Annotated in this window: 181 protein-coding genes and 1 riboswitch; of the genes, 109 read left to right on the top strand and 72 right to left on the bottom strand. The window is 72.7% G+C overall.

Annotated features, from left to right (window positions below; genetic code table 11):
• Positions 1-78 precede the first annotated feature (78 nt).
• Complete coding sequence (locus tag ACIQFU_RS04335) at positions 79-1,527, bottom strand: NAD(P)H-hydrate dehydratase (RefSeq protein ID WP_402548842.1); 1,449 nt, start codon at positions 1,525-1,527, stop codon at positions 79-81.
• 79 nt (positions 1,528-1,606) lie between these two features.
• Here ACIQFU_RS04335 and ACIQFU_RS04340 point away from each other — a divergent pair, with 79 nt between their 5' ends.
• Positions 1,607-2,215, top strand: a complete 609-nt coding sequence (locus tag ACIQFU_RS04340) for a helix-turn-helix domain-containing protein (RefSeq protein WP_402548844.1) — start codon at positions 1,607-1,609, stop codon at positions 2,213-2,215.
• 193 nt (positions 2,216-2,408) lie between these two features.
• Here ACIQFU_RS04340 and ACIQFU_RS04345 read toward each other — a convergent pair whose 3' ends face one another.
• A complete protein-coding gene (locus tag ACIQFU_RS04345) occupies positions 2,409-2,780 on the bottom strand; it encodes a holo-ACP synthase (RefSeq protein WP_402548845.1) in 372 nt (123 codons plus the stop codon).
• An 89-nt stretch (positions 2,781-2,869) separates the two neighbouring features.
• Here ACIQFU_RS04345 and alr point away from each other — a divergent pair, with 89 nt between their 5' ends.
• The 4 genes from alr to ACIQFU_RS04365 all read left to right on the top strand — a co-directional run bounded on the left by alr (position 2,870) and on the right by ACIQFU_RS04365 (position 6,270).
• Entirely contained in the window at positions 2,870-4,039 is a 1,170-nt protein-coding gene (gene alr / locus ACIQFU_RS04350) for an alanine racemase (protein WP_402548847.1), read from the top strand.
• 94 nt (positions 4,040-4,133) lie between these two features.
• Positions 4,134-5,399: an alpha/beta fold hydrolase gene (locus tag ACIQFU_RS04355; protein WP_402548849.1), complete on the top strand. Its 1,266-nt coding sequence runs from the start codon at positions 4,134-4,136 to the stop codon at positions 5,397-5,399.
• A gap of 64 nt (positions 5,400-5,463) precedes the next feature.
• Positions 5,464-5,934 (top strand): tRNA (adenosine(37)-N6)-threonylcarbamoyltransferase complex ATPase subunit type 1 TsaE, encoded by a 471-nt coding sequence (tsaE, locus tag ACIQFU_RS04360; RefSeq protein ID WP_402549247.1) that lies wholly within the window; start codon positions 5,464-5,466, stop codon positions 5,932-5,934.
• Positions 5,935-6,078: 144 nt separating this feature from the next.
• Positions 6,079-6,270, top strand: coding sequence for a hypothetical protein (locus ACIQFU_RS04365; RefSeq protein ID WP_402548850.1), 192 nt, complete (start codon positions 6,079-6,081; stop codon positions 6,268-6,270).
• A gap of 22 nt (positions 6,271-6,292) precedes the next feature.
• Here the strand turns inward: ACIQFU_RS04365 and ACIQFU_RS04370 are convergent, their stop codons facing one another.
• The gene (locus ACIQFU_RS04370) at positions 6,293-6,847 is read right to left on the bottom strand and encodes a hypothetical protein (RefSeq protein WP_402548852.1); all 555 of its coding nucleotides are present in this window, start codon (positions 6,845-6,847) and stop codon (positions 6,293-6,295) included.
• Between the two features lie 201 nt (positions 6,848-7,048).
• Here ACIQFU_RS04370 and tsaB point away from each other — a divergent pair, with 201 nt between their 5' ends.
• The 8 genes from tsaB to ACIQFU_RS04410 all read left to right on the top strand — a co-directional run bounded on the left by tsaB (position 7,049) and on the right by ACIQFU_RS04410 (position 13,782).
• Positions 7,049-7,702, top strand: coding sequence for a tRNA (adenosine(37)-N6)-threonylcarbamoyltransferase complex dimerization subunit type 1 TsaB (gene tsaB, locus ACIQFU_RS04375; RefSeq protein WP_402548853.1), 654 nt, complete (start codon positions 7,049-7,051; stop codon positions 7,700-7,702).
• On the top strand, positions 7,699-8,232 hold the full coding sequence (gene rimI / locus ACIQFU_RS04380) for a ribosomal protein S18-alanine N-acetyltransferase (RefSeq protein ID WP_402548854.1): 534 nt from the start codon (positions 7,699-7,701) through the stop codon (positions 8,230-8,232). Before tsaB ends, rimI begins: the two co-directional genes overlap by 4 nt.
• Complete coding sequence (gene tsaD / locus ACIQFU_RS04385; protein WP_402548856.1) at positions 8,225-9,364, top strand: tRNA (adenosine(37)-N6)-threonylcarbamoyltransferase complex transferase subunit TsaD; 1,140 nt, start codon at positions 8,225-8,227, stop codon at positions 9,362-9,364. Before rimI ends, tsaD begins: the two co-directional genes overlap by 8 nt.
• Positions 9,361-9,630, top strand: coding sequence for a hypothetical protein (locus ACIQFU_RS04390; RefSeq protein ID WP_402548858.1), 270 nt, complete (start codon positions 9,361-9,363; stop codon positions 9,628-9,630). Before tsaD ends, ACIQFU_RS04390 begins: the two co-directional genes overlap by 4 nt.
• Positions 9,631-9,714: 84 nt before the next feature.
• Positions 9,715-10,767 carry a LacI family DNA-binding transcriptional regulator gene (locus ACIQFU_RS04395; RefSeq protein ID WP_402548859.1) on the top strand — a complete coding sequence of 351 codons (1,053 nt, stop codon included), beginning with the start codon at positions 9,715-9,717 and terminating at the stop codon, positions 10,765-10,767.
• A gap of 182 nt (positions 10,768-10,949) precedes the next feature.
• Entirely contained in the window at positions 10,950-11,987 is a 1,038-nt protein-coding gene (locus ACIQFU_RS04400) for an LCP family protein (RefSeq protein ID WP_402548861.1), read from the top strand.
• A 134-nt stretch (positions 11,988-12,121) separates the two neighbouring features.
• Entirely contained in the window at positions 12,122-12,478 is a 357-nt protein-coding gene (locus ACIQFU_RS04405) for a YciI family protein (protein ID WP_402548862.1), read from the top strand.
• Between the two features lie 44 nt (positions 12,479-12,522).
• Positions 12,523-13,782: an RNA polymerase sigma factor gene (locus tag ACIQFU_RS04410; RefSeq protein WP_402548864.1), complete on the top strand. Its 1,260-nt coding sequence runs from the start codon at positions 12,523-12,525 to the stop codon at positions 13,780-13,782.
• Here the strand turns inward: ACIQFU_RS04410 and ACIQFU_RS04415 are convergent.
• The gene (locus ACIQFU_RS04415) at positions 13,779-14,978 is read right to left on the bottom strand and encodes a methyltransferase domain-containing protein (protein WP_402548865.1); all 1,200 of its coding nucleotides are present in this window, start codon (positions 14,976-14,978) and stop codon (positions 13,779-13,781) included. The genes ACIQFU_RS04410 and ACIQFU_RS04415 overlap by 4 nt on opposite strands.
• A gap of 90 nt (positions 14,979-15,068) precedes the next feature.
• Between ACIQFU_RS04415 and ACIQFU_RS04420 the strand changes: the two genes are divergently transcribed.
• From ACIQFU_RS04420 to ACIQFU_RS04440, 5 genes are all read left to right on the top strand, one after another.
• Entirely contained in the window at positions 15,069-16,049 is a 981-nt protein-coding gene (locus ACIQFU_RS04420) for a polysaccharide deacetylase family protein (RefSeq protein ID WP_402548867.1), read from the top strand.
• The gene (locus ACIQFU_RS04425) at positions 16,046-16,783 is read left to right on the top strand and encodes a polysaccharide deacetylase family protein (RefSeq protein ID WP_402548869.1); all 738 of its coding nucleotides are present in this window, start codon (positions 16,046-16,048) and stop codon (positions 16,781-16,783) included. Before ACIQFU_RS04420 ends, ACIQFU_RS04425 begins: the two co-directional genes overlap by 4 nt.
• Before the next feature lie 320 nt (positions 16,784-17,103).
• Complete coding sequence (groES, locus tag ACIQFU_RS04430; protein ID WP_019329594.1) at positions 17,104-17,412, top strand: co-chaperone GroES; 309 nt, start codon at positions 17,104-17,106, stop codon at positions 17,410-17,412.
• Positions 17,413-17,532: 120 nt separating this feature from the next.
• On the top strand, positions 17,533-19,158 hold the full coding sequence (gene groL, locus ACIQFU_RS04435) for a chaperonin GroEL (RefSeq protein ID WP_384965064.1): 1,626 nt from the start codon (positions 17,533-17,535) through the stop codon (positions 19,156-19,158).
• A gap of 64 nt (positions 19,159-19,222) precedes the next feature.
• A complete protein-coding gene (locus tag ACIQFU_RS04440) occupies positions 19,223-19,540 on the top strand; it encodes a cold shock domain-containing protein (RefSeq protein WP_402548871.1) in 318 nt (105 codons plus the stop codon).
• 429 nt (positions 19,541-19,969) lie between these two features.
• Here ACIQFU_RS04440 and ACIQFU_RS04445 read toward each other — a convergent pair whose 3' ends face one another.
• The 3 genes from ACIQFU_RS04445 to ACIQFU_RS04455 all read right to left on the bottom strand — a co-directional run bounded on the left by ACIQFU_RS04445 (position 19,970) and on the right by ACIQFU_RS04455 (position 23,008).
• Positions 19,970-21,175 carry a hypothetical protein gene (locus ACIQFU_RS04445; RefSeq protein ID WP_402548873.1) on the bottom strand — a complete coding sequence of 402 codons (1,206 nt, stop codon included), beginning with the start codon at positions 21,173-21,175 and terminating at the stop codon, positions 19,970-19,972.
• A 336-nt stretch (positions 21,176-21,511) separates the two neighbouring features.
• Positions 21,512-22,285: an SDR family NAD(P)-dependent oxidoreductase gene (locus ACIQFU_RS04450; protein WP_402548875.1), complete on the bottom strand. Its 774-nt coding sequence runs from the start codon at positions 22,283-22,285 to the stop codon at positions 21,512-21,514.
• Between the two features lie 54 nt (positions 22,286-22,339).
• Entirely contained in the window at positions 22,340-23,008 is a 669-nt protein-coding gene (locus ACIQFU_RS04455; RefSeq protein WP_402548877.1) for an MOSC domain-containing protein, read from the bottom strand.
• Positions 23,009-23,104: 96 nt separating this feature from the next.
• Between ACIQFU_RS04455 and ACIQFU_RS04460 the strand changes: the two genes are divergently transcribed.
• Positions 23,105-24,019, top strand: a complete 915-nt coding sequence (locus ACIQFU_RS04460; RefSeq protein ID WP_402548878.1) for a LysR family transcriptional regulator — start codon at positions 23,105-23,107, stop codon at positions 24,017-24,019.
• A gap of 46 nt (positions 24,020-24,065) precedes the next feature.
• Here ACIQFU_RS04460 and ACIQFU_RS04465 read toward each other — a convergent pair whose 3' ends face one another.
• The gene (locus ACIQFU_RS04465; RefSeq protein ID WP_381592870.1) at positions 24,066-24,398 is read right to left on the bottom strand and encodes a WhiB family transcriptional regulator; all 333 of its coding nucleotides are present in this window, start codon (positions 24,396-24,398) and stop codon (positions 24,066-24,068) included.
• 380 nt (positions 24,399-24,778) lie between these two features.
• On the opposite strand from ACIQFU_RS04465, the gene ACIQFU_RS04470 reads away from it, so the two are divergent.
• The 4 genes from ACIQFU_RS04470 (at position 24,779) to ACIQFU_RS04485 (ending at position 29,147) form a co-directional block, all read left to right on the top strand.
• Positions 24,779-25,390, top strand: coding sequence for a response regulator transcription factor (locus ACIQFU_RS04470; protein ID WP_003948568.1), 612 nt, complete (start codon positions 24,779-24,781; stop codon positions 25,388-25,390).
• 287 nt (positions 25,391-25,677) lie between these two features.
• The gene (locus ACIQFU_RS04475; RefSeq protein WP_030400271.1) at positions 25,678-26,265 is read left to right on the top strand and encodes a sigma-70 family RNA polymerase sigma factor; all 588 of its coding nucleotides are present in this window, start codon (positions 25,678-25,680) and stop codon (positions 26,263-26,265) included.
• A 127-nt stretch (positions 26,266-26,392) separates the two neighbouring features.
• On the top strand, positions 26,393-27,898 hold the full coding sequence (gene guaB, locus ACIQFU_RS04480; protein ID WP_402548881.1) for an IMP dehydrogenase: 1,506 nt from the start codon (positions 26,393-26,395) through the stop codon (positions 27,896-27,898).
• Positions 27,899-28,022: 124 nt separating this feature from the next.
• The gene (locus tag ACIQFU_RS04485; protein ID WP_402548883.1) at positions 28,023-29,147 is read left to right on the top strand and encodes a GuaB3 family IMP dehydrogenase-related protein; all 1,125 of its coding nucleotides are present in this window, start codon (positions 28,023-28,025) and stop codon (positions 29,145-29,147) included.
• A 544-nt stretch (positions 29,148-29,691) separates the two neighbouring features.
• Here the strand turns inward: ACIQFU_RS04485 and ACIQFU_RS04490 are convergent.
• A complete protein-coding gene (locus ACIQFU_RS04490) occupies positions 29,692-30,900 on the bottom strand; it encodes a nucleotide sugar dehydrogenase (RefSeq protein ID WP_402548885.1) in 1,209 nt (402 codons plus the stop codon).
• Positions 30,901-31,237: 337 nt separating this feature from the next.
• On the opposite strand from ACIQFU_RS04490, the gene ACIQFU_RS04495 reads away from it, so the two are divergent.
• The 9 genes from ACIQFU_RS04495 to ACIQFU_RS04535 all read left to right on the top strand — a co-directional run bounded on the left by ACIQFU_RS04495 (position 31,238) and on the right by ACIQFU_RS04535 (position 47,591).
• Positions 31,238-32,944, top strand: coding sequence for a glycerol-3-phosphate dehydrogenase/oxidase (locus ACIQFU_RS04495; protein ID WP_402548887.1), 1,707 nt, complete (start codon positions 31,238-31,240; stop codon positions 32,942-32,944).
• A gap of 99 nt (positions 32,945-33,043) precedes the next feature.
• Complete coding sequence (locus tag ACIQFU_RS04500) at positions 33,044-35,143, top strand: serine/threonine-protein kinase (RefSeq protein ID WP_402549248.1); 2,100 nt, start codon at positions 33,044-33,046, stop codon at positions 35,141-35,143.
• A 185-nt stretch (positions 35,144-35,328) separates the two neighbouring features.
• Positions 35,329-38,325 carry a protein kinase gene (locus ACIQFU_RS04505; RefSeq protein WP_402548889.1) on the top strand — a complete coding sequence of 999 codons (2,997 nt, stop codon included), beginning with the start codon at positions 35,329-35,331 and terminating at the stop codon, positions 38,323-38,325.
• A gap of 145 nt (positions 38,326-38,470) precedes the next feature.
• Entirely contained in the window at positions 38,471-40,210 is a 1,740-nt protein-coding gene (locus tag ACIQFU_RS04510) for a serine/threonine-protein kinase (RefSeq protein WP_402548890.1), read from the top strand.
• A 94-nt stretch (positions 40,211-40,304) separates the two neighbouring features.
• A complete protein-coding gene (locus ACIQFU_RS04515) occupies positions 40,305-41,420 on the top strand; it encodes a serine/threonine-protein kinase (protein WP_402549249.1) in 1,116 nt (371 codons plus the stop codon).
• A gap of 115 nt (positions 41,421-41,535) precedes the next feature.
• Positions 41,536-43,233 (top strand): serine/threonine-protein kinase, encoded by a 1,698-nt coding sequence (locus ACIQFU_RS04520; RefSeq protein WP_402548891.1) that lies wholly within the window; start codon positions 41,536-41,538, stop codon positions 43,231-43,233.
• Complete coding sequence (locus ACIQFU_RS04525; protein ID WP_402548892.1) at positions 43,233-43,985, top strand: serine/threonine-protein kinase; 753 nt, start codon at positions 43,233-43,235, stop codon at positions 43,983-43,985. Before ACIQFU_RS04520 ends, ACIQFU_RS04525 begins: the two co-directional genes overlap by 1 nt.
• 122 nt (positions 43,986-44,107) lie before the next feature.
• Entirely contained in the window at positions 44,108-45,721 is a 1,614-nt protein-coding gene (locus tag ACIQFU_RS04530) for a succinic semialdehyde dehydrogenase (RefSeq protein WP_402548893.1), read from the top strand.
• 52 nt (positions 45,722-45,773) lie between these two features.
• A complete protein-coding gene (locus ACIQFU_RS04535; protein ID WP_402548895.1) occupies positions 45,774-47,591 on the top strand; it encodes a GMC family oxidoreductase N-terminal domain-containing protein in 1,818 nt (605 codons plus the stop codon).
• A gap of 95 nt (positions 47,592-47,686) precedes the next feature.
• Here the strand turns inward: ACIQFU_RS04535 and ACIQFU_RS04540 are convergent, their stop codons facing one another.
• Positions 47,687-48,730 (bottom strand): LAETG motif-containing sortase-dependent surface protein, encoded by a 1,044-nt coding sequence (locus tag ACIQFU_RS04540; RefSeq protein WP_402548896.1) that lies wholly within the window; start codon positions 48,728-48,730, stop codon positions 47,687-47,689.
• Positions 48,731-49,285: 555 nt separating this feature from the next.
• Entirely contained in the window at positions 49,286-49,573 is a 288-nt protein-coding gene (locus tag ACIQFU_RS04545) for a chorismate mutase (protein ID WP_402548898.1), read from the bottom strand.
• A gap of 334 nt (positions 49,574-49,907) precedes the next feature.
• Between ACIQFU_RS04545 and guaA the strand changes: the two genes are divergently transcribed.
• Entirely contained in the window at positions 49,908-51,488 is a 1,581-nt protein-coding gene (guaA, locus tag ACIQFU_RS04550; RefSeq protein ID WP_402548900.1) for a glutamine-hydrolyzing GMP synthase, read from the top strand.
• A 15-nt stretch (positions 51,489-51,503) separates the two neighbouring features.
• Here the strand turns inward: guaA and ACIQFU_RS04555 are convergent, their stop codons facing one another.
• Complete coding sequence (locus ACIQFU_RS04555) at positions 51,504-51,989, bottom strand: pyridoxamine 5'-phosphate oxidase family protein (RefSeq protein WP_402548901.1); 486 nt, start codon at positions 51,987-51,989, stop codon at positions 51,504-51,506.
• Between the two features lie 275 nt (positions 51,990-52,264).
• Here ACIQFU_RS04555 and ACIQFU_RS04560 point away from each other — a divergent pair, with 275 nt between their 5' ends.
• Positions 52,265-53,563, top strand: a complete 1,299-nt coding sequence (locus ACIQFU_RS04560; RefSeq protein ID WP_402548903.1) for a hypothetical protein — start codon at positions 52,265-52,267, stop codon at positions 53,561-53,563.
• A gap of 166 nt (positions 53,564-53,729) precedes the next feature.
• Positions 53,730-54,257, top strand: coding sequence for a DoxX family membrane protein (locus ACIQFU_RS04565; RefSeq protein ID WP_402548905.1), 528 nt, complete (start codon positions 53,730-53,732; stop codon positions 54,255-54,257).
• A gap of 31 nt (positions 54,258-54,288) precedes the next feature.
• Here the strand turns inward: ACIQFU_RS04565 and ACIQFU_RS04570 are convergent, their stop codons facing one another.
• Entirely contained in the window at positions 54,289-54,534 is a 246-nt protein-coding gene (locus tag ACIQFU_RS04570; RefSeq protein WP_402548907.1) for a hypothetical protein, read from the bottom strand.
• A complete protein-coding gene (locus ACIQFU_RS04575; RefSeq protein ID WP_402548909.1) occupies positions 54,521-55,960 on the bottom strand; it encodes a PspC domain-containing protein in 1,440 nt (479 codons plus the stop codon). The genes ACIQFU_RS04570 and ACIQFU_RS04575 overlap by 14 nt, the downstream gene beginning before the upstream one ends.
• A gap of 190 nt (positions 55,961-56,150) precedes the next feature.
• Here ACIQFU_RS04575 and ACIQFU_RS04580 point away from each other — a divergent pair, with 190 nt between their 5' ends.
• Together ACIQFU_RS04580 and ACIQFU_RS04585 are read left to right on the top strand one after the other, a co-directional pair.
• A complete protein-coding gene (locus ACIQFU_RS04580) occupies positions 56,151-57,443 on the top strand; it encodes a PspC domain-containing protein (protein WP_402548911.1) in 1,293 nt (430 codons plus the stop codon).
• A complete protein-coding gene (locus tag ACIQFU_RS04585) occupies positions 57,440-58,186 on the top strand; it encodes a LuxR C-terminal-related transcriptional regulator (protein ID WP_402548913.1) in 747 nt (248 codons plus the stop codon). Before ACIQFU_RS04580 ends, ACIQFU_RS04585 begins: the two co-directional genes overlap by 4 nt.
• A 17-nt stretch (positions 58,187-58,203) precedes the next feature.
• On the opposite strand, the gene ACIQFU_RS04590 is transcribed toward ACIQFU_RS04585, so the two are convergent.
• The gene (locus ACIQFU_RS04590; RefSeq protein ID WP_402548915.1) at positions 58,204-59,259 is read right to left on the bottom strand and encodes an NlpC/P60 family protein; all 1,056 of its coding nucleotides are present in this window, start codon (positions 59,257-59,259) and stop codon (positions 58,204-58,206) included.
• 318 nt (positions 59,260-59,577) lie between these two features.
• On the opposite strand from ACIQFU_RS04590, the gene ACIQFU_RS04595 reads away from it, so the two are divergent.
• Entirely contained in the window at positions 59,578-59,931 is a 354-nt protein-coding gene (locus tag ACIQFU_RS04595) for a hypothetical protein (protein WP_402548917.1), read from the top strand.
• Here ACIQFU_RS04595 and ACIQFU_RS04600 read toward each other — a convergent pair.
• Together ACIQFU_RS04600 and ACIQFU_RS04605 are read right to left on the bottom strand one after the other, a co-directional pair.
• Positions 59,909-60,922, bottom strand: coding sequence for a tellurite resistance/C4-dicarboxylate transporter family protein (locus ACIQFU_RS04600; RefSeq protein WP_402548918.1), 1,014 nt, complete (start codon positions 60,920-60,922; stop codon positions 59,909-59,911). The genes ACIQFU_RS04595 and ACIQFU_RS04600 overlap by 23 nt on opposite strands.
• 27 nt (positions 60,923-60,949) lie before the next feature.
• Positions 60,950-62,131 carry an NlpC/P60 family protein gene (locus ACIQFU_RS04605; protein WP_402548920.1) on the bottom strand — a complete coding sequence of 394 codons (1,182 nt, stop codon included), beginning with the start codon at positions 62,129-62,131 and terminating at the stop codon, positions 60,950-60,952.
• A gap of 476 nt (positions 62,132-62,607) precedes the next feature.
• On the opposite strand from ACIQFU_RS04605, the gene pcrA reads away from it, so the two are divergent.
• On the top strand, positions 62,608-65,124 hold the full coding sequence (gene pcrA, locus ACIQFU_RS04610; RefSeq protein WP_402548922.1) for a DNA helicase PcrA: 2,517 nt from the start codon (positions 62,608-62,610) through the stop codon (positions 65,122-65,124).
• Positions 65,125-65,213: 89 nt separating this feature from the next.
• Here pcrA and ACIQFU_RS04615 read toward each other — a convergent pair whose 3' ends face one another.
• Together ACIQFU_RS04615 and ACIQFU_RS04620 are read right to left on the bottom strand one after the other, a co-directional pair.
• Positions 65,214-66,869, bottom strand: a complete 1,656-nt coding sequence (locus ACIQFU_RS04615; protein WP_402548924.1) for a peptidoglycan DD-metalloendopeptidase family protein — start codon at positions 66,867-66,869, stop codon at positions 65,214-65,216.
• Between the two features lie 240 nt (positions 66,870-67,109).
• A complete protein-coding gene (locus tag ACIQFU_RS04620; RefSeq protein ID WP_402548925.1) occupies positions 67,110-68,087 on the bottom strand; it encodes a lipase family alpha/beta hydrolase in 978 nt (325 codons plus the stop codon).
• A gap of 428 nt (positions 68,088-68,515) precedes the next feature.
• Between ACIQFU_RS04620 and ACIQFU_RS04625 the strand changes: the two genes are divergently transcribed.
• Complete coding sequence (locus ACIQFU_RS04625; RefSeq protein ID WP_402549250.1) at positions 68,516-68,932, top strand: cobalamin B12-binding domain-containing protein; 417 nt, start codon at positions 68,516-68,518, stop codon at positions 68,930-68,932.
• Between the two features lie 149 nt (positions 68,933-69,081).
• On the opposite strand, the gene ACIQFU_RS04630 is transcribed toward ACIQFU_RS04625, so the two are convergent.
• Positions 69,082-70,662, bottom strand: a complete 1,581-nt coding sequence (locus ACIQFU_RS04630) for a DUF5691 domain-containing protein (RefSeq protein ID WP_402548927.1) — start codon at positions 70,660-70,662, stop codon at positions 69,082-69,084.
• A gap of 519 nt (positions 70,663-71,181) precedes the next feature.
• Entirely contained in the window at positions 71,182-72,327 is a 1,146-nt protein-coding gene (locus tag ACIQFU_RS04635) for a hypothetical protein (protein WP_402548928.1), read from the bottom strand.
• 131 nt (positions 72,328-72,458) lie between these two features.
• On the opposite strand from ACIQFU_RS04635, the gene ACIQFU_RS04640 reads away from it, so the two are divergent.
• The 6 genes from ACIQFU_RS04640 to sucD all read left to right on the top strand — a co-directional run bounded on the left by ACIQFU_RS04640 (position 72,459) and on the right by sucD (position 81,394).
• Positions 72,459-73,568: an AAA family ATPase gene (locus tag ACIQFU_RS04640; RefSeq protein WP_402548930.1), complete on the top strand. Its 1,110-nt coding sequence runs from the start codon at positions 72,459-72,461 to the stop codon at positions 73,566-73,568.
• Between the two features lie 111 nt (positions 73,569-73,679).
• The gene (locus tag ACIQFU_RS04645) at positions 73,680-76,109 is read left to right on the top strand and encodes a DUF5682 family protein (RefSeq protein WP_402548932.1); all 2,430 of its coding nucleotides are present in this window, start codon (positions 73,680-73,682) and stop codon (positions 76,107-76,109) included.
• Positions 76,106-77,314: a VWA domain-containing protein gene (locus tag ACIQFU_RS04650; RefSeq protein ID WP_402548933.1), complete on the top strand. Its 1,209-nt coding sequence runs from the start codon at positions 76,106-76,108 to the stop codon at positions 77,312-77,314. Before ACIQFU_RS04645 ends, ACIQFU_RS04650 begins: the two co-directional genes overlap by 4 nt.
• A gap of 170 nt (positions 77,315-77,484) precedes the next feature.
• Complete coding sequence (locus tag ACIQFU_RS04655; protein WP_402548935.1) at positions 77,485-78,576, top strand: hypothetical protein; 1,092 nt, start codon at positions 77,485-77,487, stop codon at positions 78,574-78,576.
• Between the two features lie 720 nt (positions 78,577-79,296).
• The gene (gene sucC, locus ACIQFU_RS04660) at positions 79,297-80,481 is read left to right on the top strand and encodes an ADP-forming succinate--CoA ligase subunit beta (protein ID WP_159323939.1); all 1,185 of its coding nucleotides are present in this window, start codon (positions 79,297-79,299) and stop codon (positions 80,479-80,481) included.
• Between the two features lie 28 nt (positions 80,482-80,509).
• Positions 80,510-81,394 carry a succinate--CoA ligase subunit alpha gene (gene sucD, locus ACIQFU_RS04665; protein ID WP_121709034.1) on the top strand — a complete coding sequence of 295 codons (885 nt, stop codon included), beginning with the start codon at positions 80,510-80,512 and terminating at the stop codon, positions 81,392-81,394.
• Between the two features lie 114 nt (positions 81,395-81,508).
• Here sucD and ACIQFU_RS04670 read toward each other — a convergent pair whose 3' ends face one another.
• Complete coding sequence (locus tag ACIQFU_RS04670; RefSeq protein ID WP_402548936.1) at positions 81,509-82,651, bottom strand: helix-turn-helix domain-containing protein; 1,143 nt, start codon at positions 82,649-82,651, stop codon at positions 81,509-81,511.
• Positions 82,652-82,747: 96 nt separating this feature from the next.
• Between ACIQFU_RS04670 and ACIQFU_RS04675 the strand changes: the two genes are divergently transcribed.
• A complete protein-coding gene (locus ACIQFU_RS04675; RefSeq protein WP_402548937.1) occupies positions 82,748-84,442 on the top strand; it encodes a DUF6350 family protein in 1,695 nt (564 codons plus the stop codon).
• Between the two features lie 127 nt (positions 84,443-84,569).
• On the opposite strand, the gene ACIQFU_RS04680 is transcribed toward ACIQFU_RS04675, so the two are convergent.
• Positions 84,570-85,352: a hypothetical protein gene (locus tag ACIQFU_RS04680; protein WP_402548938.1), complete on the bottom strand. Its 783-nt coding sequence runs from the start codon at positions 85,350-85,352 to the stop codon at positions 84,570-84,572.
• A gap of 294 nt (positions 85,353-85,646) precedes the next feature.
• Between ACIQFU_RS04680 and purN the strand changes: the two genes are divergently transcribed.
• Both purN and purH read left to right on the top strand, forming a co-directional pair.
• The gene (gene purN / locus ACIQFU_RS04685; protein ID WP_402548940.1) at positions 85,647-86,294 is read left to right on the top strand and encodes a phosphoribosylglycinamide formyltransferase; all 648 of its coding nucleotides are present in this window, start codon (positions 85,647-85,649) and stop codon (positions 86,292-86,294) included.
• The gene (gene purH / locus ACIQFU_RS04690) at positions 86,291-87,862 is read left to right on the top strand and encodes a bifunctional phosphoribosylaminoimidazolecarboxamide formyltransferase/IMP cyclohydrolase (protein ID WP_402548941.1); all 1,572 of its coding nucleotides are present in this window, start codon (positions 86,291-86,293) and stop codon (positions 87,860-87,862) included. The genes purN and purH overlap by 4 nt, the downstream gene beginning before the upstream one ends.
• Positions 87,863-87,946: 84 nt before the next feature.
• Here the strand turns inward: purH and ACIQFU_RS04695 are convergent, their stop codons facing one another.
• Positions 87,947-88,387 (bottom strand): peptidoglycan-binding protein, encoded by a 441-nt coding sequence (locus ACIQFU_RS04695; RefSeq protein ID WP_159323944.1) that lies wholly within the window; start codon positions 88,385-88,387, stop codon positions 87,947-87,949.
• 41 nt (positions 88,388-88,428) lie between these two features.
• Positions 88,429-89,013 (bottom strand): peptidoglycan-binding protein, encoded by a 585-nt coding sequence (locus tag ACIQFU_RS04700; RefSeq protein WP_271154355.1) that lies wholly within the window; start codon positions 89,011-89,013, stop codon positions 88,429-88,431.
• Positions 89,014-89,315: 302 nt separating this feature from the next.
• Between ACIQFU_RS04700 and ACIQFU_RS04705 the strand changes: the two genes are divergently transcribed.
• Together ACIQFU_RS04705 and ACIQFU_RS04710 are read left to right on the top strand one after the other, a co-directional pair.
• Positions 89,316-89,966, top strand: coding sequence for a DUF5753 domain-containing protein (locus ACIQFU_RS04705; protein ID WP_402548944.1), 651 nt, complete (start codon positions 89,316-89,318; stop codon positions 89,964-89,966).
• A complete protein-coding gene (locus tag ACIQFU_RS04710; RefSeq protein WP_361852453.1) occupies positions 89,890-90,111 on the top strand; it encodes a DUF397 domain-containing protein in 222 nt (73 codons plus the stop codon). The genes ACIQFU_RS04705 and ACIQFU_RS04710 overlap by 77 nt, the downstream gene beginning before the upstream one ends.
• Here ACIQFU_RS04710 and ACIQFU_RS04715 read toward each other — a convergent pair.
• The 8 genes from ACIQFU_RS04715 to ACIQFU_RS04750 all read right to left on the bottom strand — a co-directional run bounded on the left by ACIQFU_RS04715 (position 90,083) and on the right by ACIQFU_RS04750 (position 98,920).
• On the bottom strand, positions 90,083-90,730 hold the full coding sequence (locus tag ACIQFU_RS04715; RefSeq protein ID WP_402548946.1) for a hypothetical protein: 648 nt from the start codon (positions 90,728-90,730) through the stop codon (positions 90,083-90,085). The genes ACIQFU_RS04710 and ACIQFU_RS04715 overlap by 29 nt on opposite strands.
• 11 nt (positions 90,731-90,741) lie before the next feature.
• Positions 90,742-92,928, bottom strand: coding sequence for a glycoside hydrolase domain-containing protein (locus tag ACIQFU_RS04720; protein WP_159323948.1), 2,187 nt, complete (start codon positions 92,926-92,928; stop codon positions 90,742-90,744).
• Between the two features lie 85 nt (positions 92,929-93,013).
• Positions 93,014-94,348, bottom strand: a complete 1,335-nt coding sequence (locus ACIQFU_RS04725; protein WP_402548949.1) for a protein kinase — start codon at positions 94,346-94,348, stop codon at positions 93,014-93,016.
• Positions 94,345-95,085, bottom strand: coding sequence for an FHA domain-containing protein (locus tag ACIQFU_RS04730; protein ID WP_159323950.1), 741 nt, complete (start codon positions 95,083-95,085; stop codon positions 94,345-94,347). The genes ACIQFU_RS04725 and ACIQFU_RS04730 overlap by 4 nt, the downstream gene beginning before the upstream one ends.
• 202 nt (positions 95,086-95,287) lie before the next feature.
• Positions 95,288-95,758 (bottom strand): hypothetical protein, encoded by a 471-nt coding sequence (locus ACIQFU_RS04735; protein ID WP_159323951.1) that lies wholly within the window; start codon positions 95,756-95,758, stop codon positions 95,288-95,290.
• Between the two features lie 100 nt (positions 95,759-95,858).
• The gene (locus ACIQFU_RS04740) at positions 95,859-97,454 is read right to left on the bottom strand and encodes a serine/threonine protein kinase (protein WP_402548951.1); all 1,596 of its coding nucleotides are present in this window, start codon (positions 97,452-97,454) and stop codon (positions 95,859-95,861) included.
• Complete coding sequence (locus tag ACIQFU_RS04745; protein ID WP_189737975.1) at positions 97,451-98,197, bottom strand: FHA domain-containing protein; 747 nt, start codon at positions 98,195-98,197, stop codon at positions 97,451-97,453. The genes ACIQFU_RS04740 and ACIQFU_RS04745 overlap by 4 nt, the downstream gene beginning before the upstream one ends.
• 141 nt (positions 98,198-98,338) lie before the next feature.
• Positions 98,339-98,920 (bottom strand): hypothetical protein, encoded by a 582-nt coding sequence (locus tag ACIQFU_RS04750; RefSeq protein ID WP_402548953.1) that lies wholly within the window; start codon positions 98,918-98,920, stop codon positions 98,339-98,341.
• A gap of 296 nt (positions 98,921-99,216) precedes the next feature.
• On the opposite strand from ACIQFU_RS04750, the gene ACIQFU_RS04755 reads away from it, so the two are divergent.
• The 12 genes from ACIQFU_RS04755 (at position 99,217) to ACIQFU_RS04810 (ending at position 114,597) form a co-directional block, all read left to right on the top strand.
• Positions 99,217-100,071, top strand: a complete 855-nt coding sequence (locus ACIQFU_RS04755; protein WP_402548955.1) for a bifunctional methylenetetrahydrofolate dehydrogenase/methenyltetrahydrofolate cyclohydrolase — start codon at positions 99,217-99,219, stop codon at positions 100,069-100,071.
• 277 nt (positions 100,072-100,348) lie between these two features.
• Positions 100,349-100,786, top strand: a complete 438-nt coding sequence (locus tag ACIQFU_RS04760; RefSeq protein ID WP_402549251.1) for a DUF3017 domain-containing protein — start codon at positions 100,349-100,351, stop codon at positions 100,784-100,786.
• Positions 100,787-101,198: 412 nt separating this feature from the next.
• On the top strand, positions 101,199-102,539 hold the full coding sequence (locus ACIQFU_RS04765) for a DUF2690 domain-containing protein (protein WP_402548957.1): 1,341 nt from the start codon (positions 101,199-101,201) through the stop codon (positions 102,537-102,539).
• Between the two features lie 346 nt (positions 102,540-102,885).
• Entirely contained in the window at positions 102,886-103,875 is a 990-nt protein-coding gene (locus ACIQFU_RS04770; protein WP_402548959.1) for a malate dehydrogenase, read from the top strand.
• A 246-nt stretch (positions 103,876-104,121) separates the two neighbouring features.
• Positions 104,122-105,903, top strand: coding sequence for a hypothetical protein (locus tag ACIQFU_RS04775; protein WP_402548960.1), 1,782 nt, complete (start codon positions 104,122-104,124; stop codon positions 105,901-105,903).
• A complete protein-coding gene (locus ACIQFU_RS04780) occupies positions 105,890-106,243 on the top strand; it encodes a hypothetical protein (RefSeq protein WP_402548961.1) in 354 nt (117 codons plus the stop codon). Before ACIQFU_RS04775 ends, ACIQFU_RS04780 begins: the two co-directional genes overlap by 14 nt.
• A gap of 4 nt (positions 106,244-106,247) precedes the next feature.
• Positions 106,248-107,279 carry a hypothetical protein gene (locus ACIQFU_RS04785; protein ID WP_402548962.1) on the top strand — a complete coding sequence of 344 codons (1,032 nt, stop codon included), beginning with the start codon at positions 106,248-106,250 and terminating at the stop codon, positions 107,277-107,279.
• Positions 107,280-107,458: 179 nt separating this feature from the next.
• Positions 107,459-108,979: an aldehyde dehydrogenase family protein gene (locus ACIQFU_RS04790; RefSeq protein WP_402548963.1), complete on the top strand. Its 1,521-nt coding sequence runs from the start codon at positions 107,459-107,461 to the stop codon at positions 108,977-108,979.
• Positions 108,980-109,042: 63 nt separating this feature from the next.
• Positions 109,043-110,575 carry a GMC family oxidoreductase gene (locus ACIQFU_RS04795; protein WP_402548965.1) on the top strand — a complete coding sequence of 511 codons (1,533 nt, stop codon included), beginning with the start codon at positions 109,043-109,045 and terminating at the stop codon, positions 110,573-110,575.
• Positions 110,572-111,684 (top strand): glycine betaine/L-proline ABC transporter ATP-binding protein, encoded by a 1,113-nt coding sequence (locus ACIQFU_RS04800; protein WP_402548967.1) that lies wholly within the window; start codon positions 110,572-110,574, stop codon positions 111,682-111,684. Before ACIQFU_RS04795 ends, ACIQFU_RS04800 begins: the two co-directional genes overlap by 4 nt.
• Complete coding sequence (locus tag ACIQFU_RS04805; RefSeq protein WP_402548968.1) at positions 111,684-113,633, top strand: ABC transporter permease; 1,950 nt, start codon at positions 111,684-111,686, stop codon at positions 113,631-113,633. The genes ACIQFU_RS04800 and ACIQFU_RS04805 overlap by 1 nt, the downstream gene beginning before the upstream one ends.
• 7 nt (positions 113,634-113,640) lie before the next feature.
• Positions 113,641-114,597, top strand: a complete 957-nt coding sequence (locus tag ACIQFU_RS04810) for an ABC transporter substrate-binding protein (RefSeq protein ID WP_402549252.1) — start codon at positions 113,641-113,643, stop codon at positions 114,595-114,597.
• A 3-nt stretch (positions 114,598-114,600) separates the two neighbouring features.
• On the opposite strand, the gene ACIQFU_RS04815 is transcribed toward ACIQFU_RS04810, so the two are convergent.
• The 3 genes from ACIQFU_RS04815 to ACIQFU_RS04825 are packed head-to-tail and all read right to left on the bottom strand — an operon-like array spanning position 114,601 to position 116,320.
• The gene (locus tag ACIQFU_RS04815) at positions 114,601-115,335 is read right to left on the bottom strand and encodes an isocitrate lyase/phosphoenolpyruvate mutase family protein (RefSeq protein WP_402548970.1); all 735 of its coding nucleotides are present in this window, start codon (positions 115,333-115,335) and stop codon (positions 114,601-114,603) included.
• Entirely contained in the window at positions 115,329-115,775 is a 447-nt protein-coding gene (locus ACIQFU_RS04820; protein ID WP_402548971.1) for a carboxymuconolactone decarboxylase family protein, read from the bottom strand. Before ACIQFU_RS04820 ends, ACIQFU_RS04815 begins: the two co-directional genes overlap by 7 nt.
• Positions 115,772-116,320, bottom strand: a complete 549-nt coding sequence (locus ACIQFU_RS04825; protein ID WP_402548973.1) for a carboxymuconolactone decarboxylase family protein — start codon at positions 116,318-116,320, stop codon at positions 115,772-115,774. Before ACIQFU_RS04825 ends, ACIQFU_RS04820 begins: the two co-directional genes overlap by 4 nt.
• A 47-nt stretch (positions 116,321-116,367) precedes the next feature.
• Here ACIQFU_RS04825 and ACIQFU_RS04830 point away from each other — a divergent pair, with 47 nt between their 5' ends.
• The 4 genes from ACIQFU_RS04830 to ACIQFU_RS04845 all read left to right on the top strand — a co-directional run bounded on the left by ACIQFU_RS04830 (position 116,368) and on the right by ACIQFU_RS04845 (position 121,024).
• Positions 116,368-117,753 carry a PLP-dependent aminotransferase family protein gene (locus tag ACIQFU_RS04830; RefSeq protein ID WP_402548975.1) on the top strand — a complete coding sequence of 462 codons (1,386 nt, stop codon included), beginning with the start codon at positions 116,368-116,370 and terminating at the stop codon, positions 117,751-117,753.
• 85 nt (positions 117,754-117,838) lie between these two features.
• Positions 117,839-118,201: a hypothetical protein gene (locus ACIQFU_RS04835; RefSeq protein WP_402548976.1), complete on the top strand. Its 363-nt coding sequence runs from the start codon at positions 117,839-117,841 to the stop codon at positions 118,199-118,201.
• Between the two features lie 8 nt (positions 118,202-118,209).
• Positions 118,210-119,394, top strand: a complete 1,185-nt coding sequence (locus tag ACIQFU_RS04840) for a glutathionylspermidine synthase family protein (protein WP_402548978.1) — start codon at positions 118,210-118,212, stop codon at positions 119,392-119,394.
• Between the two features lie 61 nt (positions 119,395-119,455).
• Positions 119,456-119,543: riboswitch (ZMP/ZTP riboswitch) on the top strand.
• A 35-nt stretch (positions 119,544-119,578) separates the two neighbouring features.
• Positions 119,579-121,024, top strand: coding sequence for a glycine hydroxymethyltransferase (locus ACIQFU_RS04845; RefSeq protein ID WP_402548980.1), 1,446 nt, complete (start codon positions 119,579-119,581; stop codon positions 121,022-121,024).
• Between the two features lie 18 nt (positions 121,025-121,042).
• On the opposite strand, the gene ACIQFU_RS04850 is transcribed toward ACIQFU_RS04845, so the two are convergent.
• Positions 121,043-121,681, bottom strand: coding sequence for a hypothetical protein (locus ACIQFU_RS04850; RefSeq protein ID WP_402548982.1), 639 nt, complete (start codon positions 121,679-121,681; stop codon positions 121,043-121,045).
• 130 nt (positions 121,682-121,811) lie between these two features.
• Here ACIQFU_RS04850 and trpS point away from each other — a divergent pair, with 130 nt between their 5' ends.
• Positions 121,812-122,834 (top strand): tryptophan--tRNA ligase, encoded by a 1,023-nt coding sequence (gene trpS, locus ACIQFU_RS04855; RefSeq protein ID WP_402549253.1) that lies wholly within the window; start codon positions 121,812-121,814, stop codon positions 122,832-122,834.
• A gap of 188 nt (positions 122,835-123,022) precedes the next feature.
• Positions 123,023-123,601 (top strand): 2'-5' RNA ligase family protein, encoded by a 579-nt coding sequence (locus ACIQFU_RS04860; protein WP_109034380.1) that lies wholly within the window; start codon positions 123,023-123,025, stop codon positions 123,599-123,601.
• A gap of 7 nt (positions 123,602-123,608) precedes the next feature.
• On the opposite strand, the gene ACIQFU_RS04865 is transcribed toward ACIQFU_RS04860, so the two are convergent.
• Together ACIQFU_RS04865 and ACIQFU_RS04870 are read right to left on the bottom strand one after the other, a co-directional pair.
• Positions 123,609-124,364, bottom strand: coding sequence for a decaprenylphospho-beta-D-erythro-pentofuranosid-2-ulose 2-reductase (locus ACIQFU_RS04865; RefSeq protein ID WP_402549254.1), 756 nt, complete (start codon positions 124,362-124,364; stop codon positions 123,609-123,611).
• Positions 124,365-124,398: 34 nt separating this feature from the next.
• A complete protein-coding gene (locus tag ACIQFU_RS04870) occupies positions 124,399-125,805 on the bottom strand; it encodes an FAD-binding protein (protein ID WP_402548983.1) in 1,407 nt (468 codons plus the stop codon).
• 133 nt (positions 125,806-125,938) lie between these two features.
• On the opposite strand from ACIQFU_RS04870, the gene ACIQFU_RS04875 reads away from it, so the two are divergent.
• The 4 genes from ACIQFU_RS04875 to ACIQFU_RS04890 are packed head-to-tail and all read left to right on the top strand — an operon-like array spanning position 125,939 to position 128,808.
• The gene (locus tag ACIQFU_RS04875) at positions 125,939-126,448 is read left to right on the top strand and encodes a phosphatase PAP2 family protein (RefSeq protein WP_402548985.1); all 510 of its coding nucleotides are present in this window, start codon (positions 125,939-125,941) and stop codon (positions 126,446-126,448) included.
• Entirely contained in the window at positions 126,441-127,406 is a 966-nt protein-coding gene (locus tag ACIQFU_RS04880; RefSeq protein WP_402548986.1) for a decaprenyl-phosphate phosphoribosyltransferase, read from the top strand. The genes ACIQFU_RS04875 and ACIQFU_RS04880 overlap by 8 nt, the downstream gene beginning before the upstream one ends.
• Positions 127,367-127,897 carry a GtrA family protein gene (locus ACIQFU_RS04885; RefSeq protein WP_402549255.1) on the top strand — a complete coding sequence of 177 codons (531 nt, stop codon included), beginning with the start codon at positions 127,367-127,369 and terminating at the stop codon, positions 127,895-127,897. Before ACIQFU_RS04880 ends, ACIQFU_RS04885 begins: the two co-directional genes overlap by 40 nt.
• Positions 127,885-128,808 (top strand): YihY/virulence factor BrkB family protein, encoded by a 924-nt coding sequence (locus ACIQFU_RS04890; RefSeq protein WP_402548988.1) that lies wholly within the window; start codon positions 127,885-127,887, stop codon positions 128,806-128,808. The genes ACIQFU_RS04885 and ACIQFU_RS04890 overlap by 13 nt, the downstream gene beginning before the upstream one ends.
• On the opposite strand, the gene ACIQFU_RS04895 is transcribed toward ACIQFU_RS04890, so the two are convergent.
• Positions 128,756-130,042, bottom strand: coding sequence for a D-alanyl-D-alanine carboxypeptidase family protein (locus tag ACIQFU_RS04895; protein ID WP_402548989.1), 1,287 nt, complete (start codon positions 130,040-130,042; stop codon positions 128,756-128,758). The two genes, ACIQFU_RS04890 and ACIQFU_RS04895, sit on opposite strands and share 53 nt — an antisense overlap.
• Positions 130,043-130,133: 91 nt before the next feature.
• On the opposite strand from ACIQFU_RS04895, the gene ACIQFU_RS04900 reads away from it, so the two are divergent.
• The gene (locus ACIQFU_RS04900; RefSeq protein ID WP_402548991.1) at positions 130,134-130,373 is read left to right on the top strand and encodes an SCO4848 family membrane protein; all 240 of its coding nucleotides are present in this window, start codon (positions 130,134-130,136) and stop codon (positions 130,371-130,373) included.
• 36 nt (positions 130,374-130,409) lie between these two features.
• Complete coding sequence (locus tag ACIQFU_RS04905) at positions 130,410-131,750, top strand: metallophosphoesterase (protein ID WP_402548992.1); 1,341 nt, start codon at positions 130,410-130,412, stop codon at positions 131,748-131,750.
• Here ACIQFU_RS04905 and ACIQFU_RS04910 read toward each other — a convergent pair.
• The 9 genes from ACIQFU_RS04910 to ACIQFU_RS04950 all read right to left on the bottom strand — a co-directional run bounded on the left by ACIQFU_RS04910 (position 131,741) and on the right by ACIQFU_RS04950 (position 138,222).
• Positions 131,741-132,508 carry a TetR/AcrR family transcriptional regulator gene (locus tag ACIQFU_RS04910; RefSeq protein WP_402548993.1) on the bottom strand — a complete coding sequence of 256 codons (768 nt, stop codon included), beginning with the start codon at positions 132,506-132,508 and terminating at the stop codon, positions 131,741-131,743. The genes ACIQFU_RS04905 and ACIQFU_RS04910 overlap by 10 nt on opposite strands.
• An 11-nt stretch (positions 132,509-132,519) precedes the next feature.
• A complete protein-coding gene (locus tag ACIQFU_RS04915; RefSeq protein ID WP_402548994.1) occupies positions 132,520-133,008 on the bottom strand; it encodes a thiol-disulfide oxidoreductase DCC family protein in 489 nt (162 codons plus the stop codon).
• Positions 133,009-133,012: 4 nt separating this feature from the next.
• Positions 133,013-133,420 carry a hypothetical protein gene (locus ACIQFU_RS04920; protein WP_402548995.1) on the bottom strand — a complete coding sequence of 136 codons (408 nt, stop codon included), beginning with the start codon at positions 133,418-133,420 and terminating at the stop codon, positions 133,013-133,015.
• A gap of 96 nt (positions 133,421-133,516) precedes the next feature.
• Complete coding sequence (locus tag ACIQFU_RS04925; protein WP_402548996.1) at positions 133,517-133,927, bottom strand: VOC family protein; 411 nt, start codon at positions 133,925-133,927, stop codon at positions 133,517-133,519.
• 147 nt (positions 133,928-134,074) lie between these two features.
• The gene (locus tag ACIQFU_RS04930; RefSeq protein ID WP_402548998.1) at positions 134,075-134,848 is read right to left on the bottom strand and encodes a succinate dehydrogenase iron-sulfur subunit; all 774 of its coding nucleotides are present in this window, start codon (positions 134,846-134,848) and stop codon (positions 134,075-134,077) included.
• A complete protein-coding gene (gene sdhA / locus ACIQFU_RS04935; RefSeq protein WP_402548999.1) occupies positions 134,848-136,602 on the bottom strand; it encodes a succinate dehydrogenase flavoprotein subunit in 1,755 nt (584 codons plus the stop codon). The genes ACIQFU_RS04930 and sdhA overlap by 1 nt, the downstream gene beginning before the upstream one ends.
• Before the next feature lie 19 nt (positions 136,603-136,621).
• Positions 136,622-137,104: a succinate dehydrogenase hydrophobic membrane anchor subunit gene (locus tag ACIQFU_RS04940; protein ID WP_402549001.1), complete on the bottom strand. Its 483-nt coding sequence runs from the start codon at positions 137,102-137,104 to the stop codon at positions 136,622-136,624.
• Positions 137,105-137,109: 5 nt separating this feature from the next.
• Positions 137,110-137,490 carry a succinate dehydrogenase, cytochrome b556 subunit gene (gene sdhC, locus ACIQFU_RS04945; protein WP_003974113.1) on the bottom strand — a complete coding sequence of 127 codons (381 nt, stop codon included), beginning with the start codon at positions 137,488-137,490 and terminating at the stop codon, positions 137,110-137,112.
• A 222-nt stretch (positions 137,491-137,712) separates the two neighbouring features.
• Positions 137,713-138,222 carry a 2-oxo-4-hydroxy-4-carboxy-5-ureidoimidazoline decarboxylase gene (locus ACIQFU_RS04950; protein WP_402549002.1) on the bottom strand — a complete coding sequence of 170 codons (510 nt, stop codon included), beginning with the start codon at positions 138,220-138,222 and terminating at the stop codon, positions 137,713-137,715.
• Between the two features lie 230 nt (positions 138,223-138,452).
• Here ACIQFU_RS04950 and ACIQFU_RS04955 point away from each other — a divergent pair, with 230 nt between their 5' ends.
• The 5 genes from ACIQFU_RS04955 (at position 138,453) to ACIQFU_RS04975 (ending at position 143,897) form a co-directional block, all read left to right on the top strand.
• Positions 138,453-140,069 carry a glycoside hydrolase family 20 protein gene (locus ACIQFU_RS04955; RefSeq protein WP_402549004.1) on the top strand — a complete coding sequence of 539 codons (1,617 nt, stop codon included), beginning with the start codon at positions 138,453-138,455 and terminating at the stop codon, positions 140,067-140,069.
• 111 nt (positions 140,070-140,180) lie between these two features.
• Positions 140,181-140,783 carry a hypothetical protein gene (locus ACIQFU_RS04960; protein WP_402549006.1) on the top strand — a complete coding sequence of 201 codons (603 nt, stop codon included), beginning with the start codon at positions 140,181-140,183 and terminating at the stop codon, positions 140,781-140,783.
• Between the two features lie 87 nt (positions 140,784-140,870).
• On the top strand, positions 140,871-141,440 hold the full coding sequence (locus ACIQFU_RS04965) for a hypothetical protein (protein ID WP_402549007.1): 570 nt from the start codon (positions 140,871-140,873) through the stop codon (positions 141,438-141,440).
• Between the two features lie 178 nt (positions 141,441-141,618).
• Positions 141,619-142,053 carry a hypothetical protein gene (locus ACIQFU_RS04970; RefSeq protein ID WP_402549257.1) on the top strand — a complete coding sequence of 145 codons (435 nt, stop codon included), beginning with the start codon at positions 141,619-141,621 and terminating at the stop codon, positions 142,051-142,053.
• Between the two features lie 338 nt (positions 142,054-142,391).
• Positions 142,392-143,897: an ATP-binding protein gene (locus ACIQFU_RS04975; protein WP_402549009.1), complete on the top strand. Its 1,506-nt coding sequence runs from the start codon at positions 142,392-142,394 to the stop codon at positions 143,895-143,897.
• 23 nt (positions 143,898-143,920) lie between these two features.
• Here ACIQFU_RS04975 and ACIQFU_RS04980 read toward each other — a convergent pair whose 3' ends face one another.
• Together ACIQFU_RS04980 and ACIQFU_RS04985 are read right to left on the bottom strand one after the other, a co-directional pair.
• Positions 143,921-145,861 carry an AAA family ATPase gene (locus tag ACIQFU_RS04980; RefSeq protein ID WP_402549010.1) on the bottom strand — a complete coding sequence of 647 codons (1,941 nt, stop codon included), beginning with the start codon at positions 145,859-145,861 and terminating at the stop codon, positions 143,921-143,923.
• Positions 145,858-146,754 carry an S-4TM family putative pore-forming effector gene (locus tag ACIQFU_RS04985; RefSeq protein WP_402549012.1) on the bottom strand — a complete coding sequence of 299 codons (897 nt, stop codon included), beginning with the start codon at positions 146,752-146,754 and terminating at the stop codon, positions 145,858-145,860. The genes ACIQFU_RS04980 and ACIQFU_RS04985 overlap by 4 nt, the downstream gene beginning before the upstream one ends.
• Before the next feature lie 619 nt (positions 146,755-147,373).
• Here ACIQFU_RS04985 and ACIQFU_RS04990 point away from each other — a divergent pair.
• Both ACIQFU_RS04990 and ACIQFU_RS04995 read left to right on the top strand, forming a co-directional pair.
• Positions 147,374-148,036: an RNA polymerase sigma factor gene (locus tag ACIQFU_RS04990; protein ID WP_402549014.1), complete on the top strand. Its 663-nt coding sequence runs from the start codon at positions 147,374-147,376 to the stop codon at positions 148,034-148,036.
• Complete coding sequence (locus ACIQFU_RS04995) at positions 148,036-149,220, top strand: hypothetical protein (protein WP_402549015.1); 1,185 nt, start codon at positions 148,036-148,038, stop codon at positions 149,218-149,220. The genes ACIQFU_RS04990 and ACIQFU_RS04995 overlap by 1 nt, the downstream gene beginning before the upstream one ends.
• A 186-nt stretch (positions 149,221-149,406) precedes the next feature.
• On the opposite strand, the gene ACIQFU_RS05000 is transcribed toward ACIQFU_RS04995, so the two are convergent.
• On the bottom strand, positions 149,407-150,282 hold the full coding sequence (locus tag ACIQFU_RS05000) for a L,D-transpeptidase family protein (protein ID WP_402549258.1): 876 nt from the start codon (positions 150,280-150,282) through the stop codon (positions 149,407-149,409).
• 245 nt (positions 150,283-150,527) lie between these two features.
• Between ACIQFU_RS05000 and ACIQFU_RS05005 the strand changes: the two genes are divergently transcribed.
• A complete protein-coding gene (locus ACIQFU_RS05005; protein ID WP_402549016.1) occupies positions 150,528-152,108 on the top strand; it encodes a methylmalonyl-CoA mutase in 1,581 nt (526 codons plus the stop codon).
• A 22-nt stretch (positions 152,109-152,130) separates the two neighbouring features.
• On the opposite strand, the gene ACIQFU_RS05010 is transcribed toward ACIQFU_RS05005, so the two are convergent.
• Positions 152,131-153,543 (bottom strand): FAD-dependent oxidoreductase, encoded by a 1,413-nt coding sequence (locus tag ACIQFU_RS05010; RefSeq protein ID WP_402549259.1) that lies wholly within the window; start codon positions 153,541-153,543, stop codon positions 152,131-152,133.
• A 96-nt stretch (positions 153,544-153,639) separates the two neighbouring features.
• On the opposite strand from ACIQFU_RS05010, the gene ACIQFU_RS05015 reads away from it, so the two are divergent.
• The gene (locus tag ACIQFU_RS05015; RefSeq protein ID WP_402549017.1) at positions 153,640-154,290 is read left to right on the top strand and encodes a TetR/AcrR family transcriptional regulator; all 651 of its coding nucleotides are present in this window, start codon (positions 153,640-153,642) and stop codon (positions 154,288-154,290) included.
• Here the strand turns inward: ACIQFU_RS05015 and ACIQFU_RS05020 are convergent.
• The gene (locus ACIQFU_RS05020) at positions 154,275-155,303 is read right to left on the bottom strand and encodes a class I SAM-dependent methyltransferase (protein WP_402549019.1); all 1,029 of its coding nucleotides are present in this window, start codon (positions 155,301-155,303) and stop codon (positions 154,275-154,277) included. The genes ACIQFU_RS05015 and ACIQFU_RS05020 overlap by 16 nt on opposite strands.
• A gap of 441 nt (positions 155,304-155,744) precedes the next feature.
• Here ACIQFU_RS05020 and ACIQFU_RS05025 point away from each other — a divergent pair, with 441 nt between their 5' ends.
• Positions 155,745-156,734 carry an acyltransferase gene (locus tag ACIQFU_RS05025; protein WP_402549020.1) on the top strand — a complete coding sequence of 330 codons (990 nt, stop codon included), beginning with the start codon at positions 155,745-155,747 and terminating at the stop codon, positions 156,732-156,734.
• Between the two features lie 81 nt (positions 156,735-156,815).
• On the opposite strand, the gene ACIQFU_RS05030 is transcribed toward ACIQFU_RS05025, so the two are convergent.
• From ACIQFU_RS05030 to ACIQFU_RS05045, 4 genes are all read right to left on the bottom strand, one after another.
• Complete coding sequence (locus ACIQFU_RS05030) at positions 156,816-158,180, bottom strand: polysialyltransferase family glycosyltransferase (protein WP_402549022.1); 1,365 nt, start codon at positions 158,178-158,180, stop codon at positions 156,816-156,818.
• Between the two features lie 75 nt (positions 158,181-158,255).
• Positions 158,256-159,221: a glycosyltransferase family 2 protein gene (locus ACIQFU_RS05035; RefSeq protein ID WP_402549023.1), complete on the bottom strand. Its 966-nt coding sequence runs from the start codon at positions 159,219-159,221 to the stop codon at positions 158,256-158,258.
• A 191-nt stretch (positions 159,222-159,412) separates the two neighbouring features.
• Positions 159,413-160,747: a polysialyltransferase family glycosyltransferase gene (locus ACIQFU_RS05040; protein WP_402549025.1), complete on the bottom strand. Its 1,335-nt coding sequence runs from the start codon at positions 160,745-160,747 to the stop codon at positions 159,413-159,415.
• A complete protein-coding gene (locus ACIQFU_RS05045; protein WP_402549026.1) occupies positions 160,744-161,733 on the bottom strand; it encodes a glycosyltransferase family 2 protein in 990 nt (329 codons plus the stop codon). Before ACIQFU_RS05045 ends, ACIQFU_RS05040 begins: the two co-directional genes overlap by 4 nt.
• A 198-nt stretch (positions 161,734-161,931) precedes the next feature.
• On the opposite strand from ACIQFU_RS05045, the gene ACIQFU_RS05050 reads away from it, so the two are divergent.
• The 15 genes from ACIQFU_RS05050 (at position 161,932) to ACIQFU_RS05120 (ending at position 177,849) form a co-directional block, all read left to right on the top strand.
• Entirely contained in the window at positions 161,932-163,287 is a 1,356-nt protein-coding gene (locus tag ACIQFU_RS05050; protein ID WP_402549027.1) for a DUF6716 putative glycosyltransferase, read from the top strand.
• A gap of 50 nt (positions 163,288-163,337) precedes the next feature.
• Positions 163,338-164,654, top strand: coding sequence for a cytidylyltransferase domain-containing protein (locus ACIQFU_RS05055; protein WP_402549029.1), 1,317 nt, complete (start codon positions 163,338-163,340; stop codon positions 164,652-164,654).
• 13 nt (positions 164,655-164,667) lie between these two features.
• Positions 164,668-165,606: an N-acetylneuraminate synthase family protein gene (locus ACIQFU_RS05060; protein WP_402549030.1), complete on the top strand. Its 939-nt coding sequence runs from the start codon at positions 164,668-164,670 to the stop codon at positions 165,604-165,606.
• 43 nt (positions 165,607-165,649) lie between these two features.
• The gene (locus ACIQFU_RS05065) at positions 165,650-166,717 is read left to right on the top strand and encodes a hypothetical protein (RefSeq protein ID WP_402549031.1); all 1,068 of its coding nucleotides are present in this window, start codon (positions 165,650-165,652) and stop codon (positions 166,715-166,717) included.
• 57 nt (positions 166,718-166,774) lie between these two features.
• Positions 166,775-167,002 carry a hypothetical protein gene (locus ACIQFU_RS05070; protein ID WP_402549032.1) on the top strand — a complete coding sequence of 76 codons (228 nt, stop codon included), beginning with the start codon at positions 166,775-166,777 and terminating at the stop codon, positions 167,000-167,002.
• Complete coding sequence (locus tag ACIQFU_RS05075) at positions 166,999-167,163, top strand: hypothetical protein (protein WP_402549033.1); 165 nt, start codon at positions 166,999-167,001, stop codon at positions 167,161-167,163. Before ACIQFU_RS05070 ends, ACIQFU_RS05075 begins: the two co-directional genes overlap by 4 nt.
• Positions 167,164-167,378: 215 nt before the next feature.
• Positions 167,379-168,617 carry a M20 family metallopeptidase gene (locus ACIQFU_RS05080; RefSeq protein WP_402549034.1) on the top strand — a complete coding sequence of 413 codons (1,239 nt, stop codon included), beginning with the start codon at positions 167,379-167,381 and terminating at the stop codon, positions 168,615-168,617.
• A 136-nt stretch (positions 168,618-168,753) separates the two neighbouring features.
• Complete coding sequence (locus ACIQFU_RS05085; RefSeq protein ID WP_402549036.1) at positions 168,754-169,797, top strand: BMP family protein; 1,044 nt, start codon at positions 168,754-168,756, stop codon at positions 169,795-169,797.
• A gap of 299 nt (positions 169,798-170,096) precedes the next feature.
• Complete coding sequence (locus ACIQFU_RS05090; RefSeq protein ID WP_402549037.1) at positions 170,097-171,143, top strand: BMP family protein; 1,047 nt, start codon at positions 170,097-170,099, stop codon at positions 171,141-171,143.
• A gap of 236 nt (positions 171,144-171,379) precedes the next feature.
• Complete coding sequence (locus tag ACIQFU_RS05095; protein WP_402549039.1) at positions 171,380-173,047, top strand: ATP-binding cassette domain-containing protein; 1,668 nt, start codon at positions 171,380-171,382, stop codon at positions 173,045-173,047.
• Positions 173,047-174,171: an ABC transporter permease gene (locus ACIQFU_RS05100; RefSeq protein ID WP_402549040.1), complete on the top strand. Its 1,125-nt coding sequence runs from the start codon at positions 173,047-173,049 to the stop codon at positions 174,169-174,171. The genes ACIQFU_RS05095 and ACIQFU_RS05100 overlap by 1 nt, the downstream gene beginning before the upstream one ends.
• Positions 174,168-175,442: an ABC transporter permease gene (locus tag ACIQFU_RS05105; RefSeq protein WP_402549042.1), complete on the top strand. Its 1,275-nt coding sequence runs from the start codon at positions 174,168-174,170 to the stop codon at positions 175,440-175,442. Before ACIQFU_RS05100 ends, ACIQFU_RS05105 begins: the two co-directional genes overlap by 4 nt.
• Positions 175,439-175,831 carry a cytidine deaminase gene (locus tag ACIQFU_RS05110; RefSeq protein ID WP_402549043.1) on the top strand — a complete coding sequence of 131 codons (393 nt, stop codon included), beginning with the start codon at positions 175,439-175,441 and terminating at the stop codon, positions 175,829-175,831. Before ACIQFU_RS05105 ends, ACIQFU_RS05110 begins: the two co-directional genes overlap by 4 nt.
• 35 nt (positions 175,832-175,866) lie before the next feature.
• Positions 175,867-177,144, top strand: coding sequence for a thymidine phosphorylase (locus ACIQFU_RS05115; protein WP_402549260.1), 1,278 nt, complete (start codon positions 175,867-175,869; stop codon positions 177,142-177,144).
• A 120-nt stretch (positions 177,145-177,264) separates the two neighbouring features.
• On the top strand, positions 177,265-177,849 hold the full coding sequence (locus ACIQFU_RS05120) for a Uma2 family endonuclease (RefSeq protein WP_402549044.1): 585 nt from the start codon (positions 177,265-177,267) through the stop codon (positions 177,847-177,849).
• Between the two features lies 1 nt (position 177,850).
• Here the strand turns inward: ACIQFU_RS05120 and ACIQFU_RS05125 are convergent, their stop codons facing one another.
• Positions 177,851-178,771: an AEC family transporter gene (locus ACIQFU_RS05125; protein WP_402549046.1), complete on the bottom strand. Its 921-nt coding sequence runs from the start codon at positions 178,769-178,771 to the stop codon at positions 177,851-177,853.
• A gap of 134 nt (positions 178,772-178,905) precedes the next feature.
• On the opposite strand from ACIQFU_RS05125, the gene ACIQFU_RS05130 reads away from it, so the two are divergent.
• The gene (locus tag ACIQFU_RS05130) at positions 178,906-179,292 is read left to right on the top strand and encodes an STAS domain-containing protein (protein WP_402549047.1); all 387 of its coding nucleotides are present in this window, start codon (positions 178,906-178,908) and stop codon (positions 179,290-179,292) included.
• Here ACIQFU_RS05130 and ACIQFU_RS05135 read toward each other — a convergent pair.
• Positions 179,185-180,189, bottom strand: coding sequence for a sigma-70 family RNA polymerase sigma factor (locus tag ACIQFU_RS05135; RefSeq protein ID WP_402549049.1), 1,005 nt, complete (start codon positions 180,187-180,189; stop codon positions 179,185-179,187). The two genes, ACIQFU_RS05130 and ACIQFU_RS05135, sit on opposite strands and share 108 nt — an antisense overlap.
• 140 nt (positions 180,190-180,329) lie before the next feature.
• Positions 180,330-181,643: an MFS transporter gene (locus ACIQFU_RS05140; RefSeq protein ID WP_402549051.1), complete on the bottom strand. Its 1,314-nt coding sequence runs from the start codon at positions 181,641-181,643 to the stop codon at positions 180,330-180,332.
• Positions 181,644-181,706: 63 nt separating this feature from the next.
• On the opposite strand from ACIQFU_RS05140, the gene ACIQFU_RS05145 reads away from it, so the two are divergent.
• A complete protein-coding gene (locus ACIQFU_RS05145) occupies positions 181,707-182,660 on the top strand; it encodes a LysR substrate-binding domain-containing protein (RefSeq protein ID WP_402549052.1) in 954 nt (317 codons plus the stop codon).
• Between the two features lie 59 nt (positions 182,661-182,719).
• Positions 182,720-183,106 (top strand): VOC family protein, encoded by a 387-nt coding sequence (locus ACIQFU_RS05150; protein ID WP_402549054.1) that lies wholly within the window; start codon positions 182,720-182,722, stop codon positions 183,104-183,106.
• 44 nt (positions 183,107-183,150) lie between these two features.
• Here the strand turns inward: ACIQFU_RS05150 and ACIQFU_RS05155 are convergent, their stop codons facing one another.
• A complete protein-coding gene (locus ACIQFU_RS05155) occupies positions 183,151-183,912 on the bottom strand; it encodes an alpha/beta hydrolase (RefSeq protein ID WP_402549056.1) in 762 nt (253 codons plus the stop codon).
• Positions 183,913-184,094: 182 nt separating this feature from the next.
• On the opposite strand from ACIQFU_RS05155, the gene ACIQFU_RS05160 reads away from it, so the two are divergent.
• Positions 184,095-185,297: an adenosine deaminase gene (locus ACIQFU_RS05160; RefSeq protein ID WP_402549057.1), complete on the top strand. Its 1,203-nt coding sequence runs from the start codon at positions 184,095-184,097 to the stop codon at positions 185,295-185,297.
• Between the two features lie 140 nt (positions 185,298-185,437).
• The gene (locus ACIQFU_RS05165; protein ID WP_402549058.1) at positions 185,438-185,806 is read left to right on the top strand and encodes an ATP-binding protein; all 369 of its coding nucleotides are present in this window, start codon (positions 185,438-185,440) and stop codon (positions 185,804-185,806) included.
• A gap of 82 nt (positions 185,807-185,888) precedes the next feature.
• Here ACIQFU_RS05165 and ACIQFU_RS05170 read toward each other — a convergent pair whose 3' ends face one another.
• From ACIQFU_RS05170 to afsQ1, 5 genes are all read right to left on the bottom strand, one after another.
• The gene (locus tag ACIQFU_RS05170; protein ID WP_003974070.1) at positions 185,889-186,092 is read right to left on the bottom strand and encodes a PspC domain-containing protein; all 204 of its coding nucleotides are present in this window, start codon (positions 186,090-186,092) and stop codon (positions 185,889-185,891) included.
• A gap of 95 nt (positions 186,093-186,187) precedes the next feature.
• On the bottom strand, positions 186,188-186,739 hold the full coding sequence (locus tag ACIQFU_RS05175) for a VanZ family protein (RefSeq protein ID WP_402549060.1): 552 nt from the start codon (positions 186,737-186,739) through the stop codon (positions 186,188-186,190).
• A 134-nt stretch (positions 186,740-186,873) separates the two neighbouring features.
• On the bottom strand, positions 186,874-187,485 hold the full coding sequence (locus ACIQFU_RS05180; protein ID WP_402549061.1) for a hypothetical protein: 612 nt from the start codon (positions 187,483-187,485) through the stop codon (positions 186,874-186,876).
• Complete coding sequence (gene afsQ2, locus ACIQFU_RS05185) at positions 187,485-189,092, bottom strand: two-component system sensor histidine kinase AfsQ2 (protein WP_402549062.1); 1,608 nt, start codon at positions 189,090-189,092, stop codon at positions 187,485-187,487. The genes ACIQFU_RS05180 and afsQ2 overlap by 1 nt, the downstream gene beginning before the upstream one ends.
• Positions 189,089-189,766, bottom strand: a complete 678-nt coding sequence (afsQ1, locus tag ACIQFU_RS05190) for a two-component system response regulator AfsQ1 (RefSeq protein ID WP_003974066.1) — start codon at positions 189,764-189,766, stop codon at positions 189,089-189,091. The genes afsQ2 and afsQ1 overlap by 4 nt, the downstream gene beginning before the upstream one ends.
• Before the next feature lie 252 nt (positions 189,767-190,018).
• On the opposite strand from afsQ1, the gene ACIQFU_RS05195 reads away from it, so the two are divergent.
• A complete protein-coding gene (locus ACIQFU_RS05195; protein ID WP_402549063.1) occupies positions 190,019-190,789 on the top strand; it encodes a SigE family RNA polymerase sigma factor in 771 nt (256 codons plus the stop codon).
• A gap of 194 nt (positions 190,790-190,983) precedes the next feature.
• Here the strand turns inward: ACIQFU_RS05195 and ACIQFU_RS05200 are convergent, their stop codons facing one another.
• On the bottom strand, positions 190,984-191,586 hold the full coding sequence (locus ACIQFU_RS05200) for a uridine kinase (RefSeq protein WP_402549261.1): 603 nt from the start codon (positions 191,584-191,586) through the stop codon (positions 190,984-190,986).
• 191 nt (positions 191,587-191,777) lie between these two features.
• Here ACIQFU_RS05200 and ACIQFU_RS05205 point away from each other — a divergent pair, with 191 nt between their 5' ends.
• A complete protein-coding gene (locus ACIQFU_RS05205; protein WP_402549065.1) occupies positions 191,778-192,185 on the top strand; it encodes a hypothetical protein in 408 nt (135 codons plus the stop codon).
• A 159-nt stretch (positions 192,186-192,344) separates the two neighbouring features.
• The gene (locus tag ACIQFU_RS05210; protein WP_402549067.1) at positions 192,345-194,345 is read left to right on the top strand and encodes a bifunctional serine/threonine-protein kinase/glutamate ABC transporter substrate-binding protein; all 2,001 of its coding nucleotides are present in this window, start codon (positions 192,345-192,347) and stop codon (positions 194,343-194,345) included.
• A gap of 96 nt (positions 194,346-194,441) precedes the next feature.
• Here ACIQFU_RS05210 and ACIQFU_RS05215 read toward each other — a convergent pair whose 3' ends face one another.
• The 3 genes from ACIQFU_RS05215 to deoC are packed head-to-tail and all read right to left on the bottom strand — an operon-like array spanning position 194,442 to position 197,768.
• Entirely contained in the window at positions 194,442-195,338 is an 897-nt protein-coding gene (locus ACIQFU_RS05215) for an aldehyde dehydrogenase family protein (RefSeq protein WP_402549068.1), read from the bottom strand.
• Positions 195,331-196,779: an aldehyde dehydrogenase family protein gene (locus tag ACIQFU_RS05220; RefSeq protein WP_402549069.1), complete on the bottom strand. Its 1,449-nt coding sequence runs from the start codon at positions 196,777-196,779 to the stop codon at positions 195,331-195,333. Before ACIQFU_RS05220 ends, ACIQFU_RS05215 begins: the two co-directional genes overlap by 8 nt.
• Before the next feature lie 5 nt (positions 196,780-196,784).
• On the bottom strand, positions 196,785-197,768 hold the full coding sequence (deoC, locus tag ACIQFU_RS05225; RefSeq protein WP_402549070.1) for a deoxyribose-phosphate aldolase: 984 nt from the start codon (positions 197,766-197,768) through the stop codon (positions 196,785-196,787).
• Positions 197,769-197,882: 114 nt separating this feature from the next.
• Here deoC and ACIQFU_RS05230 point away from each other — a divergent pair, with 114 nt between their 5' ends.
• Positions 197,883-198,590, top strand: a complete 708-nt coding sequence (locus ACIQFU_RS05230; protein WP_402549071.1) for a PH domain-containing protein — start codon at positions 197,883-197,885, stop codon at positions 198,588-198,590.
• A gap of 56 nt (positions 198,591-198,646) precedes the next feature.
• Here the strand turns inward: ACIQFU_RS05230 and ACIQFU_RS05235 are convergent, their stop codons facing one another.
• Positions 198,647-200,326, bottom strand: a complete 1,680-nt coding sequence (locus tag ACIQFU_RS05235) for a phospho-sugar mutase (protein ID WP_402549263.1) — start codon at positions 200,324-200,326, stop codon at positions 198,647-198,649.
• Positions 200,327-200,545 lie beyond the last annotated feature (219 nt).

Raw genomic sequence — 200,545 nt, forward strand, 5'->3', positions numbered from 1 at the left:
AGGTCTGGGGGACCGCGCGGCTCCGCCGTCGGCGGGTGCGGGCTCACCGTACGGGTGAGCCCGGCGCCCGGTCGTGGTTCAGTCGTTGCGCACGTCCCGCCAGGCCCGGGGGATCGACTCTGCCACGTCGTGTGACCCGGCCGGTGCGCCCTGTGCCGCGAAGCGGCCCGCGAGGCCGTGGAGGTAGGCGCCCACGCTCCCCGCGTCCGTCGCCGACAGGCCCGCGGCGAGGAGCGAACCCGCCAGGCCGGACAGCACGTCCCCGCTGCCGGCCGTGGCGAGCCACGAGGTGCCCGTCGCGTTGACCCGGACGGGGCCGCCCCGCGCACCGGCCACCAGCGTCGTCGAGCCCTTCAGCAGCACCGTCGCCCCGTACCGTGCCGCCAGTTCGCGCACCGCGGCCAGCCGCGAGCCCTCCACCTCCTCCCGGGCCACCCCGAGCAGCGCCGCCGCCTCCCCGGCGTGCGGGGTCATCAGGGTCGGCGCCGTGCGCGCCCGTACCGCGTCCGCGTCGGCCAGCCGCAGGCCGTCCGCGTCGATCAGCACCGGCACCTCGGCCGCCAGCACCTGAGCCACCGTCGCCGCGTCGTCACCGGCCCCCGGTCCGACCACCCACGCCTGGACCCGCCCCGCCCGCTCGGGCCCCTGGTCGGACACGAGCGTCTCCGGGAAACGGGCGATCACCGCGTCCCCCGCCGGACCGACGTACCGCACCGCCCCGGCGCCGCCCCGCAGCGCGCCCGAGACGGCGAGTACGGCAGCGCCCGGATAGCGGGCCGACCCGGCGGCGATGCCGACGACCCCGCGCCGGTACTTGTCGCTCTCCGCCGCCGGCACCGGCAGCAGCCGGGCCACGTCCGCGTGCTGCAACGCCTCCAGTTCCGCCGCCTCGGCGGGCAGCGGCAGGCCGATGTCCACCAGCCGCACCGCCCCGGCGTACTCCCGCGCCGGATCGATCAGCAGCCCCGGCTTGTGCGCCCCGAACGTCACCGTCAGGTCGGCACGCACCACCTCGCCCGGCACCTGCCCGGTGTCCGCGTCGACCCCGCTCGGCAGGTCGACGGCGACCACGGCGGCCCGGGAGCGCGCGGCCGCGTCCGCCAGCGGTACGGCCTCCTCCCGCAGCCCGCCGCTGCCGCCGATCCCGACGATGCCGTCGAGCACCAGGTCGGCCCGTGCGATCCACTCCGGCGCCGTCCCGCCGTTCACCGTGCGGCCGCCCGCGCGCCGCAGTGCCGCCAGGCCGCCGCCGTGCGCCCGCTCCGGCGACAGCAGCACCGCCGTCACGCCCGCGCCCCGCCGGGCCAGCCGAGCGCCCGCGTACAGGGCGTCGCCGCCGTTGTCCCCGCTGCCGGCCAGCAGCACCACCCGGCTGCCGTAGACCCGCCCCGCCACCCGGCCCAGCACCTCCGCGCAGGCGGCGGCCAGCCCGGCCGCGGCCCGCTGCATCAGCGCCCCCTCCGGCAGCCGTGCCATCAGCTCCCGTTCGGCGTTCCTGACCGTTTCCACGCTGTACGCAGTCCGCATGCCGTCGAGTCTTCCCCGTACGCCCGGAACACGCACGGTCCCCCGCTCACCGGAATCCGGCATGGGGGACAGTGGTCCCATGACCGGCGGTGACGACGAGACGGCACAGGTGATGACCTCGCTCGGGACGCGCCTGCGTGCCCTCCGGCAGGCCCGCGGGCTGACCCTGGCCCAGCTCGCCGCCGCCACCGGCATCTCCGTGAGCACCCTGTCCCGGCTGGAGTCCGGGCAGCGCGAGCCGGGGCTGCGGCACCTGCTTCCGCTGGCCCGGGCGCACCGGCTGCCCCTGGACGAACTCGTCGGCTCACGGACCGGCGACCCCCGCGTCCACCCCCGCCCGTTCACCCGGCACGGACAGACGTGGGTCCCGCTCACCCGGAACCCGAACGACGGACTGCACGCCTACAAGCAGATCCTCCCCGCCCCGCCCACCCCGCGGACCGAGTGGACGCCGCGCCCCGAACAGGGGTCGCACGAGGGCCACGAGTGGCTCTACGTCCTCTCCGGCCGGCTGCTCCTCGCCCTCGGCGACCACGACCTCGTCCTGACGGCCGGGGAGACGGCGGAGTTCGACACCCGCGTCCCGCACGGCATCGCCAACGCCGGGGACCGGCCCGTCGAGTGGATCGCCCTCTACGGCGCGCAGGGCGAGCGCATGCACATCCGGGTCCGGCCGACGGGGGACTGAGCACCCCTTCCGGAGCCCCTAGGGCCTGTCTGACAATTCCCGTCTGCCTCGCGACGCCATGCACGCACTCTCGCCGCACCGGGCACCCACCCCCGTACAACCAGTACGAGGGCGTGCGCCCGGCACGCCGAGAGCACGCACCTGACGCCGCGAGGCCGCCCTGCGGGCGGCGACGGGAATCGTCAGACAGGCCCTAGCCCTCCGCGATCACCACCGCCGAGGCGATCCCCGCGTCGTGGCTCAGCGACACGTGCCAGGACGCCACGCCCAGCTCCGCCGCCCGCGCCGCCACCGTCCCCGTCACCCGCAGCCGCGGCTGCCCGCTGTCCTCGACGTACACCTCGGCGTCCGTCCACAGCAGCCCCGCCGGTGCGCCCAGCGCCTTGGCCAGCGCCTCCTTCGCCGCGAAGCGGGCGGCCAGCGAGGCGACGCCCCGGCGCTCCCCGCTCGGCAGCAGCAGCTCGCCCGCCACGAAGAGCCGCCCCGCCAGGGCCGGTGTGCGCTTGAGCGACGCCCCGAACCGCTCGACCTCGGCCACGTCGATCCCGACCCCGATGATGCTCATGCCGGGAACCCTAGCCACTGCCGGGCGGCAACCACCGCCGGGCGGCGTCGGGCGGGGGCGGCCGGGTGCTCTGAGAGACTGGGGGCACGATGAGCGAGACAACTGCTCGGCCGGACGCGGTACTGCGGGCCCGGGCCGAGATCGACCTGGCCGCCCTGCGGGCCAACGTCCGCGCGCTGCGCGAACGGGCCCCCGGGGCGGCTCTCATGGCCGTCGTCAAGGCGGACGCCTACGGTCACGGCGTGTTCCCCTGCGCCCGCGCCGCCGTCGAGGCGGGCGCGACCTGGCTCGGCACGGCTACGCCCCAGGAGGCCCTCGCCCTGCGCTCGGCGGCGGCCGGGCTGCCGGACGACGTACGGATCATGTGCTGGCTGTGGACGCCCGGCGGACCCTGGCGGGAGGCGATCGAGGCGCGTCTCGACGTGTCCGTCAGCGGAATGTGGGCCATGGCGGAGGTCGTCGCGGCGGCCCGGGCGGCCGGCGTCCCCGCCCGCGTGCAGCTCAAGGCCGACACCGGGCTCGGACGCAACGGCTGCCAGCCCGGCGCGGACTGGGAAGAGCTGGTCGGGGCCGCGCTGCGGGCCGAGGGGGAGGGGCTGCTGCGGGTCACCGGGCTCTGGTCCCACTTCGCCTGCGCCGACGAGCCAGGCCACCCCTCCATCGCCGCCCAGCTCACCCGCTTCCGGGAGATGACGGCCTACGCCGAGCAGCAGGGCCTGCGCCCCGAGGTGCGGCACATCGCCAACTCGCCGGCCACCCTCACCCTCCCCGACACCCACTTCGACCTCGTACGGCCCGGCATCGCGATGTACGGCGTCTCGCCCAGCCCCGAGATCGGCACCCCCGCCGACTTCGGACTGCGCCCCGTGATGACGCTGGCCGCGTCCCTGGCCCTGGTCAAGCAGGTCCCCGGCGGTCACGGCGTCAGCTACGGGCACCACTACACCACCCCCGGCGACACCACCCTCGGCCTCGTCCCGCTCGGTTACGCCGACGGAGTCCCGCGCCACGCCTCCGCCACCGGCCCGGTCCTGGTCGACGGCAAGTGGCGCACGGTCGCGGGGCGGATCGCGATGGACCAGTTCGTCGTCGACCTGGGCGGGGACCTGCCCGAGCCGGGCGCGGAGGCCGTGCTGTTCGGACCCGGCGACCGCGGCGAGCCCACCGCCGAGGACTGGGCCCAGGCGGCGGGCACCATCGCGTACGAGATCGTCACCCGGATCGGAACCCGCGTCCCGCGCGTCTACGTCGACGAGTGACGAGGCCGTACCGGCACGCGGTCAGGTGGAACGGCGATCAGCGGCGGGCAGGCGCACAGCGGCCCGGCGAACCCGGCGAAGAGGAGCGGTGCACGTGAGCGAGAGCAACGGGGAGGCCGTCGCGGCGGTCGTCGCCTCCGCCACGGAGGCCGCCGGCGAGGTCGCCGCGGGCGGCTGGCGCCGGGCGACCGGCATCGCCGGGGTCGCGATAGGCGTGGTCGCGGCGGGCGCCGCGGCCGGTGTGGCGATAGAGCGACTCACCGTCGGCCGCGGGATGCGCCAGAAGGCCAGGCTCGCCCTGGACTCGGCCGGCCCGTACGGCGGACTGCGCGGCACCCCCGGCACGGCCCGTGCCGAGGACGGCACCGAGCTGTACTACGAGGTCGACGACCCCGACCCGGAGGCCGACGCCGAGGCCCACCGCGCCCCGCGCCGCAGGCGGCTCTTCGGCCGCCGGGCGCCCGCGCCGGTCACCGTCGTCTTCAGCCACGGCTACTGCCTCAACCAGGACTCCTGGCACTTCCAGCGGGCGGCCCTCAGGGGCGTCGTCCGCACCGTCCACTGGGACCAGCGCAGCCACGGCCGGTCCGGGCGGGGCGTGGCCCAGACCCGGGACGACCGGCCGGTCAGCATCGAGGAACTGGGCCGCGACCTGAAGGCCGTCATCGACGCGGCCGCGCCCGAGGGCCCGATCGTGCTGGTCGGGCACTCCATGGGCGGCATGACCGTGATGGCCCTGGCCGACGCCTTCCCCGACCTGATCAGCGAACGCGTCGTCGGCGTCGCCCTCGTCGGCACGTCGTCCGGGCGGCTCGGCGAGGTCAACTTCGGGCTGCCGGTGGCCGGCGTCAACGCGGTTCGGCGGGTGCTGCCGGGCGTGCTCAGGGCGCTGGGGCAGCGGGCCGAGCTGGTGGAGAAGGGGCGGCGGGCGACGGCCGACCTGTTCGCCGGAATCATCAAGCGGTACTCGTTCGCGTCCCGGGACGTCGACCCGGCCGTGGCCCGGTTCGCCGAGCGGATGATCGAGTCGACGCCGATCGACGTCGTCGCCGAGTACTACCCGGCCTTCAACGACCACGACAAGACCGCGGCCCTCGCCCGCTTCGCCGGGCTCCCGGTGCTGGTCCTGGCCGGGGTGCGGGACCTGGTGACGCCGAGCGAGCACAGCGAGGCCATCGCCGACCTGCTGCCGGACGCGGAACTGGTGCTGGTCCCGGACGCGGGGCACCTGGTGATGCTGGAGCACCCGGAGCTGGTCACGGACCGCCTCGCCGATCTGCTCGCCCGCGCGGGCGCGGTGCCGGCAGCGGCTACCGTGGACGGCTATGGAAGCACCAGCAGCAGCGCAGGGCCCGGCTGACCCGTCCGGGTCCGCCGGGGCGTCCGGCTCCTCCGGGGCCTCGGAGCACGCCCCCGACGTCGAGATCACCGTCACCTCACCCGAGCAGATGCGGGAACTGGGCCGCAGGCTCGCCAAACTGCTGCGCGCCGGTGACCTGGTGATGCTCAGCGGTGAGCTGGGCGCGGGCAAGACGACCCTGGCCCGCGGACTCGGCGAGGGTCTCGGCGTGCGCGGCGCCGTCACCTCCCCGACCTTCGTGATCGCCCGCGTGCACCCCTCGCTCGGTGACGGCCCGCCGCTCGTCCACGTCGACGCCTACCGGCTGTCCGGCGGGCTGGACGAGATGGAGGACCTCGACCTCGACGTCTCCCTGTCCGACTCGGTGATCGTGGTCGAGTGGGGCGAGGGAAAGGTCGAGGAGCTGACCGAGGACCGGCTGCGGGTCCGGATCGAGCGGGCCGTCGGCGACACCACCGACGAGGTGCGGCACGTGACGGTGACCGGTCTCGGCGCGCGGTGGGCCACGGCCGACGTGAGCGTCCTCGCGGGCTGAGCCGCCCGGCACGGCCCTCGCGCGGGATTTTCCGACAAGGCGTCGGCAAAAGATTGCGTTCCGGGTCTTGCGCGTGGTCACATGGTACTCAGCTCGTAGTTAGGCATGCCTTACTACGCCGCCCCCGAGCTTCAGGAGGCGTCCATGTCGTCCATGTCCCAGGCCCGGCCGCCCGCGCCCACCGCGGTGTCGATGCGCGACCTGCTCGCCTCCTGTGCCGCCGCGGCCGCGGTCTCGACACCGCCCCGCGCGCCCGAGCCGGAGACCCGCCGCCCGGCCCGCGACCAGGACGGCCCTGACCACCGTGACGGCCGCGACCACCGTGAGGCCGCCTGACGCCTCCGCGTCCCGCGCGCCGTCAGGGGACGACGACGACCTGCCGTCCGATCGTCGCGAACTTCCACATCGCGTCGCCGTCCGCGCGCGACTCGCGGATGCCGCCGGTGCGCTGGTCCGGGTCGGGCTTCGCGGTCGAGCCGTCGACCGCCGCGCTGAACCCGACGGCCACGCCCTCGGCGCTGGTGAAGCGCACCACGTGTTCCACCGGGACGCCGTCGGACCCGGTGATCCGGTTGGATCGGGACGTGACCGTGTAAGCGCCCGGCGCCGGGTCGACCGTGCTGGGCGTGACCTCGTAGGTGCGCCGGACCTTGTTCCCCGGGCCGACCAGCCACACGCGGTCGTCGTCCACCGAGTACACCACCCGTTCACCCGTACCGGACCCCGCGGGCAGGGCGTCGGGGTGCCGCCGGTCGCGCGGTGCCTTGACGGCGCCCGGGGCGGGGCTGCTGGTCGCCCGGGTGCGGTCGAGGCCGGCCGGGGCGCCGACGGACGCCTGGTGGGCGAGGACGCCGATCGTCACGAGGGCCGCCGCGACGAGGCCGGTGACGATACCGGCGCTGCTGCTTGCCATGGCGACCACCTCGTCGTCGTAACTTGTGCGTCCTGCGTGCTGCGTCCTGCGCCCTGCGTGCGCACCCCGGGGCGACGGTAGCAGTACGTGAGCGAGTGAACGCGGTGCGCGACACGAGGCGGTCGGGTCGGGCCGGCGAGTGACCCCGGGGTTGTCCACAGGGCGTCCGACGCGGGCCGCGCGGCGCCGTAGGCTGTTTGCGTGCTCTTGCTCGCTCTGGATACCGCCACGCCCGCCGTGACCGTCGCGCTGCACGACGGTACGGACGTCATCGCCTCGTCGAGCCAGGTCGACGCACGCCGGCACGGTGAGCTGCTGCTGCCCGCCGTCGACCGGGTGCTCGCCGAGGCCGGCCTGCGGCTCGACGCCGTCACCGCCGTCGTCGCCGGTACCGGCCCCGGCCCGTACACCGGTCTGCGCGTCGGCCTGATGACCGCGGACGCCTTCGGACTCGCGCTCGGCGTGCCCGTGCACGGCGTGTGCACGCTGCACGCCCTCGCGTTCGCCGCCGACCTGGAGGGCCCCTTCGTGGTGGCGACCGACGCCCGCCGCAAAGAGGTCTACTGGGCGCGTTACGCCGACTCCCGCACCCGCCTCACCGACCCGGCGGTCGACCGCCCCGCCGACATCGCCGAGCGGGTGGCCGGCCTCCCGGCCGTCGGCGCGGGCGCGCTGCTCTACCCGGACACCTTCCCCCGGGCGCACGAACCGGAGCACGTGTCCGCCGCGGCCCTGGCCCGGCTGGCCGCCGGGAAGCTCGCCGCGGGGGAGGAGCTGCCCGCCCCCCGGCCGCTGTACCTGCGCAGGCCCGACGCCCAGGTCCCCAAGAACTACAAGGTGGTCACCCCCAAGTGACCGAGTCAGCCACCGCCGAGTCCGCACCCGCCGTACTGCGCGAGATGCGCTGGTGGGACATCGACCCCGTGCTCCGCATGGAGCGTGAGCTGTTCCCGGAGGACGCCTGGTCGCGGGGGATGTTCTGGTCCGAGCTGGCGCACGCGCGCGGTCCGGGGGCGACCCGGCGGTACCTGGTCGCCGAGGACGGCGGCCGGGTCGTCGGCTACGCGGGCCTGGTCACCTCCGGGGAGCAGGCCGACGTGCAGACCATCGCCGTGGCCCGCGAGCACTGGGGCACCGGCCTCGGCGCCCGGCTGCTGACCGAACTGCTGCGCGCGGCGACCGACTTCGAGTGCACCGAGGTGCTGCTCGAGTGCCGGGTGGACAACACCCGCGCCCAGCGGCTGTACGAGCGCTTCGGCTTCGAGCCCATCGGCTTCAGACGCGGCTACTACCAGCCGGGGAACGTGGACGCCCTGGTGATGCGCCTGACCGACCCCTCCACCTCCGTACCGGGAACCGAACGAGGAACCGACAACCATGGCTGACTCACGCGACGAGCCTCTCGTCCTGGGGATCGAGACCTCCTGCGACGAGACCGGCGTCGGTGTCGTGCGCGGCACCACCCTGCTGGCCGACGCCGTCGCGTCCAGCGTCGACGAGCACGCCCGCTTCGGCGGCGTCGTCCCGGAGGTGGCCAGCCGCGCCCACCTGGAGGCGATGGTGCCGACCGTCGACCGCGCCCTCAAGGAGGCGGGGGTGAGCGCGCGCGACCTCGACGGCATCGCCGTCACCGCCGGACCCGGCCTCGCCGGCGCCCTGCTGGTCGGCGTCTCGGCGGCGAAGGCGTACGCCTACGCGCTCGGCAAGCCCCTGTACGGCGTCAACCACCTCGCCTCGCACATCTGCGTCGACCAGCTCGAACACGGCGCGCTGCCCGAGCCGACGATGGCCCTGCTGGTCTCCGGCGGGCACTCGTCCCTGCTGCTGTCCACGGACATCACCTCGGACGTCCGCCCCCTCGGCGCCACCATCGACGACGCGGCCGGCGAGGCCTTCGACAAGATCGCCCGCGTGCTGAACCTGGGCTTCCCGGGCGGCCCGGTCATCGACCGGTACGCGCGCGAGGGCGACCCGGACGCGATCGCCTTCCCGCGCGGTCTGACCGGTCCGCGCGACCCGGCGTACGACTTCTCCTTCTCCGGGCTGAAGACGGCGGTGGCGCGCTGGATCGAGGCCAAGCGGGCGGCGGGGGAGGAGGTGCCGGTGCGCGACGTGTCGGCCTCCTTCCAGGAGGCGGTGGTGGACGTGCTGACCCGCAAGGCGGTGCGCGCCTGCAAGGACGAGGGCGTTGACCACCTGATGATCGGCGGCGGCGTGGCGGCCAACTCCCGGCTGCGGGCGCTCGCCCGGGAGCGCTGCGAGGCGGCCGGCATCCGGCTGCGCGTGCCGCGCCCCAAGCTGTGCACGGACAACGGCGCGATGGTGGCCGCGCTCGGCGCCGAGATGGTCGCCCGCAACCGGGCCGCCTCCGACTGGGACCTCTCGGCCGACTCCTCCCTCCCGGTGACGGAGCCGCACGTGCCGGGGCACGGTCACCCGCACGACCACGACCACGGACCCGGACACCACGGTCACGACCACGTCCACGAAGTCAGCAAGGAGAATCTGTACTCGTGACCGTCGCGCTGATGTGGGAGGCGCGGGCCCGTCCCGGCCGGGGCGAGGAGCTGCTCGCCTGGGTGCGCGCGCAGCCACTCGCCGGCGCCCCGGCCCGCCGGGAGACCCTGCGGGCCCCGCAGGACCGCGTCCTCGTCATCACCTGGTGGGACGCCGCGTACGACGCCGAACTCCCGGAACTGCCCGAACCGGAGGAGGGCCTGGTGACGCGGGCGGTGCACCGGTGGCGGTTCGAGTCGGCCGACGACGACCGGCAGGGCGAATGATTCGGCGTTCTCGTCGAATGTTCCGATGGGTTTCGGCCCGTCAGCCCCTTCGTCAGGCGGCCCCATGGGGTTACGATCGCCGCCATGACATCCCCGCAGCCCGCTGAAACCCCGACGCGAAAGCGGTCCGCGCAGACCGCGACCCTCGCCGAGATCGCGCGTGAGGCCGGCGTGTCGGCGCCGACTGTTTCGAAGGTGCTCAATGGCCGTGCCGACGTCGCCCCGTCGACACGGGCCCGCGTCGAGGAGCTGCTGCGCGTACACGGCTACCGGCGCAGGCGGGCGGAGTCGTCCCGGTCGCCCCTGATCGACCTGGTCTTCCACGAGCTGGAGAGCGCCTGGGCGATGGAGGTCATCCGGGGCGTGGAGAACGTGGCCCGGGACACCGGGCTCAGCGTCGTGCTCTCCGAGAGCGCGGGCCGCCTCACGCCCGGCCGGACCTGGGCCGACCAGGTCGCCGCCCGCCGCCCGCACGGCGTGATCCTCGTCCTGTCCGGCCTCGACGAGTCCCAGCGGGCCCTGCTCACCAGCCGTTCCATCCCGTTCGTGGTGATGGACCCGGCCGGCGACCCCGGCGCCGACGTGCCGTCCATCGGCGCCACCAACTGGCAGGGTGGACTCGCCGCCACCCGGCACCTGGTCGACCTCGGCCACACCCGCATCGGCGCGATCAGCGGACCCACCCGCATGATGTGCAGCCGCGCCCGCATCGACGGCTACCGGGCCGCCCTGGAGACGGCGGGCCTGCCGGTCGACCCCGGCCTGATCGCGACCGGCGACTTCCACCACGAGGCCGGCTACCGGCAGGGCCTGGAACTGCTGCGCCGCCCGGACCGGCCGACCGCCGTCTTCGCCGGCAACGACCTCCAGGCGCTCGGGCTGTACGAGGCCGCGCGCGAGCTGGGGCTGCGCATCCCCCAGGACCTGAGCGTGGTGGGGTTCGACGACCTGCCGGTGGCCCGCTGGGTGGGGCCGCCGCTGACGACCGTACGGCAGCCGCTGATGGAGATGGCCGAGGCGGCGGCCCGGCTGGTCCTGGACCTCGGGCGGGACGAGGGCTCCCCGACCGCGACCCGCGTGGAGCTGGCCACCAGCCTGGAGGTGCGCAGCAGTACGGCGCCTCCCCGGGAGGCGTAGCCCGCCCCAGGCGCCTCTCCGTGCCGCCCGCGCGCACGCGACGTTCGCCGGTCTCCGAAGTCTGAGAATTTCCGCAGAAGCCCGGCCCACCTGTTCCAGTTTCAATAATTCGGACTTATGTTCCTTCCGGCGGGGCATTCGGGTGGGGACGCGAACGAGACGGGCGGGGCGGGGGCTGACGCATGGCGGCGCGGGGCGGGCAGGGCGAGCGGGACGGCCGCCGGAGGGGGCTCAGGGCGGCCGGCCTGGCCCTGACCGGCGCCCTGCTGCTCGGCGCCGGGGCGGCGGGCTGGGCCTACCTCCACCTGAACGGCAACATCAAGAGCGTCGACATCAACGGCGCGCTCGGCGACGACCGCCCCGCCCGCCCGGTCACCGTCCCCTCCGCCTCGCCCTCCGCGTCCCCGGTGCCCACCGGTGCCCTGAACCTCCTCGTCCTCGGCTCCGACTCGCGCAGCGGCGAGGAGAACCAGGAGCTGGGCGGCGGCGACAGCGGGGGTGCCCGCTCGGACACGGCGATGGTCGTCCACCTCGACGCTGGCCGTACCGCCGCCACCGTCGTCAGCATCCCGCGCGACACGCTCGTCGAGCGGCCCTCGTGCCCGCTGCCGTCCGGCGGGACGACCCGCGAGGCGAGCGGCGCGATGTTCAACACCGCCTACGAACTGGGCGGCCCGGTCTGCGCCGTGAAGACCGTCGAGTCGCTCACCGGGGTCCGCATGGACCACTACGTCGAGGTCGACTTCTCCGGCTTCGCCGACCTGGTCGACGCGCTCGGCGGGGTCACCGTCACCACGGACGTCGACATCGACGACGACAAGAGCCACCTGCGCCTGGACGCCGGCACCCACCACCTCGACGGCACCGAGGCCCTCGGCCTGGCCCGCACCCGGTACGGGCTGGAGGGCGGCAGCGACCTCGCCCGGATAGAGCTCCAGCACAAGCTCGTCAAGGCGCTCCTCGAACAGATCTCCGCCACCGACCTGCTCACCGACCCCGCACGCCTCTACCAGGTCGCCGACGCGCTCACCGGCAGCCTCACCACCGACACCGGCCTCGACTCGCTCGGCGAGCTGGTGAACCTGGGCCGCAGCCTCGGAGGCCTGGAGGCGGACGAGGTACGCACGCTGACGATGCCGGTACGGCCGGCCCCCTCCGACCCCAACCGGGTGGTGGCGGACGAGCCCGGCGCCGCCGACCTGTGGGAATCACTGCGCTGAGCAGATCCGGAGCGGTCCGGCGAAAATGCCCGGAAGAATCTCGTGCCGCGTGTCGATCCACGGCCGGCCCGTTCGACGCAAAGGGTGAGAGGCCGGGGACAGCCCCGGTCGCCGTACCACCCCGAGGAGTCACCATGCCCCGCTACCTTTCCCTGATCCGCATCGAGGAGAGCGACGCCGTGCCCGACGGCCCCAGCCCCGAGCTGGTGCAGCGGATGGAGAAGCTGATGGACGAGATGACCAAGGCCGGCGTGCTGCTCGACACGGCCGGCCTGACCCCGACCGCCCAGGGCACCCGCGTCCACTACGAGGGCGGTCGGCTCTCCGTCACCGACGGTCCCTTCACCGAGTCCAAGGAGGTCATCGGCGGCTACTCGCTCCTCCAGGCCAAGGACATGGCCGAGGCGGTCGAGTGGACCAAGCGGTTCCTGAAGGTGCACGAGGAGCACTGGACGGTGACCTGCGAGGTCCGGGAGCTGATGGAGGGCTGAGTCCCGTTTTGCCCCCGCGGCCCGAGGGTGTTGCATGGTGGGTTGTGGAACCGCAGCCCACCGCAGCCCTCGAAACCGTTTTCCGGCTCGAGTCGCCCCGCGTCATCGCCGGTGTCGCCCGGCTGGTCCGGGACGTCGGCATCGCCGAGGAGCTCACCCAGGACGCCCTGGTCGCCGCTCTGGAGCAGTGGCCCAGGGAGGGTGTGCCCGACAACCCGGGCGCCTGGCTCATGGCCACCGCCCGCCACCGCGCCGTCGACCTGATCCGGCGCCGGGAGAACTACGCCCGCAAGCTCGCGGAGATCGGCCGGGACCTGCCCGCCTCGACGCCCCCGCCCGAGGAGCCCGCCGGCCCGGAGGACATCGACGACGACCTGCTGCGGCTGGTCTTCACCGCCTGCCACCCGGTGCTGTCCGCCGAGGCCCGCATCGCCCTCACCCTCCGCCTGCTCGGCGGCCTGACCACACCCGAGATCGCCCGCGCCTGCCTCGTGCCCGAGCCGACGGTCGCGCAGCGCATCGTGCGCGCCAAGCGCACCCTGGCCCGGAAGAACGTCGCCTTCGAGGTGCCGTACGGACCGGACCGCGAGGCCCGTCTCGGCTCGGTCCTGGAGGTCATCTACCTGATCTTCAACGAGGGCTACGCGGCCACCGCGGGCGACGACTGGCTCCGCCCCGGCCTGTGCGAGGACGCCCTGCGACTGGCCCGTGTCCTGTCCGCCCTGATGCCGAAGGAACCCGAGGTGCACGGCCTGACCGCGCTGCTGGAGTTCCAGTCCTCCCGCACCGCCGCCCGCACCGCCCCCGACGGCGAGCCGGTGCTGCTGCGGGACCAGAACCGCCACCGCTGGAACCGCCTGCTCATCGCCCGCGGCATCACCGCACTCGGCCACGCCCACGCCGCCGCCGGCTCCGCCGCCCCGGGCCCGTACGCCCTCCAGGCCGCGATCGCCGCCTGCCACGCGACGGCCCACACGTACGAGGAGACCGACTGGCCGCGCATCGCCGCCCTCTACGGCCTGCTCGCGGCCCGCACCCCGTCCCCGGTCGTCGAACTCAACCGTGCGGTCGCCGTCTCGATGGCCGAGGGCCCGGCCCCGGCGCTCGCCCTCGTCGACGCCCTCGCCGCCGAACCGGCCCTGCGCGACTACCACCTGCTCCCCAGCGTCCGGGGCGACCTCCTGCTCCGCCTGGGCCGCGGGGCCGAGGCGCGCACGGAGTTCGAACGGGCCGCGTCCCTGACCCGCAACGCACGCGAACGCGCACTCCTGCTGCGCCGGGCCCGGGAGACGGAGGCCCGCTAGCCGTCCCGGCGGACGGGGTGCCCGATCAGCATCGTGGGTGCCCCCGCGACCCGCGTCAGGAACACGGTCGCGGCGTTCGGCCCCTGCGGTTTGACCTTCTTCCGCAGCTCCTCCGGCTCGACCGCCGAGCCCCGCTTCTTCACCGTCAGGGTGCCGACCCCGCGCTCCCGCAGCAGCGCCTTCAGCTTCTTCACGTTGAACGGCATCCGGTCGGTGATCTCGTACGCCGTGGCGTACGGCGTGCGGTGCGCTTCGTCGGCGGTGACGTAGGCGATGGTCGCATCGATCAGGCCACCCTCCACTTCTTCGGCCACCTCGGCGACGAGGTGGGCGCGGATGACGGCGCCGTCCGGCTCGTACAGGTACCTCCCCACCGGCCGGACCCCGGGGTCCGGGAGCATGGTCTCGGGCGTCACGCGGATCCCCGCGCCGGCGGGCAGCAGCGTCGCCCGCCGTGCCCCCGGCGTCACGTCCCGGCCGAACCACAACACGGCCTCCTTCACGTCCCCTCCGTCCGAGACCCACTCGGCCGTCGCCTCCGGGGGGATCGCCTCGTGCGGAATGCCGGGCGCGATCTTCAGCAGGCCGAGCGGTGCCCCGAGCGCGGCGGACACGGCCCAGGACAGGGGCGGGGAGTAGGCCTCCGGATCGAAGATCCGGCCGCGCTTGGAGGAACGCCTGGCGGGGTCGACGAACACGGCGTCGTATCCGGCCGTGTCCACTTCTGCCACGTCGGCCTCGCGCACCTCGATCAGGTCGGCGAGCCCGAGGGCGTCGGCGTTGGCACGGGCCGCCGCGGCCGTGACCGGGTCGCGGTCGACGGCGAGGACCCGGATCCCGGCGCGGGCCAGCGCGATCGCGTCGCCGCCGATCCCGCAGCACAGATCGGCGACGGACCGCACGCCGGCTGCCCGGAGGCACTCCGCCCGGTAGGCCGCCACACTCCCCCGCGTCGACTGCTCGACCCCGTTGGGCGTGAAGAACATCCGCCCGGCGTCCTCGGCCCCGAACTTCGCCACCGCCCGCTGCCGCAGCCGCGCCTGCCCGAGCGCGGCCGACACCAGCTCGGCGGGGTGGGTGCGCCGCAGCCGGGTGGCGACCGCCAACTCCCGCGCGGGGTCGGTGTCGCGCACCTCGTCGAGCAGCGCGCGGCCTTCGGGGGCGAGCAGGGCGAGGAGGGAGTCCAGGTCGTTCACCGCCTCATTGTGGGCCAGTCGGTGGATGGTGCGCTCCCGGCGAGGTGTCGGACCGGGTTCGACGGCCGGCGGCTGCGAGGATCCGGCACCATGCGAGAAGTCGTACAAAATGACAAAAGTCGGGCGTCGCGTGGCGCGTCCCGGGCATCCGGTCCCGCACTGCACAGGGCACGCCGCAGAGCACTTCGCCGGCGCGGAGCGACCGCCACCGCCGTCCTCGCCGTCGCCGCCCTCGCCGGCGGCTGCGCGCAGGGCGACGACCACGGGGTGCGGGGCGCGGCCGGCCAGCAGGCCCCGAAGGCGCCCCCGGCCCGGGCGGTGGACGGTGCGGCCAAGGCGCGCGAGGCCCGGGCTGCCCTGGTCGCCGCCGCCAAGCGCTGGGACCTCAAGAAGGTCCCGCTGACGGCACCCGCGCCCCCCGGGAAGAAGCCGGAGATCAAGGCCCGGGAGGGCTTCGAGGTCGACGGCCAGGAGACGGAGAACCTCCCGCCGGTCTTCACCACGGTCCCCACCAAGGAGAAGATCGTCTTCCTCACCATCGACGACGGTTCCAACAAGGACCCGGAGTTCCTGAAGATGATGAGCGAGCTGAAGATCCCGTACACCGTCTTCCTCACCGACGAGGAGATCAAGGACGACTACGGCTACTTCAAGAAGATGCAGGCCCGAGGCATCACCCTCAACAACCACACCCTGAGCCACCCCTACCTCCCCGGGCTCTCCTACGAGGAGCAGAAGCGCGAGATCTGTGGCATGCAGGACGTGATGGAGAAGCACTACGGCAAGCGCCCCGCCCTCTTCCGCCCGCCCTACGGCAACTACAACCACGACACCCTGCGCGCGGCCAAGTCCTGCGGCATCAAGTACGCCCCGATCTGGAGCGAGGAGGTGTACGTCGACCACTGGGAGTACCGCGAGTGGGACCAGGACCTGCACCCCGGCGACATCGTCCTCACCCACTTCCGGGGCAAGAGCGACTGGGACGGCACGATGACCGACATGGTCCGCCGCTTCCTGGACCGGATCACCGCCGACGGGTACGCGGTGGCCCGCCTGGAGGACTACCTGTGAGGCGGGGGCGGTTCCGCCCGGCCGGCGCCGCCCTGGCAGCCCTCCTGCTCCCGCTGCTCCCGCTCACCGGCTGCGACCGGCCCGCCGCCCCCGCCGAACGCGCGGCGGCCGGGAACCCCGCCCAGGACGCCGGCCAGGGACGGCAGCTGCCGCCGGTCGTGGACCACGTCCGCACCGACGACCCGGTCGTCTTCCTCACCTACGACGACAGCGCCGAGCGCGACCCCGCCTTCGCCGCGCTGATCCGCGAACGGCGGCTCCCGGTCACCCTGTTCCTCACCGACACCGTCGCCGGACCGGTGTACGGCGACCTCGCCCGGCTGCGCCCGTTCGGCGCGAGCCTGCAGAACCACACCCTCGACCACCGCTCCCTGCGTGGCCTGCCCTACGCCGGCCAGCGGGCCGAGATCTGCGGCCAGCAGACCAAGCTCAAGTCACGCTTCGGCGTCCGCGCCCACCTCTTCCGCCCGCCGCACGGCGGCTACGACACCACCACCCTGCGCGCCGCCGCCGACTGCGGCATCACGGCCCTGGTCCTGTGGCGCGCCGCCCTCGACGCCGGGGGCGACCTCACCTACGCCGGCGGCGGCGACCACCGCCTCCACCCCGGCGACGTCGTGGCCGTGGACCCGGACGACGCGACGGCCGCGAACCTGGCGGCCCGCACGGAACGTCTGCTGGAGACGATCGAGGAGCAGGGGCTGAGGGTGGGCAACCTGGAAAAATACCTTTAGTCACAGCCCGTCCGGCGTTCGAGGACGAGGCCGTTCAGGCCGAAGCGGGGGTCTGGGGGGGGGCAGCCCCCAGCGGCGCCCACACCCGCGCAGGGTGCCTCCACGAACCGGTGTTCACCCGAAAACCCCGCCGACGCGCCGCCGGCATTGGCACTCCGCTTGACCGAGTGCTAATCGCGGTCATAGTCTCGGGTCTGGCACTCCCCACCGGAGAGTGCCAACAAAGCGACGGGCAGGTCCGGCACCCGCGACGACGGATCGACCTGGTCGCCACCTCAGACAGTTAACCCCGTGAGATCTCCGAAGGGGGAGGTCGGATCGTGACGACCGCCAGCTCCAAGGTTGCCATCAAGCCGCTCGAGGACCGCATCGTGGTCCAGCCGCTCGACGCCGAGCAGACCACGGCTTCGGGCCTGGTCATTCCGGACACCGCCAAGGAGAAGCCCCAGGAGGGCGTCGTCCTGGCCGTGGGCCCGGGCCGCTTCGAGGACGGCAACCGTCTTCCGCTCGACGTCAGCGTCGGCGACGTCGTGCTCTACAGCAAGTACGGCGGCACCGAGGTGAAGTACAACGGCGAGGAGTACCTCGTCCTCTCGGCCCGCGACGTGCTCGCGATCGTCGAGAAGTAGTTCACCCGAAGCACCTTGCTTTCCAGCTGCGCCCCTGGCTCCCGCGACCATAAAAAGCCGGGCGTCGGGGGCGCAGTTGCCGTATAACCCCAAGATTTCCGGAAGAGGGCTCACGCTCCCATGGCGAAGATCCTGAAGTTCGACGAGGACGCCCGTCGCGCCCTCGAGCGCGGCGTCAACAAGCTCGCCGACACGGTGAAGGTGACGATCGGCCCCAAGGGCCGCAACGTCGTCATCGACAAGAAGTTCGGCGCCCCCACCATCACCAACGACGGCGTCACCATCGCCCGCGAGGTCGAGGTCGAGGACCCGTACGAGAACCTCGGCGCCCAGCTGGTGAAGGAGGTGGCGACCAAGACCAACGACATCGCGGGTGACGGCACCACCACCGCCACCGTGCTCGCCCAGGCGCTCGTGCGCGAGGGCCTGAAGAACGTCGCCGCGGGTGCCTCCCCGGCGCTGCTCAAGAAGGGCATCGACGCCGCCGTCAAGGCCGTCTCCGAGGACCTCCTCGCCACCGCCCGCCCGATCGACGAGAAGTCCGACATCGCCGCCGTGGCCGCGCTGTCCGCCCAGGACCAGCAGGTCGGCGAGCTGATCGCCGAGGCGATGGACAAGGTCGGCAAGGACGGTGTCATCACCGTCGAGGAGTCCAACACCTTCGGTCTGGAGCTGGACTTCACCGAGGGCATGGCCTTCGACAAGGGCTACCTGTCGCCGTACTTCGTGACGGACCAGGAGCGCATGGAGGCCGTCCTCGACGACCCGTACATCCTGATCAACCAGGGCAAGATCTCCTCCATCGCGGACCTGCTGCCGCTGCTGGAGAAGGTCATCCAGGCGAACGCCTCCAAGCCGCTGCTGATCATCGCCGAGGACCTGGAGGGCGAGGCGCTCTCCACCCTCGTCGTCAACAAGATCCGCGGCACCTTCAACGCGGTGGCCGTCAAGGCCCCCGGCTTCGGCGACCGCCGCAAGGCGATGCTGCAGGACATGGCCGTCCTCACCGGTGCCACGGTCATCTCCGAGGAGGTCGGCCTCAAGCTCGACCAGGTCGGCCTGGACGTGCTCGGCACCGCCCGCCGCATCACCGTCACCAAGGACGACACCACCATCGTCGACGGTGCCGGCAAGCGCGACGAGGTCGAGGGCCGCATCGCCCAGATCAAGGCCGAGATCGAGTCCACGGACTCCGACTGGGACCGCGAGAAGCTCCAGGAGCGCCTCGCGAAGCTGGCCGGCGGCGTGTGCGTGATCAAGGTCGGCGCCGCCACCGAGGTGGAGCTGAAGGAGCGCAAGCACCGTCTGGAGGACGCCATCTCCGCGACCCGCGCCGCGGTCGAGGAGGGCATCGTCTCCGGTGGTGGCTCCGCGCTGGTCCACGCCGTCAAGGTGCTGGAGGGCAACCTCGGCAAGACCGGCGACGAGGCCACCGGTGTCGCGGTCGTCCGCCGCGCCGCCGTCGAGCCGCTGCGCTGGATCGCCGAGAACGCCGGCCTGGAGGGCTACGTCATCACCTCCAAGGTCGCCGAGCTCGACAAGGGCCAGGGCTTCAACGCCGCCACCGGCGAGTACGGCGACCTGGTCAAGGCCGGCGTCATCGACCCGGTGAAGGTCACCCGCTCCGCCCTGGAGAACGCCGCCTCCATCGCCTCCCTCCTGCTGACGACCGAGACCCTGGTCGTCGAGAAGAAGGAAGAGGAAGAGCCGGCCGCCGCGGGCCACGGCCACGGCCACGCCCACTGAGCGACACGCTCGTAGAAGGGCCCGGCATCCCGGTGGATGCCGGGCCCTTCCCGTCCCGACACCCATGCCGGGGATCCCGCCCGGCGAGGTGTGCACCGGCCGCGAGCTGGAGCGGCACAGCGAAGAGGGCCGGGGCGTACCCGCGTCCGACGCCCTTCCGGAGCGGGTCCGGGCGCACTTCTCGGTGATCGAGGCCGAGGGCTTCCGCGAACCGGCCGCAGGCCGGAGTGCCGTGTTCTCGGCCGGGCGGGCCGAGCGGGCCGAGTACCAGTGGCGCGCCGTGTGCGTCCGGCCGAAGACGGCCACGGACCGCCGTCCGGACGAAGCGGACGGGCACCGGCCGGGCTACGCGTCCGGTCTGCACATCGCCCACGACTCCTGACGCGCGCGCCGGTTCTCCGCATCTGTACGGGTGCGGAGATCCGGTTGACGGCTGACTCGGCCACGCGCACCGGGCGTGCCGGCGTCCGGGCGTGCCGAGCGCGTCCGGACGCCGCCCGCCACGACGGCCCGGTCACGTCGTCGCGCAGCCGCACGAAACGGTCGTCGACGATCCGGTGCCGCGGGACGACGGACGGAAGGGACGCGGCGAGCGTGGCATTGGCCAAGACGTCCTCGATCAGCAGGGCCCGTTCAGTGCCTGCTGGGACGCGCGTTCGGTCCGGGTGCGAACCGCTCGTCGAGTCGGCGGCGCCGGTCATGCGCCCGCCCGCTCGGCCGGTGGCAGGCGTTCGGCACCTGTCGGGGCGGTCGGACCGGCGGCCGTCGGGCCGCTCCGGCGACACAGAGGTGCCGCGTCACCGAGGAGCCGTCACAGCAGCCCGCTCAACGGCAGTACCCGCTCGGTGAGCCGCCCCCGCAGCCGCTCCCCGGCGGTGTCGACTTCCTCCGCGAGCCAGCCCGCGGCGACCAGCAGACCGGCGTGCTCGGCGACGTTTTCGGGCCGCAGGCCGCAGAACGGGGCGACCACGTCCAGCGCGAGCCCCTCGACGTCCTCGTCCGCACCTCCGAGGCACCCGTCGGGACGGCTGTGGGCGGCGGTGTACACGGCGAGGAGCCGCGTGGCGGGCCCCGCCTTCTTCTTCCGCAGCTTCCGGTCGCCCACCACCTTCTGCGCCCACCCCGAGAGCCGGGCCCGGGTGACCTTGCCGAAGAAGAACGGGCGGGGCCGGGTGGGAATCAGCGTGGGCACCGTGACCTGGGTGGGTTCCTCGGGCCGGGACATCAGCGCGTCCTCGACGGTGACGTCCTCCGGCAGCACCAGCCAGCCCGCGTCGACCAGTTGCCGGAGCACCTCCTCGGCGTCCGACGCCAACCAGCCGCTGAGGTCCTGCCCGGTGACGTTCCCGGTGCCGGTGCGCGCGGCCCGCAGGGTGAGCATCAGCACGGCGAGCCGCGCCTCGGCCCCGGGGAGCGGGGAGTCGGCGCGGAGGTGCTCCAGCACACCGCGGGCGTGGACGCCCTGGCCCCGGGTCAGCAACCGCTCGATCACGGGCCCTTCGCCATCCACCAGGAGGCCGCGCCGGTTGGCGTCCATCTCGCGGGTGGTCCGCGCGGCCGCCGCGGCCCGGTCCGCCTCCTCCCGCAGGGACGCGTCGCCGGTGACGTCCGCCCACAGGGCGAAAGCGCGGGCCTTGCGGTCGTGGAGATCGGCGAGGACGGCGAGGTCCGGTTCGGGCCGCCGCTGGTACGCGCGGAACGCGTCCCCGAGCTCGGTCAGCTCCACGCGCAGCACTTCGGGCTGGAGATCGTCCGGCACGATCCGCTGCGCGACCTTCGCCCATCGCCCCGCCTTCCGGGCCCGGGCGGGGACACCGCCGGGCCGGGGACGCGGGGCGGTCCGGGCGGGCGGGACGGAGGCCGGGGCCGCCCACGGTGCCCCACTGCCGGGGGCGTCGGAGAACAGCACCGTCCCACCCCCGGTCACGGGCCCCCGGCCCGTCTTCACTCCGTCCGTACGCCCCCTGTCCGTGCCGTTGACGAACACTTCGCCCCCGTCACCCGTGCCCGCGTTCACGCGATGCCGTCCTCTCCCTCGCCGAACCTGCGACCTCCCCGCCCGCTGCGGGCGCAGCCACCCGACGCTAAGACGCACGGGCACAGCGCCAGGCAAGGACCGGGATAGACCACACGTTCGGGTGATGGTCCGTCCCGCGCGAGCGGCATCGTGGCCGGCCGCAGCACACGCACCCCGACCGGCCCCCAGGGGCAACGCTGTTTCGATCACCGCGTGGTCGGCGACGCAGAGCGGCGACGGCCCACCGGCGCGCGGGGCATTGGTCAGGCCGAGACGGGCGTACGGGACAAGCAGACGCGACAGCTCGTCCCGGGCGATTCCCGGCACCCCACTGCCCTACTGCGGCCCGTACTTCCGCCCCGTCCGTGAGGTGATCCCGCCCAGCAGGCCCCGCGGGACCAGCTTCGCCGCGCCCATCAGGGTCTTGTAGCGGGGGTCGGGGATCGACAGGGACCTGCCGCGGGAGAGGTCCGCCAGTGCCGCCGCGACGACCTTGTCCGCGTCGAGCCACATCCAGTTCGGGATGTTGTCCGTGCCCATGCCGGCGCGCTGGTGGAACTCGGTGCGCACGAAGCCGGGGGCCAGGGCCATCAGGCGTACGCCGCTGCCGGCCAGGTCCTTCGCCACGCCCTGGGTGAACTGGACGACCCACGCCTTGGAGGCGCCGTAGGTGCCGCGCGGGACGAAGGCGGCGACCGAGGCCACGTTGACGACGCCGCCGCGGCCGCGCTCCCGCATCCCCTCCACCGCCGCCGAGGTCAGCCGGAGCACCGCCTCGCAGTGCACCTTGAGCATGGTCAGCTCGTCGGCCATGGAGACGTCGAGGAAACGTCCCTTGTTGCCGAAACCGGCGTTGTTGATCAGCAGGTCGACGGGGTTCCTGCGGTCCGACAGCCGGGCGGCCACCGCGTCGATGCCCGCGTCCGTCGACAGGTCCGCCGTCAGCACCTCCGCCTCGATGCCGTGCCGGTCGTGCAACTCGGTGGCCTGCTCGCGCAGCCGCTCGGTGTCGCGGGCCACCAGCACCAGGTCGTGTCCGTCGGCCGCCAGCCGGCGCGCGAACGCGGCCCCGAGGCCCGCCGTCGATCCCGTAATCAATGCCGTTGTCATGGCGCAAGGTTAGGGCGAGGGATCATGGGTGTGGACCGAGCACGTCCGCTTCGCTCAGGCGCCGTACTCCGCCGCGTACTTCCGCGCCGTCGCCAGCGCCTCCGGGTGCAGTGCCTCGCCCGCCGGGAGCAGCCGGGGGAGCAGCTCGCGCTGGGTCGTCACCGCGCGGAACTGCAGGGCCACCGTCACCTCGTGGGAGGGGCGGTGCACGATCCGCACCGGGTCGCCCGCGCGGATCTCACCGGGCTCGAGGACGCGGAAGTAGGCGCCCGGCACGCCTTTCTCCATGAAGCGCTTCACCCAGCGCGGCTCACCCATGTGGCCCTGGAAGGTGCGGCACGGGATGCGTCCGGACGTCACCTCCAGGAGCAGCTCCGGGCCGACCCGCCAGCGCTCGCCGATCAGGGCGCCGGTGACGTCCAGGCCCGTGGTGGTGAGGTTCTCGCCGAACGAGCCGTTCGGCAGCTCGCGGCCCAGTTCGCGCTCCCAGGCGTCCATGTCCTCGCGCGCCATCGCGTACACCGCCTGGTCGTCGCCGCCGTGGTGCCGTGTGTCGCAGACGGCGTCACCGGCCAGGCCGCTCGCCCCGAAGCCCTTGGAGCCGGGCGCCGCCACCCGTACGGGACCGTCGGCCGGGCGCTTGTCGATACCGGTGACGCCCTCGGGCTGGTCCGTGTACGGCACCGCCTTCGCGCGGCCCAGGTTGACGGACAGAAGCCTCATGGCGGGAAGGTGCATACGAGAACGGTAGGTCACGCGCGGTCAAAGCGGCGACCCATTATTCGGCGTCCGGTCAAAGGGTCGCTTATCCTCAACGGTGTGATCGAGGCTCGTCATCTCCGTGTGCTGCGCGCCGTGGCATCGACCGGTTCCTTCTCCGCCGCCGGGCGCGAGCTGGGCTGCACCCAGCCCGCCGTGAGCCAGCAGATGAAGGCCCTGGAGGCGTCCGTCGGCACCCCGCTGCTCGTGCGCACCGGACGTGAGATGCGGCTGACCCAGGCCGGAGAGGCGCTGGTGCGGCACGCCGCCGGGATCATCGCCGGGCTCACGGCGGCCGAGGAGGAGGTCGCCGCGATCGCCGGGCTGCGCGCCGGGCGGGTCCGGCTGGTCTCCTTCCCCAGCGGCAGCTCCACCCTCGTACCGACCGCCCTGGCCGCGCTGCGCGCCGCACACCCCGGCACCCGGGTCTCCCTGGAGGAGGCCGAGCCGCCGAACTCCGTCGAGCTGCTGCGCGAGGGCGACTGCGACGTGGCGCTCGCCTTCCGGTACGAGGACGCGGCCGGTGCGGAGGAGTGGGACGACCTCGTCGTACGGCCGCTGCTGACCGACCGGCTGGTGGCGCTGGTGCCCGAGGGGCACCGGCTCGCCCGTACGGAAGGGTCCGTGGCCATCGGGGAGCTGGCCCGGGAGTCCTGGATCGCGGGCTGCCCGCGCTGTCGCGGCCAGCTGGTCGAGGTGTGCGAGGGGGCCGGTTTCTCCCCCCGCATCGACTTCGCCACCGACGACTACCCGGCGGTGGTCGGCCTGGTCGGCGCGGGGCTGGGAGTGGCCGTGCTGCCCCAGCTCGCCGTCGAGTCCGTACGGCCCCGGGGAGTGCGGACGGTCACGCTGGAGCCGGCCGTGCGGCGGGAGATCGTCGCGCTCACGCTGCCCGACCTGGCGCAGGTGCCGGCGGTGACGGCGACCCTCGACGAGCTGGGCCGGGCGGGCGCACGCCAGTCGGCGGCGCGCTGACCGCGTCGGGGAGCCTTGCGTCGCGTTCTTCCAGAGAAACGTTCCTTCAGTGAGGTGCGGCCGCCTCCCCGCCGGCCGAGGCCGTCGCCGCCACCAGGCGGTTGCGGGCCCGTCCCATGAGCTCCTCGCGCTCGTCCTCGGTCAGTCCGCCCCAGACGCCGTACGGCTCACGCACCGCCAGCGCGTGCGCCGCGCACTCGGCGCGGACCGGGCACCTCATGCAGACCTCCTTGGCCGAGTTCTCGCGAGCACTCCGTGCCGCACCGCGTTCGCCTTCCGGATGGAAGAAGAGCGAACTGTCCACCCCGCGGCACGCAGCCAGGAGCTGCCAGTCCCACAGGTCCGCGTTCGGTCCGGGAAGGCGGGAGAAATCTGCCATTGCGTGACCCCTTGTAGCCGTTCTGGGTGGATACGGTGTCCACGACCGTACAACTACGATCTAAGGAGATGAAAATATGACTCATTGCGAATCTAGCCGCAGACACCAGCGAAGTGGAAGAAAAGCGGCTGAATGGGGCACCGCTTGTGATGAAACGGCGCGGGTCGCCACGCATGTCTGCTGCGTGGCGACCCCCTCACGTAGAGTGCCGAAGACGACACACAGCCCCGTAACTCTTTCGAGTGACCATCGTTGAGAGTGCGGAGGCGGTTGAAGGAACAAGTGCTCGGGCGGGCGTCCGGGACGGTCGACCGCACAGGTGACGATTTCGTACCAGCCTGGAGGCTCAACGTGACGCGCAAGAGCTGCGGAGGACGGCCATGACTTCCGTCCTCGTCTGCGACGACTCCCCGCTTGCCCGAGAGGCGCTCCGCCGCGCGGTCGCGACCGTGCCCGGCGTCGAGCGCGTGACGACGGCCGCCAACGGCGAGGAAGTCCTCCGCCGCTGGGGAGCCGACCGCTCGGACCTGATTCTGATGGACGTGCGCATGCCCGGTCTGGGCGGCGTCGAGACCGTCCGGCGGCTGCTGTCCGCGGACCCCGGCGCGCGCATCATCATGCTCACCGTCGCCGAGGACCTGGACGGCGTGGCCCTCGCGGTCGCCGCCGGTGCCCGTGGCTATCTGCACAAGGACGCCTCGCGCGCCGAGCTGCGCGCCACCGTGACCCAGGCCCTCGCCGACCCGACCTGGCGGCTCGCCCCGCGTCGGCTGCGCTCGGCCGAGATGGGCGCCGCGCCCACGCTCACCGCGCGTGAGATCCAGGTCCTGGAGGGCATGAGCCACGGCCGCTCCAACGCGGAGATCGGCCGCGAGCTGTTCCTCTCCGAGGACACCGTCAAGACCCACGCCCGTCGGCTCTTCAAGAAGCTCGGCGCCTCGGACCGGGCGCACGCCGTGGCGCTCGGCTTCCGGTGGGGCCTGGTCCGCTAGGTCCTGGGGAGCCCCCGTGCGATGGAGTCCGAGAGGGCCCGTCGGGGAGCCGGCGGTCCCCGCTTATCGCGAGGTGAGCGGGGGTGACAAGGCGACCCGCCGGGTGCCCGCTGCTCGTTTCGCCGCGGATGACGCATCCTTGAGGTGTGGAGTTCCTCGGGGACGAGTCGGTCGAGCGGAAGGGGAGGGCGCAGGGGATGAGTTCCGGCGCACCTGCTCATAACGCTTCGGTGCACAACAACGGGCACGGAGCCACGGATCGGACGGCCGCAAGGCACGATGGACCGATGCGTGACGACGAGGCGCCCCCGGACCAGGGGACGGTCGGTGGGCTCGTCCACCGCGCCGTGGACGGGGACGAGCAGGCCACGCACGACCTGCTCGCCCATGTCCACCCCCTGGCGCTGCGCTACTGCCGCACGCGGCTGTCCCGGCTGCCCGGCGACGCCCGGCACTTCGTCGAGGACCTCGCCCAGGAGGTCTGCGTCGCGGTGCTGCTCGCGCTGCCCCGCTACAAGGACACCGGACGCCCCTTCGAGGCGTTCGTCTTCGCCATCGCCGCCCACAAGGTCGCCGACCTCCAGCGCGCCGCGATGCGCCACCCCGGCTCCACGGCCGTCCCGTCCGACGAGATGCCCGAGCGGCCGGACGACTCCCTGGGCCCCGAGGAGCGGGCGCTGCTCAACAGCGACGCCGCCTGGGCCAAGAAACTGCTGGCCAACCTGCCGCAGAACCAGCGCGAGCTGCTCCTGCTGCGCATCGCGGTCGGTCTCACGGCCGAGGAGACCGGGCAGATGTTGGGAATGTCACCGGGGGCCGTGCGGGTCGCCCAGCACCGGGCGCTGAGCCGGCTGCGGGCACTGGCGGAGCAGTAGTTCGGGCACCGACCCCACTCGTGCAAAAGTACGAAGGTCGCACGCTTCCTTGATCGTGGAATGACCCACGTCCACTTCCCGTTAGCATGGACATCCGCACCGATCAAGGCCATTTGGGGAAGGTGTCATGACTGCCAACGTCGACGGAGTGCCCGAGAAATTCGCGACACTCGGGCTGACCTACGACGACGTGCTGCTGCTGCCGGGCGCCTCCGCGGTGCTTCCGAACGCGGTCGACACCTCGTCCCGCATCTCCCGCAACGTGCGGGTCAACATCCCGCTGCTCTCCGCGGCCATGGACAAGGTGACCGAGTCCCGGATGGCCATCTCCATGGCCCGCCAGGGCGGCGTCGGCGTCCTGCACCGCAACCTGTCCATCGAGGACCAGGCCAACCAGGTCGACCTGGTGAAGCGCTCCGAGTCGGGCATGGTGGCCAACCCCATCACCATCCACCCGGACGCCACCCTCGGCGAGGCCGACGCCCTGTGCGCCAAGTTCCGCATCAGCGGCGTCCCGGTCACCGACGGCGCGGGCAAGCTGCTCGGCATCGTCACCAACCGCGACATGGCCTTCGAGACCGACCGCACCCGGCAGGTGCGCGAGGTGATGACGCCGATGCCGCTGGTCACCGGCCAGGTCGGCATCTCCGGCGTGGACGCCATGGAGCTGCTGCGCCGCCACAAGATCGAGAAGCTTCCGCTGGTCGACGGCGACGGCATCCTCAAGGGCCTGATCACGGTCAAGGACTTCGTCAAGGCCGAGCAGTACCCGCACTCCGCCAAGGACGCGAAGGGCCGCCTGCTCGTCGGCGCCGCCGTGGGCGCCAGCCCCGAGGCACTCGACCGCGCCCAGGCCCTCGCCGAGGCCGGGGTGGACTTCCTCGTCGTCGACACCTCGCACGGCCACAACAGCAACGCGCTGAGCTGGATGTCGAAGATCAAGTCGAGCGTCGGCATCGACGTCGTCGGGGGCAACGTCGCCACCCGCGACGGCGCCCAGGCCCTGATCGACGCGGGCGTCGACGGCATCAAGGTCGGCGTCGGCCCCGGCTCCATCTGTACGACCCGTGTGGTCGCCGGCATCGGCGTCCCGCAGGTCACCGCGATCTACGAGGCCTCCCTCGCCGCCCGCGCCGCCGGAGTGCCCCTGATCGGCGACGGCGGCCTCCAGTACTCGGGCGACATCGGCAAGGCGCTCGCCGCCGGCGCCGACACCGTGATGCTGGGCAGCCTGCTGGCGGGCTGCGAGGAGTCGCCGGGCGAGCTGCAGTTCATCAACGGCAAGCAGTTCAAGTCGTACCGCGGCATGGGTTCGCTGGGCGCCATGCAGTCCCGCGGCCAGGGCCGGTCGTACTCGAAGGACCGCTACTTCCAGGCCGAGGTCGCCTCCGACGACAAGCTCGTGCCCGAGGGCATCGAGGGCCAGGTCCCCTACCGGGGCCCGCTCGCCAACGTCCTGCACCAGCTCGTCGGCGGCCTGCGCCAGACCATGGGTTACGTGGGCGCCGCCACCATCGAGGAGATGGAGTCCAAGGGCCGCTTCGTCCGGATCACCTCGGCGGGCCTCAAGGAGAGCCACCCGCACGACATCCAGATGACGGTCGAGGCGCCGAACTACAGCCGCAGCAAGTAAGCACAGCAGGCAGCGGCCTCCCGAGGGCGGCTCCGGAACATCCGGGGCCGCCCTCTGCGGTGCCCCGGCGCGCCCGTCGGGGATACTGGAAGGCGCTGCAACGCATCAGGGAAAGGCCACAGACGTGACTGAGATCGAGATCGGGCGCGGCAAGCGCGGCCGCCGGGCGTACGCCTTCGACGACATCGCCGTCGTCCCCAGCCGCCGTACGCGGGACCCGAAGGAGGTCTCGATCGCCTGGCAGATCGACGCCTACCGCTTCGAGCTGCCGTTCCTGGCCGCTCCCATGGACTCGGTCGTCTCCCCGGCCACCGCCATCCGCATCGGCGAGCTGGGCGGCCTCGGCGTCCTCAACCTGGAAGGGCTCTGGACCCGGCACGAGGACCCGCAGCCGCTGCTCGACGAGGTCGTCGGCCTCGACGCGGACACCGCGACCCGCCGCCTCCAGGAGATCTACGCCGCTCCCATCCAGGAGGAGCTGATCGGGCAGCGCATCAAGGAGGTGCGCGACTCGGGCGTGGTCACCGCCGCCGCGCTCTCCCCGCAGCGCACGGCCCAGTTCTCCAAGGCCGTCGTGGACGCGGGCGTCGACATCTTCGTCATCCGCGGCACCACGGTCTCCGCGGAGCACGTCTCCGGCTCGCACGAGCCGCTCAACCTGAAGCAGTTCATCTACGAGCTCGACGTCCCGGTGATCGTCGGCGGCTGCGCCACCTACACCGCCGCCCTGCACCTGATGCGCACCGGCGCCGCGGGCGTCCTCGTCGGCTTCGGCGGCGGTGCCGCCCACACCACGCGCAACGTGCTGGGCATCCAGGTGCCCATGGCCACCGCGGTCGCCGACGTGGCCGCGGCCCGCCGGGACTACATGGACGAGTCCGGCGGCCGGTACGTCCACGTCATCGCCGACGGCGGCGTCGGCTGGTCCGGCGACCTCCCCAAGGCGATCGCCTGCGGCGCGGACTCCGTGATGATGGGCTCCCCGCTGGCCCGCGCGACCGACGCGCCGGGCAAGGGCCACCACTGGGGCATGGAGGCCGTCAACGTGGAGCTGCCGCGCGGCCAGAAGGTCGACCTCGGCACGGTCGGCACCATCGAGGAGGTCCTCACCGGCCCGTCCCGCACCCCGGACGGCTCGATGAACTTCTTCGGCGCCCTGCGCCGCGCCATGGCCACCACCGGCTACAGCGAGCTGAAGGAGTTCCAGCGCGTCGAGGTGACGGTCGCGGACTCGCAGCACCGGCGGTAGCCGCCACGGCACGTGAAGGGGCCGGCCACCTGGTGGGTGACCGGCCCCTTTCGCGTGCTCGGGGGCTCTTGAGGGGGCGCGTGACGCGGCGCGGGGCGTGCGGTGGCGTTCGGGGCGAATACGCCGGAGTGGGCCGTGCCGGATCGGTAATGTCCCTGCTCGGCGACCCAGTTCTCTGGGGCGCCCCCTTCCAAGGAACCGTTCCGGACCCCGCTCCTCGGGGCCCGGCCCGAATTCCAGACGGACCGCCTCACCGGGATATGGGCGGCATCGTGGAAGGGGGCGTGCCATGGGCCGTCACCGCAAGCCCACCCGCTGGGACCGGATCCGTCTGCGGATGGTGAAGCTCCGGAGGAGGTGGATTCTGCGGATTTACGGGAAGTGAGCGGCCACCCCTAAGAGAAATAGGGGTGGACACTCCGTTCACTTCTCGGGAGCCTGCCGCAGGCCCACTGCGGTGGGCTCCCGCCGCTCCCCACCGTACCGGCGCAGCCGCCCTCTCACCACCAACCCCGTGGCACGGTCACCCCCGTGCGCCCCCGTCTCACAACCGGTGCGCCGCCCCCGTGGGTGTGGCGCCCCGCGTGTCCAGGAGGAGCTGGGCCTTGACCGAGAGGCCCTGGAGGTCGTACGTGCGGTGCTGCTGGAGAAGGATCGTGAGGTCGGCGTCGGCGGCGGCCTCGTAGAGGGAGTCGGCGCGGGGGACGGGGCGGTCGGCGACGTTCCAGGACGGGATGTGCGGGTCGTGGTAGCTCACGGCCGCGCCCATGGACATCAGGCGGGTCGCGATCTCCTCGGCCGGGGTGGCCTGCTGGTCGGCGAGGTCGGCCTTGTAGGTGACGCCGAGGAGGAGGATGCGGGCGCCGCGCGCGGACTTGCCGTGCTCGTTGAGGAGGGCGGCGGCGCGCTGGACGACGTAGCGGGGCATCTGGGCGTTGACCTGCTGGGCCAGCTCCACCATGCGCAGGCTGTGCGGGGCCCGGCCGGTCAGGTCCTGGGCGACGGAGTGGCCGCCGACGCCGGGTCCCGGGCGGAAGGCCTGGAAGCCGAAGGGCTTGGTCTCCGCGCAGCGCAGGACGTCCCACAGGTCGACGCCGAGGTCGTCGCAGAGCACGGCCATCTCGTTGACCAGGGCGATGTTCACGTGCCGGAAGTTGGTCTCCAGGAGCTGCACCGTCTCCGCCTCCCGCGGGCCCCGCGCGCGGACCACCTTGTCGGTGAGGCGGCTGTAGAAGGCGGCGGCCGACTCGGTGCAGGCAGGCGTGAGGCCGCCGATGACCTTCGGTGTGTTGGCCGGGGTGAAGTCGCGGTTGCCGGGGTCCACGCGGCTGGGGGAGTAGGCGAGGTGGAAGTCGCGGCCCGCGCGCAGCCCGGAGCCCTGCTCCAGGAGCGGGCGCAGGAAGTCCTCCGTCGTCCCGGGCCGCACCGGCGACTCCAGGATGACGGTGGTGTGCGGGCGCATGTGGGCGGCGAGGGTGCGTGCCGCGGCCTCCACCTGGGTGAGGTCCAGGCCGCCGTCCGCGCCCGGCGGGGTGGGCGCGCAGATGACGGCGGTGCGGACCCGGCCCAGCTCGGTGGGGCCGGTCGGGGTGCGGAAGCCCGTGGCGAGCATCCGGCGCACCTCGGCGGGCGTGAGCGGGTCGGCCTCGGGTCCGGTGCGGTAGCCGAGGGTGGGGATGCCGGCGGCGACGGCGGCCTGGGCCAGGGGCAGGCCGTACGGGCCGAGTCCGATGACGGCGAGATCTGCGGGCATGGCGGTGGGCCGTCCTTCCCAGTAACCGAAGCGGGACAGGTGCGCAAGCCCGGTGGACAGGATGGGCGAGCACAACGTCAGACTAGGAGTAAATATGACCGATTTGCGGGATTGATCTGCGGAGTTTCGGCGAGTGTCGACGGGCCGGCGGGGGCGGGCGAGGGCTCGCGGAGAGGTTGTCCACAGGCTGGGGCCCCGCCGGGCCCCGGCTTGTCCACAGGTTGCGGCCTGCGGCTGCCGAAGTCGGGCAGGCCGGTCAGAATCTGGGCATGGTGGGTACCAGGAACCGGGCTCGCCCGACGGGCGCGGCCGACGCGACCGACAGCGGGAGGCAGCAGTGAGGACAGCGACCCTTGGACCGGCGCAGCGCGCCGAGTCGCTCGCCGCCATGGCCGAGCGCGAGCTCGACGTACTGGTGGTGGGCGCCGGTGTGGTCGGTGCGGGCACCGCGCTCGACGCCGTGACGCGCGGCCTGTCCGTCGGGCTGGTCGAGGCCCGCGACTGGGCCTCCGGCACCTCCAGCAGGTCCAGCAAGCTGATCCACGGCGGCCTGCGCTATCTGGAGATGCTCGACTTCGTGCTGGTGCGGGAGGCGCTGAAGGAGCGCGGGCTGCTGCTCGAACGGCTCGCGCCGCACCTGGTGAAGCCGGTGCCCTTCCTTTACCCGCTGCAGCACAAGGGCTGGGAGCGGCTGTACGCGGGCTCCGGCGTCGCGCTCTACGACGCCATGTCCATGGCCCGCGGACACGGCCGTGGCCTGCCGCTGCACCGGCACCTGAGCCGCCGTCACGCCCTGCGCGTGGCACCCGCCCTGAAGAAGGACGCGCTGGTCGGCGCGTTGCAGTACTACGACGCCCAGATGGACGACGCCCGCTTCGTGGCCACGCTGGTGCGCACCGCGGCGGCGTACGGCGCCAAGGTCGCCAACCGCGCCCGGGTCACCTCCTTCCTGCGCGAGGGCGAACGGGTGGTCGGCGCACGGGTGCAGGACGTCGAGGCGGGCGGCGAGTACGAGGTCCGCGCCAAGCAGGTGGTGAACGCGACCGGGGTGTGGACCGACGACACCCAGGCGATGGTGGGCGAGCGCGGTCAGTTCCACGTGCGGGCCTCCAAGGGCATCCACCTGGTCGTGCCCAAGGACCGCATCCACTCCAGCACCGGGCTGATCCTGCGCACCGAGAAGTCCGTGCTGTTCGTCATCCCCTGGGGCCGGCACTGGATCATCGGCACCACGGACACCGACTGGGACCTCGACAAGGCCCACCCGGCCGCCTCCAGCGCCGACATCGACTACCTGCTGGAACACGTCAACTCGGTGCTGTCGGTGCCCCTCACGCGCGACGACGTCGAGGGCGTGTACGCGGGACTGCGCCCGCTGCTGGCCGGCGAGTCGGACGCCACCAGCAAGCTCTCGCGCGAGCACACCGTCGCCCACCCGGTACCCGGCCTGGTCGTCGTGGCGGGCGGCAAGTACACGACGTACCGGGTGATGGCCAAGGACGCCGTGGACGAGGCCGTGCACGGGCTCGATCTGCGGGTCGCCGACAGCGTCACCGAGGAGACCCCGCTGCTCGGCGCCGAGGGCTACCACGCCCTGTGGAACGCGCGGGCCCGGATCGCCGCGCGCACCGGACTGCACGTCGTGCGCGTCGAGCATCTGCTCAACCGGTACGGCGCGTTGACGGAGGAGCTGCTCGAACTCGTCACCGCCGACCCCTCCCTGGGCGAGCCGCTCACCGGCGCCGACGACTACCTGCGCGCCGAGGTCGTCTACGCCGCCTCGCACGAGGGCGCGCGGCACCTGGACGACGTACTCACCCGGCGCACCCGCATCTCCATCGAGACCTTCGACCGGGGCACGCGCTGCGCCCGCGAGGCCGCCGAGCTGATGGCACCGGTCCTCGGCTGGGACAAGGGCCAGGTCGAACGGGAGATCCAGCACTACGAGAAGCGGGTCGAGGCCGAGCGGGAGTCGCAGCGCCAGCCGGACGACCTGACGGCCGACGCGGCGCGGCTGGGGGCGCCGGACATCGTGGCGAAGTAAGGAGGGCGGGCGGGAACCCTGCGGGCACCCTGGGCGTAGAGCACTTGTCGGGTGAGGGACAATGAAGGCTCTGTCAGGGCGGGTTGCATGAGGGGACGCATGTCGGAGGCGGAGCGGGCGGGGACATCCCGTACGGACAAGAGCGCACGTCTCCTCGCCGGGCGGTACCGGCTGGGAGACGTGCTCGGCCGAGGCGGCATGGGGACGGTGTGGCGCGCCGAGGACGAGACCCTCGGACGCACGGTCGCCGTCAAGGAGCTGCGGTTCCCGGGGAACATCGACGAGGAGGAGAAGCGGCGCCTGATCACGCGCACGCTGCGCGAGGCGAAGGCGATCGCGCGGATCCGCAACAACAGCGCCGTCACCGTCTACGACGTCGTCGAGGAGGACGACCGGCCGTGGATCGTGATGGAACTCGTCGAGGGCAAGTCGCTCGCCGAGGCCATCCGTGAGGACGGGCTGCTGGAGCCGAAGCGGGCCGCCGAGGTCGGCCTCGCCATCCTGGACGTGCTGCGCTCCGCGCACCGCGAGGGCATCCTGCACCGCGACGTGAAGCCGTCGAATGTGCTGATCGCCGAGGACGGCCGGGTCGTGCTCACCGACTTCGGCATCGCACAGGTCGAGGGCGACCCCTCCATCACCTCCACCGGCATGCTCGTCGGCGCCCCCTCCTACATCTCCCCGGAGCGCGCCCGCGGCCACAAGCCCGGCCCGGCCGCCGACCTCTGGTCGCTCGGCGGCCTGCTGTACGCCGCCGTCGAGGGCACTCCGCCCTACGACCGGGGCTCGGCGATCGCCACGCTCACCGCGGTGATGACGGAGAACCTGGAGGAGCCGAAGAACGCCGGCCCGCTGCGGGACGTCATCTACGGGCTGCTCACGAAGGACCCCGCCCGGCGGCTCGACGACGCGGGCGCCCGCGCCATGCTCAACAAGGTCCTCCACGCCCCTGAGCAGGGGACCGGGGCCGAACCGGTGGACGCCACCAAGGTCGTGCCGCTGCCTCCGCAGCCGGACAGGCGCGGGCGTCGCGGCGGTTCCGCGGGCACGGGTGCCAAGCGGGCCGAAGAGGCCGGGGAGAAGCTTCGCGGAGCGCTGCGTTCCGTGCGCAAGGCCGCCGCCGGTGCCGGGGCTGCCGGTGCCGCCGCCTCCCGGACCAGGCCGGGCGACGGCGGCGGGACGGCGACGGGTTCCGCCGGTGCCACGGCTTCCGGGGGTTCGGCGGGGCCGACCGCTGCCGCGCCCGCACCGCGGGCGGGGTCGGGTGCCGGTACGCGTGCCGGTGCCGTCGGAGGTGGCGCCGGCGGCGCGTCCGGCCCGGGGACCGGCGGGCCGGCCGGTGCGCCGCATGCCGCCGGGGGTGCGAAGAGCTCCGGCTGGCCGGTCGTGCCGCCGCCGGACCTGCCGGCCAGGTCCGTACCGCGGGCACCGCTCACCGACGTGGTGCCGCGCCGGACGCTGATCGTCATCGCGGTGGTCGTGGCGCTGGCCGTGCTCGGCACCGTGCTGGCCCTCACGCTCGGCGGGGGCGACGACGACAAGGGCGCCGAGGGCGGCAGCGGTGGCAAGGCCGTCGCCTCCGCCGGCGCGAGCGGCGACACCAAGCAGGACGAGGAGAGCGGCACCGGCACCGACGGCTCCGCCTCCGACCCGGCGGCGAACGGGGACGCGAGCGGCGCCCCGGGCACCGGAGCGAGCGCGTCCGGCGAGTCCGACGGCCAGTCGGACGACCAGTCGGACGACGCCGGGAAGTCCGACGACGACGAGGACGTGGCCACCACCCACCGGGGGAGCCAGGGATACGGCATCGGGCTGCCCGAGGGCTGGAAGTTCGCCTCCACGGGCTCCTCCGGCGACCGGTTCACCGGGCCCCGCGGACAGAAGCTGCTGGTCGCCTGGACCTCGACGCCCAAGGGCGACCCGGTCGCGGACTGGAAGAACCAGGAGCGGTACATGGTCCGTTCCAACTACAAGAAGGTCCGCATAGAGAAGGTGGGGTACCGCGGCTGGAACGCGGCCGACTGGGAGTTCACCTACACCGACGGCGGCACCAAGTACCGCACCGTGGACCGCGGCTTCGTCGTCAACGACCACCAGGGCTATGCGCTCATGTACACCGCGAAGGCCGCCGACTGGGGCGACGATCTGCGCCGGGACACCTGGCGGACCCTGGCGAAGACCTTCGAACCCAAGGCCTGAGCGGACGGGTCCGGCGTCCCGGGTACCGGCCCGCCGGTCCGGGCCCGGGTTTGAGCCGCGCGATATCTGGCATCAGCTCATTGCGGGTTGCCTCCGGCACGTATCGTGAGTGCTTGCGGACCGTACGCAGCCGGAACGGCCCGCCGGACGAACGGAATTGACCGACGGCTGCCGGGGGTGGCGACGTGGACGACTACGCGGGACGGGTACTCGCCGACCGCTACCGCCTGCCGCTGCCGCCGTCCGACGAGTACGAACTCACCGAGAGCCGGGCCTTCGACACCTACAGCGGCCAGGAAGTCCTGGTCCGCCAGGTGCCGTTGCCGGAAGTCGTCGAGGCGGAGGTGCTCGACGCGGACGGCCTGCCCGACGGCTTCACGGCCCGGGACGGCGGCGCCCGGCACCCCGGCAGGCGGACACCGGCCGGCGGCGGGCCCAGGCGGCCGGCCGATCCGGTGGTCCGGCGCGCCGTGGAGGCCGCGCAGGCCGCGGCGGCGGTGCCCGACCACCCGCGCCTCGACCAGGTCTTCGACGTCTTCGCCGAGGGCGGCTCGCTGTGGGTCGTCAGCGAGCTGGTGGCCGCGAGGCCGCTGGCCGCGCTGCTCGCCGAACAGACCCTGACGCCTTACCGGGCGGCCGAGGTGGCCTCCGACGTCCTGCTGGCGCTGCGGGTGCTGCACACGTACGGCTGGGTGCACCGCAACATCACCGCGCGCACCGTACTGGTCTGCGACGACGGGCGCGTCATGCTGACCGGTCTGGCGGTCGGGGCGGCGGAGGAGGCGCTGTGCGGGTACGACCCGGTGCCCCCGCCGGACGAGGAGCCGGGCCCCGCGGTGCCGGGCCCCGCGGTCGACCCGAACGGAACCTTCGGACCGGGCGGCGGCGTCACCCGGGCCGCGGTCTTCGGGCCGGGCGACGCCGACCCCGAGGCCGCCCGGCGGGCCGCCATCGAGGCACGGGGCGTCGGCGGGCTCCCGGGACCCGGGGCTCCCGAGCCGGGCACGGGGCCCGCCGGGCTCGCGCCCGCGTCACTCGACGCCGGCGCGGACGCCCGCGCCGCCCGCGCGGGTGCGATCGCCGCCTACCGCGCGGGTGCGAGAGCCGCGGCCCGCGTCCAGGAGGCGCAGAACGGCCGCGCGGCCCTGCCGGGCGCCCGCCCCGCCCCCGAGGACACCTCGCGGGCCGGCGCTCCCGGCGCGGAAGGCGGCCGACCGGGCTTCACCACCGGTGCCGGTCCCGCGTACGACGACGGCGACGGCCACCGCCCGCTCCGCTCTCCGTACGACACCGGCGCCGGCGGAGCGGGGCCCGCTCACGGCACCGACGCGGGCGGGACGGAGCAGGGCGCCGCGCCCGGCCCGGGCGGCGGGCATCCGGGTTTCGGCGCCGGTTCGGGCGGGGCCGAGTATTCCGCCGAGCCCGATGGCGCCTCCGGTGCCGGGTTCGACGCGGCCGGTGGACGGCCGGACTTCGCCGGTTTCGGCCGGGACGTGCACCCCGCGGGGGCCGACGCCGTGTCCGGCGGTCCGCACGGCGACGGTGCGGTCGGTGACCCCGCGTCGTCCGGCGGTCCGGTCCCGCCCGGGCAGATCGCCGACCCCTACGGCGTACGCACCACCTCCTGGCACGGCGCCACAACACCCCTCACCCTCGGCGACGCGGCGTCTTCCGCGGCCCCTCGCGCCGACGAGCCGGCGTTTCCCGCCCCCCGTCCGGCCGGGGGGCGGGGGGCCGGGTCGGGTGCCGCGCCCGGGCGGGCCCTGCCCGCCGCGCGGCAGGAGGGCGCCCCGGGGCCCGCAGCCCGGCGGGAGACCGCCCCCCGGCCGCAGGAGGCCGGCCTCGGACCGTCGGCCGCCCCGCCGCAGGACGCCGGGTCCGCGCCCGCCGCCCGCTGGGACGACCTGGTCGCCCGCGCCCCCGCGCCCCGTGGCCCCGCCACCGCGCTCGCCGCCGAGCGGGCCCGGCAGACCCGGATGGCCGTGGTGGGCCCCGTGACCGAACGCTGGGCGCCGGAACAGGCCGGGCCCGTGCACGAGAACTGGCAGCTGGCCGCGCCCATCGGCCCCGCCACCGACCTGTGGGCCCTGGGCGCCCTGCTCTTCCGCGCCGTACAGGGCCACGCGCCCTACCCGGAGGAGTCGACCGCCGAGCTGGTGCAGATCGTGTGCGCGGAGCCGCCGGCGTTCGCCGAGGAGTGCGGACCGCTGCGGCCGGTCGTGGAGTCGCTGCTGCGTCAGGACCCCACCGAGCGCATCGAGTTCGAGGAACTGAGCGGCTGGCTGCGCTCCCTCGTACGGTCCGCGCCCGAGCCCGAGGCCGGCCTGCACGTCGTCTCGGCGCCGCCCGTCGAGACGGGCCGGCTGCCCATCGTGCGCCGCCGCGGCGAGCTGGTGCGCAGGCGGCGTGCCGGACTGCCCGCGCACCACGGACGGCACAAGCGCGGCAGGCAGGAGACCGGCCGCTCCCCCCGCAGCCTCGGCCGGACCCTGCTCCTGCTGATACTCCTGGCGATGGCCGGCGCGGTCGCCTACGCCATGTTCTTCATGCCCAAGAGCGACACGAGCGGCGCCGGAGCGGCCGACCGGACGGGCGCCGCCGGCGAGGCGAGCCAGGCGCCGTCCGCAAAGTCGCCGCAGCCCGGCGGCGAGCCCCGGCCGGACCGGACGTCCCCGAAGCCGGACCCCGAAGCCTCGCGGACGGCGGGCGGCACCGAGACGCAGTCCGACGTCGCCGACGGGTTCACCCTGCGCAAGGACCCGGAGGGTTTCCGCGTCGCCGTCGCCGAAGGCTGGAAGCGCACCCCCCGCAACGGCAGCGGCCAGGTCGTCTACGGCAAGGGCGACTTCGAGCTCCTCGTGGTGCCCGGGCGCGACCGGGCCTCCGAGTTCGGCGACGATCCGATGACCTACCAGCGCGACACCGAGCCAGAGTTGGCGTCGTACCGCGCCTCCAGCTGGGCCACCTCCAGCGGCCTGAAGACCATCCAGGTCGGCGGACGGAGCATGGCGGAGGGGCAGTTCACCTGGAGCGGCGCCGGCGGCGAGCTGTACGTGCGCAACGTCGCCATGCTGATCGACGGGCGTTACCACGTAGTGCAGGTCCGCGGTCCGGAGGCGGAGCGTGACGAGGTGAGCCGGCTGTTCGAACAGGCTTCGGGCACCTACCAGTACACGCGCTGAGGCCAGTTCGGCCCGATGGTTGCCTCTCGTCACGGAAAGCGACAACCGTCACAGAGCGGTTTCCATACCACCCCACCCGTTCCCCGGGCGGGGGCCGGTCCCTAGTCTGACCCTGACAAGACCATTGCGGGGCAACGTGAATCAGATGCAGGGCCGGCTCGTCGCGGGACGCTACCGGCTCGGGGAAGCCATCGGCAGCGGCGGCATGGGCCGGGTGTGGCGCGCACACGACGAGGTGCTGCACCGGACCGTCGCCATCAAGGAGTTGACCGCCGCGCTCTACGTCTCGGAGAGCGACCAGGCCATCCTCCTGGCGCGCACCCGGGGCGAGGCGCGTGCGGCGGCGCGGATCAACCACTCGGCCGTCGTCACCGTGCACGACGTGCTCGAACACGACGGCCGGCCGTGGATCGTGATGGAGCTGGTCGAGGGCCGCTCGCTGGCCGACGCGGTCAAGGAGGAGGAGCGGATCGACCCGCGGGAGGCGGCCCGGATCGGCCTGTGGGTGCTGCGCGCCCTGCGCGCCGCGCACACCGCCGGGGTCCTGCACCGCGACGTCAAGCCGGGCAACGTGCTGCTCGCCGACGACGGGCGGGTACTGCTCACCGACTTCGGCATCGCGCAGATCGAGGGTGACTCCACCATCACCCGGACCGGGGAGGTCGTCGGTTCCGTCGACTACCTCGCGCCCGAGCGCGTCCGCGGCCACGATCCCGGCCCGTCCTCCGACCTGTGGGCGCTCGGCGCGACGCTGTACACGGCGGTGGAGGGCAGGTCGCCGTTCCGCCGCACCTCACCGCTGACCACCATGCAGGCGGTCGTCGAGGAGGAGGCCACCGAGCCCCGGTACGCCGGTGCGCTGGCGCCCGTCATCAGCGCCCTGCTGCGCAAGGATCCGGCCGATCGGCCCGACGTGACCGAGGCCGAGCACCTGCTCGCCCAGGCGGCCGAGGGCCGGCGCCCCGACGCGGCCCAGGCATACGTGCCGACCACTCGGTACGCGGGGCCGTCCCCGACACCGGGCGACACGACCCACCAGGCGATACCGGGGACGGCGGGGACCCCCGGAACGACGGGCGCACCGGGCCCGGCGGACGGGACCACCGCCACGCCGTACCCGCAGACGACCGGACCCACCGCGGTCGGACCCGCCCCGACGGGGCACACCGTGCCGGGCCACGCGGCGGCCCCGGCGGCGGGCGGTGCCGGTCCCCGGCGCACCCGCCGGACGCGTATGCGCACGTTCGCCCTGGTCGTCGCCGTCGCCGCGCTCATCGGCGCGGGCACCGCCGTGGTGCTGCAACAGCGGGACGGGGGCGGCTCGTCGGCCGGCTCCGGCCCCACCCGCGCGCCGTCCGACTCCGCGTCCCCGTCCGCCACGGCCGGCCAGGGCCCCGGCGGCTCCGTCCCGGCCGGCTGGGGGCGCCGCGACGACCCGCTGGGTTTCAGCCTCTACCTGCCCGGCAACTGGCAGCGGAAGGACTTCGACGGCGACAGCGGCGAACTCCGGCAGATTGACTACACCCCCGACGGGGGCGACCACGTCCTGCGCATATCCGTCGACACCGCTCCCGACTACAACGACCCGTACGCGCACCAGCAGGACCTCGACGCACAACTCGACGGGCGGCTCGTCGACTACCGGCGCGTCGCCCTGGAACGCGTCGGCTACCGCGACCGCGACAGCGCCCGGTGGGAGTACACCTGGACCGCGCTGGCGAAGGACACCCGGTTCCCCGGCCCGCGCCGCGCCCTGTCGCAGACGTACATGTCCCGCGACGGCGTCGAGTACGCCCTGAACATGTCGGGACCGGCGAGCGACTGGGCGACCACGCAACGGCAGTTCGAGGCGGTGCTGCGGAGCTGGCAGGAGAAGACCGGCTGAGCCACGCCGCCGCGCGCGACGGCGCTCGCACGCCCGTCGGTTGTCGGCCACCCGTGTGACAGCGGCTCTGAGCAGGTGCGTCCGGTGGGGCATGATGGGACGCATGGTGACCGAGGGGGCGGGCGGGCGTGTCATCGCGGGCCGTTACCGGCTCCACGAGCGGCTCGGCCACGGCGGCATGGGCATCGTGTGGCGGGCCACCGACCAACTGCTCGCCCGTGAAGTGGCCGTGAAGGCGCTCCCCCTCGACGAGAGCCTCTCCGCGGCCGAGGCCCGGCGGCGCCGCGAACGCACCCTGCGCGAAGCCCGCGCGGTCGCGCAGTTGCGGCATCCGCACGTCATCGTCGTGCACGACGTGGTCGAGGACGACGAACGCGCCTACATGGTCATGGAACTCGTCGACGGCGGCTCGCTCGCCGACCGCGTCCTCGGCAGCGGCCCCGTCGACGCCGTCGAGGCCGCCCGCATCGGCGTCGCCCTGCTCGACGCGCTGGACACGGCCCACGCGTCGGGCATCCTGCACCGGGACGTGAAGCCGTCGAACGTGCTGCTCGCCGAGGACGGCCGGGTCGTCCTCACCGACTTCGGCGTGGCCCAGGTCGCGGGCTCCACCACGCTCACCGAGAACGGCTCCTTCGTCGGTTCCCCCGAGTACACCGCCCCGGAGCGGATGTCCGGTGCCGGGACCGGCCCGGAGTCCGACCTGTGGTCGCTGGGCGTGCTGCTGTGCGCGGTCCTCAGCGGCGCGTCCCCCTTCCACCGCGACTCGCTGGGCGGTGTGCTGCACGCCGTGGTCACCGAGGAGATCCGCCCGCCGGCGCAGGCCGGCCCGCTGCTGCCCGTCGTACGGGGCCTGCTGGAGCGCGATCCGCGACAGCGGCTGGACGCGGCGTCGGCGCAGCTGATGCTGCGTGCCTTCCTCGGCACGGGCCGTACGCCCCCGACACCGGAGGCGGCCGCGACGACCGGCGGGCCCCCGCGTGCGCGGCGGAGCGCCAGGCGGAGCGTGCTCATGGCAGTGCTGCTGGTCGTCGCCGCGGCCGGCGCGGGCGTCTCGGCGGCCGCGCTGCTCGCGGACGGAGGCGACGACGGGGGCGGTACGCCGGCGACCTCGGTGCCCGCGACGCCGCCGACGGAGCCGGAACCGACGTTGACCGGGACACCGACGACCGAGCCGGTGTCCCCGTCCGGGTCGGGTCCCGGCACCTGAGGATGTCCGGTTCCGGTACCTAAAAGGGAGATAAGCGGCACCCCGCGTCACGGGTCTGTGACCACCGCGCACCGGCGGTGGAAAGGGACACGCCCGGCGCGATATGGATGGACCCATGAGCAGCAACGGGGGACCCCGCAGCGGGGCGGACGAGCCGACGAGTTTTGACCTGCAACCGCCGAACCGGCCCGCCGCCGTGCCGCATCCGGGCAATCCGTACGCGGCACCGACCCAGGTCGTGCCGTCACCGTCGCAGGCCCCCTCGCCGGCTCCGTCGGTTCCGCCGGCCGGCGCGCCGGACCCGGGGGCCGGTCGGCTCATCGCCGGGCGCTACCGGCTGATCGCCAAGCTCGGTCACGGCGGCATGGGCACGGTCTGGCGCGCGCAGGACGAGACCGTGGACCGCGAGGTCGCCGTCAAGGAGCCCCGCGTCCCCGACCACCTTCCCGAACGCGAACGGGACAACGCCTTCGAGCGGATGCGCCGCGAGGCGCGCGCCGCGGCACGGCTCGACCACCCCGCGGTGGTCGACGTGCACGACGTGGCGGTCGTGGACGGGCAGCCGTGGATCGTGATGGAACTCGTGCGCGGGCGCTCGCTGGGCGACGCCCTCCAGGAGGGCACGCTGGGCGCGCGCGAGGCGGCCCGGATCGGCCTGGAGGTGCTCGGCGCGCTGGAGGCCGCGCACGCCGCGGGCGTCCTGCACCGGGACGTGAAGCCGGACAACGTCCTGCTCGGCAGGCACGACCGGGTCGTCCTCACCGACTTCGGCATCGCCCAGATCGAGGGCGAGACCAGCCTGACCGACACCGGAGGCTTCGTCGGCTCGCCCGAGTACATCGCCCCGGAGCGGGTGCTGGGCCAGCGCCCCGGGCCGGCGAGTGACCTGTGGTCCCTCGGCGTCGTGCTGTACGCGGCGACGGAGGGCGTCTCGCCGTTCCGGCGCAGCAACACCCCCGCCACGCTCCAGTCGGTGCTCAACGCCGCGCCGGCGCCGCCCGCCTCCGCGCAGGGCCCGCTGGCCGAGGTGATCACCGGCCTGCTGGACAAGGACCCGGCGCGCCGTCCGGACGCCGCCCGGGTCCGCGCCCTGCTGGACGCCGCCGCGAACCCGCCCGCGCCGCCGCCAACCCAGGTGGTCCGGCTCGCCGGGCCCGAGGGGCAGGGCGCGGCGCCGGTGTCCCGCTGGAGCGTCCGGCTGGGCCGCAACGCGTGGATCACCCTCGGCGCGGTGGTCGTCGCGGCGGCGGTGGCCTCGTACCTCGTGGTGGCCGACCCCTTCGCGGGCGACCTGCCGGACGGCTGGAAGCAGCACGAGCTGGGCGGCAAGGTCGGCATGGGCGTCGCCGTGCCCGGCGAGTTCGTGAAGGTGAAGCACCCGGACGACTGGGACGGCACCAACGAGACGTTCGCCGACCCGAGCGGCGCGGTCACCGTCGTCGTGGACCGGGACGTCAAGGCCGACGACAAGAGCAACGAGATCCCGGACACCGCAGGCGCCAACGCCTGGGCGGACTGGGAGATGCTCAAGGACGGCGAGTACTCCTGGAACTTCGCCGACGACCCCGCCCCGAAGGGCGAGCCGAGCGAGACCGAGTACAAGGGCGAGAAGGCCGCCGAGAACACCATCGCGTACACGACCGCGGACACGCAGGACCCCCGCGCCCGGGAGTTCCGCATCCTGTACTACCGGGCCGGCAACGGCGACATGTACAAGGTGTCGGTCGACTACCCGCGCGAGGGCTACTTCGCCGACGAGGGACGGGAGATCGCCCGGACGGTGATCGCCAACTGGGAGGTCGGCAAGCTCTGATGACGGACCCGGGACGGCTGGTCGGCGAGCGCTACCGGCTGCTGCGGCGCGTCGGCTCCGGCGCGGCGGGCACCGTCTGGCGCGGTCTCGACGAGGTCGCGCGGCGCGACGTCGCCGTCAGGCGGCCGCGGCTGCCCGGAGACCCGGGCGACGAGGCGTACCGCCGGGCGGCCCACCGTCTGAACCACGAGGCCCGTGCGGCCGCCCGCGTCGACCACCCCGCCGCCGTACGCATCCACGACGTGGTCGTCGAGGAGGCCGGGCCCGACGGACTGCCCTGGATCGTCATGGAGTGGGTCCCCGGCGAGTCCCTGCACGAGGCGCTCCTGCGCGGTCCGCTCGCGTCCCCCGAGGCCGCCCGCGTCGGCCTCGCCGTCCTCGGCGCGCTGCGCGCTGCGCACGCCGTCGGCATCGTGCACCGCGCGGTCGGGCCCGCCAACGTGCTGCTCGGCCCGCACGGCCGCGTCGTCCTCGCCGGCTTCGGCACCGCCCGTCCGCCGGGCGAGGAGGCCCTCCGGGGCGGCGGCCCCGCGGCCGACGTGCGGGCCCTGGGCGCCCTGCTGCACACCGCCGTGGCGGGCGACGGGCCGGCACCGGGGCCGCTGGGCGCGCTGATCGACCGGCTGCGGTCGCCGGACGCCGGGGTGCGGCCGACGGCGCAGGAGGCCGCCCGGCTGCTGGAGGCGGCGATCGCCGTCCCGTCGCCCGCCTCGGACCGAAAAGAAGCGATCAGATCCAGTCCTTCGGTGTAACGCGCTGATCAGCGGGTTTGTTGCCAGCGATCACTGGCGTCGTGTGAGCACTCGGTGAATCACGGTGAATCACCGTTACCGACGGGTACACAAAGCCCGCCCGGCGTCATACCCTGCGGCTCATGACGGACGCGCAGGCCCCGGAACTCACCGGCACGAACCCCCTCGCCCCCACCCCGGAGGGCGCCCGCACCGCTGCCGACGTGGTCACGCCCGAGCTGGTCGCCCAGCTCACCAAGGGCGTGGCCGGGTCCGGCCGCACCGCCAACCACACCCCGTTCACCGGCGAGAAGCTGGCCGACCTGCCCGAGTCCACGCCCGAGGACGTGGCCGGCGCCTTCGAGCGGGCCCGCGCAGCCCAGGCCGTGTGGGCCCGCACCCCGGTACGGCAGCGCGCCGCGGTCCTGCTCCGCTTCCACGACCTGGTCCTGGCGCGCCAGGCCGAGGTCCTCGACCTCATCCAGCTCGAGACCGGCAAGGCCCGCCTGCACGCCCACGAGGAGGTCCAGGCCGTCGCCGTCGCCGCCCGGCACTACGGCCGCAAGGCGCCCGCCTACCTGCGGCCCAAGCGCCACACCGGTGCCGTGCCGACCCTGACGAAGGTCACCGAGCTGCGCCACCCGCGCGGCGTCGTCGGCCAGATCGCCCCCTGGAACTACCCCCTGGAGCTGTCCGTCGGCGATGCGCTGCCCGCCTTCGTCGCGGGCAACGCCGTCGTCATGAAGCCCGACACCGAGACCTGCCTGACCGCCCTGTGGGCCCGTGACCTGCTGATCGAGGCCGGTCTGCCCGCCGAGGTCTTCCAGGTCGTCCTCGGCGAGGGACCCGTCGTCGGCCCCGAGGTCGTCAAGCACGCCGACTACGTCTCCTTCACCGGCTCCACCCGCACCGGCCGCGAGGTCGCCCGGGGCGCCGCCGCCCGCCTGGTCGGCGTCTCCCTCGAACTCGGCGGCAAGAACGCCATGCTGGTCCTCGAGGACGCCGACATCGAGAAGGCCGCGGCGGGCGCCGTCCGCGCCTGCTTCTCCTCGGCCGGCCAGCTCTGCATCTCCATCGAGCGGCTCTACGTCCACGAGTCCGTCGCCGACGCCTTCCTGGACCGCTTCGCCGCCCGCACCAGGGCCATGCGGCTCGGCACCTCCCTCTCCTACGGCGCCGACATGGGCTCGCTGGTGGGGGAGCGGCAGCTGGAGACCGTGACGCGGCACGTCGCGGACGCCGTGGAAAGGGGCGCCACGCTCGTCGCCGGCGGCGTCGCCCGCCCGGACATCGGCCCGTACTTCTACGAGCCGACCATCCTCGACGGCGTCACCGACCCCATGACCGTCTGCACCGAGGAGACCTTCGGGCCGGTCGTCTCCGTCTACCGCTTCAAGACCGAGAACGAGGCCGTCGAGCACGCCAACTCCACGCCGTACGGCCTGAACTCCTCGGTCTGGACGAAGGACGCCCGGCGCGGCCGTGAGGTCGCCGCCCGGCTGCGCACCGGCACCGTCAACATCAACGAGGGGTACGCGCCCGCCTACGGCAGCGTCCAGTCCCCGATGGGCGGCATGAAGGACTCCGGGCTCGGCCGCCGGCACGGCTCCGAGGGCATCCTCAAGTACACCGAGGCCCAGACGGTCGCCCACCAGCGGCTGCTGCCGATGGCGCCGTCGCTGGGCATGGACGACGAGAAGTACGCGGCGTTCATGAGCCGGAGCCTGCGCCTGATGAAGGCCTTCCGCCTGCGCTGAGCAGCCCGCCGCCATCACCCGTACCCGTACCCGTTCTCGACGAGGAGAGCACGTGTCGCAGGAGAAGACTGTCCAGACCCGGGACGAGAACGGGTACGACTACGACGTCGTCGTCGTGGGGTCGGGATTCGGCGGCTCCGTCTCCGCCCTCCGTCTCACCGAGAAGGGCTACCGCGTCGGGGTCCTGGAAGCCGGCCGCCGCTTCACCCGCGAGTCGCTGCCCAGGAACTCCTGGGACCTGAAGAACTACCTCTGGGCGCCGAAACTCGGCATGTTCGGCATCCAGCGCATCCACCTGCTAGGGAACGTCATGGTCCTGGCGGGCGCCGGCGTCGGCGGCGGCTCCCTCAACTACGCCAACACCCTCTACGTGCCGCCCAAACCCTTCTTCGACGACCCCCAGTGGCGCGACATCACCGACTGGCACGAGGAGCTGACGCCGTACTACGACCAGGCCCGGCGCATGCTCGGGGTCCGGCTCAACCCGACGATGACCCCCTCCGACGTGCACCTGAAGGCCGCCGCCGAGAAGATGGGCTGCGGCGACACCTTCCACATGGCCCCGGTCGGCGTCTTCTTCGGCGACGGCGAGGACGCCGACGGCAAGGCGACGGCCGGCCCCGGCGAGCAGGTGCCCGACCCGTACTTCGGCGGGGCGGGACCCGACCGCAGAGCGTGCAACGAGTGCGGCGAGTGCATGACCGGCTGCCGGCACGGCGCGAAGAACACCCTCAACGAGAACTACCTGTACCTGGCGGAGAAGGCGGGCGCCGTCGTGCACCCGATGACGACGGTCGTCTCCGTCACGGACGACTCGCGGGGCGGATACGCGGTTGCCACGCTGCCCACCGACCGCAAGAAGAAGGGCGAGGGCCGCACCTTCACCGCCCGCCGGGTCGTCGTGGCCGCCGGCACCTACGGCACCCAGACCCTGCTGCACCGCATGAAGGCGGGCGGCCAGCTTCCCCACATATCGGGCGCCCTCGGCGAGTTGACGCGCACCAACTCCGAGGCGCTGGTCGGCGCCCAGACCGACGACCGGCGCTACCGCAGCGCCACCGGCGAGGCACGGGCCGACTTCACGCGCGGCGTCGCCATCACGTCCTCGATCCACCCCGACGCCAACACCCACATCGAACCGGTGCGTTACGGCAAGGGCTCCAACTCGATGGGCGGCCTGTCCATCCTCCAGGTCCCCTACGCCGGGCAGACCGCCTCGGGCGCCTCGCGCGTCCTGGGCTTCCTGGGGCACGCGGCCAAACACCCGCTGCTGGTCCTGCGTTCGCTCTCCAACCGCAAGTGGTCCGAGCGGACCATCATCGGCCTGGTCATGCAGTCCCTGGACAACTCCCTGACCACGCACCTGAAAACGTCGGGCGTCGGCAAGGGCCTGCTCACCGCCCGCCAGGGCCACGGCTCGCCCAACCCCAAGCAGATCAAGGCCGCGACCGAGGGTGCCTCCGCACTCGCCGCCGAGATCAACGGCTTCGCCGGCTCCAACGTCGGCGAACTGATGGGCACCCCGCTCACCGCCCACTTCCTCGGCGGCTGTCCCATCGGCGCCACCCGCGAGACCGGCGTCATCGACCCGTACCACCGGCTCTACGGCCACCCCGGCATCTCGGTCGTCGACGGCGCCGCCGTCTCGGCCAACCTGGGTGTCAACCCGTCCCTGACCATCACGGCCCAGGCCGAACGGGCGATGTCGTACTGGCCGAACAAGGGCGAGAGCGACCCGCGCCCCGCTCAGGGCGCCGCGTACGAACGTGTCGCCGCCGTCGAGCCGCACTCCCCGGCCGTCCCGGAGAAGGCGTTCGGCGCTCTGCGGCTGCCGTTCCTCGACGTGCCCGCCGTGCCGCCGAAGAAGTAGCGGCTCCCGGGAAGCGAAGAGGTGAGCGGGACCCGCACCCCCCTCCGAGTGCGGGTCCCTCTCACCCGGCCTGTGTCACGCCGCTGCCGGGAGCGTCACGTGTCCGAACCGGTCCTGCGCCGCCGCACCAGGAACACCGCACCGCCGCCCACGACCACGGCGAGTCCGCCGACGAGGCCGATCACCGGCAGCGCCGAGCTGGAGCCGGTCGCGGCGAGGCTCCCGGTGACCTGCGGGGTGCCGGCGGCCCGCTTCGTCATGGCGACGGGTGCCCTGCCGCCCTCCTGCGGCCTGGTGCCCTCCGTGTCCGTGCCGGGGGCCACGATCCGGAACCTGTAGGCGACGTCGCCGAAACCGGTGCACTCGCCGTCGGCGTCACCGTAGATCGTCGCGCCGAGCGTGAAGCCCGCGCCGACCGGAGCACCGGCCCGCACGTCGATCCGCATCGGGACGGCGACCTCGTAGTCGGGCGCCAGCTCGTCGGTGTAACCGATGTATCCGACCGCGTAGCCGAGTTCGTCCAGCTCCTCCCAGGTCTTGTCCCGGGGGTTCCAGGCCTGGAGGCTTACCTGCTCGCTCTCGAACAGTTCCTCGCCGCCGAGGTCGGCGGAGGCGCCGGCCAGGTACTCCAGGTTCTGCAGCGTCGAACCGGAGTTGTTGGCCACGTTCAGCGAGAACTCGTGCCAGCCGCTGCCCGTCGCGATCTCGCCGGGCAGTCCCTCGATGTCGACGTCGACCTTGGTGTCCTCGCACACGGACGGCTCGGGGCCGGAGCTCCCGGTCTCCTCCGGGCCGTCCTCAGGCACGGACATGCTCGGGGACGGGTCCGCGGGGGCGGACGCGGCCGGCTCCGAGCCGCCGGGGGCGGGCGCGGTCTCGTCGTCCGTCGCGCTCGGGGGAGTGGTGGGGTCCGTGGGGCTCGATGTGGTGTTCGCCGAGTCGCCCGGGGCGGACGCGGTCTCGCCCGCCGCGTCGTCCGCCTCGTCCGACGGGGCGGACGAGGGCCCGGAAGCGGTAGGGGACGAGGACTGGGACGGCGTCGTGTCGCCGGTCGCGTAGGCGGACGGGGCCGCGAGGAGCGCGGCGGGGGCGACCACCGCCGTGACGGCGGCTGCGGCCAGGACGCGACGAAGCTTCATGCCTGGTGTGATCAGTGAAGCCTGTGAATGGTTGTCCCCGCATTCACAGAATCCTTATGTGGCCTGCGTCACTGATGTGGCGGGACTGCCGTGGCAACGGTGACGGACCGGCGGCGGGCGGCACGGCGAAGGGCCCCGCGGAACTGCGGCCGCAGGGCCCTCCCTCTCAGCCGGCACCGGCGTCAGGGCAACGCCGGTGCCTCGGGAGCGGCGCCGGGGGGTTGCGCCGCTTGACTCGGATGCTTGCGTTGAACGGGGGACCCGTTCCGTCGGCCGGCCCCGGGCGTCCCCGGAGCCGGCCGTTCTCTTGGGTGACCGGGCTGCTGTCCCCTGCCGTCCGGTCACTTCCCGGAGCGAGGTCCCACGACGTGCGGCACGATCCGTACGTCTCATCGCTCCAGCGAGCCACGCGTGGTTCTTTCGGGCCCGCCCCTGGCTGACACGGACACCGGGACCAACGAAGCCGCTCGCCCGCCGGTCACGCGCCGTACGGGTGAGAAGGGGCCCGAACTCAGATACGACCCCGCTCGTGCCACGGCACCGGAAGGTGCCGGATCAGACGCGCCCGCGGCACAGCTCCAGCATCGTCATCGCCAGCGCGGTGCCCGGCTTGCCCAGCGCCTGCCGGTAGTGGTCGAGCACCTCCATCTCGCGCGAGAGGTTCACTCGCCGGCCGCCGGAGGTGATCCGCGCCTCCTGGACGACCGCGGAGACGGCCATCCGTTCCTGGATCAGCCCGATGATCCGGTCGTCCAGGGCGTCGATGCGCTCCCGGGCGCCGGTGATCACGCCGGCGGCCTCCGGGGTGTGGGCGCCGGTCTTGTCGGCTGCGGTGACGGTCATGTCGGTGGCTCCTCGCCGAAGGGTGGCGGCACCCGGGACCGGCACGGTCCGCGAACGCCAGACGCCCCGGACCTTGTCGGCCCGGGGCGCCTGGGAAGTCGCTTGTCAGTTGCTCAAGCAGCACGACCATGGCAGCCGGTGGGCCGGTTGCCATAGGTAAACAGGAAGGTCTGGTGCTTGCGCATGGGCCCAGTATGCCCCGGCGACGGTCGGTGTCCAAGCCGGTTCGCATGGTGAGACCCCTCGGCGGGACCCGGTGGGCGGGCCGGGGCACCCGCCCACCTCGGTAGAATCGGGGGCACAAGCTCCCCGCCCGACCGCCGGAAGGCACCCCGTGTCATCAGCGACTCCCGCTGCCGCCGCCCCCGACACCGTCCTGGTCGTCGACTTCGGCGCGCAGTACGCCCAGCTCATCGCCCGTCGTGTCCGCGAGGCGCGGGTCTACAGCGAGATCGTGCCGAGCTCCATGCCGGTCGAGGAGATCCTCGCCAAGAACCCGGCGGCCATCATCCTCTCGGGCGGCCCCTCGTCGGTGTACGAGCCGGGCGCCCCGACCCTCGACCGCTCCCTGTTCGAGGCCGGCGTCCCGGTCTTCGGCATGTGCTACGGCTTCCAGCTGATGGCGCAGACCCTCGGCGGCACCGTCGACAACTCCGGTGCCCGTGAGTACGGCCGCACCGACCTCACGGTCTCCAAGCCGTCCTCCACCCTCTTCGAGGGCACCCCGGCCGACCAGGCAGTGTGGATGTCGCACGGCGACGCCTGCTCCGCCGCCCCCGAGGGCTTCACCGTCACCGGCTCCACGGACGTCGTCCCGGTCGCCGCCTTCGAGAACGACGAGAAGAAGCTCTACGGCGTCCAGTACCACCCCGAGGTCATGCACTCCACGCACGGCCAGCAGGTGCTGGAGCACTTCCTGTACCGGGGCGCGGGCCTGAGTCCCGACTGGACCACGGGCAACGTGATCGAGGAGCAGGTCGCCGCCATCCGCGCGCAGGTCGGCGACAGGCGCGCCATCTGCGGCCTGTCCGGCGGCGTGGACTCCGCCGTCGCCGCCGCCCTCGTCCAGAAGGCCATCGGCTCCCAGCTGACCTGCGTCTACGTCGACCACGGCCTGATGCGCAAGGGCGAGACCGAACAGGTCGAGAAGGACTTCGTGGCCGCGACCGGCGTGCAGCTGAAGGTCGTGGACGCCGAGGAGCGCTTCCTCAAGGCGCTGGCCGGGGTCTCCGACCCCGAGGAGAAGCGGAAGATCATCGGCCGCGAGTTCATCCGGGTCTTCGAGCAGGCGCAGCTGGAGATCATGCAGGAGGACGGTCCCGAGGTCGCCTTCCTCGTGCAGGGCACGCTCTACCCGGACGTCGTCGAGTCCGGCGGCGGCACCGGCACCGCCAACATCAAATCCCACCACAACGTGGGCGGTCTCCCCGACGACATCGAGTTCGAGCTGGTCGAGCCGCTGCGCCAGCTGTTCAAGGACGAGGTCCGGATGGTCGGCCAGGAGCTGGGCCTGCCGGACGAGATCGTCCAGCGCCAGCCCTTCCCGGGCCCCGGCCTCGGCATCCGCATCGTCGGCGAGGTCACCAAGGAGCGGCTCGACCTGCTCCGCGAGGCCGACGCCATCGCCCGCGAGGAGCTCACCGGGGCCGGCCTCGACCGCGACATCTGGCAGTGCCCCGTGGTGCTGCTCGCGGACGTCCGCTCCGTCGGCGTCCAGGGCGACGGCCGCACCTACGGCCACCCGATCGTCCTGCGCCCGGTCTCGTCCGAGGACGCCATGACAGCCGACTGGTCCCGGCTGCCGTACGACGTGCTCTCGAAGATCTCGACCCGGATCACCAACGAGGTCAAGGACGTCAACCGGGTCGTCCTCGACGTGACGTCGAAGCCGCCGGGGACGATCGAGTGGGAGTGAGCCCGAGGGCGCTCCCTATGTGCGCCTGACGGTGCGCACGGGCCGACCGGGCTGCCAGATCTCGACGACGAGGTACTTGTCGTCCTCGACGAAGGTGCGCACGACCTCCGTCAGCTCGGTACGGAAGAGGTGGAACGGCTCCGGCGGTTCCACCTCTTTCACGTACCCGGCCTTGGCCGCGGGGTCCTCGACCTCGACCGCCCGCCCGGCGATCCGTACGTCCCCGCCGCCCAGGTCGGTGCCGCCGCCCGGGTTCGCCTGGAGCGCGAAGCGCGCATCCCGGCGCAGGTCGAGGGCCTTGAGCGAGCCCGGCATCATGCCCAGCCACAGCTCGCCGGTCAGGAAACGCACCTCCAGGCCGGTGGTGCGGGGCGAACCGTCCTTGCGGAGGGTGGCGAGGACGTGGTGCGTGTACGCGCCGAAGCGCGCCTCGACGGTGCCGGCCAGGGCGGGTTCGGCGGCGGCGAAACCGGCCCAGTTCACGGGTGTGCCTGAAGTCATACGCCGAGTGTGGACCCGAAAACCGACACCTTCTGTCGGGTAACCGGACGTGTTCATCCGTGGGGACGTCTCACGGCCGGGTCAACACCGCGATCCCCGCATCACCCCTGCTGAGCGGACGTAAGGCGGGGCAACGGGCGGGGCAGGGCCGGGGTACGGCACAATTCGCTTTCGTCCCAAGGGACTTAGAGGCTCCCACGGCTTCTGCCCACGGTCGCTTGTGACGGGTTCTTTCACAGGTGCGGGCACAGGGTGCGGGAAGGCGGGCGTCGGGCGTGGCGGTGCAGGAGGCGAGACGCGGGAGCGGCTCGGACAGGGGCGCGTACGAGGCGGCTGCGCACGGCGGCGGCTGCACCTGCGGGGACTGCCCGCACGGCGCCCGCGAGGGGCACCGCCGGGCGGTCGCCGCGTTTCTGCTGCGGCGGGACGAGTTCGCGGCCGGGCAAGGGCTGCCGGCCGCGGTGGCCCACTCGGCCTCCGCCTCCCGCCAGTGGGTCTCGGAGGAACTGACCCAGTCCGCGGAAGCCGTCGCCGAACGCGGCCGAGCCGAGGGCGAAGCCTGGCTCGCCGCGCTGGGCCGGCGCACGACGGCCGTCGTGTGGGCGGCGGTCGTCCTGCTGCTGCTCGGGCAGGCGCTCACCGCGGTCGGCGCCGGCTGGTCGGCGGCGCGCACCGCCGGGCTCGCGGCGGCCGTGGTGGTGGCCGGCGCCCTGACGGCGGCGTCCTGGTTCCACCGGGCCCGGGGCGGCGCGCCGGCCCCGGTCATCGGCGAGGACAACCGCCTGTCCACCTCCCGCGCGGTGGCGGCCGCCTGGGTCCTCTTCATCGCCTACGCCGTGCTCGTGCTGGCCGGGCAACTGGCCGTCGCCTCGGGGCCCGACCGGCGGGACGCGCTGATCTCCGGCCTCGACCTCGGCCGCGGCGCCGGTGCGGTGACCGTCCTCGCGGTGGTCTGCGCGGTCGCGGTCCTGGTGCGGCGGGTGGTCGGCCTCAGGGTGCTGGGCCAGCGGCTGCAGAAGGTCCGTGCCGACCGGCCGCGCGCGTCCGACCTGCTGACGGACGACGCTGGCCGCGGATCCTTCGCCGACATCCAGTACGTCGTGATCAGCGCCGTGGCCCTGGTGTTCGCGGCGGTACGGCTGGCGCGGCGCCCGGAGCAGCTGCCCGACCTGCCGTGGGGTCTGGCGGTGGTGGTGCTCGTGTCCGCGGCGACCTACGTGGCCGGGAAGTACGCCGAGGGCGGCCGGCCGGTGGTCCTCTCCGTGGTCCGGGCCCGGGAGGCCGGTGACCTGGACGCGCCGATCCGCACCGGCGACGACATCGAGATCCGCGGTGCGGGCTTCGTGCCGCCGGGCGCCCAGCGGGCGGACCGGCTGTCCCGGATGGTCGTCCGCATCGGCGCGGTCAACGTCCACGTCCCCCTGGTCCCGGTGACGGGCGGCTTCAGCAATCCCTCGGACGACCTGCTGACGGTGCCCGTCCCGGCGGACGTCGAACCCGGCCGGGTGGAGGTCCAGGTGGTCACCGGCGCGGGCGTGGAGACCAACCGGTACACCATCGACGTGACGGACTGACACCTCGCCTCGTCTCGCCCTCCCGTCCCCGCCCCGGACGGCGGGCCGGCAACCTGTCGAAACCGACAGCAAGAAACCGGTCGCCGAGGGTTGAGCGGGGCCCCCGTGCCCTACGTATGGTCTGGTGGGGGGTCCGGGCATGCGCGGCGAGAGGCGGCTGGCAGTGATGACTCACGGGATGCGGACGGATGTCCACACCTCGCCCGGGAGCGGGGGAGACCGGCGGGACAACGCCGCCCGGTACGCCCTCCTCCCCCTCCGGATCTTTCTCGGTGTCACCTTCGTCTACGCCGGTCTGGACAAGCTCACCGACAGCGCCTTCATGAAGGACGCGGGTGCCGGTTCCGTCGGCGACATGATGCGCGCGGTCCGGGACTCCTCGGCCGTCCCCGCCCTGGTCGACCTGGCCCTGAAGAGCCCGGCCGGCTTCGGCTACGCCATCGCCCTGGGCGAGCTGGCCGTCGGCCTCGGCACCCTGCTCGGACTCCTCACCCGCCTGGCGGCGCTCGGCGGCGCGCTGATCTCGCTCAGCCTGTGGCTGACCGTCAGCTGGGCCTCCGACCCCTACTACTACGGCAACGACCTCGCCTACCTCATGGCCTGGCTGCCCCTCGTCCTCGCCGGCGCCCCGCTGCTGTCCCTCGACGCCGTGCTCCGCTCCCGGCGCCGGGGACGGGCGGGCGGGTACCGGTAGCGGCGGGCTGCCGGCGGCGCGAGCGGCGCCGTCAGCGGGGGAGGTCCGCCCGGGGTTCGTCGGGCGCCGCCACGCCCGGCGCTCCGCGGCGCCGGTGCACGGACCGGGCCACGAGCCCGACGACGCCCGCGAGGCAGAGCCCGCCATTGACGAGGGGGATCAGCACGAACCACGGCGTCTCCCAGAGGCCGCCCGCGTCGCCGGCGTAGATGACACCGGCCAGCATCAGGAAGAGACCGGCCACCAGCCGGCCCGGCTGGAACCTATGACGCAGCACGGGTCACCTCCGCCTGACCGACGCCGACCTGGAGGTCCAGGTCGAGCGTGCCGGCGTCCTTGCCGCCCCCCGCGGGGGACAGGGTGAGCTCCTTGTGCTTGCCCGGGGCCACGTCCACGTCCTTCTCGTCGTCGCCGGGCAGCTGGATGTCGCCCACGCCCACCTCGACGCTCAGCCGCACGGTCACGTCCTGCGGCACGACGACCCGTATTCGGCCCATGCCCACGTCGGCCCGGGTGCTCACCGTCTGCCCCTCGCCCAGGTCCAGCCGGGACAGGTCGAGGGTGCCGCTGCCCGCGCCGATCTCGTACTGATCGCGCACGTCGGCCGCCACCACGGGCTTCCAGGTGGTCCGCACCCACTCGGTGCCCACGTTCTCCGGTATCGCGACCGACCCGGCCAGCAGGCCCGCCGTGATGATCGCCAGGAAGATCGAACCGGCTCCCGTGCGCCCGAGGAGGGAACTGACCGCGATACCGAGGCCGAAGACGGCCAGCGCGCACGCCAGACCGGTCTGCAGGCTGCTGCCGAGCCCGTGGTCGTCCCAGGTCAGCCGGGTCCCGAGGAAACCCGCGAGCAGGGCGAGGAGGAACACCCAGCCGCCGATGCCCCGGGGGCCGCGGGTCTGTGCGGACCGGGAACGCGGGTCGCCCGCGAGGGCGTGGTCCCGGCGCCCCGGGATGCCGCGGCCGATGTTGACGGCCGCCGCGATGTCACGCTCCACGGAGTCCGGCGGGCCCCACATGTATCCCGTCCCGCCGTCGTGGGTGCCGTCCTTGACGATGGGGTCGCGCCACCAGGAGGGCCAGGTGTACATGATCGGGGGAGCCTGGGCCTCCGGCGGGGCGTCGGCGACGGCCTGGGCCGAGAGCGGATCCGGTTCGGGCGTTCTGCGCTGCCGCGACCAGTACCCCGCGCCCGCGAGGAGAAGGGAGAGGACGACGCCGAAGGTGAGCACGCCGCCGTTGTTCAGCATGGTGAGGAAGACCCCGCAGCCGACCAGGGCGAAGAGCACGGCCGCCAGCGCCTGGCCGTCGACCCGGCCGGTGAGCAGCTTGCGCACCTCGTTCTCCTCCTCGTCGTCGTAGGGGACGAAGAGCCAGGCGAAGCCGTAGAAGATGAGGCCTATGCCGCCGGTCGCGGAGAGCACCGCGAGGGTGATCCGGAAGATCACCGGATCCAGGTCGCACTGCCGCCCGAGGCCGGCGCACACGCCGGCGAGCGACTTGTGCCGCCGGTCGCGCCGGAACCGGTGCGGCGGCCCGGGGACGTCCGTGCCGCCGGCGGCGCCCGCGTCGGCCGGGGCACCCGCGCCGGCCGCACCGGCATCCGCGGCGGACGCGGCATCCTGCGGCCCGGCGCCCCGCGGGGGGCGCGGGCCGGAGCCGGGTCCCGGACCCGTCGCGGCGTGCTCGTGATCTGTCATGAGTCCATGGTGACGGGCGCGGCGCCGTGACGGCAGCCGGTACGACCCTGGTCGGACCCTGATATCGGCCCTGACTCCCCGCCCGGGGAGCGTTCGAGGCCCGCACCGCCCTCCGCGGGCCGAAGATCAGGGGTGAGTGGGGGAACGACCCTGATGCCCCGGCTCCCGCACCCGTGTGAATATCGGTGTCATGCCGGAAGCCGCAGCAGCACCCGTCGTCGAACCGCGGCCGCCGCGCAAGCTCTACCGGAGCAGCGACGGACGCTGGCTCGGCGGGGTGGCGCGGGGGCTCGCCGGACATCTCGGGCTGCCCGTCATCTGGGTCAGGTTCGCCTTCGTCGGCCTGTTCATGGCCGACGGCCTGGGCGCGCTGCTGTACGCGGCCTTCTGGTTCTTCGTGCCGCTGGGCGTCGGGGGAGTGGAGGCGCAGAAGCCGCCGTCCCTCGTCACCTCCGAGACCGCGCCGGACGGCCGCCGCAGACTCGTCGCCCGCAAACCGGACAAGGGGCAGATGGTCGCCCTGCTCCTCATGGTCGTCGTGGCCCTGGTCTTCGTGGGCAACGTCGACCTCGGCGGCGGAGCCAAGGTGTACCTGTGGCCGACCGTGCTCGTCGGCGCCGGCGTCGCCCTCGTCTGGCGCCAGGCGGACAACGCGCGCCGGGCCCGCTGGGCCGAGGTGGGACGCCACCGCCGTACCGTCACCCTGCTGCGCTCCGTGGCAGGCGTCCTGCTGGTGACGGCCGGAGTCACCGGCATCTTCGTCCTCCAGGGATCCGCCGCCCACCTCGGCTCCGTCCTCCAGGCGGCCCTCGCCGTCCTCGTCGGCACAACGCTCCTCGCCGGCCCCTACCTGGTGCGGATGACGCAGGACCTCTCCGAGGAGCGGCTGATGCGCATCCGCGCCCAGGAGCGCGCCGAGGTCGCCGCCCACGTCCACGACTCGGTGCTGCACACCCTGACCCTGATCCAGCGCAACGCGGAGAGCGCGGGCGAGGTGCGCCGCCTGGCCCGTGCCCAGGAGCGCGACCTGCGCGCCTGGCTCTACAAGCCCGAGGGCAACGGCAAGGACGAGGACGACGAGCCCACCACCCTCGCCGAGGCCGTCAAGCGCAACGCCGCGGAGGTCGAGGACAAGCACGGCGTCCCGATCGAGGTGGTCGTCGTCGGCGACTGCCCGCTCGACGAGAGGACCAGCGCACAGATGCAGGCCGCGCGTGAAGCGATGGTGAACGCGGCCAAGTACGGTGGCGAGGGCGGCGCCGTACAGGTCTTCGCCGAAGTCGAGGGCAGGACGGTCTTCGTGTCCGTCCGGGACCGCGGCCCCGGCTTCGACCTCGACTCGATACCCGCCGACCGCATGGGCGTCAGAGAATCGATCATCGGCCGCATGGAGCGCAACGGCGGCACGGCGCGGCTGCGCGCGGTGCCGGACGGCGGCACGGAGGTCGAACTGGAAATGGAGAGGGCGGAGAAGACGTCATGAGCGACCCGACCGAGGCGAACGGAACGGCGGGAACGGGCGGGACGGCCGAGCCCGCGCAGCCGGCCACCGGCGGCGCGGGAGAGCGCCACGTACGTGTGGTGCTCGTCGACGACCACCGCATGTTCCGCACCGGTGTGCAGGCCGAGATCGGCCAGACCGCCGAGACCGGGGTCGAGGTCGTCGGCGAGGCCGCCGACGTCGACCAGGCCGTCACGGTCATCACCGCGACCCGCCCCGAGGTCGTCCTCCTCGACGTCCACCTCCCCGGCGGCGGCGGGGTCGAGGTGCTGCGCCGCTGCGCACCCCTGATGAGCGACGCCGAGCGGCCCGTCCGCTTCCTTGCCCTGTCCGTCTCGGACGCGGCGGAGGACGTGATCGGTGTGATCCGCGGCGGCGCCCGGGGCTACGTGACCAAGACCATCACCGGCACCGATCTGGTCAACTCCGTCTTCCGCGTCCAGGAGGGCGACGCCGTCTTCTCCCCGCGCCTGGCCGGGTTCGTCCTCGACGCGTTCGCCTCCACCGACGCCCCGCCGGTCGACGAGGACCTCGACCGCCTCACCCAGCGCGAGCGCGAGGTACTGCGCCTGATCGCCCGCGGCTACGCGTACAAGGAGATCGCCAAGCAGCTGTACATCTCGGTCAAGACCGTCGAGTCCCACGTCTCCGCGGTCCTGCGCAAGCTCCAGCTGTCCAACCGGCACGAGCTGACCCGGTGGGCGACGGCACGGCGGCTGGTGTGACGGATTCGCGGGGGAGGTCACACCACCCGCGCGGCCCCCGCGAACGGCATCTCGTCGACCGGGGCCACGCGCACCGGTGCCGACGGGTTCGGGGCGTGGATCATCCGGCCGTTGCCGACGTAGATGCCGACGTGGCTGATGCCCGAGTAGAAGAAGACGAGGTCGCCCGGGAGGAGTTCGGACCGGGAGACGCGGCGGCCCGCGTCGATCTGGGCGTAGGTCGTGCGCGGCAGGGAGATCCCGGCGGCGCGGTAGGCGGCCTGGGTCAGGCCCGAGCAGTCGAAGGCGTTCGGGCCGGTCGCGCCCCACACGTAGGGGCTGCCGAGCTTCTGGTAGGCGTAGGCGACGGCCGCCGCCGCGCGGGAGTTGGGTGCCTGGGCGGAGGCGGACAGGCTCGCCCGGGGCCCGGGGGAAGAGGCCCGGGAGGCGCGGTGCGCCGTGCCCTCGCCGACGCCGGCGCGTTCCTCGGCCGTCACCCGGGACAGCAGGCGGCGGGCCTCCTCCAGCTTGCCGGTGACGGTCTCGCGGTGGCGTTTCAGCTCCGCCCGGCGCGACTTCAGCGAGGTCACCTCGATGCGGGCGGCGCCGCGCAGTTGCTCGATGTCGCGGAGTTCCTTGCGCACGCGCCCCACCGCGGCCTTCTGCCGGCTGCCCGCGCGCTCGGCGAACGCGGCTCCGTCGAGATACCGGTCCGGGTCCGAGGAGAGCGCCAGTTGCAGTGCCGGGTCCAGGCCGCCGCTGCGGTACTGCGCCGCCGCGACCGAACCCAGCGCCTCCCGTGCCGAGTTCAGCCGGTCCTCCTTGCGGGCGGCCTCGTCCCGCAGCTCCTCCAGGCGCTGTTCGGCGGCGTCCGCCTTCTCCTTCGCGCCGTTGTACTTCTCCGTGGCCACCTCGGCCTCCTGGTAGAGCTTGTCCACCTTGGCCCTGACCTGCGCCGCCGTCGGCTGCGGAGCGGCGTGCACGGTCCCGCCCAGTCCCGTCGCGGTGGCCGCACCCGCGAGGGTGATGGTGGCCGCCGTACGGACTCTGCCGCCGCCCGTCGCGCGCTGTCGCGGCCTGCGGTGCGTTCCCACCTGCGATCCACGTCCTTCCGTACGACTCGACTCCGGCCCGTGCCGGGTCGGCTCCGGTTCGCTCCGGCTGCCTGGGCCAGGACGCTAGGCGCGTCGGTAACGGTCCGGTGACGGGATGCGTGGAAGTGGCGGTAGCGGATCGGCTGGCGACCGTATGTGACCGCCATCCTCTCCGGAGCCCGTCTCCTTCACGCAGGGTGATGACCGTTATGCCAGATCGGGGGCGGGCGGGGGAGGTGAGCTGTTATGGGAGCGGCCGGGCGAGTGGGAGCGGGCCGGTGTCCGGGCGGGGCGGGCCCCTCATTAGGCTCCGGCCTCATGGACGTTCTCATCCACCTCTTCGTCGGCCTGCACATCATCGGCATCGCCGCGCTCCTCGGCGGCTTCCTGACCCAGATGAAGGCGATGGGCCGGGGCGCGGCCCGTTTCACCCCCGCGATGCTGCACGGCGCGCTGACGATGCTGGTCACCGGTGCCGTCCTGGTGGGCCTCAACCAGGCCCAGGACTACTTCGTGGACAACGTCAAGATCGGCGTGAAGCTCGCCGTCCTGGTCGTGATCCTCGGCCTGGTCTACGTGAAGCGCGACGAGGAGAAGGTGGAGAAGCCGCTGTTCGGCCTGGTGGGCGCGCTGACCCTGGCCAACGTCTTCATCGCGGTGCTGTGGACCTGACCGCCCCGGCGGCCGCCCGCGCGGACCGCATCCCGGCCCGGGCCCGGACGACCGCGCCCGCGGCGACCGCCAGCCACCCGGCCACCGCGATCCACACCAGTGCCCGGCCGGGCGCGTCCAGCCACGGGACGTCGACAGCCGCGGCCACCGACAGCGTCGCCGCCGCCGTCATGCCGAGCGGGAAGACCGTCGACCAGCGGCGTACGTCGTAGCGGAGGCGGGGCCAGGCGATCTCGGCTGCCAGGAGTACGGCGTACCAGGCGAGGTCGAGGGCGAGCAGGAAGACGGTCAGGTCGTGCAGGACGGCGTGGTCGTCGGCGTTCCACAGGTACATGCCGGTCCCGGCCGCCGCGAGCAGTTTGGCCCCGGCGAGGGCCGAGATGGCGAGCGCGCCGCCCGCCACCCAGTGGTCCCCGGCGCCCCTGGCCACCTGCCGCAGATCGAAGCGGAACAGCGCGATCAGGTAGAGGACGATCCCCAGCCAGAACGGCACCAGCGCCACGTGCGCCAGCCAGGGCGTCGAGGTGGCCGCGGCCAGGGTGGCGGCGAGCACGGCCAGCCCCTCGGTGGCCACGCAGCCCAGGAACACCGCCCCGGGCATCCTCCGTCCCCAGTGCTGTACGACGAGGAACAGCAGCCACGGCCACAGCAGAGCCGCCAGCACCAGCAGCACCGCCGCCACGAGCGACCAGCCGAGCACGGAGAAGCGGGTGCCGAGCACGGCCGTCGCGGCGACCGCGGTCAGCGCCCCCGGCGTCCCGGCCCGTTCCACCCACTGCGTCCGGTCCGAGAACAGCAGGTGGACGAAGTTCGCCGCCAGTATCAGCCAGGCGGCACAGGCCAGCGCCAGGGCGATCCGGGACAGGACCTCGCGGCCCGTCAGGTGGAGGGCGACCGACACGATGCCGGTCGCCATCACCGCGGCTCCGGCCGCCGGTGGACGCTGCGCCACCCAGGTACGCAGCGCGGAGGGACGGGTGGCCGATGACATGCGCCCGATGCTAGAGACCCGTACCGATCAGGCCGGGCGCACCACGCTGTAGATCGACGACTCGCCGTCGTAGAAGATCGACTCCTCGCGGACGTACGCGCCCGGCTTCGGGGCGTGGATCATCATGCCGTCGCCGATGTACAGGCCGACGTGGCTGATGTCGTCGTAGAAGAAGACCAGGTCACCGGGTTGTGCCTGGGAGACGGGGACGGTCGTGCCGGCGTTGACCTGGTCGTAGGTGACGCGCGGCAGCGACACGCCCGCGGCCTTCCAGGCGGCCTGGGTCAGGCCCGAGCAGTCGTAGGAGCCGGGGCCCGTGGCGCCCCAGACGTACGGCTTGCCGATCTGGGCGCGGGCGAAGGCGATCGCGCTCTCGGCCTTGGTGCCGTTCGAGGTGCCCGGTGTGGAGGACCCCGACGAGCCGGTGCCGCCGGAGGACCCCGAGGAGCCGGCGTCGCTCTCCCGCTGGGCGGCCTCCTCCTGCCGCTTGCGCTCGGCCGCCTCCTCCGCCTGCTGCTTCGCCAGTTCGGCGGCCTTGCGGGCGGCGGCCTCCTGCTTCTTCTTCTCGATGGCCGCCAGCCGGGCCTTCTCCTCGGCGGTCAGCTCCGACAGCAGCTTCCGCGCGGTGGCGAGCTTCGTCTGGACGGTCGACTTGGCCGTCTTCAGGTCCTGCTGCGACTCGGTGAGCGTCTCGAGGCTCTCGGTGGCCTCCCGGCGCTTCTTCATCGTCTCGGACTGCTGGGTGACGTAGTCGTCGACGGCGCTCTTCTGCCGGCCGGTGAGCCGGTTCATCAACTGGTTCTGGTCGAAGTAGTCCTGCGGCGAGTCCGCGAGCAGCAGGGTCGCGGTCTCCGGGACCGAGGCGCCCGTGCGGTACTGGGCGGAGGCGAAGGAACCCAGCTCCTCGCGCGCGTCGTTGAGCTTCTGGGTGCGCTGGGCGACGTCGTCCAGGAGGCCGTCGACCTTCTTGCGCTGCTTGGAGGTCTTCTCCTTGGCCGCGTTGTACTTCTCGGTCGCCGACCCGGCCTGGCGGTAGAGGTCGTCGACCTTCTTCTCGACCTCTTCGAGGGTCGGCCGGTCGTCCGACGGCGTGGCGTCGGCCGTCTGGGAGAGCAGGGCCACGGAGGTGAGGGCCGCGGTGGCGAGGGCCGGGGTCCGTATGCCGGCGACGCGCGGACCGGTGGGACGCGACTTGCGGTGCGACGCCAAGGAGGCGACTCCTTCCAGTGCTCCGCCTACCGGGTTAGCGATGGGGGTCCCCCCGGGCCGTTCCGGCCTGGGGGAGGGTTCGGGCGGTGTGACGCGGAAGGGTTGCCCTACGGCGGAGCCGCCTCTCGTCGAGGGCGGTGCGGCCGATTCACCCCAGAGTTCTCGGTTGGGTCCCCGGCTCCGGGTGCCGTGCGGGCACGTCGGACTCGGCGGAGGCCGCGCGGCCCGGCGAGGTTCGCCGGAGGGGGTCGAGCGGCCTGCCCCGCACCGTAGCCAACTCGTGTGGCCGCTGTGAAGGTTGGTGGGTGATATGCCCGATACATTTCCGTGACCTTCTGTTCGGGTGCCGCTGGGCCGTCCGCGGGCGTCACTCTTCGTGGTTCCGCTGGTCGCAGGGCGTGCCCGCGCCGGGGACCGGCGGGCATTTTCCGGGGTGGCACCGGGTTGTCGGTGGGGCGCCCTAGACTCGGAGAGCGATGAGCAGCCTCTTTGACGACAGCTTCCTGGCGAGCCTCCAGACCCCCCGGGGTCACGAGGAGGAACCTCCGCCGCCGCCCGAGGACGATCACGGACCGGAGCCCGTTCCGCACGATCTGTTCGGCGGGAAGTTCGACGTGCCTCCGGACCGGGACACCCACTACCGGGACGGCGCCCCGCGCCCCGCCCTGGACGCCGCGGCCCTCCTGGAGGGGCTGAACGAGAACCAGCGGGCAGCCGTGGTCCACTCCGGCTCCCCGCTGCTCATCGTGGCCGGTGCCGGTTCCGGCAAGACCCGCGTGCTCACCCACCGCATCGCCCACCTGCTGGCCGAGCGGCATGTCCACCCCGGCCAGATCCTGGCGATCACCTTCACCAACAAGGCCGCGGGCGAGATGAAGGAGCGCGTCGAGCAGCTCGTCGGCCCGCGCGCCAACGCGATGTGGGTGATGACCTTCCACAGCGCGTGCGTGCGCATCCTGCGCCGCGAGTCGAAGAAGCTCGGCTTCACCTCGTCGTTCTCGATCTACGATGCCGCCGACTCCAAGCGGCTCATGGCGCTGGTCTGCCGCGACCTGGACCTGGACCCCAAGCGCTTCCCGCCGAAGTCCTTCAGCGCGAAGATCAGCAACCTGAAGAACGAGCTGATCGACGAAGAGGACTTCGCAGCCCAGGCGGCTGGGGGCACCTCCCAGACGGAGTCCGGGGGAGGGTTCGAGAAGACCCTCGCCCAGGCCTACGCCATGTACCAGTCGCGGCTGCGCGAGGCCAACGCCCTCGACTTCGACGACCTGATCATGACGACGGTCAACCTGCTCCGCGCCTTCCCGGACGTCGCCGAGCACTACCGCCGCCGCTTCCGGCACGTCCTGGTCGACGAGTACCAGGACACCAACCACGCCCAGTACGCCCTGGTGCGCGAGCTGGTCGGCGTCCCCTCGGAGCACCCCGTCGACGTGCCGCCGGAGGCCGAGGTGCCGCCCGCCGAGCTGTGCGTGGTGGGCGACGCCGACCAGTCGATCTACGCCTTCCGCGGCGCCACGATCCGCAACATCCTCCAGTTCGAGGAGGACTACCCGGACGCGACGACGATCCTGCTGGAGCAGAACTACCGCTCCACGCAGACCATCCTCAGCGCCGCCAACGCGGTCATCGAGCGCAACGAGTCCCGCCGCCCCAAGAACCTGTGGACCAACCAGGGCAACGGCGCGCAGATCACCGGGTACGTCGCCGACACCGAGCACGACGAGGCGCAGTTCGTCGCCGACGAGATAGACCGCCTCACCGACGCGGGCGACGCCAAGGCCGGCGACGTCGCGGTCTTCTACCGCACCAACGCCCAGTCCCGTGTCTTCGAAGAGGTCTTCATCCGCACCGGCCTGCCCTACAAGGTCGTCGGCGGCGTCCGCTTCTACGAGCGCAAGGAGGTCCGGGACGTCCTGGCCTACCTGCGGGTACTGGCCAACCCGGAGGACTCGGTGCCGCTGCGCCGCATCCTCAACGTCCCCAAGCGCGGCATCGGCGACCGCGCGGAGGCGATGATCGACGCCCTCTCCCAGCGCGAGAGGATCAGCTTCCCGCAGGCGCTGAGGCGCGTCGACGAGGCGTACGGCATGGCCGCGCGCTCCGCGAACGCCGTGAAGCGGTTCAACACGCTCATGGAGGACCTGCGCACCGTCGTCGAGTCCGGCGCCGGACCCGCCACCGTCCTGGAGGCGATCCTCGAACGCACCGGGTACCTGGCCGAGTTGCAGGCCTCCACCGACCCGCAGGACGAGACCCGCATCGAGAACCTCCAGGAACTCGCGGCCGTCGCCCTGGAGTTCGAGCAGGAGCGGGCCGAGAGCGAGGAGGCCGGGACGCTGGCCGACTTCCTGGAGAAGGTCGCGCTCGTCGCCGACTCCGACCAGATCCCCGACGAAGAGGACGGCGACGGCGTCGTCACCCTGATGACCCTGCACACCGCCAAGGGCCTGGAGTTCCCGGTCGTCTTCCTCACCGGCATGGAGGACGGCGTGTTCCCGCACATGCGCGCCCTCGGCCAGGCCAAGGAACTGGAGGAGGAACGGCGCCTCGCCTACGTCGGCATCACGCGCGCCCGCGAGCGCCTCTACCTGACCCGGTCGACGCTGCGCAGCGCCTGGGGCCAGCCGTCGTACAACCCGCCCTCGCGGTTCCTGGAGGAGATCCCGGCCCCCCACCTGGAGTGGAAGCGCACCGGGGCGAACGGGCCCGCGCCCTCCGCGCCGGTCTCGGGCGTGGCGGCCTCGCTGTCCTCGTCCCGTTCCCGCTCGTCGGCGTCGGGCGCGTCCGGCTTCGCGACCCGCAGGTCGGCCGGCGCCGAGCAGCCGACGGTCTCGCTGGCGGTCGGAGACCGCGTCACGCACGACCAGTTCGGCCTCGGCATGGTGGTCGGGGTCAAGGGCACCGGGTCCAACGCCGAGGCGACGATCGACTTCGGCGACACCAAGCCGAAGCGGCTGCTGCTGCGGTACGCGCCGGTGGAGAAGCTCTGAGGCATCCGAGGGACGGTTCGAGGTGGGGTGATCCCGGGCGGTGGCCCGGGGCCGACCCGGGACGGTCGACCTGCTGAGACGTTACGGCGTCACGTCGGGCTGATGCCGTGGCTGCGCAGCCACGGGAGCGGGTCGATCGACGAGCCGCCCGCGGGGCGCACCTCGAAGTGCAGGTGCGGACCGGTGGAGTTGCCCGAGTTGCCGGAGAACGCGATCGCGTCGCCCGCCTTCACGCTCGTACCGGAGGGGACCTGGTAGCTGGAGAGGTGGCAGTACCACGTCTCCGTGCCGTCCTTCGCGGTCAGGATCAGCATGTTGCCGTACGCGCTGTTGTACTGCGTCCGCACGGTGCCGTCGGTCGCCGCCATCACCTTCGTCCCGTACGACACGGGGAAGTCGATGCCGGTGTGGACGGACATCCAGTTGATGCCGGCCTGTCCGTAGTACGCGCTGAGGCCGTGCTGCTCCACCGGGAGCGCGAACTTGGGGCGCAGCCGCTCCTTGCGGGCGGCCTCCTCCGCCGCCCGCTTCTTCTCGGCGGCCTGCTCGGCCTTGAGGTCGATGCGCTCCTGCGTCCGGCTGGCCCGGTCCGCGAAGTCGTCGGCGCCGGCGGCCAGGCTCGTGAGCTGCGTGTCCAGCTTGTTGTTGGCGGCGGACGGCTTCACCGGCGCGGCCTTCGCGTTCCCCGGGTCCGGTGCGGACGCCGCGGCGTCCGTGCCCTCGTCGCCGGCCAGACTGCCGACGGAGGCGGCCGCGATTCCGGCGACGCTCATCACGCAGGCCGAGGGCACCGCGATGGTCAGCAGCGCGGAGCGCTTGGCGGGCTGACGGCGACGGGAACGCGCCCCGGCGCGGGAGCCGGTGCGTGCGGCGGGGACCCGCGCGGCCGGTGCGACCTCTTCCTGGTCGTCCAGGAGGGCGGTCACCGTGGGAAGTTCACCGGTGGCGGCCAACTCGCCGTCGTACGGGGCGGATTCCGCGGGCCCCGCCGACGGGGCGAACCCGGAGTCCTCGGCGACGGGCGGGGCGTCCTGTGCGGTGTCGTCCGGTGCGGGGTGCCCGGCCGGCCGGGCCGGGTCCTCGATCGCGCCGGTGACGGTGGCGTCCGCGTTCCACTGCGTGGCGTCGTAGGCGCCGGTGTCCACCGGGCCGCCCGCGAACGCGCCGGCGTGGAACGTGCCGGTCGCGAAGGCGCCCGTATCGAAGGCGCCGGTGTCGTGAGTGGTGGTTTCGAAGGCGCCGGTCTCGAAGCTCTGCGTGCCCCAGTGCCACTGCTGGGTCCCGTCGGCCGGGTCTCCCGGCTGGACCGGCGGGCTCCAGGCGCCGGTGTCCCAGTGCCCGGTGGCCTCGGTGGTCGTCGCCTGCGGCGCCACCGAACCGGACTGCTGGTATCCGGCCGTCCATGTCGTCGTGTCGTAGCCGCCGGTGTCGTAGGCGGCTTGGTGCTGGGCCGCGTACGCGTCGTAGTGCAGGGTCTGCACCCCGCCGGTGGACCACTGGGTGGCATCGTACGAGCCCGTGGCCTCGGGGGTGCCGGTGTAGTCGTGGCCCGGCATGCTGCCGAAGAGGGGGTCCGCGTCGAAGGCCGAGGGGCCGGGACCGCCGGTGGAGAAACCGGTGGCGTCGTAGCCGCCGTACGTGGTGAGGTCGCCGTACTGGGCCTCCCCTGTGCCGTACTGCGCCGAAGCGGCGTCGGAAGCCGAAGCCGGGGGGTTTCCGGTCCCCGACGGGTGACGGTCGTTCACCAACTTCTCTTTCGCCTCGACAACAGGGGCTGCCAGAGCAGTGCGGCGACTGTACCCGGCGGTATACGGGCACGACAATCTTCGGCAGGTTTCGCGTACGAAGGAAACGGGCAATCGGCCGTGTTTTGGGGGAGGGCGGGCACGGGTTTGGGTTTGTGTTCGACCCCTGTTCGAGTCCGAACGGGTTGCTTCGGCCGGGCTTCGGTCCCGTCCCGGCCGTGATGCGGTCGTGCTTCGGGGTCAGGCGACGGTGAGTCCGCCGCCGTGCTTGTCCGAGCCCGTACCCGTTTCGGTTCCCGTTTCCGGTGCGGCGGTGTCGAGTGCCTGCCGGATCCCCGTGGCCACGGTGGGGTGCACGGGCAGCGCGAGGTGGCCGATGCCGCTCACGCGTACGTTCTGAACGCTCAGGTCGGGGTGGGTGAGACAGGCCGTCTCCAGCGGATCCATGACGTGGTCCAGGTCGCTCCAGAAGCTGACGAACTGCGTGCGGCAACCGGGCGCCGGTCGGTTCAGCTCCTCGATCACGGCCGATCCGGGCCGCATCTGGCGCACGATCGGGTGCGCGTTCGCCAGCGGGACCACCTTGGTGCCGGCGTGCGGAGTGCCGAGCGTCACCAGGGTGCGGACCCGGAGGTCTCCGCCGAGGCGCTGCACGTAGTAGCGCGCGATCAGGCCGCCGAGGCTGTGTCCGACCACGTCGACGCGTGCGCTGCCGGTCCGCTCGCAGATCTCCTCGACGTGCCGCCCCAGCAACTCGGCGGCGGTGCGGATGTCGCAGGTCAGAGGGGAGTAGTTCAGCGACTCGATCTCGTGCCTGCCGTGCTGGGCCAGGCTGCGGCGCAGCAGCAGAAAGACCGAGCGGTTGTCGATGAAGCCGTGCAGCAGGACGACCGGGGGGCTGGCCGGGACCGGAAGCCTGGGGGCCGGGGGAGACGACTGCGGGTCCTGGGTGTCCGCCGGCCGGAGGTCCTGGGCCGGACGGCGCTCCTGGATGATCCCCGACGGATACAGGAGAAGGTGCCCGGCGAGGATCGCCGCCTCCAGGGCGCTGGCCTTCAGGAGGTTCAGGGAGAGCCCGGTCAGTCGGCCCGGAAGGGCGGCCACGTCGGACAGTCCCGGAATCGAGCGGAGTCCGGGGAGTCCGGGAAGCCCTGGCAGACCGGGCAGGAGACGCTGGAAAAGCGGGAGAAGGGGCAGTGCTGCCGTGGTGACCTTCATGGGCCGACCTCCTGTCGGCACGCGCAGGGACGCCTCTGTCCCCCGTGTGCCCTCGTGGAGCGCCGTGACACCAGCGATTGGTGGTGTTCGCGAGGTTTGGGCAGGTCTCAGGGCCGTGTGGGCCGTAGTAAGGCCTGTGGTGTGCATGAGGTGAAACGGCGACGAGGCTCGCTCGATGCCGTCCTGTGCCCTCGCTCGCGGCGCTCCGTGCGCATGGTGCCGCCGCGCCCTTGAGCGGTGCGCGGCGAACGTGTCCCACCGTGTGATTTCCCCCTCTGTATCCACCGCGAAACTGCCGGTTGCGGGATGCTGGCGATAACGTTCGTTCACTTCCCCGGACGTTGTGGTGCGGGGTCTCCGTGCCGCGAGACGCGAAGTGTGCGGTACTTGTCGGTACGGATGGATGTAGTCGCTTCATGGAGGCAGTGATGGGTGTGGCAGCCGGTCCGATCCGCGTGGTGGTGGCCAAGCCGGGGCTCGACGGCCACGATCGCGGGGCCAAGGTGATCGCGCGGGCCCTGCGCGACGCCGGTATGGAGGTCATCTACACCGGGCTTCACCAGACTCCCGAGCAGGTCGTCGACACCGCGATCCAGGAGGACGCCGACGCGATCGGGCTGTCCATCCTCTCCGGTGCGCACAACACGCTCTTCGCCGCCGTGATCGAGCTGCTCCGCGAGCGGGACGCGGCCGACATCCTGGTCTTCGGCGGCGGGATCATCCCCGAGGCGGACATCGCCCCGCTGAAGGAGAAGGGCGTCGCGGAGATCTTCACGCCCGGTGCGACCACGGCATCCATCGTGGACTGGGTCCGGGCGAACGTGCGGGAGCACGCGGGAGCCTAGCCGCTCCGTCCGCCGTGCCGGTGCGGGTCCCGCAGGCACGTGCGCCGGTGGCGCGTGCGCCTGGAGCGAGGGGGCGTGTGCCGGTGGGCTTGGGCACCGGGCCCCGTTCGACGGCGCGTCCCGTGGCCCGCGCCGACGCGGTGCCGCTCCTACCCGGCCCGGAGTTCCTCGGCCATGGCCGCCCGCAACCGCAACGTCGTCACGAGCCGTTGGAACGCCTCCGCCCAGTAACCTCCGGCCCCCGGTGACGCGTCCTCCGGCTCGTCCGGTATCGCCAGCAGGCCGTCGAGGCGGCCCGCCTCCGAGGGGTCGAGGCAGCGTTCGGCCAGGCCCATCACGCCGCTGAAGCTCCACGGGTAGCTCCCGGCGTCACGGGCGATGTTGAGGGCGTCGACCACCGCGCGCCCCAGCGGAGTGGCCCACGGCACTCCGCACATGCCGAGCAGCTGGAACGCTTCGGACAGCCCGTGCGTCGCGATGAACCCGGCGACCCACTCGGCGCGTTCGCCGGTGCTCAGCGTGCCGAGCAACCTGGCCCGCTCGGCCAGGGACACCGCGCCGGGACCGCCGGCCTCGGGAGCCGTGGGCGCTCCCAGCAGGGCTCTCGCCCAAACGCCGTCGCGCTGTCGTACCGCCGCGCGGCACCAGGCCGCGTGCAGCTCGCTCTGCCAGCCGTCCGACACCGGCAGAGCCACGATCTCCTCGGCCGTACGTCCCGCGAGCCGGTCCGGCCAGCCGGCGAGTGGAGCCGCCTCCACCAACTGGCCGAACCACCAGGACCGTTCACCCCGCCCTGCGGGGGGCTTGGCCACCACGCCGTCCCGCTCCATGCCCGCATCGCACTCGTGGGGCGCCTCGACGACGATCGCCGGTGGGGTGAGGCTGCGGTCGAGGGACACGCACGTCGCGGCTCGCGCCCCCATGCGCGCGGCCAGTGCCGAGTGCGGCAGAGCCGACAGCAACTCCGCCGCCGTGGCCCGGACGTTGCGGCTGCGGTCGGCCAGCGCCTGCTCCAGGAACGGCTCGTCCGCCGCTTCCAGCCCGGTCCGCAGCGAGTCGAGGAACATCAGCCGGTCCTCGGCCCGCTCCGTCGCCCAGGTCGACGCCAGCAACTCGCGTGCGTCGGCGGGGTCGCGGGTGCGCAGGGACGCCAGGAGAGCGATCCGCTCGGCGAACAGGCCCTCGTCCCAGAGCCGCCGCACCCGCTCGGTGGCATCCGATCCGGACAGTGCGGCGAGGCCACCGTGCGTCGCGCGCAGGGCGAACCGCCAGTCGGGGTTCAGCCGGGCCAGCCACAGGGCACGGGGCCCCGCGAACGCCAGGGCCGCAGGGCGCAGGTCGGTACGGCCGCGCGCCGCGTCCAGCAGCGCCGGAAGCGACTGGGGCGGCGCGGCGAACCCGCGGGCGTTCGCCGTCGCCAGCCACTGGGGCAGCAGCTCCGTCAGAGCGGGCGCGCTGCCTCTGCGTCCGCCGCCCGCCGTGCCGGGACGGTCGGTGAGCAGCGTCATGAGCCGACGGGCGGCCGCGGCCGGCAGCGGTGTGCGGTGGTCCTTGGGCGCGAGGTCGAGGCGCCGGGCCGCGCGGGCCGGCCGCAGTCCCGCGCGACGGCGTACGGTCTCCGCGGCCGCCGCGTCCAGCAGCGCCGCCGCGGCACCCGGCCCGCGCTCGCCGCCCGGTGGGGTACGCCGGTCCGTGCCCAGCAGCGCCGACGTGACCAGCCCCTCCCACACGCCGGGCCCGGAAGCCGCCGCGGGCGGGGAGGGAGCCGCCGGCGGGCGGATCGGCGCCGGCCGGGCTACCGGCCCTGCCTCCGGCCCCGGTACCGATGCCGGTACGGAGACAGCCTCCGGCAGGGAGCCGGGAAGCGGCGCGGTGGCTTCGGGCACGGTGTCGGTCGCAGGCCCGATGAACGGTGAGGGCGGCGATGCCGCCGTGGGACCGGAGCCGGAGACGCGACGGGGAACGGGTTCCGTCATGGGTTCGGTTCCGGATTCGGGCCCGTCGGCGGCGGTGGCACGGACGGCGGTCCGGGGCCTCGCGTCGCCCTTGGCCGCGACATCCGCCCGGAGCCGGAAGTCCGCCCCGGGCGGCACGGAGCCCGTGGCCGCCCCGGCCGACGCGTGGGTCGTGGGTTCGACGGACGGCCCCGGCGCGGTGGCCGACGCAGGTGCGGACGTGTCCGCGGGGGTGGGCGTCCTGGTCATGTGGGTCCCCTCAGGTTCCGTTCCGGTCCCGTCGCCCGGGACGGGTCAGCACAGCGGCACCGCCGGGCCCGGTCCGGCCGGCCAGGCCGTCAGCGGTGTGAAGCCCCGGTGGCCGCACTCGCCGAAGACCGTGACGGGCGCACCGCCCGACAGCGCGACCAGCCGCCACAGCCCCGCCTGACTCCCGGCGGTCCGGGTGAGCGGCAGCGCCGTGTCCCCGTCGGCGTCCGCCAGTTGCCAGCCGTCGCCGTCCGGCACGGGGACCACCCGGTCCAGGGCCACCGGCACCGAGTCCAGCCACGGGTCGTCGCGGAGGGCCTCGCCGTAACGGACGGCCGCCTGCGGCGTCGTGAGCCCCCTCGGGCGTATCGGCACGGGCTCGGGCGGTGCGAACCGCCGGCCCAGGGCCGCTCGCTGCCGTCCCGCGTCCGGGTACGCCGAGAGCTCCGCGTCCAGGGCCAGCCCGACCGGCAGCGTCAGCTCCGGTGCCCGGCCCGCGGCCCCGTAGGAGAGGAGCAGCGCCGTGCGGTCCGACTCCGCGCCGTGCAACCAGATGCGACGGGTCGTCAGCCGGGTGTCCGCGGTGTCGTACTGGGCGAGGACCAGCCAGCGGTCCCGCACCGGCGGTCCGTCCGCGGCCGCCTGCAGGCCCACGCGGGAGCGGACCGTCGCCGCCAGGCCGTCCGGCAGCCGCTCGCGGCGCAACCAGCCCTGGTCGAGCAGATGGAGCAGGGCGCACTCCTCCAGCAGCCGCACCGGCCAGCCGGGGCCCGACGCCGGTATGGCCCCCAGCTCCCGTACGCGCGAGGCCAGTCCGGGTGCCTGGGCGTCGACCATGCGGGCGGCCGTCTCCTCCCACAGCCCGTGCCCTGCTTGCCCGGCGCCGGCCAGACCGCCGCGCAGGAGATCCGCGAGCCGCTGCTCCAACTCCGTCGCCCCCGCGGTGATCCGCTCGGCCCGCCGCTCCGCCCGGCGCCGCGCCGCCTCGGGGTCACCGGGCACGGCCGCGGGGGCGGACGCGTCCGCTGCCCTCTCCTCGTCCGTGTGCCTCTCCTCCTCCGCGCACTCGTGCCGTCCGTCGCTCCGGCGCCCCGCCCGCTCCGGCGCCTCCCCGTCCGGTGGCACGACCCCCGGCGACGACGCGACGGCCGGCGACGCGGTCTCCGGTGCCGTACCCCCCTGCTGAGTCATGCCATCGAAGGTAGATCCCGCCACTGACAATGACCTGGGCGAGCGTGTTCGTGCAGGTCAGAGCGATTGTCAGTGGCGTGGTGCACCGTGGACGGCAGATCGAACCGGCCTAGCTGGAGGGGGAGTCAGCCATGCCCGCACCTGTGGAGCAGACGTCCGCGGCCGAGGTGTTGCGGCCGCACGCCGAGCACGCGTTCGCGGCCGAACTGGCCGCGCTCGCGGCGCAGGACGACCGTCCGCGTCCGGACCGCTGGAAGCTGTCGCCGTGGGCGGTCGCCACCTACCTGCTCGGCGGCACCCTGCCCGACGGCACGGTGATCACCCCGAAGTACGTGGGCCCGCGCCGCGTCGTCGAAGTCGCCGTCACCACGCTCGCCACCGACCGCGCGCTGCTCCTGCTCGGCCTGCCCGGCACGGCGAAGACCTGGGTGTCCGAGCACCTCGCCGCGGCCGTCAGCGGCGACTCGACCCTGCTGGTGCAGGGAACGGCCGGCACTCCCGAGGAGGCGATCCGCTACGGCTGGAACTACGCACAGCTCCTCGCCCACGGCCCCCGCCGGGACGCCCTGGTGCCCAGTCCGGTCATGCGGGCCATGGCGGAGGGCATGACCGCCCGGGTGGAGGAGCTGACCCGCATCCCGGCCGACGTACAGGACACCCTGATCACCATCCTGTCGGAGAAGACCCTGCCCATACCCGAACTGGGCCAGGAGGTGCAGGCGGTCCGCGGCTTCAACCTGATCGCCACCGCCAACGACCGCGACCGCGGGGTCAACGACCTGTCCAGCGCCCTGCGCCGCCGTTTCAACACCGTCGTGCTGCCGCTGCCGGAGAGCACCGAGGCCGAGGTCGACATCGTCACGCGTCGCGTCGACCAGCTCGGCCGCTCCCTCGACCTGCCGTCGGCGCCCGACGGCACCGACGAGATCCGCCGCGTCGTCACCGTCTTCCGCGAGCTGCGCGACGGTCTGACGAGCGACGGTCGTACGAAGGTCAAGTCGCCCAGCGGCACGCTCTCCACGGCCGAGGCGATCTCCGTCGTCACCGGCGGTCTCGCCCTGTCCGCGCACTTCGGCGACGGGATGCTCCGCCCCGGCGACGTCGCGGCGGGCGTCCTCGGCGCGGTCGTCCGCGACCCGGGAACCGACCGCGTCGTCTGGCAGGAGTACCTGGAGACCGTCGTGCGTGAACGCGACGGCTGGCAGGACTTCTACCGGGCCTGCCGGGAGGTGTCGGTGTGAACGGCACGGGGGTGTGGGCACGGCATGGGGCGGGAGCGGAAGTGACCGTTGCGACGGGGGGTGCCGGGGACGACGGGGACTCGAGCTGGACCCGCAGGCGAGGGGGACGGCATGGCGGGCGCTGACCGGGCCGGGAGCGGCGCGCCCGGTGGGCCGGGCGGCACCGGTGGGCTCGGAGGCCGGCCGTTGCTGCTGGGCGTCCGTCACCACGGACCGGGATCGGCCCGGGCGGTGCGGGCCGCGCTGGAGGCGGCGCGGCCGGGAGCGGTGCTGGTCGAAGGGCCGCCGGAGGCCGATGCCCTGATCCCGCTGGCCGCCCACGAGGACATGCGGCCGCCGGTCGCCCTCCTCGCCCACGCGGTGGACGAGCCGGGCCGCTCGGCGTTCTGGCCGGTGGCCGAGTTCTCCCCGGAGTGGGTGGCCGTCCGCTGGGCCCTGGAACACGGCGTCCCGGCCCGCTTCATCGACCTCCCGGCCGCGCACACGCTGGCGTGGAGAACGGCGGACGAGAAGGCGGACGAGGAAGCGACCGGGCAGGTGGACGGCCAGGAAGCGGGGGACGTGCCCGGTGCCGCTTCCCCCGACGTCCGGGGCGATCCGCTCGCCGTCCTCGCCGAGGCCGCCGGCCACGACGACCCCGAGCGCTGGTGGGAGGACGTGATCGAGCACCGGGGCCCGGGGGAGAGGGAGAGGGACGTGTTCGCCCCGTTCACGGCGCTGGAGGAGGCCATGGGGGCGCTGCGCGAGACCGAGGAGGGCGGTGAGGGGGACACCGCGCATGACCGGGATCTCCTGCGGGAGGCCCACATGCGGCTCCAGGTCCGGGCGGCGCGGCGGGAGTTCGCCCAGGGCGTGGCCGTGGTCTGCGGCGCCTGGCATGTGCCCGCGCTGCGGCGCAGGGCCGCCGTCGCCGCCGACCGGGCCCTGCTGAGGGGGCTGCCCAGGACCAAGGTGGACATGACCTGGGTGCCCTGGACCCATCGCAGACTGTCCCGGGCCGGCGGGTACGGGGCGGGTGTCGAGTCACCGGGCTGGTACGGGCATCTGTTCGCCGCGGTCGACCGGCCCGTCGAGCGATGGCTGACCAGGGTGGCCGGACTGCTGCGGGAGGAGGGCAGGACGGTCTCCCCGGCCCACGTCATCGAGGCCGCGCGACTGGCCGGGACGCTCGCGGCGATCCGCGGACGGCCGCTGCCCGGACTGAGCGAGACGACGGACGCCGTGCGGGCGGTGCTGTGCGACGGCTCGGACGTGCCGCTGGCGCTGGTCCACGACCGGCTGGTGGTGGGGGACGTGCTGGGAGAGGTCCCCGCGGGGGCGCCCGCGGTGCCGTTGCAGCGGGACCTGACCAGGACTCAGCGGCGGCTGCGGCTCAAACCCGAGGCCGCGGAGCGCGAGCTGGAACTCGACCTGCGCAAGGAGACCGACACCGGGCGCAGCAGACTGCTGCACCGGCTGCGGCTGCTCGGCGTCGGCTGGGGCGAGCCGGCCGCCTCGCGCAGCACGGGCACGTTCCGGGAGACATGGCGGCTGCGATGGGAGCCGGAGCTGTCGGTGCGGGTCGCCGAGGCCGGAGTCTGGGGCACGACCGTGCTTTCCGCCGCGACCGCCAGGGCCGAGGCGGACGCCGTCACCGCGCGGGGCCTGGCCGAGGTCACCGCGCTCGCCGAACGCTGTCTGCTGGCCGGACTGCCGGACGCGCTCTCGCCGGTGATGCGGATACTCGCCGACCGGGCGGCGCTCGACACGGACGTCGGCCACCTCGCCGAGGCCCTGCCCGCCCTCGTCCGTTCACTGCGCTACGGCGACGTGCGCGGCACGGACACCGCGGCGCTGGCCGAGGTCGCCGCGGGGCTCGCCGAGCGCGTCTTCGTCGGGCTGCCCGCGGCCTGCGCCGCACTGGACGCCGACGCGGCCGAGGAGATGCGACGCCACGTGGACGCCGTGCACACGGCCGTCGGCCTGCTCGGGGACGCCCCCGCGCCGGGCCACGGCGACCTGCGCTCCCGCTGGCGGGCCGTGCTGCGGACCCTCTCCGCGCGGGACGCCGTGCCCGGCATCGTCCGCGGTCGTGCCGTACGGCTCCTGCTGGACGACGGCGAGCTGGCACCGGACGAGGCGGCGCGGATCATGGGCCTGGTGCTGTCCCCGGGGACCGCGCCGGCGGACGCGGCGGCCTGGATCGAGGGCTTCGCCGGCGGCGGCTCGGGCGGCGGCATGCTCCTCCTGCACGACGAGCGGCTGCTGGCCCTGATCGACGCCTGGCTGACCGGCGTGCCGGCGGACGTGTTCACGGACGTACTGCCCCTGCTGCGCCGCACCTTCGCCGCCTACGAGCCGGGAGTGCGCCGCAGCGTGGGCGAGCTGGTCCGGCGCGGACCGGAGGCGCGGGGCAGCGTGACGGCGGCCGGTTCCGGCATACCGGGCTTCGCGGCGGGCCCGGACACCGCGCGGGCCGACGCGGTGCTGCCGGTGGTCCGGCTGCTGCTGGGCACGGACCCGGCGCCGGACGACGACGACCTGGTGGGAGTGGGCACATGACGGGGCACACGACCGGACACGAGACGGCGACCGAGCCGGTGGACGCGCCGATCGACGCCGAGGGGGTGGGGGAACGGCTGCGGCGGTGGCGTCTCGTCCTCGGCGGCGGCCCGGCCGACGGCACCGGCCATGCGCTCTCCGGCCGGGACGCCGCGATGGACGGAGCACTCACCGCGCTCTACGGGAAGGGCGGCGCACCGCGGGCCGGGCGGGACCGTGCGGCGGGGCTGGGGGCCTCCGCACCGGCCGTGGCGCGCTGGCTGGGGGACATCAGGACCTACTTCCCCTCCTCCGTCGTACAGGTCATGCAGCGGGACGCGATCGACCGGCTCGGACTCGCCACGCTCCTGCTGGAGCCGGAGATGCTAGAGGCCGTGGAGGCCGACGTGCACCTGGTCGGCACCCTGCTGTCCCTGCACAGGGCGATGCCGGAAGAGGTGAAGGAGACGGCACGGGCGGTCGTGCGCAAGGTCGTCGAGGACCTGGAGGAGCGGCTTGCCACCCGCACCCGTGCCGCGCTGACCGGAGCCCTGGACCGCGGCGCCCGCGTCGGCCGCCCCCGTCACCACGACATCGACTGGAACCGCACGATCGCGGCCAATCTCAAGCACTACCTGCCGGAGCACCGAACCGTCGTCCCGGAGCGGCTCATCGGATACGGGCGGGCCTCACGCTCGGTGCGGAAGGAGGTCGTCCTCTGCGTCGACCAGTCCGGGTCGATGGCGGCGTCCGTCGTGTACGCGTCCGTGTTCGGCGCGGTGCTGGCGTCCGTGCGCGCGATCGACACCCGGCTCGTCGTCTTCGACACGGCGGTCGTCGACCTCACCGACCAGTTGCACGACCCGGTCGACGTGCTCTTCGGTACGCGGCTCGGCGGCGGTACGGACATCAACCGCGCGCTGGCGTACTGCCAGTCGCGGATCACCCGGCCAGCGGAGACGGTGGTCGTGCTGATCAGCGACCTGTACGAGGGAGGCATACGCGACGAGATGCTCAAGCGGGTCGCGGCGATGAAGTCGGCGGGGGTGGAGTTCGTGACGCTGCTGGCCCTGTCCGACGAGGGGACCCCCGCGTACGACCGGGAACACGCGGCGTCGCTCGCCGCGCTCGGCGCCTCGGCCTTCGCCTGCACGCCCGATCTCTTCCCGGAGGTGATGGCGGCGGCCATCGAGAGGCGGCCCCTGCCGATACCGGACGCCGGGTGACGATTTGTCGATCCGTGGCGACCCGATTCCCACGGGCAAAACGGATATGACTGCCCATCGACGGAACCGGGCTTGCGCAACCTGCGGATGCCCGTGCGAGTATCGCGCGGCGTGTCGATGCGTTGTTCGATGCGCGGCCCGTTCCGCCGCACGGGAGGAATCTCCCCCTCTTGATCTGGTCAGCAGTACTGCCCGGCACCGCTCTGCGCGTCCTGCGCGCGGCGGCCGGGCGGCGTGCGCTGCACGTGGTGCTGCTGGTGGGCGGGTTGTTCGTGCTCGGGCTGCTCTGCGGGGGGCGGGCGCAGGCGGCCGACGGGGCGCCGGACACCTTGGCGGACACGGTCGGCCGGGTCCTCGACATTCGCGCGCAGCAGCAGCCACAGGCGCAGGCGCAGACAAAGCCGCAGGCAGAGACCCAGACAAAGCCGCAGCCACAGACGCGGAGTCGGCTCGGTGCCGGATCCGTCCTGGATGCCGAAGCCGCCCCGGAAGTCGCCCCGGAGCCCCGCCGCTCCGACGCCGTGCTCCCCGACCTCCGTGACCTCCGTCCCGTCTCGGAGAAAGCCGTCGGGGCCGTCACGGACCGGGTCGTGCGACCGGTCGGCGACGTGGTGGAGACGGTGACCGGCGGGGTTGAGGGACTCGGGGCGGCCGTGGCGGCCGAGGTGCCGCCGTTGCGGGTGCTCCCGGACACCTCCCGTCCGACAGACCCGTCGGGCCCGACCGACGTGCCGGGCCTCACCGATGTACCGGGCCTGGCCGATCTGGACCTGACTGACCTGGCCGACCTGACTGATCTGACCGACCCGGCCGGTCTTCCCGGTCGTCCGGGGCCGGCCGTCGCGCACCCCGGGGCCGAGACCGCACCGGAGGTGACTGCGGCGGACGGTTCCGACGCCGACGAACCGTCCGGTGCCGTCGGCCCGCGAGCCGTCGAAGGAGCCGGAAACCCGGCGGGCCCCGTCGGCTACGCACCGGGGTCCGGCCTCGGAACGGCGCCCGCCGCGCACGGACGCACTCACCCGGCCGGGATCGCGCGCACCGAGTACGCCCCCGCCGGCCCCACGGCGCCCACCGGCGACCCCGACGGCTCGCTCGGCACCGTGTCCGGCGCCGACCAGGGCACGTCGCGTCACGGGGACGCCCGCGCGGTCACTCCGCCGCACCGGATCACCTTCCGGCTCGTGCCCGGCGCCCCGGTGCGGGCCGACGCGGCCGGGATCCGGGAGCCGTACCGGGACATCCCGGTCTCGCCCGCCTAGAACGGCTGCTTCCTCCGCCGCGCACCCGCCGCGCATCCGCCGGTCCGTGCTGAAGCAGCCGTATCCGCCGATCCGCGCCGCATCCGCCGAACCCGCCGCACCGGGCCGTACCGCCCGCTCGCCCCCCGGACGCCCCGCGTCCGGACCCCGCGGTTCGGCGCCCCCGCCCCGGCTCCCCGCCGCCCCGGACACTCCGCCCCACCCGGTGTCCGCCCCCCGGCGCCGGCGCCGGCACCGCGTGGCCCCCTTTCCGCGGCAGACACAGACCCCGCGGGGCGGCAGGCCCCGGACGGCCGAAAGCCGTCGGCCTCCGTCCGGCCGAACCCCCGCGGTCCGGGCCGGCTGATTCCCATTGGGGTGGGGATCAGCCGGCCCGCACCCCGGCGGACCGCGTCCACGCGGCCGGCCGGGGAGCCAGGGGCCTCACCGGGTCAACCCCAGCCCGGTGGGGCCCTCGCCTGTGCGCCAGGCGCCCCGCACGCCACTCACACCCGGCACCGCGTGCCAGTGAACACGGCATCATGTGACAGGCATCACCGCTCAGGTGTGACCCACGATTTAGAGACCCTCCGCATGCGGCGATAACCTGCGAGACGGACATGCCGCGCGCTCGGACACCGTGTGCGCCCCCCTTGTGACTCACAGCGGACGTCACGTTGCCCTTCGCGGCACGCCCACGCATCCAACGAACCGCGAGATCACTGATAGGGACGGAAGCGCGTGGACCTGTTCGAGTACCAGGCGAGGGACCTCTTCGCCAAGCACGATGTACCGGTGCTGGCCGGTGAAGTCATCGACACGCCTGAGGCGGCGCGCGCGATCACCGAGGGTCTGGGCGGCAAGTCCGTCGTCAAGGCTCAGGTGAAGGTCGGTGGCCGCGGCAAGGCCGGCGGCGTGAAGCTCGCCGCCTCGGCGGACGAGGCCGTCGCCCGCGCGACGGACATCCTCGGCATGGACATCAAGGGCCACACGGTCCACAAGGTGATGATCGCCGAGACCGCCCCCGAGATCGTCGAGGAGTACTACGTCTCCTTCCTCCTCGACCGTGCCAACCGCACCTTCCTCTCCATCGCCTCCGTCGAGGGCGGCATGGAGATCGAGGAGGTGGCGGCCACCCGCCCGGAGGCCGTCGCCAAGACCCCGATCGACGCGATCGACGGCGTGACGCCCGAGAAGGCGCGCGAGATCGTCGAGGCCGCGAAGTTCCCGGCCGAGGTCGCCGACAAGGTCGCCGACATCCTGGTCAAGCTGTGGGACACCTTCATCAAGGAGGACGCCCTCCTGGTCGAGGTCAACCCGCTGGCCAAGGTCGTCTCCGGCGACGTCATCGCCCTGGACGGCAAGGTGTCGCTGGACGACAACGCCGAGTTCCGTCACCCCGACTTCGAGGCCCTCCACGACAAGGCCGCGGCCAACCCGCTCGAGGCCGCCGCCAAGGAGAAGAACCTCAACTACGTCAAGCTCGACGGCGAGGTCGGCATCATCGGCAACGGCGCGGGTCTCGTCATGAGCACCCTGGACGTCGTCGCCTACGCCGGCGAGGCGCACGGCAACGTCAAGCCCGCCAACTTCCTGGACATCGGTGGCGGCGCCTCCGCCCAGGTCATGGCGAACGGCCTGGAGATCATCCTCGGCGACCCGGACGTCCGCTCCGTGTTCGTCAACGTCTTCGGCGGCATCACCGCCTGCGACGAGGTCGCCAACGGCATCGTCCAGGCGCTGAAGCTCCTGGAGGACCGCGGCGAGAAGGTCGAGAAGCCGCTCGTCGTCCGCCTCGACGGCAACAACGCCGAGCTGGGCCGCAAGATCCTCACCGACGCCAACCACCCGCTGGTCCAGCGCGTCGACACCATGGACGGCGCGGCCGACAAGGCCGCCGAGCTGGCTCACGCCGCCGCCAAGTAAGCACTCAGGACGAGGACACCAACACACCATGGCTATCTGGCTCAACAAGGACAGCAAGGTCATCGTCCAGGGCATGACCGGTGCCACCGGCATGAAGCACACCAAGCTCATGCTGGGTGACGGCACCGAGGTCGTGGGCGGCGTGAACCCGCGCAAGGCGGGCACCTCCGTGGACTTCGACGGCAACGAGGTACCGGTCTTCGGCACCGTCAAGGAGGCCATCGAGAAGACCGGCGCCAACGTCTCCGTCATCTTCGTGCCGGAGAAGTTCACCAAGGACGCCGTCGTCGAGGCCATCGACGCCGAGATCCCGCTGGCCGTCGTCATCACCGAGGGCATCGCCGTGCACGACTCGGCCGCCTTCTGGTCGTACGCCGGCAAGAAGGGCAACAAGACCCGGATCATCGGCCCGAACTGCCCCGGCATCATCACGCCGGGCCAGTCCAACGTCGGCATCATCCCGGGCGACATCACCAAGCCGGGCCGCATCGGCCTGGTCTCGAAGTCCGGCACGCTGACGTACCAGATGATGTACGAGCTGCGTGACATCGGCTTCTCGACCGCCGTCGGCATCGGTGGCGACCCGATCATCGGCACCACGCACATCGACGCGCTCGCCGCGTTCGAGGCCGACCCCGAGACCGACCTGATCGTCATGATCGGCGAGATCGGCGGCGACGCCGAGGAGCGTGCGGCCGACTTCATCAAGGCCAACGTGACCAAGCCGGTCGTCGGCTACGTCGCCGGCTTCACCGCGCCCGAGGGCAAGACCATGGGCCACGCCGGCGCCATCGTCTCCGGTTCGTCCGGCACCGCCCAGGCGAAGAAGGAGGCCCTGGAGGCCGCCGGCGTCAAGGTCGGCAAGACGCCGACCGAGACGGCGAAGCTCGCCCGCGCCATCCTGGCCGGCTGACACCGCCTCGACCGAAGGCCCGGCGTCCGCGCCACACCGAGTGGCCCGTTCCCTGCTCCCAGGGGGCGGGCCACTCGGCGTTTGGGACGCCGGGAGCGCCCGGGCCCGGCCACCTCATTCGAGCCTCGGGCTCAGCCGTTGTGGCCCGTCCTGCACCTGGTCCCGCAGCTTCTGCCGCAGCTCCAGCTCCTCGTCCGACAGCGCGCCCGGGGCCACCCGCTGCGGCACGCCGCGCACCGCCTGCCCGGGGGAGACGGGCGGCTCGTAGTGCGTGGGCGCGGTGCGCACGGTCAGGGCCGTCGTCCCGATGAGGGCGACCGTGAACGCGATCGCGGCCCGGGTCCGCAGCCGCGCCCGCCGTTCGCCGCCCCTGCGCACGGTCGGCGGTTCCGCCGCCCGCAGCCGCTCGTTCGACGCCAGCTCGGCCAGCCTCCGGTGCAGCACCTGCGGGTCGGCCAGCGCGGGCAGCCGTCCTGCGACGGCCTCGCGGGCGCGCAGCAGCCGGTTCGCCGTCGCCGGGGTGCTCGCCTCCGTCTCCGCCGCCGTCTCGGGCAGGTCCAGGCCCACGCCGTCGTACAGCACGAGCGTGCGGCGGTGCCGCGGGGGGAGCCTGAGCAGGGTGTTCAGCAGGGTGCGGTCGCCGGGGTCGGCGGGCGGCGGCTCCGGGTGCCGGTGACGCGGGCGCAGCCGCTGCCAGGGCGAGAGCGCGTACTCGTACGCCGTCGCCCGCACCCAGCCCACCGGGTCCCGGTCGCGGGCCACCTCGGGCCAGTGCTCCCAGGCGGCCTGGAAGGCCCGCTCCACCGACTCGCGCGCCTGCTCGCGCCGGCCGGTCAGCAGGAAGGTCTGCCGTACGAGGGCGGGGGCGCTGAACGCGTAGAGCGCGTCGAATGCCTGAGCGGGCGTCAGCGCGACGGGCTCGGGCGCGGCAACGGGCTGCGGCTGGGATTGCGGCTGCGGCTGCGGCTGGGGCTTCGTCTCCGGCTGGGGCTGGGGCTTCGCTTCCGGCTCAAGTTTCGGCTCCGGACCCGGCTCCGGCGCTCGTACCGTCTCCTCCTCGGCCAGCGTCTTCAGCAACTTCGCGTACGCCTCCCGCTTCCGGCCTCGCGGAGTCGTGCGGCCGCTCTCCCACGCACGGACCGTCGCGGGCGTGACGCCCACCCGGTCGGCGAGCTGAGTCTGTGTCAGGGCGGCGGTCTCACGCAGGCGTCGGCGGGCCTTGGGAGGGGGGAGCGGGGTCGCGGGACTGCGTGTCACAGGGCACCCCTTCGTACGAAAAAGTACATAAGCATATATTGAGCGACACAACGGTGCTTCGCCCGTTACACCGGGAAAGCGCGTGTCGTTGGGAGCATGGCGGGCGTGATCCAGACGACCGCTCGACCAGCCCCGCTCTCCCTGTTGCGCGCCCGCTGGCGGGACCGGTCGCCCGGGCTGGCCGCCGGGCTGCTCGGCGGAGTGGTCGCGGCGGTGCTGGGGCTCGCGGCGTGCGCCGCGCTCGTGACGCTGCTGTGGATCAGTTCGCCGTACCCCGACAGCGGGCCCGGCGGCGCCCTCCACGTCGCCGCCGCGCTGTGGGTGCTGGCCCACGGTGCCGAACTGGTGCGCGCCGACACGCTCTCCGGCACGCCCGCTCCCGTCGGCGTCACCCCGTTGCTGTTCCTCCTGCTGCCGGTGTGGCTGCTGCACCGCGCCGCCCGGGACGCCACGGACCCCGGGGACGGTGTGGGCGTGGCCGTGGGCGCGGCTCCCAAGGCGGGGCCCGGGGCACGCCCCGCGTGGCTGGCGGGTGCCCCGGACGCCGGGCCGCCGCCGGTCTCCGCGCGCGTGGCCTGGACGGGGGTCGTCCTCGGCTACCTCGCCGTCGCCGGGCCCGTCGTCCTGTACGCGCAGGGCGGCGCGCTGCGGCCCGCGGCGTGGTGGGCGGCGGTGTGTCTGCCGCTGGTCGCCATGGGAGCGGCGGGCGCCGGCGTGTGGACGGCGTTCGGCCGGCCGGGCGGGCCCGTGGGACGGGCGCTGCGCGTGCTGCCGCGCAAGCTGCGGGAGCTGATGGTGGAGCCGGACGCGCGCCTGGGCGCCGCGACGCGCGCCGCGGGCGCCGGTGCGGCGGTACTCGTCGGGGGCGGTGCGCTGCTGCTCGCGGTCTCCCTCGTATGGCACTCGGCCGCCGCGGGGGAGGCGTTCCTGCGGCTGACGGAGGGGTGGTCGGGGAGGTTCGCCGTCCTGCTGCTCTGTCTGACGCTGGTGCCGAACGCGGCGGTGTGGTCGGCGGTGTACGCCCTCGGCCCCGGCTTCGTCCTGGGGGCCGGGCATGTCGTGGCGCCGACCGCCTCCGCTCCCGCGGCGCTGCTGCCGCCGTTCCCGCTGCTGGCGGCGGTGCCGGACGCGGGGCCCGGTACGCCGCTGCACTGGTCGGCCGGGGCGGTGCCGCTGGTGGCGGGGGCGGTGGTGGGGTGGTTCACGGCGCGGGCGGCATGCGCGGACGCACCGGGCGCACCGGGCGCACTGGGCGCACCGGATGTGCCGGATGTGCCGGGGTCTGGCCCGGTCGCCGGGGTGTGGTCGTGGCGGCGGACCGCTGCCGCCGCCTTCGTGGCCGCCGTCCTGTGCGCGGTACTCGTCGCCCTGCTGGCCGCGTTCGCCGGCGGACCGCTGGGGAGCGCCGCGCTCGCCCGGTTCGGGCCGGTGTGGTGGCAGGCCGGGGGAGCGACGCTGGCGTGGATCGGGGTGGTGGCCGTTCCGGTGGCCGTGGTGGCGCGGGCGTGGCGGTGCCGGGGCGCTGCCGCGCGGGAGACGGTGGTGGAGGTCGCCGGGGCCCAGGAGGCGGCCGACGGGGGTGCGCGGCGGGGGCGGTGGGCGCGGGTCCCGGTGCCGTCCGTGGGGCGGTGGTGGAGGCGGGACACGAAGGGCGCGGAGGGCGCGGGGGCGGGGGCGGAGGCGGTTGAGGACGCGGTGCCGTTCGGGTTGTACGACGGCGACGGTGGGGGTGTGTACGACCTGTTGCCGGCCGACGGGCCTGGGGAGTCGTCGCCTCGCGGCGGGGAGTGACGTCGGTGCCGACAGGCCCTTTTCGCCCCCGCCGCCCCTTCCCGTTCCCGTCCCTGGGGGCTGTGCCCCCAGACCCCCCTTCGGCCTGGACGGCCTCGTCCTCAAGCGCCGGACGGGCTGGGGGAGGTCAGTCCTCCGAGCCCAGCAGCGGGCGCAGCTGCTCCGGCAGGTGGCGCTCGCAGGACTGGTCCGCCGCGTGGGTCAGGGCGTCCTCGCGGCAGGTGTAGTAGTCGCTGTAGATCAACTGGGCGCCGAAGGTCGCGGCGACCAGCACGATGGCCAGGGACGACGTGACCAGACCGCTGATCGCGGCGGTGCGCTGCGGACGGCCGGTCTGCTCGGCGGGCGGGGCCGGGGTGTCCGGGTCGGAGGCGGTGCGGGGCTTGGCGCGCAGCGCGCTGATGCCCCAGTACAGGGCCAGGGCGCCGAGCAGCAGGGCCACGTACGGCCAGGTGAAGAGGGCGAAGAAGAGGGCCCACATGCCGCTCAGCAGCGCGTAGCGGGCACGCCGCTGGGCGGGGTCCGTGGGGTCCCAGCGCGGGCCGGGGCCGCCGCCCGAACTCTCGGGGCCGCCCGAATTGCCGGGCCGCTCACCGAAGCCGCCGGGGGATCTGCCGGGCTGCCGGTCGCTCCACAGCCCGCCCCAGGGGGAGCGCTCGCCGTCGCCCTGGGAATCGTCGTCGCCGCCCGGCTGGTGCCGCGGCTGCCAGGGGCGGTCCGGCGTGCCCTCGGGGGGCGGCGCGAACGGGTTGTCCTTGTCGGTGGCACCGTCCTGCTCGCCGTCGTTCCTCCGGTCCGAGGGCGAGTCGGGCGGGGACGAGGGGCGCTCCCGCAGCAACACGGTGCTGCCCTCCCCTGGCTGCGCCGACTGCTGGGGGAGTGTGAGCAGTCGCAGGCTGCGGTCCGGCATCAACTGAGCGTCTTCCCCTTGGCGACGATGAACGGGCTGCTGGTGGAACGGGCGGGCCGGTGGAGCGGCGAACCCGTCGGTACGTCTGGTGAACGCGTGACGCACAGGCGGCGTTCCCGCTCCGGCTCCACGCAGACGCTACCTTCCGCTCACGCCCCCGTCCCGAGGGGGCCGTCCGGTGTGCCGGTATCGTTGCTGACGGTCGGCCGCTTCGTAGACTTCCCCGTATTCAGGGACGCGAAGCATTCGTACGACCGTACAAAGAGATTCGCTTTCCCGAGAAAGGCCCCCACCGTGGCCGCCAAGCCCGTGGCCCAGCGAGCCAAGCGCCTCGTCGTGCTGGTCTCCGGATCCGGCACCAACCTCCAGGCGCTCCTCGACGGGATCGCCGCCACCGGCGTCGAGGCCTACGGGGCCGAGATCGTGGCCGTCGGCGCGGACCGCGACGGCATCGAGGGACTCGCCCGCGCCGAGCGTTCCGGGGTGCCGACCTTCGTCCGCAAGGTCAAGGACTACGGGACCCGCGAGGAGTGGGACGCGGCGCTCGCCGACGCCGTCGCGGCCCACGCACCGGACCTCGTCGTCTCGGCCGGGTTCATGAAAATCGTGGGCAAGGAGTTCCTCGCGCGGTTCGGCGGGCGGTTCGTCAACACCCACCCCGCCCTCCTCCCCAGTTTCCCGGGGGCCCACGGTGTGCGGGACGCGCTCGCGTACGGCGCCAGGGTCACCGGCTGCACCGTCCACTTCGTCGACGACGGCGTCGACACCGGGCCGATCATCGCGCAGGGCGTGGTGGAGGTCCGGGACGAGGACTACGAAGACGAAGGTGTCGCTCTGCACGAGCGCATCAAGGAAGTCGAGCGAAGGCTGCTCGTCGATGTCGTGGGGCGGCTCGCCCGCAACGGCTATCGCATTGAGGGACGAAAGGTAGTTATCCAGTGACCGCCACCGCCGGAAGCAACAAGCGGGCCATCCGTCGCGCACTCGTCAGCGTCTACGACAAGACCGGGCTGGAAGAGCTCGCGCGCGGGCTGCACGAGGCCGGCGTCGAGCTGGTCTCCACCGGGTCCACCGCCGGGCGGATCGCCGCCGCCGGTGTCCCCGTCACCAAGGTCGAGGAGCTGACCGGCTTCCCCGAGTGCCTGGACGGCCGGGTCAAGACCCTGCACCCCAAGGTCCACGCGGGCATCCTCGCCGACCTGCGTCTGGAGAGCCACCGGCAGCAGCTCGACGAGCTGGGTGTGGCGCCGTTCGACCTGGTCGTGAGCAATCTCTACCCGTTCCGCGAGACCGTCGCCTCGGGCGCCACCCCGGACGAGTGCGTCGAGCAGATCGACATCGGCGGCCCCTCGATGGTGCGCGCCGCCGCCAAGAACCACCCGTCGGTCGCCATCGTCACCAGCCCCGCCCGGTACGCCGACGTGCTCTCGGCGGTCAAGGACGGCGGCTTCGACCTGGCCGCCCGCAAGCGCCTGGCCGCCGAGGCCTTCCAGCACACCGCCGCGTACGACGTGGCCGTCGCCTCCTGGTTCGCCGCCGAGTACGCCCCCGTCGACGAGTCCGGCTTCCCCGACTTCCTCGGCGCCACCTACGAGCGCGCCCACACCCTGCGCTACGGCGAGAACCCGCACCAGCCCGCCGCGCTCTACACGTCCCCCGAGGGCGGTGGCCTCGCGCAGGCCGAGCAGCTGCACGGCAAGGAGATGTCGTACAACAACTACACGGACACGGACGCCGCCCGCCGTGCCGCGTACGACCACGCCGAGCCCTGCGTCGCGATCATCAAGCACGCCAACCCGTGCGGCATCGCGGTCGGCGCGGACGTCGCCGAGGCGCACCGCAAGGCGCACGACTGCGACCCGCTGTCCGCGTTCGGCGGCGTGATCGCGGTCAACCGGCCGGTCTCCAAGGAGATGGCCGAGCGGGTCTCCGAGATCTTCACCGAGGTCATCGTCGCGCCGGACTACGAGGACGGCGCGCTCGAAGCCCTCACCAAGAAGAAGAACATCCGCGTGCTGCGCGCCCCTGAGGCGCCCACCGCCCCGGTCGAGGTCAAGCCCATCGACGGCGGCGCTCTCCTCCAGGTCACCGACCGCCTCCAGGCTGAGGGCGACGACCCGGCCACCTGGACCCTCGCGACCGGCGAGGCCCTCTCCGAGGCGGAGCTGGCCGAGCTGGCCTTCGCCTGGAAGGCGTGCCGGGCGGTCAAGTCCAACGCCATCCTCCTCGCCAAGGACGGTGCCTCCGTCGGCGTCGGCATGGGCCAGGTCAACCGGGTCGACTCCGCGAAGCTCGCGGTGGAGCGGGCCGGCGCCGAGCGCGCGCAGGGGGCGTACGCCGCCTCCGACGCGTTCTTCCCCTTCCCGGACGGCCTGGAGATCCTCACCGCGGCCGGTGTGAAGGCCGTGGTCCAGCCCGGCGGTTCGGTCCGCGACGAGCTGGTCGTCGAGGCGGCGAAGAAGGCCGGCGTGACGATGTACTTCACGGGGACGCGGCACTTCTTCCACTGACGCGCCGTGCCGGGGCCCGGTGCGGCGCGTTCGCGTCGTGCCGGGCCCCGGCCGTGCGGTCGTCCGTCAGCGCGGCCGAGCCGCTCAGAGCCTGCTGCACTCGTCGTAACCCGGGGTGACGGGCCTGTAGTACCACCCCAGCGCGTCCCTGGTCTCCGGACCGTAGATCCCGTCGACGCCGATGTCCTCCTCGCGTTGCGCCCGCACGAGGGCCCGGCGGGTGGCATCACCGAAGATGCCGTCCGGGTCGAGGTTCTCCCCGTAGCACTCGTTGAGCGAGGTCTGCAGAGCCTTGACGTGCGAACCGGTGGAACCCTTGCTCATCTGGCAGTTGCGAGTCGTCGTCGATCCGCTCCGGTAGACGGGGATCCGCGCCTCGCCCCGCCACTCGATGAAGCTCTTGCTGCTGATGTTCGTCGAGTTGCACCAGCTCACCGCCGCTGCCGGCGTGGCTGTCACGACCGTGGTCCCCGCTCCCGTCAGCACCAGGACACCGGCTGCGAGTCCGGTCTTGACACGGGTCATGCGGATGCTCTTCATCTGATCTCCGGTGGGTGTGGTGATGGTCAGAGGGTGGTCAGGGAGCGGAACTGGACCCGCGAGCCGCGCATCGACTTGACGCCGTCGTACTGGTAGACCTTGGCGAGCTTGTAGGCCCCACTGTCCTTGTTCTTCGACGTGCTGCCGCGGTGGAAGATCACCGCGCCGGAGTTGTACTTCCCGGTGTAGGACACATCGATGTTGGACAGCCACACGAGCCGGTCGTCGGCCTTGCTCCAGGTCTTGTCACCGACCATGCCGTCCGCGCCGAGGCCGTAGCGCTGCTGCCACTTGATGGTGGCGTTCCTCGTCGTGGGGCCGAACTGTCCGTCGATGTCACTGAAACCGAGCAGTTCCTCGGCCACGAGGATGCTCTGCCAGAGGACGACGATGTCGGTGTTCGAGGATTCTCCGCAGCCGTAGCAGAGGGAGTTGCCGAGTTCGTCGAAGTGGTCGCCGAAGTCGTCGGTGAGCTTCCCGGCACCGTCCACGAACGAGGTGCTGTACGCCCCGGAGTTCTGTGAGTACGCGGCATGCGCGGGGCTGACGGCGAGAACCGTGGCCATCCCTGAAGCCAGCGTGGCGAGGCCGATCTTCCATCGCTTCTTCAACACGGGGTCCTTTCCGCAGGAGTCGTGTGCTCAATGTGGCGGATCTGCGGGAGCAGGAGTACCTGCAAAGTTCGAGGGCACGGCCGCTCGCATCGCCGACGCGTCCGTGGGGACCTCACACCACACGGTCTTGCCTGCGGCTGTCAGCCACACGCCCCAGCGTCGTGCGACCGCTCCGAGCAGCAGGAGGCCGCGGCCCGTCTCGTCGTCATCACCCGGGTGGCGTGCGATGAGCCAGGCCCGCGGGTCGGGGTCGGTGACCTCACCCGCGGCGTTGCGAAGACGCGGCGAAGGCGCGGCGGGTGGGCATCGCCGAGTACTTTGCAGACGCCGCCGACCAAGAGAAGCCGGCGCGGTCCATTGAGGACTGGGCGCCCATGTTCGTGCCCGGGTTGCTTCAGACCAAGGCGTACGCAACGGCGATCACGCGGTCGGCGATGCCGCGAGCCACGGACACCACGGTCGGGGCGATCGTGAAGGCGCGTCTGAACCGGGCGAAGCTCTTCGCGGGCGCGTCTCCGCCGAAGTTCTGGGCGGTTCTCGACGAGTCGGTCATCCGGCGACGTGTGCTGCCGCCCGTAGCGATGGCTGAGCTGCTGGAACACATCGCCGAGACGGTAAGGACCACTCGGTCCATTGTCCAGATCGTCCCGGAAACGTCCGTGACTCACCTGTTCATGATGGGGATGGCCCGGATCATGACGTTCCTCGACGCACCGCCGCTGGTGTACACAGAGGGTCTGCACAGTGGCCAAGTCTTTGACTATCCGGCCCTCGTGATGGACTACCGCGAGTCGTACGATCTGCTCAGGGCCACCGCACTGCCGCCGGAGGCGTCCCTGGCCATGATCGAGGCAGCAGTGGAGGAACGCCGGAATGAAGCCCAACAGCAACGTCGACCTTGGCTCCGTGCAGTGGCGCAGGAGCAGCTACAGCAGCGGGACCGGCGGTGAGTGCGTCGAGGTGGCGGATGGTCTCCCCGGCCTTGTCCCCGTCCGCGACTCCAAGAGCCCGGCAGGCCCCGTCCTCCTTTTCGGGGGCGGGGCCTGGACCAGGTTCGTCGGTGGGTTCAGCTACGGCGGGCCGAGGATGCGCTGAGGGCACCGGCCCCGGCGCCGAGTCGGTTGGCGCGCTCCTGGAACTTCGGGGCGACGCGCAGTAGCTCTCCGCTGTCCGGGCCGGCCGTCAGGTAGTAGAGAGACTCGTCCACGGAGTCGTCGTCGCCGCCCCAGCGGACCGTTCCCGCACAGTCCGCGAGGATGTCGCGGATGCGCTCGACCTGTTGTGGGAAATAGCTGCCGCGGGATCTGGCGCCAGGAACGATTCGCAGGGCCGTGCCCGACGAGAGGTTGGAGGCGGGGACCGTAGTCGGCGTGCGGCCGATCGCGCGCCAGCCCAGTAGTTCGCCGGCGCGGAGTTCCTGGACCTCGTAGTGGAAGCGGCGCGCTACGTGGAGGAGCAGAAGTTCCGGAAGTCCGATCCGTATGTCGACGCGGAGCCCGGTTCCGGCGACGGAGCGGGTCAGGACCGTCGAGACGTGGTTGGCCCGAGTCTGGATCTGCCAGCGGTTCTGGGAGCGTGGGATGCCTGTCGGCCGGGGGCGAGGTGTCGGCGCGGTGCGGTCGGCCGCCCCGGCCGCGCCGACCGGCAGGAGAACCGCGGCTGTGGCCGCCGTGCCGACGGCAAGGACGGACCGGCGGTTCAGTTGTGCGCTCATGTCGAAGCCCTTCAGCTCGTCCGGATCGTCCCGTTGTACTGCTCCAGAACCTGGTACAGGCCGATCAGCTCGCGCCCGTACTTCTCCGCTCCGTCGCCCGTGCCGTTGTAGCGGGCGAGGATGGCCTGCGAGTCGCTGTCGCTCGTGTTGAGGCCGGGGCGCGCGACGCCGATCTCGGCCGCGTCCCAGAGGGTGACGTAGGCGGCGGTGGTGATGTTGTAGATCGGGTCTTCGTGCAGGCGGGTCCACACGGAGGCCATGTCCGCGTCGGTGAGGCGGGAGCCGTTGATGATGCCCTGGTCGATGCAGTAGTTACGGGCCTTGATGGCCGTCGCGGCGAAGATCTGCCCCCAGCCCGTGCTGGAGTCGTCCCGGTCGCCGTCCTTGACCGCGTCGTCGGCGAACTTGTCCAAGGGGTTCCACTTGCGCAGTTCCCACAGGACGGGAGCCTGCACCAGAGCCTTGCGCACGCGCAGCACCCTGGCGAGGTCGGTGAACAGCGGGTCCATCCTGATGACGGAATCGAACGCCTCGGTGGTCGAGATACCGCCGATGGTGGCCCAGTCGTCGTCGTTCCATTCGTCGCCGCCGGTCTCGGGAACCCCGATCGACACCAGATAGTCCTGGACGTCCTTCAGGGCGGCGTCGTGGTAGGAGTCGTCGAAGTCGGTGTCGAGGCCGGTGGGGTCCAGCGGCGGGTCGAAGGAGTCCTGGCCCTCGTCGCGGCCGGAGACGATGTCGACATCGATCTCGATCCTGCCATCACCGGAGCCGACCCACTTGGTGACGATCTGGTCAAAGGCCCAGTTGCTCGGCAGGGGGTAGCCGAGGTTTCCGGAGAACCCGCTGGACATGTCGGACACGAAGCTGGTGACGGCGTACCCCTGGTTGTGAACCCGCTGGCACACGTTGCGAGGTCCGTAGATGCCGACGTTGTAGCTGGAGTTCTCGCCGATCGCCCGGAAGACGCCCTTGAAGTGGGGGATGATGTACTCGGTGACCTCCCAGTCGACGGCGTCGTAGTCGACGGCGAAGTAGATGGTGGTGCCGTTCTTGAAGCCGTAGAACTTCGCCCAGTCGATGGCCGCGAGCGCGGCGTGTACGCCGGCACCGTAATAGAAGTCGTCCACGGAGCGGTTCCACGTCTGGTAGATCGGGAAACAGCGCAGGCCGTTGAAGACGATGGTGTCCAGTTCGCCGCTCTGGATCTGCTTCTCCGGCAGGGAGCTTCCTCCCGGGGTGAGGTAGCGGCCGACGATCGTGATGCCCTCTGCCTTGAGGGTCGCGGCGCGGGCGTTGGTGATCCTGGTGACCCCGTCGCATGCGCCGCCCTTGCGGTCCTGGTCGCCGTAGGAGACCAGGAGCGAGGCCCAGGTCCGCACGTCCGCCTTCCCGGTCTCCTCCAGCGCCGCGAACCTCTGGAAGGACCGGACGGCCGTGGCCAGAGTGCTCTCGAAGGCCGTGGTGAAGGCGTCGAAACGCTGATTGAACATCATGGCGGCGGAGAAGAGCCGCACCCAGTTCCCCACCGCTCCGACGGACAGGACGTGCTCGGCCAGCCCGGCTTCGGTCTGGTTGCCGAACCAACCGTCCGCGACGCCGTCGGCCATGCCGATCTCGTACTGGACGGCGTAGACCATGGACTTGGCGACGTCGCGCGAGAAGTGACCGTCGCACGGCATGACGAAGAAGTCCCTGCGCCCGATGTACCGGCCGTTGAGCCACTGCTGGATCTCACGGACCGTGTCCGACCCGTTGTTCACCACCACGTAGGCGTCCATGGTCAGCAGGGCCTTGAAGACCTTGGGCACCAGGTCCGAGCCGGGGAAGGCGGCGGTGACGCCCATCCGGCGCTTCATGAGGGCGACCGCCGCCTCGGTGCGTTCGTCGTAGACCCCGTTGATCCCGCTCCCGTCGTAGCCCTTGGCGTAGAGCGCCGACTGGATGATCATGGTGACGTTGGCGGGGGTGTCGCGGAAGCCGATGCTCGGCCAGGTCGCCTCCAGGGTGGACAGGGTCGTCGGGCCGAAGTTGTTCGACAGATCGGTGATGCCGAGTTCGTACTGGAGGGCGCGGGTCAGGGCATACATCAGCTGCCAGCCGGTCTTGCCGTCCTCCTCGACCTTCATGCCGATCTTGTTCTCGCCATAGACGGTGTTCACGAATCTCTGTGCGCTGCGGACCATCTCGTCTGCCACGTGACCGCCCTTTCCAGAGGGGTAGGGGGTCCACCGTGGCGGGGATCCGAGTGTGGGGGTACCTCCAAAGTTGCAGGGCGCAGGGTCAGAGACGCTGGGTGCGCAACGCCCGCCAGGTGGCCGGACCCACGATCCCGTCCGCGTCCAGACCCGCGCGTTCCTGGAAGATCAGGACCGCACTCCGGGTCTTCGGGCCGAAGTCGCCGTCCACCTCGCCCACCTCCGTGATCCCATGGAGGTGGCGGAGCAGGCACTGCAACTCCCTTACCTGGCTGCCGCCGTCGCCCCGCTTGATGGTGAAGTCCCAGGTGCCGCTGTGGCCCGCCATGTAGCCGCGGCCGTCGGTGTTCTCGTACACCACGGGCTTCTCGCAGGTGGGAGGCGCCGCGGCGGCGGGGGCCGACTCCCACGGGGCGGTGTAGACCAGACTCGCCGCCCCGAGGATCCCTGCCGCGAGCGCCGCCGCCAGGGTCGGGCGGCGCCACCGTCGGGGCCGGAGCCTCGGGAGCCGGGACGACGGGGAGGCGCCCGCCGCCTCCTCCACCCGGCGCAGTAACGCGGCGGTGCCGATGGTGCGCTCGGCGTGGGTCGGGGCCAGGCAGTCCCGCAGGATGTCCCGCCATGCGTCGGGCAGGCCGGGGGACAGGCGCAGTTCCTCACGGCCGCGGGCGTAGCGCATCGCCGCGTCGGAGCGTGCTTCGGAGGTGCTGCCGGGCAGCGGGAAGGCGCCGGTCAGGACGACGTGCGCGAGGACGCCGAAGGCCCACACGTCGGCCGACGGGCGGATGCGGGTGCCGCGCTCGTCGACCTCGGGCCACAGCAGTTCGGGCGGGGTGTAGTCCGGGGTGGCGAAGGCCGGTGTGTAGGCGTGGGTGCCCTCCAGCTCGGCGGCCATGTTGAAGTCGGCGAGGCGGGCCGAACCGTCCGTCATCAGCAGCACGTTGGCCGGTTTCAGGTCGCCGTGCACCCAGCCCGCGTGGTGCAACTGGTGCAGGCCCTCGCAGATCTGGGCGAGGAGGGCGGGCCCGTACTCCGGGACCGGCGTCCGGGCCAGTACGGCGTCCAGGGAACCTTCGGCCCGCTCCAGGACGAGGACGGTCGCGCCGTCCAGCTCGGGACGGTCCGGATCGTCGACCGTCAGTGTGTCGTACATCCGGATCAGACGCGGGGAGCGGAGCCGCCGCAGCAGGTGCACCTCGCGTTCCGCCAGGTCGCGCAGGTGGTGCAGCTGGCGCGGGGTGCGGGTGCCGGTGGGCAGGAACTTCAGCGCCGCCCGGCGCGGCAGTTCGTCACCGTCGACGGTGCGAAGGGCCGCGTCGTAGACCGTGGCGAACGCGCCGGAGGCGACCGGCTCGCGCACCTCCCACGGCCCGACCCGGTATCCCTTCGGCACCGGGACCGCGTACGGCCGCCCGGTCACCGCTTCGCCCCGCTGGTGACCGGCGCGAGCACCACCAGGTCGTCCTCGCGGACGAGGTCGAAGCGGAGGGCCAGGGAGGCCAGGGACTCCTTCTTGCCGTGGGTGCGCCGGCCCGGCTCGGCGGTGTCCGGGCCCGGTCTCAACCGTAGTTTGACGGCGAGGTAGTCGATGTTCCAGTACACGGCGGAGCGGCTGACCTTGGGCCAGCTGGGTCGCAGCCGCTCCACGATCTCCTCGACCGCGGGCAGCGGCGCCCGGGGCTCGCCGCGCAGGCGGCGCTCGCACAGGGCGGCCAGCACCGCGAAGTACCGTTTGGTGCGGTCCAGAGCGAACGCCGGTACGGTGCCGGTCCCTTCCAGACCCCGGCGCTCGACGCTGCGGAAGGCGTGCCGCGGTGCCCAGACGTCGAAGCTGAGCAGGTCCCCGGCCGCGGGCAGGGTCACGCGCGACAGTTCGAACGGCACGGGTGCCTCCACGCGGCCCGGCGCGACCTTGATGTGCTCGCCGGCCCCCTCCGGGTTCTCCACCACGTAGGTCTGGTCCTCGCTGAGATTGCTCAGCAGCCAGAAGGTCCGGTGTGCCGCGATCTCCCCGGCGACCCGCGGCACTCCCGCGTGTGCGATGGCGAGTCCGCCGCTGGATTCCGCCCGGCCGAACTCGATGCGCTCTCCGGTGCCGATCCTCAGTTGTTCGGCGACGCTGCCGCACGACGGCGGCACGACGATGACGCTGTACATGGAGTCGTCCCCCTCCCCCGATTCCCCTCGGGGTCAACTTTCCCCAGTCCAACAAGGGGCAGCGTACGGGGAGCGGGTGAGGGTCTCCTAAGTATTCGGACGGCTCGGCGGGTCGGTGACGTCGGGACCGCGAAACGGCGGCCACCGGTTCCCTCCGCGAAGGAGACCGGTGGCCGCCGGACAGGTGACCCGGACGAGCGGATCAGCAGGGGCGCAGCGACCAGATCGGGTCCCAGGTCGCCGTGCCCGCGTCGTAGGCCCTCGACGTCCAGCGGACGCTGCCGTCCTTGTTGAAGAACTTGGCGACCGTGCCCGGCGTCTGGTTGTTGGTGAACGGTCCGTCGCCGGTCCAGTTGGTGAGGTTCCACGTCTGGCACTTGTAGAAGTCGAACTTCGTGCCCTTGACGATCATGCACAGGTGGCCGTAGTCGCAGGCCAGGTCCCGAGCGCCCAGGGTCTTGGGCGCGTCCGTCACGGTCAGGCCCCGGTACTCGACCGCGTCCGCGGTCACGCGCAGCGGCTTCGGGCTGTCGGCCAGCACCTGTTCGGCCTTCTGCTGGAGGCCGGTGACCCGGGTGCCGTCCGGGTCGTCGGCGGCCGTGGCCGCGACCGTGGAGCCGGCGGCGAGGGCCGTGGCCGCGACGAGGAGTGCTGCGGGCTTGATGAGGTTCATCCTTGTTCCCCCGTGAACGTCGGTGTGTCGTCCCGCCGAAGCGGTGTGCTCACACCGTGCCCCCGGACGGCCGCGGGGCGGAACCTCGCAACTCCCAGGGTCACTTCCCGCCGGAAGGCGTGTACTCCTTGAGGTGGTGAGCGACGCGGTCGGCGTAGTCGCGGTACTTCGGGGGAACACCGCCCGCGTCGTTCACCTTCCGGTACGACGTCCGGTACGCGACCGCGACCAGCACACCGCGGTCGCCCCGCAGGCCGGCGTCGAGGCGGGGCGCGATCCAGCACAGGTAACGGCCCATCGCCGGAATGGACTCGGCGGGCGGGAACGGCGGCTGGGGCACGGTCTCACCCGGTGTCCCGTCCTCGTTCATCCACCAGCGCAGCACGCTCGGCGTCCAGCGGGCGATGCCGTACTCGTCCTTGGCCGGGTCGGCGAGGTCCGGGTCGAAGTCGCTCTCGACCTTCAGCATGGCCGCGATCAGGGCCGGGCTGACCTCCTCGTGGCCGCAGTCGTGCGCCGTCTCCACGATCAGCAGGCGGTAGGCGGGCGGTACGTCCCGGTCGGTGCGCAGTTCGGCCGCGCCGTAGGAGGCGGCGGCCACGCTCGCGGTGCCGCCGGGGCGCGGGCCGGCGCCGGGGTCCCGGCCGTCGTCAACCCAGCGGGCGATGCCGTATCCGAGTGCGGCGAGGGTGACGAGCGCCGCGGCCGCGGCGGCCGGGACCCCGCGCCGGCGGCGCGCGCGGGGCAGCCGGAGCGAGAGCCTCGCCGTGCCACTCGCGGCGCCCGCCGCGCCCGTCACCCGGCGCAGCAGCGCGTCGGTGCCGATCCGGTCGCCGTGCGTACGGGTCAGGCACGCCCGCACGATCTCCCGCCACGGCGCGGGCAGTTCGGGGGACAGGCGCAGCTCGTGGGTGCCGCGGGCGTAGGCGACGGCCGCGTCGCGGCGGGCCGTCGCGGTGCCGCCGGGCAGCGGGAAGGAACCCGTGAGCACCAGGTGGGCCAGGACGCCGAAGGCCCACACGTCGGCGGAGGGACGGATCCGGCGGCCCCGTTCGCCGATCTCGGACCACAGCAGTTCGGGCGGGGTGTAGTCGGGGGTGGCGAAGGCGGGCGTGTACGCGTGGGTGCCCTCCAGCTCCGCGGCCATGTTGAAGTCGGCGAGCCGCACCGAACCGTCCGCCATCAGCAGCACGTTGGCCGGTTTCAGGTCGCCGTGCACCCAGCCCGCCCGGTGCAGTTGCTGCAGGCCCTCGCAGACCTGCGCGAGCAGCGCGGGCCCGGCCGGCGGGCGGGGCTCGGCGGCCAGCAGGGCGGCCAGCGAGCCCTCGGCCCGCTCCAGGACGAGGACGGTGGCGCCGTCGAGCCGGGGGTGGCCGGGGTCGTCGACGGTGAGGGTCTCGTACATCCGGATCAGCCGGGGCCGCCGCAGCCGGCGCAGCAACTCGACCTCGCGCTCGACCAAGTCCCGCAGGTGGGACAACTGCCGCGGGGTGCCGGTGCCGGTGGGCAGGAACTTCAGCGCGACGGTGTCCGGCAGACCCCTGCCGCCACCACCCACGCCCACGGTGTCCTCCGTGCCGCCGGTGTGCCGCGCCGCGTACACGCTGCCGAAGGCGCCGGTCGCGAGCGGCTCGCGCACCTCCCAGGCGCCCACCCGGTACCCCCTGGGCACCGGGACGGCGTACGGCTCGGTCATCGCAGCGCCCGGCCGGACGGTGCCGCCAGGACCACCAGGTCGTCCTCGCGTACCAGGTCGAAGCGTAGCGCCAGTGAGACCAGCGACTCCTTCTTGCCGTTCAGCCGTGGACCCGGCTCGGCGGTCTCCGGGCCCGGCTTCAGCCGCAGCTTCACGGCGAGGTAGTCGATGTTCCACTGCACCGACGTACGCGAGGCGGCCGGCCAGGACGGGCGGAGCCGCTCGACGACCTGGTCCATGGTCGGCAGTGGTGCGTGCGGCGCCCCGCGCAGCCTCGGCTCGCACAGCGCGGCCAGCACCGCGAAGTACCGCTTGGTGCGGTCCACGGAGAAGGCCGGGGCGGTCGGCTCGCCGTCGGTGCCGTCCTCGCCGCGCAGATAGTCGTGGCGCGGCGCCCACACCTCGACCGGGAGCAGGTCACCGGCGGCGGGTAGCACGATCCGCGAGAACTCGAACGGCACCGGTGCGTCGAGGCGCCCCGGCGCCACCTTGATGTGCTCGCCCGCGCCCTCCGGGTTCTCCACCACGTAGGTCTGGTGGGCGCAGAGGTTGCTCAGGGTCCAGAAGGTGCCGTGCGCCGCGATCTCACCCGCTCTGCGGGACACCCCGTCGTGCCCGATCCGCAGCCCGTCCTCGGGCACGGACCGTCCGAAGACGAGTCTTTCGCCGGGTGCGAGCCGGTACTGGGTGCGGGCGGGTTCGTCCTCCGTGGTCGGCGGAGGTACCACGATGATGCTGTACAAGGTGCGTCTCCCCGTGCCTGACGGCTACCCGGGCCAGACTAGGGCGACGCACCAGGGCCGTGCCCCCCTCGTAAGGGTGAGACACGGCCCTGCGTGGTGATTGGCGCGAACTGTTCCGTCGCCGGTACTCGGACCCGGTCCTCAGTAGCGGGGACGCTTGTACCAGGCCGATCCGTTCGCGTTGCCGACAAACACGGCGACCAGGATGGCGAGCACCGTGTGGACCAGGCCCACGACGATGAACGGGTACAGGCCGAGGATCGCGGTGATGATGGCGAAGACCATGGTCGCTATGCGGATGCCGTTGCCGCCCTTGCCGACCTTGATCGCCATGACGAGCGCGAGTACGCCCCACACCAGCGCGAACACCGCGAGGCCCCAGAGCCTGCCGGAGGAGTAGTCGGCCAGCTGCTGGAAGGTGGCGTCGTCCTTCAGCGCGTCGTCGTTCTTCGCGGCGTCCACGCCCGCGGCGCTGATGGCGAAGAGGATCACGCCGACGACCTGGAGGCCGAAAATGATCCACAGCATGACGCGGGCCGCGCTGACCGTGCCGGGCATCGAGGTCGGGGCGCCCGGGTGGCCGTAGCCGCCCGGCACCGGGGGAGCCTGCGGGTACCCGTAACCGGGCTGGCCCTGCTGCGGCTGCTGCTGGGGGTAGCCGTAGTTCGGCTGCTGGCCGCCCTGCGGCGGGCCGTAGGGGTTGTTCGGATCGCCGAAACTCATGGCGGGTCTTCCTCCGTCGCTGTCAAGTGCGGGGACGACGCGCGGCCCGACTAGGAGGAGATTCTTCGTAAGCGGTTCGTCCCCCCGGTACGGCCCCGCGGCACTGTGCTGCCCAATCGTTCTTGACCGAACTCTTACTTGTCCAGCCCGTCCGCAATGCGTTGTGCAAGTGCAACACCACCGATCATGAACGGACAGGGCCGGACCTGTCCCAGGGCGTCCCGAAAGGTTCCCGCCCGGTGCCCGCATGCCGACCTGATTGGAACCGGGGGCCGGTCATCCGCGAGGATGGGGGCATGACCGCCCAGATTCTCGATGGCAAGGCCACCGCAGCCGCGATCAAGTCCGAACTGACCGCCCGCGTGGCGGCGCTGAAGGAGAGGGGTGTCACACCCGGTCTCGGCACCGTCCTGGTCGGCGACGACCCGGGCAGCCAGAAGTACGTCGCCGGCAAGCACCGCGACTGCGCCCAGGTCGGCATCGCCTCCATCCAGCGCGAGCTGCCGGCCACGGCGACGCAGGAGGAGATCGAGGCGGTCGTCCGCGAGCTGAACGAGGACCCGGCCTGCACCGGTTACATCGTCCAGCTCCCGCTGCCCCGGGGCATCGACGAGAACCGCATCCTCGAACTGATGGACCCGGACAAGGACGCGGACGGCCTGCACCCGATGAACCTGGGCCGCCTCGTGCTGAACGAGCCGGCGCCGCTGCCCTGCACCCCCAACGGCATCCTCACCCTCCTGCGCCGCTACGGCGTCGAGATCAAGGGCGCCGAGGTCGTGGTCGTCGGCCGTGGCGTCACCATCGGCCGCCCGATGCCGCTGCTGCTCACCCGGCGCAGCGAGAACGCCACCGTGACCCAGTGCCACACCGGCACCCGGGACCTGGCAGCTCACCTCAGGCGCGCGGACATCGTCATCGCCGCGGCCGGCTCCCCGCACCTGGTCCGCCCCGAGGACGTCAAGCCGGGCGCGGCCGTGCTCGACGTCGGCGTCTCCCGCAACGCCGAGGGCAAGATCATGGGCGACGTCCACCCCGGCGTGGCCGAGGTGGCCGCCTGGATCTCCCCGAACCCGGGCGGCGTCGGCCCCATGACGCGGGCCCAGCTGCTCGTCAACGTGGTGGAGGCGGCGGAGCGCAGTGCCCGCTGAGGACGCCAACTCCCCCGAGCGGCCGGGCGGTGCGGGGGCCACGGAGGAAGCGGGGCCCGCACGGACCCCGCGAAAGCCGGGCACCTCGGTCAAGTCCGGTAGTACCCCGGAGGCCTCCAAGACCTCGGGGAACGCCGGTACCCCGGACGGCTTGACGACCTCGGAGACCGCCGCCGACCCGGAGGCGCCCAAGGCCTCGGAGACCGCGGGCGAGCCCGCGGCCACGAAGACCTCCGCGCACCCGGGAAGCTCGGCGAGCGCCGGACATCCGGACGGCATCACCGTCCGCGACCCCGTCAGCGCGCCCGACTCCAAGGGACGGCCGCGCCGTATCACGCGCCGGTTCCCCCTCTTCACCCGCGACACCGCCCGCCCCGAGGGCGGCGGCCGGGCCGCCGCCCGGGACGCCCCGGCGCCCGCCCGTCAGTGGCCGGTGCTCGCGGTGGTGCTGCTGGTCGGACTCGGCCTGCTGCTGACCGCACTGGACGTGTTCCGCTGGGGGACGCTGCTGATCGGCGCCGCGCTGCTGGCGGGCGCCGCACTGCGCTGGGTGGTGCCCGACGTCGGCATGCTCGCCGTGCGCTCCCGCTTCACGGACATCACGACCTACGGCATCCTCGGCCTCTCCATCGTCCTGCTGGCGCTGATGGCCCAGCCGAAGCCGGTGCTGGAGATCCCGTTCCTCAAGGACACCCTGCACTTCACGGTCAGCTAGCGCGGCTTCCCGGTGCGACGGCCCGTCCTTCACCCCCGTGGAAGGACGGGCCGTCGCCGGGAACAACCCTCCTGCACGGAGAACGCCCTGTTCAACGCCTGTCAGGGCGCTGTGGCACGGAAGTGACCGTTCCGCTACTCCGCAACGCGGCTCGTTCCCGGGGGTTCCGTGCGGAGCGGTGCGACGCCGGTGGGACACTGGACCACGGGTCGGTGGGCGTGCGACTGTGCACGCTTGCGGCCTCTGTGCTCCTGTGCGCCCCCACCCCGGGAACTGAGATCCTGACCGGGCGCATCCCTGTGGGTAGCCAGAACCAGGTACCGCGCGCAGGACGCCGTGCGCGGGGACCAGCGGGGGAACGACCAGCACGTCACCGGGGGAAGAGGGGGAAGCAGTGCCTCGTTGGAAGGCCTTGCCGGATGAACTCGATCCGCAGATCAGGGAGTTCACCAGCCAGCTGCGTCGGCTCGTGGACCGCAGCGAGTTGAGCGTCGCCTCGGTGGCCGACGCCACGGGCTACAGCAAGACGTCCTGGGAGCGCTATCTGAACGGCCGTCTCCTGGCGCCCAAGGGTGCCATCGTGGCCCTGGCCGAGGTGACGGGGACCAATCCGATCCACCTGACCACCATGTGGGAGCTGGCCGAGCGCGCCTGGAGCCGCTCGGAGATGCGCCACGACATGACCATGGAGGCCATCCGGATCTCCCAGGCGCGCGCCGCGCTCGGTGAACTGGGCACGCCCGCCGCCAAGTCGGGCACCTCCGGTGCCAAGTCGGGCAACGGCGACGGGAGCGGCGGCAGGAACGGCAGGGGGAGCCGGGCCGGCCGCCACGGCGGCGGCTCCTCGGCCGCACCCGGGGTCGCCGGGCCGGCCGGTGTGTCGCCCACGCTGCCCCCGACGGTCCCGGCACAGCCGACCGCCGCCGACAGTCCCGACTCCGCCCTCGGCCCGGTCCGGGGCGGCGGTGGCCCCGGTCCCTCCTCCGCCCCGTCCCCCGGCGGCGCGACCGACGGAAACTCGTGGGGGCTCGCCGGCTACCGGGGGCCCGCGCCGACCGGTGACCGCGCGGCCCGCGCCCGGACCGGCGCCGGAGAGACGGCGAGGCCGGCCGGGCCCGAGGAGACGAGCGTGCTCGGCCCGTCCGTCGGCCCCGCGGGCGCCTACGGCGAACCTCCGCACGGCGGCCTCCCCGCGGGCATCTACGGCGAACCTCCGCACGGCGGCGGCCCCCGTGCGTCCGGCCGCCCCCCGGGCGGCGGCAACAAGCGGATGACGACGCTCGTCGCGGGCGTCGTCGGTGTACTCGTGGTGATCGCGGGCAGCTTCTTCCTCCTGAACGGCGGAGGTGGCAAGAAGGACGAGGGCGCCAAACCCTCCCCGTCACCCACCGTGAGCAGCAAGCCGAAGCTGCCGCCGGGCGTGAAGTGCAGCGGCGACGCCTGCACCGGTAAGGACCCGGAGGCCATGGGCTGCGGCGGGGACCTGGTGACCACCGGCGCCACCGCCGTCGTCGGCACGGCCGCCGTCGAGGTGCGGTACAGCAAGGTCTGCGGCGCCGCGTGGGCCCGCGTCACCCAGGCCGCACAGGGCGACGAGGTCCAGGTCAACGCCGGCGGTGCGAACGAGCAGCGGGCGGCGGTCGCCGACGCCGGGGCCACCGCCGCGTACACCACGATGGTCGCCGTGGGCTCCGCGGCCGACGCGACCGCGTGCGCGACGCTGGCATCGGGCACGCAGGGCTGCACGAAGTAGGGGCGTCAGGGGGCGCGCGAGCGGGCGTATCAAGAAACTTCGTCCGCGACAGGCATGTCCCGCGGAGCCACGGGCACGCGAGAAGTACCCCCACGGGAGTCCGGCAACGGTATCCCCGAGCGGCGGTCGCCTTCGTCCCCCCTCTCCCGGACAGGCGGCCGCCTCTTTTTCGTATGCGTTCCCCGCCCCGTCCCGGCCGTCCTGTGGGCCGGGCCACACGGACCCGGACGTGCCGGACACCACGGGCGCGATAGCCTGACGGCTGGATGGATCTCTTGATACCAAGAGATCGATCAAACGCCCGGGGCCGGGACGCCCCACCGCCAGCTGTCATACGGAGAACGCCATGACTCGCACTCCCGTGAACGTCACCGTCACCGGCGCGGCCGGCCAGATCGGTTACGCCCTGCTCTTCCGCATCGCCTCCGGCCAGCTGCTCGGCGCGGACGTGCCGGTCAAGCTGCGCCTCCTGGAGATCACTCCGGCGCTCAAGGCCGCCGAGGGCACCGCGATGGAGCTGGACGACTGCGCGTTCCCGCTCCTCCAGGGCATCGAGATCACCGACGACCCGAACGTGGCCTTCGACGGCGCCAACGTCGCCCTCCTCGTCGGCGCCCGCCCCCGCACCAAGGGCATGGAGCGCGGCGACCTCCTGGAGGCCAACGGCGGCATCTTCAAGCCGCAGGGCAAGGCCATCAACGACCACGCCGCGGACGACGTCAAGGTCCTCGTCGTCGGCAACCCGGCCAACACCAACGCCCTGATCGCCCAGGCCGCCGCCCCGGACGTACCGGCCGAGCGCTTCACCGCGATGACCCGCCTCGACCACAACCGCGCGCTGACCCAGCTCGCGAAGAAGACCGGCTCGACGGTCGCCGACATCAAGCGCCTGACCATCTGGGGCAACCACTCCGCCACCCAGTACCCCGACATCTTCCACGCCACCGTCGCCGGCAAGAACGCCGCCGAGGTCGTGGGCGACGAGAAGTGGCTCGCCGAGGACTTCATCCCGACCGTCGCCAAGCGCGGCGCCGCCATCATCGAGGCCCGCGGCGCCTCCTCGGCCGCCTCCGCCGCCAACGCCGCCATCGACCACGTGTACACGTGGGTCAACGGCACCGCCGAGGGTGACTGGACCTCCATGGGCATCCCGTCGGACGGCTCCTACGGCGTCCCGGAGGGGATCATCTCGTCCTTCCCGGTGACCACGAAGGACGGCTCGTACGAGATCGTCCAGGGCCTGGAGATCAACGAGTTCTCCCGCGCCCGCATCGACGCCTCCGTCAAGGAGCTGTCGGAGGAGCGCGAGGCGGTCCGCGGTCTCGGCCTCATCTGACACGCAGCACAGGGCGGTGCGGCGCGTCACACGCCGCACCGCACCAGGACACCGCCGGCTCACCCGATCGGGTAACCGGCCGGTGCACCGGTCCCCGGTTCCGCCACGGCGGCCCGGGGACCGTCCCGTTTCCCCGGGCCCCGCTGTTGACGTTCCGGACCCGCCGGCCCCGCGGCTCCCCTATGCTGATGCCCCGTCAAGTCGTCCGTCGTCGGCGACGGACTTCACGCGCATCGGGGGATCGGCGTGAGCACCGCCTACGTGCCTCAGCAACCACAGCAGCCCCACGGGGGAGCACCGCAGGAGCCCCCGCCGGTCCCGCCGTACGCCAGTGAGGCCACCCGCCTGCTGTGCGCCGGGGTCTACCTCGACTCCGGCTACCGGGACCGCGTCATCGACGAGCTGTACCTCGACCAGCAGCGGATCGTGGCGCCGTCGCTCGGCTTCGACGCCGCCCGGGTCCTCGCGCACGCCCTGCGGGCCCGCCGGCACGAACTGCTGTGGGCCGCGGCCGTCATCGGGCTGTGGGTGGTGGGGATCCTGCTCAGCGGCGGGCTGCTCGCCTTCTTCCTCTGGCCCAGCGTGCTGCTCGCCCTGGCCCCCTGGATCAGGGGACGCGCCGAGCGGCCGCCCCTGCACCGGCGCCTCGTGGCCTTCCTGGCGCGCTGGTGGGGGCGTGTCCAGCTCGCCCTCTTCACGTTCTACCTGATCGCCTACGCCTTCTCGTTCGGCGACGGCTCGGACGGCGGCTTCTCGTCCGGACCGTCGGACGGCTACTACGGCGGCTACGGGGACTACGGCTCCGACGGCGCCGACTGGCGGGACGTGACCGACGTGCTGGTCCCGTCCGGGGACGACGGCCTGATCGAAGTGTGGCAGGCCTGGTTCGGGCTCGCCGTCCTCGTCCTCATCGGGCTGTGCGTGGCCGCGCAGCGCAGCCAGTTCGCCCGCGCGCTCGCCGCCGAGCTCTCCCCGCAGCGCTTCCCGGACGCGGCCTCGGACCCGGCGGAGAAGGCCGAGGGCACCCGGTTCCAGCGGCTGATGCGACGCATCCGGCTGGAGCAGCACGCACCGCTGATCATGTACGACGAGAAGCACCCGTTCTGCGGGGCGGGAGCGGCGTACGACACCTGGGTGCTGGCCGTGGAGCTGCGGCCCGACGACGAGAAGAAGCAGCAGCCCCTCAGCAACCGCGCCATCCTGGACCGCGTCCGGCCCCTGATCGAGCAACTGCGGCTGCCCTCCGAGTACGCGGGCGCCGGGGTGCGCGACCGGCTGCGCCGGCTGGAGGTCGACGAGTGCGTGTTCCTCCCGGTGGAGGGCCTGCTCGACCGGGAACAGGCCCCGTACGGCCCGGAGTCCTTCGAGCAGCACCGCACGAGCGCCGTGGAGGAGGGCGCCGAGAAGCGGCGGCACTTCCTGCGGATCAGGGTCGGCGGCTGGGAGGAGGAGCTGGTCGTCACGGTCTTCGTGCGCCTGCACACCCAGGGCCGCATGCTCATGCTGGAGATCGCGCCCCATGTGCTGACCCCGGTGCGCGCGGACTTCAAGGACGCCGACCGCACCTCCCACCGCTTCCGCAACAACAACGTGCTGGGCAAGGCGGCCGGGGCGGCCGTCCTGGTGCCCGGCTCCGTGGGCCGCTCCCTGGTCACGCTCGGCCGGGGCCTGGTGTACGGCTGGCGGCTGCTGACCGGCGGACACGCCGGCGCGCTCCCCGCGGGTCCCGCCGTCTCCGTCAGGGAGCTGGCCGCCACGCCCGCCGGGTCCACCTTCCAGGAGATGGACGTGAGCCGTTACCTCAGGAGCATCCAGGACCGCGTGAGCCACGGCGTACGACTGGCCCTGGGCGACGCCGGTTTCGAGACCGGCGAGTTCGTGCAGAAGATCGTGAACCTCAGCAACGGCAGCACGTACATCGGCAACGCCGAGGGAGCGACCTTCGCCGTCGGCGACAAGTCCCACGTCTCGTCCACGACCGGCGGCCCCGCGCCGCAGAAGGGATCCGGAAGCAATGGCGCAGAATGAGCCGAACGTCCACATCGGCAACGCCCAGGGGGCGACCTTCGCCGTGGGCGACAACGCGAACGTCACGAGCCACTACGGCGCCACGGCCCCGCGCGACCAGGCCGCCGAGGAACTGCTGAAGGCGGTGCGCGAGCTGCGGGCCGACCTGGCGCGGATCCAGCGCACCGAGCGGACCGACGAGCTGGACACGGCGCTCGCGGACACCGAGGAGGAGATCACCCGCACCGGAACGGCTCCCGAGGGGCGCCTCCAGCGGCTGCGGACCCTGGTCGAGGACTCGCAGGCCGTCCTGTCGCTGTTCGCGTCCTTCGGGACGGTCGCCGGACTGCTGGGGCTCTGAACCGGTGAGCGGGGGACAGCAGCGGTACTGGAACGAGACGACCCAGCGCTGGGAGGACACCGCGGCCGGTGCCGCCGCGGCCACCCCGCCGCCACCGCCCCGGCCGGTGTCCGCGCCCGAGACACCGCCGGGCGCGGAGACCGGCCGGCCGGAGGACGTCTCGGCGCCGGTGCCGCCGCCCGCGCACGGCGGCCGGCCCGCGCCCGAGACGCACGGCGGCCGGCCCGCGCCGGAGACGCCCGGCACCGGTTCCTGGCCCCCGCCGGTGCCGCCCCCCTCCGCTCCCCGCGGGCCCAGCCGCCGGCTCGTGTGGTCCGTGCTGGGCGGTGCCGCCGCGGCCGGGGCCGCGGTCGCGCTCGTACTGACGCTGGTGCTCCCGGGCGACGACGGCACGGACGACCGCGGCGCCCCGGCGGGCACGTCCCCCACCGCCTCCGACCCCACCGCCCCTCCCTCCGCCTCCGACACCTCGGAGCTGCGGACCGGGGAGCCGGGGACACCCACCGACGTGTCCGGATCGCCGTCCGGCCCGGACACCGCGCTGCCCGCGGGCTACGAGGCGTACGCCGACCCGGAGGGCTTCACCGTCGCCCGGCCCGTGGGCTGGGTGCGTGAGGCGGTGCCCTCGCAGTACGGCATCGACGTGGTCAACTACCGCAGCTCCGACGGTGAGCTGCGGCTGCAGGTGTACCAGGTGGAGGAGGCCTCGCCCGAGGCGTCCTTCGAGCTGTTCCTCTCCGACGAGACGCCCAAGGCCGAGGGCTTCCGCAAGCTCTCGCTCCAGACCCTGGACGACGGCGACTTCACCGGCTCCCGGCTGGAGTACCTCGCCGACTCCGTCAAGGGCGAACCGGACGTCGGCACCTGGCACGTCGTCGACGAGCGCTTCGTGGCGGCCGACGGCGAGGTGTACGCGATCGCCGCCTACGGACCCGACGCGGACGGCCGCGACGACGAGCGGGACCTGCTGCTCACGGCTCTCGGCCACTTCTGCCCGCCGAACGCGCCTTGCGGGACCGGCACGGACACCCTGTGAGCGTCCGCGTGCCCCGGGCGGGGTTTTAGTTCCCTTTCGTCCCTTTGTTTCGTGACTCCGCACACTTCCGGTCCCCGAGCCGCATGCATCCGGGGCACAAGGGCAGGTGCACCCGGTCCCGTGGACGACACCCACGTGACTCACGGGGGCTCGACAGGGAACGGAAGGCATTGACGATCATGGCGGACAGTAGAGAACTGCGGTCACGCGCCACCATCCACGCCGGTGGCGAGTGGCTCGCGGCGTCCTCCGGGGCCACGCGCGAGATCCTCGACCCCGCGGACGCCCTGCCGTTCGCCGTGGTCGCGGAGGGCGACGAGAAGGACACCGACCTCGCGGTGGCCGCCGCCCGCCGCGCCTTCGACGCGGGCGACTGGCCGCACACCCCGGTCGCCGAGCGCGCCGCCCTGCTGCGCCGCGTCGCCGACCTCCTCGTGCGCGACCGCGAGACGCTCGGCCTGCTGGAGAGCCGCGACGCGGGCAAGACCGTCGAGGAGGGGCGCGTCGACATCGACTGTGTCGCCGACGCCTTCCGCTACTTCGCCGACCTCGTCGCCGGCGAGGCCCCGGGCCGAGTCGTCGACGCGGGCTCTCCCGACGTCCACAGCGTCGTCGTGCACGAGCCGGTCGGCGTCTGCGCGATGATCACGCCCTGGAACTACCCGCTCCTCCAGGCCAGCTGGAAGATCGCCCCGGCGCTCGCCGCCGGCAACACCTTCGTGATCAAGCCCAGCGAGATCACCCCGCTCACCACGGTCGCCCTGATCGACCTGCTCGTCGAGGCCGGCCTCCCCACCGGCGTCGCGAACATCGTCACCGGACCCGGCCACACCGTCGGCGCCCGCCTCGCCGAGCACCCCGACGTCGACCTGGTCTCCTTCACCGGTGGCCTGCTCAGCGGCACCAAGGTCGCCCAGGCCGCCGCCGTCACCGTCAAGAAGGTCGCCCTCGAACTCGGCGGCAAGAACCCCAACGTGGTCTTCGCCGACGCCTGCGAGACCGAGGAGGGCTTCGACACCGCCGTCGACCAGGCCCTCAACGCCGCCTTCATCCACAGCGGCCAGGTCTGCTCCGCGGGCGGCCGCCTCATCGTCGAGGAGTCGGTCCGCGAACGCTTCGTCGCCGAACTCGCCCGCCGCGCCCGGCAGATCCGCCTCGGCCGCGGCACCGAGGACGGCGTCGAGTGCGGTCCGCTCGTCTCCGAGCAGCAGCGCGCCAAGACCGAGGACTACGTCGCCTCCGCCCTCGCCGAGGGCGCCGAACTGCGCTGCGGCGGCAAGCGCCCCGAGCCGTCGCCCCTGCGGCCCGAGTCCGGCTACTTCTACGAGCCGACCGTCCTCGACCACTGCCACCGGGAGATGAGGGTCGTACGGGAGGAGGTCTTCGGACCGGTCCTCACCGTCGAGACCTTCCGCACCGAGGACGAAGCCGTAGCCCTCGCCAACGACACCGAGTACGGTCTGGCCGGTGCCGTCTGGACCGCCGACGCGGGACGGGCCCGCCGGGTCGCGGGCCGGCTGCGGCACGGCACCGTGTGGATCAACGACTTCCATCCCTACCTGCCGCAGGCGGAGTGGGGCGGCTTCGGCAAGAGCGGCGTCGGCCGCGAACTCGGCCCCGCGGGCCTGGCCGAGTACCGCGAGAGCAAGCACGTCTACCAGAACCTCGCGCCGAAGCCCGTCCGCTGGTTCGCCGGCTGACCCCACCGCGTCGTCCCCGCACTCCTCTTCGTCATCATCCGCTCGCCCCACTGGAGTACCTCCATGCCCGAAACCACCCACGTCTACGACTACGTCGTCATCGGCGGCGGCACCGCGGGATCGGTGATCGCCTCCCGGCTCACCGAGAACCCGGACGTCACCGTCGCCGTCATCGAGGGCGGCCCCAGCGACGTCGGCCGCGACGACGTGCTGACCCTGCGCCGCTGGATGGGCCTGCTCGGCGGCGAACTGGACTACGACTACCCCACCACCGAGCAGCCTCGCGGCAATTCGCACATCCGGCACAGCCGCGCCCGCGTCCTCGGCGGCTGCTCCTCGCACAACACCCTCATCGCCTTCAAGCCGCTGCCGTCCGACTGGGACGAGTGGGAGGCCGCAGGAGCCAAGGGCTGGGGCGCGGTGCAGATGGAGGCGTACTTCGCCCGGCTGAAGAACAACATCGTCCCGGTCGACGAGAAGGACCGCAACGCCATCGCCCGGGACTTCGTCGACTCCGCGCAGAAGACGCTGGAGGTCCCCCGGGTCGAGGGCTTCAACAGGAAGCCGTTCACCGAGGGCGTCGGATTCTTCGACCTCGCCTACCACCCCGAGAACAACAAGCGGTCCTCGGCGTCGGTGGCCTATCTGCACCCCGTGATGGACGAGCGGCCCAACCTGACGCTCATGCTGGAGACCTGGGCGTACCGGCTCGAACTCGACGGCACCCGCGCCGAGGGCGTCCACGTGCGCACCAAGGACGGCGAGGAGATCCTGGTCAAGGCCCGGGGCGAGGTCGTCCTGTGCGCCGGTGCCGTCGACTCCCCGCGCCTGCTGCTGCACTCCGGCATCGGTCCTCGTAAGGACCTCGAAGCCCTCGGCATACCCGTGGCGCTCGACCTGCCCGGCGTCGGCGAGAACCTGCTCGACCACCCCGAGTCGGTGATCGTGTGGGAGACCGAAGGCCCCATCCCGGACAACTCCGCGATGGACTCCGACGCCGGTCTGTTCGTGCGCCGCGACCCCGAACACGCGGGCCCCGACCTGATGTTCCACTTCTACCAGATCCCGTTCACGGACAACCCCGAGCGCCTCGGCTACAAACGCCCCGAGTTCGGCGTCTCCATGACCCCGAACATCCCCAAGCCCAAGTCCCGCGGCCGCCTCCACCTCACCAGCGCCGACCCCGCCGAGAAGCCCGCCCTGGACTTCCGCTACTTCACCGACGAGGACGACTACGACGGCCGCACCCTCGTCGACGGCATCCGCATCGCCCGCGAGATCGCCCAGACCCAGCCGCTGGCCGGCTGGCTCAAGCGCGAGGTCTGCCCCGGCCCGGACGTCACCGGCGACGAGGAGCTGAGCGAGTACGCCCGCAAGGTCGCCCACACCGTCTACCACCCGGCCGGCACCTGCCGCATGGGCGCCGCCACCGACGAGCAGGCCGTCGTCGACCCCGAACTGCGCGTCCGGGGCCTGCGGGGCCTGCGCATCGCCGACGCCTCCGTCTTCCCGACCATGCCCGCCGTCAACCCGATGATCGGCGTCCTCATGGTCGGCGAGCGCGCCGTCGAGCTGATCGGCGGTGACGCCCGATGAGCACGACCGCCAAGGACACCGCCGCCGCCACCGACACCGTGGCCGAGCGGCCCCCGGTCTTCTCCGTCGACGGCCTGTGGAAGGTCTTCGGACCCAAGGCCGCCCGCGTCCCCGCCGACCCGGACCTCACCGCCCTAAGCCCGGCCGAGCTGCGCTCCCGCACCGGCTGCACCGCCGCCGTCGCCGACGTCTCCTTCGACGTGCGCAAGGGCGAGGTCTTCGTCGTCATGGGCCTGTCCGGCTCCGGCAAGTCCACCCTCGTACGCTGCCTGACCCGCCTCATCGAGCCGACGGCCGGGTCCATCGCCATCGACGGCGAGGACGTCCGCGCGATGGACCGGTCGCGGCTGCGCGAGCTGCGCCGCCACCGTGCCGCGATGGTCTTCCAGCACTTCGGCCTGCTCCCGCACCGCACCGTCCTGGACAACGTCGCCTACGGCCTCGAAGTCCAGGGCATGGGCCGCGCCGAGCGCCGCGAGCGTGCCGCCGCGGTCGTCGCCAAGGTCGGCCTGGAGGGCCTGGAGCACCGCCGCCCCGGCCAGCTGTCCGGCGGCCAGCGCCAGCGCGTCGGCCTTGCCCGCGCCCTCGCCGTCGACCCCGAGGTGCTGCTCTTCGACGAGCCGTTCAGCGCGCTGGACCCGCTGATCCGGCGCGACATGCAGGAGGAGGTCGTCCGGCTGCACCGCGAGGAGGGCCGCACGATGGTCTTCATCACGCACGACCTCCAGGAAGCGCTCAAACTCGGCGACCGCATCGCCCTGATGCGCGACGGCCGGGTGGTGCAGCTCGGCACACCGGAGGAGATCGTCGGCTCGCCCGCCGACGACTACGTCCGCGAGTTCGTCCGCGACGTCCCGCGCGAACAGGTCCTCACCGTCCGCACGGCGATGCGCCCCGCCGCCTCCGCCGACGAGGCGGGCACGGGCCCGGCGATCCGCCCGGAGGCCACGGTCTCGGAGGCCATAGAGGCGGTAGCAAGGGCAGGCTCCCCGGCCCGAGTGATGACCGAGGGCCGCTGCCTGGGCGTGGTGGACGCGACCGACCTCCTGTCGGTGGTAGCGGGCGCAGCGACGACCCCCGCCGCGCCCACCACCGAGGAGCCGGTCTGATGGCAACGATCACCGCACCGGCCTCGCAGAAAGCCGCCCCGCCGGGCATCCTCACCCACAGAGCCGTCCGCAAGCTCCTGATCCTCGCCCTCGCGGCAGCGATCCTCGCCCCCATAGCCGCCACGCAGTGGCCCGGCGCCACCTGGCCCACCGCCCTCACCGTCGACGTCTCCGAACCCCTCGGCAAGGCCAGCGACTGGATCATCGACAACAGGGACAGCCACCCCCTGTTCCTCTACTTCTTCGGCCACGTCAGCAACGTCGTCGTCATCGCCGTACGCGCCGTGTACCTCGCTCTCCTCGCCGTCGGCTGGGCCGGGGTCACCGCGATCGGCGCCCTGGTCGCCTGGCGGGTGGCCGGCGTGAAGCTCGCCGCGGGCACCGCCGCCGCGTTCCTGGCCTGCGGCCTGCTCGGCATGTGGGTGCCGACCATGCAGACCCTCGCCCTCATGGTCGTCGCCGTCCTCGCGTCGGTCGTCGCCGGCGCCCTGCTGGGCCTCGCCGCGGGCCTGTCCGACCGGATGGACCGCGTCCTGCGCCCGGTGCTCGACACCATGCAGGTGCTGCCCGCCTTCGCCTACCTCCTCCCCGTCGTCCTGGTCTTCGGCATCGGCGTCCCCGCCGCCGTCCTGGCCACCGTCGTCTACGCCGCCCCGCCCATGGCCCGGCTCACCTCGCTCGGCCTGCGCGGCGCCGACAAGGAGGTCCTGGAGGCCGTCGAGTCCCTCGGCACCACCGCCCGCCAGCGGCTGCTCACCGCCCGCATTCCGCTGGCCCGCAAGGAACTCCTCCTCGGCGTCAACCAGACGATCATGATGGCGCTGTCCATGGCAGTCATCGCCTCCGTCATCGGCGCCGGCGGCCTCGGCGACCGCGTCTACCAGGCGCTCGCCTCGGTCGACGTCGGCGCAGCCCTCGCGGCCGGCATCCCGATCGTGCTGCTCGCCGTCGTCCTCGACCGCGTGACCGGCGCGGCCGGGGAGCGGCTCGGCGAGTCCGGGAAGTCCCCGGTGACCTGGCTGTACGCCCTCGTCGTCGCCGCGGCCGTCGCGCTCGCCGGGCGACTGGCGGGCTTCCTCGACTGGCCCGACGGGTGGGAGGTGGACATCGCCGAGCCCGTCAACCGGGCCGTCGACTGGATGACCGCCCACCTGTACTCCGGCGTGCCCGTCGTCGGCGGCACCGCCGACTGGGCCGCGCACTTCACCAGCTGGGTCCTCAACCCGCTGCGCGACGGCCTCCAGTGGCTGCCCTGGTGGTCCGTGCTCCTCGTCGTCGCCGCCCTCGCCTGGCTGATCGGCACCTGGCGCACCGCGCTCACCGCCGTCCTCGCCATGGCCGCGATCGGCGTGCTCGGCGTGTGGAACCCGTCCCTGGACACGCTCTCGCAGGTGCTCGCCGCCGTCGCCGTGACCCTGGTCATCGGCTTCGCCACCGGCATCGCCGCCGCCCGCAGCGACCGCGTCGAGCGCCTGCTGCGACCCGTGCTCGACGTCTTCCAGACGATGCCGCAGTTCGTGTACCTGATCCCGGTCGTGGCCCTGTTCGGCGTGGGCCGCGCGCCCGCCGTGGCCGCCGCGGTCGTCTACGCCCTCCCGGCCGTCGTCCGCATCACCACCCAGGGGCTGCGCCAGGTCGACCCGGCCGCCATGGAGTCGGCCCGCTCGCTCGGCGCGAGCAGCGGACAGCAGCTGCGTCAGGTCCAGCTCCCGCTGGCCCGCCCGGCCCTGCTGCTCGCCGTCAACCAGGGCGTCGTCCTGGTCCTCGCCGTCGTCATCATCGGCGGCCTGGTCGGCGGTGGCGCGCTCGGCTACCAGGTCGTCTTCGGCCTCGCCCAGGGCGACCTGGCGACCGGTCTGGTCGCGGGCGCCGCGATCGTCTGCCTCGGCCTGATGCTCGACCGCGTCACCCAGCCCACCGAACGCCGTACGACGAAGAAGGGAGCCTGACATGCGACTGCGTGTGCGTACGACCTCCGCCATCGCGGGCGCGGCCGCGCTGACCCTGCTGACCGGCTGCGGCGCCGCCGACATGACCAAGCAGGCGTCCCCGTTCGCCAACGCCCAGGGCGCCAAGACCGTCACCCTGTCCGTGCAGTCCTGGGTCGGTGCCCAGGCCAACGTGGCCGTCGCCCAGTACCTGCTGGAGCACGAGCTGGGCTACCGCGTCGACACCGTCCAGGTCGACGAGGTCCCCGCCTGGGACGCGCTCAGCCAGGGCCGCGTCGACGCCATCCTGGAGGACTGGGGCCATCCCGAGCAGGAACAGCGCTACGTCCAGGACAAGAGGACCATCGCCGCGGGCGGCGACCTCGGCGTCACCGGGCACATCGGCTGGTTCGTGCCGACCTACTTCGCGAAGAAGCACCCCGACGTCACCAACTGGAAGAACCTCGACAAGTACGCCGACCTGCTGCGCACCGCGGAGAGCGGCGGCAAGGGCCAGCTCCTGGACGGCTCCCCGTCCTACGTCACCAACGACAAGGCCCTGGTGAAGAACCTGGACCTGGACTACCAGGTCGTCTTCGCCGGCTCCGAGGCCGCCCAGATCACCCAGATGCAGCAGTTCGCCAAGGAGAAGAAGCCCTTCCTGAGCTACTGGTACACCCCCCAGTGGCTGATGCAGAAGGTCCCGATGACCGAGGTGAAGCTGCCGCCGTACGAGGAGGGCTGCGACGCCGACCCGGCGAAGGTCGACTGCGCCTACCCGGTCACCCCGCTGCAGAAGTACCTCAACGCCGACTTCGCCAAGGACGGCGGCGAGGCGGCCCGGTTCCTGAAGAACTTCAAGTGGACGACCGAGGACCAGAACCAGGTCTCCCTGATGATCGCCGAGCAGAAGATGCGGCCCCAGGTCGCGGCGGAGAAGTGGGTGGCCGGCCACGAGTCCGTCTGGAAGAAGTGGCTGCCCTGACCCTCACCGCGGCAGCCGGGCCGCGAGGCGCTGCGCGGTCTCCCGCACCGCCTGCTCGGCGTGGCGCTGGAGACCGGGCCCGAACGTGATCCGGGTGGCCCCGAGCCCGCCGAGTCCGGCGGGCGAGGGGCCCTGGCCGACACGCGCGAGCACGTTCACCGGCCCCTGGATCCCGGCCCGCAGCAGTGGCAGTACGGCGACCGGGGCGGCGATCGGATACACGCAGTCGGCGCCCGCGGCGACATACGCGGCGGCCCGCTCGACCGCCGCCTCCGGAGCCTCGACGCCCCGGAGGAACGTGTCGATCCGGGCGTTCAGGAACAGCCGGTCGCCGGCCGCCTCCCGCACCCCGGCCAGCCACTCGGCGTGCTCCGCCGGGTCCTTGAGCACCCCGTCCGCGGAGTCCTCCAGGTTGCAGCCGACGGCGCCCGCCTCCAGCAGCCGGTCCACCAGCTCCTTCGGCGCCAGCCCGTACCCGCCCTCCACGTCCGCCGACACGGGGACGTCCACGGCGCGCACGATCCGCGCGACCGCCGCGAACATCTCGTCGGCCGGCGTCGCCCCGTCCTCGTACCCGAGCGAGGCCGCCACCCCGGCGCTGGGTGTCGCGAGCGCCGGGAACCCGGCCGCCGCGAACACCCGCGCGCTCGCCGCGTCCCAGGGGCCGGGCAGGACGAGGGGATCGTCCGGGGTACGGCCGTGGTGCAGGGAGCGGAACCGCTCGACGCCGGTCACCACTCGGTGCTCCCCGCGGGAATCCGCCGGGCCACCATCAGCCGGTTCCAGGTGTTGATCGTCGCGATCAGCGCCAGCAGGTGGGCCAGCCCGTCGGCGTCGAAGTGCCGGGCGGCCTCCTCGTACACCGCGTCGGGCACGAACCCCTCCGTCAGCACCGTCACCGCCTCGGTGAGCGCCAGCGCGGCCCGCTCCCGGGCGTCGAAGACCTCGCCGGCCTCATCCCAGGCGGCCAGCAAGTTCAGCTGCTGCCCGCTCACGCCCTGCTCGCGCGCGATGCCGAGGTGCATGTCCAGGCAGAAGGCGCAGTGGTTGAGCTGCGAGGCCCGGACCTGCACCAGCTCGGCCAGGCCCGGGTCGCCCAGACCCCGCTTGGCGGCGGCGCCCACCGCCTTCAACGCGGCACGGACGCCGGGGTCCAGGCGGGTCGTACGGGCCGTCATCCGTGCTGCCCCGGGCGGTAGTGGCCCGGCGTCATGCGGCAGGTCACGCCGAAGCGGTTCCAGGTGTTGATCACCGCGATGGCGGAGATCAGCTGCGCCAGCTCCGCCTCCTCGAACAGGGCCGCGGCCTTCTCGTACACCTCGTCCGGCACGAAACCGTCGGTCAGGACGGTGACCGCCTCGGTCAGCTCGATCGCCGCCAGCTCCTTGTCCGTGTAGAAGTGCCGCGACTCCTCCCACGCGCCGAGCTGCACGATCCGCTCCACGCTCTCGCCGGCCGCGAGCGCGTCCTTCGTGTGCATGTCGAGGCAGAAGGCGCAGTGGTTGAGCTGCGAGGCGCGGATCTTCACCAGCTCGTACAGCTTCGGGTCCAGACCCCGCTTGGCGGCGGTGTCGAGCCGGATCATCGCCTTGTAGACCTCCGGCGCGTGCTCGGCCCAGCGCAGCCGCACGGGCAGCTCGGCGGCGTACGCGCCGGCCGCCGTGCCGGTGGTCGTCCCGGCAGCGGTCGTCTCATCAGCGGTCGTGTCATCCGTCGTCGTCATGCGGTCGAGCCTAGGAACGAAGCAGCCCACGGGTATGGTCCATTTCCATGGCGAATCCCTGGGCCACTCTCGGTATCGACCTCCACCTGGAACCGGCCGGCCCCGGCCTGCGCCGCGGCCTGACCGACGCCCTGCGCGAGGCCGTCCGCACCGGCCGCCTGACCCCCGGCACCCGCCTGCCCTCCTCCCGCACCCTCGCCGCCGACCTCGGCATCGCCCGCAACACCGTCGCCGACGCCTACGCCGACCTGGTCGCCGAGGGCTGGCTCACCGCACGCCAGGGCTCCGGCACCCGCGTCGCCGACCGCGCCGTCGTACCGCCCGCCGGCACGGCCCCCCGCCCCCGCACCCCGGCCCGCCCCGCCTACGACCTGCGCCCGGGCACCCCCGACCTGGCGTCCTTCCCGCGCGCCGAGTGGCTCAGGGCCGCCCGCCGCGCCCTCACCGCCGCCCCCAACGAGGCCCTCGGCTACGGCGACCCGCGCGGCCGCCCCGAGCTGCGCGGCGCCCTCGCCGACTACCTCGCCCGGGCCCGCGGCGTCCGCGCCGAACCCGAACGCGTGCTGATCTGCGGCGGCTTCGCCCACGGCCTGACCCTGCTCGCCACCGTGCTGCGGGCACGCGGCGTGCACACCGTCGCCGTCGAGTCGTACGGCCTCCACGTCCACCGCGACCTGCTGACCGCCGCCGGACTGCGTACCGTCCCGCTGCCCCTGGACGCGCTCGGCACCGACCCCGACGTCCCCCGGGACGCGGGTGCCGTACTGCTCACCCCGGCCCACCAGTTCCCGCTCGGCATGCCCCTGCACCCCGACCGGCGGGCGGCGGTCGTCGACTGGGCGCGGCGCACCGGCGGCCTGGTCCTGGAGGACGACTACGACGGCGAGTTCCGCTACGACCGCCAGCCCGTCGGCGCCCTCCAGGGGCTCGACCCCGACCGCGTGGTCCACCTCGGCACGGCCAGCAAGTCCCTCGCCCCCGGCCTGCGGCTGGCCTGGATGGTGCTGCCGCCCGGCCTCGCCGACGACCTCACGGCCACCCGCGGCGGCCTGGACACCAACGGGGTCCTGGACCAGCTGACCCTGGCCGAGTTCCTGACCTCCGGCGCCTACGACCGTCACGTCCGCTCCGCCCGGCTGCGCTACCGCCGCCGCCGCGACGCCCTGGTCGCCCAGGTCGCCGCCCGCGCCCCCGAGGTGCGGGTGACCGGCATCGCGGCCGGGCTGCACGCCGTACTGCGACTGCCGCCCGGCACCGAGCAGTCGGTCGTGCGCGCCGCGGCCTGGCACGGACTGGGCCTGTACGGCCTGTCGGTCTTCCGCCACCCCGACGCCACCGCCGGCCCCGTGGACGCCGTCGTCGTCGGCTACGGCACCCCGCCGGACCACGCCTGGGCGGGGGCCCTGGAGACGCTGTGCCGCACGCTGCCGTAGAGTCCGTCCCCGATCCGGCCGTACAGTCGATCGGTCCAACTGACGTACGGAAAGCGGAAGAACGCACCACGGGGGAGCGACGGACATGGCGGAGACCCGGCGAAGGCTGCGGTCGAGCACCGTGGTGCTCGGCGGCATGGGAGTGCTCGCGGCGGCCCTGAGCGCATGCGGTTCGGACCCCGACCGGCGCTGCGTGGACCGCGACAGCTACGACTACCTCAACGGCTACAAGGTCGTCGCCGACAAGAACTGCAAGTCGGGCTCGTCCGGCAGTTCGTCGGGCGGTGCGTACGGCAGGGGCGGCCGGAAGAGCTCCGTGGGCGACGCCGACTGGTACTACGACTCCGACGTGAGCAACGGCCGGGCCGACTACGGCACCTTCAGCCGGTCCGAGGCCGTCGACCGCGGCGGCTTCGGCTGCTCGGGCTCCGGCAGCGGCGGCGGCTGAGCGGCGCCGTGGAACGCCGCACCACCGACCCCCGCCCCGACTGGCAGCGGACCGTCGAGGAGCAGGGGCTGATCTACCCCCTGACCCGCTACCCGGACGACTCCCTGCGCCCCTACTGGGACGAGAGCGCCTACTACGTCTTCTCCCTGCCCGAGGTCGAGGCGCTGGAGGAGGTCGTCGGGGAGCTCCACCGCATGTGCCTTGCGGCCGCCGGGCACATCGTCGCCGCGGACCGCTTCGCCGACCTCGGCATCACCGACCCGCGCGTCGTCCACGCGGTCACCGAGGCCTGGCAGCGGCGCGCCGAACTCCCCTCCGTCTACGCCCGCTTCGACCTGCGCTACGACGGCACGGGCCCCGCCAAGCTCCTGGAGTACAACGCGGACACCCCGACCTCCCTGGTCGAGGCCGCCTCCCCGCAGTGGTTCTGGATGGAAGACCGCTTCCCCGGCGCCGACCAGTGGAACAGCCTCCACGAGCGCCTCGTCGACGCCTGGAAGAAACAGGCCGCGCTCCTGCCGCCCGGCAACCCGCTGTACTTCGCGCACTCCTCGGACGACGAACTCGGCGAGGACCTCATGACGGTCGCCTACCTCAAGGAGACCGCCGAACAGGCCGGCCTGGAGACCGGCTGGCTCGCGATGGAGGAGATCGGCTGGGACCGCCTGTCGGGCCGCTTCGTCGACACGAAGCTGCGCTTCATCCGCAGCCTCTTCAAGCTCTACCCCTGGGAGTGGCTCACCACCGACCGCTTCGCCGGCCACGTCCTGGACACCCTCGACAACGGCGGCGGCACCGGCACCACCCTGTGGATCGAGCCCGCCTGGAAGATGCTGCTCAGCAACAAGGCCCTGCTGGCGATCCTCTGGGAGCTGTACCCCGGCCACCCGAACCTCCTGCCCGCCCACCTCGACGGCCCGCGCGACCTGGCCACCACGACCGGCTGGGTCGCCAAGCCCCTCCTCGGCCGCGAGGGCGCCGGCGTCACGGTCCACGAGGCGGGCACCGACCCGGCCCCGCGCCCGGAGCCCTGCTGCTACCAGGAACTGGCCCCCCTCCCGGACTTCGACGGCAACCGCACGGTCCTGGGCGCCTGGGTGGTGGAAGACGAGCCGGCGGGTCTGGGCATCCGGGAGTCGTCGGGCCTGGTGACGGACGAGTACGCCCGCTTCCTGCCCCACGTGATCCTCTGAGGACGGACCCTTCCGCATCACGGACACCCACGGCAGCCCCCCGCCCCACCCGGTAACCTGGCGCCCGGGCCGTGACTGGCGCGCTGGGATGGGACGAACCATCGGGAAGCGGCCCGGAACACCGAGAGCCGTGCGCCTGGGCCATCCGTACCGTGAACGCTGAAACCGACGTCCGGAGGACCCCGTGCCCGCAGAGATCTCCCCCGAGTCCACCGCCTACCGAGCCGCGCTCGACGTCATCCGAGCCGTCGAGCCCCGCGTCGCCGACGCCATCGGCCAGGAGGTCGCCGACCAGCGCGAGATGCTCAAGCTGATCGCCTCGGAGAACTACGCCTCCCCGGCCACCCTCCTCGCGATGGGCAACTGGTTCAGCGACAAGTACGCCGAGGGCACCATCGGCCGCCGCTTCTACGCCGGCTGCCGCAACGTCGACACCGTCGAGTCCCTCGCCGCCGAGCACGCGCGCGAGCTGTTCGGCGCCCGCCACGCCTATGTCCAGCCGCACTCCGGCATCGACGCCAACCTGGTCGCCTTCTGGGCCGTCCTCGGCGCCCGCGTCGAGGTGCCCTTCCTGGAGAAGTCCGGCGCCCGCCAGGTCAACGACCTCACCGACGCCGACTGGGCCGAGCTGCGCCAGGCCTTCGGCAACCAGCGGATGCTCGGCATGTCCCTGGACGCCGGCGGCCACCTCACCCACGGCTTCCGCCCGAACATCTCCGGCAAGATGTTCGACCAGCGCTCCTACGGCACCGACCCCGCCACCGGCCTCATCGACTACGAGGCCCTGCGCGCCTCCGCCCGCGAGTTCAAGCCGCTGATCATCGTCGCGGGCTACTCCGCGTACCCCCGGCTGGTGAACTTCCGGATCATGCGCGAGATCGCCGACGAGGTCGGCGCGACCCTCATGGTCGACATGGCGCACTTCGCCGGACTGGTCGCGGGCAAGGTGCTCACCGGCGACTTCGACCCGGTCCCGCACGCCCAGATCGTGACGACGACCACCCACAAGTCGCTGCGCGGTCCGCGCGGCGGCATGGTGCTGTGCGACGACTCCCTCAAGGACCAGGTCGACCGCGGCTGCCCGATGGTGCTCGGCGGCCCGCTCCCGCACGTCATGGCCGCCAAGGCCGTCGCCCTCGCCGAGGCCCGGCAGCCCGCGTTCCAGGACTACGCCCAGCGCATCGTCGACAACGCCCGCGCGCTCGCCGAGGGCCTGACGAAGCGCGGCGCCACCCTGGTCACCGGCGGCACGGACAACCACCTGAACCTGATCGACGTGGCGTCCTCCTACGGCCTCACCGGCCGTCAGGCCGAGGCCGCCCTGCTCGACTCCGGCATCGTCACCAACCGCAACGCCATCCCGGCCGACCCGAACGGCGCCTGGTACACCTCCGGCATCCGCATCGGCACCCCGGCGCTGACCACGCGCGGCCTCGGCACCGTGGAGATGGACGAGGTCGCGGGCCTGATCGACCGCGTCCTGACCACCACCGACCCGGGCACCACCAAGTCCGGTGCCCCCTCCAAGGCCTCCCACGTCCTCGACGCGAAGGTCGCCGAGGAGATCGCGCGGCGCGCGACCGACCTGGTGGCGGGCTTCCCGCTGTACCCGGAGATCGACCTGGGCTGACGACGACGGAGAGTCGGCCTACAGGTCGATCAGCTCCTGACAAGGCTCCCCGCGCGGCGGTCCGGCACGGTACCGGTCCGCCGCGCGGCGTATCAGCAGCGTCCCCGCGACACCCGCCCCGAGCCCGCCCGCCGCGGCCCACCACACCCCGTACCGCCCGCCGTCGTCCCCTCCGCCGCCAGTCCCGCCGGCCGCGAGGAAACCCGCGTCGACCAGCCGCTCGTAGGCGTCCCGCGGCGCCCGGCGCCGGCGGATGCCGTCGTCCGTCACGTCCGGTGCCGGATCGGTGCGCACCCACGGCGTGCCGTCCCCGGCCAGGAACAGCTGGTCCTGACGCAGCATCGCCACGTCCCCGCCCGGCGCCCGCCGGGTCTGCGGCCGGCCCCCGACGCCGGTCAGCCCCCACAGCACCGTGAAGCTCACCGGGGGACGACAGTCCCGCGTCCAGTCCTCCGGCACCCGCTCGGATCCCGAGTACGACGGGTCGAGCAGCCACCGCAGCCGGTCGAAGTCCCGCTCACCCGCGTGCCAGGACGCGGTGCGCCCGTCACCCGCCCACACCACCACGGCCACGTCCGGCTCGTCGACGGCCCGGGCCCCGCCCGCTGCGACGGCCCCCGCCGCGCCCGGCCACCCCAGCGCCGAGGCGGCCGCCACCGCACACACCCACCGTCTTCGCACCGGCCCCCCTCCCGCCTGCTTCCGCCCTTGTTACACCCCTGGACACGGAATGGAGCCCCCCTGTACCGAACCAGTGCCCGACCGGCCCGCGAAGCCTGAGAGAATGGTGAACATGGCCAACGATCGTCGTCCGCGCGTGCTCTCCGGTATCCAGCCGACCTCCGGCTCGTTCCACCTCGGCAACTACCTCGGCGCCGTCCGCCAGTGGGTCGACATGCAGAACACCCACGACGCGTTCTACATGGTCGTCGACCTGCACGCGATCACGGTCCCGCAGGACCCCGAGGAGCTGCGCCGGAACACCCGCGTCGCCGCCGCCCAGCTCCTCGCCGCCGGTCTGGACCCGGACCGCTGCACCCTGTTCGTGCAGAGCCACGTCCCCGAGCACGCGCAGCTCGGCTGGCTGATGAACTGCATCACCGGTTTCGGCGAGGCGTCCCGGATGACGCAGTTCAAGGACAAGTCGGCCAAGCAGGGCAACGACCGCACCACCGTCGGCCTGTTCACGTACCCGATGCTGATGGTCGCCGACATCCTGCTCTACCAGGCCGACCAGGTCCCCGTCGGCGAGGACCAGCGCCAGCACCTGGAGCTGACCCGCGATCTCGCGGACCGCTTCAACCAGACCTACGGCGACGCCTTCACCGTCCCGAGCGCCTACATCCTCAAGGAGACGGCGAAGATCTACGACCTTCAGGACCCGACCGCCAAGATGAGCAAGTCGGCGGCCACCCCGAAGGGCCTGATCAACCTGCTCGACGAGCCGAAGGCCACCGCGAAGAAGGTGAAGAGCGCGGTCACCGACACCGACACCGTGGTCCGCTTCGACCGCGAGCACAAGCCCGGCGTCAGCAACCTCCTGACGATCTACTCCACCCTCACCGGCGCCGAGATCGCGGAGCTGGAGCGGAAGTACGAGGGCAAGGGCTACGGCGCGCTCAAGACGGACCTCGCCGACGTGGTCGTGGAGTTCGTCACCCCCTTCCGGGAGCGCACCCGGCAGTACCTGGACGACCCGGAGACGCTCGACGCGATCCTCGCCAAGGGCGCGGAGAAGGCCAGGGCCGTCGCCGCGGAGACCCTCGCCCGGGCGTACGACGAGGTGGGTTTCCTGCCCGCCAAGCACTGACCCGCGGCACCGACCGGCGCACCGCCCACGACCTCGTCCGGGACGCCGGACCGGGCCCCGTCCGTGCGCCCCGGCATGCCGCCGTAGCGCTGCACATCACTCCGGTTGCGCCTGCCCAGGGCCGGGCGGTGGCCGTACAGTCGATATCCGGGTGTCCGACCGAAGGACACACAACGACAGGAGACGAAGTGGGGACCGTAACGATCGGCGTGTCGATCGCGGTCCCGGAGCCTCACGGCAGCAAGCTCCAGCAGCTGCGCGCGGGCTTCGGCGACGCCGCTGCTCACGGCATCCCCACGCACGTCACCCTGCTGCCGCCCACCGAGGTCGACGGCGCCGCGCTGCCCGCGGTCGAGGCGCACCTGGCGGAGGTGGCGGCGCGCGGCCGGCCCTTCCCGATGCGCCTGTCCGGCACCGGGACCTTCCGGCCGCTCTCGCCCGTGGTCTTCGTCCAGGTGGTCGAGGGCGCGGCGGCCTGCTCCTGGCTGCAGAAGCGGGTGCGCGACGCGTCCGGCCCGGTCCCCCGCGAACTGCAGTTCCCGTACCACCCGCACGTCACCGTCGCGCACGGCATCGACGAGGCGGCGATGGACCGCGCCTACGAGGAGCTGTCCGACTACGAGGCCCAGTGGCCCTGCACCGGCTTCGCGCTGTACGAGCAGGGCGCCGACGCGGTGTGGCGCAAGCTGCGCGAGTTCCCCTTCGGCAGCGCCACGGTGCCCCCGCAGGCCGGGCGCGTGGAGACCGGCTCCCTGCCGACGCGGTAGCCGAGCCCTACATCGGCAGCCGCCGGAACACCGTCCGCGGCAGGTGCCGCACCGCCGACATCACCACCCGCAGCGCACCCGGCACCCACACCGTCTCCGAGCGCCGCCGCAGCCCCAGCTCGATGGCTGCGGCCACCGCCTCCGGCGTGGTGGCGAGCGGCGCCTCCGCCATCCCCTCGGTCATCCGCGACCGCACGAACCCGGGGCGTACGACCATGACGTGCACCCCCGTGCCGTGCAGCGCGTCGCCCAGGCCCTGCGCGAAGGCGTCCAGGCCGGCCTTGCTGGAGCCGTAGATGAAGTTGGCCCGGCGGGCCCGCTCCCCGGCGACGGAGGAGAGCACCACCAGCGAGCCGTGTCCCTGCGCCTGGAGGGAACGGGCGGCGACCAGCCCGGCCGAGACCGCGCCGGTGTAGTTGGTCTGCGCGACCCGCACGGCGTTCAGCGGCTCGCGCTCGTCGTGCGCCTGGTCGCCCAGGATGCCGAAGGCCAGCAGCACCAGGTCGACGTCACCCTCGGCGAACACCTTGCCGAGCGCCGCATCGTGGGACTCGGGGTCCAGCGCGTCGAAGGCGACGGTGCGCACCTCGGCGCCCAGGCCACGCAGCTGCTCGGCGGCCGCGTCCAGGGCGGGGGAGGGGCGCCCGGCCAGCCACACCGTGCGGGTGCGGCGGGCCACCAGGCGGCGCGCGGTGGCCAGCGCGATCTCGGACGTACCGCCGAGGACGAGGAGGGACTGGGGGAGGCCGAAGGCGTCCTTCACGGCTGCTCCAGACATGTCGGGGGTGGCAGAGCGGTCACAGGGCGAGGCGGCGGGCCAGGTCGGAGACGAACACCCCGCGCGGGTCCAGCTCGGCGCGCAGGGCGCGGAAGTCGTTTAGACGGGGGTACATCGCGGCGAGCAGTTCCGGGCGCAGCCGGGAGTCCTTGGCGAGGTAGACCCGGCCGCCCGCGTCCGCGACCTCCTCGTCCAGCTCGTCCAGGAAGGCGCCGAGCCCCGGCAGGCCCGCCGGGATGTCCAGGGCGAGCGTCCAGCCGGGCAGCGGAAAGGAGAGCCAGCCCGGGTCTGCCTCGCCGAAGCGCTTGAGGACGGCGAGGAAGGACGGGCAGCGGCGGGCGGAGATGCGCCGCACGATCGAGCGCAGGGCCTCCTCCCGGCCGTGCCCGACGACGAACTGGTACTGCACGAAGCCGCCCCGGCCGTAGACCCGGTTCCAGTGCGGGACGCCGTCCAGGGGGTGGAAGAAGGTGGAGATCCGCTGGAGCCGGCCCCGGCTCACCCGGGGGGCCTTGCGGAACCAGAGTTCGTTGAACAGGCCCACCGTCGTCCGGCTGAGCAGTCCGCCGGGGAGGAAGTCGGGGGTCGCGGGGAGGCGGGAGGTGCGGAAGGCCAGCGGTTCGCGCCGGGCGCGCGAGCGGGCGGGCAGCGCGTCCAGCGGTGCGTGGTCGCCGCGGGTGAGTACCGCGCGGCCCGTCGCCCGGCCGCGCGCGAGGAGGTCGATCCAGGCTACGGAGTAGCGGTAGCGGTGGTCGGTGGCGGTCAGCCGGGCCATCAGGTCGTCCAGGTCGGCGGCGCGCTCGGTGTCCACCGACATCAGCGCCGTCCGGACCGGCTGGAGCCGCAGCGTCGCGGTGAGGATCACCCCGGTCAGGCCCATGCCGCCCGCGGTCGCGTCGAACAGGGGCGTGCCCGGGGCGACGGTGCGGACCCGGCCGTCGGCGGTGAGCAGTTCCAGGGAGAGCACGTGCCGCGCGAAGGACCCCGACACGTGGTGGTTCTTGCCGTGGATGTCCGCGCCGATCGCCCCGCCGACCGTCACGTAGCGGGTGCCGGGCGTCACCGGCACGAACCAGCCGAGCGGCAGCAGGACCTCCATCAGCCGGTGCAGCGAGACGCCCGCGTCGCACAGCACGGTGCCGCCGGCGACGTCGACGGCGTGCACGCGGTCCAGGCCCGTCATGTCGAGGACGGCGCCCCCGGCGTTCTGCGCCGCGTCCCCGTACGCCCGGCCGAGACCCCGCGCGATGCCGCCGCGCGCCCCGCACTCCCTGACCGCGAGGGCCGCCTCCTCGTACGTCCGCGGGCGTACGACGAGTGCCCCGGTGGGCGCGGTACGGCCCCAGCCGGTGACGGTGTCCCAGTCGGCGTCGGGGTGGTGGGTGCCGGGGTCCGGGTCGGTGTCGGGCACGGTGTCGGCAGACATGGCGGTGACCGTATCGCCACTATGTGAATGATTAGTTCCAAAACATTGGAGTCGTCCCTGAAACGGGTGATTAATGGTATGTCGTTCCGATGTGCCCGACTTCCCGCGCCGCGGGCGTGGACAGTGAGTCCACATGGACGACCTCGACGACATGGACCACCGGATCGTCACCGCGCTCAGGGCCTGCGGAACCGACCCGCGCGTCGCGGGCGCGGCGCGCGCCCTGTCCTGGGCCGGGGAGCACGGGGCGCTGTGGCTCGCGGCGGGCCTCACCGCGGCCGCCGTGGACGCGCCCCGGCGCACGGCCTGGCTGCGCGGCACCGCGCTCACCGCCGGCGCCCACATCGTCAGCATGGGGGTGAAACGGGTCGTGCGCCGCCCCCGCCCCGCGCACGTCGTCCCCCTGGTGCGCACCGCGGGCCGGCACTCCTTCCCCAGCTCCCACGCCACCTCGGCCGCCGCGGCCGCGGTCGTCTTCGGGGCCCTCGGGGTGCGGGCCGCCTGGCCGCTCGCCGCCGCCGTGTGCGCCTCCCGGCTGGTCGCCGGCGTCCACTACCCCTCCGACGTCGCGGCGGGCGCCGCCCTGGGTGCGCTCACGGCCCGCCTCGGCGCCGACTGGATGCGCGGAGGCACCCGTGACTGACACGGCCGTCACCGACACCGCCGTCCTGCGCCAACGCGCCCCAGACCAGGGGCAGGAGCCCGCACCGCCCCGCGCGGGAGGCGTCCTCGCCGGGCTGCTGCGCACCGCACGCCCCCGCCAGTGGATCAAGAACGTCCTGGTCGTCGCCGCCCCGGCCGCCGCCGGTGAGCTGTTCTCCGTCCACGCCCTCGGCCGGCTCGCGCTGGTCTTCGTCCTGTTCACCGCCTGCGCCTCGGCCGTCTACCTCGTCAACGACGCCCGCGACGCCGACGCCGACCGCGCCCACCCCGTCAAGCGGCACCGCCCGGTCGCCGCCGGACAGGTCCCGGTGCCGCTCGCCCACGCCGTCGGCGGCACCCTGGGCGTCCTCGCGCCCGCCGCCGCGGCCTGGCTGTGCCCCGCGCCCGTCGCGGCCCTGCTCACCGCCTACCTGGTGATGCAACTGGCGTACTGCGTCAGCCTCAAGCACGTCCTGGTCGTCGACCTCGCCGTCGTCACCACCGGCTTCCTGATGCGGGCCATGGTCGGCGGGCTCGCGCTCGGCATCCCGCTGTCGCGCTGGTTCCTCATCACGACCGGCTTCGGCGCCCTGTTCATGGTCGCCGCCAAGCGGTACTCCGAAGCCGTCCAGATGGCCGGCAAGGAGGGCGCCACCCGCCCGCTGCTCACCGAGTACACGACCGGCTACCTCCGCTTCGTCTGGCAGCTCGCCGCCGGGGTCGCCGTCCTCGGCTACTGCCTGTGGGCCATGGAGGAGGGCGGCGTCCCGCACGCCAGCGTGCTGCCCTGGCGCCAGCTCTCCATGGTCGCCTTCGTCCTCGCCGTCCTGCGCTACGCCGTCTTCGCCGACCGCGGCACCGCAGGCGAACCCGAGGACGTGGTCCTGCGCGACCGCGCCCTCGCGCTGATCGGAGTGGTCTGGCTCGCGATGTACGGCCTGGCGGTGGCCAATTGGTAGCCGGCCGGCGCGAACTGCTGGGCTTCGCCTCGGCCGGGCTGCTCGCCTACGCCGTCGACCTCGGCCTCTTCACCTGCCTGCGCGGGCCGGCCGGACTCGACCCGCTCACCGCCAAGACGCTCTCCTTCGTCGCGGGCTGCTCGGTCGCCTACGCGGGCAACGCGCTGGGCACCTACCGCCACCTCCGCCGCCCCCGGGGCCTGCGGCCCTGCGCCGTGTTCTTCGCCGTGAACGCCGCCGGCGCCGCCGTACAGCTGCTCTGCCTGGCCGTCAGCCACTACGGTCTCGGCCTCACCTCGCAGCGCGCCGACACGGTCTCCGGGGCCGGGGTCGGCATGGTCCTGGGCACGATCCTGCGCTTCTGGGGCACAAGAACACTGGTCTTCCGGTCCGGGTCCGGAACCGGTGACGGCACCGGCGGCGGATCCGGTGGCCGGACGAGATCATGGAACGGGACGAACGGGGGCAGGGTCGGATCATGGACTGGCTGAAGAAGCTCCCCGTCGCGGGGCCCTGGATCGCCCGCCTGATGACCACGCACGCGTGGCGCTCCTACGAACGCCTCGACCGGGTGAAGTGGTCCCGGCTGGCCGCCGCCATGACCTTCACCAGCTTCGTCGCCCTCTTCCCGCTGCTGAGCCTCGCCGCCGCCGTCGCCGCCGCCACGCTCAACAGGCAGCAGCAGGACAAGCTCCAGGACAAGCTCGCCGAGCAGATCCCCGGCATCTCCGACCAGCTGAACATCCAGGGCCTCGTCGACAACGCCGGCACCGTCGGCGTCATCGCCGCCCTCCTGCTGCTGTTCACCGGCATGGGCTGGGTCGAGGCCACCCGGGGCTGTCTGCGCGCCGTGTGGGAGCTGCCCGACGAGGAGGAGAACCCGGTCCTGCACCGGGCCAAGGACGCGGGCGTCCTCGTCGGTCTCGGCGGGGCGCTGCTGATCACCGTTGGCATCTCCACCGTCGCCTCGGCGCTGGTCGGCTGGATCATCCGCACCGTCGGCCTCGCCGAGGGCGGTGTCGGCGGCGTCCTGCTCTACGTAGCCGCCTTCGCCGTCGCCGTCCTCGCCGACTTCCTGCTGCTCCTCTACGTCCTGACCCTGCTCCCCGGCGTCCAGCCCGAGCGCCGCCGCCTGGTGGTGGCCGCGCTGATCGGCGCGGTCGGCTTCGAGCTGCTGAAGCTGCTGCTCAGCGGCTACATCCAGGGCGTCGCCGCGAAGAGCATGTACGGCGCCTTCGGCGTCCCCGTCGCCCTGCTGCTGTGGATCAACTTCACCGCGAAGCTCGTGCTGTTCTGCGCCTCCTGGACGGCGACGGGCAGCAAGGAGCAGGAGCTGGGCGAGGAGGAGGTCACGGACGGGTCCGGCGGCGGACCAGGTCCGGCAGCGGCCACTTCCGGTTGACCAGGAACGCGCCGCCCGCGAGCAGCACCAGCACCCCGGCGGTGATACCGGCGGCGATCCCGACCCCGCCGGCGCCGTTCCCGGCCGTGGCGCCCGCCACCGGCTTCGTGCCCCCCGCGCCCTTCCCGGTGCCGCCGGCCTCACCGGAGGACTCGGCCGAGGGGCTCGCCGCGGTGGCGCTCCTCGGGCCCACCAGCTGCCCCACCGGCCGCGCCTTGCCGGCCGCCTCGAAACCCCAGTCGAAGAGGCGGGAGGTCTCCTTGTAGACCTCGTTGTGCTCGTCCTCCGCCGGGTTCATCACCGTGACGAGCAGCACCCGGCCGTCGCGCTCGGCCACGCCCGTGAAGGTGGCGCCCGCGTTGGTCGTGTTGCCGTTCTTCACGCCCGCGATGCCCGGGTAGACGTCGACGTCGTAGTCGCCGGCCAGGAGCCGGTTGGTGTTCTGGATCTCGAAGGGCTTGCGGCTGGTCCTGCCCTTCTTGTCCTTCTTCGTCTCGCCCGGGAACTTCGCCCGGACGGTCGAGGCGTACTCGCGGAAGTCCTTCTTCTGCAGCCCCGAACGGGCGAAGAGGGTCAGGTCGTACGCGGAGGACACCTGCCCCGGCATGTCGTAGCCGTCGGGGCTGACCGCGTTGGTGTCGAGGGCCTGCAGCTCCTCGGCGTGCGCGTTCATGTCCTCGACGGTCGTGTCGACACCGCCGTTCATGGCGGACAGCACGTGCACCGCGTCGTTGCCGGAACGCAGGAAGACCCCGAGCCACAGGTCGTGGACGGTGTAGGTCTCCTCCTCCTTGATCCCGACCAGGCTGGACCCGGCGCCGATGCCCGCGAGGTCGGACACCTCGACCTTGCGCTTCGTGGTCTTCGGCCACTTCGGCAGCAGCGTGTCCGCGAACAGCATCTTCAGGGTGCTCGCCGGGGCCAGCCGCCAGTGCGCGTTGTGCGCGGCCAGCACGTCGCCCGACTCGGCGTCCGCCACGATCCACGACCGGGCGGTGAGGTCCTTCGGCAGCACGGGCGCCCCGCCCGCCAGGTCCACCTGCGTCCCGGGCCTGCCGAGCCTGGCGCCGCCCACGGTCGACATCGACGCCGGTGGAGTGGCCGACGGGCTCGTCGACGGACTCGTCGAAGGGTCCGGGGCGGCGAGCGCGGCGGGGGAGAGGAGGGCGAGCGCGGTCAGGGCGGCGGAGGTGACCGTCAGGGATCGCCTGAGGGCCTTCTTGGGAGCGGGCACGATCGGAAACGTACCCCCAGTGATCGCGTCGTTCCCAGCCCCCTCCCCACCCCGCGCACGGATCCGGACAGCGGGCGGCGATACTGAACGCATGAAGCTCAGCCGCCCCGTCTCCTGGTTCCTGCTCGCTTTCGGGGTGTGGAGCTGGATCATCTGGATCACTTTCGTCAAAAACCTGGCCAAGGACGGCAGCGGGCTCGCTTTCGAGGACGGCGACCCCACGGCGTACTTCTGGGTGCACCTGCTGCTCGCGGTCGTCTCCTTCGTATTGGGGACGGTCGTCGGGGTCATCGGGTTGCGCGGCGTGCGCGCACTGCGCCGAACGTCATAGGCGTCGAGGACGTCACAACCGAGGGGATACGACGGCATGGTGGTCGTCTTCGTGCTGGTCGCGTTGCTGATGGTGGGCGTCCTCGTGACGGCCAACTGGTACGTGTGGCGGCGTCTGTTCCACGACACGACCAGTGCCCCGGGCCCGGTGCGCCGGATCGGCGCGGCCGTGATCGCCGGGGGCTGGCTGCTGGCGGTGGGGGCGCTGGTCGCCGAACGCGCGGGCGCCCCCTTCTGGCTCCAGCGGGTCCTGGCCTGGCCGGGCTTCCTGTGGCTGGCCCTGTCGATCTACCTGCTGCTCGCGGTGCTCGCGGGCGAGGTCGTCCGGCCGCTGCTGCGGCGGTTCCTGGAGCGCCGGGCGGCCGTACGGCGCACGGAGGGCGGGGAGTCTTCGGCCGCCCCCGCCGAGGACACGAAGCGCATACCGGCCAAAACGGCCCCGCCGAAGCAGCCCGGGGCGGCGACTGGGACACCGGAGGCGCCCGGGGCCCCCGAGCCGCCCGAGACGCCGGGGCCCGGCGCCGGGAGCACGTCCCCGGGGCCCCTCGCCGTCCCCTCCCGCCGCCTGTTCGTCTCCCGTGTCGTCGCCGGTGCCGCCGCCGCTGCGGCCGTCGGCACGGTCGGCTACGGCACGTACGGCGTGCTGAGCGGTCCCAGGGTGAAGCGGGTCACCGTGCCGCTGGCCAAGCTCCCGCGCGCGGCGCACGGTTTCCGCATCGCCGTCGTCAGCGACATCCACCTGGGCCCGGTGCTCGGCCGGGGCTTCGCCCAGAAGGTCGTCGACACCATCAACTCCACGCAGCCCGACCTGATCGCCGTCGTCGGCGACCTCGTCGACGGCAGCGTGAAGGACCTCGGCCCGGCAGCCGCCCCGCTGGCCCGGCTCAGGGCGCGGCACGGGGCGTACTTCGTCACCGGCAACCACGAGTACTTCTCCGGTGCCGAGCAGTGGGTCGCCGAGGTGCGGCGGCTCGGGCTGCTCCCGCTGGAGAACGCCCGCACCGAGCTGCCCCACTTCGACCTCGCCGGCGTCAACGACGTGGCGGGCGAGGACGAGGGCCGGGGTCCCGACTACGCCAGGGCCCTCGGCGACCGGGACCGCTCCCGCGCCTGCGTGCTCCTCGCTCACCAGCCGGTGCAGATCCACGACGCCGTCGACCACGGCGTCGACCTCCAGCTCTCCGGCCACACCCACGGCGGGCAGCTCTGGCCCGGCAACCTCATCGCGGGCGCCGCCAACCCGACGCTGGCCGGTCTGGACCGCTACGGCGACACCCAGCTGTACGTCAGCCGCGGCGCGGGCGCCTGGGGGCCTCCCACGCGTGTGGGGGCGCCTTCGGACATCACGGTGATCGAGCTGGCGTCCCGTCAGGCCTGACCGGTGGTCCCGTCGGGCTCGCGGGCGGTCCTGCGCGTGGCCGGGTCCGGCAGGGACCTGGTCATTCCCGGCAGGAAGTCCGTGAAGAGTTCGTGTACCTCGCGCACCAGCGGGCGCAGCACCCGGAAGCGGGCCAGCACCACGCCCCGCGCGGTGAGCCGGGCGCCGCGTTCGGCGAGGCGGTAGCTGCGCTCGCGGCCCTCGGTGCGGTCGAAGATCCAGTACAGGACCAGACCCATCTGGGAGAGCCACATCAGCTCGGGCAGGATGTCCCGCAGTTCCTCGGGCACCTTGGTCTTCGCCCCGGCGAGCACCGCGCGGTGGATGCCGATGGCCTCCACGCGCGCGTGCTCCGACTCCGGTGAGAAGGGGCTGAGCGGGCTGTCGGGGTCGGCGGCGTTCTTGAAGAACTGCACCGCGAACTCGTGATACGGCGTGGCGATGTCCAGCCAGACCTTCAGCACGCCCGCCAGCCGTGCCTCCAGGTCGGTCTCCCCGGCCAGGACCTCGCGGACCGCCGCCCGGTGCTCGGCGGCGATCCGGTCGTAGAAGCCCTGGATCAGGTGTTCCTTGCCGGCGAAGTAGTAGTACGCGTTGCCGACGGAGACCCCGGCCTCCTGGGCGATGGCCCGCATCGTGGTCCGGTCGTAACCGCGTTCCTGGAACAGCCGCATGGCTGTCTCCAGGATCAGGGCGCGGGTCTGCTCGGACTTGCTGAGGTGGGCACCGCCGTCGGCGCCGTCGTTGGTCGCAGGCACGGGTCCAGAGCCTATCCAGTGGTACAGGCGCCGTCGTCACAGCCCGGCCCGGCGTAGATCCACCCCAGGCCGGGCTCGTACACCCAGCCGTCCGCGCGCCGATACCCGTTGCCGCCCCACTGCCGCTGCCCGGCGCGCCACCTGGCGGCGGCCAGGACGGCCCCCCGGGCCAGCAGGGCGCCCTTGGGGGTGCTGAGCCGGTGGGCGAGCCTGCGGTACCGGCGCAGCGCCCACAGGACGACGATCCAGGCGGCGGCGCCCCGGTAGACCTGCCCGGCGTCACCGACGACGGTGACCTCGTCGAGGGTGGCCGCGTGGTCGAGTCCCGGGAAGCGCCTGCGCGCCTCCTGCGACGCGGCCGGGACCAGCTCCAGCGGCACCAGCCGGGGCTGGCGCAGCAGCCAGTCCCGCACGTGGGTGCACAGGGCGCATTCGGCGTCGTAGAGGACGGTGAGCCGGCGCACGGGGGCGCCGGCCGTCGTCCCGGGAGCGGGAACCATCGGTTCAGGCTCCGGCCGTCGGGGCCGCCCAGCCCTGCGGCGGGACCGGGGGCAGCTGCTCCCGCTCCATCATGCCGCGCCGCCGGATCTTGTTGAGCACGTACACGTTGCCCAGGTGCATCACGCCGAGCACCAGCAGCACCACGCCGAGCTTGGTCGACAGGGCCTCGAAGATGCCGCGGGTGTCGGCGATGGTGTCGTCGCCGCTCAGGTAGAGGGCGACGAAGCCGAGGTTGACGAGGTAGAAGCCGACCACCAGGAGGTGGTTGACGGCGTCCGCGAGCTTCTCGTTGCCGTGCAGGACGTCGGCGAGGAAGACCCGTCCGTTGCGGCTGAGCGTGCGGGCCACCCAGACGGTCAGGCCGATGCTGACGACCAGGTAGATGACGTAGGCGATGACGGTGCGGTCCATGCCCCACCCCTTCTTGAACGCGTTCAAAACGCTGACGAGACTGACTGTAGACCTGTTTTTGAACACGTTCAAGCCGCCTGTGCGAGCGCGGGCGGTTCAGGGGCGGCGGCCCAGCTCCGGGCGCTTGGAGTAGTCCGTGAGGCCGATGACGTTGCCCCAGGGGTCGGCGAACTCGACCGTCCAGCCGGTGGCCACGGGGAACGGCTCGTCCAGCGGCGGCACCCCCGCCTCGCGCAGCGCCCGGGCGGCCGCGCGGGCGTCGGTCACCTCCAGCCACACCCGCGCGGAGGGCCACATCGGCGGCTGCCGCCCGAACTCCTCCTCCACCCGCAGCAGCAGCCCCGGCGTCTCGACGCCCACCTTCAGCAGTGCGATACCGGCCTCGTCGAGCCGGTAGGCGACCGGGAAACCGGCCCGCTCGTAGAACCCGACGGCCTCGGCGAGGTCCCCGACGGGCAGCAGCACGTTGTCGAACCCGAGCAGTTCGTACGACTCGTCATCTGACATGGCGTCAGGCTAGGACGGTCATCGGCCGGAACGGCTGATAGCCGGTCCGAGCCCGGGGCGGACTTACGCCGTCCGGCCGCAGGAACGCCGCAGGGCCCCGTCTCCGGGTGGGAGACGGGGCCCTGCGGCGGAGTGCACCGACGGACGTCAGAAGCGGCGCGTGATCAGCGCTCGCTTCACCTCCGCGATGGCCTTGGTGACCTCGATGCCGCGCGGGCAGGCGTCCGTGCAGTTGAAGGTCGTACGGCAGCGCCACACGCCGTCGCGGTCGTTCAGGATCTCCAGCCGCTGCTCGCCGGCCTCGTCGCGCGAGTCGAAGATGAAGCGGTGGGCGTTGACGATCGCGGCCGGGCCGAAGTACTGGCCGTCGTTCCAGAACACCGGGCACGAGGACGTGCAGGCGGCGCACAGGATGCACTTGGTCGTGTCGTCGAAGCGCTCGCGGTCCTCGGCGGTCTGGAGGCGCTCACGCGTCGGCTCGTTGGTGTCCTTCGTGATCAGGAAGGGCATCACGTCCCGGTACGCCTGGAAGAACGGCTCCATGTCGACGACCAGGTCCTTGAGGACCGTCAGGCCCTTTATGGGCTCGACCGTGATCGGCTTCTCGGGGCTGAGGTCCTTGATCAGCGTCTTGCAGGCGAGGCGGTTCTTGCCGTTGATCCGCATGGCGTCCGAGCCGCAGATGCCGTGCGCGCAGGACCGGCGGAACGTCAGGGTGCCGTCGAGGTCCCACTTGATCTTGTGCAGCGCGTCGAGGACACGCTCCTTCGGGTCGATCTCCAGCTGGAAGTCTTCCCAGGTCGCCTCGGCCGAGACCTCCGGGTTGAACCGGCGGACGCGGAAGGTGACCGTGATGTACGGGGAGTCGGCGAACCCGGGCTCGGGGGCCGAGTCGTTCTTCTCCATGACAGGGGTAGCCATCAGTACTTACGCTCCATCGGCTGGTAGCGGGTCTGGACGACCGGCTTGTAGTCGAGCCGGATGGACTCGGCGCCGTCGTCGCCCACCTCGCGGTACGCCATGGTGTGGCGCATGAAGTTGACGTCGTCGCGGTTGGGGAAGTCCTCGCGGTAGTGACCGCCGCGCGACTCCTTGCGGGCGAGGGCGGAGACCGCCATCACCTCCGCCAGGTCGAGCAGGTTGCCCAGCTCGACGGCCTCCAGCAGGTCGGTGTTGAAACGCCGGCCCTTGTCCTGGATCGACACGTTCTTGTAGCGGGCGCGCAGCTCGGCGATCTTCTCGACGGCCGTCTTGATCGTCTGCTCGGTGCGGAACACCATGACGTTGGCGTCCATGGTCTCCTGCAGCTCGCGGCGGATCGCCGCCACCCGCTCGGTGCCGGTGGACGAGCGCAGCCGCTCGATCTGCTCGACGACCAGGGACTCGGGGTCCTCGGGCAGCTCGACGAAATCCGCCTTCTGCGCGTACTCCGCGGCGGCGATGCCCGCGCGGCGGCCGAAGACGTTGATGTCGAGCAGCGAGTTGGTGCCCAGCCGGTTGGCGCCGTGCACGGACACGCAGGCCACCTCGCCGGCCGCGTACAGGCCGGGGACGACGGTGGTGTTGTCCGCCAGGACCTCGCCCTCGACGTTGGTCGGGATGCCGCCCATGGCGTAGTGCGCGGTCGGCTGGATCGGGATCGGGTCCGTGTAGGGCTCGATGCCGAGGTAGGTCCGCGCGAACTCCGTGATGTCGGGCAGCTTGGCGTCCAGCTGCTCCGGCGGGAGGTGGGTGAGGTCCAGGTAGACGTGGTCGCCCTCGGGACCGCAGCCGCGGCCCTCGCGGATCTCCGTGTAGATGGAGCGCGAGACGACGTCACGGGAGGCGAGGTCCTTCATGACCGGCGCGTACTTCTCCATGAAGCGCTCGCCGTCCTTGTTGCGCAGGATGCCGCCCTCACCGCGGGCGCCCTCCGTCAGCAGGATGCCCATGCGCCAGATGCCGGTCGGGTGGAACTGGAAGAACTCCATGTCCTCCAGCGGCAGCCCGCGCCGGTACACGGCCGCCTGGCCGTCACCGGTGAGCGTGTGCGCGTTGGAGGTCACCTTGAAGAACTTGCCGGTGCCGCCGGAGGCGTAGATCACGGACTTCGCCTGGAAGACGTGGATCTCGCCGGTCGCCAGCTCGTAGGCCACCACACCGGCCGACTTCTTGACGCCGTCGACCTCGGTGATCAGCTGGTCCAGGACGTAGAACTCGTTGAAGAACTCCACGCCCTCCTTGACACAGTTCTGATAGAGCGTCTGGAGGATCATGTGACCGGTGCGGTCGGCCGCGTAGCAGGAGCGGCGGACCGGCGCCTCGCCGTGGTTGCGGGAGTGCCCGCCGAAGCGGCGCTGGTCGATCGTGCCGTTCGGGGTCCGGTTGAACGGCAGGCCCATCTTCTCCAGGTCGAGGACCGAGTCGATGGCCTCCTTCGCCAGGATCTCGGCGGCGTCCTGGTCGACCAGGTAGTCACCGCCCTTGACCGTGTCGAAGGTGTGCCACTCCCAGTTGTCCTCCTCCACGTTGGCCAGCGCGGCGGCCATGCCGCCCTGCGCGGCGCCCGTGTGGGAGCGGGTGGGGTAGAGCTTCGTCAGCACGGCGGTGCGGCTGCGCTTGGTCGACTCGATGGCCGCGCGCATGCCGGCGCCACCGGCGCCGACGATGACGGTGTCGTACTTGTGTACCTTCATGATTTTCGCAGCCCCGTGCCTAGCGGATGTTCGGGTCGAAGGTGAAGATCACCAGCGTGCCCAGCAGGATGGTGAACACCGTGGCGGTGTAGAGCAGGCCCTTGAGCCACAGGCGGGTGTTCGCGCGCTCCGCGTAGTCGTTGATGACCGTGCGCAGGCCGTTCGCGCCGTGCAGCATCGCGAGCCAGAGCATCAACAGGTCCCAGACCTGCCAGAACGGCGAGGCCCAGCGGCCCGCCACGAAGGCGAAGCCGATCTTCGAGACGCCGCCGTCGAGCACCAGCTGGATCAGCAGGTGGCCGATGACGAGGACGACCAGCACGACGCCGGACAGGCGCATGAAGAGCCAGGCGGCCATCTCGAAGTTGCCCCGGGTGGACTTCGGGGTCTTCTTCGTGCGGGCGCGGGGCGCTTCGATCAGCGGCGCCGGGTTGTCGACCGAGTAGAGGGAGGCGCCCTCGACGGGGCCGATCCCGGAAGCGGGGGATTCAGTCGTGGACATTGGCGTCAGCTCCCGAACAGTTCACGAGCGGCGTGGCCGAGGACGGGGTAGATCGCCCCGAGCATCAGCACGACCCACAGGGCGACGACGGTCCAGAGCATCTGCTTCTGGTAGCGGGCGCCCTTGACCCAGAAGTCGACGGCGATGACACGCAGGCCGTTGAGCGCGTGGAAGAGGATGGCGGCGACGAGGCCGTACTCCAGCAGCGCGACGATCGGCGTCTTGTAGGTGGCCACGACGGTGTCGTAGGCCTCGGGGGACACTCGCACGAGAGCGGTGTCCAGCACGTGAACGAACAGGAAGAAGAAGATGAGGACGCCGGTGACTCGGTGAGCCACCCAGGACCACATTCCTTCCCGGCCGCGGTACAGCGTTCCAGCCGGCACGGAAATTTCCTCCGGGAGCGGGGATTGGGGCCGCGCCGGCTTTCCTTGTCGGTCGGGCCCGGCCGGGTACGGTCCACCGGCCCCCAGCATGGTAGCGACGTGTACCTGCGGTGCTTACAGGGGGCCTGCCGGTGTGATCGAAGTTGCACTCAAAGGAGCAGTGGGGTTGAGCGGGGGCGGCTACGGGGGTGGGGGTTCGGGTGGTTTGCCGGGTGCGCGTAGTCAGTGGTTGCTCGCGCAGTTCCCCGCGCCCCTCAAGGCGCTGCTCAGCCGTGTCTTTGCCAGGTGTCGGAGTTCCTCTGCCGTTACCAGGCGTTCTTCGTCCAGGTCGTTGTTCAAACGTGACCGGATGGCTGTCAGCGCGTGGTTCAGGGTCTCGTCCTGGGGCAGGCCGTCCAGGCAGATGACGAACACGTGTCCGAAGCGGGACTCGTAGGCCGCGTGGGCCGCGTTGAGGGCCGTGTGGGCCGCCGCGTACGTGTCCTCCGGCAGGTCGGGCAGCGTCTCCGCCGCCAGGGCCTCGGTCAGGTCGTCCGGGGAGAGGTCGTAGGACGCCTCGTCCGCTGCCGCCAGGAGGGCCGGGAGGTCCGGGTAGGGGCGGTGGGCGGTGAGGCAGTGGGCCCAGGCGTGGCTGTGCAGGCAGGCGAGGAGGGTTTGGGCGGCCTCCTCGGCGGGGGCCGTGTTGAAGCGCTCCAGCGGGGTGGCCGGTGCCGGTGTGGCGCGTGTTTGCACCGGTACCGGTATGGCCACTCGGCGGGGGAGGTCTGGGAGACGGTGCGCAGGCAGCGTGGGTCCTCGTGGGCTTCACGTGTGTGTCGGCAGGGGATTGTGCGAAGGATGTGGCGTCACGTTATCGAGTGACGGCAACACGTGTCCGTCCGATGCCCGAATTTCACCCGAACGGGAGAGTTTCAGAACATGTGGTGGACGCATGAAGGCACCGGCGGCCCTAGGTTGGCGTTGTGAGCCAGCACAGAGGCCGGATACCGGCGCACAGAGTGAGGCAGCGGGCCGTGATCGCCGGCGCGGTGGTCGCCGCGCTCGGTGTGGGAGTCGGCCTGTGGGCCACGGACGGCGACGGAGGCGGCGGGGAGGGCTCGGCAGCCCGGACCCCCTCCGAGGAGGCGGCCGCGCCCAGCCCCAGCCGGTCCTACCCGCTGTCCAAGGAGCCGCGCACCATACCCGCCGTGCGCGAGCACACCGCAGCCCGCGGCCCCGGCTGGCAGCCCGAGAAGGGAAACCGGGTCGTCGTCGCGGACTCCGGTCTCGCCGACGAGGGCAAGCAGATCGCCGGTGAGCTGGGGATGACGTACGCGGGGGAGAAGGACGACGAGCGGGACGGGGACCTGCTGCTCGACGTCAAGGCCGACAAGGGCGCGAACCCGGAGTCGTACACCATGACCGTGCGGGGCGGCCGGGTCACCGTCACCGGGCCCGCCGAGGCCGGCGTCTACTACGGCACCCGCACCCTGAAGCAGGAGGTGGACGGCGGCGGCACCGCGCCGGAGGGCGTGGTGAAGGACGAGCCGGCCAAACCGAAGCGCGGCTTCTCGCTGGACATCGCCCGCAAGCACTACAGCGCCGACTGGATCAAGGACCGGATCCGCGAGCTGGGCGACCTCAAGTTCAACGAGCTGGGCCTGCACTTCTCCGACGACCAGGCCTTCCGCATCGAGTCCGACTCGCACCCCGAGATCGTCTCGGACGAGCACCTCACCAAGGCCGAGATGAAGGAGATCATCGATCTCGCCGCCTCGCGCCACATCACCGTCGTCCCCGAGATCGACTCGCCGGGCCACCTCGGCGCCGTGATCGCCGCGCACCCGGACTTGCAACTGCGCAACGCGCAGGGCACGGCCACCCGCGGCGCCATCGACATCTCCAAGCCGGAGGCCGCGAAGATCGTCGACGACCTGCTGAACGAGTACGCCGACCTCTTCCCCGGCTCCCAGTTCCACCTGGGCGCCGACGAGTACCAGGCGCTCGTGGTGCCGAACCCGGAGGCGTCCTACCCGACGCTGGCCGCCGCCGCCCGCAAGGCCTACGGCTCCGGCGGCACCGTCGCCGACCTCACCACCGGCTGGCTCAACGGCCGCGCCAAGACGGTCATGGCCCACGACCGCACCCCGCGCGCCTGGAACGACGGCTTCTTCAAGGACACCTCCGTCGATCCGCTGGGGGACATCAAGGTCGCCTACTGGACCGGCAAGGAGATCGGCGCCCGCCCGCCGGCGGAGTATCTGAGCGCGGGCCGGCAGGTCCTCAACTACAACGACGAGTTCCTCTACTACGTGCTCGGCCAGCCGCAGACCTTCGTCTACCCGACCGGCGAGCGCATCTACGAGCAGTGGACCCCGCGCGTCCTGCGCGGCACCACGGCCGTCGACGCCAAGTACGACGACCAGATCCTCGGCGGCAGCTTCGCCGTCTGGGGCGACTTCCCGAACGCCCAGACCCAGGCCCAGGTCGCCGAGGGCATCCGGCTGCCGCTGGCCGCGACGGTCCAGAAGCTGTGGGATCCCGGCAAGCCCGAGCTGTCCTGGGCGGACTTCAAGTCGCTGGCCGACCGCCTCGACTGACGGCCGGCCTCCTCGTCCCGGCCCGCCGATTGTCCGATCCGGCTGCGAACGCCCGTACGGCTGTGGTGGTCTTTTGGCCGAGCCGAACCGACACGCCGGGGGGACCGGGACATGGGCTACTGGGGGTACTTCGTCGTCGGCCGCGCCGAGCGGCCGCTCGCGGAGCTGGAGGCGCTGGCGGGAGCCGCGGACATGACGCTGCGCCAGTCCGCGCCGGACGGGTGGCAGGTGTGGGAGTTCACGGGCGGCGACGGAGACGTCGGGAACATGAACGACCTGGCCGCACAGACCGGCGCGCCCGCGCTTTTCGGCTACGTGATGGACAGCGACTGCGTGGTCGTGGAGGCGGCGGCGCCCGACAGCGGGGCCTGGACGACCTGCCTGGCGCGGACCGCCATGGCCGGGTACCTGGGCGCCGAGCGGGACGGGCTCACCCTGGAGGACTACTTCCTGGAGCCCCGCGACGCCGCCGAACGCGCCGTCGCCTGGGCCGCGGAGGCGGGGTGCGCCGCGAGCGCCGGGGAACTGACCGAGGTGCTGTCGGACGATCCGGGCGCAGACGCAGACGCAGACGCGGATGCCGATGCGGACGGGGCCGAGGCCGCCGGGGACTCGGGTGGGGACTCCGGCGGGGTGTCCGGCTCCGGCTCCGGTCCGGTGGCCGAAAACCTCTTCTTCCGCTTCCTCGACCGGCTGGGCGTCGTGCCGCTGTGACACTCCAGGGCCGTCGCACGCAGTAAGGGTCAGTGCGGGCTCCGTGGTGGTGAGCGGGGCGAAGCGGCAGGAACAGGGAGGCACCCGATGAGCCTGGTGGAACTGATCGCGCGGGCCGACGCACGCGGACTCGCCGCGAGCGGACTGGCTTGTTTGGACCGCTGCGTCCCTCTGCTGGACGGCGACGACGAAGTCCTCAGACCCCTGTGGTCGACCCTCGCCGACGACACCGGCGGGGAAGCGGGCCGCGACTGGACCGAGGGTCTGGCGCAGGTGCGGGACAAGCTCGCCGGCCCCGACGCCACCGGAGAGGACGAGGCCGTGGCCCTGGTCCGCCGCATGCTCGAGGCCGCACCGGCCGAGTGCTCCGGCCCGGCGATGCGGACGTGGGCCGACGCCTGTTCCGTCGCCTCGCTCCGGATCCACCGGCTCCTCGACCCCGTGGGGGAGGCCGCCGGCGGGACCGACGTGCCCCGCGACGGCGGCACGGAGGGACTGCCGCCGCTCGTCGCCGCCGAACTGCGCCGCCAGGCCTGCGTACTGGAACTGCTCGCCGATCGCGGCGACGCCGGGCTGCGTCCGGCGCTGGAGGTCTGCACGGAGGGGCGCCGGGTGCTGCGCGCGGTGGTCTCCCGCCGGGCACGGGGCCGAGGTTGACCCCCCGGGGCCGGTGCCGGTCCCCCTGTGACCGTCGTGCGGGGAACGCGCGGTGGCGGTGCGGCGGACGTGGGGGAGGTGGGGCGGTCCTGCGCCGGTTGCGGAACGACCGGCCCGCGCGTGTGACGCAACTCCGTCCCGCGGCGCTTTAGCCCATGTGACGACTGTGACCAGCGGATTGACGAGCGGATCGACCAGCGGACCGGCCCACGGAGCGCCGGACGGTTCGACGAGCCCGCAGCAGACCCGCCCCGCGGCCGCCGCGAAGCCGGTGCGGTGGGCGGCGGACGCGGTGGCCACGATGCGCGAGGGCGCCCGGTTGCGCCTGGACTACTCGGCGCAGAGCCTGTGGCGCGTCGACCGGGTGATCGACGGCATCCGGCGCGAGCGGGCGCCGTACGCCGCCGTGGAGACGGCGCTGCGCGGACTGGGCGCGTACGCGGGAGAGGTGATCGTGCGTCAGGCGGGCGGCGAGTGGTGGACGACCGGTGGGGACCACTGGGTCCGTACCCCGGACGGCCGCCTGTGGGACCCGATGGACGAGGCCCGCCGCTGCTTCGCCGGAGACGGGTCGCTGCGCCTGCTGTGCCGGGACGCGACGGCGTCCCGGTGACGCCCGGCCGCGGCCACCGGGGATCCCGGCGTTGCCCGTGACACGGTGCCGCGGGACAGGTCCCCGGCCGGAACCAGTGGCCCCCACCAGGGAAGACCGCGGCGGCCCAAGGCAACGGCCGGGGCCGCCACCCCTGGTCGGCTAGAAGCGTGAAGGGCCTCTGACCAGGCAATTTGTTGTCCGGGTGTAAGTACTCGTTTTCCGTCTGGACCGGCCCTCATCCAGGTGTGTTTCTGGCTGTTCCTGACCGCTGCTGGTCACGTGTTAACTTGGATACGACGGATTACGTCGAAGTAGACTTTGACGTAATCCGTCGTGGTCGAGGTGCAGGAGGGCAAGTGGCGAAGGGCCTGGCAGTCAAGCCGGATGACCTGTTCGACCGGGACCGGGAGTGGGATCTGCTCGCGGAGTTCCTCACTGATCCGGATCCAGCGATGCGGCTCGGCATCGTGTCGGGTCGGCGGCGGCATGGGAAGTCGTACCTTCTGCAGGCCCTGTCCGAGCAGGTTGGTGGGCTGTACGTCACAGCGGTCCGGGAGGAGGGACGACTGCCCGCGATCCAGCGGTTCAGTGACGCGGTAGCCACTCACGCCGGCCTGCGGCCAGGGAGTCTGCGTCTGACCGACTGGCGTGACGTTCTATCCAACGCCCTTGAGGTGACTGCCCGTTCGTCGCAACCGCTCCTGGTGATCGACGAGCTGCCCTATCTGCTCCAGCACTCGCCCGAGATCCCGGGCCTGTTGCAGCAGCTCTACGACGAGCGCCAGCGGGGTGCCCGGCCTGGCGCCGGGCCGGGTCCGCGGCTGATCCTGTGCGGCTCCGCGATGAGCGTCATGCATGAACTGCTCTCGGGGACCAAGCCGTTGCGAGGCCGCGCCGTGGTCGATCTACGGCTGGGCGCCTTCGACTACCGTGATAGCCGGGCCTTCTGGCAGATCGCCGACCCGCTGACCGCGCTGAAGGTGCACGCGGTCCTGGGCGGGGCCCCCGGTTACAGGCCGGTGGCTGCCCGTCCGCATCCGGACGACGGCTTCGACGCCTGGCTCACTCGGACGCTGCTGGACCCGGGGCGGGCGGTGTACTCGCGTACCGAGACCGAGTACCTGCTGCGCGAGGACCCGAGGATCACCCAGCACACCCTGTACTACGACATCCTCACCGCGATCGCGAACGGGGCCACCACCCCGAGCAAGATCGGGGCGGCCCTGGAACGCCCGCGCAACGCCGTCGCCCACCCGCTCGGCGTCCTGGAATCCACCGGCTACATCCGGCGGGAACAGGACATCCTCCGCTCCAAGCACCCCGTCATCACTCTCGCCGACCCGGTCATCCGCTTCAACCAGCTCATCACCCTCCCGCAGGCCGCCGCCGTGGAGCAGGGCTTCGCCGAGCAGGTGTGGCAGCAGGCCGCTCCGACCTTCAACTCCAAGATCCTCGGGCCGCACTTCGAGGACCTGGCCCGCGACTTCACCCGTCGTTATGCCCACACTCTGTTGCCCGGCGGACTGCCCGGCCCGGTCGGCACCACGGAAGTCGCCGACCAGGCCGCCCGGACCAAGCACGAGGTCGATGTCATCGCCCTGGCTGCCGGTGAGCGCCCGCAGGCTCCCCGTGCGAGGATCGCGCTGCTGGGTGAGGCCAAGGCGACCGCCGCGCGCCGGGGGACCGGTGACCTGGAGCGCCTGGAACGTATCCGTACGCTCCTCAAAGACCAGGGGTACGACACCGCTGCCACCACGCTGGCCCTGTACTCATTGCACGGCTTCTACCCCGACCTGGTTGAACTGGCGCACGGTCGTGGCGACGTACTCCTGGTCGATCTGCCCACCCTCTACCGCGTCTGACAAGGGCGGTCCCCAGACCTTCGTCAACGGCCGAATGGCCATAGCGGGGTTCTGGGGCGAGGCTGCGGTGTGGGGCGAGGCTGGGCAAGAACCTTTCGCACCATGTCCTTGGAGATGTCATGCCGGCCCTGGGTGTCGCTCGGGTCGAGTACGGCGAAATGCTCGCGTAGCGACGGTGGTTCGAGTCCTTCGAGGCCGATGTGCACGGCGTTCTCCGTCCATGCCACGCCTGTCGTCGCCCCGGGCACGTGCTGCGTCAGGAGAACGACCTTGACGAGCAGGTCCGGCCTGCCCTGGATGGTGTCCAGCGCCAGGTCGAGCTCCGAGTCACGCAGGACGTGCCCGTCATCAAGGAGATTCTCCGCCGAGTCGATCACAATGATCGGCCGGAAGCCGCCGGTGTCTTCAAGACAGTCCAGCGCCATCTCCAGGCGGGCACGAGCGAAACTTCCGGCCGCCCGACCCGACCCGGGTGGTTCGATGTCTTTGATGAGTGCCGCCACACCGAGCTCCCCGTAGGGCGTGGCATCGTGCCAGCGGACCGCCGACGACTCGACGTCCGGATCAGCCCGGCCCAGGTCGGCGAGCACCTCGCGCACCAGCGCCGTCTTGCCTATCCCGGCCGGGCCGCTGACCACGATGATGGAGGTGGTTCGATCCTCCAACGCCGCGCGAAGATGGCTTCGCGGACCCGTGCGGTTGACAAAGGCGGACGTACCGCGCGGCCTCCGGCCGGTAGTCCGCGTCGTCACCGTGCCGGTCGAGCCGAGATCCGCTCCCGCGTCGAAGAGCTCCGCTCGAGATGCCGACGGGGCGCCCGGTCTCAGCAGAATCCGAGTGAGACGCCCCGCCAGGCGTGCGCACCAACGGCGGGCCTCCGGTGTACCGTTCGAGTACGCGCTGTGCAGCATCGCCTGGGCCAGCAGGGAGACCATCAGTTGCCTGTGCCACTGCTCGGGATCCCCATGCTTGTCGATGACGAAGCGAAGGGCGGGTCCTCGCAGCGCGTCAATGATCTTTCGCACATTGCCCGGCATGCCGTCATCGAGGTGCTTGTCCCGCTCGTCGCGCTCCAGATACGTGAGAAACCTCGACTGGCTGTCCTCGGACGACTCCCCGATCTCCCGCCAGCAGAGTGAGATCAGCAGAGTCGCGAGATCCCGGCTCAGCGGCGCCCGGGGGTCATAGGTGGCCAGGTCGATCAGGCAGAAGCGGTTCGCGTCCACGGACCCGTCGGGTTTGGGTACGAGGACGTTGTCCCCATGCAGATCACCGTGGGTCCGGCCCACCAGACAACTGATCGTGCTCAGTGTCGCAGGCGTGTCCTCGGTGAACAGCCGCCACGGGTTGGGCAACGGTTCGCGCTCGCCCGGCAGCCGAAGGTGGTCGGGCGTCAACAGACCGCGATCCCGCGCCCACTCGTACAGCCACCCGTCCCTCTTGAAGCTGTCACCCAGTTCGCTCGTCAGTAACTTGCCCACCGGCAACTGCTCACTGTCGTACGCGTCGCCGGTCCATGCCAAGAGCATCTTGCACCAGATCGTCTCGCAGGCGTCGGCGAGTTGGTCGAGACCGATCGTCCCCAGTGGAACGCCGGGGACCAAGAACTGGCCGACGACAAAACCGTTCTGCAGACATCTGGCCGCAGGGAAGGCGACCTCGGCCAGGTGCTGTGAACGGAAGGCTTCGGGGGCCTCTCGCAGGGCCGCCAGATGCCGGTGGTGCTCGCGCCGGTGCTTCAACGACGCCGACGGACAGAGCTTGATCACGCACCAACTCGGTTCGGGACGCCCTGATGCGTAGACCACCAGAGCCTTCACCAGCTGTGCACCGGTGAAGCCGCGACCGCCCGCCTTGACGGTGCCGCTACGAATCTTGAAACCGTTGTCGAGCAGGGACTCGATGATCGACGAGGCGACGGTGGCGCTTCCGAACTCGTGAGTCAGCTCCTCCAGGGCGGTCATGACCGGGGAAACCTTGATTCCAGCTCTTGCATCCTGATCTGGAAATCGCCCTTGTCCTGGTCGTGGTAGCGCCGGAAGTACCAGGTCGGCAGACGCGGCTGGAGCCGTCGCATCTGATAGAGCGTGTCCTGGACCTGGCGGGCGAAGCGGGTGAACGCGGCCGGTGTGGTGATCACAGGTGACGCGGGATCGTCGATGACCGCACGCACCAGACCGAGGACGCGCAACCGCTCCTGAATGCTCGTCATCTGAGTGCGGTACATCTGCAGACACAGGAGCAGCAGGCCGAGCGAAGGAACGAACCACCCAGTGACCAGTCGGCTCACCGTCCCGCCGGTAGTCAGGGCCAGCAGCACACCCGCCATGGACCACAGCACCAGCGTGCCCAGCGTGAGCTGGGCGAAGCGAAGCCGGATCCGGGACCCCCAAGCCAGGTTCTGTTCCAGGCAGAAAAGCACGTCGTAGGGCGCGGCAGCGTCCACCACCAGGTAGTAGCCTCGCAGTCGGTCCTCGCTGCCGCGGAAGCTCCTGCTCAGTCGGCTCACTTCGTCGTGGCTGATCCGGTTGCCGACCGCCACGTTGTTCCACGGCAGGTCAAGTACCTCGGCATCGAACATCTCCTGAAGAGCCGCAGCGATACGGAGGTAACGCTCGGCCCAGGGGGCCATCACCGCCATGTAGAGCGCGGCCCAGAGCGTGCCCCCGAGGGTGACGGCGGTGCCGTACCGTGAATCCGAGCCGGTCAGCAGGCCGGCGACGGCCAAGGCGATCGAGACGCTCAGGCTCAGCGTTTGCGCCCGCTGGTTTCGGAGGTGGGCCACGGCGACGGCTTTGAGCAAGCGCACGGCCGCGACGCCTTCCTGTTGGTCCGCGATGGGATGGGTGCTCGTCAACGTCCCTCCCGCATGTGCGCATCGACGTAGTGAGTCTCACACGGTCGGTAGCCCTGGCGGTACAGTGCGTTGTTTCCGTGGTCGGCGGTGCGCCCGCCACCGTCTCGGCACCGCTGTCGACAAGAGTCGCGTCGGCCCAGCACGCGAGGGTCGAGCAGGAGCGGGCCGGGGATCCATCGTCGACGACTCGGCACGTTGTGCCGGACAACAACCTGTGACTCTGGCGCGCTGGTTACGCCGCCCATGAAATCTGCGCAAAGACCCAGGTCGGAGCTCAGAACCGCAGAGACGGCCGGGGCCGCCACCCCCCACAGGAGAGGCCCCGGCCGTCGCGCGGTACGGGCCGCGCGGCGGCCCGTACTCCCTACAGCGCCGCGACTGCGTTTTCTGTCACACCCCACCGCGTCACGGGTTAGTTGCATCTTGTACGGCAATGCGATGTGGACATGGACGAGTGGCGGTTTCAAGACGTAACGTGCCATTCGCGCCGATGCAGCGGGGGGCTCGCTCCCGCGACGAGGTTGTGGGAGACCGCCGCAGCCCATCCTTCGAGAAACCACGACGGCGAGGACCACGTCCGCGAGAGCGGCGCCGTTCCAGGCGCAGAAAGGCCTTCTCGGTGCTGGGGGACGACGCGGAGCTGACCGCCGCGGTGCGTGCGGCACAGGACGGGGACGAGTCCGCGTTCCGGACTGTGTACCGCGCCGTGCACCCGCGACTGCTGGGGTACGTGCGCACGCTCGTCGGTGATCACGACGCCGAGGACGTGGCCTCCGAGGCCTGGCTGCAGATAGCCCGCGACCTGGAACGGTTCGACGGCGACGCCGACCGGTTCCGCGGCTGGGCCGCCCGCATCGCCCGCAACCGCGCGCTCGACCACATCCGCATGCGCGGCCGCCGGCCGGTGATCGGCGGCGACGAGACGGAGCTGACCGGCAAGGCCGCGGAGTCCGACACCGCGGGTGAGGCCATGGAGGCGCTGGCCACCGGAAGCACCCTCTCCCTCATCGCCCGGCTGCCCCAGGACCAGGCCGAGGCGGTCGTCCTGCGCGTGGTGATGGGCCTCGACGCCAAGAGCGCCGCCGAGACGCTCGGCAAGCGGCCCGGCGCCGTCCGCACGGCGGCTCACCGCGGCCTGAAGCGCCTGGCCGAGCTGCTCGGCGGCGATCCGGAATCGGGTGGCGGGCTCGACGCCCTGCCACCGCAGCGAGAACCGCGCGGTCGTGCGGTGACGTCCGCGAGTGTGACGCATACGCGTGCGCGGACGCAGAAGGACATGTGATGGCCGACGAGCAGGACGAGTGGCTGGACCGCGAAACGGCGGAGCTCATGCTGCGCGGAAAGCCTCCGGAGGGTCTGGAGAGCACCGACCCCGCGACCCGCGACCGGGCCGGACGGCTCGTCGCGGCCCTCGGCGTGCTGTCCGCCCCACCTGCGCCGACCGGCGAGGAACTCCCCGGCGAGGCCGCCGCGCTGGCGGTCTTCCGCAAGGTGCGCGCCGAACGGGCCGACGCGTCGGCGGATGCGCCGGCCGGGCTCGGGCACGGCACCGCCCCCGGGCCCGCCGACGCCGGTCTGGTCCGCATCGGCCCCCGTGGCGACGGCACCCGGCGGACGCACTGGAGCCGTCCCCTGCGTCTCGGGCTGGCCGCCGCGCTGACCGTCGGCATGGTGGGCGGCGTGGCGGTGGCGGCCGGAACCGGAGTGCTGCCGACGCCGTTCGACCGCACCGAACCGGAACCCGCCGCCACCGCCTCGGCCGCCACCTCCCCCGACCGTCCGCTCGCACCGCCCTCACCCCTGGAGGGCACGCTGGGCGGGGCGGACCCCGGTACCGCCTCGGGCGCGCCCGGAGGGGGCACCGCCCGGGACGGCGGCCGGACCGGGGACCGCGACGCCGACGACCGGGACGCGGACGGCGCCGACGGACGGCGGTCGGGCCTCGCCGCGTCCTGCCGCAAGGCGCGCGCCGGCAAGCAGCTCGACGCCGCCCACCGGCGCGCGCTGAAGGAGGCGGCCGGGGGAGCGTCACGGGTCGGGAAGTACTGCGGCACCCTCCTCGCCGCGAGTGGCACCGGCGGCCGGGACGGCGGAGAGCACGGCGACTCCGGAGAGGCGTCCTACGAGGGCGAGCTCCGCAAGGACACCGGGGGCGGCAAGGGCGACCGGGGCGGCAAGGGTGACAAGAACGGCAGGAACGGCAAGGGGGACAAGGAAAACAGCGGCGACAAGGACAAGGGCGGAAAGAAGGGCGACGACGGCCACGGCGGCCGTGGAGACCAGGACGACGACGGCGACGACGGCGGCAACGACGGCAACGGCGATGACGACGACGCCGACATAACCCCGCCCGTCCGCGGCCACCACCGCCCCCACGGCCCTCACGCTCCGCCGGCCCACGAGCCCCGGCCGCAGCGGGCGCCCGCCTACGCGCGATGTGCCATGTACTCCGCGAAAGCCGCCTGACCTGCGCTTTCGCAGACGGTGACGGTTCCCGCGCCGAGGGTGTGACACTTTCGGCCACCGTGACGCAGTAATGAGTGAGCCGACTGGTCATCGGCTTTCGCACCGAGCCGGGGTTCCCCCCGTACCTGCGCTCGTGCACCTCGGCGCGGGCGGGACACGTTCCCCCGGTCCCGCCCGCGCCCCCATTCACCCGTACACGACGACCTTGTCGCCGTTCCTCACCTGCGCGTACAGGTCTGCGATCGCCCCCTCGTCCCGCACGTTGACACAGCCGTGCGAGGCGCCGGCGTAACCGCGCGCCGCGAAGTCGTAGGAGTAGTGCACGGCCTGGCCGCCGCTGAAGAACAGGGCGTACGGCATGGCCGAGTCGTAGAGCGTCGACCAGTGGTGGCGGGACTTCCAGTAGACCTGGAAGACGCCCTCGCGGGTCGGCGTGTGCTGCGAGCCGAAGCGCACGGACATCGTCGAAACGGTCCGCCCGTCGATCATCCAGCGCAGCGTCCGGCTGGACTTGCTGACGCACAGCACCCGGCCGGTGGTGCAGCGCGGGTCGGGCGCGGCGGCGGGCTGGCCGCCCATCAGGTACAGGTCCCACTTGCCCGGCTCGTGCGACATCCCGAGCAGCCGCTGCCAGGTGACGGTGTCCGTCCGGCCGGTCCTGGGCAGCCCGCGCTTGCCCTGGAAGCCGCTGACCGCGCGCTCGGTCAGGTTGTCGTACGTCCCGGTCGGCCCGTCCACGAGCCACTCCACCTGGCGCAGCCGGGCCTGCAGCTCGCGGACGTCCCGGCCGGTGTCGCCCCGCTTCCACAGCACCCTGGCCGCCTTCGTCCCGGGGGCCGGCGCACTCGACGGCTCCCGGCCCCGGGACGGCGCGTCCGGCGACCGCCGGTTACCGGACGGAGTGCTCTTCGGCGAGGCCCCGGTGGTGACGTCTATGCGCACCGGTGCGTGCCCCTCGCCGTCCGGCCCGGTGCCCTGCACGGTGCAGCCGCCCGCCGCCAGTACGGCCCCGAGGGCGACGGCGACCGCCCGTCCCGTGCTCCCCATGCCCGCCCCGCGCATCACGGCCCCCCGTCGTCTCACGGTCCCGCACCGACGTCCCCCTGAGTTGTTCCCCCGGATGACGCACCGCGAACGGCACGGCATCGTCGGGACCCCGCCGAGGTTGTGAGGAAGGTCCCAGCGTGGGCCTCTCCACCGGGTGCACGCGCGCGGATACAGTCCGTCGAAGTGCCAGACCGTACCGGCGGGTAAATGGCGGGTACTTCGAACAGTACGAACATGTGCTCAGCGGGAGGCATCACACCATGACGCGCGAGTCCGAGTCCGGGCTGCCCATCGAACCGGTCTACGGGCCCGACGCCCTGACGGACTGGGACGCGGCCGAGAAACTGGGCGAGCCCGGGAAGTACCCCTTCACCCGGGGCGTCTACCCGTCGATGTACACCGGCCGGCCGTGGACGATGCGCCAGTACGCCGGTTTCGGCACGGCGACCGAGTCCAACGCCCGCTACAAGCAGCTCATCGCCAACGGCACCATGGGCCTGTCGGTCGCCTTCGACCTGCCCACCCAGATGGGTCACGACTCCGACGCGCCGATCGCGAGCGGCGAGGTCGGCAAGGTCGGCGTCGCCATCGACTCCATCGACGACATGCGGGTGCTGTTCGGCGGGATCCCGCTGGACAAGGTCTCCACGTCGATGACGATCAACGCCCCGGCCTCCCTGCTGCTCCTGCTCTACCAACTCGTCGCCGAGGAGCAGGGCGTGAGCGCCGACCAGCTCACCGGCACGATCCAGAACGACGTGCTGAAGGAGTACATCGCGCGCGGGACGTACATCTTCCCGCCGAAGCCCTCGCTGCGGCTGATCGCGGACATCTTCAAGTACTGCAGGGCCGAGATCCCGAAGTGGAACACCATCTCGATCTCCGGCTACCACATGGCCGAGGCCGGCGCGTCCCCCGCGCAGGAGATCGCGTTCACCCTCGCGGACGGCATCGAGTACGTGCGCACGGCGGTCGCGGCCGGCATGGACGTCGACGACTTCGCGCCCCGCCTCTCCTTCTTCTTCGTGGCGCGTACGACGATCCTGGAGGAGGTCGCCAAGTTCCGCGCGGCCCGGCGGATCTGGGCGCGGGTGATGAAGGAGGAGTTCGGCGCCAGGAACCCCAAGTCGCTGATGCTGCGCTTCCACACCCAGACCGCCGGTGTGCAGCTGACCGCCCAGCAGCCCGAGGTGAACCTGGTCCGCGTCGCCGTGCAGGGCCTGGGCGCGGTCCTCGGCGGCACGCAGTCCCTGCACACCAACTCCTTCGACGAGGCCATCGCGCTGCCCACCGACAAGTCGGCGCGGCTCGCCCTGCGCACCCAGCAGGTCCTGGCCTACGAGACGGACGTGACGGCGACCGTCGACCCCTTCGCCGGTTCCTACGTCGTCGAGAGGATGACCGACGACGTGGAGGCGGCCGCGCTGGAGCTGATGGGCCGGGTCGAGGACCTCGGCGGCGCGGTCAACGCCATCGAGCACGGCTTCCAGAAGAACGAGATCGAGCGCTCCGCCTACCGCATCGCCCAGGAGACCGACTCCGGCGAACGGGTCGTGGTCGGCGTCAACCGCTTCCAGCTCGACGAGGAGGAGCCCTACGAGCCGCTGCGCGTCGACCCGGCCATCGAGGCCCGGCAGGCCGAGCGCCTGGCCGTGCTCCGCGCGGAGCGCGACCGGGCGGCGGTGGACTCGGCCCTGGCGGCCCTGAAGAAGGCGGCCGAGGGCGAGGACAACGTCCTGTACCCGATGAAGGACGCGCTGCGCGCCCGCGCGACGGTCGGCGAGGTGTGCAACGCGCTGCGGGAGGTCTGGGGGACGTACGTGCCCTCCGACGCGTTCTGAGACCCCGGGCCGGTCCGGGGCCTCAGCCCGTCAGCCCGAACCGGCCCAGGTAGGTGTCGAGGCCCTCCGGCGTGTGGCCGGCCCACCCCACGTACCCGTCCGGCCGTACGAGGAACAGCCCCGTCCCGTACGCCCCGTGCGCGCCGCCGCGCACCACCCGTACCGCCGGCCCCACACCGCCGCCGGGCGCGTCGGTGCCCAGGGCCAGCAGTGTCCAGTGCGGCCCCCGGAAGGCGTCGAAGAGCCGTACGCCGTCCACCGTGCCGTCGGGCGCGCGGTCCCCGGCCCGTATCGCGTCCTCGCCGACGGCGCCCCGTGTCTCCACCGTCAGCGACGAGTCCCGGTACCCGATGCCCAGCTGCCGGGTCGCCCCGCCGCGCCGTACCTCGCCGCGGTGGACGGCGGTCGACAGGTCGAGCATCTGCGCGGCGATCGGGCGCCGTTCCTCCTCGTAACTGTCCAGGAGCGCCGCCGGGGCGCCGCCGGTCAGCACCGCGCCCAGCTTCCAGCCCAGGTTGTAGGCGTCCTGGACGCTGGTGTTCAGCCCCTGTCCGCCCGCGGGCGAGTGCACGTGCGCCGCGTCGCCGGCGATGAAGACCCGGCCCGAGCGGAAACGGTCGGCCAGGGCCGCCCGCGGCCGGAAGTCGGAGACCCAGCGCACCTCGGTCACGTCCTCGGCGGCGATGTGCGAGCGTTCCGCGACGACCCTGCGGACGCCGTCCGGGGAGGTGTCCACCTCCGCGCCCTCCGGGAACCGCGCCATCACCTGGAAGTCCTCGGTGCCGGCCAGCGGGCAGACGGCGAGGAGGTCGGCGCCCTCGCGCGGCGGGAAGACGTGCCAGTTGTCGCGGTCCAGGCCGCTGATCCGGACGTCCGCCACCAGCGTCGGGCTCGGGTCGACCGTCTCGCCGGTCATGCCGATGCCCAGCGCGCGGCGCACCGCCGACCGGCCGCCGTCCGCCGCGACCAGGTAGCGGGCGCGCACCGTCCCGCCCGAGGCGAGGCGCACGGTGACGCCCGCGTCGTCCTGCGCGACACCGACCACCTCGTGGTGGAAGGCGACCTTGCCGCCCAGCTCCCCGAGCCGGGCCGCCAGGATCTCCTGCGTGCGCCACTGCGGCACCATCCACGCCCTGTTGTACGGCGAGTCCTCGCTCGGCTCGGCCGGCTCGAACATGTGGTGCTCGCCGACCCGCTCGCCGTTCTGCCAGATCATGCCGATGGGGTAGGTGCCGCCCGCCGCGTGGATGGCGTCGACGACGCCGAGGTCGTCGAAGACCTCCATCGTGCGGGGCTGGAAGCCCTTGCCCCGCGAGCCGGGGAACAGCTTCCCGGCGGCCTCCAGGACCAGTGCGTCCACCCCGCGCCGGGCCAGGTCGACACCGAGGGCGAGACCGGTGGGGCCCGCGCCGGCGATCAGCACTTCCGTGTCCAGGACATGCGTATCCGTGACATTCACGGCAACTCTCCTTAACGTCGTTAAGTCCCGTGCGTGACCGAGCATGGCCCTAACGCCGTTAAGGTGTCAAGCGTGAGTACGGAACGACGCGCCCCCCTCGACCGCCGACGGGTCGCGGACACGGCGCTGAAGCTGCTGAACGAGGTCGGTCTGGACGGCCTGACCCTGCGCACCATCGCCAGGGAGCTGGACGTCAAGGCGCCCGCCCTGTACTGGCACTTCAAGGACAAGCAGGCCCTGCTCGACGAGATGGCCACCGAGATGTACCGGCGGATGGTCGCCGGGACGCCCCTCGACCCGGCCGACACCTGGCGCGAGCGGCTGCTCAAGGCCAACCGCGGCCTGCGCGCGTCCCTGCTCGCCTACCGCGACGGCGCCAAGGTGTTCAGCGGTTCACGCTTCACCGGCGCGGTGCACGCCGAGTACATGGAGGGCACCCTGCGGCTGTTCACCGCCGCCGGGTTCACCCTCGCGCGGGCGGTCCGGGCGACCACCACGACGTACCAGTTCACCCTCGGCTTCGTCACCGAGGAACAGGGCGTCGTGCCCGTGCCCGGCGAGCGCCGGGAGGGCTACGACGTGGACGAACGCGCCCGCATGCTGGCCGACTACCCTCTGACGGCCGCGGCGGGCGCGGAGATCTTCACGGACTGGGACCGGCACTACGAGGAGTCGCTGGCCCTGGTGATCGCGGGGATCGCGGCGAGCTACGGCCTCGACTGAGCCGGCCCCGCCGCCCTGCCCGACGCGTCGGCCTTCGCCCGCTGCGCCGCCCGGTACCGGCGCACCGCACGGGTGACGAGCGGCGGCAGCAGGTCCAGGGCGAGCCGCCGGGTGCGCTCCCGCGGGGCCGCCCCACGAGCCGCACGGACCGCGCGGGCCGCCGGACGGGCCTGCCCGGCCTGCCCCGGCACCGGCTTGGCGTCCGGCCGGCCCGCGTCCGGCGCCGGAGTGGACGCCGCGGCGGGCGCCGGGTGCCGCGAGGAGGGCAGCGAGGGCGGCCGCAGCCGCTTGCCCTTGGCGCGGGTGCGCACCAGCCGGTGCCCGGCGGCCTGCTCCACGGTCACCGAGATGTCGTCGCGCCCGCGCAGCGCCGCGAGCAGCTCCTCCTGCACGGGCCCCGGGTCGCCCCAGGTGCCGTACAGCTTCTGGCTGCTCAGGCAGACCGGGCGCAGCCCGCGGTTGAGCACCGCCTCCCAGGCCGCGACGGCGACGCCCGGCGTGTGCTCGCTGCGGAAGTCGTCCAGGACGACGACGCCGTCCGGACCCAGCAGCTCCTTCGCCGCGCCGATGTCGCCCTCGACGTGCTCGTACAGGTGCGAGGCGTCGATGTGCACGAAGCGGCAGCTGCCCGGCGCGACCTCGTCGACGACCGCGGAACTGGGCGCCTGGATGATCGTGGGCAGGGCGTCGTGGAAGGAGAGGTAGTTCCGCTCGAAGGCCTGGCGGGTGAGGGAGGAGTACGACTTCGCCGCCTCCGCCCGGTTGGCCGCGTCCGGCGGCTCGGCCCCGAACAGGTCGCAGACGGTGAGCGTCTCGCCGTCCCGCAGCCGGTGCCCGAGCAGGATCGCGCTCTTGCCCAGGTAGGCGCCCAGTTCCAGCAGGTCGCCGCGGGTGTCCAGCCGTTCCTGCCGCTCCAGGAACCAGGAGAACAGCACCTGGTCGAGCGGCCAGAACCAGCCGGGGACGTCGTTGAGCTCACCGGGGTACTCGTGCGTCTCTTGCGCAGTGGCCATGAGGGGAGGATGCCCCCTCGACACCGGAAATGGAGTGGGCACGCGCGATCCGACGGTCAGAAAATCGCACGTATCGCCCAATGCGTCCGGCCCGGCACCTTCCGTGAAGGACGGGAGGCGGCTCCCGCCGTTCACCGGAAGGTCATGTGCACGTGGCCGAAGTTCATCCGGGACGGGTTACCCGCGGGCCGCGTGCCCTCGTAGCGTGCGTCGGTGTGCGCCCGCGCGTTCCGTCGCCGGCCTCCTCGCCCCACCCGTCTCCTCGTCCTGCGAGCCCGGCCGGACCGCCGGCGGGCCGCGCGTCCCGTCCGGGAGTGACCACTCATCGCCGCCGAGCCCCTGACCGCCGCCGAGCCCCTGCGCACACCCGGCCCCGCCGACGCGGGGACACCGGCCCCGCGCGCCCGGGGCGAGCACCGGTACGACATCGACCTGGTCCGGGTGCTGGCCTCGGTCGGCGTCGTCGTCTGCCACGCCGCGGGCGAACTCATGAAGGCCGTGGACCGCGACCCCTCGCGGGGCGGGCCCGTCTACTGGACCGCCCTCGCCGGGGACGCGCTGAGCCGGTGCGCCGTGCCGCTGTTCTTCGCGATCGCCGGCTGGGTGGTGCTCAGCGGGGCGCCGCCCCGTGACGGCACGCAGGTCCGCGGGCGGCTGACCCGCATCGTCGTGCCGATGGCCGTGTGGACCGCCGTCTACCTCCTGTGGGACCGGGCCCGGGGCGCCGGCACCGGCCCCACCCGCGACCTCGCCCTGGACGCGCTCTTCGGCTCCGTAAGGCCCGCCTTCCACCTCTGGTACCTGTACGCCTACGTCCCCGTGATCCTGCTGCTCTCGGTGGCCGTCCTGGTCCGGAACGGCAAGCGGCCCCTGGGCGCGGGCGCCGCGCTGCTCGGCCTGGCCCTCGCCCCGGACCTCCTGGGCGACCTCGGGCGGCTCCTCGACCTCCGTGTGCCCCCGTTCGCCTGGCAGTTCGGCGTCTACCAGATCGCGTACGCCGTCGCGGGTGCCGTCCTGCTGTCACTGCCGGGGTCCGCGGTCGCGGGCCGGCGGCGGCGCCTGCTGTGGCTGGCCGGCGGGCTCTGCGCCTGGGCCGCGGTCGCCGTCTACGAGCACCGGGTGCACTTCCCGGGCCCGTACGGCTCGGTCTGGGTGGCGCTGCTCGCGGGGACCCTGCTGACGGCCCTGAACCGGATCCGGGTGCCCGAGCGGTGGAGGCCGCTGCTCGGCAGGCTCGCCGGGGCCTCCTTCGGCGCCTACCTGGTCCACCTGCTCTTCCTGGAGGCGCTCGCCCCGCGCGTGGTGTCGGCGGACGCGGGCTGGGCGGGCGCCGTGGGCGCGCTCGTCGGGCTGACGGCGGTCACGGTCGTCCTGTCCTTCGCCGCCGCCCTGCTGTGGACGCGGCTGCGGCTCGGCCGCTGGCTGGGCTGAGCCGGGCGCCCGCCCGGCACGCCGGAGCCCTCGCCGGCCGGGCGGGGGCTCCTTGCGTGTCCGGACGGTCCGGCCGTCCGCTCACTTCTTTCCGGCGCCGTGCCGCACCGCCCTGCGCACCACGCGCCCGGCCCGCCGCACCTGGAGCCTGGCGCGCAGCTGCGGGCGGCTGCCGGGCAGGCCCAGCTCGGTCAGCCGCAGCTCGGGGAAGTAGTAGCCGGGGACGGTGGCCAGGTTGGCCCGCAGCCAGGTCTCCGTCGGCTCACGCAGCTCCGCGTACGTCTTGGGCTGCATGCAGAAACCGATCGCCCGCACCAGCGGCGACAACGACGCGGGGGCCGCACCGACGCGCGCGGGGGCCGCACCGCGCTCCAGGTCGGGCACCAGGTGGTCGACGACGGCCAGCGGCACGCGGTTGCTGTTCGGGTACGGCGTGAGCCGCTCCATCACCAGCGCCGTGCCCACCCGGGCGACGGGCACGTCGTAGTAGGCGGACGCGGTCACCATCGCGGTCGAGAAGCAGCCGACGACGAGTTCGGGCGCGCAGTGCCGGTACAGCGTCTCGGCCAGCAGCGGCGCGTCCAGCACCGTCAGCCGTACGCCCGCCTCGGCCGCCGCCTTGCTCAGTGCCGCCGTGTAGCCGGCCGGGGCCGTCGGGTGCGGCTTGAAGACCACGGACCGGTGCCCGGCCCGCGCGGCCCCGTTCAGCATGCGGACGTGGAGGTCCTCTTCCTCCGCCGCGCTCAGGATGTTGATCGCCGCCAGGTACTGGCCGAGCAGCACCGCCGTAGGCCTCTCCCGCAGCACGGGCGCCAGTCCGGGGTCGCCGGCCGCTTCCCGGGCGACCTCGTCGAGCACCGCGCGGAACGAGTCGTCGGGGACGATCACGGGCTCGACGCCGTACTCGGACAGCAGCATCGGCCGCAGGCCCGGTATGAGGTCCAGGTGGAGGAGCCGCTGGATGCGGCGGGCGAGGGTCAGCGGCAGCTTCTCGCGCGTCGGGCCGTAACTCATCAGGCCGTCGGCGTACACGTGCAGCGCGGCCTCGGAGAAGATCGCCGCGAGCGCGCGGGCCGGGTTGACCTGGATCGACTCGACGGCCAGCTCGACCAGGTCCCGTTCGCCGATGCCCCAGGCGAGCCGGAACGCCTTCTGCCACAGGGACACGTCGTTGCCCCTGGGGCCCCAGGCGCTGGGATGGTGCGGGCTTATCGCCTCGTTCCAGCTGACGACGGAGTCGAACCGGCCGGACACCCGCTCGTACCCGTGCATCTCGTGCAGGCCGAGCGCGGTCTCGGGGACCGCCGCGTTGTTGGACGTCAGCAGGATGCGCCGCACCCCGTCGCGCGGGCCGAACAGACCCGCGTCGAGGGCCGCGGCGAGGGTGGCCGCCCCGTACAGGGTGGAGACCTGGAAGATCTGGGTCCTGGGAAACGCGGGGGCCACAGAAGACGCGGACGACGCGGAGGACAGAGAAGACACAGAAGACACAGAAGACGCAGAAGACGTGGGGGACATGGATCAGGCAGCCTTCCGCCCGTCGCGCAGCCGGCCGAGCAGCCTGCCGCGAGTGCCGTCGATGGTGCGGAGGGTCTCCTCCAGTACGTGCTGGGGCATGCGGCGCAGCGCCTCCCGCGCCTCCCGCCGCAGCCGCTGGGCCGCCGAGGACTCGTACTCGCCCACCTTGCCGAGGTGGAAGGCGATCATGGCGCAGTACGTCCGGACGGCCTTGGGCAGGAAGCGCTCGGCCTCCCGGTCCCGCGACAGGTCCTGGAGGAGCATGTCGTAGGCCGGGATGAAGTCCAGCTGGCGGGAGTCCTTGATCTGGGTCAGCGAGGTGGCGACGCCCCGCCGGTAGAACACCCCGTGCAGCCCCACGGACGCGTACGTCGCCGCCTTGAGGTGCAGGCGCCAGATCCACAGGCGGTCCTCGGCCGTGCGCAGTTCGGTCGCGAAGCGCATCCCGCCGTCGGCGAAGAGGTGCCGCCGGTAGATCCCCGCCCAGACGAAGGGGTAGTCGACCATCGTCTCCATGTGGGGCGGCGCTATCCCGTCGCGCGGATCCATCACGGTGTTGCGCAGCCGGGCCGGTGGCCGCCGGATCACCCGCTCGGTGCCGGTGGCCCGGACGTGGTCGGTGCGGGCGAAGTCGCAGCCCAACTCCTCCACGTACCGCACCAGTTCCCGGAGGTGGCCGGGCCCGTACCAGTCGTCGCCGTCGAGGAAGGTGACGTACTCGCCCCGGGCCGCGTCGATACCGCTGTTGCGGGCCTGGGCGATGCCCTGGTTGGTCTCGTGCCGGATCACCCTGGTGTCGGTGCGCCGCTTCGCCCAGCGGTCGATCACCCATGAGGTGGAATCCGTGGAGCAGTCGTCGACGAGCAGGAATTCGAAGTCGGGATCCGCGTTGTTGGCGAGACTTCTCAGGGTGCTTTCGGCGAAGACTTCCACATTGTGCATGGGGACGACGACGGACAGTTTCGGCACACGGGCCTCTCACGCTCGAAGAAGACGGGGATCGGCGATCCGAAACCGGATCGGGGACCGGGGATCGGACCACGGGCCGGAAATCGGACCAGGGACCGGGGATTGGAACAGGCTAGCCACGCCGCCGGGCCCGGCGGTGTCCGGGAAGGCTCGGAAAGGCGAAATCCATTCGTGGACGAGGTGAATTCTTCTCACCCGCCGACCGAGCGCCGGACGGCCCGCGCCCGGCGCACGACCCTGCGGGCCGTGGAGTTGCGCGACAGGAACCCCAGCCGGGCCGGGATGCCGCCCGGCAGACCCAGGGAGGCCAGCCTGCGTTTCTTGAAGTACCGCCGGGTGCGGGCGTCCAGGTGCGTGCGCAGATACGCCTCCGCCGCCGGCCGCAGCTCCGGCAGCACCCTCGGCTGCATCGCGAACCCGACGGCCCGCACGAGCGCGGCGAGCCCCTCGGCGTCCACGTCCCGCCGGCCCTCCGCGACCGCCGCCGGGTCCGACAGGTCCGGCAGGAGCGCGTCCACGAGCGTGGCGGGCACCCGGTTGCCGTTCTCGTACGGCGTCAGCCGGTCGAGCAGCGTCCCGGTGCCGACCCGGGCGACCGGCAGGCCGTACAGGGCGGACGCGGTGAGCAGGGCCGTGGAGAAGCAGCCGACGACCAGCGCCGGACGCGTCCGCTGGAACAGCACCTCGGCCAGGACCGGAGTCTCCACCACCGTGAGGCCCACCCCGAGCCGCTCGGCCTCCCGCTCCAGGACCCGGGTGAACCGGGCCGGGGCCGTGGGATGCGTCTTGAACAGCACGCGCGTGTGCCCGAGCCCGGCGACGCCGGCCAGCATCCGCACGTGCAGGTCTTCCTCCTCCTCGGCGGAGAGGACCCCGAGCGCCGACAGGTGCTGGCCGAGCAGCACCGCGGGCCGCTCCACGTCCGGCAGTCCGGCACCGCCGTCCGCCAGCTCGGCCAGCACCTTGGTGAACGCCGCGGACGGCACGACCTCGGCCCCGACGTCGAACTCCGTCAGCAGCAGCGGCGTGAGCCCCGGCACCAGGTCCAGGTGGAGCAGCCGCTCCACGCGCGTGCCGACCAGCGGGGCGAGCTTGGTGCGGGTGGGGCCGTAGCTCATCAGGCCGTCCGCGTAGACGGTCAGGGGCGCGTCGGTGAAGATCTGCGCCACGGCGAGCGCCGGCGGCACCTGGACCGACTCCACGGCCAGGGCCACGTCGTCCTCGCCCAGCCCCCACGCCCGCCGCAGATGCCGCTCCCACAACGGCACGTCCCCGGGGCGCGGCGACCAGTGGCCGGGGTGGAAGGGGAAGACCGCCTCGTTCCACGACAGCACGTCGTCGAACCGGCCCCGCAGCCGCTCGAACCCGGGCATCGCGTCCAGGGACGGCGTCGTCTCGGGCGTCGCCGCGTTGTTGGCGACCAGCAGGATCCGCCGGCCGGCCGCGTCGAAGCAGCCGGAGTCCAGGGCCGCGGCGAGCGTGGCCGTGCCGTACAGCGTCGACGCCAGGAAGATCTGCGTGGTCACGCCGCCGCCCCCTCGTCCGGCCGGACCGAGACCGCACGGCGGCGCAGCCGGCGCAGCCGCACGGCACGGCCGGCGTCCATCGTGTCGAGCACCTCGTCGAGCGCGTCCTGCGGCATCCGCCGCAGCGCCGCCGCGCTCCTCGCCCGCAGGGCCCGCGCCACGGCGGGCTCGAACCGCTCCACGGAGGCGAGGTGGTGGGAGATGATCGCGCAGTACGTGCGGACCGCCTTCGGCACCAGCCGCGCGGCGTCCGGGTCCCCGGCCGCCCCCGCGAGCACCTCGTCGAAGGCGCGGATGAAGTCCAGTTGGCGCACGTCACCGATCTGCGTGAGCGAGGACGCCACCCCCCGCCGGTAGAACACGCCGAGCAGTCCGGTCACCGCGAAGGACTCCGCCTCCCGGTGCAGCTTCCAGATCCACGGCCGGTCCTCGGCCGTGCGCAGCCCGTCGGTGAAGTGCAGCAGACCGCGCTCGGCCAGCCGGCGGTGGTAGACGCCCGCCCACGCGTAGGCGTAGTCGACCGAGGTGGTGCGGTGCGCGGGCAGGATCGCGTCGCGCGGGCGCAGGGCCGTGTTGCGGCGGCCGTGCGGGACCCGGTGCAGGGTGCGGTTGCGTCCCGTGCACTGCACGTGGTCGGTGCGCACGAAGTCGACGCCCAGCCGCTCGATCGCGGCCACCAGGGCGGCGCAGTGGCCGGGCGCCAGCCAGTCGTCGCCGTCCAGGAAGGTGACGTACTCGCCGCGCGCCCGGTCGATGCCGGTGTTGCGGGCGGTCGCCAGGCCGCCGTTCCGCTCGTGTGTCACCAGCACCGCCCCCGGAAGCTCGCGCTCCGCGCGCGCGAGGAGGTCCGCGGTCCCGTCGGTGGAGCAGTCGTCGACGAGAATGAACTCGAAGTCGTCCCGCGCGTTGGCGCGCAGACTCCGCAGGGTGTCCGGGGCGTATTGCCGCACGTTGTAGAACGGCACGATGACGGAGAGCTTGGGCACGTGAGCGACGTTATGCGACGGCCCGGCATGTGGCTTTACCGTTTCCTTGAATCCGGGTGAACGCGCCGTGGCGAAGCGGTGAAGCGGGAATTTTCCCGGCCCCCGGACGGTGCGGGCCCCCATTCGGCGATGTGCTGTTCACCCTTTGTTGGATTTCGGTTGGGCGGTTCCTAGAAATGGCTTCCTAGCGTCTACGACGTGCCAGCAAGTGCAACGAAGTCCCTCAGAGTCGCCGTCCTGGCGGACTCCGACACCCGGTGGAAATGGGGCGCGCTCACCGCGACCCGTCTCCGCCCCGGGGACACGGAGATCCACCTCGACGGCTACCTCCTGCGCGGCCGGGCCACCCCCACCGCCCGCCAGCTGCGGGAAGTCGGCGTCGAGGCGGACTCGCTCCGCGAGGTGACCGCCGTCGAGTTCCTGCGCGCCATGGCGCAGGCGCCGGGCGAGGAGCCGTACGACGTCCTGGTCCTGGCCCTGGTCGGGGGTGGCGTCCAGGCGATGCTGCACGGGCTCGGCCGCGTCTGGCGGGACCGCGCCGAGCGGCCCGTGGTCGTCACCGGGTACGTCGGCGTCGTCTACGAGAAGCTCGCCGACGGCCTGCTGCTGCGCCACGGAGCCGACCTCGTCCTCGCCAACTCCCGTCAGGACGCGGAGCGTTTCCGCGCCGTGTACGAGGGGGTCGGCGCCGACGCCGGCGCGGTGACCGAGGTCGCCCTGCCCTTCCTGGGCGGAGCCGCCTACGCCGGCGAGCCGGGCGGGGCGGGGGCCGGGGGCGCCGAAGACCGGCGCTGCACGGTCGTCTTCGCCGCCCAGCCCTCCGTCCCGGACAGCCGCAGGGATCGTACGTACCTGCTGGACCGCCTGATCCGGCACGCCCGTCTCCACCCCGAGCGCGAGGTGCTGCTCAAGCTGCGCTCCAAGCCCGGCGAACACACCACGCACATCGAGGAACTGCCCTACCAGAAGCTGGTGCAGCGGGCCGACCCGCCGCCCAACTTCCGCCTGGCCTACGGGCACATGGGCGAGGTCCTCGACCGCACCGACCTGCTGGTCACCGTCAGCTCCACGGCGGCCCTCGAATCCCTGCACCGCCGTGTCCCCACCGTCGTCCTGACCGACCTGGGCGTACGCGAGGCCCTGGGCAACCACCACTTCGTGGGCTCCGGCTGCCTCGCCTCCTGGGACCAGCTCGACGCGGGTCACCGCCCGGAGCCCGACCCCGAGTGGGTCGCCCGGCAGGGCGTGGCGGCCGACGGCGGCTACGAGTCCGCCTTCGACGAGGCCCGGAAGCGCATCGCCGCCCTGCTGGGCCGGCCCGGCGGTCTGCCCCCGCTCGCCCCCTACTACACCCGCGTCACCGCGCCCGGCTACCTCCCCGGCATCCTCGCCCGCCACCACCTCGGCCCCGACGGAACCCCACTGCCCGGCGCGCCGGCCGCCGACAAGCCCCCGGGCCCCGTCCGGCAGGTCGTGCGCCGCGCGGCCCGCGGGGCGTACCGGCACGGCGTCCAGCGGGTGGCCCCGGTGATCCGGCGGATGGGGGAGCTGTGACCGGCCCGACACGGGGCACCGCCCCGACACCTGCGCAAGGAGCAGAACCCATGTCCAACCCGCAAGCGGGCCGGGGCGCTTCGGTGCGCCGGGTGCTCGCCGTGATCCCCGCCCGCGGCGGCTCCAAGGGAGTGCCCGCGAAGAACCTCGCCCCCGTCGGCGGCGTCCCCCTGGTGGTCCGCGCGGTGCGCGAATGCCGGGCCGCCCGCCTGGTGACCGACGTCGTCGTCTCCACCGACGACCAGGCCATCGCCGCCGCCGCCCGCGAGGCCGGCGCCGAGGTCGTGCTGCGGCCCGCCGCCATCGCCGGGGACACGGCCACCTCCGAGGCCGCCGTACTGCACGCGATGGACACCCACGAGGCCCTGTACGGCGCCGCCGTCGACGTGGTGCTGCTCGTGCAGTGCACCAGCCCCTTCATCGTCCGCGAGGACATCGACGGGGTGGCCGGCGCGGTCGCCGAGGACGGCGCGGACACGGCCGTCACCGTCGCCCCGTTCCACGGCTTCGTCTGGCGGGACGGCGCCGACGAGCCGGGCGGGCCCGGCGGCGGCCACGGCGTCAACCACGACAAGTCCTACCGCCCGCGCCGCCAGGACCGCCCCCAGGACCTGCTGGAGACCGGCGCCGCCTACGCCATGGCCGCCCCAGGCTTCCGCGAGCACGGGCACCGCTTCTTCGGCCGCACCGAACTGGTCCGCACCGACCCGGCCCGGGTCCTGGAGATCGACGACCCGCACGACCTGGCCCGCGCCCGCGCCCTCGCGCCGCACTTCGACGCGGCCCTCCCCCACTCTCGGCTTCGCCCGAGCGGGGCGACCCCCGTCGGCGCCCTTCCGACCGCGGCCGACGTCGACGCGGTCGTCCTCGACTTCGACGGCACCCAGACCGACGACCGGGTGCTGATCGACTCCGACGGACGGGAGTTCGTCTCCGTGCACCGCGGCGACGGACTCGGCGTCGCCGCCCTGCGCCGCAGCGGCCTCGCGATGCTGATCCTGTCCACGGAGGTGAACCCGGTCGTCGCCGCCCGCGCGCGCAAGCTCAAGCTCCCCGTGCTGCACGGCATCGACCGCAAGGACCTCGCCCTCAAGCAGTGGTGCGAGGAGCAGGGCGTCGAGCCCGACCGCGTGCTCTACGTCGGCAACGACGTCAACGACCTCCCGTGCTTCGCCCTCGTCGGCTGGCCCGTGGCGGTCGCGAGCGCCCACGACGCCGTACGCGGCGCGGCCCGCGCCGTCACCACCGTCCCCGGCGGCGAAGGCGCCGTACGGGAGATCGCGACCTGGCTCCTGGGCCCGTCACTGGACGCCCTCGACGCCCCCGGAACCACCCTCGAAACCCCCACGCTCACCCAGTCCAGGTAAGGAACCCCCAGCCATGAGCACCAACTCCCGCATCCGCACCTTCGGCACCCGCGAGGCCGGCCCCGGACGCCCCGTCTACGTCACCGGCGAGATCGGCATCAACCACAACGGCGAGCTGGAGAACGCCTTCAGGCTGATCGACGCCGCCGCCGAGGCCGGCTGCGACGCCGTCAAGTTCCAGAAGCGCACCCCCGAGATCTGCACCCCGCGCGACCAGTGGGGCATCGAGCGCGACACCCCCTGGGGCCGGATGACGTACATCGACTACCGCCACCGCGTGGAGTTCGGCGAGGACGAGTACCGGCAGATCGACGAGTACTGCAGGACCAAGAACATCGACTGGTTCGCCTCCCCGTGGGACACCGAGGCCGTCGCCTTCCTGGAGAAGTTCGACGTCCCCGCCCACAAGGTCGCCTCCGCCTCGCTGACCGACGACGAACTGCTGCGCGCCCTGCGCGCCACGGGCAAGACGGTCATCCTCTCCACCGGCATGTCCACCCCGAAGCAGATCCGCCACGCGGTCGAGGTCCTCGGCAGCGACAACATCCTCATGTGCCACGCCACCTCGACCTACCCGGCGCAGGCCGAGGAGCTGAACCTCCGCGTCATCAACACCCTCCAGCAGGAGTACCCGAACGTCCCGATCGGCTACTCCGGCCACGAGACCGGCCTGCAGACCACGCTGGCCGCCGTCGCCCTCGGCGCCGCCTTCGTCGAGCGCCACATCACCCTCGACCGCGCCATGTGGGGCTCCGACCAGGCCGCCTCCGTCGAGCCGCAGGGCCTGACCCGCCTGGTGCGCGACATCCGGACCATCGAGGCCTCCCTCGGCGACGGCGTCAAGAAGGTCTACGACTCCGAGCTGGGCCCGATGAAGAAGCTGCGCCGCGTCCCCGGCGTGGTCGCCGAGGCGGAGATCGCCGCCGCCGCGGGCGAGCCCGTCACCGTCTGACCACCGGCCACCGAGTCACTCACCACGGGACGGTCCCCCACCGATGAGCCCCCGCGCCGGGAACGCCGGCCCCCGCACTCTCGCCTTCGTCGAGAGCCCGGTACAACTGCTGAACGTGCTGGAGTGGGCGCACACCCGCGCACCCGGCGCGGAGCTCACCCTCGTGGTCCTCTCACCCGTCGACCCGATGACCCGCGGCCAGCTGCGCCGCATGGCGGAACTGGCCCGCAAGGACGGTCACGAGATCCGCTGGGAGGAGGCGCGCGGCGGCGCCACGGCCCCCTTCCGCACGATCGGCGGCCTGACGGCCCTGCTGCGCCAGGCGGAACGGATCGTGCTGGGCGACCCGTTCTCCCGTTACGTACAACTGCTCCTCACCATCACTCGCGCCCATGACCTGGTCGTCGTCGACGACGGCACGGCCACGATGGAGTTCGTCACCCAGCTGGCCCACGGCGAGCGCCTGGTGCGCTGGCACCGCAAGGGCAGCCGCCCCGGCCCGCGCGACCTGCTCTTCGCCCCCGTCTCCCGGTCCGCCCGCCACCGCCTCACCCCGACCCCGGACCGCCAGGTCTCGGTTTTCTCCTCCATGCCCATCGAGGACGTCCCCGAAGGCGTCACCGTCACCGCGAACGACTTCGCCTGGACCAGGGACCGCTTCGGCCCGCCCCGCATCACCAAGGGCGCCGACATGGTCGGCACCTCCCTGGTGGAGACCGGCGTCGTCGACGCCGACCGCTACGTGACCGCCGTACGGGACCTGGCGAAGACCCACGGTGCGGCCCGCTACTTCGCCCACCGCCGGGAGGGCGCCGAGAAGCTCCACCGGCTGGCCGTGGAGACGGGCCTGCAGATCGTCCGCCCCGACCTCCCCCTGGAGCTGATCGCCCGCCGCGGTCCGATCGGCCGCACCGTCCTCAGCTTCCCCTCCACCGTCGTCCACACCCTGCCGCTGGCCCTGGCCGGCACCGAGGTCCGCGTCGCCGTCTGCGACGTCGACCCCGCCTGGCTCACCGAGACCGCCTCACCGAGGGCCCGCGGATTCCTGAGCGGGGTCACGGGCTCCGCGCGGGACGTCCACCGGCTGTCGGCCGTCGCGGGGACCGGATAGCCGGCCGGAGCACCCGGCCGCCGGAACCGGCGCCGCCCCACCGCTGTCCGGACAGGTATGGCAAGCGTTCTGTTCCTGGTCCTCACCTTCGCCCCGCTGGTGACGCCCTTCGCCGTCGTGGGCGCCGCCGCGGCACTCGCCCGGCGGGCCCGGTCCGGTGCGCCGGCCGCCGGACGGCACCGCCCGAGCGGGACGACGTGCGCCCTGCTGGCGGTCCTCGGCGGCGGGACGGCGCTCGGCGTGTACAGACCCGTGCGGCCCTCCCCGTCAGCGTGCGCTGCGTGACCGAGGACGGCACGGGCACCGAACTGGTGCCCGGCTGGGTGAACCCGCTGGTCGTCGCCGGACTGGTGCTCTTCGCGTTCGCCGTCGCGCAGGGGGTGCTCGCGGTGGTGCGCCGGTGGTCGCGGCGGACTCGGGCGCGTGGAGAGAGCCACGCGTGGTAACCGTGAGGAAGAGGACGGGTGCCGCCGAGCGGTCGGGGCCGCTTCCCGGTGATCCTCAGGATCGGCTCGGTCGGAAAGGCGGCCGAGTTTACCCAGGCGAGATGATGGCTATGCGTAGGGCGGCCGAGTTTTCTTCCCCTAACGGGCTGAATTTTTGTTGATCGTGGGTCCACCGGTCGCTCGGGCGCCCTACGCTGCAAAGGGTGAACGTGTTGATGTCCCCAGAGTCCGAGGCCGACACTCCCGGTGAAGCGGCGCTGCCCGGCACCTTGCCGGACGCGCTGCGCGCGGAGCTCGTGGCCTTCCGCCGCGACCTCCACATGCATCCCGAGCTGGGCAACCAGGAGTTCCGCACCACCGCCGCGATCAAGGAACGGCTGGAGCGGGCCGGTCTCAAGCCGCGCGTGCTGCCCATCGGCACCGGGCTCGTCTGCGACATCGGCACCGGCACCGACTCGGGACAGTGGTCCGGCGGGCCGCGCATGCTCGCCCTGCGGGCCGACATCGACGCCCTGCCGATCCCGGACAGCAAGACCGACTGCGCCTACCGCTCGCAGGTGCCCGACCGCGCCCACGCCTGCGGACACGACGTGCACACCACCGTCGTCCTCGGCACCGGCCTCGTCCTCGCGGCCCTGCACGAGCAGGGCCTGCTGCCCCGGCCCGTGCGGCTTGTCTTCCAGCCGGCCGAGGAGGTGCTGCCCGGCGGCGCCGCCGACGCCATCGAGGGCGGCGTGCTCGACGGGGTGCGCCGCATCCTCGCCGTGCACTGCGACCCCCGGGTGGACGCCGGGAGGATCGGGCTCAGGGTCGGCCCCATCACCTCCGCCTGCGACCGCATGGAAATCGCCCTGAACGGCCCCGGCGGCCACACCGCCCGCCCCCACCTCACCACCGACCTGGTCACCGCCGCCGCCCGCGTCGCCACCGACGTGCCCGCGCTCGTCGCCCGGCGCGTGGACAGCCGCAGCGGGCTCGCCCTGACCTGGGGGCGGATCGAGTCCGGCCACGCCCCGAACGTCATCCCGCAGCACGCCGAACTCGCCGGCACCGTACGCTGCCTCGACCTCGACGCCTGGCGGCAGGCGCCCGACCTGGTGATGGGCGCCATCGACGAGATCGCCAACCTGTACCGGGCCAAGTCCGAGATCACCTACGTACGCGGCGTCCCCCCGGTCGTCAACGAGGTCACCAGCACCGAACTGCTCCAGGCCGCCATGGTCGCCCGGCGCGGCACCGACGCCGTCGAGGGCACCGAGCAGAGCCTCGGCGGCGAGGACTTCTCCTGGTACCTGGAGCACGTGCCCGGCGCCATGGCCCGCCTCGGCGTGCGCACGCCCGGTGAGCGCACCGTCCGCGACCTCCACCAGGGCGACTTCGACGTGGACGAGCACGCCATCACGGTCGGCGTGGAGATGTTCACCGCGGCGGCGCTCATCGACGCGGTGCAGTAGCCGCACCGGCGGTATCCGGCCAGCGGCACGAATGGATAACGGCGCCGCGCAACCCCGTTCCCAGGAGTTTCTACGCGCGTTAATCTGCGCCGAACCGAGCGCCCGCTGCGGGGCTTTGGAGAATGGGGAACTTCAGATGCGTCGGATATCGAGACTGACCCGTGTCGCGGTGGGGGTCGCGTCACTCGCACTCGCCGCCACGGCCTGCGGCGGCACCAGCAGCGACGGCGGCGACGACGGCGGCGACGACAAGGGCCTCGCCATCGCGTACGACGTCGGCGGCAAGGGCGACCAGTCCTTCAACGACGCCGCGTACAGAGGTCTGGAGCGGGCCGAGAAGGAGTTCGGCTACAAGACCGCCGACATCGAGCCCACCGACGGCGAGACGGACGCCGACAAGGAGCAGCGGCTGTCCTCGCTGGCGAAGCAGGGCTACAACCCCGTCATCGGCGTCGGCTTCGCCTACGGCACGGCGATGACGGCCGTCGCCGCCAAGTACCCGGACACCACCTTCGGCATCGTCGACTCGGTGGTCGAGGGCAAGAACGTCGCGTCCCTCGTCTTCGCCGAGAACGAGGCGTCCTACCTGGCCGGTGTCGCCGCCGCCAAGGCCACCAAGACCAGGACGGTCGGCTTCGTGGGCGGTGTGAACGTTCCGCTGATCCACAAGTTCCAGGCCGGCTACGAGCAGGGCGTCAAGGACACCGACCCGAAGGTCAAGGTCGTCTCGCAGTACCTGACGCAGACCGCGGAGGAGGGCGGCTTCGCGAGCCCCGACAAGGGCAAGGCCGCCGCCGAGGGCCAGATCGAGAAGAAGGCCGACGTCGTGTACGCGGCGGCCGGTCTCTCCGGCCAGGGGGTGATCGAGGCCGCCGCCAAGGCGAAGATCTGGGCGATCGGCGTCGACTCCGACCAGTACAAGCAGGAAGCCCTCGCCACGTACAAGGACTCCATCCTGACCTCCGCCCTCAAGGACATCGACGGAGCGGTCTTCGCCCTGGCCAAGTCCGTCGAGGACGGCAAGCCGCTCACCGGCACCCACACCTTCGACCTGAAGTCCGACGGCGTGGGCCTGTCCGACAGCAACCCGCAGTTCGCCGAGGTCCCGGGCGCCAAGGAGGCCGTGGAGAAGGCCAAGGCGGGCATCGTCGACGGCTCCATCAAGGTCGCGACGGAGTAACCCGGACGGCACGGCGCAGAACCGACGAAGCGGACGGGCGTCCTCGGGCACCCGTCCGCTTCCGCATGCCCGCGGCCCCCGGTCCGTGGGGCCCCGCTCCACGGCGCCTCGGCGTCACACTCCGCCACCTCCCGTTCGCGTCCGGCAAGCCCCGTACCGCCATTCGCGGGTCCTTGCTCACGGGCGGATAACAAGGTGGACAGAAGGGGTTTTCAGGCAGGTCTACGCGCGTTAATCTGCGGCGAAGCCAGCGCCGCAGCCGAACCGTCCCCGGCGCTTGTACGACAGGAGCACCAGACATGCGCCGGATTTCCCGGATCACGGTCGCAGGCGCAGCGACCGCCTCCCTGGCCCTCGCCCTCGCCGCCTGCGGTGGTACCTCGACCGACTCCGGTTCGGAGTCCAAGGGGGACAAGGGCCTCGCCATCGCGTACGACGTCGGCGGCAAGGGCGACCAGTCCTTCAACGACGCCGCGTACGCCGGTCTGGAGAAGGCCAAGAAGGAGTTCGGCTACGCGACGGCCGACGTCGAGCCCACCGACGGTGAGACGAACGCCGACAAGGAGCAGCGTCTCGTCTCCCTGGCCAAGCAGGGCTACAACCCGGTCATCGGTGTCGGCTATGCGTACGCGGCGCCGCTGAAGGCTGCTGCGGAGAAGTACCCGGAGACCACCTTCGGCATCGTGGACGACGCCACGATCGAGGCGAAGAATGTCGCCGACCTGGTCTTCAATGAAGAGGAAGCCTCTTATCTCGCTGGTGTCGCCGCGGCCAAGAGCAGCAAGACCAAGACGGTCGGCTTCGTGGGCGGCGTGGACAATCCGCTGATCCACAAGTTCCAGGCCGGCTACGAGCAGGGCGTCAAGGACACCAACCCCAAGGTCAAGGTGATCTCGCAGTACCTCACCCAGACCGCCGAGGAGGGCGGCTTCGCCAGCCCCGACAAGGGCAAGACCGCCGCCGAGGGCCAGATCGAGAAGAAGGCCGACGTCGTCTACGCGGCGGCCGGCCTGTCCGGCCAGGGCGTGATCGAGGCCGCCGCCAAGGCGAAGATCTGGGCGATCGGCGTCGACTCCGACCAGTACAAGCAGGAAGCCCTCGCCAAGTACAAGGACTCCATCCTGACGTCGGCCACCAAGGACGTCGCCAAGGCCGTGTACAGCCTTGCGAAGTCGGTCGAGGACGGCAAGCCGGAGACCGGTATCGTTCGGGGCGATCTGAAGTCCGGCGAGGTCGGTCTCTCGGACTCCAACCCGAAGTTCGCGGACGACGCCGAGCTCCAGGCAGCCATCAAGACGGCCAAGGAGAAGATCATCAGCGGCGAGATCAAGGTCAAGAGCAGCTGAACGGCTGAGTAGCACCTGCAACACCTCGAACAGCGTGTAACCGCGCCGGCCCGGCCGCACGGCGGGGTACGAGGAGGGCGGCCCGAGAGTCGCCCTCCTCGTACCCCGTCGTGTCGATGCGCCGCCGCTTTTAGATGCCGTAGGGGCGCTACGCGCGTAGACGGCCCCCGTCCACAGGAGAGTGCGCCATCAACGCGTCCAGCAGCCCTCCGGCCGGAGCGGCGGTCAACGAACAGGTGACCGCCGTCGAACTCGCCGGGATCACCAAGCGATTCCCCGGAGTCGTGGCCAACCACGACATCCACCTCACCGTCCACAAGGGCACCGTCCACGCCCTCGTCGGCGAGAACGGCGCCGGCAAGTCGACGCTGATGAAGATCCTCTACGGCATGCAGAAGCCGGACGAGGGCACCATCGCGGTCGACGGCGAGAAGGTCTCCTTCTCCTCGCCCGCCGACGCCATCGCGCGCGGTATCGGCATGGTCCACCAGCACTTCATGCTCGCCGACAACCTCACGGTCCTCGAGAACGTCGTCCTCGGCAGCGAGAAGCTGTACGGCATCGGCTCCAGGGCCCGCCGCAAGATCAAGGAGCTCTCCGAGCGGTACGGCCTCGGCGTGCGCCCCGACCTGCTGGTCGAGGAGCTCGGCGTCGCCGCCCGCCAGCGCGTGGAGATCCTCAAGGTCCTCTACCGCGGCGCCCGCACGCTGATCCTCGACGAGCCGACGGCCGTCCTGGTGCCGCAGGAGGTGGACGCCCTCTTCGACAACCTGCGCGAGCTGAAGGCCGAGGGCCTGTCCGTCATCTTCATCTCCCACAAGCTGGGCGAGGTCCTCTCGGTCGCCGACGAGATCACCGTCATCCGCCGCGGCACCACGGTCGGTACGGCCGTGCCCGCCGAGACCACGCCCCGCCAGCTCGCCGAGCTGATGGTCGGCAGCGAACTGCCCACCCCTGAGACGGCGGAGTCCACGGTCACCGACCGCGCGGTCGTCACCGTCGACACGCTGCGCCTGGCCGCGCCCGGCGGCAAGGCCCTGCTCGACGACATCTCCTTCACCATCCACGCCGGCGAGGTACTGGGCATCGCCGGCGTCGAGGGCAACGGCCAGACCGAACTGGTCGACGCGCTCATCGGCCTGCGCCACGCCGACTCCGGCACCATCCGCTTCCTCGACCAGGACATCACCGCGCTGCCCACCCGCAAGCGCCGCGAGCAGGGCGTCGGCTACATCCCCGAGGACCGCCACCGCCACGGCCTGCTCCTGGAGGCCCCCCTCTGGGAGAACCGCATCCTCGGCCACGTCACCGAGAAGCCCAACAGCAAGGGCGTCTGGCTGGACCTCAAGAACGCCCAGCAGGACACCCGCCGCATCGTCGAGACGTACGACGTCCGCACCCCCGGCATCGACGTCACGGCGGCCTCCCTGTCCGGCGGCAACCAGCAGAAGCTGATCGTCGGCCGCGAGATGAGCCACAATCCGCGCTTCCTGATCGCCGCCCACCCCACCCGCGGTGTGGACGTCGGTGCGCAGGCCGCGATCTGGGACCACATCCGCGAGGCCCGCCGCGAGGGCCTCGCGGTGCTGCTGATCTCCGCCGACCTGGACGAGCTGATCGGCCTGTCCGACACCCTCCGCGTGATCTACGACGGCAAGCTGGTCGCCGACGCCGACCCGGCCACCATCACCCCCGAGGCACTCGGCTCGGCGATGACCGGCGCCGCCTCCGGACACCTGGAGGACGAGGAGACCCCCGGGGCCCCGGCCGGCCCGGCCGATGTGTCGAAGTCCCCGAAGTCCCCTGAGTCCCCGGACGCCCCAGAGCCGTCCGAGCCGTCCGAGTCGCTCAAGTCCCCCGAGGCCCCTGAGTCCCCCGAGTCTCCGGAAGACGAGGCCCGCTGATGAAGAAGTTCGACAAGGAGCGCGTGCTCCTCGCGGTGGCCGGACCGGTCATCGCGCTCGCCGTGGCCTTCGTGCTCAGCGCGATCGTCCTGATCGCCTCGGGCAAGAACCCGGTCGAACCGTTCGCCCTGATGTTCGAGCAGGCCGGTTTCTCCGACATCCAGGTCCTGATCGTCAACCAGGCCTCGCTGTACTACATCGCGGCCCTCGCGGTGGCCATCGGCTTCCGGATGAACCTGTTCAACATCGGCGTCGACGGCCAGTACCAGCTCGCCGCCATGATGGCCGCGGTCGTCGGTGCCCACGCCAACCTGCCGGCCGTCCTCCAGGTCCCGCTGCTGCTCCTGACCGCCGTCCTCACCGGAGCCTTCTGGTCCGGCATCGCCGGTGTCCTCAAGGTGACCCGCGGCGTCAGCGAGGTCGTCGCGACGATCATGCTCAACGCGATCGCCACCTCGCTCATCGTCTACATGTGGAAGCCGGACGTCTTCGGCGTCAAGGTCGGCAACAACAGCACCACCGGCGAGATGCACGAGTCCGGCTGGATCCCCGGCTTCGACATGGGCGCGGCCGGCGAGATCTACGGTCTGCTGGTCCTCGCCGTCCTCCTCGGCATCGGCTACTGGGTCGTCCTCAACCGCACCCGCTTCGGCTTCGACCTGCGCGCCTCCGGCGCCTCCGAGTCCGCCGCGGCGGCCAGCGGCGTCGACCCCAAGCGCATGGTGCTCACCGCGATGCTCATCTCCGGCGCCCTGGCCGGTCTCGCGGGCCTGCCGATCCTCATGGGCGACACCCACACCTACAGCCTCAACTTCCCCACCGGGGTCGGCTTCCTCGGCATCGGCATCGCCCTGCTCGGCCGCAACAGCCCGGTCGGCATCGCCTTCGCCGCCCTGCTGTGGGCCTGGCTCGACAAGGCATCGCCCGAGCTGGACTACCACGGCTTCGACAAGGAGATCGCGGTCATCATGCAGGGCCTGATCGTCCTCTCGGTCGTCGTCTCCTACGAGGCCGTCCGTGAGTGGGGCCTGCGCCGCCAGCAGCGCCGGGTCGGCGCGGAGCTGGCCGCCGGTCACGTCCTCGGCGCCACCGACAACTCGAAGCAGGAGGTGGCCGGCCGATGACCGCTCCGACCACAGCGACCGACGTCAACCAGCCCTCACTGCAGCCCGGGGCACCGACCGGCCGCCGCATGTCGTGGCCCGTGCTGCTCCTGGTGATCGCCGGGGCCCTGGCGCTGACCTCGATCGTCCGCCTGATCACGGGCGCCAACGGCATCACCAACGTCAGCCAGATGTCCACCGCGCTCCAGCTCGCCGTGCCGATCGGCCTCGCCGGTCTCGGCGGTCTGTGGGCCGAGCGCGCGGGCGTCGTCAACATCGGCCTCGAGGGCATGATGATCCTCGGCACCTGGTTCGGTGCCTGGGCCGGCTTCCAGTGGGGTCCGTGGACCGGCGTTCTCGTCGGCATCGCCGGCGGCTGCCTCGGCGGCCTGCTGCACGCCATCGTGACGATCACCTTCAACGTCAACCACATCGTCTCCGGTGTGGCCATCAACATCCTCGCCCTCGGCGCCACCCGCTACCTCGCCCCGCTCGCCTTCGAGGGCCACCAGGGCGGCTCGGCCAAGCAGTCCCCGCCGGTCGACTCCCTGGGCCACTTCTCGATCCCGGGCCTGTCCGGCTGGCTGGACAGCCTCAACGACCGGCACTGGTTCTTCGTCTCGGACGTCGCCGGGCTGCTCGGCGGCCTGGTCACGAACGTCTCCTGGCTCACCCTGATCGCCGTCGCCCTGATCCCCGCCACCTGGTGGATCCTGTGGCGCACCCCGTTCGGCCTGCGCCTGCGCTCCTGCGGCGAGAACCCGATCGCCGCCGAGTCGCTCGGCGTCAACGTGTACAAGTACAAGTACCTGGCCGTGATCATCTCCGGCGGCCTGGCCGGCCTCGGCGGCGTCTTCCTCTCCATCGTGGCCAACCCCTTCTACCTGGAGGGCCAGACCAGCGGCCGCGGCTACATCGGCCTCGCGGCGATGATCTTCGGCAACTGGATGCCGGGCGGCCTCGCCATCGGAGCCGGCCTCTTCGGCTACACCGACAGCCTCAACCTGCGCGGCGGCTCCGCCAACGTGCACGCCCTGCTGCTGCTCGGCGCGCTGCTGCTGGTCGCCGGCGCCATCTGGCTGGCGATCCGCAAGAAGTACGTCAAGGCCGCGATCACCTTCGTCGTCGGCGCCCTGGTCTTCGCCTGGTACGCCGGCACCAACGAGGTTCCCAGCCAGGTCGTCTCCGCCACGCCGTACGTCGTCACCCTCGTCGTCCTCGCCCTGTCCGCGCAACGGCTGCGGATGCCCAAGGCGGACGGCATGCAGTACCGCAAGGGCCAGGGCAAGTGACCGGGCCCGACTGGGAGGAGCTGCGCACGGCGGCCCGGGACGCCATGTCCCGGGCGTACGCCCCCTACTCCGGGTACGCCGTGGGCGCCGCGGCCCTGGTCGACGACGGCCGCACGGTCACCGGCTGCAACGTGGAGAACGCCAGCTACGGCATCGGCCTGTGCGCCGAGTGCGGGCTCGTCTCCCAGCTGCAGGTGACCGGCGGGGGCCGGCTGACGCACTTCGTCTGCGTCGACGGCGAGGGCGAGGTACTCGTCCCGTGCGGCCGCTGCCGCCAGCTGCTGTACGAGTTCGGCGGCCCGGAGCTGCTCCTTGAGACCCCGGAGGGGGTCCTCCCGCTGTCCCGGATGCTCCCGCAGGCCTTCGGCCCCGACCACCTCACGAAGTAATCCCGCACCACCGTTAGGAAGAGCCAGACATGGCCATGGACGTCATCTCCGTCATCCGCACCAAGCGGGACCGCGGCGAGCTCAGCGGCGAGCAGATCGACTGGGTCATCGACGCCTACACGCGCGGCGAGGTGGCCGACGAGCAGATGGCGTCGCTCGCGATGGCGATCCTGCTCAACGGCATGAACCGCGGCGAGATCGCCCGCTGGACGGCCGCGATGATCGCCTCGGGCGAGCGCATGGACTTCTCGTCCCTGTCCCGCCCGACCGCCGACAAGCACTCCACGGGCGGCGTCGGCGACAAGATCACGCTGCCGCTGGCACCCCTGGTGGCGGCGTGCGGCGCGGCCGTCCCGCAGCTCTCCGGCCGGGGCCTCGGCCACACCGGCGGCACGCTCGACAAGCTGGAGTCCATCCCGGGCTGGCGCGCCCTCCTCTCCAACGAGGAGATGCTGGACGTCCTGGACACCACCGGCGCGGTGATCTGCGCGGCGGGCGACGGGCTCGCGCCCGCCGACAAGAAGCTGTACGCGCTGCGCGACGTCACCGGCACGGTGGAGGCGATCCCGCTGATCGCGTCCTCCATCATGTCGAAGAAGATCGCCGAGGGCACCGGCTCCCTGGTCCTGGACGTGAAGGTGGGCTCCGGCGCCTTCATGAAGACGATCGAGGACGCCCGCGAGCTGGCCTCCACCATGGTCGGCCTCGGCACCGACCACGGCGTCAGGACGGTCGCGCTCCTCACCGACATGGCCACGCCCCTCGGCCTGACCGCGGGCAACGCCCTGGAGGTCCGCGAGTCGGTCGAGGTCCTGGCCGGCGGCGGCCCCTCCGACGTGGTCGAGCTGACCCTCGCCCTGGCCCGCGAGATGCTCGACGCGGCGGGCCTGAAGGACGCCGACCCGGCGAAGGCGCTGGCCGACGGCTCCGCCATGGACGTCTGGCGCCGCATGATCGCGGCCCAGGGCGGCGACCCGGACGCGGCCCTGCCCACGTCGAAGGAGCAGCACGTGGTGAAGGCGGCCTCCTCCGGCGTCCTGACCCGCCTCGACGCCTACGACGTCGGCGTCGCAGCCTGGCGCCTGGGCGCGGGCCGCGCCCGCAAGGAGGACCCGGTGCAGGCCGCCGCGGGCGTCGAGCTCCACGCCAAGCCCGGCGACACGGTCACCGCGGGCCAGCCCCTCCTGACCCTCCACACGGACACCCCGGACCGCTTCGAGTACGCGCTCGCGGCGGTGGAGGGCGCGTACGACGTCGCCCCGGCGGGTACCGCCTTCACCGCCTCGCCGGTGGTGCGGGAGCGCATCGCCTGACCTGCGCCCGCGGCCGGAGGCCGCTGATGTCACAGCCCATTCGGGTGAACGGGACCGGTGGACCTGTGCCGGTCCCGTTCGGCATGCTGGGACCGGTGACGCACCGATGGGAGAACCGCCATGAGCGCACTCACCGTGAGCCAGGAGCCCGACCAGAGCTGGGACGACCTCGTCCGGTTCTGGGAGGAGATGGATTGGCCCGAGGGCAGCAAGGTGGAGATCATCGAGGGGATCATCACCGTGTCACCGGCTCCGGGACTGCCTCACAACGACATCACTGATCGCATTCAGCGCCGTCTGTATGCGGTGATCCCTGAGCAGTGGGGGATCTATCAGACTCTCGCGCTTTCGGTGCCGTCCCGCCTCGCGATGCTGATCCCGGATCTCGTGGTGACGCAGCTGCCGGACCACACGGAGTCCGACACCCACATCCCCGCCGCCCTGGCAGAACTCGTCGTCGAGGTCACCTCCAAGTCCAACGCCCGGCACGACCGCATCAGTAAGCCCGCCGCCTACGCCACCGCGGGAATCCCCCTCTATCTCCTCGTCGACCGCTGGGCCCCCGGCGGGCCCACAGCGACGCTGTACGGCGAACCGAAGGGTGACGTCTACCGGGTGCTGAGCGCGGCGAAGTTCGGCGACCCCCTGACGCTCCCCGCCTCCTTCGACCTGACCCTCGACACCAGCGAGTTCCCCGAGGCCTGACTCACCCGAGCACCGCCGCCACCCCCACCAGCACCGGCACGGACACCACCGTGGACACCAGGATCGCGTCGCGGGCCAGGCGCTCGCCGACCCCGTAGGTCGACGCGTACGTGTACAGGTTCTGCGCGGCCGGGAGCGCCGACGTCACCACCACATCGAGCAGTTGGGCGCCCCGCAGACCGAAGACCCCCGACGCCAGCGCCCAGGCCACCGCCGGCTGCCCCACCGCCTTCAGTGTCACCGCGAGCAGCACGGGCCGCCGCTCCACGCCCCGCAGCGGCATCGTGGAGCCGGACAGGCCGATGCCGAAGGCCAGCAGCACCGCCGGGACCGACATGTTGCCGATCAGCGTCACCGGGTCCATGACCGGGTCGGGCACCTCGAGGCCGCTCGCCGCGACCGCCACCCCGGCGAGCGAACCCAGCGCTATCGGGTTGCGCAGCGGCGTCAGCAGCCGCCGCCACAGGGTGCCCTGCCCGCCCCCGCGCGACAGGTCCAGGATCGTCACCGCCACCGGCGTCACCAGCACCAGCTGGAACAGCAGCACCGGCGCCACCAGCGAGGCGTCGCCCAGGACGTACACGGCGATCGGGATGCCGAGGTTGCCGGAGTTGACGTAACCGGAGCAGAGCGCGCCGATCGTCGTCCGGCCCACGCCCCAGCGGCGTACGGCGCCCACCGCGACGAACGCACCGGCCACCGCCAGCGTGGACAGCGCCGTCACCAGCAGCCGGGCGGAGAAGACCACCGACAGGTCGGCCGTCGCGAGGGTCGTGAACAGCAGGGCGGGGGAGGCCACGTGGAAGGCGAGCTTGGTCAGCACCTCGCGGCCCTGGGGGCCGAGATGGCCGCGCAGACCGAGCACATAGCCGACACCGATCACGACCGCGATGACCGCGAAGCCGGTCAGCACCCCCTGCACGGCACCCCCCGCCGGACGAGGAGGCGGGTGCCGGGCGGCGCGGCGGAGGCGGGACGGGATATGTGGGGCATACAGCGAACCCTCTGCCGGAGGGCACGCGCAGGTCAATGTGATCCCCGGCCGCCCCGGCACCGATGAGTTCCCGGGCGACGCCGGGTCTACCGCACGTGGACGCCGTGACACCCGCCGTACTCGTGCTGCCGGGGCCCGTCTCCCGAGGGGAGACGGGCCGGCTCTGCGACGAGGTGCGCGCGCTGCTGGCAAGCACCCGGGCCGGGGTGGTCGTCTGCGACATCGGCGGGCTCGGGCCACCGGGGCTCGCCGTCGTCGACCTGCTGGCCCGCCTGGAGCTCACCGCCCGGCGGGCCGGGGGCCGGATCCGGCTGCGCGACCCCGATCCGGCCCTGCCCGCCCTACTCGACCTCGTCGGCCTCCGCTTCGAGACGGAGCGGCAGGTCGAACAGCGGGAACCACCGCTTGGTGTCGAGGAAGCAGTGGAACCCGGTGATGCGGCCCTCTGAGATCTCCAGGACCTGCACCGCCCACGGCGCGAAGCCGCCCGCCTCCGGGTCCGGCTTGTAGTGCGCGAAGGCCGGCAGCCCGTTGGCCTCCACCCGCAGCAGCCGGGAGCCCGCGCACGCGGCACCGAGCGTGGTCATGAAGCCGGTGATGTCCGCCGGGCCGGCCAGCCACAGGTCGAACGGCGGCATCGTCATGACCGCGTCCTCGTGCAGCAGCGCCGTCAGCGCCGTCATGTCATAGCCCTCGAAGGCCGCGACATAGCGCTCCAGAAGCTTCTGCTGCTCCTCGTCCAGCGGGTCGGACACCGCCGCGTCGGCACCGCGGTCCTCGCGCTCGGCGAGTGTGGCGCGGGCGCGCTGCAGGGCGCTGTTGACGGACGCGACCGAGGTGCCGAGCAGCTCGGCGACCTCGCTCGCCCGCCACGCCAGCACCTCGCGCAGGATCAGCACCGCCCGCTGCTTGGGCGGCAGCTGCTGCAGGGCGGCCATGAAGGCGAGCCGCACGGACTCCTTGGCGACCGCGGCCTCGGCCGGGTCGGCGGTCTGCGGCAGCACGCGGGCGTCCGGCATCGGCTCCAGCCAGGTGTGGTCGGGGCGGGGGGACAGGGCGGCCTGGGTGAGCGGCGTCGAGTCCGTCAGGTCCATCGGACGCGCCCGCTTGTTGCCCGCGCTCAGCATGTCCAGGCAGACGTTGGTCGCGATCCGGTACAGCCAGGAGCGCAGGCTGGAGCGGCCCTCGAACTTGTCGTAGCTCCGCCAGGCGCGCACCAGGGTGTCCTGTACCGCGTCCTCGGCCTCGAAGGAGGAGCCGAGCATCCGGTAGCAGTACCCCGTCAGCTCGGGCCGGTGCTTCTCCAGCGCGGAGTCCAGCTCCGTCGTCACGGTGCCGTTGGTCATCGTCCACCCACCCCTGTGGCGTCCCGTCGTGCGCGTCTTCGCGCCTCGCACTTCGGAAGCTACCGCAGGGGACTGACAATGGCCTGTGCAGTCATGAAAGGTGCAGGTCGGAGCGGGGGCGCGGCGGGGGCGCGGAAGGGTCAGCGGGACAGGCCGAGCGCCTTCACCGGCGTGCCCGCGGCCCGGCGGGCGGCCAGCGATCCGGACACCGTGATCACCACGACGCCCAGCACCGCGAGCACCCCCACCGCGACCGTCCCGGCCCAGCCGCCGGAGTGGAAGGCCACCGCGCCGACCGTGCTGCCCGCGCTGGAGCCGACGTAGTAGGCGGACTGGTAGAGCGCCGAGGCCTGGGCGCGGCCGTGCCGGGCGGTCTTGCCGACCGCCGAGGAGGCCACCGCGTGACCGGCGAAGAAGCCCGCCGTGATCAGTACCAGGCCCAGCAGGACCAGCGGCAGCGACGGTGCCAGGGACAGCAGCAGGCCCGCCGCCGTCGTACCGGCGCCGAGGTACAGCGCCCCGCGGCGGCCGAGGCGGCCCACCAGCCGGCCCGCCGTCGACGCCGAGACCGTACCGACCAGGTAGACCAGGAAGATCGAGCCGATCAGGCCCTGTGGGAGGGAGAAGGGCGACTCCGTCAGCCGGTAGCCGATCACCGTGTAGACGCCGCCGAACACCGTCATGAACAGCGCGCCGATCGCGTACAGGCGGCGCAGCAGCGGGTTGGCGAGGTGGTCGCGCACCGTGCGGACCAGGACCCGCGGGCGCAGCGAGCCGGGCGTGAAGTGCCGCGGCGCCGGCAGCAGCAGCCGGAAGGCCACCGCGCACGCCACCGCGACCAGGCCGACGACCCCGACGGCGACCCGCCAGCCCCACTCCTGGGCGACCCAGCCGGTGATGACCCGGCCGCTCATGCCGCCCACGCTGTTGCCCGCCACGAACAGGCCGATCGCGGTGACCAGCGCCCGCGGCCGCACCTCCTCCGCGAGGTACGCCGTCGCCGAGGCCGGCAGCCCGGCCAGCGCCGCGCCCTGCACCGCCCGCAGCGCGACCAGCGCCGGCAGCGACGGGGCGAAGGGCACCAGCAGCCCGACGGTCACCGCGACCGCCAGCGAGGCCGTCATGACCGTACGCCGTCCGAACCGCTCCGACAGCGCGCTCATCGGGAGCACGAACACCGCGAGGCCACCGGTCGCTGCGGCCACCGTCCAGCTCGCGTCGCCCGCCGTGACGCCCAGGTCGCCCGAGATCAGCGGCAGCAGGGCCTGGGTGGAGTAGAGGAGCGCGAAGGTCGCGATGCCCGCCAGGAACAGCGCGAGACTCATCCGGCGGTAGCCGGGGCCGCCCGGCGCCATGCGCGAGTCGGGCGTCTCGGGAACGTCGGCGACGTCGGGAGCGGAGACTGCGGGCGCGGCGTCCACGCTGGTGGACGCCCCGGTATCGGCGGGAGTCATGCCACGAACGTACGAAGCCCCTTACTCATCCGTCCAATGCATGGAATGGCCATAATCGTTCCCATGGCGCATCAGCAGAGCTCACGGCCCCGCATGTCACTGTCCGGTGACACAGAAGACATCGTCGCGCTGCTCGCGCCCCGCCTGGCGCACTTCGCCGGCGTGGCCCGCACCGAGCACGTCACCCGCGCCGCCCAGGAGATGAACGTCCCCCAGTCCACCCTCTCGCGCGCCCTCGTCCGCCTGGAGGAGGACCTCGGCGTCGACCTGTTCGTGCGCCGCGGCCGCACCCTCGCGCTGACCGTCGCCGGGCGGACCTTCCTCGGCTCCGTCGAACGCGCCCTCGCCGAGGTCGAGCGGGCCGCCGACGAGGTCCGCGCCGACGCCGACCCGGCCACCGGCAAGGTCGCCTTCGGCTTCCTGCACACCATGGGCGCCGAGACCGTCCCCGGACTGCTGCACGCCTTCCGCGCCGACCACCCCCGCGTCCGCTTCAGCCTCGTGCAGAACTACGGCGAGGCCATGCTTGAGCGGCTGCGCGCCGGGGAGCTGGACCTGTGCCTGACCTCCCCGGTCCCGGACGCCCCCGATCTGGTCGCCCGCCGCCTCGACGAGCAGAAGCTGCGCCTGGTCGTCCCCGCCGACCACACCCTGGCCGGACGCAGGCGCATCCGCCTCGCCGAGGCCGCCGACGAGATCTTCGTGACCCTGGAGCCCGGCTACGGCCTGCGCCGCATCACCGACGCCCTGTGCAAGGAGGCCGGTTTCCGGCCCCGGGTCGCCTTCGAGGGCGAGGAGGCGGAGACGCTGCGCGGCCTGGTCGCCGCGGGACTCGGCGTCGCCCTGCTGCCGCCGCCCGCCGTGCCCCGCCCCGGCGTGGTCGAACTGACCGTCACGGCCCCGCGCGCCGCCCGCGAGATCGGCGTGGCCTGGCTGGCGGGCCGCACGGACACACCACCCGTCGCGGCGTTCAAGAAGTTCCTGCTGTCGAGGCGGGGCGGCCTCCTGCCGTCCTGACGGCGGCCACTCCCGGCCGGCACATGGCGCCGCCCGGCCCGCGCGAGGACCATGGCCGGATGGCCCGACTCCACGACATCGTCTTCGACTGCGCCCGCCCCGCGTCCACCGCCCGCTTCTGGGCCGCCGCCCTCGACGACTACGCCGTCGCGCCCTACGACGAGGCGGAGTTGGAACGGCTGCGCTCCCTGGGGATCACCAGCACCGAGGACGATCCCACCGTGCTCGTCGAACCGGACGGCGCCGGGCCCCGGCTGTGGTTCCAGCTCGTACCGGAACCCCGGAGCGCGAAGAACCGCGTGCACCTGGACCTGCGGACCGCGGACCCCCAGGCGGAGCTCCGCCGGCTCACCGCCCTCGGCGCGACCGTCCGGACCCGGCATCCGGACCACCTCGTGCTGGCCGATCCCGAAGGCAACGAGTTCTGCCTGTACCCGGCGGGCTGACCGCGGCCCCGGGAGCGCCCGGGTGCGGGAGAGCCCCCGCCGGCCTACCGCCGCAACGACTTCCCGAACCCCGCCGCCAGCGGCATGCGCAGCCCCAGCGGCGGGGGCGCGGCCAGGGCGTCCTCCACCGGACGCGAGAAGGACTGCCCGAACAGCGCACCCATCACGAAGTCCTCCGCCAGGGCGGCGACTTCGTCCCGGTACTGGCGCAGCCCGTGGCCGTCGGAGTGCACCTCGAACCGGCACACGGAGCGGTTCGCCTTCTTCGCCCGGGAGGCCAGCCGGAACGACAACTCCGGGTCGCTGCGCCCGTCGTTCGTGCCGTGCACGATCAGCACCTGCCGCCCGGCGAGCTGCTTCACCGGTTCGGGTGTCGCGGCCACGTCGTCCTCCGGCAGCCAGGGAGCGATCGCCAGCACCGAGTTGACGGCCTCGTGCCCGGCCGCGCGCAGCGCCGCCCGGCCGCCCATGCCGGTGCCGAGCAGGCACAGGGGAACGTCGCCGTAGCGCCGTACCGCCTCCTCCGCGGCCCATTCGGCGTCCCGGGCGAGGTGCGCCTCGGCGCCGTTCCAGCCGCGGTAGCGGTAGTGCACGACATGCGTCGCCAGCCCCTCCTCCCGGCCCGCCCGTGCCAGTCTGCGCCCCAACGCGCGTACGGACGCGGCCGCGAGCAGCGCGGAGGGCCTGCGGTCGGAGACCTCGTCGCCCCCGGGGAGCAGCAGCACCACACCGCTCACCGCCGTCCCCTCCGGACCGAGCGTCCGCCCCAGCCGGGCCCGACGGACCGGCGTCGCTTGCTGTGCCATGGGAGCAGATTCTCAGAAGACCGGGTGTACGGAACCCGTCCGCGCGGTCACCGTTACATATCGGGGAGTCCGTACACCGTCCGCGGCCGTGCCGGCTCCGGCCGTCAGCGCGGGCACCGCGCGTCCGTGCGGGTCCGTGCGTTCGCCCGGTGTTCTACGCGCGTAGGAGTTAGAGTGCGGAAATGACGAGCCAGAGCACCGAGAAGAGCGCCGCGGCGAACAGCGCGACGGGCACCGCGACCGTCTCGAAGACACCGTCGCCCGACCGGATCCGCCGGGCGCCCAAGGTTCTCCTGCACGACCACCTCGACGGCGGGCTGCGTCCCGGCACGGTCGTCGAGCTCGCCCGCGAGACGGGCTACGAGGGCCTTCCCGAGACCGACGCCGACCTGCTCGGCACCTGGTTCCGGCAGGCCGCCGACTCCGGGTCCCTGGAGCGGTACCTGGAGACCTTCTCCCACACCGTCGGCGTCATGCAGACCCGCGACGCCCTGGTCCGGGTCGCCGCCGAGTGCGCCGAGGACCTCGCCGAGGACGGAGTCGTCTACGCCGAGGTGCGGTACGCGCCCGAGCAGCACCTGGAGAAGGGGCTGACCCTCGAAGAGGTCGTCGAGGCCGTCAACGAAGGCTTCCGGGAAGGGGAGCGGCGCGCGCGGGGGAACGGCCGCCGCATCCGGGTCGGCGCCCTGCTCACCGCCATGCGGCACGCCGCCCGCTCCCTGGAGATCGCCGAACTGGCCAACCGCTACCGAGACCTCGGCGTCGTCGGCTTCGACATCGCGGGCGCCGAGGCCGGCTACCCGCCCACCCGGCACCTGGACGCCTTCGAGTACCTGAAGCGGGAGAACAACCACTTCACCATCCACGCCGGCGAGGCCTTCGGGCTCCCCTCCATCTGGCAGGCCCTGCAGTGGTGCGGCGCCGACCGGCTCGGGCACGGGGTGCGCATCATCGACGACATCCAGGTCCACGAGGACGGCTCGGTCAAGCTCGGACGGCTCGCCTCCTACGTCCGGGACAAGCGCATCCCGCTGGAGCTGTGCCCCAGCTCCAACCTCCAGACGGGCGCCGCCGACTCCTACGCCGGGCACCCCATCGGGCTGCTGCGCCGACTGCACTTCCGGGCCACCGTCAACACGGACAACCGGCTGATGTCCCACACCAGCATGAGCCGCGAATTCGAGCACCTTGTCGAGGCGTTCGGTTACACGCTCGACGACATGCAGTGGTTCTCCGTCAATGCGATGAAATCAGCGTTCATTCCTTTCGATGAACGACTGGCCATGATCAATGACGTCATCAAGCCCGGATATGCGGAGCTGAAGTCCGAATGGCTGTTCCAGCAGACCGCTTCCACCAGCGGTGATGCGGAGGACGAGGGCTGATCGGGAGGGGACGGTAATACGGATGCGCGGACCGGCTTTCACAATCCGTCCGCATTTCGATGTTTGCCCACCGGGGTGAGGCGTGTTTACGGTCGAGCACCGCTCACATCCCCGTCACCCCATTACGAGGACGCATTTCCATGAAGCAGTCTGCTGCCAAGACCCTCGGTGTCGCCGCCCTCGGTGCCGCCTTCGCCGCCGCCGGCGCCGGGGCGGCCACCGCGGCCCCCGGGCTCCCCGACACCGCGCAGACGGTGGACTCCGTCGCCCGCACCCTCCCCGCGGAGACCGTCTCCCAGGTCGCGCCCGGCGCGGGCAACGTGCTGGAGCAGGGCCGCAGGATCTCCGGCACCGGCCTGACCGCCGCGCAGCCGGTCGTCGAGCAGGTGGTCGCCGAACAGCTCGCCGAGGGCCCGACCGAGCCGGTCGCCAAGCTGCTCGGCGGAGTGCCGCTGAAGGGCCTGCCCACCCAGGGGCTGCCGGTCAACGGCCTCCCGATCGGCGGCTGACCCCGCCTTCCCCGCACACGCCGATGGGGCGCACCCGGAGACCGGGTGCGCCCCATCGGCGTACCAGAGGGGAGGTACGTCGTCACCAGGCCGTGCGGGCGGCCTTCTCCTCGGACGGGAGCAGGATCCACAGGGCCAGGTAGAGCAGGAACTGCGGACCGGGCAGCAGGCAGGAGACCAGGAAGATCACCCGCATCGTGCCGGCCGAGGTGCCGAAGCGCCGGGCCAGCGCGGCGCACACTCCGCCGATCATGCGGCCGTGGGTGGGGCGGGCGAGGCTGGACATCGCGGCTCCTTCGTGAGCGTGTGGGTGGGGCTGCCCTCCGGCTTCCCCTTCATCTGCCCTCCACGCTACGGAGACGAACGGAACAAAGCGTCGCTCTACGGGGCGATGCCGACCCTGGGAATCGTCGGGGTCCGACCCTGAGCGGGCTCCTCCTGGGGTACGTCCTCCCGCTCGCCGTACCGGTACCGGCGGCGGAGCCGGGCCCGGCCCGCGGGGACGACGGCGAGGTGCGCCAGGGCAACGCCCACCGTGTTCAGCAGCACCGAGTCGATGTCGACGACCTGACCGGGCACCCCGGTCTGCAGCAGCTCGATGCCCACCGACAGCAGGGCGGCCGCGGCCGTGGTGCGCAGCAGGGACGCCAGCGGCGAGACGTGCAGCCGCCCGCCGGCCAACGGCAGCAGGACGCCCAGCGGCGCCAGCAGCGCCAGCCCGCCCCCGAGCGAGCGCGCGGCCTCGGGCCCGCCCAGCGCCAGGTCGGCACGGATCCCGGCGAAGGGCTCCAGGTTGGGAGGCAGCACCCAGGGAACGTCCAGCGGTCGCAGCGCGTACCAGGCGACGAACGCGAGATGCGCGACGAGGAGAACGCTTCCTGTCACACGGATGCGGAGCGCGACGCTGCCGCCGAGGAACCCATGACGCTGCACGTCCCCCTAGACGCGGCCCGCGCCGCGCACGGTTCCGGTCCCTCACACGCAAGGGTGAGGCTTGCGCCACATGGCTCCGTACGGCCTCCGCGGCCCGTACGGCTCCCGCCGCCCCGTACGGGCGCCGCGGCCCCTCAGCCCCCCGCGACCTCGTCGGCCGGCGGCTCGTTGCTGCCGGGCCGGGACCGGACCTCGTCCGTGCAGGTGTAGCGGCGGGCGGACCGGTCTGCGGGGCCGGCCAGGATCACGGACCCGTCGCCCTCGGCCGCGGCGGAGTCGGAGAAGGTGCACACGACCTGGGCGAGGGCGTACGAGGTGAGGTCGTCGGGATCCGTGCTCAGCCGCAGCGTGTCCTCGGGATCGCCGGAGCGCGGTCCGGTCACCGTGATCCCGCGGCGCACGTCCGACGTGTACCCGGCCTCCTTCTCCGCGGGCGACGGCTGCTCCGCCAGCTCGTTCAGCAGCCCCTGGGCCACCAGCACGCGCCGCCCAGAGTCCGACGCGCCGTCCGGCGCCCGCACCGTGCGGTCCACGGCCACCAGCGACGAGCCGCACAGCAGGAAGACCTGCGCCGGCAGTCCGGGCGTGGCCCGCGTCGACACGTCCGGCTCGGCGAGCGAGCAGCGCACCCGCGAGGGCGCGGGGCCGTAGTCCGTCGGCACCTCGGTGGCGCGGATGCCGCACCCGGCCAGCAGCACGGCCAGTACCGGGAGCCCGCAGAGGGCCGGCAGACGGCGTACGGTCATCAGACCTGTCCCTTCGCGTCCTTGCCCCGGTCCTCGGTTCCCTCGTCGGCCGCGCGGTCCTCGTCGGCGGGCGGGGACGGGTCTTGCGGCAGCCGCAGCGTGAACACCGCGCCGCCCTCCGGGGCGTTCTCGGCGGTGATCTCGCCGCCGTGGATGTGCGCGTTCTCCAGGGCGATGGACAGGCCGAGCCCGCTGCCCTCGGAACGCGGCCGGGAGGCGCTCGCCTTGTAGAAGCGGTCGAAGACGTGCGGCAGGACGTCCTCGGGGATGCCGGGGCCGTTGTCCCGCACCCGGATGACGATCTCGTCGTCCGCCCGCGCCACGGACACCCTGACCGGCGATCCGCCGTGCTTGAGCGCGTTGCCGATCAGGTTGGCGAGGATGACGTCCAGACGGCGCGGGTCGAGCCGGGCGTGGATGCCGCGCTCGGCGTCCAGGTCGACGGCGTCCAGCCAGGCACGGGCGTCGATGCAGGCGGTGATCTGGTCGGCCACGTCGACGTCGTCCAGGACGAGACGGGCGGTGCCCGCGTCGAAGCGGGTCACCTCCATCAGGTTCTCCACCAGGTCGTTCAGCCGCCGCGTCTCGCTCACCACCAGCCGTACGGCCGGCTCGACCATCGGGTCGAAACTCCCGCCCTCGCCCTCTGCCTCGCCCGCGTACTCCAGCTCCTCCTCCAGCACCTCCGTCACCGCGGTGAGCGCCGTCAGCGGCGTACGCAGCTCGTGGCTCATGTCCGCGACGAAGCGCCGGGAGGCCTGCTCCCGGCCCGCCATGTCCGCGACCCGCTTCTCCAGGTTCTCGGCGGCGTTGTTGAAGGTGCGGGACAGATCGGCCAGTTCGTCGGTGCCGGACACCCGCAGCCGGGTGTCCAGCTTCCCCTCGCCCAGGCGCCGCGCCGCGACCCCGAGCCGGTGCACCGGCTTCAGCACGGTCGTCGCCAGGGCCTGGGCGAGCAGCGCGGAGCCGAGCAGGGCGAGCGCGGTGGCGATCCCCAGCGACCAGGCGAGCGAGTTCAGGTCCTTCGCCTCCGGTTCCAGCGACTTGAGCATGTAGCCGGTCGGCCCGCCGCCGATCACCTTCGTGCCGGCCACCAGGTACGGGGTGTCGTCGTCGGTTATCCGCTGCCAGTACAGGTGGTACGGGTGCTTGTTGGCCGAGGTGAGCTTCTGCTCCTTGTTCACCGCCGTGCGCAGCGACTCGGGCACGTCGGACAGCGTGAAGCCGCCCAGGCCGCCGGAACTGCCGTACACGGCGTCGCCGTCGGCGCCCTCGGCGACCAGCAGCACGCCGAACCGCTGGCTGCTGTTGGCCATCTGCCCCGCGGTGTGCTGCACCTCGTCCTGCGTGGGGTGCTCGGGCAGCGCGCCCGCCCGGTTCTGCATCTCCTGGCCGAAGTCGCGCAGCACGGCGTCCTGGGTACGGGTGAGCACCGCCTCCCGGTTCAGCCAGTACGCGATGCCGGACGCCGACACGGCGGCGGTGAGCGCCACGAGCCCGAAGACGAGGACCAGCCGCAGGCGCAGGCTGGTGAAGCGCAGCCCGGACCAGACTCCCTTGCGAGCCGCGGCCAGACCGCGGGCACCCCCCTGGTTCTCCTTGGTCACTGAGGCGGATCCAGCCGGTAGCCGACACCCCGCACGGTACGGATCAGGGTCGGGGACGACGGCACGTCCTCGACCTTGGCGCGCAGCCGCTGGACGCACGCGTCCACCAGCCGGGAGTCACCGAGGTAGTCGTGCTCCCACACCAGCCGCAGCAACTGCTGCCGGGACAGCGCCTGTCCCGGCCGCCGGCTCAGCTCGAGCAGCAGCCGCAGCTCGGTCGGCGTCAGCTGGAGGTCCTCGCCGTTCTTCGTCACGGTCATCGCGGAGCGGTCGATGACCAGGCTGCCGAAGCTCGCCGAGTCGGTGGACTCCCGCTCCCCGCGCCGCAGCACGGCCCGGATCCGGGCGTCGAGGACCCGGCCCTGGACGGGTTTGACCACGTAGTCGTCCGCGCCCGACTCGAGACCGACGACCACGTCGATGTCGTCGTTGCGCGCGGTCAGCAGGATGATCGGCAGCTGGTCGGTGCGCCGGATGCGACGGCACACCTCGAAACCGTCGATGCCGGGCAGCATCACGTCCAGCACGATCAGGTCCGGCCGCTGCTCGCGCAACAGCTTCAGACCGTCCTCACCACTGGCAGCGGTGGCCACCCGGTGGCCCTGGCGGGTCAGGGAGAGCTCCAGGGCCGTGCGGATGGCGTCGTCGTCCTCGATCAGCAACAGGGAAGGCACGTGCTCATTCTGGCCCATGAGGGGGTGGGTGTTCGACCTGTGGGTGCGGATGGGGTCCGACCACGCCGCCGGACCCTGTGAAGGAACGGTGGTGCGACCGTGACGGACCCCTGTGACAGCTCTGTGACAGTCGGCGGACACGGCCATGAAGTCGCCGGGGCAAGCTTTTCGTCACAAGCAAGACGGCAAGTCGCAACACGGCAAGTCGCAGCACCAGACCGAACACCGGAAGTCCACGACGGGGGGCGCGAGATGAACACGCTGAAGGGCACCAACACCAGCGCAGTGGTCACGCGTCTGCACGACGTGCACGCACACCGGGGTTCCGAGAAGTCCGGTGCCGTGAGCGGGCGGGGGTGCGCTCGCGGCACCGGGCGTCAGCACACCGCGTACATGACGGTGGTCGACGCCCGCACGGGGGAAACGGGGAACACGGGGGACCGGGGGGAGACGCACGGGGGAACCGCGTACGGGGAGGCGCAGGGGGAGCGCACGTCACTGTCGGAGGCGGAGTTCACCGCCTACGTGCAGGAGCGCCGCTCCTCCCTGTACGCGACCGCCTACCACCTGACCGGGGACCGCTTCGAGGCCGAGGACCTGCTGCAGAGCGCGCTGTTCTCGACCTACCGGGCGTGGGACCGGATCAGTGACAAGGCGGCGGTCGGCGGATACCTCCGCCGCACCATGACCAACCTGCACATCAGCGCCTGGCGGCGCCGCAAGCTCAACGAGTACCCGACCGAGGAACTGCCGGAGACGCCCGGCGACATGGACGCGATGCGCGGCACCGAACTGCGCACGGTCCTGTGGCAGGCGCTCGCCCGGCTGCCCGAACTCCAGCGCACCATGCTGGTCCTGCGCTACTACGAGGGCCGCACGGACCCGGAGATCGCGGACATCCTCGACATCAGCGTCGGCACGGTGAAGTCCAGCATCTGGCGGTCGCTCCGCCGGCTGCGCGAGGACGAGGTCCTCAGCTTCGGCCGTGACCGTGAGGACGCCTTCGGCGAACTGGTCGCCTGAGGGCAGGGGGCGGGGCCCCGTGAAAAAAAATTCGGGCCGGGGTGTATCAGGGGGCGGGACCCGGGCTCTAACTCACGGGGAAGCACCACGGGGGACACGGGGATCACGGGGGATCCACGGGGGAGTGGAAAGGGAGCGGGACTGGAGGGCCGGGGGGTCCGTCCAGTCCCGCTTCCGCGTGCAGGGGGCAGGTGTCACACCGTCGTACGGCTGGTGGCGCACCGGCCGGCCGCCGCGGCGGCCAGGCGGCCCATCGCCTCGTCCCGGTCGCAGGCGTGGGCGCCCAGGGCCGTCTGCCGGGCGATGACCGACCGCTCCTGCCGCATCAGCCGCCAGCCCCTGCGCAGCAGGAACGGCACCGACTTGCGGCCCTCGCGCAGATCCCGCAGGAACCGGCGGCGGAAGGTCGTCAGCGGGCCCCGGCTCAGGCACAGCGCGTCGGCCAGGACGCCCAGCTCCCGGCAGCGCCCCACCAGTTCCGCGGCGAAGATGCCCTCCGCCAGGAACAGTGGCGTCCGCCCGATGTCGACCGTGTCCTCGCCGGTGCGGGCACTGAGCGAGAGGTCGTAGACCGGCACGTCGGTACGGCCCGTGCGGCACAACTCCCCGATGGCGGCGACCGCCGCGTCCGCGTCCCACGACGCAGGGTGGTCCCAGTCGATGTCGGAGCTCTGGGGCACCGTCGGCAGCGTCGGGTCGGTGCCCTCCTTGTAGAAGTCGTCGAGGCGCAGCACCGGGAGACCGGAGTGCGCGGCGAGGAGGGACTTGCCGGAGCCGGAAGGGCCGCAGAGCAGCACGACTCGCGTCGGTATGGGCGGATGGGAGCTCACGGGAGACCAGTCTGAGGCATCGAACGGCCGTCGTACGACCCCGCGGGCGGACTTTGCCGCGCGCATCACATCTCGGTCGCGCTGTGCGGTGACCTCATCACGGTGCGCACTGTTGTCAGGGCAGTCCGTAGCAATCCACACCAAGAGGTGGCTCACCGATGGCCCGACACGCGTCCCCCCGCACACCCGCCGCCCAGCGCGCCCTGGTCCTCCTCGCGACTGCCGGAGTCGCCCTCGGCGCAGGCGCGGCCACGGCCTCCGCGGCGGACGGCGGCGAAACGATCGCCGGCCTGGCCCACACCCGCCCCACCTCGCTGGGCAGCATCGACCCGCAGGCGGGCCTGGCGGCCGTGACCGGCACCGTCGGCTACGTCACCGGCCCGGTCGCCGACCTCAAGCCCAACCCGCTGGCCGGCACCGGCGTCGACCCGCTGGACAACGGCGTCGGCACCAAGGTCGCCGACTTCCAGCCGCTGACGTCCACGGCCCTGACGGGGCCGGTCGCGCAGGCGCAGTCCCTGGGTTCCGTGCCGGTGGTGGGGGAGGTGACGGGGCTGCTGCGCTGACGCGGTTTCGCGCACGTCGGGCCGCGATCCCTCCGAGCGGGGGTCGCGGCCCGTTTCCGTCGGGGTGGTTCGCCCTGTCCGTTCGTCGCGGGGGCTTTGCGGGGCGGCCGTCTAATCTGTGGTGACTCACGTTTCGCGCAAGTGGTGCTAGGGGGCCGAGTGCACAACGACGATGGAATCAACGGGGCCGGCGGCGGAGCCGACGGGCATCCCGAGGATCGTCCCCCCGCCCCCCACACGGTGATCGACGGCCGTTACGAGCTGCTGGAGCCCATCGGCAGTGGCGGGATGGGCGAGGTCTGGAAGGCCCACGACCGGCGGCTGCGCCGGCTCGTCGCCGTGAAGGGGCTGCTCGACCACCGGGCCATGACCGCGGACACGCAGAAGGCGGCCATGCAGCGGGCCCGCCGGGAGGCGGAGGCGCTGGCCAAGATCGAGCACCAGAACGTGGTGACGGTCCACGACCGGATCGAGACCGCCGACCAGGTCTGGATCGTGATGAAACTGCTCGAAGGGCAGTCGCTGGCCGACTTGTTGAGCCGTGACCGGGTCCTCGGCGTGCCCAGGGCCGCGGAGATCGGTCTCCAGATGGCCCAGGGCCTGCGGGCGGTGCACGAGGCGTCGGTCCTGCACCGCGACGTCAAGCCGGGCAACGTACTGGTGCGGGACGGCGGCCAGGTGGTCCTGGTGGACTTCGGCATCGCCACCTTCGAGGGCGCGGACCGGGTCACCCGGCACGGCGGCGTCATCGGCACACCCCCCTACCTCGCGCCCGAACTCTTCGCCCCCGCCTCCCCAGGCCCCACGTCCGCCTCCGACCTGTGGGCGCTGGGCGTCACCCTGTACGAGATGGTCGAGGGACGCCTGCCCTTCGGCGGCAGCGAGGTCTGGGAGGTGCAGGCGAACATCCAGCAGTCGCCCGAGCCCGTCCTCCGGTACGCCGGCCCTCTCGGTCCCGTCGTCCAGGCGCTGTTGGTCACGGACCCGGACAGCCGCCCGGACGCGGCCACGGCGGAGGCGATGCTCCGGGAGGTCCTCGCGGATCCGGCCCCGCCGACCCCGGCCAGGCCTGCCACTCCGGCCCCCGCCCCCGTACCCACGGTCCGGTCCGCGCCGCCCGCCCCACGGCCCACGCCGGCGGAGGCCGTACGGGTACTCGACACGTCGCCGTCCGAGGCCGCTCTTCCCGAGCCGTCGCCGAAGGCGGGGGGCGGAGACCGCGGTGGCTTCCGGGGCTGGAAGGCGGCGGCGGTCGTGGTGTGCGCCGCTCTGCTCGCCGGAGGAGGCTGGCTCCTGTCGCAGAGCGGCTCGGGGGACAAGCAGGACGACGCGGCGGGGGAGCGGGGCGGGGGAGCCGCCGAGGGGGGCACGGAGAAGGCGTGGGAGCAGTGGAGGAGCGAGAACGAGCGGCTGACCATCGGTGCCAAGAGCGACCAGCCCGGACTGAGCTTCCGCGACAAGGCGGGCGTGTGGAGCGGATTCGACATCGACATCGCCCATGCCCTCGCCGGAAAGCTGGGCTACGACCGGGACCACGTCGATTTCTACCCGGTGACCACGGGGAACCGGGCGAGCAAGTTGGCGAACGGGGACGTGGACCTGGTCATCGCCTCGTACAGCATGACCGCTGAACGCGAGAAGAAGGACAACATCAACTTCGTCGGCCCCTACTACAAGGCCGGCAGCAGCCTCCTCGTCCGCAGGCACTCAGTGAACCACGACCTCAACAGCGCAGCCGACGTGAAGACGCAGCACGTCCAGGTGTGCACCGCACGGGATTCCACGTACGCGAACAGGTTGCAGACGGAGGGCTACACCACAGGGAAGTGGCAGCCCGATTCCTACAAGGAGTGCGTGGACAGGCTGCTGGACGAGCAGTCAGCGGTGTACGCGGTCGCCTCGGACGACGTGCTTCTCGCCGGGTACGCCAACGACGATCCGAAGAACCTGAAACTGCTCCCCAGCGGCGCGGGCTCGGAACCGTACGGGGTGGCGCTGCCGAAGGGCAAGCCTCTGCTGAAGAGCAAGGTGTGCTCGGGACTCCAGGAGGTCCTGGCCGGAGACGAGTGGTCCGAGATGTACATGAAGGACCTGTCCCCGCTGACCGGAAGGAAGACGCCGCCGAGCAAACCGGAGCTGCGGCCGTGCTCCGGTGAGTGAGTGACCTGGCGGGCCGCGGCTCCTCCGGACGGAGCGGAGCCGCGGCCCTGTCGGCGGGGCGGGTGGCGCCGAGTGACGGTGAGGACGGGGAGTCGGTCAGTACGACGAACCCGAGGCGCCCAGTGCGCCCGTCGGGTGCCAGACGGTCTTCGTCTCCAGGAACGCCGTCATGCGGTCGGTGCCCGGCGTCGCCGACCAGTCGGCGTCGTCCACAGGCTGTGGACGCAGGACGCGCTTGAGGTTGTCCGCCGCCGCGATCTCCAGCTCCTTGGCCAGCTCCTCGTCGGCGCCCGCGAGGTCGATCGCGTTGACGTCCTGGTGGGAGGCGAGCGGGGTGGCGATCTCCGCCGTGCGGCCGGAGAGGATGTTGACCACGCCGCCGGGGAGGTCGGAGGTGGCCAGGACCTCGCCCAGGGAGAGGGCGGGGAGCGGGGACTTCTCCGACGCGATCACGACCGCCGTGTTGCCCGTCGCGATGACCGGGGCGATCACCGAGACCAGGCCCAGGAAGGACGACTTCTGCGGGGCCAGGACGGCGACGACGCCGGTCGGCTCCGGGGAGGACAGGTTGAAGAAGGGGCCCGCGACCGGGTTGCCGCCGCCGACCACCTGGGCGATCTTGTCGGTCCACCCCGCGTACCAGACCCAGCGGTCGATCGCGGCGTCGACCTGCGCCGCCGCCTTCGACTTCGACAGGCCCTCGGCGTCGGCGACCTCCGCGACGTACTGGTCGCGGCGGCCCTCCAGCATCTCGGCGACGCGGTAGAGGATCTGGCCGCGGTTGTACGCCGTCGCCCCGGACCAGCCGCCGAACGCCTTGCGCGCGGCGACCACCGCGTCACGGGCGTCCTTGCGGGAGGAGAGGGGGGCGTTCGCCAGCCACTTGCCCTTCGTGTCGCTCACCTCGTACACCCGGCCGCTCTCGGAACGCGGGAACTTCCCGCCGACGTACAGCTTGTAGGTCTTGAACACCGACAGTCGTGCATCAGACATCGAGGTACGCCTCCAGGCCGTGGCGGCCGCCCTCGCGGCCGAAGCCCGACTCCTTGTAACCGCCGAACGGCGAGGTCGGGTCGAACTTGTTGAACGTGTTGGACCAGATCACTCCCGCGCGGAGCTTGTTCGCGACCGCCAGGATGCGCGAGCCCTTCTCCGTCCAGATGCCGGCCGACAGGCCGTACGGGGTGTTGTTGGCCTTGGCGACCGCCTCGTCCGGCGTCCGGAACGTCAGCACGGACAGGACCGGGCCGAAGATCTCGTCGCGGGCGACGGTGTGCGCCTGGGTGACGTTCGTGAAGAGCGTCGGGGCGAACCAGTAGCCGTTCTCCGGGAGTTCGCAGGCCGGGGACCAGCGTTCGGCGCCCTCCGCCTCACCCTGGTCGGCGAGGGCGGTGATCCGGGCCAGCTGCTCGGCGGAGTTGATCGCGCCGATGTCGGTGTTCTTGTCCAGCGGGTCGCCCAGGCGGAGGGTGGTGAGCCTGCGCTTGAGGGAGTCGAGCAGCTCGTCGTGGATCGACTCCTGCACCAGCAGGCGGCTGCCCGCGCAGCAGACCTGGCCCTGGTTGAAGAAGATGCCGCTGACGACGCCCTCGACGGCCTGGTCGATCGGGGCGTCGTCGAAGACGATGTTGGCGCCCTTGCCGCCCAGCTCCAGGGTGAGCTTCTTGCGGGTGCCCGCGACCGTGCGCGCGATCTGCTTGCCGACGGCCGTGGAGCCGGTGAAGGCCACCTTGTTCACGTCGGGGTGGGCGGTCAGCGCGGCGCCGGCGCGGCCGTCACCGGTGATGATGTTGACGACGCCCTTGGGCAGGCCGGCCTGACGGCAGATGTCCGCGAAGAACAGGGCGGACAGGGGGGTGGTCTCGGCGGGCTTGAGGACCACCGTGTTGCCGGTCGCGAGCGCCGGGGCGATCTTCCAGGCCAGCATCAGGAGCGGGAAGTTCCACGGGATGACCTGGCCCGCGACGCCCAGCGGGCGCGGGTTCGCGCCGTAGCCGGCGTGGTCGAGCTTGTCGGCCCAGCCCGCGTAGTAGAAGAAGTGCGCGGCGGCCAGGGGGAGGTCGGCGTCCCGCGTCTCCTTGATCGGCTTTCCGTTGTCCAGGGTCTCCAGGACCGCGAGCTCACGGCTGCGCTCCTGGATGACGCGGGCGATGCGGAAGAGGTACTTCGCGCGCTCCGCGCCGGGCAGCGCCGACCATTTCTCGAAGGCCTTGCGGGCCGCCTTCACCGCGCGGTCGACGTCCGCCTCCCCGGCCTCGGCGACCTCGGAGAGGACCTCCTCCGTGGACGGCGAGACGGTCTTGAAGACCTTGCCGTCGGCCGCGTCGGTGAACTCGCCGTCGATGAACAGGCCGTACGAGGGGGCGATGTCGACGACCGCGCGGGACTCGGGCGCCGGTGCGTACTCGAATGCGGATGCGGATGCAGATGCCATGGTGATCAGTCCACCGTCACGTAGTCGGGGCCGGAGTAACGGCCTGTGGCCAGCTTCTGGCGCTGCATCAGCAGGTCGTTCAGCAGCGAGGAGGCACCGAAGCGGAACCAGTGGTTGTCCAGCCAGTCCTCGCCCGCCGTCTCGTTGACCAGGACCAGGAACTTGATCGCGTCCTTCGCGGTGCGGATGCCGCCGGCCGGCTTCACGCCGACCTGGACGCCGGTCTGCGCGCGGAAGTCGCGGACCGCCTCCAGCATGAGGAGCGTGTTGGCGGGCGTGGCGTTGACCGCGACCTTGCCGGTGGAGGTCTTGATGAAGTCCGCCCCGGCCAGCATGCCGAGCCAGCTCGCGCGGCGGATGTTGTCGTACGTCGACAGCTCGCCGGTCTCGAAGATGACCTTCAGGCGGGCATCCGTGCCGCAGGCCTCGCGCACGGCGGTGATCTCGTCGTACACCTTCATGTAGTGCCCGGCGAGGAACGCGCCGCGGTCGATGACCATGTCGACCTCGTCGGCGCCCGCCGCCACGGCCTCGCGCACGTCGGCCAGCTTGACGGCCAGTGAGGCGCGGCCGGCCGGGAAGGCGGTGGCCACCGAGGCGACCTTCACGCCGGAGCCGGCGACGGCCTCCTTCGCGGTGGGCACCATGTCGGGGTACACGCAGACGGCGGCGGTGGCGGGGGCCGTGCGGTCGCTCGGGTCGGGGCGGACCGCCTTCGCGCCGAGCGCCCGGACCTTGCCCGGGGTGTCCGCGCCTTCCAGCGTCGTCAGGTCGACCATCGAGATGGCGAGGTCGAGGGCGTACGCCTTCGCGGTGGTCTTGATGGAACGGGTGCCGAGGGAGGCGGCGCGCGCCTCCAGGCCGACCGTGTCGACGCCGGGCAGCCCGTGGAGGAAGCGGCGCAGCGTGCTGTCGGACGCGGTGACGTCGGCGAGTCCGTGTGCGGGGCCGTTCGTGGGTCCCTGTGCGGCGGGTGCAGTGGTGGGCATGGTCACCAGGTGAGCATATCTACGCGCGTAGCGGTCTGTACAGCCCCGGACGCGGGTTCGGTGGAACGGCACCGCCTGTGAAGCTCCGCCCGGGCGTCGGGCACAATCGGCTGCATGACGACCCCGGAGCCCCAGTCGCCCTCGCCGCAGCCGACGGAACCCGTGTCCAAGGACCGGATCTACCGCTCGCCCGCAGGCATCGCCGGAGGCGTGCTGGTGCTCGCCCTCGCGCTGTGGCTCGGTATCGACGCCCTGGTCGTGGGCGAGGGGAACACCCGCTGGAAGGCGCTCGCGGTGCTGCTCTTCCTCGTGCCGCTCGTCGCCGCCTACACCGTGCGGCCCGCCGTCTTCGCGAACGAAGACCGGCTGCGGGTGCGCAATCCGTTCCGCGTGATCGTGCTCCCCTGGGGGCAGGTCGAGTCGTTCCGGTCCGCCTACTCCAACGAGGTCTTCGCCGACGGCGGCGACAAGTACCAGCTGTGGTCCATTCCCGTCTCGCTGCGGGGGCGCAAGAAGGCCGCGCGGCGGGAGGACCGGCGGGTCGCCGGTGGTGCCGGTGGTGGCCGCAGGCGCGGTGGGATGCTCGGGGGCGCGGGTCAGCCCGGCTCGCGGTTCGACGGGCCGGCCTCCGCCGCCGTCGAGGCGGACGGGCCGGTGCGGGCCCAGGGCGACAAGGTCATGGACGAGCTGCGCGAGCTGTGGGAGGCGCGGAAGGACGCCGCGAGCTCCAAGGGCGAGGTGACGGTGCGGTGGGCCTACGAGATCGTCGTGCCCGTGGTGGTCGGGGCGGTGGCGCTGGCGGTGCTGCTCGGGATCGGGTGAGAGTCCGGGGCATCGGGTGAGTGTCGTCCGGGGGCCCTTGCGGGCCCCCGGTCTCGTCAGATGCCGGCTGCCGCCGACAGGTCGCGCTTGAGTCCCGTCAGCAGGTCCGTCGCCCTCGCCCGGGCCGCCGGGAGACCGGCGTGCGTGGCGACCGGGACGACCACCTCCAGGTAGCACTTCAGCTTGGGCTCGGTGCCGCTCGGGCGGACGATCACCCGGGCGCCGTCGAGCGTGTAGCGCAGGCCGTCCGTGGGCGGCAGCGTGTCCGTGCCCCGGGTGAGGTCCTCCGCCTTCGTGACGGGCAGGCCGGCGAGGCCCGTCGGGGGCTGTTCGCGCAGGCGGTGCATCGCGGCGGCGATGAGGGAGAGATCCTCCACGCGGACCGAGAGCTGGTCGGTGGCGTGCAGGCCGTGCTCCACGGCGATGTCGTCGAGGAGGTCCAGGAGGGTGCGGTCCGCTTCCTTGAGAGTCGAGGCCAGCTCCGTGATCAGGAGGGCCGCGGTGATGCCGTCCTTGTCGCGGACGCCCTCCGGGTCGACGCAGTAACCCAGGGCCTCCTCGTAGCCGTAGCGGATGTTCTCCACGCGGGCGATCCACTTGAAGCCGGTCAGGGTCTCGACGTGGGGGACGTTCGCCTTCGCGGCGATGCGGCCGAGGAGGGAGGACGACACGATCGACTCCGCGAACGTGCCGTGTGCTCCGCGGGTGACCAGGTGGGCGGCGAGCAGGGCGCCGACCTCGTCGCCCCGGAGCATGCGCCAGCCGGCCGGGTCCGCGGGGTCGGGTACGGCGACGGCCAGGCGGTCCGCGTCCGGGTCGTTGGCGATGACCAGGTCGGGGGCGGTCTCGCGGGCCCTGGCGAAGGCGAGGTCCATCGCGCCGGGCTCTTCCGGGTTGGGGAAGGCGACGGTGGGGAAGTCCGGGTCGGGGTCGGCCTGCTCGGTGACGACGACCGGCGGCGGGAAGCCGGCCCGGTCGAAGGCGGCGAGGAGGGTGTCCCTGCCGACGCCGTGCATCGCGGTGTAGACCGTGCGGGCGGTGCGGGGGGAGCCGGGGGCGAGGACGGCGTCCGTGCGGGTGAGGTAGGCGTCGAGGACGTCGTCGCCGAGGGTCTGCCAGCCGGATTCGGGGCGGGGGACGTCGTGGAGGGAGCGTACGGCGTCGATCTCCGCGGCGATCTCGGCGTCGGCGGGGGGCACGATCTGGGAGCCGTCGCCGAGGTACACCTTGTAGCCGTTGTCGCGGGGCGGGTTGTGGCTGGCGGTGACCTCCACGCCGGCCACGGCGCCGAGGTGCCGGATCGCGAAGGCGAGCACGGGGGTGGGGAGGGGGCGGGGGAGTACGGCCGCCCTGAGGCCGGCACCCGTCATCACCGCGGCGGTGTCGCGGGCGAAGTCCTCCGACTTGTGGCGGGCGTCGTAGCCGACGACGACCAGGCCGGCCGTGCCGTCCCCGTGGGGGGTCCCCTGCTTCTTCAGGTACGCGGCGAGGCCGGCGGCGGCACGGATGACGACCGAGCGGTTCATGCGCATCGGGCCGGCGCCCAGTTCGCCGCGGAGGCCGGCGGTGCCGAACTGGAGGGTGCCGGAGAAGCGTGCGGTGAGCTCGGCGTGGTTCCCGGCGTGGGTTCCGGCCTCGATGAGGCGGGCGAGCTCCGCGCGGGTGTCCGCGTCGGGGTCCTCGGCCAGCCATGCCTTGGCTCGTGCGAGGAGGTCGTCGTCGTTCACGTCTTGCACGTCTTCCACGTCGGTCAGCCTCTCGGGTGCGGTGTCGGTACGTTGTGGTGCGGGTGCGGGTGCGGGTGCGGGTGCGGGTGCGGGTGCGGGTGCGGATGCCTGCGGCGCCTGTGCGGGTTCGGTGGGGGTGCGCGTGGCGCCCTGGGTTCGGTGGTGGGTCGGGGGGGGGGCGGGGGGGGGGGGGCCGCGCGCCAGCCCCGCGACCCTCGCGCCCACAAA

The organism is Streptomyces sp. NPDC093065 (assembly GCF_044754585.1).
Taxonomy (GTDB): Bacteria; Actinomycetota; Actinomycetes; order Streptomycetales; family Streptomycetaceae; genus Streptomyces.

Coding starts and splice junctions, on each gene's coding strand:
- ACIQFU_RS04335 (WP_402548842.1), bottom strand. CDS start 1,527: ATGCGGACTGCGTACAGCGTGGAAACGGTCAGGAACGCCGAACGGGAG.
- ACIQFU_RS04340 (WP_402548844.1), top strand. CDS start 1,607: ATGACCGGCGGTGACGACGAGACGGCACAGGTGATGACCTCGCTCGGG.
- ACIQFU_RS04345 (WP_402548845.1), bottom strand. CDS start 2,780: ATGAGCATCATCGGGGTCGGGATCGACGTGGCCGAGGTCGAGCGGTTC.
- alr (WP_402548847.1), top strand. CDS start 2,870: ATGAGCGAGACAACTGCTCGGCCGGACGCGGTACTGCGGGCCCGGGCC.
- ACIQFU_RS04365 (WP_402548850.1), top strand. CDS start 6,079: ATGTCGTCCATGTCCCAGGCCCGGCCGCCCGCGCCCACCGCGGTGTCG.
- ACIQFU_RS04370 (WP_402548852.1), bottom strand. CDS start 6,847: ATGGCAAGCAGCAGCGCCGGTATCGTCACCGGCCTCGTCGCGGCGGCC.
- tsaD (WP_402548856.1), top strand. CDS start 8,225: ATGGCTGACTCACGCGACGAGCCTCTCGTCCTGGGGATCGAGACCTCC.
- ACIQFU_RS04395 (WP_402548859.1), top strand. CDS start 9,715: ATGACATCCCCGCAGCCCGCTGAAACCCCGACGCGAAAGCGGTCCGCG.
- ACIQFU_RS04400 (WP_402548861.1), top strand. CDS start 10,950: ATGGCGGCGCGGGGCGGGCAGGGCGAGCGGGACGGCCGCCGGAGGGGG.
- ACIQFU_RS04405 (WP_402548862.1), top strand. CDS start 12,122: ATGCCCCGCTACCTTTCCCTGATCCGCATCGAGGAGAGCGACGCCGTG.
- ACIQFU_RS04420 (WP_402548867.1), top strand. CDS start 15,069: ATGCGAGAAGTCGTACAAAATGACAAAAGTCGGGCGTCGCGTGGCGCG.
- groL (WP_384965064.1), top strand. CDS start 17,533: ATGGCGAAGATCCTGAAGTTCGACGAGGACGCCCGTCGCGCCCTCGAG.
- ACIQFU_RS04440 (WP_402548871.1), top strand. CDS start 19,223: ATGCCGGGGATCCCGCCCGGCGAGGTGTGCACCGGCCGCGAGCTGGAG.
- ACIQFU_RS04450 (WP_402548875.1), bottom strand. CDS start 22,285: ATGACAACGGCATTGATTACGGGATCGACGGCGGGCCTCGGGGCCGCG.
- ACIQFU_RS04455 (WP_402548877.1), bottom strand. CDS start 23,008: ATGAGGCTTCTGTCCGTCAACCTGGGCCGCGCGAAGGCGGTGCCGTAC.
- ACIQFU_RS04465 (WP_381592870.1), bottom strand. CDS start 24,398: ATGGCAGATTTCTCCCGCCTTCCCGGACCGAACGCGGACCTGTGGGAC.
- ACIQFU_RS04470 (WP_003948568.1), top strand. CDS start 24,779: ATGACTTCCGTCCTCGTCTGCGACGACTCCCCGCTTGCCCGAGAGGCG.
- ACIQFU_RS04475 (WP_030400271.1), top strand. CDS start 25,678: ATGCGTGACGACGAGGCGCCCCCGGACCAGGGGACGGTCGGTGGGCTC.
- guaB (WP_402548881.1), top strand. CDS start 26,393: ATGACTGCCAACGTCGACGGAGTGCCCGAGAAATTCGCGACACTCGGG.
- ACIQFU_RS04490 (WP_402548885.1), bottom strand. CDS start 30,900: ATGCCCGCAGATCTCGCCGTCATCGGACTCGGCCCGTACGGCCTGCCC.
- ACIQFU_RS04500 (WP_402549248.1), top strand. CDS start 33,044: ATGTCGGAGGCGGAGCGGGCGGGGACATCCCGTACGGACAAGAGCGCA.
- ACIQFU_RS04510 (WP_402548890.1), top strand. CDS start 38,471: ATGCAGGGCCGGCTCGTCGCGGGACGCTACCGGCTCGGGGAAGCCATC.
- ACIQFU_RS04515 (WP_402549249.1), top strand. CDS start 40,305: ATGGGACGCATGGTGACCGAGGGGGCGGGCGGGCGTGTCATCGCGGGC.
- ACIQFU_RS04520 (WP_402548891.1), top strand. CDS start 41,536: ATGAGCAGCAACGGGGGACCCCGCAGCGGGGCGGACGAGCCGACGAGT.
- ACIQFU_RS04525 (WP_402548892.1), top strand. CDS start 43,233: ATGACGGACCCGGGACGGCTGGTCGGCGAGCGCTACCGGCTGCTGCGG.
- ACIQFU_RS04530 (WP_402548893.1), top strand. CDS start 44,108: ATGACGGACGCGCAGGCCCCGGAACTCACCGGCACGAACCCCCTCGCC.
- ACIQFU_RS04540 (WP_402548896.1), bottom strand. CDS start 48,730: ATGAAGCTTCGTCGCGTCCTGGCCGCAGCCGCCGTCACGGCGGTGGTC.
- ACIQFU_RS04545 (WP_402548898.1), bottom strand. CDS start 49,573: ATGACCGTCACCGCAGCCGACAAGACCGGCGCCCACACCCCGGAGGCC.
- ACIQFU_RS04555 (WP_402548901.1), bottom strand. CDS start 51,989: ATGACTTCAGGCACACCCGTGAACTGGGCCGGTTTCGCCGCCGCCGAA.
- ACIQFU_RS04565 (WP_402548905.1), top strand. CDS start 53,730: ATGACTCACGGGATGCGGACGGATGTCCACACCTCGCCCGGGAGCGGG.
- ACIQFU_RS04575 (WP_402548909.1), bottom strand. CDS start 55,960: ATGACAGATCACGAGCACGCCGCGACGGGTCCGGGACCCGGCTCCGGC.
- ACIQFU_RS04580 (WP_402548911.1), top strand. CDS start 56,151: ATGCCGGAAGCCGCAGCAGCACCCGTCGTCGAACCGCGGCCGCCGCGC.
- ACIQFU_RS04585 (WP_402548913.1), top strand. CDS start 57,440: ATGAGCGACCCGACCGAGGCGAACGGAACGGCGGGAACGGGCGGGACG.
- ACIQFU_RS04595 (WP_402548917.1), top strand. CDS start 59,578: ATGGACGTTCTCATCCACCTCTTCGTCGGCCTGCACATCATCGGCATC.
- ACIQFU_RS04600 (WP_402548918.1), bottom strand. CDS start 60,922: ATGTCATCGGCCACCCGTCCCTCCGCGCTGCGTACCTGGGTGGCGCAG.
- pcrA (WP_402548922.1), top strand. CDS start 62,608: ATGAGCAGCCTCTTTGACGACAGCTTCCTGGCGAGCCTCCAGACCCCC.
- ACIQFU_RS04620 (WP_402548925.1), bottom strand. CDS start 68,087: ATGAAGGTCACCACGGCAGCACTGCCCCTTCTCCCGCTTTTCCAGCGT.
- ACIQFU_RS04625 (WP_402549250.1), top strand. CDS start 68,516: ATGGGTGTGGCAGCCGGTCCGATCCGCGTGGTGGTGGCCAAGCCGGGG.
- ACIQFU_RS04635 (WP_402548928.1), bottom strand. CDS start 72,327: ATGACTCAGCAGGGGGGTACGGCACCGGAGACCGCGTCGCCGGCCGTC.
- ACIQFU_RS04640 (WP_402548930.1), top strand. CDS start 72,459: ATGCCCGCACCTGTGGAGCAGACGTCCGCGGCCGAGGTGTTGCGGCCG.
- ACIQFU_RS04645 (WP_402548932.1), top strand. CDS start 73,680: ATGGCGGGCGCTGACCGGGCCGGGAGCGGCGCGCCCGGTGGGCCGGGC.
- ACIQFU_RS04650 (WP_402548933.1), top strand. CDS start 76,106: ATGACGGGGCACACGACCGGACACGAGACGGCGACCGAGCCGGTGGAC.
- sucD (WP_121709034.1), top strand. CDS start 80,510: ATGGCTATCTGGCTCAACAAGGACAGCAAGGTCATCGTCCAGGGCATG.
- ACIQFU_RS04675 (WP_402548937.1), top strand. CDS start 82,748: ATGGCGGGCGTGATCCAGACGACCGCTCGACCAGCCCCGCTCTCCCTG.
- ACIQFU_RS04680 (WP_402548938.1), bottom strand. CDS start 85,352: ATGCCGGACCGCAGCCTGCGACTGCTCACACTCCCCCAGCAGTCGGCG.
- ACIQFU_RS04695 (WP_159323944.1), bottom strand. CDS start 88,387: ATGACCCGTGTCAAGACCGGACTCGCAGCCGGTGTCCTGGTGCTGACG.
- ACIQFU_RS04710 (WP_361852453.1), top strand. CDS start 89,890: ATGAAGCCCAACAGCAACGTCGACCTTGGCTCCGTGCAGTGGCGCAGG.
- ACIQFU_RS04715 (WP_402548946.1), bottom strand. CDS start 90,730: ATGAGCGCACAACTGAACCGCCGGTCCGTCCTTGCCGTCGGCACGGCG.
- ACIQFU_RS04730 (WP_159323950.1), bottom strand. CDS start 95,085: ATGTACAGCGTCATCGTCGTGCCGCCGTCGTGCGGCAGCGTCGCCGAA.
- ACIQFU_RS04735 (WP_159323951.1), bottom strand. CDS start 95,758: ATGAACCTCATCAAGCCCGCAGCACTCCTCGTCGCGGCCACGGCCCTC.
- ACIQFU_RS04740 (WP_402548951.1), bottom strand. CDS start 97,454: ATGACCGAGCCGTACGCCGTCCCGGTGCCCAGGGGGTACCGGGTGGGC.
- ACIQFU_RS04750 (WP_402548953.1), bottom strand. CDS start 98,920: ATGAGTTTCGGCGATCCGAACAACCCCTACGGCCCGCCGCAGGGCGGC.
- ACIQFU_RS04755 (WP_402548955.1), top strand. CDS start 99,217: ATGACCGCCCAGATTCTCGATGGCAAGGCCACCGCAGCCGCGATCAAG.
- ACIQFU_RS04770 (WP_402548959.1), top strand. CDS start 102,886: ATGACTCGCACTCCCGTGAACGTCACCGTCACCGGCGCGGCCGGCCAG.
- ACIQFU_RS04780 (WP_402548961.1), top strand. CDS start 105,890: ATGGCGCAGAATGAGCCGAACGTCCACATCGGCAACGCCCAGGGGGCG.
- ACIQFU_RS04790 (WP_402548963.1), top strand. CDS start 107,459: ATGGCGGACAGTAGAGAACTGCGGTCACGCGCCACCATCCACGCCGGT.
- ACIQFU_RS04795 (WP_402548965.1), top strand. CDS start 109,043: ATGCCCGAAACCACCCACGTCTACGACTACGTCGTCATCGGCGGCGGC.
- ACIQFU_RS04800 (WP_402548967.1), top strand. CDS start 110,572: ATGAGCACGACCGCCAAGGACACCGCCGCCGCCACCGACACCGTGGCC.
- ACIQFU_RS04805 (WP_402548968.1), top strand. CDS start 111,684: ATGGCAACGATCACCGCACCGGCCTCGCAGAAAGCCGCCCCGCCGGGC.
- ACIQFU_RS04820 (WP_402548971.1), bottom strand. CDS start 115,775: ATGACGGCCCGTACGACCCGCCTGGACCCCGGCGTCCGTGCCGCGTTG.
- ACIQFU_RS04825 (WP_402548973.1), bottom strand. CDS start 116,320: ATGACGACGACGGATGACACGACCGCTGATGAGACGACCGCTGCCGGG.
- ACIQFU_RS04830 (WP_402548975.1), top strand. CDS start 116,368: ATGGCGAATCCCTGGGCCACTCTCGGTATCGACCTCCACCTGGAACCG.
- ACIQFU_RS04835 (WP_402548976.1), top strand. CDS start 117,839: ATGGCGGAGACCCGGCGAAGGCTGCGGTCGAGCACCGTGGTGCTCGGC.
- ACIQFU_RS04870 (WP_402548983.1), bottom strand. CDS start 125,805: ATGTCTGCCGACACCGTGCCCGACACCGACCCGGACCCCGGCACCCAC.
- ACIQFU_RS04875 (WP_402548985.1), top strand. CDS start 125,939: ATGGACGACCTCGACGACATGGACCACCGGATCGTCACCGCGCTCAGG.
- ACIQFU_RS04890 (WP_402548988.1), top strand. CDS start 127,885: ATGGACTGGCTGAAGAAGCTCCCCGTCGCGGGGCCCTGGATCGCCCGC.
- ACIQFU_RS04900 (WP_402548991.1), top strand. CDS start 130,134: ATGAAGCTCAGCCGCCCCGTCTCCTGGTTCCTGCTCGCTTTCGGGGTG.
- ACIQFU_RS04905 (WP_402548992.1), top strand. CDS start 130,410: ATGGTGGTCGTCTTCGTGCTGGTCGCGTTGCTGATGGTGGGCGTCCTC.
- ACIQFU_RS04915 (WP_402548994.1), bottom strand. CDS start 133,008: ATGGTTCCCGCTCCCGGGACGACGGCCGGCGCCCCCGTGCGCCGGCTC.
- ACIQFU_RS04920 (WP_402548995.1), bottom strand. CDS start 133,420: ATGGACCGCACCGTCATCGCCTACGTCATCTACCTGGTCGTCAGCATC.
- ACIQFU_RS04925 (WP_402548996.1), bottom strand. CDS start 133,927: ATGTCAGATGACGAGTCGTACGAACTGCTCGGGTTCGACAACGTGCTG.
- ACIQFU_RS04930 (WP_402548998.1), bottom strand. CDS start 134,848: ATGGCTACCCCTGTCATGGAGAAGAACGACTCGGCCCCCGAGCCCGGG.
- sdhA (WP_402548999.1), bottom strand. CDS start 136,602: ATGAAGGTACACAAGTACGACACCGTCATCGTCGGCGCCGGTGGCGCC.
- ACIQFU_RS04940 (WP_402549001.1), bottom strand. CDS start 137,104: ATGTCCACGACTGAATCCCCCGCTTCCGGGATCGGCCCCGTCGAGGGC.
- ACIQFU_RS04960 (WP_402549006.1), top strand. CDS start 140,181: ATGGGCTACTGGGGGTACTTCGTCGTCGGCCGCGCCGAGCGGCCGCTC.
- ACIQFU_RS04965 (WP_402549007.1), top strand. CDS start 140,871: ATGAGCCTGGTGGAACTGATCGCGCGGGCCGACGCACGCGGACTCGCC.
- ACIQFU_RS04980 (WP_402549010.1), bottom strand. CDS start 145,861: ATGACCGCCCTGGAGGAGCTGACTCACGAGTTCGGAAGCGCCACCGTC.
- ACIQFU_RS04995 (WP_402549015.1), top strand. CDS start 148,036: ATGGCCGACGAGCAGGACGAGTGGCTGGACCGCGAAACGGCGGAGCTC.
- ACIQFU_RS05000 (WP_402549258.1), bottom strand. CDS start 150,282: ATGCGCGGGGCGGGCATGGGGAGCACGGGACGGGCGGTCGCCGTCGCC.
- ACIQFU_RS05005 (WP_402549016.1), top strand. CDS start 150,528: ATGACGCGCGAGTCCGAGTCCGGGCTGCCCATCGAACCGGTCTACGGG.
- ACIQFU_RS05020 (WP_402549019.1), bottom strand. CDS start 155,303: ATGGCCACTGCGCAAGAGACGCACGAGTACCCCGGTGAGCTCAACGAC.
- ACIQFU_RS05055 (WP_402549029.1), top strand. CDS start 163,338: ATGTCCAACCCGCAAGCGGGCCGGGGCGCTTCGGTGCGCCGGGTGCTC.
- ACIQFU_RS05060 (WP_402549030.1), top strand. CDS start 164,668: ATGAGCACCAACTCCCGCATCCGCACCTTCGGCACCCGCGAGGCCGGC.
- ACIQFU_RS05065 (WP_402549031.1), top strand. CDS start 165,650: ATGAGCCCCCGCGCCGGGAACGCCGGCCCCCGCACTCTCGCCTTCGTC.
- ACIQFU_RS05070 (WP_402549032.1), top strand. CDS start 166,775: ATGGCAAGCGTTCTGTTCCTGGTCCTCACCTTCGCCCCGCTGGTGACG.
- ACIQFU_RS05080 (WP_402549034.1), top strand. CDS start 167,379: ATGTCCCCAGAGTCCGAGGCCGACACTCCCGGTGAAGCGGCGCTGCCC.
- ACIQFU_RS05085 (WP_402549036.1), top strand. CDS start 168,754: ATGCGTCGGATATCGAGACTGACCCGTGTCGCGGTGGGGGTCGCGTCA.
- ACIQFU_RS05090 (WP_402549037.1), top strand. CDS start 170,097: ATGCGCCGGATTTCCCGGATCACGGTCGCAGGCGCAGCGACCGCCTCC.
- ACIQFU_RS05100 (WP_402549040.1), top strand. CDS start 173,047: ATGAAGAAGTTCGACAAGGAGCGCGTGCTCCTCGCGGTGGCCGGACCG.
- ACIQFU_RS05105 (WP_402549042.1), top strand. CDS start 174,168: ATGACCGCTCCGACCACAGCGACCGACGTCAACCAGCCCTCACTGCAG.
- ACIQFU_RS05115 (WP_402549260.1), top strand. CDS start 175,867: ATGGACGTCATCTCCGTCATCCGCACCAAGCGGGACCGCGGCGAGCTC.
- ACIQFU_RS05120 (WP_402549044.1), top strand. CDS start 177,265: ATGAGCGCACTCACCGTGAGCCAGGAGCCCGACCAGAGCTGGGACGAC.
- ACIQFU_RS05130 (WP_402549047.1), top strand. CDS start 178,906: ATGAGTTCCCGGGCGACGCCGGGTCTACCGCACGTGGACGCCGTGACA.
- ACIQFU_RS05135 (WP_402549049.1), bottom strand. CDS start 180,189: ATGACCAACGGCACCGTGACGACGGAGCTGGACTCCGCGCTGGAGAAG.
- ACIQFU_RS05140 (WP_402549051.1), bottom strand. CDS start 181,643: ATGACTCCCGCCGATACCGGGGCGTCCACCAGCGTGGACGCCGCGCCC.
- ACIQFU_RS05145 (WP_402549052.1), top strand. CDS start 181,707: ATGGCGCATCAGCAGAGCTCACGGCCCCGCATGTCACTGTCCGGTGAC.
- ACIQFU_RS05150 (WP_402549054.1), top strand. CDS start 182,720: ATGGCCCGACTCCACGACATCGTCTTCGACTGCGCCCGCCCCGCGTCC.
- ACIQFU_RS05155 (WP_402549056.1), bottom strand. CDS start 183,912: ATGGCACAGCAAGCGACGCCGGTCCGTCGGGCCCGGCTGGGGCGGACG.
- ACIQFU_RS05160 (WP_402549057.1), top strand. CDS start 184,095: ATGACGAGCCAGAGCACCGAGAAGAGCGCCGCGGCGAACAGCGCGACG.
- ACIQFU_RS05165 (WP_402549058.1), top strand. CDS start 185,438: ATGAAGCAGTCTGCTGCCAAGACCCTCGGTGTCGCCGCCCTCGGTGCC.
- ACIQFU_RS05170 (WP_003974070.1), bottom strand. CDS start 186,092: ATGTCCAGCCTCGCCCGCCCCACCCACGGCCGCATGATCGGCGGAGTG.
- ACIQFU_RS05180 (WP_402549061.1), bottom strand. CDS start 187,485: ATGACCGTACGCCGTCTGCCGGCCCTCTGCGGGCTCCCGGTACTGGCC.
- ACIQFU_RS05195 (WP_402549063.1), top strand. CDS start 190,019: ATGAACACGCTGAAGGGCACCAACACCAGCGCAGTGGTCACGCGTCTG.
- ACIQFU_RS05205 (WP_402549065.1), top strand. CDS start 191,778: ATGGCCCGACACGCGTCCCCCCGCACACCCGCCGCCCAGCGCGCCCTG.
- ACIQFU_RS05215 (WP_402549068.1), bottom strand. CDS start 195,338: ATGTCTGATGCACGACTGTCGGTGTTCAAGACCTACAAGCTGTACGTC.
- ACIQFU_RS05220 (WP_402549069.1), bottom strand. CDS start 196,779: ATGGCATCTGCATCCGCATCCGCATTCGAGTACGCACCGGCGCCCGAG.
- deoC (WP_402549070.1), bottom strand. CDS start 197,768: ATGCCCACCACTGCACCCGCCGCACAGGGACCCACGAACGGCCCCGCA.
- ACIQFU_RS05230 (WP_402549071.1), top strand. CDS start 197,883: ATGACGACCCCGGAGCCCCAGTCGCCCTCGCCGCAGCCGACGGAACCC.